Source organism: Bacteroidota bacterium (assembly GCA_039821555.1).
In the GTDB taxonomy this organism is placed as follows: domain Bacteria; phylum Bacteroidota; class Rhodothermia; order Rhodothermales; family Rubricoccaceae; genus JBCBEX01.
On the sequence record JBCBNX010000002.1, the window covers coordinates 206,458 to 424,863 of the forward strand.

171 protein-coding genes, 3 tRNA genes and 1 other RNA gene are annotated in these 218,406 nt (G+C 67.7%); 95 read left to right on the plus strand and 80 right to left on the minus strand.

Translation table 11 applies throughout. The annotated features are described in order from the left end of the window. Nucleotides 1-276 precede the first annotated feature (276 nt). A complete protein-coding gene (locus AAFU51_03545) occupies nucleotides 277-1,587 on the plus strand; it encodes a bifunctional 3,4-dihydroxy-2-butanone-4-phosphate synthase/GTP cyclohydrolase II (GenBank protein MEO1570321.1) in 1,311 nt (436 codons plus the stop codon). Between the two features lie 3 nt (nucleotides 1,588-1,590). Here AAFU51_03545 and AAFU51_03550 read toward each other — a convergent pair whose 3' ends face one another. Then, nucleotides 1,591-2,967 (minus strand): Fic family protein, encoded by a 1,377-nt coding sequence (locus AAFU51_03550; protein MEO1570322.1) that lies wholly within the window; start codon nucleotides 2,965-2,967, stop codon nucleotides 1,591-1,593. 67 nt (nucleotides 2,968-3,034) lie between these two features. Further along, nucleotides 3,035-4,114, minus strand: coding sequence for an ATP-dependent 6-phosphofructokinase (locus AAFU51_03555; protein MEO1570323.1), 1,080 nt, complete (start codon nucleotides 4,112-4,114; stop codon nucleotides 3,035-3,037). A gap of 124 nt (nucleotides 4,115-4,238) precedes the next feature. Here AAFU51_03555 and AAFU51_03560 point away from each other — a divergent pair, with 124 nt between their 5' ends. Beyond that, complete coding sequence (locus AAFU51_03560) at nucleotides 4,239-5,069, plus strand: hypothetical protein (GenBank protein ID MEO1570324.1); 831 nt, start codon at nucleotides 4,239-4,241, stop codon at nucleotides 5,067-5,069. Between the two features lie 3 nt (nucleotides 5,070-5,072). On the opposite strand, the gene AAFU51_03565 is transcribed toward AAFU51_03560, so the two are convergent. Continuing rightward, on the minus strand, nucleotides 5,073-5,741 hold the full coding sequence (locus tag AAFU51_03565; GenBank protein MEO1570325.1) for an exonuclease domain-containing protein: 669 nt from the start codon (nucleotides 5,739-5,741) through the stop codon (nucleotides 5,073-5,075). A 135-nt stretch (nucleotides 5,742-5,876) separates the two neighbouring features. Further along, nucleotides 5,877-6,719 (minus strand): LCCL domain-containing protein, encoded by an 843-nt coding sequence (locus AAFU51_03570; GenBank protein MEO1570326.1) that lies wholly within the window; start codon nucleotides 6,717-6,719, stop codon nucleotides 5,877-5,879. 352 nt (nucleotides 6,720-7,071) lie between these two features. Here AAFU51_03570 and AAFU51_03575 point away from each other — a divergent pair, with 352 nt between their 5' ends. From AAFU51_03575 to pth, 3 genes are all read left to right on the plus strand, one after another. Next, nucleotides 7,072-7,926 (plus strand): uracil-DNA glycosylase, encoded by an 855-nt coding sequence (locus AAFU51_03575; protein ID MEO1570327.1) that lies wholly within the window; start codon nucleotides 7,072-7,074, stop codon nucleotides 7,924-7,926. Between the two features lie 89 nt (nucleotides 7,927-8,015). Then, nucleotides 8,016-9,677 (plus strand): replicative DNA helicase, encoded by a 1,662-nt coding sequence (gene dnaB, locus AAFU51_03580; GenBank protein ID MEO1570328.1) that lies wholly within the window; start codon nucleotides 8,016-8,018, stop codon nucleotides 9,675-9,677. A gap of 21 nt (nucleotides 9,678-9,698) precedes the next feature. Beyond that, nucleotides 9,699-10,322, plus strand: a complete 624-nt coding sequence (gene pth / locus AAFU51_03585) for an aminoacyl-tRNA hydrolase (protein MEO1570329.1) — start codon at nucleotides 9,699-9,701, stop codon at nucleotides 10,320-10,322. Between the two features lie 113 nt (nucleotides 10,323-10,435). Here pth and AAFU51_03590 read toward each other — a convergent pair whose 3' ends face one another. The 3 genes from AAFU51_03590 to AAFU51_03600 form a co-directional block, all read right to left on the minus strand. Next, entirely contained in the window at nucleotides 10,436-11,068 is a 633-nt protein-coding gene (locus tag AAFU51_03590) for a 50S ribosomal protein L25 (GenBank protein MEO1570330.1), read from the minus strand. Between the two features lie 42 nt (nucleotides 11,069-11,110). Further along, nucleotides 11,111-12,055, minus strand: a complete 945-nt coding sequence (locus AAFU51_03595) for a ribose-phosphate pyrophosphokinase (GenBank protein MEO1570331.1) — start codon at nucleotides 12,053-12,055, stop codon at nucleotides 11,111-11,113. A 110-nt stretch (nucleotides 12,056-12,165) separates the two neighbouring features. Continuing rightward, a tRNA-Gln gene (locus AAFU51_03600) sits at nucleotides 12,166-12,238 on the minus strand. A 179-nt stretch (nucleotides 12,239-12,417) separates the two neighbouring features. On the opposite strand from AAFU51_03600, the gene AAFU51_03605 reads away from it, so the two are divergent. The 4 genes from AAFU51_03605 to AAFU51_03620 all read left to right on the plus strand — a co-directional run bounded on the left by AAFU51_03605 (nucleotide 12,418) and on the right by AAFU51_03620 (nucleotide 17,942). After that, nucleotides 12,418-13,269, plus strand: a complete 852-nt coding sequence (locus AAFU51_03605) for an amino acid racemase (protein ID MEO1570332.1) — start codon at nucleotides 12,418-12,420, stop codon at nucleotides 13,267-13,269. 255 nt (nucleotides 13,270-13,524) lie between these two features. Continuing rightward, nucleotides 13,525-15,021 carry an undecaprenyl-phosphate glucose phosphotransferase gene (locus AAFU51_03610; protein MEO1570333.1) on the plus strand — a complete coding sequence of 499 codons (1,497 nt, stop codon included), beginning with the start codon at nucleotides 13,525-13,527 and terminating at the stop codon, nucleotides 15,019-15,021. Nucleotides 15,022-15,241: 220 nt separating this feature from the next. Beyond that, nucleotides 15,242-17,338, plus strand: a complete 2,097-nt coding sequence (locus AAFU51_03615) for an ABC-F family ATP-binding cassette domain-containing protein (protein ID MEO1570334.1) — start codon at nucleotides 15,242-15,244, stop codon at nucleotides 17,336-17,338. Between the two features lie 79 nt (nucleotides 17,339-17,417). Next, nucleotides 17,418-17,942, plus strand: coding sequence for a hypothetical protein (locus AAFU51_03620; GenBank protein ID MEO1570335.1), 525 nt, complete (start codon nucleotides 17,418-17,420; stop codon nucleotides 17,940-17,942). 12 nt (nucleotides 17,943-17,954) lie between these two features. Here the strand turns inward: AAFU51_03620 and AAFU51_03625 are convergent, their stop codons facing one another. Together AAFU51_03625 and AAFU51_03630 are read right to left on the minus strand one after the other, a co-directional pair. Next, on the minus strand, nucleotides 17,955-19,193 hold the full coding sequence (locus AAFU51_03625) for a GAF domain-containing SpoIIE family protein phosphatase (protein MEO1570336.1): 1,239 nt from the start codon (nucleotides 19,191-19,193) through the stop codon (nucleotides 17,955-17,957). 193 nt (nucleotides 19,194-19,386) lie between these two features. Further along, complete coding sequence (locus AAFU51_03630; GenBank protein MEO1570337.1) at nucleotides 19,387-20,532, minus strand: DVUA0089 family protein; 1,146 nt, start codon at nucleotides 20,530-20,532, stop codon at nucleotides 19,387-19,389. A 522-nt stretch (nucleotides 20,533-21,054) separates the two neighbouring features. Here AAFU51_03630 and priA point away from each other — a divergent pair. Further along, entirely contained in the window at nucleotides 21,055-23,607 is a 2,553-nt protein-coding gene (gene priA / locus AAFU51_03635; GenBank protein MEO1570338.1) for a primosomal protein N', read from the plus strand. A gap of 13 nt (nucleotides 23,608-23,620) precedes the next feature. Here the strand turns inward: priA and AAFU51_03640 are convergent, their stop codons facing one another. Further along, a complete protein-coding gene (locus AAFU51_03640) occupies nucleotides 23,621-25,285 on the minus strand; it encodes a hypothetical protein (protein ID MEO1570339.1) in 1,665 nt (554 codons plus the stop codon). Between the two features lie 102 nt (nucleotides 25,286-25,387). On the opposite strand from AAFU51_03640, the gene ffs reads away from it, so the two are divergent. From ffs to AAFU51_03680, 8 genes are all read left to right on the plus strand, one after another. Next, an RNA gene (gene ffs, locus AAFU51_03645) (signal recognition particle sRNA small type) lies at nucleotides 25,388-25,487 on the plus strand. 102 nt (nucleotides 25,488-25,589) lie between these two features. After that, nucleotides 25,590-26,141 (plus strand): dihydrofolate reductase, encoded by a 552-nt coding sequence (locus tag AAFU51_03650; GenBank protein ID MEO1570340.1) that lies wholly within the window; start codon nucleotides 25,590-25,592, stop codon nucleotides 26,139-26,141. A 188-nt stretch (nucleotides 26,142-26,329) separates the two neighbouring features. After that, nucleotides 26,330-27,979, plus strand: coding sequence for an ATP-binding protein (locus AAFU51_03655; GenBank protein MEO1570341.1), 1,650 nt, complete (start codon nucleotides 26,330-26,332; stop codon nucleotides 27,977-27,979). Nucleotides 27,980-28,102: 123 nt separating this feature from the next. Further along, on the plus strand, nucleotides 28,103-30,568 hold the full coding sequence (dnaX, locus tag AAFU51_03660) for a DNA polymerase III subunit gamma/tau (GenBank protein MEO1570342.1): 2,466 nt from the start codon (nucleotides 28,103-28,105) through the stop codon (nucleotides 30,566-30,568). Nucleotides 30,569-30,672: 104 nt separating this feature from the next. Continuing rightward, nucleotides 30,673-30,993 (plus strand): YbaB/EbfC family nucleoid-associated protein, encoded by a 321-nt coding sequence (locus AAFU51_03665; GenBank protein MEO1570343.1) that lies wholly within the window; start codon nucleotides 30,673-30,675, stop codon nucleotides 30,991-30,993. Nucleotides 30,994-31,134: 141 nt separating this feature from the next. After that, nucleotides 31,135-31,818: a recombination mediator RecR gene (locus tag AAFU51_03670; protein ID MEO1570344.1), complete on the plus strand. Its 684-nt coding sequence runs from the start codon at nucleotides 31,135-31,137 to the stop codon at nucleotides 31,816-31,818. 263 nt (nucleotides 31,819-32,081) lie between these two features. Next, the gene (locus AAFU51_03675) at nucleotides 32,082-33,515 is read left to right on the plus strand and encodes an LptF/LptG family permease (GenBank protein MEO1570345.1); all 1,434 of its coding nucleotides are present in this window, start codon (nucleotides 32,082-32,084) and stop codon (nucleotides 33,513-33,515) included. 93 nt (nucleotides 33,516-33,608) lie between these two features. Further along, nucleotides 33,609-34,085: a hypothetical protein gene (locus tag AAFU51_03680; GenBank protein MEO1570346.1), complete on the plus strand. Its 477-nt coding sequence runs from the start codon at nucleotides 33,609-33,611 to the stop codon at nucleotides 34,083-34,085. Here AAFU51_03680 and AAFU51_03685 read toward each other — a convergent pair. Further along, nucleotides 34,029-35,222, minus strand: a complete 1,194-nt coding sequence (locus tag AAFU51_03685) for a hypothetical protein (GenBank protein MEO1570347.1) — start codon at nucleotides 35,220-35,222, stop codon at nucleotides 34,029-34,031. The genes AAFU51_03680 and AAFU51_03685 overlap by 57 nt on opposite strands. 143 nt (nucleotides 35,223-35,365) lie before the next feature. Here AAFU51_03685 and AAFU51_03690 point away from each other — a divergent pair, with 143 nt between their 5' ends. From AAFU51_03690 to AAFU51_03710, 5 genes are all read left to right on the plus strand, one after another. Then, entirely contained in the window at nucleotides 35,366-35,902 is a 537-nt protein-coding gene (locus AAFU51_03690) for a hypothetical protein (protein MEO1570348.1), read from the plus strand. A 191-nt stretch (nucleotides 35,903-36,093) separates the two neighbouring features. Next, a complete protein-coding gene (gyrB, locus tag AAFU51_03695; GenBank protein ID MEO1570349.1) occupies nucleotides 36,094-38,106 on the plus strand; it encodes a DNA topoisomerase (ATP-hydrolyzing) subunit B in 2,013 nt (670 codons plus the stop codon). A 34-nt stretch (nucleotides 38,107-38,140) separates the two neighbouring features. Beyond that, the gene (locus AAFU51_03700; protein MEO1570350.1) at nucleotides 38,141-38,671 is read left to right on the plus strand and encodes a Uma2 family endonuclease; all 531 of its coding nucleotides are present in this window, start codon (nucleotides 38,141-38,143) and stop codon (nucleotides 38,669-38,671) included. Nucleotides 38,672-38,731: 60 nt separating this feature from the next. Continuing rightward, nucleotides 38,732-39,271 carry a hypothetical protein gene (locus AAFU51_03705; protein ID MEO1570351.1) on the plus strand — a complete coding sequence of 180 codons (540 nt, stop codon included), beginning with the start codon at nucleotides 38,732-38,734 and terminating at the stop codon, nucleotides 39,269-39,271. Between the two features lie 81 nt (nucleotides 39,272-39,352). After that, nucleotides 39,353-39,766: a MaoC family dehydratase gene (locus AAFU51_03710; protein ID MEO1570352.1), complete on the plus strand. Its 414-nt coding sequence runs from the start codon at nucleotides 39,353-39,355 to the stop codon at nucleotides 39,764-39,766. Nucleotide 39,767: 1 nt separating this feature from the next. Here the strand turns inward: AAFU51_03710 and AAFU51_03715 are convergent, their stop codons facing one another. Further along, complete coding sequence (locus AAFU51_03715) at nucleotides 39,768-40,421, minus strand: ABC transporter ATP-binding protein (protein ID MEO1570353.1); 654 nt, start codon at nucleotides 40,419-40,421, stop codon at nucleotides 39,768-39,770. A gap of 342 nt (nucleotides 40,422-40,763) precedes the next feature. Here AAFU51_03715 and AAFU51_03720 point away from each other — a divergent pair, with 342 nt between their 5' ends. Next, nucleotides 40,764-41,360 carry a response regulator transcription factor gene (locus AAFU51_03720; protein ID MEO1570354.1) on the plus strand — a complete coding sequence of 199 codons (597 nt, stop codon included), beginning with the start codon at nucleotides 40,764-40,766 and terminating at the stop codon, nucleotides 41,358-41,360. A 132-nt stretch (nucleotides 41,361-41,492) separates the two neighbouring features. Here the strand turns inward: AAFU51_03720 and AAFU51_03725 are convergent, their stop codons facing one another. Beyond that, on the minus strand, nucleotides 41,493-44,750 hold the full coding sequence (locus AAFU51_03725) for a LamG-like jellyroll fold domain-containing protein (protein ID MEO1570355.1): 3,258 nt from the start codon (nucleotides 44,748-44,750) through the stop codon (nucleotides 41,493-41,495). A gap of 125 nt (nucleotides 44,751-44,875) precedes the next feature. Here AAFU51_03725 and AAFU51_03730 point away from each other — a divergent pair, with 125 nt between their 5' ends. Beyond that, a complete protein-coding gene (locus AAFU51_03730) occupies nucleotides 44,876-45,025 on the plus strand; it encodes a hypothetical protein (GenBank protein MEO1570356.1) in 150 nt (49 codons plus the stop codon). A gap of 105 nt (nucleotides 45,026-45,130) precedes the next feature. Here the strand turns inward: AAFU51_03730 and AAFU51_03735 are convergent, their stop codons facing one another. From AAFU51_03735 to AAFU51_03765, 7 genes are all read right to left on the minus strand, one after another. Next, nucleotides 45,131-46,048, minus strand: coding sequence for an abortive infection family protein (locus tag AAFU51_03735; GenBank protein ID MEO1570357.1), 918 nt, complete (start codon nucleotides 46,046-46,048; stop codon nucleotides 45,131-45,133). A 45-nt stretch (nucleotides 46,049-46,093) separates the two neighbouring features. Beyond that, nucleotides 46,094-47,116: a thiamine-phosphate kinase gene (thiL, locus tag AAFU51_03740; GenBank protein MEO1570358.1), complete on the minus strand. Its 1,023-nt coding sequence runs from the start codon at nucleotides 47,114-47,116 to the stop codon at nucleotides 46,094-46,096. A gap of 282 nt (nucleotides 47,117-47,398) precedes the next feature. Further along, on the minus strand, nucleotides 47,399-48,604 hold the full coding sequence (locus AAFU51_03745; GenBank protein ID MEO1570359.1) for an anhydro-N-acetylmuramic acid kinase: 1,206 nt from the start codon (nucleotides 48,602-48,604) through the stop codon (nucleotides 47,399-47,401). A gap of 28 nt (nucleotides 48,605-48,632) precedes the next feature. Beyond that, nucleotides 48,633-49,430 carry a tetratricopeptide repeat protein gene (locus AAFU51_03750; GenBank protein ID MEO1570360.1) on the minus strand — a complete coding sequence of 266 codons (798 nt, stop codon included), beginning with the start codon at nucleotides 49,428-49,430 and terminating at the stop codon, nucleotides 48,633-48,635. Nucleotides 49,431-49,554: 124 nt separating this feature from the next. After that, on the minus strand, nucleotides 49,555-51,126 hold the full coding sequence (locus AAFU51_03755) for a glycosyltransferase (protein MEO1570361.1): 1,572 nt from the start codon (nucleotides 51,124-51,126) through the stop codon (nucleotides 49,555-49,557). Nucleotides 51,127-51,276: 150 nt separating this feature from the next. Further along, nucleotides 51,277-51,678: an LPS assembly lipoprotein LptE gene (lptE, locus tag AAFU51_03760; GenBank protein ID MEO1570362.1), complete on the minus strand. Its 402-nt coding sequence runs from the start codon at nucleotides 51,676-51,678 to the stop codon at nucleotides 51,277-51,279. Between the two features lie 154 nt (nucleotides 51,679-51,832). Further along, nucleotides 51,833-53,218, minus strand: coding sequence for a sigma 54-interacting transcriptional regulator (locus tag AAFU51_03765; protein MEO1570363.1), 1,386 nt, complete (start codon nucleotides 53,216-53,218; stop codon nucleotides 51,833-51,835). A 158-nt stretch (nucleotides 53,219-53,376) separates the two neighbouring features. Between AAFU51_03765 and AAFU51_03770 the strand changes: the two genes are divergently transcribed. After that, the gene (locus AAFU51_03770; protein MEO1570364.1) at nucleotides 53,377-53,961 is read left to right on the plus strand and encodes a Uma2 family endonuclease; all 585 of its coding nucleotides are present in this window, start codon (nucleotides 53,377-53,379) and stop codon (nucleotides 53,959-53,961) included. A gap of 413 nt (nucleotides 53,962-54,374) precedes the next feature. On the opposite strand, the gene miaB is transcribed toward AAFU51_03770, so the two are convergent. Further along, nucleotides 54,375-55,853 carry a tRNA (N6-isopentenyl adenosine(37)-C2)-methylthiotransferase MiaB gene (gene miaB / locus AAFU51_03775; GenBank protein MEO1570365.1) on the minus strand — a complete coding sequence of 493 codons (1,479 nt, stop codon included), beginning with the start codon at nucleotides 55,851-55,853 and terminating at the stop codon, nucleotides 54,375-54,377. A gap of 334 nt (nucleotides 55,854-56,187) precedes the next feature. Here miaB and AAFU51_03780 point away from each other — a divergent pair, with 334 nt between their 5' ends. Beyond that, nucleotides 56,188-56,445, plus strand: coding sequence for a type II toxin-antitoxin system Phd/YefM family antitoxin (locus AAFU51_03780; GenBank protein MEO1570366.1), 258 nt, complete (start codon nucleotides 56,188-56,190; stop codon nucleotides 56,443-56,445). A gap of 9 nt (nucleotides 56,446-56,454) precedes the next feature. Continuing rightward, nucleotides 56,455-56,772: a type II toxin-antitoxin system RelE/ParE family toxin gene (locus AAFU51_03785; GenBank protein MEO1570367.1), complete on the plus strand. Its 318-nt coding sequence runs from the start codon at nucleotides 56,455-56,457 to the stop codon at nucleotides 56,770-56,772. Nucleotides 56,773-56,797: 25 nt separating this feature from the next. Here the strand turns inward: AAFU51_03785 and AAFU51_03790 are convergent, their stop codons facing one another. Both AAFU51_03790 and AAFU51_03795 read right to left on the minus strand, forming a co-directional pair. Further along, complete coding sequence (locus AAFU51_03790; protein MEO1570368.1) at nucleotides 56,798-58,549, minus strand: CTP synthase; 1,752 nt, start codon at nucleotides 58,547-58,549, stop codon at nucleotides 56,798-56,800. A 329-nt stretch (nucleotides 58,550-58,878) separates the two neighbouring features. Then, the gene (locus AAFU51_03795; GenBank protein MEO1570369.1) at nucleotides 58,879-61,098 is read right to left on the minus strand and encodes a winged helix-turn-helix domain-containing protein; all 2,220 of its coding nucleotides are present in this window, start codon (nucleotides 61,096-61,098) and stop codon (nucleotides 58,879-58,881) included. A 213-nt stretch (nucleotides 61,099-61,311) separates the two neighbouring features. On the opposite strand from AAFU51_03795, the gene AAFU51_03800 reads away from it, so the two are divergent. Both AAFU51_03800 and AAFU51_03805 read left to right on the plus strand, forming a co-directional pair. Beyond that, on the plus strand, nucleotides 61,312-63,168 hold the full coding sequence (locus AAFU51_03800; protein ID MEO1570370.1) for an FG-GAP-like repeat-containing protein: 1,857 nt from the start codon (nucleotides 61,312-61,314) through the stop codon (nucleotides 63,166-63,168). Between the two features lie 134 nt (nucleotides 63,169-63,302). Further along, nucleotides 63,303-63,827 (plus strand): DUF1579 family protein, encoded by a 525-nt coding sequence (locus AAFU51_03805; GenBank protein MEO1570371.1) that lies wholly within the window; start codon nucleotides 63,303-63,305, stop codon nucleotides 63,825-63,827. Nucleotides 63,828-63,830: 3 nt separating this feature from the next. Here AAFU51_03805 and AAFU51_03810 read toward each other — a convergent pair whose 3' ends face one another. Next, entirely contained in the window at nucleotides 63,831-64,655 is an 825-nt protein-coding gene (locus tag AAFU51_03810) for a class I SAM-dependent methyltransferase (GenBank protein MEO1570372.1), read from the minus strand. 200 nt (nucleotides 64,656-64,855) lie between these two features. On the opposite strand from AAFU51_03810, the gene AAFU51_03815 reads away from it, so the two are divergent. The 7 genes from AAFU51_03815 to AAFU51_03845 all read left to right on the plus strand — a co-directional run bounded on the left by AAFU51_03815 (nucleotide 64,856) and on the right by AAFU51_03845 (nucleotide 74,805). Then, nucleotides 64,856-66,547, plus strand: coding sequence for a T9SS type A sorting domain-containing protein (locus AAFU51_03815; GenBank protein ID MEO1570373.1), 1,692 nt, complete (start codon nucleotides 64,856-64,858; stop codon nucleotides 66,545-66,547). 109 nt (nucleotides 66,548-66,656) lie between these two features. Continuing rightward, nucleotides 66,657-68,774 carry a BatA domain-containing protein gene (locus tag AAFU51_03820; GenBank protein ID MEO1570374.1) on the plus strand — a complete coding sequence of 706 codons (2,118 nt, stop codon included), beginning with the start codon at nucleotides 66,657-66,659 and terminating at the stop codon, nucleotides 68,772-68,774. 414 nt (nucleotides 68,775-69,188) lie between these two features. After that, a complete protein-coding gene (locus tag AAFU51_03825; GenBank protein MEO1570375.1) occupies nucleotides 69,189-69,314 on the plus strand; it encodes a hypothetical protein in 126 nt (41 codons plus the stop codon). 157 nt (nucleotides 69,315-69,471) lie between these two features. Beyond that, nucleotides 69,472-70,881, plus strand: coding sequence for a GTPase HflX (hflX, locus tag AAFU51_03830; protein ID MEO1570376.1), 1,410 nt, complete (start codon nucleotides 69,472-69,474; stop codon nucleotides 70,879-70,881). A gap of 195 nt (nucleotides 70,882-71,076) precedes the next feature. Beyond that, a complete protein-coding gene (locus AAFU51_03835; GenBank protein MEO1570377.1) occupies nucleotides 71,077-71,736 on the plus strand; it encodes a CBS domain-containing protein in 660 nt (219 codons plus the stop codon). A gap of 423 nt (nucleotides 71,737-72,159) precedes the next feature. After that, nucleotides 72,160-74,142, plus strand: a complete 1,983-nt coding sequence (gene mnmG / locus AAFU51_03840; GenBank protein ID MEO1570378.1) for a tRNA uridine-5-carboxymethylaminomethyl(34) synthesis enzyme MnmG — start codon at nucleotides 72,160-72,162, stop codon at nucleotides 74,140-74,142. A gap of 6 nt (nucleotides 74,143-74,148) precedes the next feature. Next, the gene (locus tag AAFU51_03845) at nucleotides 74,149-74,805 is read left to right on the plus strand and encodes a 16S rRNA (guanine(527)-N(7))-methyltransferase RsmG (GenBank protein MEO1570379.1); all 657 of its coding nucleotides are present in this window, start codon (nucleotides 74,149-74,151) and stop codon (nucleotides 74,803-74,805) included. Between the two features lie 4 nt (nucleotides 74,806-74,809). On the opposite strand, the gene AAFU51_03850 is transcribed toward AAFU51_03845, so the two are convergent. Continuing rightward, a complete protein-coding gene (locus tag AAFU51_03850) occupies nucleotides 74,810-75,466 on the minus strand; it encodes an outer membrane beta-barrel protein (protein ID MEO1570380.1) in 657 nt (218 codons plus the stop codon). Nucleotides 75,467-75,616: 150 nt separating this feature from the next. Between AAFU51_03850 and AAFU51_03855 the strand changes: the two genes are divergently transcribed. Continuing rightward, on the plus strand, nucleotides 75,617-76,597 hold the full coding sequence (locus AAFU51_03855; protein MEO1570381.1) for a YafY family protein: 981 nt from the start codon (nucleotides 75,617-75,619) through the stop codon (nucleotides 76,595-76,597). An 82-nt stretch (nucleotides 76,598-76,679) separates the two neighbouring features. Here the strand turns inward: AAFU51_03855 and AAFU51_03860 are convergent, their stop codons facing one another. From AAFU51_03860 to AAFU51_03875, 4 genes are all read right to left on the minus strand, one after another. Next, nucleotides 76,680-77,897, minus strand: coding sequence for a DUF2807 domain-containing protein (locus AAFU51_03860; protein MEO1570382.1), 1,218 nt, complete (start codon nucleotides 77,895-77,897; stop codon nucleotides 76,680-76,682). Between the two features lie 121 nt (nucleotides 77,898-78,018). Next, nucleotides 78,019-81,408: a transcription-repair coupling factor gene (gene mfd / locus AAFU51_03865; protein MEO1570383.1), complete on the minus strand. Its 3,390-nt coding sequence runs from the start codon at nucleotides 81,406-81,408 to the stop codon at nucleotides 78,019-78,021. Nucleotides 81,409-81,521: 113 nt separating this feature from the next. Beyond that, nucleotides 81,522-82,760, minus strand: a complete 1,239-nt coding sequence (locus AAFU51_03870) for a putative sugar nucleotidyl transferase (protein MEO1570384.1) — start codon at nucleotides 82,758-82,760, stop codon at nucleotides 81,522-81,524. Between the two features lie 58 nt (nucleotides 82,761-82,818). Then, nucleotides 82,819-83,667, minus strand: a complete 849-nt coding sequence (locus AAFU51_03875; GenBank protein MEO1570385.1) for a PhzF family phenazine biosynthesis protein — start codon at nucleotides 83,665-83,667, stop codon at nucleotides 82,819-82,821. 124 nt (nucleotides 83,668-83,791) lie between these two features. Here AAFU51_03875 and AAFU51_03880 point away from each other — a divergent pair, with 124 nt between their 5' ends. Continuing rightward, on the plus strand, nucleotides 83,792-85,105 hold the full coding sequence (locus AAFU51_03880; protein MEO1570386.1) for an amidohydrolase family protein: 1,314 nt from the start codon (nucleotides 83,792-83,794) through the stop codon (nucleotides 85,103-85,105). On the opposite strand, the gene AAFU51_03885 is transcribed toward AAFU51_03880, so the two are convergent. After that, the gene (locus AAFU51_03885) at nucleotides 85,102-85,749 is read right to left on the minus strand and encodes an FMN-binding negative transcriptional regulator (protein MEO1570387.1); all 648 of its coding nucleotides are present in this window, start codon (nucleotides 85,747-85,749) and stop codon (nucleotides 85,102-85,104) included. The two genes, AAFU51_03880 and AAFU51_03885, sit on opposite strands and share 4 nt — an antisense overlap. 350 nt (nucleotides 85,750-86,099) lie before the next feature. Between AAFU51_03885 and AAFU51_03890 the strand changes: the two genes are divergently transcribed. Both AAFU51_03890 and AAFU51_03895 read left to right on the plus strand, forming a co-directional pair. Then, nucleotides 86,100-87,065 carry an ROK family protein gene (locus AAFU51_03890; protein MEO1570388.1) on the plus strand — a complete coding sequence of 322 codons (966 nt, stop codon included), beginning with the start codon at nucleotides 86,100-86,102 and terminating at the stop codon, nucleotides 87,063-87,065. Nucleotides 87,066-87,155: 90 nt separating this feature from the next. Further along, nucleotides 87,156-88,190: a LacI family DNA-binding transcriptional regulator gene (locus tag AAFU51_03895; GenBank protein ID MEO1570389.1), complete on the plus strand. Its 1,035-nt coding sequence runs from the start codon at nucleotides 87,156-87,158 to the stop codon at nucleotides 88,188-88,190. Here AAFU51_03895 and AAFU51_03900 read toward each other — a convergent pair. Both AAFU51_03900 and AAFU51_03905 read right to left on the minus strand, forming a co-directional pair. Next, a complete protein-coding gene (locus AAFU51_03900) occupies nucleotides 88,180-89,661 on the minus strand; it encodes a M48 family metalloprotease (GenBank protein MEO1570390.1) in 1,482 nt (493 codons plus the stop codon). The two genes, AAFU51_03895 and AAFU51_03900, sit on opposite strands and share 11 nt — an antisense overlap. Before the next feature lie 39 nt (nucleotides 89,662-89,700). Further along, nucleotides 89,701-90,936 (minus strand): DNA replication/repair protein RecF, encoded by a 1,236-nt coding sequence (locus AAFU51_03905; protein MEO1570391.1) that lies wholly within the window; start codon nucleotides 90,934-90,936, stop codon nucleotides 89,701-89,703. Between the two features lie 275 nt (nucleotides 90,937-91,211). On the opposite strand from AAFU51_03905, the gene AAFU51_03910 reads away from it, so the two are divergent. Together AAFU51_03910 and murQ are read left to right on the plus strand one after the other, a co-directional pair. Continuing rightward, nucleotides 91,212-93,920: a CHAT domain-containing protein gene (locus AAFU51_03910; GenBank protein MEO1570392.1), complete on the plus strand. Its 2,709-nt coding sequence runs from the start codon at nucleotides 91,212-91,214 to the stop codon at nucleotides 93,918-93,920. A 13-nt stretch (nucleotides 93,921-93,933) separates the two neighbouring features. Continuing rightward, nucleotides 93,934-94,860, plus strand: coding sequence for an N-acetylmuramic acid 6-phosphate etherase (murQ, locus tag AAFU51_03915; GenBank protein ID MEO1570393.1), 927 nt, complete (start codon nucleotides 93,934-93,936; stop codon nucleotides 94,858-94,860). A gap of 23 nt (nucleotides 94,861-94,883) precedes the next feature. Here murQ and AAFU51_03920 read toward each other — a convergent pair whose 3' ends face one another. Together AAFU51_03920 and nusB are read right to left on the minus strand one after the other, a co-directional pair. Continuing rightward, nucleotides 94,884-95,537, minus strand: a complete 654-nt coding sequence (locus tag AAFU51_03920; protein ID MEO1570394.1) for a metallophosphoesterase family protein — start codon at nucleotides 95,535-95,537, stop codon at nucleotides 94,884-94,886. A gap of 135 nt (nucleotides 95,538-95,672) precedes the next feature. Next, the gene (gene nusB, locus AAFU51_03925; GenBank protein ID MEO1570395.1) at nucleotides 95,673-96,137 is read right to left on the minus strand and encodes a transcription antitermination factor NusB; all 465 of its coding nucleotides are present in this window, start codon (nucleotides 96,135-96,137) and stop codon (nucleotides 95,673-95,675) included. A gap of 232 nt (nucleotides 96,138-96,369) precedes the next feature. On the opposite strand from nusB, the gene AAFU51_03930 reads away from it, so the two are divergent. After that, a complete protein-coding gene (locus tag AAFU51_03930; protein ID MEO1570396.1) occupies nucleotides 96,370-98,847 on the plus strand; it encodes a DNA internalization-related competence protein ComEC/Rec2 in 2,478 nt (825 codons plus the stop codon). A gap of 65 nt (nucleotides 98,848-98,912) precedes the next feature. On the opposite strand, the gene AAFU51_03935 is transcribed toward AAFU51_03930, so the two are convergent. The 3 genes from AAFU51_03935 to chrA all read right to left on the minus strand — a co-directional run bounded on the left by AAFU51_03935 (nucleotide 98,913) and on the right by chrA (nucleotide 102,021). Further along, nucleotides 98,913-99,770 carry a universal stress protein gene (locus tag AAFU51_03935; protein MEO1570397.1) on the minus strand — a complete coding sequence of 286 codons (858 nt, stop codon included), beginning with the start codon at nucleotides 99,768-99,770 and terminating at the stop codon, nucleotides 98,913-98,915. Nucleotides 99,771-100,302: 532 nt separating this feature from the next. Continuing rightward, the gene (locus AAFU51_03940) at nucleotides 100,303-100,752 is read right to left on the minus strand and encodes a DinB family protein (protein MEO1570398.1); all 450 of its coding nucleotides are present in this window, start codon (nucleotides 100,750-100,752) and stop codon (nucleotides 100,303-100,305) included. A 24-nt stretch (nucleotides 100,753-100,776) separates the two neighbouring features. Then, nucleotides 100,777-102,021, minus strand: a complete 1,245-nt coding sequence (gene chrA, locus AAFU51_03945; protein ID MEO1570399.1) for a chromate efflux transporter — start codon at nucleotides 102,019-102,021, stop codon at nucleotides 100,777-100,779. Between the two features lie 110 nt (nucleotides 102,022-102,131). On the opposite strand from chrA, the gene AAFU51_03950 reads away from it, so the two are divergent. The 4 genes from AAFU51_03950 to AAFU51_03965 all read left to right on the plus strand — a co-directional run bounded on the left by AAFU51_03950 (nucleotide 102,132) and on the right by AAFU51_03965 (nucleotide 105,377). Further along, nucleotides 102,132-102,623, plus strand: a complete 492-nt coding sequence (locus AAFU51_03950; GenBank protein ID MEO1570400.1) for a thiol-disulfide oxidoreductase DCC family protein — start codon at nucleotides 102,132-102,134, stop codon at nucleotides 102,621-102,623. 27 nt (nucleotides 102,624-102,650) lie between these two features. Then, nucleotides 102,651-103,280, plus strand: a complete 630-nt coding sequence (locus tag AAFU51_03955; GenBank protein MEO1570401.1) for a Crp/Fnr family transcriptional regulator — start codon at nucleotides 102,651-102,653, stop codon at nucleotides 103,278-103,280. A 77-nt stretch (nucleotides 103,281-103,357) separates the two neighbouring features. Beyond that, nucleotides 103,358-104,248, plus strand: coding sequence for an NAD(P)-dependent oxidoreductase (locus AAFU51_03960; protein MEO1570402.1), 891 nt, complete (start codon nucleotides 103,358-103,360; stop codon nucleotides 104,246-104,248). 139 nt (nucleotides 104,249-104,387) lie between these two features. After that, complete coding sequence (locus tag AAFU51_03965; GenBank protein ID MEO1570403.1) at nucleotides 104,388-105,377, plus strand: glycosyltransferase family 2 protein; 990 nt, start codon at nucleotides 104,388-104,390, stop codon at nucleotides 105,375-105,377. On the opposite strand, the gene AAFU51_03970 is transcribed toward AAFU51_03965, so the two are convergent. Together AAFU51_03970 and AAFU51_03975 are read right to left on the minus strand one after the other, a co-directional pair. Beyond that, on the minus strand, nucleotides 105,374-106,066 hold the full coding sequence (locus AAFU51_03970; protein MEO1570404.1) for a hypothetical protein: 693 nt from the start codon (nucleotides 106,064-106,066) through the stop codon (nucleotides 105,374-105,376). The genes AAFU51_03965 and AAFU51_03970 overlap by 4 nt on opposite strands. A 690-nt stretch (nucleotides 106,067-106,756) precedes the next feature. Further along, on the minus strand, nucleotides 106,757-107,968 hold the full coding sequence (locus tag AAFU51_03975; protein MEO1570405.1) for a hypothetical protein: 1,212 nt from the start codon (nucleotides 107,966-107,968) through the stop codon (nucleotides 106,757-106,759). A gap of 125 nt (nucleotides 107,969-108,093) precedes the next feature. On the opposite strand from AAFU51_03975, the gene AAFU51_03980 reads away from it, so the two are divergent. Then, the gene (locus AAFU51_03980; protein MEO1570406.1) at nucleotides 108,094-109,242 is read left to right on the plus strand and encodes a glycosyltransferase; all 1,149 of its coding nucleotides are present in this window, start codon (nucleotides 108,094-108,096) and stop codon (nucleotides 109,240-109,242) included. 156 nt (nucleotides 109,243-109,398) lie between these two features. Beyond that, entirely contained in the window at nucleotides 109,399-110,982 is a 1,584-nt protein-coding gene (gene lysS, locus AAFU51_03985; GenBank protein MEO1570407.1) for a lysine--tRNA ligase, read from the plus strand. Between the two features lie 20 nt (nucleotides 110,983-111,002). On the opposite strand, the gene AAFU51_03990 is transcribed toward lysS, so the two are convergent. Beyond that, nucleotides 111,003-111,665 (minus strand): hypothetical protein, encoded by a 663-nt coding sequence (locus AAFU51_03990; protein ID MEO1570408.1) that lies wholly within the window; start codon nucleotides 111,663-111,665, stop codon nucleotides 111,003-111,005. 244 nt (nucleotides 111,666-111,909) lie between these two features. Beyond that, a complete protein-coding gene (locus tag AAFU51_03995) occupies nucleotides 111,910-114,006 on the minus strand; it encodes a T9SS type A sorting domain-containing protein (protein MEO1570409.1) in 2,097 nt (698 codons plus the stop codon). A 196-nt stretch (nucleotides 114,007-114,202) separates the two neighbouring features. On the opposite strand from AAFU51_03995, the gene AAFU51_04000 reads away from it, so the two are divergent. Both AAFU51_04000 and AAFU51_04005 read left to right on the plus strand, forming a co-directional pair. Beyond that, nucleotides 114,203-114,829, plus strand: a complete 627-nt coding sequence (locus AAFU51_04000) for an ECF-type sigma factor (protein ID MEO1570410.1) — start codon at nucleotides 114,203-114,205, stop codon at nucleotides 114,827-114,829. Nucleotides 114,830-114,862: 33 nt separating this feature from the next. Then, nucleotides 114,863-117,337 (plus strand): serine/threonine-protein kinase, encoded by a 2,475-nt coding sequence (locus tag AAFU51_04005; protein ID MEO1570411.1) that lies wholly within the window; start codon nucleotides 114,863-114,865, stop codon nucleotides 117,335-117,337. A gap of 145 nt (nucleotides 117,338-117,482) precedes the next feature. Here the strand turns inward: AAFU51_04005 and AAFU51_04010 are convergent, their stop codons facing one another. After that, a complete protein-coding gene (locus AAFU51_04010; GenBank protein ID MEO1570412.1) occupies nucleotides 117,483-117,869 on the minus strand; it encodes a hypothetical protein in 387 nt (128 codons plus the stop codon). On the opposite strand from AAFU51_04010, the gene AAFU51_04015 reads away from it, so the two are divergent. Continuing rightward, nucleotides 117,853-119,253 (plus strand): HAMP domain-containing sensor histidine kinase, encoded by a 1,401-nt coding sequence (locus AAFU51_04015; protein ID MEO1570413.1) that lies wholly within the window; start codon nucleotides 117,853-117,855, stop codon nucleotides 119,251-119,253. The genes AAFU51_04010 and AAFU51_04015 overlap by 17 nt on opposite strands. On the opposite strand, the gene AAFU51_04020 is transcribed toward AAFU51_04015, so the two are convergent. After that, nucleotides 119,250-122,117, minus strand: coding sequence for a T9SS type A sorting domain-containing protein (locus tag AAFU51_04020; protein ID MEO1570414.1), 2,868 nt, complete (start codon nucleotides 122,115-122,117; stop codon nucleotides 119,250-119,252). The two genes, AAFU51_04015 and AAFU51_04020, sit on opposite strands and share 4 nt — an antisense overlap. Before the next feature lie 275 nt (nucleotides 122,118-122,392). On the opposite strand from AAFU51_04020, the gene uvrA reads away from it, so the two are divergent. From uvrA to AAFU51_04045, 5 genes are all read left to right on the plus strand, one after another. Beyond that, complete coding sequence (gene uvrA, locus AAFU51_04025; GenBank protein MEO1570415.1) at nucleotides 122,393-125,371, plus strand: excinuclease ABC subunit UvrA; 2,979 nt, start codon at nucleotides 122,393-122,395, stop codon at nucleotides 125,369-125,371. 86 nt (nucleotides 125,372-125,457) lie between these two features. Next, nucleotides 125,458-126,396: a class I SAM-dependent methyltransferase gene (locus AAFU51_04030; protein MEO1570416.1), complete on the plus strand. Its 939-nt coding sequence runs from the start codon at nucleotides 125,458-125,460 to the stop codon at nucleotides 126,394-126,396. Nucleotides 126,397-126,644: 248 nt separating this feature from the next. Further along, complete coding sequence (locus AAFU51_04035) at nucleotides 126,645-127,931, plus strand: glycosyltransferase family 1 protein (GenBank protein ID MEO1570417.1); 1,287 nt, start codon at nucleotides 126,645-126,647, stop codon at nucleotides 127,929-127,931. An 11-nt stretch (nucleotides 127,932-127,942) separates the two neighbouring features. After that, the gene (locus tag AAFU51_04040; protein MEO1570418.1) at nucleotides 127,943-129,154 is read left to right on the plus strand and encodes a glycosyltransferase family 4 protein; all 1,212 of its coding nucleotides are present in this window, start codon (nucleotides 127,943-127,945) and stop codon (nucleotides 129,152-129,154) included. A gap of 3 nt (nucleotides 129,155-129,157) precedes the next feature. Continuing rightward, on the plus strand, nucleotides 129,158-130,177 hold the full coding sequence (locus tag AAFU51_04045) for a glycosyltransferase (protein MEO1570419.1): 1,020 nt from the start codon (nucleotides 129,158-129,160) through the stop codon (nucleotides 130,175-130,177). Between the two features lie 160 nt (nucleotides 130,178-130,337). Here the strand turns inward: AAFU51_04045 and AAFU51_04050 are convergent, their stop codons facing one another. From AAFU51_04050 to AAFU51_04065, 4 genes are all read right to left on the minus strand, one after another. After that, complete coding sequence (locus AAFU51_04050; protein ID MEO1570420.1) at nucleotides 130,338-131,354, minus strand: hypothetical protein; 1,017 nt, start codon at nucleotides 131,352-131,354, stop codon at nucleotides 130,338-130,340. A 78-nt stretch (nucleotides 131,355-131,432) separates the two neighbouring features. Further along, nucleotides 131,433-132,608, minus strand: coding sequence for a glycosyltransferase family 4 protein (locus tag AAFU51_04055; protein ID MEO1570421.1), 1,176 nt, complete (start codon nucleotides 132,606-132,608; stop codon nucleotides 131,433-131,435). Nucleotides 132,609-132,825: 217 nt separating this feature from the next. Further along, complete coding sequence (locus AAFU51_04060) at nucleotides 132,826-133,878, minus strand: hypothetical protein (protein MEO1570422.1); 1,053 nt, start codon at nucleotides 133,876-133,878, stop codon at nucleotides 132,826-132,828. A gap of 68 nt (nucleotides 133,879-133,946) precedes the next feature. Beyond that, complete coding sequence (locus AAFU51_04065) at nucleotides 133,947-136,511, minus strand: MMPL family transporter (GenBank protein ID MEO1570423.1); 2,565 nt, start codon at nucleotides 136,509-136,511, stop codon at nucleotides 133,947-133,949. Between the two features lie 293 nt (nucleotides 136,512-136,804). Here AAFU51_04065 and AAFU51_04070 point away from each other — a divergent pair, with 293 nt between their 5' ends. From AAFU51_04070 to AAFU51_04090, 5 genes are all read left to right on the plus strand, one after another. Then, nucleotides 136,805-136,933: a hypothetical protein gene (locus tag AAFU51_04070; protein MEO1570424.1), complete on the plus strand. Its 129-nt coding sequence runs from the start codon at nucleotides 136,805-136,807 to the stop codon at nucleotides 136,931-136,933. 95 nt (nucleotides 136,934-137,028) lie between these two features. After that, a complete protein-coding gene (locus AAFU51_04075; GenBank protein ID MEO1570425.1) occupies nucleotides 137,029-139,893 on the plus strand; it encodes a hypothetical protein in 2,865 nt (954 codons plus the stop codon). Between the two features lie 120 nt (nucleotides 139,894-140,013). Further along, nucleotides 140,014-140,760, plus strand: a complete 747-nt coding sequence (locus AAFU51_04080; protein MEO1570426.1) for a response regulator transcription factor — start codon at nucleotides 140,014-140,016, stop codon at nucleotides 140,758-140,760. 112 nt (nucleotides 140,761-140,872) lie between these two features. Further along, complete coding sequence (locus tag AAFU51_04085) at nucleotides 140,873-142,384, plus strand: HAMP domain-containing sensor histidine kinase (GenBank protein MEO1570427.1); 1,512 nt, start codon at nucleotides 140,873-140,875, stop codon at nucleotides 142,382-142,384. A gap of 328 nt (nucleotides 142,385-142,712) precedes the next feature. Next, nucleotides 142,713-143,615 (plus strand): hypothetical protein, encoded by a 903-nt coding sequence (locus AAFU51_04090; protein MEO1570428.1) that lies wholly within the window; start codon nucleotides 142,713-142,715, stop codon nucleotides 143,613-143,615. Between the two features lie 76 nt (nucleotides 143,616-143,691). Here the strand turns inward: AAFU51_04090 and AAFU51_04095 are convergent, their stop codons facing one another. Next, nucleotides 143,692-144,816, minus strand: coding sequence for a DUF1080 domain-containing protein (locus tag AAFU51_04095; GenBank protein MEO1570429.1), 1,125 nt, complete (start codon nucleotides 144,814-144,816; stop codon nucleotides 143,692-143,694). A gap of 121 nt (nucleotides 144,817-144,937) precedes the next feature. Here AAFU51_04095 and AAFU51_04100 point away from each other — a divergent pair, with 121 nt between their 5' ends. Continuing rightward, nucleotides 144,938-145,810, plus strand: coding sequence for a GIY-YIG nuclease family protein (locus AAFU51_04100; GenBank protein MEO1570430.1), 873 nt, complete (start codon nucleotides 144,938-144,940; stop codon nucleotides 145,808-145,810). Nucleotides 145,811-145,871: 61 nt separating this feature from the next. On the opposite strand, the gene AAFU51_04105 is transcribed toward AAFU51_04100, so the two are convergent. From AAFU51_04105 to AAFU51_04135, 7 genes are read right to left on the minus strand one after another with little or no spacing between them, the layout of a single operon-like run. Continuing rightward, nucleotides 145,872-146,714, minus strand: a complete 843-nt coding sequence (locus tag AAFU51_04105) for a hypothetical protein (GenBank protein MEO1570431.1) — start codon at nucleotides 146,712-146,714, stop codon at nucleotides 145,872-145,874. Nucleotides 146,715-146,756: 42 nt separating this feature from the next. Next, nucleotides 146,757-147,413: a hypothetical protein gene (locus AAFU51_04110; protein MEO1570432.1), complete on the minus strand. Its 657-nt coding sequence runs from the start codon at nucleotides 147,411-147,413 to the stop codon at nucleotides 146,757-146,759. Nucleotides 147,414-147,449: 36 nt separating this feature from the next. Continuing rightward, the gene (locus tag AAFU51_04115) at nucleotides 147,450-148,049 is read right to left on the minus strand and encodes a hypothetical protein (GenBank protein MEO1570433.1); all 600 of its coding nucleotides are present in this window, start codon (nucleotides 148,047-148,049) and stop codon (nucleotides 147,450-147,452) included. Further along, on the minus strand, nucleotides 148,049-151,189 hold the full coding sequence (locus AAFU51_04120) for an efflux RND transporter permease subunit (GenBank protein MEO1570434.1): 3,141 nt from the start codon (nucleotides 151,187-151,189) through the stop codon (nucleotides 148,049-148,051). Before AAFU51_04120 ends, AAFU51_04115 begins: the two co-directional genes overlap by 1 nt. Nucleotides 151,190-151,240: 51 nt before the next feature. After that, a complete protein-coding gene (locus AAFU51_04125; protein MEO1570435.1) occupies nucleotides 151,241-152,395 on the minus strand; it encodes an efflux RND transporter periplasmic adaptor subunit in 1,155 nt (384 codons plus the stop codon). Between the two features lie 40 nt (nucleotides 152,396-152,435). Then, on the minus strand, nucleotides 152,436-154,841 hold the full coding sequence (locus AAFU51_04130) for a TolC family protein (GenBank protein MEO1570436.1): 2,406 nt from the start codon (nucleotides 154,839-154,841) through the stop codon (nucleotides 152,436-152,438). After that, nucleotides 154,842-155,297, minus strand: a complete 456-nt coding sequence (locus tag AAFU51_04135) for a hypothetical protein (protein ID MEO1570437.1) — start codon at nucleotides 155,295-155,297, stop codon at nucleotides 154,842-154,844. 175 nt (nucleotides 155,298-155,472) lie between these two features. On the opposite strand from AAFU51_04135, the gene AAFU51_04140 reads away from it, so the two are divergent. From AAFU51_04140 to AAFU51_04155, 4 genes are all read left to right on the plus strand, one after another. Continuing rightward, entirely contained in the window at nucleotides 155,473-156,126 is a 654-nt protein-coding gene (locus tag AAFU51_04140) for a response regulator transcription factor (protein MEO1570438.1), read from the plus strand. Further along, entirely contained in the window at nucleotides 156,126-157,532 is a 1,407-nt protein-coding gene (locus AAFU51_04145; protein ID MEO1570439.1) for a sensor histidine kinase, read from the plus strand. The genes AAFU51_04140 and AAFU51_04145 overlap by 1 nt, the downstream gene beginning before the upstream one ends. A gap of 305 nt (nucleotides 157,533-157,837) precedes the next feature. After that, nucleotides 157,838-159,232 carry a T9SS type A sorting domain-containing protein gene (locus AAFU51_04150; GenBank protein MEO1570440.1) on the plus strand — a complete coding sequence of 465 codons (1,395 nt, stop codon included), beginning with the start codon at nucleotides 157,838-157,840 and terminating at the stop codon, nucleotides 159,230-159,232. Nucleotides 159,233-159,334: 102 nt separating this feature from the next. After that, the gene (locus AAFU51_04155; protein MEO1570441.1) at nucleotides 159,335-159,484 is read left to right on the plus strand and encodes a hypothetical protein; all 150 of its coding nucleotides are present in this window, start codon (nucleotides 159,335-159,337) and stop codon (nucleotides 159,482-159,484) included. A 3-nt stretch (nucleotides 159,485-159,487) separates the two neighbouring features. Here the strand turns inward: AAFU51_04155 and AAFU51_04160 are convergent, their stop codons facing one another. Next, a complete protein-coding gene (locus tag AAFU51_04160; protein ID MEO1570442.1) occupies nucleotides 159,488-163,864 on the minus strand; it encodes a two-component regulator propeller domain-containing protein in 4,377 nt (1,458 codons plus the stop codon). A 432-nt stretch (nucleotides 163,865-164,296) separates the two neighbouring features. Here AAFU51_04160 and AAFU51_04165 point away from each other — a divergent pair, with 432 nt between their 5' ends. After that, nucleotides 164,297-165,730 carry a tetratricopeptide repeat protein gene (locus tag AAFU51_04165; GenBank protein MEO1570443.1) on the plus strand — a complete coding sequence of 478 codons (1,434 nt, stop codon included), beginning with the start codon at nucleotides 164,297-164,299 and terminating at the stop codon, nucleotides 165,728-165,730. A 63-nt stretch (nucleotides 165,731-165,793) separates the two neighbouring features. On the opposite strand, the gene AAFU51_04170 is transcribed toward AAFU51_04165, so the two are convergent. The 3 genes from AAFU51_04170 to AAFU51_04180 form a co-directional block, all read right to left on the minus strand. Next, the gene (locus AAFU51_04170) at nucleotides 165,794-166,867 is read right to left on the minus strand and encodes an N-acetylornithine carbamoyltransferase (protein MEO1570444.1); all 1,074 of its coding nucleotides are present in this window, start codon (nucleotides 166,865-166,867) and stop codon (nucleotides 165,794-165,796) included. 211 nt (nucleotides 166,868-167,078) lie between these two features. Beyond that, entirely contained in the window at nucleotides 167,079-167,627 is a 549-nt protein-coding gene (locus AAFU51_04175) for an ECF-type sigma factor (GenBank protein ID MEO1570445.1), read from the minus strand. Nucleotides 167,628-167,729: 102 nt separating this feature from the next. Beyond that, on the minus strand, nucleotides 167,730-170,195 hold the full coding sequence (locus AAFU51_04180) for a serine/threonine-protein kinase (GenBank protein ID MEO1570446.1): 2,466 nt from the start codon (nucleotides 170,193-170,195) through the stop codon (nucleotides 167,730-167,732). A 239-nt stretch (nucleotides 170,196-170,434) separates the two neighbouring features. Here AAFU51_04180 and AAFU51_04185 point away from each other — a divergent pair, with 239 nt between their 5' ends. The 6 genes from AAFU51_04185 (at nucleotide 170,435) to AAFU51_04210 (ending at nucleotide 175,619) form a co-directional block, all read left to right on the plus strand. After that, complete coding sequence (locus AAFU51_04185; GenBank protein ID MEO1570447.1) at nucleotides 170,435-173,194, plus strand: fibronectin type III domain-containing protein; 2,760 nt, start codon at nucleotides 170,435-170,437, stop codon at nucleotides 173,192-173,194. A 55-nt stretch (nucleotides 173,195-173,249) separates the two neighbouring features. After that, a complete protein-coding gene (locus AAFU51_04190; GenBank protein ID MEO1570448.1) occupies nucleotides 173,250-173,753 on the plus strand; it encodes a hypothetical protein in 504 nt (167 codons plus the stop codon). Between the two features lie 40 nt (nucleotides 173,754-173,793). After that, complete coding sequence (locus AAFU51_04195; GenBank protein ID MEO1570449.1) at nucleotides 173,794-173,940, plus strand: hypothetical protein; 147 nt, start codon at nucleotides 173,794-173,796, stop codon at nucleotides 173,938-173,940. A gap of 38 nt (nucleotides 173,941-173,978) precedes the next feature. After that, the gene (locus tag AAFU51_04200; protein ID MEO1570450.1) at nucleotides 173,979-174,218 is read left to right on the plus strand and encodes a hypothetical protein; all 240 of its coding nucleotides are present in this window, start codon (nucleotides 173,979-173,981) and stop codon (nucleotides 174,216-174,218) included. Between the two features lie 43 nt (nucleotides 174,219-174,261). Next, complete coding sequence (locus AAFU51_04205) at nucleotides 174,262-174,948, plus strand: hypothetical protein (protein MEO1570451.1); 687 nt, start codon at nucleotides 174,262-174,264, stop codon at nucleotides 174,946-174,948. Nucleotides 174,949-175,151: 203 nt separating this feature from the next. Further along, nucleotides 175,152-175,619 carry a hypothetical protein gene (locus tag AAFU51_04210; protein MEO1570452.1) on the plus strand — a complete coding sequence of 156 codons (468 nt, stop codon included), beginning with the start codon at nucleotides 175,152-175,154 and terminating at the stop codon, nucleotides 175,617-175,619. 168 nt (nucleotides 175,620-175,787) lie between these two features. Here AAFU51_04210 and AAFU51_04215 read toward each other — a convergent pair. Continuing rightward, nucleotides 175,788-175,861: transfer RNA gene (locus AAFU51_04215), tRNA-Val, on the minus strand. Nucleotides 175,862-175,952: 91 nt separating this feature from the next. Next, a tRNA-Gly gene (locus AAFU51_04220) sits at nucleotides 175,953-176,025 on the minus strand. Nucleotides 176,026-176,218: 193 nt separating this feature from the next. Here AAFU51_04220 and rpmH point away from each other — a divergent pair. From rpmH to AAFU51_04255, 7 genes are all read left to right on the plus strand, one after another. Further along, nucleotides 176,219-176,374: a 50S ribosomal protein L34 gene (rpmH, locus tag AAFU51_04225; GenBank protein MEO1570453.1), complete on the plus strand. Its 156-nt coding sequence runs from the start codon at nucleotides 176,219-176,221 to the stop codon at nucleotides 176,372-176,374. A 16-nt stretch (nucleotides 176,375-176,390) separates the two neighbouring features. Further along, nucleotides 176,391-176,888, plus strand: coding sequence for a ribonuclease P protein component (locus AAFU51_04230; protein ID MEO1570454.1), 498 nt, complete (start codon nucleotides 176,391-176,393; stop codon nucleotides 176,886-176,888). Nucleotides 176,889-176,983: 95 nt separating this feature from the next. Then, nucleotides 176,984-178,900 (plus strand): membrane protein insertase YidC, encoded by a 1,917-nt coding sequence (gene yidC, locus AAFU51_04235; GenBank protein MEO1570455.1) that lies wholly within the window; start codon nucleotides 176,984-176,986, stop codon nucleotides 178,898-178,900. 168 nt (nucleotides 178,901-179,068) lie between these two features. Next, nucleotides 179,069-180,553 carry a tRNA uridine-5-carboxymethylaminomethyl(34) synthesis GTPase MnmE gene (gene mnmE, locus AAFU51_04240; protein MEO1570456.1) on the plus strand — a complete coding sequence of 495 codons (1,485 nt, stop codon included), beginning with the start codon at nucleotides 179,069-179,071 and terminating at the stop codon, nucleotides 180,551-180,553. Between the two features lie 208 nt (nucleotides 180,554-180,761). After that, nucleotides 180,762-181,382 (plus strand): ECF-type sigma factor, encoded by a 621-nt coding sequence (locus tag AAFU51_04245; GenBank protein ID MEO1570457.1) that lies wholly within the window; start codon nucleotides 180,762-180,764, stop codon nucleotides 181,380-181,382. A gap of 54 nt (nucleotides 181,383-181,436) precedes the next feature. Continuing rightward, nucleotides 181,437-184,202, plus strand: coding sequence for a serine/threonine-protein kinase (locus AAFU51_04250; protein MEO1570458.1), 2,766 nt, complete (start codon nucleotides 181,437-181,439; stop codon nucleotides 184,200-184,202). Nucleotides 184,203-184,509: 307 nt separating this feature from the next. Next, nucleotides 184,510-187,671 (plus strand): binary toxin-like calcium binding domain-containing protein, encoded by a 3,162-nt coding sequence (locus AAFU51_04255; GenBank protein MEO1570459.1) that lies wholly within the window; start codon nucleotides 184,510-184,512, stop codon nucleotides 187,669-187,671. 174 nt (nucleotides 187,672-187,845) lie between these two features. On the opposite strand, the gene AAFU51_04260 is transcribed toward AAFU51_04255, so the two are convergent. The 5 genes from AAFU51_04260 to deoC all read right to left on the minus strand — a co-directional run bounded on the left by AAFU51_04260 (nucleotide 187,846) and on the right by deoC (nucleotide 193,458). Further along, complete coding sequence (locus AAFU51_04260) at nucleotides 187,846-188,271, minus strand: arsenate reductase ArsC (GenBank protein MEO1570460.1); 426 nt, start codon at nucleotides 188,269-188,271, stop codon at nucleotides 187,846-187,848. Nucleotides 188,272-188,449: 178 nt separating this feature from the next. Next, nucleotides 188,450-188,743 carry a hypothetical protein gene (locus tag AAFU51_04265; GenBank protein MEO1570461.1) on the minus strand — a complete coding sequence of 98 codons (294 nt, stop codon included), beginning with the start codon at nucleotides 188,741-188,743 and terminating at the stop codon, nucleotides 188,450-188,452. A gap of 623 nt (nucleotides 188,744-189,366) precedes the next feature. Next, nucleotides 189,367-191,829 carry an aldehyde dehydrogenase family protein gene (locus AAFU51_04270; GenBank protein ID MEO1570462.1) on the minus strand — a complete coding sequence of 821 codons (2,463 nt, stop codon included), beginning with the start codon at nucleotides 191,827-191,829 and terminating at the stop codon, nucleotides 189,367-189,369. Nucleotides 191,830-192,015: 186 nt separating this feature from the next. Then, nucleotides 192,016-192,417 (minus strand): SMI1/KNR4 family protein, encoded by a 402-nt coding sequence (locus tag AAFU51_04275; GenBank protein ID MEO1570463.1) that lies wholly within the window; start codon nucleotides 192,415-192,417, stop codon nucleotides 192,016-192,018. A gap of 39 nt (nucleotides 192,418-192,456) precedes the next feature. Continuing rightward, nucleotides 192,457-193,458 carry a deoxyribose-phosphate aldolase gene (gene deoC / locus AAFU51_04280; GenBank protein MEO1570464.1) on the minus strand — a complete coding sequence of 334 codons (1,002 nt, stop codon included), beginning with the start codon at nucleotides 193,456-193,458 and terminating at the stop codon, nucleotides 192,457-192,459. Between the two features lie 183 nt (nucleotides 193,459-193,641). Here deoC and AAFU51_04285 point away from each other — a divergent pair, with 183 nt between their 5' ends. Beyond that, nucleotides 193,642-194,259: a riboflavin synthase gene (locus AAFU51_04285; GenBank protein MEO1570465.1), complete on the plus strand. Its 618-nt coding sequence runs from the start codon at nucleotides 193,642-193,644 to the stop codon at nucleotides 194,257-194,259. Here the strand turns inward: AAFU51_04285 and AAFU51_04290 are convergent. The 3 genes from AAFU51_04290 to AAFU51_04300 all read right to left on the minus strand — a co-directional run bounded on the left by AAFU51_04290 (nucleotide 194,256) and on the right by AAFU51_04300 (nucleotide 197,141). Further along, nucleotides 194,256-194,981: a DUF6503 family protein gene (locus AAFU51_04290; GenBank protein ID MEO1570466.1), complete on the minus strand. Its 726-nt coding sequence runs from the start codon at nucleotides 194,979-194,981 to the stop codon at nucleotides 194,256-194,258. The genes AAFU51_04285 and AAFU51_04290 overlap by 4 nt on opposite strands. A gap of 308 nt (nucleotides 194,982-195,289) precedes the next feature. Beyond that, complete coding sequence (locus AAFU51_04295; protein MEO1570467.1) at nucleotides 195,290-196,522, minus strand: acetate kinase; 1,233 nt, start codon at nucleotides 196,520-196,522, stop codon at nucleotides 195,290-195,292. A 148-nt stretch (nucleotides 196,523-196,670) separates the two neighbouring features. Beyond that, nucleotides 196,671-197,141 (minus strand): NUDIX pyrophosphatase, encoded by a 471-nt coding sequence (locus AAFU51_04300; GenBank protein ID MEO1570468.1) that lies wholly within the window; start codon nucleotides 197,139-197,141, stop codon nucleotides 196,671-196,673. A gap of 76 nt (nucleotides 197,142-197,217) precedes the next feature. Between AAFU51_04300 and AAFU51_04305 the strand changes: the two genes are divergently transcribed. Further along, entirely contained in the window at nucleotides 197,218-197,478 is a 261-nt protein-coding gene (locus AAFU51_04305; protein MEO1570469.1) for a hypothetical protein, read from the plus strand. Nucleotides 197,479-197,488: 10 nt separating this feature from the next. Here AAFU51_04305 and AAFU51_04310 read toward each other — a convergent pair whose 3' ends face one another. Then, a complete protein-coding gene (locus tag AAFU51_04310) occupies nucleotides 197,489-198,232 on the minus strand; it encodes a helix-hairpin-helix domain-containing protein (GenBank protein ID MEO1570470.1) in 744 nt (247 codons plus the stop codon). A gap of 174 nt (nucleotides 198,233-198,406) precedes the next feature. Here AAFU51_04310 and recO point away from each other — a divergent pair, with 174 nt between their 5' ends. The 3 genes from recO (at nucleotide 198,407) to AAFU51_04325 (ending at nucleotide 200,925) form a co-directional block, all read left to right on the plus strand. Then, entirely contained in the window at nucleotides 198,407-199,150 is a 744-nt protein-coding gene (recO, locus tag AAFU51_04315; protein MEO1570471.1) for a DNA repair protein RecO, read from the plus strand. 138 nt (nucleotides 199,151-199,288) lie between these two features. Continuing rightward, nucleotides 199,289-199,963 (plus strand): YceI family protein, encoded by a 675-nt coding sequence (locus tag AAFU51_04320; protein ID MEO1570472.1) that lies wholly within the window; start codon nucleotides 199,289-199,291, stop codon nucleotides 199,961-199,963. Nucleotides 199,964-200,253: 290 nt separating this feature from the next. Beyond that, nucleotides 200,254-200,925, plus strand: coding sequence for a repressor LexA (locus tag AAFU51_04325; GenBank protein ID MEO1570473.1), 672 nt, complete (start codon nucleotides 200,254-200,256; stop codon nucleotides 200,923-200,925). Nucleotides 200,926-200,961: 36 nt separating this feature from the next. Here the strand turns inward: AAFU51_04325 and AAFU51_04330 are convergent, their stop codons facing one another. Then, a complete protein-coding gene (locus tag AAFU51_04330) occupies nucleotides 200,962-202,425 on the minus strand; it encodes a DASH family cryptochrome (GenBank protein ID MEO1570474.1) in 1,464 nt (487 codons plus the stop codon). 86 nt (nucleotides 202,426-202,511) lie between these two features. Next, on the minus strand, nucleotides 202,512-202,613 hold the full coding sequence (locus tag AAFU51_04335) for a hypothetical protein (GenBank protein MEO1570475.1): 102 nt from the start codon (nucleotides 202,611-202,613) through the stop codon (nucleotides 202,512-202,514). A gap of 191 nt (nucleotides 202,614-202,804) precedes the next feature. Between AAFU51_04335 and AAFU51_04340 the strand changes: the two genes are divergently transcribed. The 5 genes from AAFU51_04340 to AAFU51_04360 all read left to right on the plus strand — a co-directional run bounded on the left by AAFU51_04340 (nucleotide 202,805) and on the right by AAFU51_04360 (nucleotide 206,594). Continuing rightward, complete coding sequence (locus AAFU51_04340) at nucleotides 202,805-203,548, plus strand: phospholipase (GenBank protein MEO1570476.1); 744 nt, start codon at nucleotides 202,805-202,807, stop codon at nucleotides 203,546-203,548. 165 nt (nucleotides 203,549-203,713) lie between these two features. Then, the gene (gene pyrR / locus AAFU51_04345) at nucleotides 203,714-204,229 is read left to right on the plus strand and encodes a bifunctional pyr operon transcriptional regulator/uracil phosphoribosyltransferase PyrR (protein MEO1570477.1); all 516 of its coding nucleotides are present in this window, start codon (nucleotides 203,714-203,716) and stop codon (nucleotides 204,227-204,229) included. Between the two features lie 187 nt (nucleotides 204,230-204,416). Beyond that, nucleotides 204,417-205,781 (plus strand): acyclic terpene utilization AtuA family protein, encoded by a 1,365-nt coding sequence (locus AAFU51_04350; GenBank protein ID MEO1570478.1) that lies wholly within the window; start codon nucleotides 204,417-204,419, stop codon nucleotides 205,779-205,781. Nucleotides 205,782-205,870: 89 nt separating this feature from the next. Next, complete coding sequence (gene trxA / locus AAFU51_04355; protein ID MEO1570479.1) at nucleotides 205,871-206,179, plus strand: thioredoxin; 309 nt, start codon at nucleotides 205,871-205,873, stop codon at nucleotides 206,177-206,179. Nucleotides 206,180-206,243: 64 nt separating this feature from the next. Next, on the plus strand, nucleotides 206,244-206,594 hold the full coding sequence (locus AAFU51_04360) for a rhodanese-like domain-containing protein (protein MEO1570480.1): 351 nt from the start codon (nucleotides 206,244-206,246) through the stop codon (nucleotides 206,592-206,594). On the opposite strand, the gene AAFU51_04365 is transcribed toward AAFU51_04360, so the two are convergent. The 6 genes from AAFU51_04365 to dnaA all read right to left on the minus strand — a co-directional run bounded on the left by AAFU51_04365 (nucleotide 206,591) and on the right by dnaA (nucleotide 214,184). Beyond that, nucleotides 206,591-208,225 carry a PA domain-containing protein gene (locus AAFU51_04365; protein MEO1570481.1) on the minus strand — a complete coding sequence of 545 codons (1,635 nt, stop codon included), beginning with the start codon at nucleotides 208,223-208,225 and terminating at the stop codon, nucleotides 206,591-206,593. The two genes, AAFU51_04360 and AAFU51_04365, sit on opposite strands and share 4 nt — an antisense overlap. A 21-nt stretch (nucleotides 208,226-208,246) precedes the next feature. Continuing rightward, complete coding sequence (locus AAFU51_04370; GenBank protein ID MEO1570482.1) at nucleotides 208,247-209,884, minus strand: PA domain-containing protein; 1,638 nt, start codon at nucleotides 209,882-209,884, stop codon at nucleotides 208,247-208,249. Between the two features lie 128 nt (nucleotides 209,885-210,012). Further along, a complete protein-coding gene (locus AAFU51_04375; protein MEO1570483.1) occupies nucleotides 210,013-210,834 on the minus strand; it encodes a ZIP family metal transporter in 822 nt (273 codons plus the stop codon). 140 nt (nucleotides 210,835-210,974) lie between these two features. Beyond that, entirely contained in the window at nucleotides 210,975-211,172 is a 198-nt protein-coding gene (locus AAFU51_04380) for a hypothetical protein (GenBank protein MEO1570484.1), read from the minus strand. Between the two features lie 144 nt (nucleotides 211,173-211,316). Further along, nucleotides 211,317-212,447, minus strand: coding sequence for a DNA polymerase III subunit beta (gene dnaN, locus AAFU51_04385; protein MEO1570485.1), 1,131 nt, complete (start codon nucleotides 212,445-212,447; stop codon nucleotides 211,317-211,319). 189 nt (nucleotides 212,448-212,636) lie between these two features. Continuing rightward, entirely contained in the window at nucleotides 212,637-214,184 is a 1,548-nt protein-coding gene (gene dnaA, locus AAFU51_04390) for a chromosomal replication initiator protein DnaA (protein ID MEO1570486.1), read from the minus strand. Nucleotides 214,185-214,785: 601 nt separating this feature from the next. On the opposite strand from dnaA, the gene AAFU51_04395 reads away from it, so the two are divergent. The 3 genes from AAFU51_04395 to plsX all read left to right on the plus strand — a co-directional run bounded on the left by AAFU51_04395 (nucleotide 214,786) and on the right by plsX (nucleotide 216,748). Next, nucleotides 214,786-215,316 (plus strand): DUF177 domain-containing protein, encoded by a 531-nt coding sequence (locus AAFU51_04395; GenBank protein MEO1570487.1) that lies wholly within the window; start codon nucleotides 214,786-214,788, stop codon nucleotides 215,314-215,316. Between the two features lie 41 nt (nucleotides 215,317-215,357). Then, nucleotides 215,358-215,552: a 50S ribosomal protein L32 gene (rpmF, locus tag AAFU51_04400; protein ID MEO1570488.1), complete on the plus strand. Its 195-nt coding sequence runs from the start codon at nucleotides 215,358-215,360 to the stop codon at nucleotides 215,550-215,552. A 197-nt stretch (nucleotides 215,553-215,749) separates the two neighbouring features. Further along, complete coding sequence (gene plsX / locus AAFU51_04405) at nucleotides 215,750-216,748, plus strand: phosphate acyltransferase PlsX (protein MEO1570489.1); 999 nt, start codon at nucleotides 215,750-215,752, stop codon at nucleotides 216,746-216,748. Nucleotides 216,749-216,786: 38 nt separating this feature from the next. Here plsX and AAFU51_04410 read toward each other — a convergent pair whose 3' ends face one another. Together AAFU51_04410 and AAFU51_04415 are read right to left on the minus strand one after the other, a co-directional pair. Then, nucleotides 216,787-217,533 carry a response regulator transcription factor gene (locus AAFU51_04410; protein ID MEO1570490.1) on the minus strand — a complete coding sequence of 249 codons (747 nt, stop codon included), beginning with the start codon at nucleotides 217,531-217,533 and terminating at the stop codon, nucleotides 216,787-216,789. Nucleotides 217,534-217,641: 108 nt separating this feature from the next. Continuing rightward, nucleotides 217,642-218,328 (minus strand): trimeric intracellular cation channel family protein, encoded by a 687-nt coding sequence (locus AAFU51_04415; GenBank protein ID MEO1570491.1) that lies wholly within the window; start codon nucleotides 218,326-218,328, stop codon nucleotides 217,642-217,644. Between the last annotated feature and the right edge of the window lie 78 nt (nucleotides 218,329-218,406).

The window sequence follows — 218,406 nt, forward strand, 5'->3', positions numbered from 1 at the left end:
GGTTCGGTCGCTTTGCCCGCCTGTGCGACACTCACGGCGTTCACTGTCGCTTGTGGTGGGTTGCATGAGATGTTCTGCACAACCCGGCCGTCCCAATAGTCATCCCCGCGCATGCGGGGACCCACCAGTCTGATTCGATGAGGTATTGATCTCAATGAATCGCAGCCGCACGACGCCAGCCTCTCCCGCACCCCGAACCTCCATCCGGCTGACGGGTTGGCACTGCCTGCCCACCGGGCCTCTCTGCTCTACCCCCAGACTCCTGACCGGCATCCCATGGCCGACACCCGTTTCGATCCCATCGAAGACGCCATCGAGGCGATCCAGAACGGCCGCCTCATCGTGGTCGTGGACGACGAGGACCGCGAGAACGAAGGCGACTTCATCGGGGCGGCCGAACTCGTCACGCCGGACCTCGCCAACTTTATGGCGCGCGAGGGGCGCGGGCTGATGTGCGTCGCGATCACCCGCGAGCGGGCTGCCGCGCTCGACCTCCCGATGATGGAGCAGAGCAATACCTCGCTCCACGACACGCCGTTCACCGTCTCCGTCGACTACAACCTCGGCACCTCGACCGGCATCTCCGCCGCCGACCGCGCCAAGACGATCCGCGCGCTCGCCGACCCCGCCTCGAAGCCGACCGATTTCGCGCGGCCCGGTCACATCTTCCCGCTCCGCGCCCAGACGGGCGGCGTGCTGCGGCGGGCGGGCCACACCGAGGCCGCCGTCGACCTCGCTCGCATGGCAGGGCTACACCCAGCGGGCGTCCTCATCGAGATCATGAACGAGGACGGCACCATGGCGCGCGTGCCCGACCTCCGGAAGATCGCCGACCAGCACGGGATGCCGCTCGTCACGATCAAGGACCTCATCGCCTACCGGATGCGCCACGAGAAGCTCGTACAGCGCGTCATCGCGGTCGACATGCCGACGCGCTTCGGCGACTTCACGCTCGTGGCCTACGAGGAGGTGCTCACCGGCGACAACCACCTCGCGCTCGTGAAGCACCCCGAGGGCAGCGCCGCGCTCGCGCCCCCAAGTGAAGGCGGGGGCCGCGTCCCGTTCCGCGAGGACGACCCCGTGCTCGTACGCGTCCACAGCCAGTGCGTCACCGGCGACATCTTCGGCTCGGAGCGCTGCGACTGCGGCGACCAGCTCGCCCGCGCGCTCAGCCAGGTCGAGCGCGTCGGGCAGGGCGTCGTGCTCTACATGAAGCAGGAGGGCCGCGGCATCGGCCTCATCAACAAGCTCAAGGCCTACAAGCTGCAGGAGCAGGGCATGGACACCGTCGAGGCCAACCTCGCGCTCGGCTTCAAGATGGACCACCGCGACTACGGCATCGGCTGCCAGATCCTCCGTGACCTGGGTATTCGCCAGATCCGGCTGATGACCAACAACCCGAAGAAGCGCATCGGCCTCTCGGGCTATGGCCTGGAGATCACCGAGCGCGTCGCCATCGAGATCGAGCCGAACGAGAACAACGCGCGCTACCTGGAGACGAAGCGCGACCGCATGGGCCACATGATCCTGCAGGGCACGGACGCCCACACGCAGGCCGCCCTCGGCGGCGTGCTGGGGACAGACTGAGAGTCATTCCTCAAGTTTTTGGTCAGCTCTGGCTTGGAGCGTATCAAGCCACGTTAGGACGTCTTGTTCGAATTCGCTCGCGAATCGCGTGACCTCCGTCAAGGATGGAGTACCAGGGTATTTCCACGAGTAGACACCTGGACGCACGAACAGCGATATCCCTGGGGCCAGAGTCGCAAAACGGTCTTCCATGCGCACCGAAAATCCTACCGGAACAGCTTGCTCTAGGCCTCCAGCAAGGTAACCCTTGCAAAACCAGAGAATCCGCATCTGCCTCCACGAACCATTGGACGCCTCACTTAGAGCATCTTCAGCAGTCGTTTCGTCGAAGTGCCTACCAAATTCCGACTCATCCGAGTAGATCGATATACTGACCTTCGTCTCCTCGAACAGTCTGGCTACTTGCCTCATCCTTGGCTGAGTCGCCTTCCATAAAGGAACAACAACGCATTCGTGAGCCTCCCTCGAACGGTTCACACTCCACACAGAAGCTTCAGCGGTTCGCCGCATGCCTTTCGCTTCCTGTTCCAACAACGCAATGCGACGGTCGAACTCGTCGGGGTCAGGTTCGCCGCGAAGGGCCCGGAGGAAGAGCGTCATCGTCGCGGCGAGTTCGTCGGCGACGAAAGCGGTGAACGGCTCTAGCTCGCCGCCGTCGGCCTGCGCGAGGACGCCGTAGTAGGCGTCGCGCGCTTCCTGGCGGACGACGGCCGGGACGTAGCCCGCGCGCATCAGCACGAGGTTCATCAGCAGCCGCGCCATGCGGCCGTTGCCGTCGGGGAACGGGTGGATCGCCACAAAGCGGTGGTGGAACGCAGCGGCATACACGACCGGATGCAGCGTGCCGTCCTCCACATGCGCTTGCTCGTCCCGCAGCCAGTCGATGAGGTCCGTCATCCGCGCGGGCGTCTCCTCCGGCGTGGCGTAGTAGTGGATCTCGCCCGTCGCCGTGCGCACGTTGTTGGGGTGGTCCTTGAACGCGCCGCCGTCCTTCGTCCGCTTCGACCGCCGCCCGTCGGGCTCTTCGACCTCGATCTCGTACGTGTCGCCGAGGAGTAGCCGGTGCAGTTCGCGGACGTTCGTGAGCGCGAGTGGCTCTTTGCTCTGCACGAAGCGTTCGAGATAGTCGAGCGCCTCGCGGTGGCCCTTGATGTCGAGGTGGTCCTTGAGCGGCTTGCCCTGCGCGGTGACGCCGTGGAGCAGCAGCGCCCGCGTCTCGCCGTAGGTCAGTTGGTTGCCCTCGATGGCGTTCGAGTGATAGGTCCACTCCAGCCGCAGCCGCTGCATCGCGCGCCCGAGTTGGTCGGCAGGCAGCGGACGCAGCGCATCGATCTCAGCGCGCTGGGCGTCGATGCGGGCGAGGATCGGGGCGAGGTCCATGGACGGCAGCTACAAAGCGACAGGCTTTGCAAGCTACCCACACCCGCGAGGTTTGCTCCGGGCCAGCCTACAGCCGCAGGCTCGCCACGCCGAACGAGGTCCCGACCGACAGCGCCGCGTCGACGACGGGGTTGCCGGGCTCGACGTTCTTCACCTTGTTGGCGACCTCGTTGAGCCCGATGCTCGACATCGCGCCGCCGTCGAGCGTGGCCATGCGGCCGAACTGCCCGGCGATGGCGAGGCGCGCGGCGTGCTCGCCGAAGCGGGTCGCGAGCACGCGGTCGAACGGCGTGGGCGTGCCGCCGCGCTGGACGTGGCCGAGGATCGTTGTGCGGATCTCGCTCTCGATGTGGTGCTCCAGCACCTGCGCGAGCGCTCGGCACGCGCCGCCGAGCCGGATCGGGTCGGGCGAGTCCTCGACGATGTCGGAGACGGTATAGCTGCCGCCCTTCGGCTTCGCGCCCTCGGCCATGCAGATGATGGTGAAACGCTGCCCGCCGCGCTCGCGCTCGCGGCACACCCGCGCGACCTCGGCGATGTCGTACTCGAACTCGGGGATCAGAATGACGTCGGCGCCGGCCGCGACACCCGCATGGAGCGCGATCCAGCCTGCGTAGCGCCCCATCGTCTCCAGAATCATCACCCGGTGGTGGCTCTGCGCGGTCGTGTGGAGCCGGTCCATCGCCTCCGTAGCGATCATCACGGCCGTGTCAAAGCCAAACGTCTGGTCCGTGCCGACGAGGTCGTTATCGATCGTCTTCGGCACGCCAACAATGGGGAGACCCTTCTCGTGAAGGCGGTGGCAGATCGACATCGTGCCGTCCCCGCCGATCGCGACGAGGCCGTCGAGCTTGAGGTCACGGGCGTAGGCGACGACCTCGTCGGACACGTCGCGGTCGTCCTCTTTGTAAAAACGGAAGGGGTTGGCCTTGTTGGATGTCCCGAGTACCGTACCGCCGAGGGTGAGGATGCCGCTCGCATCGCGGTACTGGAGCGGGCGGGCGCGCTGCTCGATGAGGCCGAGGAAGCCGTCCTCGAAGCCGATCACGGTCGCGTCGGCGCGGAACAGGAGGGTCTTCGTGACGGCGCGGATGACGGCGTTGAGGCCGGGGCAGTCGCCGCCGCCGGTGAGGAGGCCAAGGCGCATGGGGTGCGGTGGACGTGGACGAGGAGAAACGTGCGAATGTCGAAAACTACGCGCCCCGATGCCGGACCGTCGCGCTGCAGGCGAGTAGCTTCTGGCTTCTCCTTCACGGCTTTCTCTGGCTCTCATGCGCGCGCTTCGCTTCCTCGTCGTCCTCGCTCTGGCCCTCGGGCTCAGCGGCTGCTTCCAGTTTCACACCGTGCTGCGGGTCTTCCCCGACGGCAGCGCGCGGCTCCTCTCGTCCATCACGATGAGCACGGAGGCCTACGAGCGCATGCAGGCCCTCGCCGAACTGGACCCGGATCAGAAGGGCGCGTTTTCGCTCATCGACGAGGAGGCGTTGCGCTCAGCGGCGAAGGGCTACGGCCCCGGCGTCACGTTCGAGGGCGTGAAGTCGATCGACGGGGACGGCGAGCAAGGCTACGTGGCCACGTACCGTGTGGAAGATGTGACGACCCTCGCCCTGCCGCTGGCCCCCGAACCGCCCTCGTCGCTCGGCGCGACCGGCCCCGACTCGTCGCCGTCGGACATCGTCACGTTCGACTTCCAGCCAGCCACGGGAGACGCTCCGGCCCAGCTCGCTATTCAGATGCCCAACCTGCTGGGCGACGACGGGGCGATGAGCACGGGCCTTGGTGGCCTCGGCACGCCGGGCACCACCAAGGACGAGAGCGGCATCGAGATGCTACGGGCTATGCTCCAGGGGATGCAGGCGACGCTGCGCGTTGAGCCGCAGGGCACCGTGACGGCGACCGACGCCACGTTCGAGGATGCAGGCGCGATCACGCTGATGCGCTTCGACTTCGACGAGTTGCTGGCCGACCCGGACGCCTTCAACCGCCTCGACGCGCAAGGGCCGCCCACCTCGACCGACGAGTTGGCCGACCGGGTCGCCGCGACGCCCGGCATCGACATGGAGGCACAGACGACCGTGACGGTGTCGTTCCGCGGCGAGTGACGCTTAGAGCACGTCCTTGAGCCGCAGCGTGGCATCCTCGGCGATCATGGCGAGGAACAGCTCCGCCGTGGCGAGCGCGTCCGAGAGCGCGTTGTGCGCGTGGTAGGCGGGGAGGCCGTGCGCCTCGCGAAGCGTGGCGAGGCGAAACGCGTCGGGCGCGGCCGTGCCGTGGTGCTGGTGGGCACGGGCGTGATGCCTGCGCCGGGCGATCGCAAGCGTATCGACGGTCGGTACGAGGAGCGGGACGCCGTAGACGACGCGGCAGGCATGGTCGAGGCAGCCGTGGTCGAAGACGGCGTGGTGCGCAAGAAGAACGCGGCCAGCCAATCGCTCCAGCACATGCGCGAGGGCGTCTTCGAGCGAGATACCCTCCTCCACGTCGCAGTCGAGCAGGCCGTGCACGGTCGCGCTCTGCGCCACGGAGCGGTCGGCCCGCACGAGCACGTGCGCGCTCTGCCCGACCTTCACGGCACCACCCACGACGGGCACGCTGCCCACGCTCAGGATCGCATCGCGCTTCGGGTCGAGGCCCGTCGTTTCCAAGTCGAGCGACAGCAGCTCCACCTCGCCGAGGGGCGTACGCGGGTCTGGCGGCGGGGCGTCGAGGAACGCCCGCATCGGACCGCCGGAGACGCGGCGGCGGTAGCGCTGGCGTTGGAAGGCGTCGAACATAGCCGGACAGCGAAGGACGATTCGGAACCGCTTCCGAAGAAGGTACGCTCCTGCCCCCTGCCGTCCCATCACACCGCGAGGCCTAGGTCATGCCCGACCCCGGCCTCGCGCTACATCGCCGGAGATGCTGTCCGATCAATCGACGATCACGAAGCTGTTGCCCCAGGATCCCCAGTTGCTCGTGGTCACGCCGTTGCGCTCCGAACCGGTGTAGCCATCTGCCCCCGGCCGCAGTTCGATCACGACGCTACCGCCCGTGGCTTGCGTGATCGCGCCAGCGTGGACCGCAGCCGTGCAGATCGAGGAGTCGTCGGTGTAGAGGTCCGTCCCCCAGACCGTGCGCAGGCTGCCGCCCGCCGCGCAGTCGAAGCGGAGGCGAGCACCGACGCCGCGGTCCCGGTACGGCACGGCATTCTGGAGCCACTCGATCTCGCCTTCCTCCGTAGCGGGCCCGCCGCTGCTGGGTGGATCGGTGGTGCCGCCGCTCGCGTCGGTAGCGTCCGGGTCGACGCTGATCGTAGTCGTGATGGGTTGGCTTACGAGGCCGTTGCCGGTGTAGACGCAGTAGACGACCGTGAACGTCCCGGCAGCGAGGTTGTCCGGGAGGTCGAGCTGAAGCGCTCCGTCGGCACCTGGGATCTGGAAGTACCCACTCGCGCCCTGCACGAGGAAGTAGACGCCTGCGAAGTCGCCGACGGCGCCGAAACGGAGCGTGACGGCCCCGCCTGGCCCGGCTGTGACCGCGTCGGCACCGTTGCCGACCACGGGCGTCTCGGCATCGGTCGTCGGGCTCGGTGCGGCCCCGTCGAGGCGCGTGGCACCGGCGATCTGAAGCGCCTGGCTCAGCGCGTCCGCGTTGCCCGGCGCAATGGGCTGAGACCCCGGATCGGGCGTGTCGGTGTCCGGGCCGTTGCTGTCGCACCCGACGGCGAGGACGAGGAGCGAGGCAGAGAGGAGGAGATAGCGAAGCGTGTGCATCAAACTGAGGAGGGTCGTGGAGGGAAGACCCAGGCGACCTAGGGCAGACCGGGTGAGCCGACAGGTTCGGGGTTTGCGTCGGCGGCTTCAATCCCCGGAGCCGGGGGTTTAGCTCCAGCGCGCTTCTGCCGAGCCCGCCCTGTGGTGTGTCGGTCCTGTGGTGTGTCGGTCCTGTGGTGTGTCGGTCCTGTGGTGTGTCGGTCCTGTGGATAGCCGCGTGGATAGTTGGTGGGCCGATTCCACCGAGCCTCCCTGGTCCTTCCCCCCTCCATCGCGTAACATGAAGGCCACACTGCGCGCTGCCGTCGCCTCGGATGGCGGCGCGTCATGCTGCAGACACCCCGCTCCCCCCGTGGCCACCGTCCTCGACCTCGTCCGCGACGCCCGCGCCGCGCTCGGCCTCCAGCGCGACCTCGCTGGGCCGTTGCTCTTCGCCCTCCCGGACGCCCCGAACCTCGGCCCGACGCCGTCGGACACCGCGCCCGTACCGTCTGCCGCCTCCCGCACCGACCTCGCTGACGACGCCACCGCTGACGACGCCATGCCCGACCTCTTCGGCGCACTTCCCGACCCGAGCCAGGACGAGACGCTCTCGCCCTACGAGCGCATCGCCGCGCTCATCCCTGAGGACTCGCCGCTGCGCGACATGACCTCGCTCGCGGAAGTCAACACCTACCTCGCCAACACCGTCCTCGTCCCCATCGACGAGAGCCGCATCAACCCGGTCCTCGGCACCGGCGACCCTGACGCCGACCTGATGATCGTCGGCGAGGCGCCGGGCGCAAACGAGGACAAGGAGGGCGAGCCGTTCGTGGGCCGCGCCGGGCAGCTCCTCAACAAGATCCTGGAGGCCATCAACTTCCAGCGCGAGGAGGTCTACATCACCAACATCCTCAAGAGCCGTCCGCCCAACAACCGCGACCCGCTGCCCGCCGAGGTCGAAGCGCACATCCCGATCCTCTACAAGCAGATCGAACTCGTGCGCCCGAAGCTCATTCTGGCCGTTGGCAAGAGCGCGGGCAACGGACTCCTCGGCCGCACGTCGAGCCTGGCCTCGCTGCGGGGCAAGTTCCAGGACTACTACGGGCTGCAGCTGCTCGTGACGTACCATCCAGCCGCGCTCCTGCGCAACCCACAGTGGAAGCGCCCGACGTGGGAGGACGTGAAGCTCCTCCGCACGCGCTACGACCAACTCGTCGGCGCGTGAGTTGCGCCGCCTGACCTCCATGACCTCCACGGCCTGCTTTCCGCCGCCAGCACGCCCTACCCGCGCCGCTCCCTCCTCAACGCCTTCCAATGGCTGACCAGCCGCTCTCCGACGACGCCCAGCGTCCCCTCTACATCGACGAGGGGGCCGCGCCCTCCTATCCGCTCGAGAAGCTCACGAGCAGCCGTCGGCACAGCCGTCCCACCAACGTGGTCGCGCTGCACGAGCAGGCGGGCCGCGTCCCACCGCAGGCGACCGACGTCGAGCAGTCGGTGCTCGGGGCCATGCTCATCGAGCGCGAGGCGATCCCGAAGGCCATCGAGATCCTCGCGCCGGACGCGTTCTACGACCAGCGCCACCGCCGCATCTACGAGGCCGTGCTCGCCCTCTTCGAACGCGGCAACCCCGTCGACCTCATCACGCTCACCGAAGAGCTGAAGCGCGCCGGCCAGTTCGAGGGCATCGGCGGCTACTACCTCTCGGAGCTGACCACGAAGGTCGCGAGCGCGGCCAACGTGGAGTACCACGCGCGCATCATCGCGGAGAAGGCGCTGCTCCGCAAGATGATCGAGACGATGACCGGCGTTGTCGGGCAGGCCTACGACCCCGGCACCGACGCCTTCGACCTCCTCGACCGCGCCGAGCGCGACATCTTCCAGATCTCGGAGAGTCAGCTCCGCAAGGGCGCCGCCTCGCTCTCGAACGTGATCAAGGGCACGCTCGAACACCTCCAGGCCATCCACGGCCGCGAGGGCGGCATCACGGGCGTCCCCTCGGGCTTCCAAAAGCTCGACGACATGACGGGCGGCTGGCAGCCCTCCGACCTCGTAATTATTGCAGCTAGGCCCTCCATGGGCAAGACCGCGTTGACCTTGGCGATGGCCCGGAACGCGGCGCTGCACCCGGAGCACCCGGCGGGCGTGGCCATCTTCTCGCTGGAGATGAGCGCGGGGCAGCTCGCGCAGCGCCTCCTCACCTCCGAGGCCCGCATCGACGCGCAGGCGGCGCGCACGGGTCGCCTCTCCGACGACGACTGGCCGCGCCTCGCCCGCGCCGCCGGGGTTCTCGCCAACGCGCCCATCTTCATCGACGACACGCCCGGGCTCGGCATCCTCGAACTGCGCGCCAAGTGCCGACGCCTCAAGGCCGAGCACGACATCGGCATGGTGGTGGTCGACTACCTCCAGCTGATGCACGGCAGCGCGCAGGGGCGCGGAGGCAGCCGCGAGCAGGAGATCGCGCAGATCAGCCGCTCGCTTAAGGCCCTCGCCAAGGAGATCGACGTGCCGGTGATCGCGCTCTCGCAGCTCTCGCGCGCCGTCGAGACGCGCGGGGGCGACAAGCGGCCCATCGTCTCGGACCTCCGCGAGTCGGGCTCCATCGAGCAGGACGCCGACGTAGTCGGCTTCATCTACCGCGCCGAGCGCTACGGCATCACGACCGACGAGCACGGCAACTCGACGGAAGGCCTCGCCGAGATCATCCTCGGCAAGCAGCGCAACGGCCCGATCGGCACGGTGAAGGTGGCGTTCGTGAACCGCTACGCCCGCTTCGAGAACCTGCAGTACGCCCAGCCGAGCCCCTACGGTGGCGGCACCGACTACGCCGCGTTCGACAGCGGCGGCGGCTACGGGGACGCGGGCAGCTTCGGCGGCGACGCCGACTCTGGCTATGGGGGCGGCTTCGACCAGGGCGGCGGCTTCGCGGGCAGCCCGCCCCCGCTGCCTTCGGGCGGCGACGCGCCGTTTTAGTCACGCAGCCCTGCCCTTCTGATGGCCCGCAAACGCCTCATCGTCGGCCTCGGCAACCCCGGTCCCGAGTACGAAGCAACGCGCCACAACGTCGGCTTCATGGTAGTGGACCACCTCGCCGAGACGGTGGGTGTGGCCCCGCTGCGGCGCAACCTGGCCGCGTCGCTGGCGGACGAGGCGAGCCACCGAGGCCGCGCGCTCGTGGTGGCGAAGCCGCAGACGTACATGAACCGCTCCGGCGAGGCCGTCCGCGCGCTCACCCGCCGCTACGGCCTCACGCCCGACGACCTGGTGGTGGTGTATGACGACCTCGCCCTGCCCCTCGGCGCCGTCCGGCTGCGGGCCAAGGGCGGCGCAGGCGGCCACAACGGCATCCAGGACATCATCGACACGCTGGGGACGAGCGCCTTCCCGCGCATCCGCGTCGGGATCGGGAGCAACTTCGGGCGAGGCCAGCAGGTCCGCTACGTCCTCGCGCCGTTCGACGACGACGAAGCGGAAGCCCGCGACGAAGCCGTGAACTTCGCTGCCAAAGCGGCCCTCTCGTTCGTCCGCGACGGCCTGATGACGGCCATGAACCGCTATAACCGCAAAGAGCCCCCGGGCGCGACCAAGGAAAAGCCTGCGAGCACCGCCTCAGAGTAGGGCTCCGCTGGCGAGCAGCTAGTCGCTCAACATCACGGCGGAGCGCAAAGAAAACGATGCGAGTCGACGTGACCGCCCACTCGCATCGCAGTATAGCATAAGCGGCTGAGGACTTACTCCTCGCTGCCTTCGGCGTCGGCGTCGGCTGCTTCGTCGCCCTCCGTTGCTTCGCCGTCCTCGTCGTCTAGGAGGCCGCCACGCTTCGGCGCGGCCACCGTCGCGATCGTCCGGCGCGGGTCCGTGAGGATCTCGGCATCCGGCACGCTCAGCAGGTCGACGTGGACCGTGTCGCCGATCTTGAGCTCGGAGACATCGACCTCGACAACCGATGGGATGTTCTTCGGCAGGCAGGCGATCTCCAGGAAGTTGAGAGCCTGCACGAGACGACCACCCGCCTTCACGCCTGGTGCAGAGCCGGCACCGGTGAGGCGAACCGGGATGCGCAGTGCGACCGACTCACCCGCGTCGAGCGCGAGGAAGTCGGCGTGCAGCGGGTCGTCCGAGACGGGGTGGTAGTCCACCTTCTTGAGGATGCACTCGTAGGTCTGACCGCCGAGGTCGACCTCGACGCGGTGCATCGCGGCGGTGAAGATGAGCGGGCGCAGCGCGAGCTTGGGCACGCGGAAGTGCACGGGCTCCTGGTGGGGGCCGTAGAGCACGCAGGGGACCTCGCCGTCGCGGCGGACGGCCTTGGTGGCGCTCTTGCCGAGGTCGCGCGCCTGCGCGTCGAGCTTGATGACGTCCATGGGGATTTAGGCTATCAGCTACGGGCGCGCCCGCAGCGTGGGTTATTCAACAAAAAGGGTAGAGATCGACTCGTCGGCGTAGATGCGGTGGATCGCATCGGCGAAGAGCGGGGCCACGGAGATGACCTTGATCTTGTCGCTCGTGCGGGTAAGCGGGATCGTGTCGGTGACGACGAGGCGCTTGATGGCCGACGCTTCGAGGCGGTCGTAGGCCGGGCCGGAGAGGAGCGCGTGCGTGGCGAAGGCCTCGACGGAGAGCGCACCCTCGTTCATGAGCGCGTCGGCCGCGTTGCAGAGCGTGCCCGCCGTGTCCACGAGGTCGTCGATCATCAGCACGTGCCGGTCCTCGACCTCGCCGATGATGCTCATCACCTCGGCGACGTTCGAGCGCGGGCGGCGCTTGTCGATGATCGCGAAGTCGGCGCCGAGGCGGCTGGCGTAGGAGCGTGCGACCTTGACCGAGCCAAGGTCGGGCGCGACGACGACGAGGTTATCGGGCAGCGAGTCGCGGACCTGCTCGAAGTAGACCGCCGAGCCGTAGAGGTGGTCGACGGGGATGTCCACGAAGCCCTGGATCTGGGCCGCGTGGAGGTCCATCGTGAGGATGCGGTCCACGCCGACCGTCTCCAGCATGTTGCAGCACACCTTTGCGCCGATGGAGACGCGGGGCTGGTCCTTGCGGTCCTGGCGGGCGTAGCCGAAGTACGGGATGACCGCCGTGATGCGGCTCGCCGAGGCCCGCCGCGCGGCGTCGATCATGAAGAGCAGCTCCATCCAGTGGTCGCCAGGTGCGGGGGTGCACTGGATGATGAAGAGGTCCGTGCCGCGGATGGACTCCTCGTAGCGGACGTAGATCTCGCCGTCGGAGAAGTTGCGGAGGCTCACGTGGCCTAGGTCGCGCCCATAGTCTTGGGCGATAGCGCGCGCCAACGCAGGGTTGGAGCGGCCGGCAAAGAGCGAGACGGGCGGGACGGCGTGGGGGAGCATTGCTCGGTGGGAGGTGTGCACGTATGGGTGTGTGAGCGTGGCGACGTGTTGACCGGGAGACAGTCTCACCTTCACACGTTCGGACGTTCTCACTTCCATACTCAACGAGGTTGCCCGACCAGGACTCGAACCTGGAACCCCCACATCCAAAGTGTGGTGCTCTGCCAATTGAGCTATCGGGCAGGCGACGCACGCTCCGGAAACGCCCGTGCCGAGCGCGCATGGATGTAGTGCGTACAGAGTCTCAAAGATAGAACGGGCTCGGCGGCGCGTCAACGCGGGCGCGGGCTCCGGGCCCCCCAAGCAGGTGTCTTGCCCGGCTTTTCACCCACAGGAGACCGTTCGGCTCGGCTCGGCGTAGCTTGACGGTCGGTTTCCCCCGCCTTCCTGCGCTCTTCGTGCTCGCCCCGCTCCTGTCCCAAGCTCCTTACCTCGACCCCGACGAGCAGCACGCCATCGGGGTGCTCGGTGGGCTTGGACCCTACGCGGGCCTCGACCTCGTGCGGACGCTCTTCGACGAAACCGAAGCGCACCGCGATCAGGAGCATCTGCCGGTGACGCTGATCTCCTATCCGGGGCGCATCCCAGACCGCGCGACGTGGATCGCGGACCAGGACGCCCCGAGCCCGGTCCCAGCAATGGTGGAGATCTTACGCCGCCTCGACAACGCGGGCTGCGCCGTGGCAGGCATCCCCTGCAACACTGCCCATGCGCCGGTCCTGTTCGACCATCTCACCGACGCGCTCAGCATCGAGGGACGCAGCCTGAAGCTGCTCCACATCATCGACGCCATCGTGGCGCACGTGACGGAAATAGCCCCGGAGGCCCAGCGGATCGGCGTACTCGCCACCTCGTCGTCGATCCAGAATCGCCTGCACGAGGTCGGCCTCAAAGCTGCAGGCCTCGAAGCCGTCCGACCCGCCCCCACCGTGCAAGAGACGCTCGTCCAGCCGACGATCTACGACGACACGTGGGGGCTGAAGGCGCAGAGCCAGCCGACGGCGCGGGCGCGGCAGAACTTGCTCGACGCCATCGACCACCTGAAGGCCGAGGGCGCCGAGGCAGTCATTCTGGGCTGCACGGAGCTCCCGCTCGCCATTCCCGAGCCTGAGGTGGCAGGCCTGCCGATGGTCAACTCGACGCGGGCGCTGGCGCGGGCGCTCATCCGCGCGACGCACCCCGCGGAGCTACGGCCCGTGAGGGTGGCAGTCTGAAGAGCCGACCGAAGGCGATGACGATCGGACTTGACACCTTGCCCCAGTCGCCGCACCTTCTCGACCCTCGACCCTCGACCCTCGACCCTCGACCCTCGACCCTCGACCCCCGACCCTCGGGCCCGCCGCTGGCATTTTCGCCGCGGCTTCGTACATTCCCCGCGCGTCCTCATCATCCGCCCCTGCGCTGCCTTTGGATCTTCGATACTGACCGCCATTCCGTTCGGCCCTGGGTTTCCACCCCTCTTTGCGCCCATGCTCAAGGAACAGAGTCAGTTTCTCCAACGCAGCCTCTTCGTCGCGGACCTCGCGCTGATCGCCCTCGGGTGGGTGATCGCCTACGCGCTCCGCTTCGGCCTCCTGCATCCGGCCTCGCCCTACGCGCTCGACGGGCTCATCGCGGCGCTGCCTCTTGCCAACGCCGAGGAGATCCCAGGCCTCGCTCTCTACCTCGGCTACCTCCCGGGCGTGCTGGTGATCTGGGGGCTGATGTTCCTCCTCTCCGGGCTCTACCGGACGCGCCGGGCGACGCGCCTTCCGCTGGTCGTCTACGGCGTCGCGCGCGCTGTCGCCCTCGGCATCGTGGCGTCGATCGCGGCGCTGTTCTTCTACCGGGAGTTCTCGTTTTCGCGCATCCACATGGTGCTCTTCGGCGTGACGACGGCGAGCCTGCTCGTCGGGTTGCGGCTGACGATCTACACGGTGCTACGGCGGGCGCGGCAGCAGGGCAAGAACCTCCGCCGCGTGCTCATCGTCGGCGCGGGCAAGGCCGGGCAGCGCCTCGCGCGCGCGTTCCGGCAGTATCCGTGGATGGGCTTCGAGGTGCTCGGCTTCGTGGACGACCGCGCCGAAGTCTTTGAAGAGCCGATGCCGGGCCGCCTGATCCACGACCACACGCCCCAGCGCATCGACATGCTCGGGCGCGTGGACGACCTCGCCGACGTGATGGACCGGCTCAACGCCGACGGCAGGCACGTGGACCTCGTCTATGTAGCGCTGCCGCTGCGCGCGACGCACAAGATCGAGCCTATCGCCGCGGCCTGTTCGAAGCGGACGGCGCACATGTGCCTCGTGCCGGACCTCTTTCACCTCGGGCTGCTCGTCAACAGCCGCGTCTCGGACGTGGACGGCCTACCGGTGATCCACCTGATGGACGAGGCTCCGTTCGACGGCCGGCAGCTTGTCAAGCGCTCGCTCGACATCGCGTTCTCGGCGGCAGTGCTGCTACTGCTCGCGCCGCTGTTCTTGCTGCTCGCGCTCGGCGTGAAGCTCTCGTCGCCCGGCCCGGTGTTCTACCGCCAGACGCGCATGGGGCTCAACGGCCAGACGTTCGAGATGCTCAAATTCCGCTCGATGCCTACGAACGCGGAGTCGAAGTCGGGCGCGGTGTGGGCGACGGCAGGGGAGAACCGCGCGACGCCCTTCGGCAGCTTCCTCCGCAAGACGAGCCTGGACGAACTGCCGCAGTTCCTCAACGTGCTCCGCGGCAACATGTCGGTCGTCGGCCCGCGCCCGGAGCGCCCGGTGTTCATCGACGAGTTCAAGGAGCACGTCCCGGGCTACATGCTGCGCCACAAGATGAAAGCCGGCATCACGGGCTGGGCGCAGGTCAACGGCTGGCGCGGCAACACGTCCATCGAGAAGCGCATCGAGTTCGACTTGTACTACATCCAGCACTGGTCGCTCCGCTTCGACCTCCGCATCATGTGGCTCACCGTCTTCAAGGGCTTCGTGAACGAAAACGCGTATTGAGGCGGGAGGTGGGAAGTACGAAGTTTGACGTGGGTGCCAGGTGGGACCTCTGAGCCATAGGGTGTCTGAGAGATAGCTCGCTGAAAAGAGTCGGCGAAGCGGGATCGCCCAGGCCGCTCGCCCTTTGGAGCACTCAGGTTGTCCGCATCACCGTGTGTAGGCGAAGGTCCGAAGCCAGAGCGCACTACCTACTTCAAACTTCTCACCTCCTACTTCGAACTTGATTTACCTCCAGCATCTCGATCTCGCGTTTGGCGGGCAGCCGATCTTCACCGGGCTGACGTGGACGATCCGCCCCGGCGAGCGCGTGGGCCTGATCGGGCCCAACGGCGCGGGCAAGTCGACGCTGCTGCGCGTGATCGCGGGCGAGCAGGCCATCGACGGCGGGCAGGTCGGCTTCGACGGCGGCGCGACCGTGGGCTACCTCCGACAGGACGTGCAGGAGATGGACCTCGACCGCTCCGTGCTGGAGGAAGCGCTGACCGCGTTCCAGCACGTCCTCGACCTCGAAACGGACGAGCGGGACCTCGCGGCGCAGATGACGCAGGCGCTCGCGGACGGCATGGCGGCCGACGCGCCGGAGTACACGCGGCTCGTGGAGCGGCACGCGCGCGTCCACGCCGAACTGGCCGCCGCCGAGCACCATCTCATCAAGCCCAAGACCGAGGCCATCCTCGCAGGGCTCGGCTTCTCCGAGGACGAGATGCTACGCCCGCTGCACACGTTCTCCGGCGGCTGGCGGATGCGCGTCGCGCTGGCGCAACTGCTCCTCCAACAGCCCTCGGCCCTGCTGCTCGACGAGCCGACGAACCACCTCGACATCGAGTCGATTGGGTGGCTGGAAGAGTACCTGCGCAGCTACCCCGGCGCGGTCGTCGTGGTAAGCCACGACCGCTACTTCCTCGACCGGATGGTGACGCAGATCGCCGAGCTGCGCGACAGCCGCATCGACGAGTACGCGGGCACCTACAGCTTTTACCTGGAGGAGCGCGAGGAACGCATCGCGCTGCAGGCGGCGGCCTACGAGAACCAGCAGCGCATGATCGCCGAGACGGAGCGCTTCATCGAGCGCTTCCGCTACAAGGCGACCAAGGCCAAGCAGGTGCAGAGCCGCGTCAAGGCGCTCGACAAGCTAGAGCGCATCCCGCCGCCGCCGTCGGACGACGCCGCGATCCGCTTCCGCTTCCCCGAGCCCGAGGCCTCAGGCCGCGCGGTGCTCGAACTCTCGCCCTTCTCGAAGGCCTACCCGACGCACGAGGGCACGGCGAATGTTGTGTTCGAGGACGCCGGACCGCTGCGCATCGAGCGGGGGCAGAAGCTCGCGCTTATCGGCAAGAACGGCGCGGGCAAGTCGACGCTCGCGCGCATCCTCATCGACACGGAAGACTTCGAGGGCACCCGTGACGAGGGCTACCGCGTGACGACGGGCTACTTTGCCCAGCACCAGGCCGACGACCTCGACCCGAGCCAGAACATCCTCGACGCGCTCCGCGATAAGGCGCGCGGGCACTCCGACACCGAGCTGCGGGCGCTTGCGGGCGCTTTTCTCTTCCACGGCGAGGACGTCTTCAAGCCCGTCGCGGTGCTCTCCGGCGGCGAGCGCAGCCGCGTCGCCCTCGCCCGGACGCTCCTCTCGCCCGTCAACTTCCTCGTTCTCGACGAGCCGACGAACCACCTCGACATCGCCTCGAAGAACGTGCTCGCCGAGGCGCTGCGGCAGTACGGCGGCACGTTCGTGCTCATCAGCCACGACCGCGCCTTCCTCGACGAGGTCGTCAACGCCGTCTGGTACGTCGAGCACGGCGACGTGCGGACCTATGAGGGTACCTACACCGAGGTCCAGTGGCAGCGCACGCACGGCACCGCCGCTCAAGTCCAGCAGGCGAATGGCGCGTCGAAGAAGTCGGGGACGAACGGGGCCGCTGCGGCATCGAATGGCAAGGCCGCGTCTTCAGGCGCGACGAGTTCGTCCTCGTCCGGCTCATCGAGCGGCAAGAAGTCGAAGGAGGAAAAGCGGCGGGAGGCCGAGCTGCGCAACCAGCTCTACCGCGCGCTCCAGAAAGGCGAGACGCTCGACGCCGCCACGCTGCCCAATGAGCTGCTGCGCCCTGCCATCGAGCGCGTTGAGAACACCATCGCCAAGAGAGAGGAGGTGAAGGACGACCTGGAAGTCAAGATGGCCGACCCGGACCTCTACAATCGCCCCGACGAGTTCTCAGCCACCATGGACGCCTTCGCCGAGGCCGAGCAGGAGTTGAAGCGCCTCTACGAGCAGTGGGAGAGCCTCGCCGCCCGCGCGGAGGAGGTCGGGGCCTGACGGCTCATTCGACGCGGCGTGTGACGGCGGGAGGCGTGGCGGCGGCTGTGCGGGACCCCGCGACCAGCTACCCCGTCCGATGCGCCTCCTCGTCGCCCTGCTTCTCGTCATTCCCGCGCAGGCTGCGCTCGGCCAAGATGGGCGTTCCGACCTCGCCGTCCATACGGTCTACGTCGAGGTGCTCGGCAACGCCATGCCCGGCACGCTCAACATCGATGTGCTGGTGGCGGATCGCTTCGCGCTACGCTTCGGCGGGATCCTGCTGCCGCTGGTAGACGAAGAAGGCGACCTGATCGGCGACGAGCACTACACGCCTCAGGACCTCTCCTTCGCGGCAGGCACCGTCATGGTGTCGCGGCTCTTCGGGCAGGGGGCGGTGCGCCTGGAGGTGGGCGCGGGTGTGATGGGGCGGGCGAACACCCGTTCGCGAGCGCCGGGTGACACCGACCTCTTTGATTCGACCGTAGGACTTACGGGCGTCCTCGGCTTCCGCGTTCAGCCCGAGCCCGGCGGATTCGGCATCCGCCTCGGCTTCACGCCCCTCATGGACCTACGAGGCCTGCACCCGTCTGCTGGGTTGAGTGTCGTCTACGGCCTGGAGTAAGAGCGCTCAGCCTCAATCCACGCGGCGGATCACGACGGCGGTGAGGTCGTCGCCCTGCCGCCCGCCGAAGTCGGCGAGCGCCGCGTCGAGGCGGGCGAGGAGGGGGGAGGCACCTTCGGCGTGATGCACGCGAAGGAGGTCCACGAGCCGGTCGATGCCGAACGGCTGCTCGTCGGCGTCCTCCCACTCGTGGTAGCCGTCGGTGACAAGCAGCACCGTGTCGCCGGGCATGAGCGCGAGCGCGGCGTCGTTCTGGGGCGGCAACTCGTGGAGAATGCCGAGCGGCGGCCCGGTCGCGGGCAGCACCTCGACGGTGTCGGTGTGGGCACGGTAGACAAGGATCGGCGCATGCCCGCCGCTGCGGTAGGCAAGCCGGTGCGCCTCCACGTCGAGCACGCCGACGAAGGCCGTCACGAAGCGCTCAAGCTTGAAATCCTGGTAGAGCGTCCGGTTCGTGAGGTCCATCACCGTGGCCAGCGAGTCGACGGCTTGGGTGAGCACGCGGACCATAGCGCGAGCCGCGGCGGCCATGAGGGCTGGGCCGACGCCGTGGCCGCTCGCATCGGCGAGGAGGACGGCGGTACGACCGCTTGGCAGCGAGATGAAGTCGTAGGCGTCACCGCCGGTCTCGTTAGCGGGGCGGCTGCGCCCAGCGAGGTCGTAGCACGGTACGACGGGGACCGTCTCCGGCAGAAACGACTTTTGGATCGTGCGGGCGAGCGCGAGGTCGCGTTCGAGGCGGCGCTTCTGGCGCTGCTCGCGCATCAGGAGCTGCCGTTGGAGTGCCACGCCCGTCAGCCCGGCCAGGGCCAAGGCCACTTCTTCGTCCACGTCGGTGAAGAGGCCGTCGTGCTTGTTGACGAACTGGAGCACGCCGACGTTCGTCCCCCGGATGCCCTTCATCGGGAGCGCCATCAGCGAGCGCGTCCGAAGGCCAAGGCGCTGGTCGAATGTCGGCAGGAAGCGCGGGTCGGCGTAGGCGTCCTCGACGCGGATGACGCGGTCGTCCCGCAGCGCGGCCCCGGCGATGCCCTCCGCGACGGGAAAGCGAATCGGCTTCGTGTCGGTGGCGAGGCGGGCGAAGAGGTCGCCGCGCTTGGCATCATAGACGAAGATGCGCACGCGCTCGCAGCCGAGGATGCGCCGGCCCGCCTGCTCGATGTGAGCGAGAAGCGGTTCGAGTTGGACGGTCGCGTCGAGTTCACGGGCAACCTCCAGCAGGGTCGAGACGTGCGCGTCAGAAAGCGACACGGAGGTGCAGGGTGAGGTGCGGGGCGGGAGGTGCAGGGTGAGAAACCGGAGCGCACGTCAACGCCCAGCGGCCCGGGCGGGTTCGTCGGCTCACCTCCCCGCGCCAAAACACCGCAGGCGGCCTCCTCGAAGAAGACCGCCTGCGGCGCACCAACCACACGCCGGGCACCACCCCAGCGGTGTACCACAAACCTTACTTAAGCAGCGTCACTTTCTGCGTGTGCGCGAAGTCGCGGCCCGTGACGCGGACGATGTAGAGGCCCGTCGGGAGATCGCCGCCGTCGATGCGAAGCGTCTGCGGGGTGCCCGCAGCAGGCGTGCCAGCGTAGAGCGTGCGGATCCGGCGGCCGGTCACGTCGAAGAGCTCCGCCTGGACCGGCGCGGCCTCGCGGACGGTGAAGCGCACCGCCGTCTCGGCGTTGAAGGGGTTTGGGTAGGCCGCGTCGATCTGGAACGTCTCGGCGAGCGCGACCGCGACCTCGACCTCTGGGCTGTAGGCGACCGTGCCGTCGAAGTCGGTCTGGCGGAGGCGGAACGCGTGGGCGCCCGGCGTGAGCATGTCGAAGCGGAAGGCATAGGCCTGCGCCTCGGTAGTCGTGCCCTGCCCGACGACGAAGTCCATCTCGGCGAAATCGGCGGCGGCGGGCATACGGTGCTCCACAGCAAAGCCCGCGTTGTTCGTCTCTGAGGCTGTCGTCCAGCGGAGCAGCGCCGCCTCGCCATCCAGCGTGGCGTCGAAGGCCGTCAGCTCGACCGGGACGACGGCTCCGGCCAGTTCGATCTGGTAGGTACCGATAGCGCTGCCGCCGCGGTGCAGCCAGCCCACGACCGGGTCTGTCACGGTCGAGGTGAAGACGCCGTTGAAGCTGTAGGTATAGCTACGCGGGTCCTGGAAGATGGCTTCGGAGGTCGCCACCAGGGGGACGGTCTCGAAGCCTGAGATCGCGATGTAGTAGACGCCGGGCTGCGTCGGCATGAACGGGTGCCCCGCCGGGAGGGTCGAGCGGAGGGAGCCGGTGCCGCCGGGCGTGTCGTCGTTGAAGGCCACGCCGCGGCCGTTTTCGTCAAAGAGGAAGAGGCGCGTGTCCGCGAGCGTTCCGATGCCTGCGGGCTCGGTGGTCACCGAAAAGCCTGCCGGGTCTGTGATGAACACGCGATACATGTCCACGTCGTCCGGCTGGCCGATGGTGCCCGTGATGGCGGTGTAGGGCGTGGCCGTAGCGTCGAGGGCCTGGGCCGTGGCCGGGAGCGAGCCCGCGTCGGTGCCCTCGTTCCAGACATGCTGGGCGAAGGTCGGCGCGGCAAGGAGAGCCAGGAAAAGGAGCGTAGCGAGGCGCATGGGTGGAGGGATCAGCGGGGGTAGAGAGCGAGATCCTGACGAGAGAGGAGAGAGCGCAGCGGGGGCGTGGCGAGAGAAAGAGACGCGTAGCGAGGGCTGCATCGGTCGGTGCCGAGAGCGGGCGGTGACCGGACGATCCGATGCCGGGGAGAGCGGTCCCGGTCGCGGATCTGCCTGCTTTCCATGAGAACCCCGTTCCCACCCCGTGCCAACCCGCCCACACGGCGACGATGGAATCTTCGTGTGACGCGAGTCCCCGCTGAAGCTGCGCCGTCGCAACGCGTCACGGACGCCAGGCATGCCCTGTCACGCTGGCGTTCCGATGGGTGCCGGTGTACCACGACCGCTGCCGGGAGAGGCCTGCAGTGTGCAACTCGTTCGCCGCGCCACCTCGCGTGAGACCCGCCTTCGGCTCGCTGTAGTCCGTCGGACCACGCCGCCCGCAGATACACGGTCCCCGAACCCACCCTCCACGGACACACCTCCGTACCTTCCTCGCCCCGCCAGCCAGACCGCTCCCTCGTGCCCCTCTCGACCACGGGCGCGCACGCGCTCGTCGTGCCGCTCTCGCCCGTCCCGCAGCCCTATACCTATGCCGTCCCGGACGCGCTCGACGCGCTCGCCGTGCCGGGCGCGCGGGTGCTGGTGCCGTTCGGGCGACGCACGCTCACGGGCGTCGTCGTGGGCCGCACGGATGAGGTGGCCGAGGGCGTCGCGCTCAAACCTATCGCCGACGTGCTGGACACCGAGGCCCCGGCCCTGCCGACGGCGCTGTTGCGGCTCACGGAGTGGATGGCGAACTACTATGCCTGCTCGTGGGGCGAGGTGCTGCGCGCGGCGCTGCCAGCAGGCACCGACGTGGAGGGCGTGCGCGTGCTCTACCGCACCGACACTCCGGCGGCCTGGCGCGGCAACCCGCTCGGGCGCGACCTGCTCGTGCTGCTCGGCCAACACACCGGCAACGGGCGCAACGGCCATGGCCTGCCGCTGAAAGAGGCCGAGGAAGAACTGGGCACGAAGCTCCCCGCCGCGCTCCTCGCCGACCTCCGCACAGCCGGGCTGCTCCGCATCGCCGAGGAGACGACGGACCCACGCGTGCGCGCGAAGACGGCCCGCTGGCTGCGCATCCGCACGGGCATCGACCCGAGCGCGGCCCCGGACGAGCTGCGTGGGCTTCGGCAGCAGATGCTCGTCGCCACGCTCGCCGCGTCGACGGACCGGTCGCTCAGCCAGGCCGATGCGCTGGCCGCGTCGGGGGCGTCGAGTCAGACGGTGCAGCGGCTCGTTGAGTTGGGCTGGGTCGAGGCCTACGACGTGGAGGTCGAGCGCCGCCCCGAGGCCTTCGACGCCGCGGCGCCAACGCCGCAGCGGATCGCACTGCACCCCGCCCAACGGGCCGCGCTTGACCAGGTCAACGCCGCACTCGTCGCCCAACACAACGGCACGAAGAAGACCGAGACGTTTCTGCTCCACGGCGTCACGGGCAGCGGCAAGACCGAGGTCTACCTCCGCGCGCTCAAGGCCACGCTCGACGCGGGGCGCACGGGCATCGTGCTCGTCCCTGAGATCGCGCTCACGCCGCAGACCGTCCGCCGCTTCCGCGCCCACTTCGGCGACGACGTGGCGGTCCTCCACTCGCGCATGAGCCCCGGCGAGCGCTACGACGCCTGGCGCCACCTGCGCGCCGGGCGCTACCGCGTCGCCATCGGCCCGCGCTCGGCCGTCCTCGCGCCACTCGAAAACGTCGGGCTGATCGTCGTCGACGAGGAGCACGAGGCGAGCTACAAGCAGTTCGACCCGGCTCCGCGCTACCACGCCCGCGACGTGGCCGTGATGCGCGCGCACCTCGCCGGAGCGGTGTGTGTTCTCGGAAGCGCCACGCCGAGCGCGGAGAGCTTCGTCAACGCCAAGCGCGGGAAGTACACGCTCCTCCCGATGCCCGAGCGCGTGCCCGTGTCCGGTCGCACGGCCGCGCGGCTGCCCGAGGTGAAGGTCGTCGACCTCGCGCGCGAGCAGGAGGTGCGCCGCTTGCGCGGCGCGCTCTCGGTGCAACTCCAGGAGGCCATCCAGGCACGCCTCGACCGCAAGGAGCAGACGATCCTGCTGCAAAACCGCCGCGGCTACGCGCCGATCCTGACGTGCAACGCGTGCGGCCACACGCCCGAGTGCCCGTCGTGCGCGGTCACGCTCACGCTGCACCGCCCACCCGGCCTGCGCCCGCAGCTGCGCTGCCACTACTGCGGCTTCACCCGCGCCGCGCCGTCCGCCTGCGACAACTGCGGCCAGCACGACCTCGCCGACCTCGGCGCAGGCACGCAGCGCGTCGAGGAAGAACTCGCGGCCACGTTCCCCGAAGCGCGCGTCTTGCGCATGGACCTCGACACGACCTCGAAGAAGGACGCACACCGCAAGCTGCTCACGGCGTTCGGGCGCGGCGAGGCCGACATCCTCCTCGGCACGCAGATGGTGGCGAAGGGCCTCGACTTCCCGCGCGTGACGCTCGTGGGCGTCGTCAATGCCGACACGGGCATGTTGCTGCCCGACTTCCGCGCCGCCGAGCGGACATTCCAACTCCTCGCACAGGTCGGCGGCCGGGCGGGCCGCGCCGAGCGCCCCGGCGAGGTGTTCCTCCAGACGCGCAATCCCGACCACCCCGCGATCCGCTTTGCACTCGCGCACGACTACGACGGCTTCATCCGCGCCGACCTCCCCGATCGGCGCTTCCTCGGCTACCCCCCTTTCGGACGCCTCGTCGGTATCGAGTTCAAGGGACCGAACGAGGCAACCGTCGAGAAGCTCGCCGCACGCTGGACGACGCAGCTCACGAAGCGGCTTCCGCGCTTGCTCAAGGGCCTCTCCGAGCACGACGCGCAGCACCTCCAGGTGCTCGGGCCGACGGCCGCATTCATCGGGCGCGTCAAAAAACAGTACCGCTTCCACACCATCCTGAAGGCGCCGCTCGCCGTCTCGCCCTACGCACTCACGACAGCCGTCGCGGAGGCCGACGCTGCCGCTGGGTCGCCGCCCAAAGGCTGCCGCGTGAACATCGACGTGGACCCAGTCGGGCTGTATTGAGGATCGCGGGCGACTAGCGCGGTACCGCAGCGAGTGGGTCTGGATCGACCGGAGCGGTGCATGCCTCGCCGTGTGCCAGGACGGGCACCATGCGACTCGTATGCCCCCGGGCTTCCTGCTCCATCAAGGGCTGCGTGTCCTCGACCTCGACGTCAAGCTCCACGTAGTAGGGCGTTCCCGACGGCCGCGGTAGCTGATAGCGAAAGCCGACCGCGTCGGTGCGATGCCAGCGTGAGGGCGCGCGATCGCGGTAGTGATAGCGGCTGCGCCAGCGCACCTCGTACGTCGTCGCGCGCAGCGGCGGGCGGACGATCCACGTCGCCCCCTCTCGGAGGCAGCCCGTGGAGAGCGTAGGCGGCGCGTAGAGGCGCAGGTCGAACTCTGGCTTGGGCGACGCGATGCGCGGCCAAGGGCACGTCTTCCAGTCGGGCCAGGGCTGACGCGTGTCACAGGCGACGTACGGGAAGGCCGCCGGCCGGCCCAGCGTGTTCAGCCGGGCGACTTCGGCACCTCGAATCGTAGCGATGTGGTCGGTCACGGTATCCAGATCCACGATGTCTTCGGCATAGAAGAACCAATCCACGTCCATCGCCTGCGGCGTGTCGAGGTCAAACACCGGGGCTTCCTCGTGGTCTTTGAGGTACATGCTGAACATCGCCATCATCGGCTGACTGGGCACGGTCTCGGTGAATCGCTCCGACACCATCTCGATGCGCCCGTCTTCGCGACGCCCGTCTTCGCGACGCCCGTCTTCGCGACGCCCGTCTTCGCGACGCCCGTCTTCGCGACGCCCGTCTTCGAGGCGTTCGCCTCCGGTATGGTCGCTGCTGATGTCGAGCCGGAGGGCGAAGCGGACGCCGGACCCGTCGTGCTGGATCAGCAGTGTCACGAACGGAGCAGGCCGATCGCCGTTGGGGAGCAAGGCGGTAGCGCAGGCGGTCGGGCGTAGGCGCTCGGTCTGCGCCCCACGGGTCCAGGCGCACGTGTAGGCATCCCCGCCCACGCCCTTCATGCCGAACGGGTAGGCCGTCCCGTTCTCCAGAAAGCCGGTGTCGACGTAGAGCCGCGTCCCGGGCTCGGTGCGACGGGCGCGTCCGAACCAGTTGTTGAACTCGTGGTCCATCTCCGACCACGCCCAGCCGTCGCCCTTGCGCACGCGATATGGAGAGAGCGTCCAGAACGACTGCATGATGTCGACCTCGGGCCACCCCTGGTGGCGTCCGGTCGTGTAGAACGGCACGGCACCGAGGTCGGAGAAACGGACGTGGGCGGCCCACGTCCCCGTCACCGCGGTGAACCCGGAGGCCACCTGCGGATGCCGCTGCGCCGCCGCGTAGGTCCCGGCGCGCGCCTCGACGCGCAGCCGACCGTCGGCGACCTCGACGGCCGTGGAGTCGTAGAAGTCGTTCATCTCCCTCCAGTAGGCGCGGTACCACGCGCGCTCGACGACAGTGTCGGAGGGCGCGAGCCCGACGCGCCAGGCGTTGGGGCCGTAGAGCGACCCGGGTTCCTGCTTGCGCGCATCCAGGCTCCAAGCGGTGCTCACGTACGTGAAGTCGTCGAAGAGGACGCCGTCTGGGAGCGGCTGGGCGCCGAGGGACGACGTGACGGCAGCGATGAGGGTGACGGCAACGATGAGGGCCAACGCGCCTACGGGACGAAAAAGAGAGGTGGGCATGCGGGGAGTTGAATTTGCAACGGAGAGCCGAACCGCGCGGGCGGTGCCGTATATTAGGGGTCCTTTGCCGGACGCCCACTGCGGGCCTTCCGGCTCAAAGAAGGGCTAGTCCCGTACGGCCAGCTCCCCTTGAACTCCGTCAGGGCCGGAAGGCAGCAGCGGTAGAGGGTCGTAGCGGCGCGATGCGGATCGCTAGCCCTTCTTTTTTGGTTTCTGGCGATCTTGGTTCGCCCACCTCTCCAAGGGCCTTCCTTTCGGCACATCCCACTGGTTCTCGCTCTTCCCGTTTCGCTTTCCCATCTCTATGCCTGCTCCTGAAATCGTCCTCATCGCAGCGCTCGCCGAGCGCGACCGGCTCATCGGCGACGGCCTCGACCTCCCGTGGCACATTCCGGCTGACCTCAAGCGGTTCAAGCGGCTCACCGTGGGGCACCCGCTCGTGATGGGACGGCGCACGTTCGAGTCACTCGTGCACCAGTTTGGTGGACCGCTGCCGAAGCGCGCCAACGTGGTGCTCACCCGCGACGCGGCCAAGGCGGAGGCGCTGCAGGCCGCCCACCCCGAGATCGTGGTCTTCGATAGCCTCGACGCGGCGCTCGCGCACTTTGCAGATGCCGAGCAGGTGTTCATCGGCGGCGGGGCGGCGGTCTACGCAGCGGCGCTCCCCATCGCCGACCGACTCGAACTGACGCTCGTTGAGGGCACCTACACCGGCGACACCTTCTTTCCGCCGTATGCCCACCTGATCGGATCAGTCTTTGCAGCGGCAGCGACCGACCACCACGACGGGTTTCGATTCGTAACGTATCTGCGCCGACCAACCGAGCCTCATGGGGGTGAAATCCTAGAGGTTTGACGCAGTACGGGACGGCGAAGCCTTGCCTGTCTCCGATTGCTTCGCGTTACGATTCCCTTCCTCTGGCTACGGTTCGCCCCTATAGCGCCCCCCAGGTCTTGCCTCAGCGGCACACGTCGCTGAGCAAGCGCCAGCGCTGGAAAATTTTGCTGCACGCGTTCCGGATGCTGTGCGGCCTAGGCGCGTTGATGGTACCGGCTTATCTCTTCCTGGCCACGGGTCTCGGGCTGGAGCACAACGACTCCATGGCGGTCCGCCTCGGCATTTCGTGTGTGCTCCTCGTGTGCCTAGGCCTCTCCTTTGTGCCACGGCTCTCCGTGCATCTCTTGACCGGCCTCATGCTCGGGGTCGTCTACCTCCTTGTCACGTGGATCGCAGGGGTCGTCTTTGCCAACCCAGGCGACACCGCGCTGCTGGTGGGCTTCTTCTACGTGTACGTCATCACGTCCAGCGTCCTCCAGATCTCCGGACTGCGCGCGCCGGCCTCCATAGCGTTTCATGCTTATTCCTTTGCGGCTGCGGCGATCGCCGTGATGCATCCTGAGGCCGATCACGCCGCCTCGGTGTATTTCCTGACGTGCCTGCTAGGAACCGGCTCCATCGCCATGCTGACGTGGCACACGGTCATCCGCATCCGCCGCGGTTTTGTCTCCCGCGAGAAAGAACTCGAGCGCGCCCAGCGCCTCGCTCATCTCGGCAGTTGGTCCTACGAGCCTGGTTCGCAACGCCTCCACTTCTCGACCGGCCTCTACGCCCTCCTTGGCCTTAATGCCGGCATCACGCCGCGGCCCGAGCTCGCGGCGACCCTGGTCCATCCCGACGATCTGGAGGCATGCCTGTCGTACGCGGCGCATCTCACCCGCGGCCAGGCCCCGGACGATCTCACGCTGCGGGTACGCACACCGCTAGGCGAGCGCTGGCTACGCATGCACAGTCATGCCGAAGCACGTGCGCACGCACGCACGCCCCACCTGAGCGGCATCGTGATGGACGTGACCGCGCAGCATGAGCGCGAGCAGGCGTTGGTGCAGGCCCACCAACAGGCCGAGTCCGGACGGGTGCGCGCCGAGGAGGCAAGTCGCCTCAAGAGCACCATCCTCACCAACGTCACCCACGAGATCCGGACGCCGCTCAACGCGATCCTAGGCTTCGCGGAGGTGCTTGCCGAGGAGGTCCCGGCCGACCTCAAACCCTTCGTGCATCCCGTGCGGGACAACGGCCATCGGCTCCTCGACACGCTCAACGCGCTCCTCGACCTCGCCCGGCTGCGCGCCGGGGAGGTGGCGCTGCGCAAGGAGACGTTCGACCTCGCTGCAAGCGTCCGGGCGGCCCTCTATCCACTCCAGAAACGGCATGCGTCGGAGGCGGTCACGCTCACGTTCGAAGCCGACCCCTCCGTCCTGGTCGGCGAGTCGGACCGCAGGGCCCTTGTGACGATCGTGAGCCATCTCGTCCGGAATGCGTTGGCCTTCACAGAGAAGGGCGCCGTCCAGGTTCGGCTGACGCAAGAAGGCGCGAGCGCCGTGCTCACGGTGACGGACACCGGGCAGGGCATCAGCGAGGCCTTCCTCCCGCACCTGTTCGAGGCGTTCCGGCAGGAGGACGACGGGCTCGCGCGCAGCCACGAAGGCAGCGGCCTCGGCCTCGCCGTCACCAAGCACTACGTCGACCTTCTCAGCGGCACCATCCAGGTCCACAGCAAAGTCGGCGTCGGGACGGCGGTCGAGACCCGGCTACCGCTCTTGCTCCCCACGCGCAGCGACGGCACGGCACGCCTCGCCCTGGCGCCGGACCTGGCAGCGGTCCGACTCCGCGTCGGTGAAGAATCCCAAGCCTAACGCTACCATGGCGTCCATCTTGGTTGTCCAGCGGGGGCCCGGCGAGTAAGTTGCACGACGCGCTCGGTCCGCACATTCGGGACCCGCGCGCCCGCGCTCCCGCACCTCCCGACCGTCCTGGACATGGCCGACGCACCGGCTGGCCGCTACCTCGTCACGGCCCGCAAGTACCGCCCGCAGACCTTCGCCGACCTCGTCGCGCAGGAGCACGTCGCGCAGACGCTCCAGAACGCGATCCTGCACGACCGCCTCGCACAAGCCTACCTCTTCAGCGGCCCCCGCGGCGTGGGCAAGACCACCGCCGCGCGCCTCGTGGCGAAGGCCATCAACTGCACCACGCCGCTGAGTGAGCGCACGGGCGCCGAGCCGTGCCGGGCGTGCGACTCGTGCCGGGCATTCGAGGAGGGCCGCTCGCTCAACATCATCGAGGTGGACGCGGCGTCGAACAACCGCGTGGACGACATCCGTGACCTCCGGGAGAAGGTCCGCATCCCCCCGCAGGGCGCGCGCAAGAAGATCTACATCCTCGACGAGGTGCACATGCTCTCGCAGGGCGCGTTCAACGCGCTCCTGAAGACGCTCGAAGAGCCGCCGCCGCACGTCCTGTTCATCTTCGCCACGACGGAGCCGCACAAGGTCCTCCCGACGATCCTGAGCCGCACGCAGCGCTTCGACTTCCGGCGCATCGCCGTGCCGGAGATCGTGAGCCGACTGCAGCACATTGCGCACGAGGAAGGCATCACGGCCGACGCCGAGGCGCTGATGCTGCTCGCGCGCAAGGGCGACGGGGCCCTCCGCGACGCGCTCTCGATCTTCGACCAGGCCGTCTCGCTCTGCGGCACCGACCTCCGCTACGATGCCCTCGCCGATGCCCTCGGCGTGGTCGACACCGACCTCTTCTTCGAGACGACCGCGCTCGCACTCGCACACGACCGCGCCGGGATGCTCCGTCTCGTGGACCGGCTGATGGCGCGCGGCTACGACCTCACGGAGTACCTCGCCGGGCTCGCCGAGCACCTCCGCGACCTCCTCGCCGTGAAGACGACCGGCGACGGCACGCTCATCGAGGCGACCGATGCTGTGCAGGCGCGCTATGTCCAGGCCGCTGGGCCGTTCGCCGAGGCCGACCTGCTGCGGATGCTGATGATCGCTGACGAGACTGAGCAGGCGCTCAAGATGGCGCCGCAGCCCCGCCTCAAGCTCGAGCTAGCGCTCCTCAAGCTAGCCTCGCTGGCGAAGGCGACGGATCTCACGGCGGTGCTGGCGAAGCTCGAACGCCTCGAAGCCGCCCTCGCAAGCGGCACGCTCGACGGCGGCGCAGTGATCGTGCCGGGCGGTTCGGTAGCCGTGCCGGACGATTCGATAGCCACACCGTCTGGTGCGGCGGGAAACGCGCCGGGGGACGGTAGCGCGTCCCCTGCTCCAACGGTTGCTCCGGCCCCGGCGGCACCTACGTCGACGCACGTCGCCGACTCCGCACCCGACAGCACACCTTCGCAGCCGGACACCCCGTTGCGTCCTGAGCCTGTGCTACCACCAGAGCTTGCTGCCCCCGCCTCTGGGCCATCGGCCGTTCGCGAGCCTGCGACTGCGCCAGCAGCAGCACTGACGCCAGCGACCCCTTCGCTTCTGGTCGAGAAGCCGGTCGTTGACGCGCCGCCCGCCAGCAGGGAGGAGATGGCACCGCAACCGACACCGAGCAACGTGGCCTCTCTCGCTCCAGAGGTTGCGACTCCAACCCCAGCACCGGAAGCGACACCGGCAACCTCCGTGTCCGCTGCAACAGAGCCCGTAGCTGAAGTACCTGAGCAGGCTGAGTCGCCCGCACCGCCCCCGTTCGACGACGGCCGTGGCGACCTGCCCCCCATCGACGCGTACGACGACTTCGGCACGGACGAGGACGGCTACAGTGCTTCGGAGCTTCCTACGCCGCTGCCCGCCGTCGCGCCCTCGCCTCCAGCACCGCCGTCGTCTCCAGTACCGTCGTCGTCTCCGGTGACACCTGCCCCCGCCGCGAGCGATGAGGCTGACGAGCCTCACCGCCCGCCGGTTGGCGGCGACGCCACTCCGCTCTTCCCCGGCCTCTTCGATCCGCCCGCGCTGAATCGGCCGCCGTCGAGCCTCGGCGGCGACGGGTCGAGGGCGATGGGCGATGGTGCCGACGTTGCCATCGCCGTGCCTGCTGACCTGCCAGGCGCCGACGACTTTGGCGTCTCGCTGGGCCGCGTCCAGTCGGCGTGGGGCGGGCTGCATGCGCGCGTCAAGGCCGACCGGGTCCACATCGCGGCGCTGCTGTCCAACGCACAGCCGCAGCGCGTGCACCGTGGCGCAGTCGAGGTCGTCGTCGCGGACGACTTCACACGCACCCTGCTCACGAGCGAGACCGACCGCCTCGCCGTGCACCTCGCCGCCGAACTCGGCACCGACGCCGACGGCACGCCTGCGCTTCGGTTCGTGGTCGCCGCGCCCGAGGCGCTGCCCGAAACCGCCGCCGCCGCCGACCCGTTCGAGGCGTTCAAGCGCCTGCGCCAGTCGCACCCCGTCGTGCGCCTCCTCTTCGAGCGCTTCGGGGCCGAAATCGTGTACTGATATGTGGCAGGTGACAAGTGGGCAAGTACCATGTCCCGCTTACAGAATCCTTGCTACTTGAACCTTGCCACTTGACACTTAGACCAATGAACGGCAACCTCAACATGGCCGACCTGTTCGGCAAGATGCAGGAGATGCAGCAGAAGATGGCCGACAGCCAGGCGGCCCTTAAGGAGAAGACCGTCACCGCGGAAGCGGGCGGCGGCATGGTCACCGTGACCGCCGACGGTACCGGGGCCATCCGCGCCATCAAGCTCGAACCGGCCGTCATCAACCCCGGCGACGCCGAACTGCTCGAAGACCTCCTCATCGCTGGAGTCAACAAGGCCCTCGACGAGTCCGCGGCGCTGCGCGAGCGCGAGATGCGCGGCGCGGCGGGCGCGTTCCTCCCGCCCGGCATGGGCCTCGACCAGATGGGGTTTTAGCCCCTCGTCCTTTGTCCTTGGTCACTGGTAGGTGTCCAATGCAGCATCTCGTCGGTGCGTGCCACTGACGCACGTTTGTCAGCGCGCGGTGTGATTTTCCGCCTCCCACGAAGGACCAAGGACTAAGGACAAAAACCCACCATGCACCTCACCTCCGAGTCGGTCGAAGCGCTCGTGGAGCAGTTCGCCAAGCTGCCCACCGTTGGGCGCAAGACGGCGCAGCGGCTCGCGGCCTACGTGCTCAAGATGCCGCGCGAGGACGTGGTCGAACTGGCTAAGGCACTCGTGGCGGTGAAGGACCGCGTCAAGACGTGCGGCATCTGCTGCAACATCACCGACGTGGACCCGTGCCCCATCTGCGCCTCGCCGAAGCGCGACCGAAGCGTGGTCTGCGTCGTGGAGGAGCCGAACGACGTGCTCGCGCTCGAACGCACGGGTGAGTTTCGCGGCCTCTACCACGTGCTCGGCGGCGTGATCTCACCGCTCGAAGGCATCGGTCCGGACGAGTTGAAGGTGCGCGAACTCATCGCGCGCGTGGGCCGCAGCCGGACGCCCGAGGGCATGCCGCCAAGCCTCCCTGCCGACATCGCCGAGCCCGTCGCGAACTACATGAACGAGCACGCGACCGTGCCTGTACAGGAGGTCATCCTCGCCATGAACCCGAACGTCGAGGGCGACGCAACGGCGATCTACCTCTCGGGCCTCATCCAGCCGCTCGGACCCCGCGTGACGCGCATCGCCCGCGGCCTCCCCATCGGCGGCGACCTGGAATATGCTGATGAGGCGACGCTCAGCCGCGCGCTCGAAGGCCGCGCGAGTGTGTAATACCACGCTTGGCATCAGCGTTGTTGTTGCGTCCTCCGACGCTTGACTCGAAGCCGAGGTCAGGCGAAGCCCATCTCTGACGAGGGCGGTGCTTTGGAGCATCGCTGAGATGCTGAACCGCGTTCGGCATGACAAGAGCGCTAGCAACTCGCCAGGTCTCCAACAAGGCCGACGTTCATATCCCAGCGGTCTTGTTCTGCGTTCACACCGCCCCTGTCGGATCTTCTGCGCGCCCGTTTCCCACGCACCCGCCGCCTCGCCGCGTGCTCCGCACCCTCCACTGGACGCTGCTCCGTAGCCTGCCGATCCCCCTCGTCGGCAGCTTCGCGACGCTGATGTTTCTGCTGCTGATGCAGTTTCTGATCCGGCACCTGCCGGACCTGGTAGGGCGCGGCCTGCCGCTGGGGGTGCTCGTCGAACTGGTCGCGTACAGCCTCGCCTACATGGTCACGCTCGCCGTGCCGATGTCGGTGCTCATCGCCACGCTGGCGGCGTTCGGGAAGCTCGCCGAGTCGCGCGCCTACCTCGTCGTCAAAAGCTCGGGCATCTCGCTGCTGCAGGTGGCGTGGCCGGTGCTCATCTTTGGCTTCGTGATGGCGACGGGGATGGCCTACTTCAACAACGTGATGCTGCCCGAGGCCAACTTCCGCATGGGCGGCCTCTGGCGCGACATTCGCGACAAGAAGCCGGGCTTCCAACTCGAAGCGGGGACCTTCTTCACTGAGCTGAAGGGCTACAGCATCTTCGTCGAGGACGCCCCCGCCGACTCGAACGAACTGCTCGGCGTGCGGGTGTTCGACCACAGCGGCGGCTCGACGGAGCGCCGCACCATCGCGGCCGCCTCGGCGACGCTCGCCAGCCTCGGCGACCGCCTAGAACTGACGCTCTTCGACGGCGAGATCCACCAGATGCGGACCCAGCGCGAAGCCGCCGGACGCGGGCTCGCGCAGACCATCGAGCGCTACGAGCGCCTCCAGTTCGACCGCCACCGCATGACGCTCGACCTGACGGACCTCTCCTTCGAGCGCCGCGACCGCTCCGACTCGGACCGCTCCGACCGCACGATGCAGACCACACAGATGATCGCCGTGGTGGACTCACTCGACCGCGGGGTCGCACAGCGGCTTCGCGACCTGCGCACGCGCGTCGCCGCCGACCTCAGCGAGGTGGATGCCTCGTCGTCCGCCCGGCCGGACACGACGGCCGCAGACTCGCTGACGGTCGCCCACCCGGTCCTCGCTGGCCTCGGCACCGGCGATGCGACCCGCGTCTACGACACGGCCATGCAGCGCGTCCGGGTGCTGCGCTCGGAGTCGGACCAGACCATGAACGCCGTCTCGTGGGAGTCGCAGCGCGCCGACCGCTACCGGGTGGAGATCTACAAGAAGTTTTCCATCGCGATGGCGTGCGTGGTGTTCGTGCTCGTCGGCATCCCGCTCGGGCTCGCAATCCCGCGCGTGGGCATCGGCGTGGTGGGCGCGCTCGCGGTGTTCTTGTTTCTGTTTTACTGGGTGACGCTCAACCAGGGCGAGAAGCTCGCCGACCGCGGCCTGCTGGAGCCGTGGCTCGGCATGTGGATCGCCAACGCGCTCGGCGGCGTGGGCGGGCTGGCGTTGTTTTGGCGCGAGACGCGCGACCCGGCCCACCGCAACCCGATCCAGGCCATCGCAAGCCTCATCCCACAGCGAAAGAAGTAGGGGGAGAGGCCGTCGGCTGTTGCGGTCCGGCAACCCACACGACGTCTTCGGCGTCGCACCTCACCTTCGTCACAAGCCGACCGTGCCACGCCCATGCTCCTCGCCGTCGACCTCGGCCTTCGCACCGGCTTTGCGTGCTACGACCGCGCGGGGCGGTTGGCGTGGTACCGCTCGCGCAACTACGGCAGCCGCGCCCGGCTCAAGCGCGCGGCGTTCACGATGCTTCGTGAGGAGAAGCAACTCACGCATCTCGTGGTAGAGGGCGGGGGTGTCCTCGCCGATCTCTGGGAACGCGAGGCCGAGCGCCGGGACCTCGACTTCAAACGCATCCATGCGGGCGTGTGGCGACGGCTACTGCTGCACCCCCGCGAGCAGCGGACCGGCAAAGGCGCGAAGGAGCAAGCCGACACGCTCGCGCGGGCCGTCATCGACTGGTCAGGGGCGAACCGGCCGACCTCGCTGCGCCACGACGCCGCTGAGGCCATACTCGTTGGTCTCTGGGGCGTCGTCGAGTCAGGCTGGCTTGCCCTCGATGCCTTGCCCAGCACCGTCCGGCGCGTCGGCGTGTGAGACGCTGCTCCGTGGGACCGGAGGCGCGGTGAACCGGAGCACGAGCGCGATGAGCGTAGCCAGCCCGACGGCTGTGAGCGTCAGCACGATGGTCCAGCCCCGGCTCGGCAGCGGGAAGCGCGCCGCGAGGTGGCTCGGCACGTTGAGCACCATCGTACAGGCGAGGGCGAGCGCCCACGGCCACGCCCGGCGCGACCGGAGCGCGTGCTGGACCAGCGCCCCCAGCAGCGGGGCTACGAACACAAAAGCAGGCGCAAAGAGCCGTTCCTGGTCATAGCCCACGAACACACTCGCGAGCACGAGCAGCGCGAACACCGCGCGGTGCGGATGGGCGCGCACGAAGGCCCTCGTTTGCTTCGGAAACACGAGCGGCCACAGGCTCAGCGGGGCCCACGCGATCACGAGAAGTCGCACCCACGTGTCGGGCCGCGCCACTTTCGGCCCCTCCTCCAGCAGCGACGCGACGATGCTCAGCCCGCCCGGCCCCGGCTCGGCAAGCCAGCGATAGCCAAACGCCACCACGAGCGCGGGCACCACGGCCAGCGCCAGCCTTCGCCCATCCGCGCGGAGGCGGTTCTGCTCCCAGAGATGGACGAACGCCGCCGGGATCAGCAGCAGGCATACCTCGCGGGTGAGCGCACCGAGCGCAAGCACGAGGGCCAGGCCGAGCCAGCGGCGGCGGTAGAGCAACAGCAGACCCGCCACGATCCACACGAAGGCAAGGAGATCGGCGAGGTGAAAGTAGTTGTAGACCAGCACACCGAACACGTAGGGGCTCGCGAAGAAGCCGAAGCCCGCAAGTAGCGCAAAGCCGGGCCGGATCCCATCGCCGCGTAGCAGCGCGTAGAGCAGCACCGCGAGCGCGAGCGCGGTGAGGACCGTGCCCACATAAAAGCCCGCCGGATCAGGGCCGGGCCAGAGGCCCGCCATCCAAGGCCCGAGCGGGCGATAGACGAACGGCGTCCGCATCGTGAGGTCCAGCCCCGGCGCGGCCTGCGCCATCGGGCGGTACCACTGCAGGTCGGTGCCGCTTTCGTTGGCGTAGTCGATGGCGCCGTAGAGCCAGACGAGCACGCCCACGAGGCCGAGGAGAGCGGCCACGGCGAGGCGTTCGAGAGAGCGAGGATCGGGGCGCATCGAGAGCAGGGCAGGACGAAAGCGCGGAAGCTACGGGCCCCCAGCGACTCCGCCTGTGTCTGCATGGAGGCGCCGGGCGGAATCGCTGCGAAGCCTGGGCGTGGCCGGAACGTGCCTGGGCTGCCACGGGTGCGAGGCGCGCTATGTCCGATGCCCTCAACCCGATCTCAGACGACGCGCCCGAACCCTTTCTCGGCGGCGCGCTCCGCGCGATGGCGCTCATCGCCTCGCTGCGCACAGCGGCCGTGGTGCGCGAGGCCATCGCCGATCGCCTCGCCGGGCGCGACCCGTCGGAGCAGGAAGCGGAACGCACGGCCCGCGCCGACCTGGCTGCGCTCGCCCGCGACCTCGCCGACGACGTGAAGCGGCTGCGCGTCCGCCTCGCCACGCTCGCGGCTGACGACGATCTCGACGACCGCGCGGCGCTCGTGCAGGCGTTCGAGGACCGGCTGATGATGAACCGGCTCGGGCGCGAGTTGCACGTCGTCCACCAGAAGCTGCTGAGCCTCTATCCCAGCGTGCCCGAGGCGACGGTCGAGCTAGCCCGTCAGGTGCAGGCCGATGCCGCACGGCTCGCCAGCGACGACGCAACCACGTTCGCCCGTGACCTCGGCCCCTTCACGGCGGCGCTCGCGGACCTGCTCGACGGCCTCGCCGACGCGCTCGCACTGGTTGGGTAACGCGCCACGCGGTGGAGCCACCGGACGGGCGAAAATCGAACCCGAAGGCGGTTTCCGCGTACGATTTCACGGTCATTGACAGCGGCGCGTCACCCCTTCGCGGCGTTGCTGTTGGTACCTTTCCCGATGGGTCGTACGACACGCTGCGCGGCCCCACACCACCGCCGACTCCCACGCTCACACGCTTCAGCATGGCGCAGAACACGCCCGACCTCCAGACGCCGTCCACGGCCGCCCCCGAAAACGGTGGCGCAAACGGCGCGGCACCGGCCTCCAACGGCAACTACGGCGCGGACAACATCCAGATTCTCGAAGGGCTCGAAGCCGTCCGCAAGCGCCCAGCGATGTACATCGGCGACGTGGGCACGCGCGGCCTGCACCACCTCGTCTACGAGGTCGTCGACAACTCCATCGACGAGGCGCTCGCGGGCTACTGCGACCATATTGACGTCGTGATCCACGCGGACAACTCGATCTCGGTCACGGACAACGGGCGTGGCATCCCGGTGGGCATCCACCCGAAGATGGGGCTGCCCGCCGTCGAGGTCGTGATGACCGTGCTCCACGCGGGCGGCAAGTTCGACAAGGACACCTACAAGGTCTCGGGCGGCCTCCACGGCGTCGGCGTGAGCTGCGTGAACGCGCTCTCCGACCTGCTCACCGTTGAGGTGGCGCGCGAGGGCTTCGTATGGACGCAGTCGTACCAGGCCGGCATCCCGACCGGGCCGCTGGAGAAGATGCGCCCGATGAAGGACGGCGAAGGGACGGGCACGAAGGTGCACTTCCACCCGGACTCCAGCATCTTCCAGACAACGGAGTACCGCTTCGACACGCTCGCCGACCGCATGCGCGAGCTGTCGTTCCTGAACAAGGGCCTCACCATCGTCATCACCGACGAGCGCGAGGAGGACCCTGAGCTCGCGAGCGAGACCTACCACTCCGAGGGCGGCCTCCGCGAGTTCGTCACCTACCTCGACGAGACGCGCACGCCGATCCAGGAAACCATCATCGAGATCGACGGCGAGTCGGGCGACGTGCCCGTGGAGGTGGCAATGCGCTACAACGCGAGCTACACCGAGAACGTCCTCTCGTTCGTCAACAACATCAACACGCACGAGGGCGGGACGCACATCTCGGGCTTCCGCCGCGCCCTCACGCGCACGCTCAAGGGCTACGCGGACAAGCAGAACCTCCTCAAGAACCAGAAGGTGGAGCTCTCCGGCGACGACTTCCGCGAGGGCATCACGGCCGTGATCTCTGTCAAGGTCGCCGAGCCCCAGTTCGAGGGCCAGACCAAGACCAAGCTCGGCAACTCGGAGGTGCAGGGCGCCGTCGAGAGCCTCGTGGGGCAGAAGCTCCAGGAGTGGCTCGACGACCACCCGAAGGAGGCGAAGACGATCATCCAGAAGGTGGCGCTCTCCGCCCAGGCCCGCATCGCCGCGCGGCGGGCGCGCGAGCTCGTCCAGCGCAAGAGCGCCTTCTCGGGCGGCGGCCTCCCCGGCAAGCTCGCCGACTGCGCCTCGAAGGACGCCTCGATTTCGGAGCTCTACCTCGTGGAGGGCGACTCCGCCGGTGGCTCCGCCAAGCAGGCCCGCGACCGCCACTTCCAGGCCATCCTCCCGCTGCGCGGCAAGATCCTCAACGTCGAAAAAGCCCGCATCGACAAGATCCTCGACAACGAGGAAATCAAAAACATGGTCACCGCCCTCGGCACGGGCCTCGCGACCGGCGTGGATGGCCAGGAGTTCGACCTGGAGAAGCTCCGCTACCACAAGGTCATCGTGATGACGGACGCCGACGTGGACGGCGCGCACATCCGCACGCTGCTGCTGACGTTCCTCTACCGCTACCTCCGCCCGCTCGTGGAGGCTGGCTACGTCTACATCGCGCTGCCGCCGCTCTACCGCGCCAAGAAGGGCAAGGAGGAGAAGTACTGCTGGACCGACGACCAACTCCGCACCGCCATCGAGGAGCTCGGCGGGACGCGCGGCGTCTCGGTGCAGCGCTACAAGGGCCTCGGCGAGATGAACCCCGACCAGCTCTGGAATACGACCATGGACCCGGAATTCCGGATGCTCCAGCGCGTCGCCATCGAGGACGCGGCCACCGCCGACCGCACGTTCTCGACGCTGATGGGCGACGCCGTCGAGCCCCGCCGCAAGTTCATCGAGCGCAACGCGAAGTACGCGACGATCGATACCTAGCGGTATCGGTGTGTACGTGTGAGGGTATGGAGGTATGGACGATGTGACGACCAAAGCACCGCCGAGGCCGCTGCCGACCTACGACGCCCCGATGACGTGGGCGGACGTACTCACGCACCCGGCGCTTCAGGACCTCCCGTTCAAGATCGAGCTCAACGAGCGCGGCCAGATCCTCATGAGTCCCGCATCTAACTGGCACGGCGCCCTTCAAATCGAGATTGCGGCAACGCTCAGAGCAATGCTCGGCAACCGCGTCCTGGGCGAGTGCTCCATCGACACCACCGAGGGGGTGCGTGTAGCCGATGTGGCCTGGGCCTCGCCGGAATTTATCGCCGAGCACGGGTACGCTACCCCGTACACGACCGCGCCTGAACTCTGCGTTGAAGTCAAGTCTCCGTCGAACACTGAGGCAGAGATGCAAGAGAAGGTGGCGCTCTACCTCGCTAAGGGCGCACAGGAGGTGTGGCTCTGCGACCTCAACGGCCGCGTCCGCTTCTTCGGACCTAAAGGCCAACGCGAGCGCTCGGAGATCGCACCGGACTTTCCTTCGCAGTTGGAGAGCTGAGCAACGTCGCTAGCGCGATGGAGTCTGGGAGCCATCTGCTCACCAGTCACGTGGTTCGCGATGCGCCTGCTCGGCCTCTGTCTCTTTCTCTACGTCTGCGCGCTCCCGACGATGAGGAACGTCGCGTTCTATGTGCTCTATGTCAGGGGACAGGACGGGCTGACGAAGGTAGTCGGCGACCCGGACACGCTCGTAGGGGTGTGGGAAGGCCGAGACTACCAGATTCCGTGTGGCCAGTTCTCCCGCGCCGACTATCGCTACGTCTTCGACACCGACTCAACGGGCATTCTCGAAGTGCGATGGAGCGACCAGTATCGCATTGCATGGTCGCTCCCGGACGTTTGGTCCGTGCTCCTCCCCTTCAAGACATCCAGCGCCACGCTTCAGCTCGCAGAGGTCCGCGTAGAAAACGGCTACTTGGTGGCGACGGATCGGCATGAAGAGAGGCACTATGCCTACCAGGTCTGGGGCGACCGGCTGCGCGTGGGCTACGTCTCCGAACCCGGTGACGCACCAAGTGACTGGATCGGCGAGCCGTCATCGCTCTTCGACATGCAGCTTCGGGACCTCCCTGATTTCTGGGGCCGTCACGACTGGTAACAGGTCGCTTCTCCAGTAGCGAGCGGAAGGCGTAGGTTTGGTGGACAGGTCACGCCTTCAACCACCCCGCTTCACCTCCCCATGGCTCACACCTACGACTCCCTCAACGTCGGCGACACCTTCGAGACGGTCATGAACGTCTCCGCCGCCGACGTGCGCGCCTACGCCGACCTCACGGGCGACGACAACCCCATCCACGTTGACGCCGAGTACGCCGCCACGACCGACTTCGGGCAGCCCATCGCCCACGGCGCACTGCTGCTCGGCTACATCTCGAAGGTGCTCGGGCGCGACTACCCCGGCCACGGCTCCGTCGCCGTCTCGCTCTCCGCCAAGTTCCTACGTCCCGTGCCCGTCGACTCCGAGGTGACCATCGAAGTCAAGATCGCCGAGAAGATCGAGCGCTTCGGGCACGTCAAGGCGAAGGTCTACGTCTACCGCGGCGGCAAGATGGCCTGCGGCGGCGAGGCCGTCGTGATCCCGCCGAAGGAGTAAGTCAGTCCACCACTTCCACGACGCGTCCGAGCGTGACTGTCTCGTCGGCGAGCACGTCGAGGAGGTCGGCGCGGTGGCTGGAGAGCACGGCGAGGCCGCCCGCGGCGATGTGCGCCCGCACGAGGTCGAGCGCGGCAGCCGTGGCGGCGGTGTCGAGGCCGCGGAACGGCTCGTCCATGAGCAACACCGACGGCTTCGCCACGAGCGCGGCGGCGAGCTGCGTCTTGCGGAGCATCCCGCTCGAATACGTCCCGATGACCTGCGTGCGCCGCTCGTCGAGCAGCACCGTGTCGAGCAGCGCCTCCACGCGAGCCGCGGCCCCGTCGTCCCACTGACCGCGCTGGCGGAGGACCCATTCGAGCAACTCGACCGCCGTGAGGTGCTGCGGCAGGCGCGGCGCGTCGTGGACGATGCCGACGTGCCGGAGGTAGCGGTACGGGCTACGGTGCACGTCTAGCTCGCCGTAGCGGATGGTGCCCGCCGTGGGGAAGGCGAGCGCCATCAGCAGCCGCAGCAGCGTCGACTTGCCGGAGCCGTTCGGCCCGACGAGCGCTGTCGTGGTGCCGGGCGCAAAGGTGTGCGCGAAGCCGTCGAGCACGGCCGGACCCTGGCCATAGCGTTTGGTCACACGGTCGAGGACGAGGGCAGCAGACATCGGACAGAAACGGGTGAGAGACGATGCTTCCAGACCCTTGTCATTCTGAGCGAGCGTCAGCGAGTCAAAGCGAAGCTTCACGTAGTAAAGGATCTGCGGGCCAGCTTTCGGGTCCCGACGAAACAGAATAGTGCGACCCAGATCCCTCGACCTCATCCGCCTCGCGCATTCCGCTCAGGATGACAAGAATGAAGTGTAGCGTGCTTCTGGCCGACAAGATGCAGGAACGCATGCAAAACCCGACGCCCAACCGCGCAGGGCTGCGTCAGGATCCCCGCGCCGCCTCCCGCGTGCATCGTTTTGCCGACCACTTCTGCTACCTGCCTCTTTTCCCAAGACGTAATGCCGCTGACGCTGACCGCCCTGTTCGCCCTCGACGTACCTGATGTCGGACGCCTCTGCGTGCGCGTGGATGCGGGCGACGCCGAGCGGTGGGCCGAGCGGCTGCGGACCGCGCCGGGCTATCGGACTGTCCCCGTCCGGCATGGCGCCGCCGACGTGGTGCTCTGGGACACCGACTCCGCCGGGACGCCTGACACCGAAGCGCCGCTCGTCGCCATCGTGGACGACGACGCGGCGGCGCGGTGGGCGTGGCAGGTCGGCGCGCGCACGCTGCTCCCGGCGACGGTTGCGCCCGATGCGTTGGCCGCGGCGCTCGTAGCGGCCTACCGCGGCCTCGTGGTCGTCGCCCCGCGCTTCGCCGATGTCGTGCAGCGCGACGCTACGCCGGAGGATGTCGGCCCGGCGCTCACACCGCGTGAGCAGGAGGTGCTGGCGCTCGTGGCCGAGGGCCTGCCCAACAAGCTCATCGCCGACCGCCTCGGCGTCTCGGACAACACGGCGAAGTTCCACGTGGCGTCGCTGCTGCGGAAGCTCGGCGCGCACTCGCGCACGGAGGCCGTCATCAAGGCCGCCCGTCTGGGCAAGCTCTCGATCTGAGGGCGTGATGGTGCTGCCGAGCGGTCGCTCAGCAGCTGGAACCAGGAGGGAGCGAGAGTGCTGACGCTTGGGGTTGGTCGCTGACCGTCGCCCGCACGAGTGAGCTACGGGCGACCAGGAAGACTATGCCTGTCAGGATGGCGAACGGGAGGCGTCCTCAGACTCAAGCTGGCTGTTGCGACCGGGCTTCTGAGAGATATCCCAGATCAGGGTTCCCACGGCGATCCCGACGTTGGCAATCCGCCAGCCGATCGACTGTGGCTGGACAATGAGGGCCAACGCCGACAGGATCAGACTTCCCAGGCAGAAGAACAGCGTCCACCAGCTGTAGGAAATGACGTTCCACAGGATGGACACCAGGAGGCCGACGTTGTTGAGCGCATTGACGATGTTCGCCACGACCAGCAGCGCCCCGCTTGTCGTTGCCTGTGCGCTCTGCGACACCTGGAAACAACGGGCAAGGACTCGACCGATGATTCTGCCCCGGGTGGCCCGTCGGATCGTGGTCGGCGTGATCGATACGCCCGCAAAGGCGAAGATCATAAACAGCACGTCGAGGACGATGGTGATCGTCCAGACCTCGTCCGCCGTCAGCGGGAGGTTAGACCGGTAGACCTCCAGCGGGCCATTCAACGTGTGGTAGTAAAAGCGGGTCGTGTCGCCTCCGTGCCGAACCTCCAGGCTGCCCTCTCGGACACCGCGGGCACGCATCTCGTACCCCAGCTGCAGGTCTCTTCGGAAGCCTTCGTACAGATCGCCGCGAACGGAATCCGGCACCGTGGGAAAGGCTTGCTCCACGCCGAACAACTCCATGAACTCGTCCATCTCCAACTGGACTGCACTCTTGTCCAGCTCGGACGTGATGCCGAGCCGGTCGGCAAGCGCCCAGTACTCGCCGTGCTGCAACAGCGTCGGCTCGCCGGGCGCCGCGCCGCGGGATTGCACCTCGCGCCGGGAGATCGGCTTGTGGGCGGACTCGGACGTCTTCGCCTCCTCCTCTTCGTTGGCAAGCCCTCCGTTCGTTGCTTGCAGGAGCGTTCCCGACACCATGTCGCGCAGATCGACGAAGAACGGGAATAGCGCCTGCAGCCCTTGCACCTGGGAGTCCATCAGGTCCATCTGGCCGACCATTTCGTCGGTAGCGATCTGGCGGTTCCAGATAGAAAGCCCCTGCAGCGATCCGGCCCAGGTGGTGGCGCCGTCGGTCCCCGCCACGGCGATGCGCTGGTTCGTGAAACCCGCGCCGAAGGTGACCCGGTCCGATATGGCAATCCTCTCCCCGTTGCGGTACAGCCTGAGTACGCTGGTGTCGTAGCCCACCGCAATGTTGGTCCAGTCGGTGACGGAGCACGGTTGGGATATCAGCACGTTCGTGCCCGATCCCGAGTCGGCGGCGACCACTTCGAGCGTTTGCTGCGCGCCCGAGCCGATCTGGATGGTCAGAGTCGCACCTGGAGAATCTGGCGAGTTAGTGTCCGGCTGCGTCGCCTGGTAGATCACAAACGGACCCGCCGAGGCTGGCAGCTCCGGCACCTTCACCCAGGTCATCAGGCTCCATCGCCCCGGGCCGCCGATCGCGTAGGCCCCCGGCGTCGCCAGCGCCGCTGACCCACCTCCGTTCATGGCCAGGCACGCCCGAACCACCTTATGCTCCGGGACCGTGACGCTAATCCCTGGATTGGTCGAGGTGACCTGCTCATGGGTGAAATCAAGAACCACCACCAACCCATCGGTCTCGGGATCCCCGGGGAGAGGGGTACCCCAAGTTGGGAACGCGAGGATGTCAGCCGCCAACGCCGTGCTCCAGATTTCCCAGGAGGCGAACTCGACGGAGGTCGGCTGCCCCTCGATGCCCAGGGTGCAGTCGCCCTCGAGCGCGCCAGCGCCGGTGGAGACAGTGCCGTGTTTCGGGGCTCCGTCGAGGAAGACGGACAGCGCTCCCGTCCCGTCCTGAGCAGATCCGCCCGCGAAGGCCACGGCGATGTAGTGCCACTTGCCATACTCGATCTGGAAGTCGCTCGTGACCGAGTTGCCCTCCGGCGCCGCGAGGAATTCGGCGGTCACGAACCGGTCGGCCGTAACGGCGATCTGGAACTGGCCCGGTGCATCAAACAACACCTGCGGCGTCCCCTCGACGGTCAGGCGGACCCACCCTCCCAACGTGAACGCCGAGGGGACGCCGTTCACCGGGTTGCCCGAGAAGTTGACGTTCCCGACGGAAGGCAGAACAACGACGCTCGCATTCGGCTGCGCTGTGGCGACATAGTACTCGTCGGGCTGCAGCACCCCGGACTCGGCCGCCAGCCCCATGTCGAGCACGATGCAGGAGGTGTGGTCGACGACGTCGCCAGGCGTGAGGAGCGCGTAGCCATGCATCTCGCTGACCACCCGGTCGTCGCGGTTCAAGACGAGGCAGTGCGTACCATCGATGACCGAGCCGACGCTGCAGGTCGTGTAGCCGGTGTCCCAACTGGCCACCCGCTGACCCGCCTCCAAGACGAGGCAGTGCGTGTGGTCGATGTAGCTGTTGGGCTTGCACGTCTTGTAGCCATCGTCCCAGCTCACCACCCGTTGCCCTTCGCTCAGCACGATGCAGTGCACGCCGTCCGGCTTGTCGCCGACCTTGCAGGTCTGAAAGCCGTCCTCCCAGCTCGCGACGTGCTGCCCTTCGTCGAGGATCAAGCAGTTCACGCCATCGACCCGGGACCCAATCTTACAGGTCAGATAGCCATCGTTCCAGCTCACGACTCGCTGGAATTCGCCCAGGATCACGCAGTTGCTCCCGTCTACGACGGAGCCAGGCGCTAGGGTCGTGAACCCCTCCTGCCAGCTGACGACGCGGTCACCCTCATTCAGGACAACGCAGTGCGTCCCGTCCACGACGGACCCGGGGGCGAGGGACTGATAGCCGTCCTCGTAGCTGACGACACGCTGGCCCGGACCGAGAATGATGACGTGCGATCCGTCGATGATGGAGCCGGGAGCCAGGGACTGGTAACCGCTCTCGTAGCTGACGACGCGCTCCCCGGGCTGGAGCAGCACACAGTGCGTTCCGTCGGGGCGATTCCCAACCTTACACGTCTGGTAGCCGTCCTCGTAGCTGACGATGCGCGCATCCAGGTCGAGGACCAGGCAGTTGCTCCCATCCACGTGCGAACCGGGGGCGCAGCTCAGATAGCCGTCGTTCCAACTCACCACCTGCTGGCCTGGATCGAGCACGACGCAGGTGGTGCCATCGATGACTGACCCGACCTGCAGACTCTGAAACCCGTCCTGGTTGCTGACGACGCGCTGGTTCTCCTCAAGGATGACGCAGTGGGATCCGTCCACGACGGACCCCGGAGCCAGGAATTGGTAGCCGCTCTCGTAGCTGACGACGCGCTGTGCCATGGTGCCCTCGTGCCTGGGTGGGGTCGCTACCCCGATGGGGAGTGGAGTCGGTGGGACAACCCCACCGTCACGGACAGCTAGAAGTATATAGTTAAGGGAGATAAACCAGCAATACCCTTGTGATAATGCGGCTCACGCGGGAGAGCCGACTCGTATCCGAGCGAGGCGTACCGGCGATGGACGGTAGCCAGCCCTCGCTGCTGCGGAAGCTCGGCGCGCACTCGCGCACGGAGGCTGTCATCAAGGTCGCCCGCCTCGACAGGCTGTCGACCTAAAGGAGAATGCAGCGATGCGCAAGAACCGGAGGCCAGGCTGTTACTACGCAGAGTCGGTGCAGGAGAATGCTGCTGATTCACAACTGGGAATACGTAGCTTCCGAATCATGGCGTCTTGCTACCGGACTTGTGCTGATGAGTCTCAATTAGGAACACCGCCAGAGTAGACGCCGCACCTACGGCAAGCTTCGCGTGGCGAGGGCTGAGCCCCTTCGTCCCAGCTCCCTTGCCGTGACCGGTCCCGTAGTGATTCCGAAGTTCAGCTACTCCCTGGGTGATTGTAGCGAGGTTGCTTAGGAGCCGTTTGATGGTTTCGGCAGCCTTTGCCTTGTCAGGAATGTCGTCTGGTGTCAGGGCAAGCTGTTTGACGGCAAGCTTCGTGAGCTTTGGGAGATTAGCCTTGTTCGGGATATCTACTGAACATTGGGCTAGAATCGTCTTGCAGCAAGACTCAACTAGCTCCTTTGCCGTCCCGATAGCTAAGTCCGGATCGTTGTTCACGGCTGCTTCCATCCGGGTAATCTGTTGAGCCACATAGCCTGGGTCGGTAGCAGCAAGCACCGCCTGTGCTGCAGCTACCCCTGGAGTCTGTACGATGCCGACGAAGCGACCGACATACACGGATCGACCTGATATCCGAGTCTTCTCGACGAGTCGGTACCCATCGCTGATAAGGAAGCTGTTGTAGAGCTGGAGCAGCTTCTCTGTAGCCACCGAATCCGATCTAACCACCGGATGAATGGTCTCACAAAGGAAACGGAGAAAAAGATCATCATCGCCGTTTAGGAGATTGAATCGATCGTCGTAAAAAACCCAATCATCCTCCCAATCATTGTTGGCAATTCGGTGCTTCCATACATCACCTGCCGCATTCTCATACCGCCGGTCATTTGAGGGCATAGTGTTCAGATCAAACAGCCGATTTAGGAAATCTGGTTCCTCCAGGCGCCCACTCCAGTCGACTTTCTCCGCAACGACAGCATCGGCAATGTCTCGTCGCGTAACCTGAGTAATATTTTGCATATGTGAATCAGTGCCTGAGTATCATATGTACAGACGTAGGGTCTTCTAAAAGTGCCGAAACCCCGAAGCTTGCAGCGGCATCGTGCCGCCGTCAGGGAGTTGGACGACAATGCCGTCTTCGGGCGCGGTCACGCGGCCCAGGACGGCGAACGTGGTCGCGTCGAGCTTGGCGGCTTTGGCTTCGGGTAGCGTGAAGAGGAGTTCGTAGTCCTCGCCGCCGTAGAGCGCGCAGGCGTCCGGGGCCTCGTCGAAGCGTTCGGCGACGCGCACCGTCTGCGCGTGCATGGGAAGCAGGCCAACCTCTACGGCCATCCCCACGCCGGACGCCTTGGCGAGGTGGTGCACCTCCGAGGCCAGCCCGTCCGAGAGGTCGATGAGTGCCGTCGGGCGCACGCCTGCGTCGGCCCAGGCGCGTACAGCATCGAGGCGGGCTTGCGGGTAAAGCTGCCGCTGCACGACGTAGTCATACTCGCTCAGGTCAGGCTGCGGGCCGTCGAGGTCCACGAACGCGCCCTTCTCGTCCAGCAACACCTTCAGGCCCGCGTAGGCACTGCCGAGGTCGCCCGTGACGCAGAGGAGATCGCCCGGCTGCGCGCCGCTGCGGTAGACGACGGCGTCCTCGTCGGCCTCGCCGATCACCGTGATGCCGAGCGTGAGCGCCTGCGACGCCGTGATGTCGCCGCCGATGATGGCGAGGCCGTAGCGGCCCGCGGCGTCGCGGAGGCCGAGGTAGAGCGCCTCGATCTGCTCGACGGAGACGTTGTTGGGCGCGCCGAGCGCGACGGTGGCGTAGCGCGGCTGCGCGTTCATCGCGGCGATGTCGGAGACGTTGACCGCGAGCGCCTTGAAGCCGAGGTAGCGCATCGGCATGAACGTGCGGTCGAAGTGCACGCCCTCGATCAGCGCGTCCGTCGTGACGACGTGCACCTGGCCGTTGCCGACGCGGTAGACCGCCGCGTCGTCGCCGATACCGCGTACGAGCGCGGGCGCCTCGGGCGTGCCGAGCGTGTCGGCGAGGCGGTCGATGAGGCCAAACTCGCCGACCTCGGCGATAGGGGTGAAGTCCATAGCGGCGTGTGAACGTGTTCGGGCGTGAAGGTGTGGACGTATAAAGCCCCCGCACGCTCAGGCGTTCGTCCTTCCCCGCATCCTCACGCCCGTCAAGCCGGGTTGCCTTATGCGCGGCTCCCCCCGCTTGACACACCTGAACGGTGGTCAAGCTGTCCCCCTCACGAGTGAGGGGGACAGTTCGAAGAACGACCGCAGGGAGACGATGAGAACGGGGGGAGCGGTCCTGCCAACATGCCCGACTCGACAGCATCAGACTGTATCACAGCCGCTGCACAACTCTCACGTCAGCGCCAGCGACCCCAGCAGCGCGGGGCGATCCGCGCCGGTCACGCGGGGGAGACTCGTCGGGGTGCCGTTGACGTACTCGTGCGCGAGGACGGCGAAGCAGAGCGCCTCCTTCAGGTCCGGCTCCACACCGCAGTCGGCCGTCGTGTGGATCGGGATCGGGGCGAAGGCGTCGCGGAGTTGCTGCATCAGCGTCGGGTTGCGAACGCCGCCGCCTGCCGCGATCACCACATCGACAGGCTGCTCCGGGGCAACAAACCGCGCGTACGCCTCGTGGACCGTCCGCGCCGTGAGGGTGGTCGCCGTGGCGAGGAGGTCGTCGGGGCGGAGCGCCGTGCTGAGGAAGTGCCAGTCGAGGAAGGCAGCGCCGAAGTGCTCGCGGCCCGTCGACTTGGGCGGGGGCTGCGCGAAATAGGCGTCGCCGAGGAGGCGGTCGAGGAGCGCGCCGTTGACGATCCCGGCGGCGGCATGCTGACCGTCGAAGTCGCAGGGCGTGTCGTAGAAGCGCTGCGCGAGCGCGTCGATGAGGATGTTCGCGGGGCCGGAGTCGAAGGCGGCGAGCGTGTCGGCGGTCGCGCCGGGCGGGAGCACCGTCATGTTGGCGATGCCGCCGAGGTTGAGCAGCAGCCGCGCCTCGGCGGGGTGCGCGAAGCGGACGAGGTCGAGGTAGGGCACGAGCGGTGCACCTTCGCCGCCGAGAGCGAGGTCGGCGGCGCGGAAGTCGTGGACGACGGGCACGCCGAGGAGCGTCGCGAGCGTCGGGCCGCTGCCGATCTGGAGCGTCGCGCGGACGCCGTCCTGCCCGGCGATGTGTTCGGCCTGCGGGACGTGCTGTACCGTCTGCCCGTGGACGCCGACGAGATCGAGATTCGCAACCGGCACCGCTGCCGCTTCGCACGCATCGGCGATCACATCGGCGTAGCAGTGGGCGAGGACCACCCCGAGCTGCGCCAGCGCCTTCGCCGACGAGGTCGTGTCCTCCACGTTCGCCCGGAGCAGCGCGAGCAGGTCGCTGTCGAAGCCACGGTGCGCCGCGCCGAGCACCTCGATGGTCATGCCGGGACCGCTGCCCGCGAGCCGCGCCACGACGGCGTCGATGCCGTCGAGCGACGTGCCGCTCATCACGCCTGCGACGAGGCGCTCGCGGGTGTCGAGGAGCCGCCGCAGCGGGTGCGTGGTCATCGTGCGAGCAGCCGTCATGCGAGTCGAGGAGAGGCGGGCACGCGCGTCAGGCGTCGTCCGCGGGGCGGTTGTAGCGCTGGCGCAGCGTCTCGGCCTCGGTGAGCCAGGCGCTCCGGCGTTCCGGCTCGCGCTCGGCAAGCGTCTCGTAGACCTCGATGGCCTCATCGATGCGGTCCTGCGCCACGAAGATGCGCGCGAGCGTCTCCGAGACCATGTCGTCGGCGATGGCGTCGTCGGCGGCGGGTGGCGCGCCCTGCACCTCGAAGTCCGGGTCGGGCACGATGCGCGGGGCCTGCTCCAGCTGCTCGATGAGCGCGTCGAGGTTGTCGAAGTCGAGCGACGGCACCGGCTCGTCGCGGGCGACGGGCACGGCCGGCGTCGGCGCGCGCTCCTCGGAAGCTCCCCCCTCGACTTCAGGCAGCGTGGGATCAGGGAGCACGGTCTCGGGCAGCACGTCGACCTGGTCGAAGTCGAATAGCGGGTCGTCCGTCTCGACGGGCGGAAGCGGGAGGTCGCGCCGAGGGACGGGCGGGACGAGCGGCTGCGGGAGCGTGCTCGGTTGCCCGGAGACGCGGGCGGCGAGGGCCATGCTGAGCCGCTGTCGCTCGCGCTGCACGACGGGGCTCGTCGGGACGAGGAAGTGCGCCTGGTGCCACGCTGCGAGGGCTGCCTGGAGGTCGCCCGTGGCCTCGCACGCCTTCGCGAGGAGCATCTGCGCCGTCGCGTGGAGCGGGGCCTCGGCGAGGAGGTCCACCAGCAGCGCCCGCGCTGCCTCGGGGCGCTCCTGCGCGAGCAGGTCGGCGCTGCGCTGGAGCGCATCGGCAGTGGCGAAGGGCGAGGACATACGTGGGAGGCGGAGGCAGCGGGAGTGCGGTCGGCACGTCCTGGAAAGATAGGCTCCCGGACGGGCGCCGTGAACCGGGGCCCCGCGTGAATCTACCCGCGGCCCTGCCGCTGAGCGAGGACCGCTATGCGAGCGCCTCGGTGCGAGACGACGGCGTCCAGACTACGGTCGGTACGTCGACCTCAACCGTACGCTCCGTGCGCTCGCCGAAGGCCGCCATCGCGAAGCCGAGCGCGAAGAGCACCTGGAACGGTAACGCCGCGTAGACGCCCGTGGCGAGGATCGCCATCAGGCCGAGGCTGCTGTAGACGGCCAGCGTCGCCTCGATCCAGCGGACGCGCACCCGCTTCGAGGACCGCACCGGTGCTGGAGCCGCCGCGCTGTCGCCACCCACCTCATCGCCGAGGGCTGCGCCGGCTAGCACCGCAGCAGGCACGCTATCGCCCTGCTTCGGGGTGCGTACAAAGGCCGACGTTCGCCCGATGAGTGCTTCGAGGACGCCGCGCGTGTTGCTCACGGCCAGCCCGAGCGTGGACGCGAGGAAGAGCGGGAAGGCCAGCATCCGCCGGAGGGCGTCGGGGTAGAGCGTGTGCTGCGCGAGGAGGTGCGCGGCGGCCACCCCCGCCAGCCCGAGCACGCCGGGGGCCATCAGCGCGAGTACGGCGTCGCTGACGCCTTGGCCGAGTGCGTGCGCCACGAGCACCAAGGGGTGCGTGAGCGCGGCGAGCAGGATCGCGGGGTAGACGACGCCGCTCGTCAGGTGCAACAGCGCCTCCGTCTTGGCGGCCCGGGAGAGCGGCGCGCGCCACACGGGTCCCGTGAGCAGCTTCGCGGTTTCGGCTGTGCCCTTCGTCCAGCGGAACTGCTGCTGCCGCCACGCTGCGAACGTCTCCGGCAGCTCGGCTGCAACCTCGATCGTGCCAACGTATCTGAGCCGCCAGCCGGCCAATTGCGCGCGGATCGAGAGGTCGAGGTCCTCGGTGAGCGTCGCGGCCCGCCAGCCCCCCGCCTCGTCGATGCAGGCGCGGCGCCACAGCCCGGCGGTCCCATTAAAGTTGAGGAGCCACCCCGCTGCGCTGCGCACGCCCTGCTCGATGACGAAGTGCGCGTCGAGCAGGAGCGCCTGCGCCCGCGTCAGCCACGACGCCTCCGCGTTGAGGTGCCCCCAGCGCGCCTGCACGAGCCCGATCTGCGGATCGTCCTTGCCATCACGCTGGAAGCCATCGAGCAGCCGCGTGAGGACGTCGGGCGGCGGCACGAAGTCGGCGTCGAAGATGGCGACGTATTCGCCGCGCGCCGTCTTGAGGCCCTCGGCCAGAGCACCCGCCTTGAAGCCGCTCCGGTCGGTGCGGTGGAGGTGCTGGATGTCGACGCCGCGATCCTGCCAGTAGGCCACGCGCCGAGCCACGAGGGCACGCGTCTCGTCCGCCGAGTCGTCGAGCACCTGGATGTCGAGGCGGTCGGCGGGGTAGTCGAACTGCGCGCAGGCATCGATGAGGCGCTCGGCGACGGCGCGCTCGTTGTAGAGCGGGAGCTGCACCGTGATCGTCGGCCAAGCCGTGCGTGGCGAGCGTATGGGCTGTGCGGAGCGCTGTCCCTCCTCACGGGCAAAGCGCCACGCCAGGGCGAGGTGGTTCAGCCCGTAGACGAGCAGCACCCCAAGGGCGAGCGCGTAAAGAACGGCAACGACGAGCACAGACGGACGGTGGTGGACGAGACAACGCTAGGATCGCACTTCGCGCGCGGAATCCCAACGGCTCCCGCGAAAACCCACGAAGCCTTCGACGCGCCCACACGGCGAGAGCTTACCTCGGTCGCCTGCCCAGAGGAGACAATGTGCGCGCCCCTACCAGTCCGACGCGGACGCGATAAAGATCTCCTCGGCGATCTGTTCGAGCACGGCGCGCGCCGCCTCCGTCTCCCCGTCGAGTCCCTCGGCCGGATCATATTCGACCGTGAACGAGAAGCTGCGGGCCAACTGCTCCACGTCTTCGACGCGGTCCGTGTAGACGGCCCGGACGCTGATCGAGACGCTGTTGAGCGCGGCGACTTCGTTGCCGGTGACGGCGGTGGGGCGATTGCTGTAGCGCTCGATCGTGGTGAGGAGCACCGCGTCAGCGCTGGCCTCGTCCTCCACGAAGTCGAGGCGGGTCTGCTGGACGAAGCGGTCGAAGAGGAAGTCGGTCAGTTCCTGGTCCATCGTCGCCGGGCCGCCGGACGACTGGTCGGCCGCAAGCGGGATGGCCACCGTGTCGATGTAGTCAGGAATCGACGCGCCCGAGAAGCTGTAGATGCCGCACGCGAAGTGCGAAGTGAGAAGGAGGAAGGAGGAAGTGAGAGCAAGGATGAAGTGCCGAACTCGTCTCCGAAGACTTCTTACTTCTAACTTTCTACTTCCCACTTCAAACCTCCTCGATCTCTTTGATTTTGCGGTAGAGCGTGCGCTCCGAGATGCCGAGCGCCTCGGCGGTACGGCGGCGGTTGCCCTCGAAGCGGCGCAGCGCCTCGGCAATCAGCGCGTGCTCGACGGCCTCCATGGTGGGCAAGTCGGAGTCGGGGTCGAGGACCAGTCCAGGAGCGAGCGCGTCGTCCGCGCCGTTCACCTCAGCATCAGCCTCGTCGACCTCCTCGAAGCGGGCGTAGGTGCTGTCCGTGTCCGTGAAGGCCGCCACATCGATCTCGGTGGCAAAGCGGCCTGGGGTCTCAGCCGTGGAAGGTAGCTCCGTCGGTGCCTCGTCGAAGTCGGCGTCGGCAATGGTGGGCGCGGGCGGCAGGGCGGGGGGCGCGTAGGCGGGCGGATAGGCAGCCGCCGGGAAGTCGCCGCCAAACCCTTCGGTGGGGAAGCCGCCGGGGAAGTCGCCTGCGCCACGCACAAAGCGCTGAAACATGGCGCGCAGTTCGCGCACTTCGAGGCGCAGGTCGAGGAGCGCACGGTAGAGGAGGCCCCGCTCATAGGCCTCGGACTCGCTCTCCGGCGCGCGGTGCGGCGTCAGGCTGCGCTCGGCCGTCACACCGCGCAGCAGCGGCCGCAGCGTGTCGGCATCGACGCGGGTGCCGGGCACGAGCACGACGGCCTGCTCGGCGACGTTGCGGAGTTCGCGCACGTTGCCGGGCCAGTTGTAGCGCACGAGCAGTTCGCGGGCCTCATCGGAAAGACGGCGCGTCTGGGCGTTGTACTGCTGTGTGAACCGGTGCAGGAAGTGGTCGAAGAGCGGCAGGATGTCCTCGCGGCGTTCCCGCAACGAAGGAATCTGGATGACGACCGTCGAGAGGCGGTAGTAGAGGTCCTCGCGGAAGTCGCCGCGCCGGACCGACTCTGCCAGGTTCTTGTTGGTCGCCGCCACCACGCGGGCGTTGGTCGTCTGCACCTGGCTCGACCCGACGCGGCTGAACTGTCCCGTCTCCAGCACGCGCAGTAGCCGCACCTGCGCCTGCGTCGGCATCTCGCCGATTTCATCGAGGAAGATGGTGCCCCCGTTCGCCTCCTCGAAGAAGCCCGTCCGCTGGCTCGTCGCGCCCGTGTACGCGCCCTTCTCCGCGCCAAACAGTTCGCTCTCGATCAGCCCCTCGGGAATCGCCCCGCAGTTGACGACCACGAGCGACTTGTGCCGCCGACTCGACAGCGCGTGTACGGCCTGCGCGAGGAGTTCTTTGCCGACGCCGCTCTCGCCTTCGAGGAGCACCGTGATCTCGGTGCGCGCGACCTGCCGGATGCGGTCCACGACTCGGCGCATGCCGTCGGAGTCGCCGAGGATACCGAAGCGTTCGCGAAAGGCTTCGCGGTCCATGCTGGGGGAGGAGGAAGAGACTGACGAAGTGGCAGGTGCGGTCTACGGAGCCGTCGCCGGGTTGATCCCCGTGCTTACTGTATGTCAAAGCCGCAGTGAACCGGCTGCATGCCTTCGGGTACACTGGTCGTAGTGCTTCACGTCCACCCGTTCGACCTATGCCCGTCGCGCCTGCCGTCACGCTCCGCATGACACCGGAGGAGTACTTCGCCTGGGAAGAGACGCAGGTGGAGAAACACGAATACGTCCACGGCGAAGTCTTTCCCATGTCTGGAGATACCCGCAACCACGCGCTCATCCCTGCCAACTTTATCGCGGCACTCGTTCCGCTGCTACGAGGCACCGGCTGCCGAGTGTTTAGCAGCGACCTTCGTATTCAGATTCACGACGACCGCTACACCTACCCGGACCTCTCGGTCGTCTGCGGCCCCGAGCAATACCGCACGGGTCGACAGACTACGCTTCTCAACCCGACGCTGATCGTGGAGGTCCTTTCCGACTCTACGGCCGAGTACGACCGCGGCGAGAAGTTCGAAGCCTACCGACAGGTCGCATCGCTGCGTGAATACGTGCTTGTTGCACAAGACCGCCGCCACGTCGAACTCTTCCGCAAGGAACCCGCAGGCGGCGACGGCGCGGACCGCTGGGTGCTCTACGAGTTCGCCGGTGACGATACGCTCACGCTTGCCTCGGTCAGTGCCGAAGTATCGATGGCGGCGCTGTACGAGGGCGTCGAGGTGTAGACATGGAGGAAGCGCCAAACTTCGATCTCGATGGATGGCGAAACGCCCTGCTCATAGAGGCGAGCGATGCCAACGAGTGCTTCTCGCACGCAGTCAATTACCTTCGCCACGATGACCCGACCATAGGAATCGACGAGTTGTACCGCCGCGTGCGTGTACTTATGCGGAGCCTTACAGTAGATGGGCTTCTCGGTGTCGTTGAGGTTCAGTGTCGCGACACCGACAGCGTAGGCTACCGCGAGCTAGTGAGTGAGGATGTTCTTCCCCTAGAAGCTGCGCTCAAGATGATCGATCGCCCGGAGGTCTACCACCGCGATCACACGGCAACCCACCGATTCTACGAGTTGGCCACGACCTTGCGAGGCGAGCGCTATCTGGACCAATTGCACTGGTCCTCGTAAACACGACCGCACTTACACCACAACCACGGGAACGCCCTCCGCGAGCGTAGTCGCGCCGAGGTAGTCGCCGAAGAGCGTGGCGGAGGTGCAGCCAGTGATCTCGACGGCCACGTAGTCACCCTTCTGGATGCCAGCGGGGCGGTCGAAGACGACCATGTGATTCGAGTCGGTGCGCCCGCGCAGCTGGTCGTCCGAGCGACGCGAGGTGCCTTCGACGAGGATGACCTCGCGGCGGCCGACGCGGAGCTCGTTGAGCGCGCGGCTGTGCTCGTTCTGGAGCGCGATGATCTCGCTCAGGCGCGCCTTCTTGACGGCCTCGGGCACGTTGTCCTCGTATTTCCGCGCGGCGTACGTGTCGGGCCGCTCGGAGTAGGCGAACATGAACGCGTGGTCGTAGCGCACGGCCTCCATGAGCGAGAGCGTGTCGGCGTGCTCGGCGTCGGTCTCGTCGCAGAAGCCCGCGATGATGTCGGTGGAGAAGGCGATGTCGGGGACGATGGCGCGGGCGCGCTCGATGAGACTGAGGTACTGCTCGCGCGTGTAGGTCCGCCGCATCCGCCGGAGCACGTCGGTGTTGCCGTGCTGGACCGGGAGGTGGATGAAGTCGCAGACCGTCGGGCGCTCGCGGTGGACGTGCAGCAGGTCGTCCGAGCAGTCCTTCGGGTGGCTGGTGGAATAGCGAATCCGAAGCTCGGGGCTGAGCAGGCTGATGCGGTAGAGCAGCTCGGCAAAGTCGACCGCCGCGCCGTCGTGCTCGACGCGGTACGAGTTCACGTTCTGGCCGAGGACCGTCACCTCCTTGTAGCCCGCGTCGACGAGTTGGCCGACCTCGGAGAGGATGCTCGTGACGGGGCGGCTGCGCTCGCGCCCGCGCGTGAACGGCACGACGCAGAACGCGCACATGTTGTCGCACCCGCGCATGATCGAGACGAACGCCGAGACGCCGTTGGTGTCATAGCGGACGGGCGCGAGGTCGGCGTAGGTCTCCTCGCGGGAAAGCTGCACGTTCACGCCCGCCTGCCCGGTCTCGTCGGCCTGCCGGACGAGGCGCGGGAGGTCGCGGTAGGCGTCCGGCCCCACGACCACGTCGACGAGCTTCTCCTGTTCGAGGAGCTTCTTGCGCAGCCGCTCGGCCATGCACCCAAGCACGCCGATGGTGAGGTCGGGCCGCTCCTTGACCTTTTTCGCGCGGAACTTGGCGAGGCGGCCCCGGACGCGGTCCTCCGCCTTCTCGCGAATCGCGCACGTGTTGATGAGGACGACGTCGGCCTCGTCCTCGCGGTCCGTCAGCCCGAAGCCGTCCTGCAACAGTAGCGACGCCACGACCTCGGAGTCGGCCACGTTCATCTGGCAGCCGTACGTCTCGATGTAGACGCGCCGCCCGTTAGCGCCGTCCTGCGACGCCACCGTTTTAGGCGCATCGATGTTTGCATTCGCGTCGGGCGCGGACGAGACGGGTTGAAGGACGTCGAGGTCGGAGATCGGCTGCATGGCAATCGGAGTTGCAGGACGAGAAGCGCCGCAGAGGCTCGGGGCAATTCCTCAATCCGAGCACCTACGTTCCTATGTGTCATGCTGAACTTGATTCAGCATCTCAGCAGTGCCCCGTGCACGCTCAATCGTCAGAGATCCTGAACCAAGTTCAGGATGACAAATCTGGAGGGATCTGAGCATTTGGGCCAAGAAGTGCAAAGTACGGCGCTTTCGGGCGCAGGCTCCGCAAGAAATGTGTGGAGCAGACTTGACGCTCAAATATCTCAAATGTACATTTGAGCTTACTCACGATTACCCTGCTTCTAGCGATCCTGCACAACCGACTCTGTTCGTGTCTACCATCACCACTGTAGACGCGCGCAACCAGTTCTCCGACATCCTGAACCGCGCCGCCTACGGGCGCGAGCACGTGGTCCTCACCCGCCGAGGTAAGGAGATCGCTGCGTTGATTCCGATGGAGCACCTCCAGATTCTGGAGCAGGTCCTGGCGAAGCTGGAAGACGATCTCGACCTCGCGGAAGCGCTCCGCGTGCTCGACGACGAGGGCGATGAGGTTTTGGAGTGGGAGGAGGTCGCGCGCGATCTCTAACACCGCCCCATGTCTGACTACTCCGTCTCCGTCAAGCGGAGTGCGGCCAAGACGCTCAAGAAGCTGCCGATGCCCTATCGGAAGCGTCTCAAGGCTGCCATCGACGCGCTCGCCGAGGAGCCGCGTCCCCACGGTCACAAGGTTCTCGACACCGGTAAACAGACCTACCGCATTCGCATCGGCCCGTATCGCCTGGTCTACCAGATCCAGGACGCGCGGCTCACGATCCTCGTCGTGAAAATCGCGGACCGAAAGGAGGTCTACCAGCGCCTCAACGAGCTACTGCGCCGCATCGACCCGCCGAGCGAGCCGGACGCGTCTCCGTAATCCGAGCTATTAACGTCGCCTACGATTACACCTCGCCCTCGACGGGGAGGCGGGCGGAGGCGCGGCGGACGGGGCGGGTGCGGCTCGGCGCGCGCGGGGCGGCGAGTTCGCCCTCGGCCTCGGCGTGGCGGATGGCGGCAGCGAGGAACGCCACGAAGAGCGGGTGCGGCGTCTCGACGGTCGTCTTGTACTCGGGGTGAAACTGCACGCCGACGAACCACGGGTGCTGCTCGGGGGGCAGCTCGATGATCTCGACGAGGTCGCGCTTCGGGTTGACGCCGGCGAAGCGCATGCCGTGCTCGCGCAGCTTGTAGCGCAGGGCGTTGTTGACCTCAAAGCGGTGGCGGTGGCGCTCCTGGATCGTCTCCTCGTTGTAGATCGTCCGGACGCGCGCGCCCTCGTCGAGGTAGCAGGAGTAGTTGCCGAGGCGCATCGTGCCGCCCTTCGCGGTGATGCCCTTCTGCTCGGCCATGAGGCCGATGACGGGGTAGGGGCTCTCGGGGTCGAATTCGGTGGAGTTGGCGCTGTCCCAGCCGCAGACGTGCCGCGCGAACTCGACGACGGCCATCTGCATTCCGAGGCAGATGCCGAAGAACGGCACGCCCTGCTCGCGGGCGTAGCGCACAGCCTCGATCTTGCCCTCGATGCCGCGGTCGCCGAAGCCGGGCGCCACGAGGATGCCCGCCACGTCGCCGAGCAACTCGCCGACGTTCTCGGCGCTGACCTTCTCGGAGTGGACGAGCTTGACCTCGACCTGCATCTGGTGCGCGGCTCCAGCGAGGATGAAGCTCTCCGAGATCGACTTGTAGGCGTCCTGGTGCTCGACGTACTTCCCGACAAGCGCCACGCGGACCTTGCTCTCCGGGTTCTTGAGCCGCCGCAGGAAGTCGACCCAGCCGTCGAGGTTGGGCTCGGCGAGGACGCGGTCGTTGGCCTCGGCGTACTCGGTCAGGCCGAGGCGCTCGATCACCACGTCGTCGAAGTTCTGCTCGCGCAGGAGCAGCGGCACCTCGTAGATCGACTCGGCGTCGAGCGACTGGATGACCGCACGCGGCTCGACGTTGCAGAAGAGCGCGATTTTGCGACGGATGCTGTCGTCGAGCGGGTGCTCGGTACGGCAGACGAGGAAGTCGGGCTGGAGGCCGTAACCCTGGAGTTGCTTGACGGAGTGCTGCGTCGGCTTCGTCTTGAGTTCGCCTGCGGCGGCGAGGTAGGGGATCAGCGTCAGGTGGACGAGCGACGCGTTGTGGCGACCCACTTCGAGCGCAAACTGCCGGATCGCTTCGAGGTAGGGCAGGCTCTCGATGTCGCCCGCGGTGCCACCGATCTCCGTGATGACGACGTCGTAGTTGCCGGTGTCGCCGAGGGCGCGCATCCACGCCTTGATCTCGTCGATGACGTGCGGGACCACCTGAACGGTCTTACCGAGGTACTCGCCTGCGCGCTCCTTCTGGATCACGCCCGAGTAGACACGGCCCGTCGTGACGTTGTTGGCCTGCGTGGTCTCGCGGCCGAGGAAGCGCTCGTAGTGCCCGAGGTCGAGGTCCGTCTCCGCGCCGTCCTTGGTGACGTAGACCTCGCCGTGCTCGTAGGGGTTCATCGTCCCCGCGTCCACGTTGATGTACGGGTCGAACTTCTGGACCGTGACGCGCAGGCCGCGCGCTTCGAGCAGGCGTCCCAGCGACGCTGAGATGATGCCCTTGCCGAGCGACGACGTGACGCCGCCGGTGACGAAGAGGTACTTCGTGTGGGGGGGGGCGCCCTCAGGCGAGGGCACACGGCCGGGGGCGGTAGCGGTCGGGAGCGTAGGCACGGCGGGGTACGGCTGGCAGCGGTCAGGGACGGGCAGGCGACCCGCGCCGGGTGCGGGTCCACGCAATCTAACCTGCTCCCTTCGGCCCGCCAACCGCCCGTGCTCGAAATGCTCGTCCACCCGAGGCGAAGTGTCCGCGAAGGGGGTACACGGTGACGATACCGCTCTCAATCCGGGGGAGATCGCGACTTTATCTAGCCCAGCGTCAGTGCTTCGGTGATTCCGTACCTCCGTGCTTCAGAGGCCGCTCGCCTCCTACGTCCACACCTTCATACCTGCACACGTCCACCCTTCTACTTGAAGCCGTCCACGCGCACGAGGTCGCTCTCGACGTGATCGACCTGGGCGAACACGACGACGGTACCGTCCGCAGAGGCCGTGAGCACGGGCGTGCCAGGCAGCTGCTGCACCGAGGGGAGCACGCGTTCGGTGCGCTGCCCCGAGCCCGGCTCCCAGCGAACGAGCGCCTGCGCCGAGTCGCTCTGGGCGAGGTAGACCAAGGCATCGTCCGCGACGGTCCACGCGAGCGGATCGGCGAGGTCGGCCAGCAACGGAGTCGCCTCCCTGCTGTCCGGGTTGTTATCACTGTCCGGGTCGATGCGCCATAGGCCGGGTTCGCCGTAGCGCGCGACGAGGAGCGCCCCGTCGGGTCCCTCAGCGCCGACGATGGCGCCGGCCGTGCCCGGGATGCGCTCCGGCGTTCCGCCCTCAATTGCAACACGCCACAACTGCCACGTGCCCCCGCGATTCGAAGCGAAGAGCACGGACGTACCGTCCTGCGACCAGCGCGGGTGGCGGGCATCGGCATCAAGCGTGGTGAGTGGCTGCGGCGGTCCGCCCTCGGCGTCGAGCAGCATCAGCACCGCGCGCTCGTCCTGGCGTGTCTGCACGACGAGCCGCCGCCCGTCGGGATGCCACCGGGGCGACTCCACGGCAGGGCCGTCGAACTGCGTGCGGCGCTGCGCTCGACTGCCGTCGGCGTCGGCGAGCCACAGTTCAGGCGGGCCGCTGCGGTTAGAAACGAACGCGAGGCGACCGGCCTGGCCCTGGCCACCTTTGCTATAGTGCGGGTGCATGTCCCACGCGGACGAGGCCACGAGCCGCTCGGGCTCCGCTTCGAGATCGGCAAGATCGTAGCGCCAGAGGTTGATCTCGAACAGCCATTCCTCGAAGATGAGCGCCTCGCCGGCTAGCGCCGGGCCACCAGGGTCGCGCGCGGGCACGCTCGACACGGGTGTGAGCGTGTGGCGGCGGGGATCGAGCCGCCAGAGCGCGTAGACGCCGGTGCGGTTGGACGACAGGAGCAGCGCACGACCGTCGGGCGTCCACGTGACACCCGCGAGGTCGGCGTCGTCACGGGTCAAGCGCTCAGGGGGTGCGTCTAGGTCAGCGAGGTCGAGCCGATAGAGGTCTTGCCCGCCCGCTACCGTGCGCCGCCCGAACGCGAGCCAGCGACCGTCGGGCGAGGGCGTCGGCATCCAGTCGCCGCGTGCGGTGGCAGGCGGAGCCGTGAGCGGCGTGACGGCACCCGTGCTGAGGTCGAGGCGAGCGAGAGGCGCCGGTTCCCCCTCGGCAGGGCGGGGGGCGACCACCAGCGATCCGTCGCTCAGCCAGGCGATCCCGGATGGGCTCACGAGCACCTCGGCGAGGCGGCGAGGCGTACCGCCGAGCGCGGGCACAGCATAGGGGCGGCACCCCGCGTCGGCGCAGCGGACGAACGCGATCTCGATACCGTCGGGCGACCACGCGGGGGCAGCGACGTAGGCCGTGCCGTCGTCCAGGCGCAGCGGCGGCGTGTCGGCGGAGGTGCGGACGAGCAGCGCGGCCGTCGGGCGCCCTCCGTCGTCCGAGCGGCGGACATAGGCCACGCGGCTCCCGTCGGGCGACCATGCCGCGCTCGACGCGACACCCGGTTCGAGGTCGAACGGCGTGACGGTCAGCGGTTCTAACGTGGTGCCGCCCCAACGACCGCTGAGCGCGAGTGCCGCGAGTGTGAGCACAACCATGCCGACCAGCACCACGCCGAGCCGTCCAGCGCGGCTCTTCCCCGGAACGGCTGACATCGGCTGGGACGCAGGCAAGGCGGGCGGCGCGATGTCCAGCGTGACGACGCCCTCGAACTCGCCGTCGAACGCCGTGGCAAGGCCGTCGCCCGCCGTGAGCGGCGTCACGGGCGCGATGAGCCGATAGCCCGATCGCGGGATCGTCTCGATCACGCGGGGCGCCTGTGGGTCGTCACCGAAGACCTTGCGGAGCTGCGAGACGCAGCGGCTGAGCGTGCTCTCGGAGACGAAGACCTCCGGCCACACAGCGTCGAGGAGTTCGTCGCGCGTGACCGTGTGCCCGGCGCGCGCTGCGAGGCAGACGAGAACCTCCATCGGCTTCGGCTCGACGCGGACGACCTCAGTGCCGCGCACCAACTCGTGGGCACGCGGCCGGATGGTCCAGCCATCGAGGCGAAAGCCGTCGCCAAGAACGGCTGCCGAGCGAGAAGCAGAAGCGTGATCGGGCATGGGAGAACAAGCGCCGCCGAGTGTGATGCTGGAGCGTACGGCGCGGCGCTCCGAGGTTGCGCGGATCGTGGCGCGAGCGGTCGGTAGCCGAGCCCCAACGGCCGTGCACGGGCCGCCTCAGCCGATCCTCACAGCTCCCTCACAGCTTCCGAAGGCCTCCCGCAAGGCATCGGGGCGAGGCTTGGACCGACCCGTTCACCAACCCGTCTTCCCATGCCTCGCCTCTGCTACGCTGCCGCGCTGGCGCTCCTCCTCGCGCCCGTCCTCGCGGCCCAGCCGTTCACCCTCATCCAGGACACACCCATCGCCACCAACAGCCCGTTCTCCTACGGCGCCTCGTGGGTCGACATCGACGGCGACCTCGATCTTGACCTCTACGTCGGCAACCCCAGCGTCTCGTTCCCCGGGGCCTACTTCCGCAACGACGGCGACGGCACGTTCACCGACCTTGCCGGGACCGTCGACGCGGGCGACCTCCTCGACATCTGGCCGTCGAGCCACGGGCAGTCGTGGGCCGACTATGACAACGATGGCGACCTCGACGCCTGCATCGCGGGCGCACCGGTGTCTAGCATCTACCGAAACGACGGCGGGCGCCTCATCCGCGTCAGCGGCGCCACCCAGACGTCGGGCGGCCTCGGCGCCGACCCCAACTCGCGCGGCTGGACCTGCTCCTGGGGCGACTACAACAACGACGGCCTCGTCGACCTCTTCATCGCCAACCCCGCTGGGTTCATCCCGCCGGTCGACCAGCCTCTCAGCAATACGCTCTACCGCAACGCGGGCAACGGCGGCTTCGTGCGCGTAGACGACACGCCCGTCACCGAGGGCCTCGCGCCGTACACCGTCGGGCGCTGGATGGACTACGACGCCGACGGCGACCAGGACCTCTTCATCGGCAGTGGCCCGGCCAACGGCACCATCGACCGCGACTACCTCTACCGCAACCTCCTCACCGAGACGGGCAGCGCCTCGTTCGAGCGCATCGAGGGCGGGCCGCTCGACCAAGCACGCGACGGCCAGACGTGGAACGTCATCGACTACGACAACGACGGCGACCTCGACGCCTACGTGACCAACTACGGCAACGTCGCCAACGAACTCTTCCGCAACGACGACGGCACCTTTGTCCCGATCGCGCGCAGCGTGCTCGTGAACGACAGCGACGCCTCGCTCGCCAACGTGTGGGGCGACTACGACAACGACGGCGACCTCGATGTCTTCGTCGTCAACGAGCAAGGGCAACCCGCTCGGTTCTACGAGAACGGGGGGCCGCCCAGCTACACGTTCAGCGCCAACGCCCGGCTCTTCAGCGATCTGACGATGGGCATCTACGGCGCGTCCGCGGGAGACTACGACAACGACGGCGACCTCGACCTCGTGGCGGTGCCCGTCTTCCCACGCTCGTTCGGGGCCATCTATGCGACGAAACTCTACCGTAACGACGCGAGCGAGGGCAGCGCGCCCGGTGGCTGGCTCAAACTCAAGCTCGAAGGCACCGCCTCGAACCGCGCGGGTCTCGGAACCATCCTCCGCGCCGAGACGACCATCGGCGGCGTGGCGCAGACGCTCACCCGCGAGGTGTCGGCGCAGAACACGTTCAACGGGCACAGCAGCCTCTACGTCCACTTCGGCCTCGGCGATGCCGCGCAGATCGACCGGCTCACCATCGCGTGGCCCTCGGGCATGGAGGACGTGTTCGAGAACGTGGAGGTAAACCGCTTCGTGATCGCGGAGGAGGGCGGCAGCCTTACGCCCGTCACGAGCGAACCAGTCACGCCGGTCACGCCGAATCGCTTGGCTCTCGACGCCGCCTACCCGAACCCGTCGGCGGATGCCCTCTCGATCCGCTACGTCCTCCCCGAGGCCGACGCGGTGACGCTGGTAGTCTACGACCTCCTCGGCCGCCGCGTGGCGAAGCTCGTGGAAGCCCCACAGGTCGCCGGAGAGCACACCGTCGAGTGGGACGCCACGGACGCTACCGGGCAGCGCCTCGGCGCGGGCGTCTACCTCTACCGCCTCGAAACCGGCAGCGGCACGACCACCAAGCGCCTCACGCTGGTCCGCTAGTGGCACCCCCTGGTCTCGCTTCGCTCGACCTGTCCCCCTTGACGCCGAGGGAGACAGCTTCTCGACCCTTCATGGGGAGAGAAGCAGGGGGTGGTTTCTTTGCTCGACACCTGATCGCCTACCTTCCGCTCGTGATGCGCTACGTCCTTCAACTCCTCGCCCTCTTGCTGCTCGTCCCTGTGGCCTCGTCGCAGCAGCCCACGCCCTGCACTCAGCCCGAGGTCGCCGCGCTCGACTTCTGGCTCGGCACCTGGGACCTCACCTGGACCAACGCCGACGGATCGGACGGGAAGGGAACCAACACCATCGCTAAGACGCTCGGCGGGTGGGTCGTCCTCGAGGACTTCCAGGACACCACGCCCGGCGGCACGGGCTTCGCGGGGCAGAGCGTCTCCGTCTTCGACGCACGTTCCGGACTGTGGAAGCAGACGTGGGTGGACAACGCGGGCGGCTACCTGCTCTTCACCGGCACCCCCGACGCCGAGCCGATGGAAGTGCGCACCGCGCCGTTCCAGAACCCCCAAGGCCAGACGCAGATCAACCGCATGACCTGGACCGACGTAACCGACGACGCGCTCACCTGGCGCTGGCAGCGCTCGACCGACGACGGCGCGACGTGGACGGACATGTGGGTGGTCGCGTACACGCGAGCCGAGTGACGCTCACGCGGGCTTCTGCGCAACGACGAGCAGGCCCGTGCCTTCCTCGTTCGGCGTCTGGAGGTCGGCGCGGTTGAGCGCGAGGCCAGCGGGGAGCGCCCCGAGGTAATAGGTCCCCACCAGCGGCGCGGTCAGCCACGAGGCGTTGAGCGCCTGGATCGGCCACTTCACGAGCAGCCGCCACGCCACCGAGCCGTAGCGCCCATACGTGTACTCGTGCAGCACCGGCGTCAAGCCCGCTGTGTCGAGCTTCCCGTAGAGCTCGCCGACGTTGTAGCCGTCGCGGACGTGCTCGCCGATGAAGCTATCCTGGCCCTCCTCGGTGATGCCCGACCCGCCAAGGTCGCTCGGCGTGTTGACGAGGACGTAGCCGCCCGGTCGTAGCATCTGACGGAAATTGCGGAAGACGCCGCGGTCGTCCTCGATGTGCTCCATCACGTCCACGGAGAGGATGAGGTCGTAGGCGTCCGTCTCCGGCTGCGGCGCGGTGAGATCGCGCCATCCAAAGCTCACGCGGTCGGCGTAGGGCGTCTGTTTGAAAAACCGCTCGGCGCGGTCGAGGTAGTCGTCCTTGATGTCCACGGCGTGGACGCGGACGTTGGGAAACTCGCGGAGGAGGAAGTAGGCGTACTGCCCAAAGCCGGTCCCTGCGTCGAGCACGTCGACGGGACGGTCTTGCGGGAGCCGGGCGATGAGCGCGCGGAGGCGGCGGTGGACGTACCACGCCCGCAGGAAGACGAGATCGAGCGTACGGTAGAAGCCCTTCGTGAGCACGGGGCTCTTCTCGGCGAGGTCGCCGAGGCGGTCTTTGACGGGATCGTAGTCCAAAGCGGGTGCAGCCGTGTTGCGGTGAGGCGGTGTTGCCGTGAGTAAGGTGCCGGATGAGAGCGGGTGAGTCAAGGTGCGGCCCTCGTTCTCCCAGATTCTCCGTTTCGCGGGGTGGTCTTGTGGGACGGCGTGGTCCGTTTTGTCTGAGTCTGCTGCTTGACAGGGTAGACCGATCTCTCGCACCGTTGCACGCCCTTGCCATGTTTGTTCGTGTTGCTCTCGCGCTCCTCCTCGTGCTCACGCCCGCCAGTGTGGCGGTTGCGCAGCAGCCCTCCGCGTTACCGTCGTCCACCACGCCGTCAGATGCGATGGCCCTCGCCCAGCGTCTCGCAGCGTCCTCGTCGCGCACGTCGCTGGCGGTGGGCCGCCCGCAGGTCGCGGTCGCTCCGGACGGTTCCTACGCCATCGCCTACGAGGCCTTTGTCCAGGCGCAACCGCTCGACGAGTGGCGCGTCCGTGTGCAGCGCTTCGCGGCTGACGGCCGCTCGCTCGGTGCCCCCATCACGTTCGAGCCAGAGGACGTGTGCCTCGGCACCGACATCTGGAATAGCGACTACCTCGCCCAGGTCGAGCTGGAATATGGGCCCGATGGCACGCTCTACGTAGCGATGCTGCACGGCGGCCTTCGTGACCTCTTCAACGGCTTCCAGCAAGGCTCCGAGACAGTGCTCGGCGTCATCGCGCCCGACGGCCGCGTCGTGGACCTCAACCCGGGCACCGACCGCTGCGTGCAGTACAAGCCGACGTTCGACGGCCTCTCGGAGGAAGCCAACCCGCGCATCGCCCTCACGGAGCGCGATATCCTCCTCGTGCAAGACGGGCGGTTCAGCCTCGGCGGCGGGGGCGACCCGGAGGTCGACAACAGCGTGATGCACGTGGTCGTAGGCGGCGTGGTCGCACCGTTCTCGCAGCAGAGTATTACCACGGTGCCCGAGGTGATGATGCATCCGGGCGACCCATTCTCGCAGCAGGAGATTCATACCTCCCCAGACGTTGCGGCGGCCGGGCGCAACGTGCAGCTGGTCTGGCAGCGGTGCCCCTACCAGTTCGTGGTGCAGAGCCAGCAGGTGATCGCGCAACTGCAGTCGTGCCGCGTTGCCGGGCGCCGTGCCACGGTGGCGAATGGCACGGCCTCGCTGGCTGGCAGCGAGGTCATCCTCAGCGATGCGCCCACGGGTACGTTCAGCCTCGCGCCCTCCGTGTCGGGCAACGGGTCGGGACAGCGCGTCGCCGTGTGGGCCGACACGCGGACGGGGACGCAGGGCGACATCTTCGCGCAGCGCCTCGACGCGAGCGGGCAACCCGTCGGTGGAAACGTGCAGGTGAGCAACGGGAGCGGGCAGATTTACGCCCGCCCCGAAGTCGCCGTGCGTCCGAACGGGGCGTTTGCCGTCGCGTGGACCGACACCGCCTCGACGGGCCTCCGGGCCTTCGTGCGACGCTATGACCAGACGGGCCAGCCGCTCGGCCCGGCTGAGCAACTCGGCTCTGCCGAGACCGGACTCCCAGCTATTGCAGCCTGGCGCGACGACTACCTCGTCGCCTGGCTCAACCGCGCGAGCAACGGCACCGTCACGCTCTTCTCCACCATCGATGGCCAGCCCGTCGACGCCGAATCAGACGAGGGCGTGCCCGCACCGCTCGAACTGGCTGCCTACCCCAACCCAACCCCAGGACGCGCGACGCTCACGTTCGGCCTCGCAGAAGCCGCGCCAGTACGCTTGGCGGTCTACGACCTTCTCGGACGTACTGTCCGTCGCCTCGATAGCCCGCGCGCTGCCGGGACGCACGCGATCAGCCTCGACCTCAGCAGGCTCCCGGCGGGGGTCTATGTCGTGCGCCTGGAAACGGCTGGCCGGATCGAAACGCGGCGGCTCACGGTGACGCGCTGAGGGTGAGAGGAACGGGGCGGACGGCGTCGCTGTTGGGGGTCGATCTTCGGACCGAGCTTGCCCTCAACACCGCGCTCACGAATCCCTAGCGCCGCGCCGTTCCTGCTGCATGACCTTTCTCAACCCCCTTGTCCTGCTCGGCCTCGCGGCGGCGGCGATCCCGCTGCTGATCCACCTCTTCAACTTCCGCAAGCCGCGGCAGGTGGACTTCTCGACGCTCGCGTTCCTCAAGGAACTCCAGCGCTCGACGATGCGGCGCGTGCGCGTCAAGCAGTGGCTGCTCCTCGCGCTACGAACGCTCGCGATCCTCTGCCTCGTGCTGGCGTTCGCGCGGCCCGCCGTCGAGGGTGCCTGGGCGGGGCTGTTTGGGGGACGCGTGCCGACCTCGATGGCCGTCGTGATCGACAACTCCCTCTCGATGACGCAGCGCGACGCGCAGGGGGACTACCTCGGGCAGGCCCGCGACCTCGCCGCCGCACTCGCCGAGAGCCTGGAGCCGGGCGACGAACTCGTCCTCGTCCCGACCGCGCCCACGGAGAACGTGCAGCCCGCCTCGTTCTCGACGGCCGAGCCCGCGCTCGACGCCATTGAGCAGTTGGAGGCAGCCCCGGGCGCGCGAACCCTGACCAATGCCATCGCGCAGGCGGCAAGTCTGCTGGAGGACGCGGCCAACCTCAACCGCGAGATCGTAGTCGTGACCGACGCGCAGCAAGCAACGCTCGTCGACTCCACCGGCATCGGCATCCCCGATGACCTCGCGCTGACGCTGCTACCAGTCGGCGCGGGGCGCTCGGCGAACGTGGCCGTGACCGATGCGCGCGTCGAGAGCCGCATCGTCGAAGCCGGACAGCCGGTACGGCTTTCGGCGACGCTGGTGAACTACTCTGACGCGCCGCTTGACGACGTGGCCGTACGCGTCCTCCTGGACGGGCAGGCCGTGGCGGAGACGGCGGCGAGCCTCGCACCGGGCGTCCCGACGACCGTCCCGTTGACCGCGACGCCCCCGACGCGCGGCTGGCTCGCAGGCACCGTCAAGATCGAGGCCGATGCCTTCGAGGCGGACGACGTGCGTCACTTCGCGCTCCATGTCCCTGCGACGCGCCGCCTACTCGTGGTCCAGGGCGACGGCCAGCGCGCCGACCTCGTGGCGCTTGCTCTCACGGTCGCGGATGACCGCACCGCGTTCGATGTGACTACGATCCCCGAGGCGTCGCTTCCCGCCGCCAGCCTCGACGCCTACGACGGCGTGGTGCTCGTCGGCCCGGCAACGCTCTCCTCAGGCGAGACCGCGGCGCTCGCGCGCTATGCCGAGGCAGGCGGCGGCCTGCTGGTCTTCCCCGGCGACAACACCGGCGACCTCTCGACGCTGCTCGGCGCACTCGGCGGCGGGCGCTTCGCGGGCACGGTGGGACAGGAGGGCGGCCCGCCCATCGGCTCGTTCGACCGCGTGGACACCGAGCACCCGCTCTTCGACGGCATCTTTAGCGCAGACGACACCCAGCGCCGTCTCGAACAGCCCGATGTGTTCTTCGCCGCGACCTACGCGCCTGGCGGCGGTACCGAGCAAACGCTGATCGCGCTACCCGGCGGGCGACCGTTCCTGCAGGAGGTGCGCCATGGCCAGGGCACCGCACTTGTCTACGCCGTCGCGCCCGACCCAGCGTGGAGCGACTTTTCGGTGCGCGGGCTGTTCGTGCCGCTACTCTACCGCTCGGCGTTCTACCTTGCGCAGAACGAGGACGACGAGGCTACCCGGTTCACGGTCGGCGAGCTCGCCACGCTTCGCCTCGGCGGCGTCCGCGAGGGCACGCCGGTCCGGCTCGTTGCACCGGAGGACGTGGGTTCGGAGACGGTACCGGAGCAGCGTGCGTTGCCGGGCGCGCTGCTCGTCGACGTGCCGCCCGAGGCCATACCTGCGCCCGGCGTCTACGACGTGCGGCAGGGCAACACCCTGCTCCGCCGCATCGCCGCGAACCTCGACGCCCGCGAGTCGAACCTGACGCGCCTCGATGCCACCGATGCTCGCGACGCGCTTGCCGAAGCCACAGGCCGACCTGTTCGCCTCCTGGATGCAGCCGGAGGTGCGGGCCTACGTGCCGCCGAGCAGTTGCAGACCGAGCGTGCGGGCATCGAACTCTGGAAGACGTTCCTGTGGGTCGCGCTCGCGTTCCTCGTCGCCGAGATGCTCGTGGCGATGCGGTGGCGGTCGGAGAGTGTGCAGGTGTGAGTGTTTGAGGGCGGGAGAGAATGGGTTTCGAACGGGTGCGCTCGGTCAATACCCTCTCTCATGCATCGTTCGTTTTCCCTCTTGTGCGCGCTGATTGCGCTCCCCGCGTCCTCCCAGACGCCCTGCGCTCTTCCCTCAGATTTTCCTGACACGTTTGGGCTTACTGCAAGTCGAACTGGTCGCGACCACTCGCAGCTTTTCCATCTGGATCAGATGTGGATGACTCTCACCATGAACACGTCCCCAACCTCGGGTTCCAGTCAACCGGAGGTGCGATCCATAAGCCCTTTGTTGGTAGAGCCAGACTCTGTTGCTGCGATCGTTCGTCCTCTTTACCGCTTTGCCTACGAGACAATCTGCGGCATCCGCTTCCCATCCGAGGGCGATCCTATCACACTGACCTATGATGCTCCTGTGGCCGAGATTTGGATCGAGATCGGCGATGCATCGCTTGGGACGCGGCTCAACGCCGCTGCGCTACCTGACGCTGCCGTGGCGTTGTTTGGGGAGTTGGAGCGGTTGGTGGCCGAGAACGAGTGAGCAACCAAGCTCACCGCTCGCGCAAAGATCGTGTGGCGTCGCAGCCAAACCGCAACCCAAGGCGCCACAGAAAGTTGAAGGGGCACGCTTTCCAGAGCGCGGCTTTTGTGCAACGTTCTCGGAAACGCCCTCCGTTCATCCACCGACCCGCTTTCGTTTGCAGCCGAAGACCACCCGCGAATCCGCGATCCTCGTAGGCGTCCAGACGCCCGAAACGACCCGCTATCATCTCGACGAGAGCCTCGATGAACTCGAACTCCTAGCCGACACGGCCGGGGCGGACGTGACCGACCGCCTCACGCAGAACATGACCACGCCCGCCGTCGCGACGTACATCGGCAAGGGCAAGGTGCAGGAGCTGAGGCAGCTCGTCGAGAAGCGCAAGGCGGACCTCGTCATTTTCGACGACGACCTTTCGCCGGTACAGGCGCGCAACCTGGAGCGCGAGCTCGAATGCAAGCTCGTAGATCGCTCGGGGCTGATCCTGGACATCTTCGCCGGACGCGCGAAGACGGCGACGGCCAAGACACAGGTGGAACTCGCGCAGCTCGACTACCTCGTGACGCGCCTCACGCGCCAGTGGACGCACCTCTCCCGCCAGAAGGGCGGCATCGGGATGCGCGGGCCGGGCGAGACGCAGATCGAGACGGACCGCCGCCTCATCGGCCGCCGTATCGCCGTCCTGAAGGACAAGCTCGACCGCATCGACCGGCAGCGGACGACCCAGCGCAAGGGCCGCGCCGACCAGACGCGCGTCGCGCTCGTGGGCTATACCAACGCGGGCAAGTCGACGCTGATGAACGCGCTCGCCGAGGACGCCAAGGTGCACGCCGAGGACCGCCTCTTCGCCACGCTCGACGCGACGACGCGCAAGGCCTTCCTCGCGCCCAACAAGCCGGTGCTGCTCTCGGACACGGTCGGCTTCATCCGCAAGCTCCCGCACAAGCTCATCGAGAGCTTCAAGAGCACGCTCGACGAGACGCGCGAGGCCGATGTGCTCCTGCACGTCGTGGACGCGAGCCACCCGTATTTCGAAGACCACATCCGCGTCGTCAACCAGACGCTGAAGGACCTGGGCGCACTCGACAAGCCGACGCTGATGGTCTTCAACAAGCTCGACGTTTTGGAGGAGCGCGGCCTGCTGGCGAGCCTCCGGGCGTCGTACGAGAACGCGGCATTCGTCTCCGCGCTGCGCGGCATCGGGCTGGATCGGCTGCGCGAGCAACTGCTCGACGTGATCGAGGCCGACTACCGCGAGCACGCCGTCGTGCTGCCCGTCCGCGCGGGCAAGGAGCGCTCGTATCTCCACAAGGTTGCCGAGGTGCACACGGAAGTGCCTGTGACGGCGATCCTGGAGGGCGCGGCTGATGACTCGACCGCGATCCCCGCGCTCGTGATCCGCTACCGGGTCGCGCCGAAGAACGCCGACGACCTCGACCGCATGCTCACCCGCTTCGCCGACCTCCGCGTCGTCTCGACGCTCGGTCCCGATGCCCTCCTGAGCGGCGACGGCCAGGCAACGGCGATTCCCGACGCGCTCGTGAGCGACACCGTGCGCTCAGCGTAGATGATGTCCAGCGCTGGGCCGTTTCGGCTAGGATCGGCCAGCGAAAGACCTTGCAGCTTCGCCGCGTCCGGTCGTAGTTCTTACCCGTACCACCATCACCACTCGCGCCTGGCGCATCGCTGATCGCTTGGCATGAGTATTGACCCGCTCTCGGGGGTATCGAAACACGTGCCTCCGTGTGCCGTCTGAGCCACCATGACTGTCCAAGACCTTCTCGACCTGACGCTCGAACCGCTTCGCGCGGACGACGCCGTCTTTGACGCCCTCACCGAAGCGGTGGAGGCCGAGGTCGAGCAGTTCCCCGTCGTGGACGCCGAGGGCCGGCTGGTCGCGCTTGTTTCCGAGACGCAGCTCATGGAACACGCCGGTGCTAGGACGCCCATCGGCAAACTTCCTGCTGGCAAGCCCGTCCGGGTTCGCAGGGACACGCACAGCTTCGAGGCTGCGCTCCAGATGATGCGCCACCACCTCGACGTGCTCCCCGTGGTAGACGAGGACGAGGTGCTGCTCGGCGTGGTGCGCCGGACGACGCTCTTCGACACGCTCTCGCGCATGCTTTCCGTCGGCGACGCGGGCAGCATCGTCGTGCTGGAGATGCCCGAACGCGACTACGCGCTCGGACAGATGATCTACGTCGTCGAGCAGAACGGCGCGAAGGTGCTCAGTGTCGCAAGCGAGCATGAGCCGAGTGGGATCGTCCGCGTGACGCTCAAGCTCAATGTGTCAGACAGCAGCCGCATCCGCGCTGTGCTTGAGCAACGCGGCTACCGTGTGGCCGCCACCTTCGGCGAGGAAGAGCGCGACGAGGAGCTGCAGTACCGCGTCGAGCAGTTCATGCGCTACCTGGATCTGTAGGACCGCCTGCGACCTTTGGTCACTGGTTCGGTCGCCTACGGCCCCCTCGTGGGACGCTCGCGTCGTCCGCTATCGTCACTGGTTTGAGGTTCGCTGAGCGGCGTGACCTGGTCCCTTCATCGGGTCGTCCCCGCGTACGCGGGGACCCACGAGGTTGTCATGTAGCTCGGCCAACTACACCGCCACGAATCAGCACGATTCCACATCTCACCGGCTCTCCGCTTTCTCGTCCCATCGTCTCGCTCCGCCCGGTGAAATGCCCCCGGATCGAAGCTATGAGCCCCCGCACAGGGATCTGAAGTGCGCTGCCTTCGTGGAAGAGCCTCGCTGAACCGACGATTCCAACCCAAACGAGCGTGGTTTTAGCTTATAACGTACACGTTTCACGGTGAAACATCTTGTCTTTTAGCTTGATCGTTAGCTATGCCTCACATTGACTCGGCGCATTCGTTCGACGTGATCGTGGTAGGCGCAGGCCATGCAGGCTCCGAGGCTGCGCATGCTGCCGCACGGATGGGTGCGCGCACGCTGCTCGTCACGATGAGCCTCGAAGCCATCGGGCGGATGTCGTGCAACCCGGCCATCGGCGGGATCGGGAAGGGGCAGATCGTCCGCGAGATCGACGCGCTTGGCGGACTCATGGGTCGGGTCACCGACCGGACAGGCGTGCAGTTTCGGATGCTCAACCGTAGCAAGGGGCCAGCCGTATGGAGCCCTCGCGCGCAGAGCGACCGCGCGGCCTACGCTGCCACCGTCCGCGAAGAACTCGAAGCGATCCCGACGCTTTTCTTCCGGCAGGACATGGCCGTAGAGGTAGTCGTGGAAGAGCGGGGGGGACGCAAGCACGCCATCGGCATCCGCACCCAGACGGCGCAGGAGTTCTACGCCCCGTGCGTCATCCTCACGAGTGGAACGTTCCTCAACGGCACGATCCACATCGGCGAGCGGCAGTTCGGCGGAGGCCGCAGCGGCGAGCGCGCGGCAGTCGGCCTGAGCGCGTGCCTCGAACAGCACGGCTTCGAACTCGGCCGCCTCAAGACCGGCACGCCACCGCGCATCGACGGGCGTACCATCGACTACAGCGTCTGCGAGGAGCAGCCGGGCGATACCGAGCCGTCGCCGTTCTCCTTCATGAGCGACGCGCTCCCCGACGGGCAACTCTCGTGCTGGCTCACCTACACCAGCACGGACGTCCACGACACGCTCCGCACCGGCTTCGAGCGCAGCCCAATGTTCGCAGGCCGCATCCAGGGACGCGGCCCTCGCTACTGCCCGTCGATCGAGGACAAGATCGACCGCTTCGCTGACAAGCAGCAGCATCAGCTCTTCCTCGAACCCGAGGGGCGCGGCACCTACGAGGTTTACGTCAACGGCTTCTCGACGAGCCTGCCCGAAGCAGTGCAGGTGGCGGCGCTGCGACAGATCCCCGGGCTGGAGCAGGCACACATGCTGCGGCCAGGGTACGCGATCGAGTATGACTACGTCCCACCGTACCAACTTCGCTACTCGCTGGAGACGAAGGCCATCGACGGACTCTTCTTCGCCGGGCAGATCAACGGGACGACAGGCTACGAGGAGGCCGCAGCGCAGGGCCTCATCGCAGGCATCAACGCCGTTCAGCGGCTTCGTGACGAGACTCCGCTTGTGCTCACCCGTGACCAGGCCTACATCGCCGTGCTGATCGACGACCTCGTGGCGAAGGGGACGGACGAGCCCTACCGCATGTTCACGAGCCGTGCGGAGTACCGCCTGCTGCTGCGTCAGGACAACGCCGACCTTCGGCTCACGAAGCTTGGGCATAACCTCGGGCTCGCCACGCAGGAGCGCCTCGCGCGGATGCGTGCGAAGGAAGCGGCACTGGCGCAAACCATCACGGCCGTCGAGGGCGCGTCCGTCAGGCCCGAGGAGGTGAACGGCTACCTCGAATCGATCGGCTCGACGCCGGTGGGGCAGGGGCTGAAGCTCGGCAAGCTCGCGCTGCGCCCCGAGGTCAACCTCGCCGCACTTCTCGACGCGACTGAACGGCAGCACCTCGTGACCAAAGGCCCCGGCCTGGAGTCGACGCTGGAGCAGGCTGCGACGGCACTCCGGTACGCGGGTTACCTCGAACGCGAGCAGGCACAGGTCGAGAAGATGCAGCAACTTGAACGCTACCGTGTGCCGGCGGGCTTCGACTTCGACGCGGTCGGCGCAATCACGATGGAGGCGCGGGAGAAGCTCGCTAGGATCCGACCGGAGACGCTCGGCCAAGCTAGCCGGATCAGCGGCGTCAGCCCGGCTGACATCTCAGCGCTGATGGTGCTCTTCAAGCGGAGGGGAGCGACGCCTTCTGGCGATGGCGCCGATGCTCCTGCCGATGTTTCACGTGAAACATCGCACCGTGAAACAGCTCGAAATGAGGCGTAGACGCACATGAGCTCTTGGAATCCGCTCGACGCCTGCACGACTGAGCAGCGAGACCAACTTGCTGAATACGAGCGCCTACTCCTCGACTGGAACGCGCGGGTCAACCTGATCTCGCGAACCACAGACTCGGCGGTCGTCTTTGAGCGGCATATCCTGCACAGCCTCGCGCTCGCCGAGCATAGCTTTCCCGACGACTGCGCCGTTGCCGACTTCGGGACAGGAGGGGGGCTGCCAGGCGTGCCTCTCGCCATTCGCTTTCCGGCCGTGACGTTTCACCTCGTGGACAGTACGCTCAAGAAGCTCCGCGCCATCGAGGACATGGCAAGCCAACTCCGGCTCACGAACGTGCACGTCCACCACACCCGCGCAGAGAAATGGCGCTGGCGTGCACACTATGCCGTCTCACGCGCCACCGCACCCCTCGACGCGCTCTGGCGGTGGTACGAGCGAAGCCGCATCGTACTCGACGTGCCATTCGGCGAGAACGACTGGATGCCAGGCTTGCTCTGCCTCAAAGGCGGCGATCTCCGTGACGAGATTGCCGTTCTGGCGAAGCGACGCCCGATGCTTTGCATCGAAGAGACGCCGCTGAAGCCGCTGCTGGGCCCGGCTTACTTCGACGAAAAAGTCCGTCTGCATGTGACGGACCCTGCGTGGACGTGAGGCCTCAGAGTCGATAGCTGAGCGAGACGATTACGCCGCTATGCCGAAGGTCGGTAAACACAGCGTCTGCATCGTCGCTCGTGACGTCGCTCAAGCTGCGGTGGTAGCGGACGGAAACCTCGTAGCGCTCAATGCCGAGGGCCGCGCCGATCTGGCCTGCGATTGAGGTCCCGTTGAAATTGTCTGTGGTGATGATGCCCGTTCGGCGATCGCCGTCCGCGATGACCTCAATGCCTTCGTCCAGCAAAAACTCGAAGGCCAGCCCGCCGAGAAATCCCACTGTCACACCCGGCCTCAACTTGACGTCGGCACGCGCCAGGATCGGTACGTCTAGGTAGGCAAGCCTGAGCTCGGTCACAGCATCCACGAGCGGGCCCCCGTCGATGCTGATTTGCCCCTCTGACGTGGCACCCTTCCCCATGTAGAAGAGCCCGACCTCGACAGCAACCTGCCTTGCCACGGGCAGGCGGCGCTGTAGCACCAGCCCTGCTGTCGGAAACACAAACGAGGAACGGTCCCCCGGCGACTCGCCTCCGACGACGGTGAATCCGCTTACACCGAGGTGCCCGCGCAACGCGGTTTGAGCGTGGGCGAGGGAGCCTAAAGACGCGAGCAGCAAGACCAGCGCAATGCTTCGTAGAACGGGCAAAATGGGGAGCATCGGAGTAGCGGAGGCGTAGGAGCGAACGCCTCCAAGGTACCAGGACCTACTGGGGTTTCGGGTCCCATTCGGGATCGCCCCCGCGCCTGTGGTCCGCCACGTTTTCGCGTCGGCGCGTAGCTTTCGGTCTCCGCTGTCCACCCCACCGCCATGTCCAAGTCCGATCGCTCCCTCAACAAGACTGAGCGCCTGTTTGCGTTGGTGCTGCTGCTGCAGAACCGGCCCAACATGACCAGCCGCGATCTCGCGGAGCACTTTGGCGTGAGCCGTCGGACGATTTTCCGCGACCTCCGTACGCTGGGCGAGTCGGGGGTCCCGCTCACCTATGCTGAGGGCGGCGGCTACGAGATCCTGGAAGGCTATCAGCTCCCTCCGCTGATGTTCTCCGCACGCGAGGCCGCCACGCTGCTGGTGGGCTTGGAGTTCGCCAAGCTGCAACCGGACGCCTCGCTCAAGTCGGACTCCGATGCCGTGGCGCTCAAGATCCGCTCGGTACTGCCCGAACAGGTACGCTCCTACATCGATCGGTTGCAGGAAAGCACCGTCTTGACGCCGTACCTGCAGGACATGAATCCGACCGGTGCCAATGACGAAGAGGAGGGCAAATGGTACGCGCTCTCGGAAGCCGTCGCCCGACAGCGCGTCGTCAAGATGGACTACTACGTCTTGAGCCGTGACGAGGTGACTGAGCGCAACGTCAACCCACTCGGGCTGGTCTACTACGCCGACCATTGGAATCTCATCGCCTACGACCAACTGCGCGACGACATCCGCAACTTCCGCCTCGACCGCATCCGGGCGATGAAGGTGCGGATGCGCACATTCGAGCGGCCGCGCAGCTTCGACCTGATGGACCACCTCCGCGAGCGGGGGACGAGCCCGAACAACCTCCGCATGCGCGTCTGGTTTGCTGAGCGTGCCTACCGCTGGGCCCGGCGCGGCGTGCCCGCCGACATCGAGGAGGAGGTCCAGCGCGACGGGGGCACGGAGGTGACGTTCTACTTCGAGAACCCCGACTACGTAGCCCGCTGGCTCCTCCGGTGGGGCGCCGACGCTGACGTGCTCGAACCTCAGGTGCTCAAGGACCGGGTCCGCGAGAAGGCGCTTTCGCTGGCGAAGCAGTACGCCTGAACCCCTCAAAACGAGGCTCCAGCGCCGATCTTCGGTGCCGATGTTTCACGTGAAACATCGCGAGGTCTGTGGTTCGGGGACATCAGTCGCAGCGCCGAAGCTTAGCGTAGTCGCCCCCAGGCCCCGACTTCCGGACGGCGCTTGGGTTGCCCGTGTAGCACACGTCGGTGTTGAAATACAGCCGTGCACGAACTGATTCCGACGGCGAGACGGCCGCCTTGATCTGGCTCTGTCCGTCGATCACGACGGATTCGGCCAGGAGGTCACGCGCCTCCAACTGTGCGTCGATGTCGAGATCAGCGTCGAGGCGCGTGGCAGTGCCGTCCAGCGTCACGATGGCTCGCGGCCCTTCGCGGAGGACGAACGTGCCGGCGGCAATGTCGGTCACGGCAACCTGGGCGTCCGGGCCTGTTTCGAGGCGCGTGAGTGACGGCACCGTGATCGTCGCGCTGAGGCCCGATCTCGTTCGCAGCGGCTCGCGGGCAAAGACATAGAGGCGTCCATCTCGTACCTGGGTTTCCACGTACTCCACGAGGTTGTCATCGGCCATGACTGACACGCTGCGCTGAGGCCCGACCACGATGGTGGCCGACAGACGCTCGCCGATGAATACCTCGTCGAACGCCTCCACGGTCCGCCTCTGCATCGCCGCTTCGCCGCTGCCGACCGTGCGAATCGTCCGCTCGCGAGCGATGTAAGGATCAGGCAACTCCACGTCATTCGCGGCAGTCGTGTAGACGCGCGTGTCACCTGAGGAGGCGTCGGGCTGGAAGTAGAGCGAACTCGGGAGCCGGATGCGCCCGCCACCCGCCGCGTTGAGGCGCACCTCGCTTGCCATCAGCGCCTCGGCATCGATACGCGCTCCGCCCCCAGCCTCAACCGTCAGTTCGTTAAGCGACCCCGAAGCCGTGATGACGGCGCCGCCACCGAGGTCGAGTGCCAGCGGTTCTGTTTGATCAAAGTGCGCGGTCACCCGAGCACCGCCGCCACCGTCGATCCGCGACCACATAGGTGCCGTCACTCGGACCACGACCCCGCCCGGGGAATTGCGCCAATCCAACGGACGCACGACAAGCACAGAGCCCTCCACAACCGCCTCGATGAGGTCGAAGTCGGATGTTCTCGCCTCGACCGATACGCGCTGGGTACTCCCAGGCTCAAGCTCGAAGGTGACGCCATGTCCGACCGAAAGCGCGTTGAAGGCGGGGAGATCGAAGGTGCGGGCGATGCGGGCATCTTGCGCCGAGCAGACGCTAGCGAGCACGAACGCGAGCGCAGCCACGGTAAGAAGACGGGACATGAGACAGAGAGATGAGCGCGAAGAAACGAGTTGCACTGGGCCAGACGAGGCGGCACCCCGGAAGGATACAGGTTACCCTGTCAACGAATGTCTCGACGTCAGAACGGCGGCCGCTAACGACCTACGCAGCCTCGGCTATCTCCTTGACCGGCAGCAACTGCAGCAACAAGCGCTCGGCCGTCGCCACGTCCTTCACGTCCTGGATGATCGCGCGGAGGCGACCCTTCTTAGTGTCACGTAACACATACCGCCGCTTCTGCGCCGCGAGCCGTTCGAGGAAGGGGTTGAAGACGACCTCGTAGAAGTAGAGGTCTTCCTCCTGCGTGGGCATGTCAAGCCACAGCCGGTTGTTCTTGAGCTGCACGCGCAGGAGCCGGAGCGGCGTGACTATCAGGCCGAGCTTGGTCGACGCGAGCAGGTGCGTCACCTCCTTCGGGACCGAACCGAAGCGGTCTCTCAACTCTCGGGCAAGGTCGTCCACCTGCACTGGCTCCGACGCTTCGCTGAGTCGACGATAGAGGTTGAGCCGCTCGAAATGGTTCGAGACGAACGCCTCCGGAATGAACGCGTCCTCGCCGATGTCGACGCTGGGCTCACGGACGAGCGGCGGCGGCGCAGCCTCCTCGTCGAACACCTGGCGGAACTCGTCGCGGCGCAATTCCTGCACGGCCTCGTCGAGAATCTGGTGGTACGTCTCATAGCCGACGTCCTCGATGAAGCCGCTCTGCTCGGCTCCGAGGAGCGCACCCGCCCCGCGAATGTCGAGGTCGCGCATGGCAATGTTGAAGCCACTCCCGAGGTCGGAGAACTCCTCGACAGCGCGCAGCCGCTGCCGGGCCTCGCGCGTGAGCGTGTGCACGCTCGGGACGAGGAGGTAGCAGAACGCTTTCTCGCCACGACGCCCGACGCGCCCACGCAACTGGTGGAGGTCCGACAGCCCAAAGCGCTCGGCGTGGTTGATGATGATCGTGTTCGCGTTCGACACGTCGAGCCCGCTCTCCACGATGTTGGTGCAGACGAGCACGTCGAACTTGCGGTCCATGAAGTCATGCATGACGCCTTCGAGGACGGTCGGCTTCATCTGACCATGGGCGACCTGAATACGAATGTTCGGGACGAGCGCCCGGATCGTCCCCGCGACCTCCTCGATGTTCTTCACGCGGTTGTGGACGAAGAACACCTGGCCGCCGCGGTTGACCTCGTAAAGGATCGCGTCGCGGACGAGGTCTTGATCGTAGGCGTGGATCTCCGTGACGATGGGCTGGCGGTTGGGCGGCGGCGTCGAGATGATCGAGAGGTCGCGCGCACCCATGAGCGAGAACTGGAGCGTTCGCGGAATAGGTGTGGCTGTTAGCGTTAGGGTGTCAACATCAGGCCGAAGTTTTCGGAGCTTCTCCTTAGCCGATACCCCAAACTTTTGCTCCTCGTCGACGACTAAGAGACCCAGGTCTCTGAATTGTATGTCTTTAGATAAAAGTCGTACCGTGCCAATAACGATGTCGATCTCACCCGCTTTTAGGAGCGAGGCAACCTCTTTCTGCTCAGCGGCGGAGACAAACCGAGAAAGCTGAGCGAGCTGCACGGGGAAGCGCTTCATTCGCTCGGCGAACGTCTCGACGTGCTGCGCGGCGAGAATCGTGGTCGGGACGATGACCGCGACCTGCTTGCCGTCTTGCACCGCCTTGAACGCGGCGCGCACCGCGATCTCAGTTTTGCCGAAGCCGACGTCGCCACAAACGAGGCGGTCCATTGGGATTGGCAGCTCCATGTCGTCCTTGACGGCCTGCGCCGAGGCGGCCTGGTCCGGGGTGTCCTCGTAGGGGAACGATGCCTCCAACTCCTGCTGCCAGATTGTATCGGCCTGGAAACCGAAGCCCGTCGACTGCTTGCGCTTGGCGTAGAGCTGGATGAGGTCACGCGCGATGTCCTTGACGCGCTTCTTGGTGCGCGCCTTAAGTCGCTCCCACGCGCCCGTGCCGAGCTTCGTCAGGCGCGGTTGATGACCCTCTTTTCCGCTGTATTTGTGTAGCTTATGCAAGGCACTCACGTTGACGAACAGCGCGTCCCCATCGCGGAAGGTGAGCTTGACCGCTTCCTGCTGCTTCTCGCGGACTTTGATTTTGTGAAGCCCCGCGAACTGCCCGATGCCGTAGTCGACGTGCACGACGAAGTCGCCGGGCGTAAGCGTCTTGAGTTCACGCAGGCTCAGGCCGCCGGTCGACTTCGCGCGCCGCCGCGCCGTTGGGCGGTGGTAGCGATTGAAGAGCTGGTGGTCGGTGTAGACAGCAAGCCCCGCCGCTGAGACCTCGAAGCCTTCGTGGATCGACTCGACAACGAGCGTGGCGTCGGGCGGGCGGTCGTCGTCGGTGAGCAGTTCCGTCAGCCGACCTCGCTGGGAGGCGCTGTCGCAAAGGATGACCGTGTCGAGATCGCGCCGTCGGTTGTCGGCGAGTGCCCGCCGCAGCCGACTCATGTCGCTGTTGAACGCGGGCTGCGGCGCGGCGGTGAGGTCGAGCGCGGTCGGCGCGTCGTCGGAGAATGTGCCGAAGAGGAGGCGACCGTGCTGGCTGAGGACCCCCGTCAGGGCATCGCCGGTGAGGTAGCGCGCCTCGGGCGGGGCGAGCTTCGCGGCGGCGGCCACCTCGGCGTCCGTGTTTGCATCACGGAGACGTTCCTCGTAGGCCTCCTCCGCCTCGGCATAGCGGCTCTGCGCGTGCTCGGCAAGGCGCTGGCTGTCGAAGAGCGCGAGGAGTGTGTCGTCAGGAAGGTGCGTAAAGAGCGGCGTGAACGAGCCGGTCGTGGCAGCGTCGAGGTTGGGGACAAGGCGCGCGACGGGGAGCGTGGCGAGGGAGCGCTGCGTCGCCGGGTCGAACTCGCGCAGCCCGTCGATCTCATCGCCGAAGAACTCGATGCGGACGGGGTAGTCGCCTGCGAACGGAAACACATCGAGGATGCCGCCGCGGATCGCGACCTCGCCCTGGGTGCCGACGAACTCGACGGCCTCGAAGCCCTGCTCGACAAGCCGCGCCATCAGGTCTTGCGGGTCGATCTCGTCGCCGGGCCGGATCGTTAGTGTCTCGTCGGCGACCGTGTCCGGCGGCGGTACGAGATCGCTCAGCGCGTCGACGCTCGTGACAAGGATGCCCGCGAAGCCCTCGCGGAGTTGCTGGAGCACGTCGGCCCGCTGCGCGATGGGCGTCGGGTCCGCGACCTGCCCGGCATCGTACGGATGCTGCCCGGTGGGAGGGAGGTAGAGCAGGTCGGCAGAATCTGCGACGAGTTGTTCGAGGTCGCTGCGGAGGTAGCTCGCCGCCTCACGCTCAGCGAGAATCGCCACGACGAGGCGTTCGGTGTGCGCGGCGAGGTCTGCAAGGACGAACGCGGGGAGCGAGCCGACTGTCCCGCGCAGCCGTAGTGCGCTGTCGGTGAGCGTGACGGCGCGGGCGCGGACCTCTGCGAAGAAGTCGGTGTTGGCGAGGCGGGCCTGGACGGTGACGAGCGTCGAGGGCATGAGACGGCAGGGTGTGCGGGATCAACAGCCGTCGTTTAACCGAGGAGCGGAGGGCGGGTTCGTGGCGGGTCGGTTCTCCACAATCCGACCCTGCCACCTCCAGACGGCCGTCCCTAGGCTTCGGCGATCGCCGTGAGCAGGGCACGGTCGGCGTCCGTGAGCGGGACACTGCGGCGCTGCATCACCGCTTCGGCCACCCGGAGCGCCTTATCAAGGCGATAGCGGGCCAGCCCGCCGTCTTGCCAGCCTCCCCACGAGAAACTTGGAATGCGGCGCGGCGCGAAGCCACCGCCGTAGAGATTGCACGACACGCCGACGACGGTACCCGTGTTGAACATCGTGTTGATGCCTGCCTTCGAGTGGTCGCCCATGACGAGGCCGAGAAACTGCGTCCCGCTCGGCAGAAACGTGTCGGCGACCGCGTCGAAGAGCGTCACCTCGCCGTAGTCGTTGCGGAGGTTGCTCGTGTTGGTGTCCGCGCCGAGGTTGCACCAGCGCCCGATATAGGCATTGCCGAGGTAGCCGTCGTGCCCCTTGTTGGTGTACGAGTGGACCACGCTCGCGCTGACCTCGCCGCCGACCTTAGACCACGGCCCGACAGCGCTGCCGCTGATCCGACTAAGCATCTTCAGCTGCGCCTGCTCGCCGAAAAAGACCGGCCCTTTGGCGACCGCGCCCTCGAAAATCGTGGCTCCTGCGTCGATGTAGACGGGCCCGTGTTCCGCCGTGACGATGGCACCGGGCTTGACCGTCGCGCCGGGGGCGAGGTAGATCTGCTCCGGGTTGACGAGCAGCGCGCCGTCGTGGATCGTCGCGCCGTCGTGGCCGCGGTGGCCAAGCGCTTCAACGTCGGCAGCAATACGACCGCCAACGTCGTCGAGCAGGTCCCAGAGGTGGGTAATCATCGAGGCGTCCGAGACGTCTTCCGTAGGGATGCCCTCGACCGCGGCCAAGCCGATAGCGTCGGTGTCGAGCAGCGTAGCATCCGGGTAGGGCAGCCATGCCGCGACGAGCGTATCGCCCTGCACGAAGGCGCGTGCCGTCTCGCGGGGCTGCGCCGCTGCCTTCAGCCGGTCGAGCAGCGCGCCGGGCTCGGGCCGGTAGCGTGCATTGACGAGCAGCATGCCAGCATGATCGTCGGGCAGTGCGTTGACCGTGGCCTCGGGATGCTCCTGGGCCGTGACATCCGCGATGAGGCGACGGGTGTGCAGGACGAGGCCATCGTGCGGGAAGGCTGCCCGTTGCGCCTCGAAGAGCGTACGAACGCCGAGGCGGAGGTCGCCCGCGGCACGCGTAAGGACGAGCGGTTCGAGGTGGCGGACAGCCTCGTCTTCAAACAGGCAGAGGTGCACGGCGAGAGGTGTGGATGTGCGGACGTGTGAACGTAGACAAGATCGCACGACCCGCGAGCTAAGACCTGCGAGCTACGACTGGGATCTGTAGCGTTCCCTCCAGCATGGTCACAGCGCGCCCGCCCAGCAGCACGCGGTCGCCGCTCTGCGCATTGGGACGGTGCTCGACGGTCACGGTACCACCGCGTTCGGACGCTTGATAACCGACGAGCGCGGCGCGTCCAAGCCGCCCAGCCCAGTACGGTGCGAGGGTGCAATGGGCCGAGCCGGTCACGGGATCCTCCGCAACACGCACGGCCGGGGCAAAGAAGCGCGAGATGAAGTCATAGGGCTCGTCCGGGTCAGCTTCTGCCGTGACCATCACGCCACGCTCGATGTTAGGGACGGTGGCAAGGCCTTGGAAGTCGGGATCGAGGCCGCGCACGGTGTCCGCGTCGGCGACCTCCACGAGCACATCGTAGGCGTTGCGTCCGACGAAGCGCACGGCGTCCGGGGCGAGGCCAAGGCGACCGAGGAGCCCGGCGGGCATTGAGGCGGGCGTAGCCGTGGTGGCGGGGAAGTCCATCGCGTAGCCGCCATCGTCCGTGCACGTCACGGCGAGACCTCCGCTGCGCGTCACGAAGCGCACCGTGTCAGCGACGCGGCCTGTCTCGAACAGGATGTGCGCCGTTGCGAGCGTAGCATGCCCGCAGAGGTCGACTTCGGCGGCCGGCGTGAACCAGCGCAGCCGCCGCACGCCGGGCTCGGCCTCGACGCCCTCGGGCAGCACGAACGCGGTCTCCGAGAGGTTCATCTCCATCGCCACCCGCTGCATCCACTCGGTTTCAACGGGCGCGTCAAGGAGGCACACGGCCGCGGGGTTGCCGCCGAAGGGCGCATCGGTGAAGGCATCGACGATGAAGAGCATAGGGTAGCCACGGCGAGGGAAGGAGCGCAGAACGACTCCGAAACCCGCGTCCAGCGCTTCGGTGCCGCTTTGCGGGTGCTACGCGTAGCTTCGTGCAACCATTTCCAAGCGGTCCCTTGCTCTCATGCGCTTCACCCTGTTCTCTACCGTCCTCGTTGCTCTGCTCGCCGTGCCCGCCCAGGCGCAACGCACGCTCCTCCACTGCGGCACCGTCCTCGACCCCGCGACCTCGATGGAGGCGCTCGGGCCGCACACGCTCACCATCGAGGGCAACCGCATCGCAGCCGTGACCAGAGGCTTCGTGGAGGAGGGCGAGGGCGATACCGTGGTCGACCTGCGCGGTGCGTTTTGCATGCCGGGGCTGATGGACATGCACACGCACCTCGGCGGCGAGAGCCGGAAGAACGGCTACATCGACCGCTACACCGTGCCACCGGCGGAGCAAGCCCTCCGGGCAACCGAGTACGCGCGGACGACGCTACTCTCGGGCTTCACGACGGTCCGCAACGTCGGCGGGCGCGAGGGCGTCACGATCGCGCTACGCAACACGATCAACCGAGGCGTGGTCGTAGGGCCACGCATGTTCGTCGCGGGGCAGTCGCTCGCCATCATGGGCGGGCACGCCGACCCAACCAACGGCGGACGCGAAGACCTCCTCGGCATCCCGGACGAGTCGCAGGGCATCGTGGGCGGCGTCGACAGTGCGATCCAGGCGACGCGGCTCGCCATCAAGCGCGGGGCCGACCTCATCAAGATCACGGCCACCGGCGGGGTGCTCTCGCTCGCCCGCGACGGCTCCGGCCCGCAGTTCCGCACCGAGGAGATCGAGGCCATCGTTGAGACCGCGCGCGATGCCGGGATCAAGGTCACCGCTCATGCGCACGGCGACGAGGGCATGCGCCGCGCCGTCGAGGCGGGCGTCGGCTCCATCGAGCACGGGACGATGATGAGCACCGCCACGATGGACCTGATGATCGAGCGCGGCACCTACTACGTCCCGACGATCACCGCCGGACGCAGCGTCGCCGACTCGGCGAGCATCGCGGGCTACTACGTCCCGATGGTCGCCGAGAAGGCGCAGCGCATCGGTCCGATGATCCAATCGACGTTCGCCAATGCCTACGAGCGGGGTGTGCCCATCGCCTTCGGCACCGACGCCGGCGTCTTCCGCCACGGCCGCAACGCACGCGAGTTCGCCTACATGGTCGAGGCCGGCATGCCGCCGATGGAAGCGATCCGCAGCGCCACCGTCGCCGCGGCCGACCTGCTCGACCAGGAAGCCAACCTCGGTGCGCTCCAGCCCGGCTTCTTCGCCGACGTCGTGGCCGTCCCGCGCGACCCGCTCGCCGACATCACCGTGCTCGAAACCCGCATGGACTTCGTGATGAAAGGCGGCGTGGTGTACAAGCACGACGGGCAGCCAACGGTCCGGCTCTAGCCGCCCAGGCCACTGCGGCGAAGGAGGTGGGCACGGGCAGCGAGGTCGCCGCCCTCAGCGCGCTCGGCGAGGTGCGCCGCGACGCGTTCCTGCACGGCGCGCGTCCGGTTGCCACCCACCTTGATCTTGACACGCACGTCGTCCACGGTGAGCCGCACGGCGCGGATGCCTTTGAGCATCTTCCCGAACGGGTTCGAGCCGGGCTCGACAGCGTGGTGGCCGCCCTCAGGCTGGAGCCGCACGAACTGCCGGTTGAGCACGGCGGCTTTTCCCGGCTCATCGTCGATGACGGTGGCGCGGCCGAGGGCCTGCACGGCGGCGAAGTAGCTCGTCGGGGCCGACCAAGCCGGGTCCGCGCCCTCGTCGCGGTTCCAGTCGGTCGGGATGTAGGCGTCGGCGGCGAGGACGGCGAACGCGGCGCGGTCGTCCTGCGCGAGCGCCTCGAAGACCGGGTTGCCTCGATGGAGGTGAAACTCGACGACGCCGAGCGAGCCCTCTAGGCGCCCGGGGTCGTAGACGTAGTGCGTGGGCACGACGAAGGGGAAGGCGTCGGTGCTGACCACGAGCTGCCCGAAGGATTCCCCGGCCAGGAACGCCTTCCACTCGGCGTTGGAATGGGCCGCATCGAAGCGATTTTCAAGCATGGTAGAGCCTACAAGTGAGAAGTGCGTCGGTCCAAGCTCCAAGTGGAAGACAGGAACAGATTAGGCCGCCGCTGAACCGTGCGAAAGGTAGCGCTGGGTGCGCGTCTCGTCCGAGAGCGTTCGTCTATCTGGGACAAGCGCGAGGGTGGACAACCACGCTGGCGAAACCCTGCTCGCAGGCGACGCGGCGGCCATAGAGTTTGGAACCGATTCCAACCGCCGCGTGGTATTTTCGAGTGCGTGACGCGCTTCGGTGTGCGGTACGTTTGTGTTAGGACGCTCCCTTGTGCAAGGCGTCTCCCGTTTGTCGTCGATCGCCCCGGCCCCTCGTCTCCGTGTGCCCGGCCTCTATGTCTCGAACTCCCGCTAGTACGTCATCGGTTGGGGAGCGGACGTTCTTCGTGGTTGTGGACATCGGCGGCACGAACCTGCGCTGCGCGCTCGTCCCCACGGATGCCCCGACGACCCTGCTTGCCCGCTCGGAAGCCCAGACACCCGCGACCAGTGGGGCCGTGGTCGATCTGATCGCCCACATGGCAGAGGATGGGGCCCAACAACTCGGCGTGCCGACGCACAGCCTGGTCGGCCTAGGCTGCGTGAGCCCCGGCATCCTCGACCCGGCCTCGGGCGTGGTATCGACCGCCGTCAACCTAGGCTGGACCGACGTACCTCTGCGCGCGATGCTTGCCGAACGCACAGGCCTTCCCGTAGCCATTGAGAACGACGTCAACGCCGGGGCCATCGCCGAGTACCACTTCAGCGAGCTCCAGCGTGTGCACTCGCTCGTCTACCTCACCGTGAGCACCGGGCTTGCGTGCGGGATTGTCCTGGACGGCCGCGTGTACCATGGGGCCAGCAACGCCGCAGGAGAACTCGGCTTTTTAGCCACAGACCTTCACGCGCTCGACGATCCGAATCGGTCGTTGGAGCACGTGGCCAGCGGAGCAGGCGTGGCGCGAGCCTGGGCGCACCAGGGCGAATCCCACCTGAATGGCAACGCTCAGGCGATCACGGCGGCCGAGGTGTTCGACGCCGCCCGCGACGGCAACGCAGGGGCGAGGCACCTCGTGCATGAGGCGGCGGCCGGCGTCGCCCTCGCCGCGGCGGCGATCTGCTGCGTGCTCAATCCCGAGGTCCTCGTACTCGGAGGCAGCATCGCAGAGCACGAGCCCGCGGTGGTCGACCGCGTCCAAACGCACCTGCAGGCGATGCTCCCGTTCCCCCCGCGCATCGAGCAGGCACGGCTCGGCAAGGATGCGCCGCTCCTCGGCGCCGTGGCCGTGGCCGAACGCCTCGCGCTCGCTGCGGCGGCCTAAGGATTCTTCGGCCTCGCCGTTGGACCTCGCTGGGCCTGGCCAGCGCGTTTACTTTGCCCTCCCGCCACCATCGTCCTTCTACTTCCCCCGATGAAACGCCTGACGATCAACGATGTCGCCCGGCTCGCGTTCGTGTCGCGCTCGGTCGTGTCGCGTGTGCTCAACAACAAGCCCAACGTGAGCAAGGAGGCGCGCGAGCGCGTGCTGGAGGTCATCGAGAAGTACAACTACCGCCCCAACTCGGCCGCCCGGAGCCTGGTCACGGACCGCCGCCTGGAGATCTGTGTGCTCGTCCCTCGGCAAGCGGACGACATCCTCGCCACGGGCTTCTGGCCCCTGGTCCTGCTCGGGGTCTCGGAGGCCGCCTCCGAACTGGGATACAGCATCACACTGGCCACCGTCAGTCTCACCTCACGCGACGAGGTCGTGGAGCGCACGGTCGAGTCTAACCGCTTCGACGCGTTTGTCATGATCACCCGCGACGTGGCCGATCTGATGGTCGAGTCCATCAACGCCTCGGGCAAGCCGTGCGTGATGATCGGCCACGACCCGGCGTATGACGGCATCCACAGCGTGGACGTGGACAACGAGGCCGGAGCCTATCTCGGCGTGAAGCACCTTGTGGACCTCGGCCACCAGACGGTCGGCATCGTCCACGGCCCCGCCGACCTCCAGGAGACGGATCGCCGCCGGAAGGGGTACGAGCGCGCACTCAGTGAGGGGGGGCTCACCCCACCCAAGGCGTTCACCGCCGAACAGCCCTACACGCAGGAGGGGGGCTATCGAGCCATCCTGGAGTGGCACGTCGCCGGCGGACTGCCCAACGCGGTCTTCTGCGCGAGCGACGCCCACGCCACAGGCGCGCTGCTCGCCCTCTATGAACTCGGCGTCCGGGTACCCGATGACATCGCCGTCGTCGGATTCGATGGCCTGCCCAGCTCACGGTATGCGGTGCCACCGCTCACGACGGTCGAGCAGCCGATCTACGACAAAGGCCGCCGGGCGGCCGCGATGGTGGTCGAGTTGCTCGGGTCGCCGCAGACCGAAGTGGTGCACGAACTGATGCCCGCGACCCTCTGCGTTCGCGCCTCGACCGTAGGCCGGGACGCGGCGGCTAGCGCGTGAGCTTGATCGGCGTGCCAGCCTGGATCGTCTCGTTGACATTCACCTGGTTGATGATCGCCAGGCTGAGCATGTTCATTCCGCCGGGCAGGTTCGCTCGGGAGGCGAGTGTGGAGAAGGGCGCCGTGCGGCCTGCGTTCGTGATCGTCAGGCGAATTGGGTCGCGGTTGAGGTAGCGGCTGTCGGTCAGGCGCGCAAAACTGCGAAGGGCGCCATCCATCGCCGAGGAGTAGGTGCTGAAGGTGTTGGAATTAGCGAGTCCGTAGAAGTGGTAGACGTTGCCGTCATAGTCGATGTGGTAGCTCACCACACCGAGGTTGCCGCCCTCGACGGCGGCGGTGCCGGTGACGCGGTAGGCCGTGAGCCCGTTGAGGCGCACGGCGCTCTGGTCGCTCGCGGTGAAGCCCTGCTGCCCGGCGAACGCGCGGCCAGCCTCCTGCGCGGAGCTGCCCTCGGCAAAGGTGAAGATCATGGCCGCGTTGCCGTTCGGCTCGCCGATCTGCACGGCGGCGGCACTGTTGGCCACCTGCCAGCCCGCTGGATAGGCAAACTGGAAGCGCAGCTGTGGATGGTAGAAGCTGCCACCCTCGGTGTAGCCTTGGCGCGGGTCCTCGCCCACGACGATCCCGTCGATCATGCGGAAGAACTCGGCCTGGCCGATCTCCGTGCCGGTCGGGTACTGCGCGGCGAGCTGCCGGATCGTCACCTCACGCTCCCCCGGGTCGGGGTGCGTCGATAGGAAGTTGGGGATCGAGGCACCGGCCTGCTCCTGGAGGCGCTTGAGCGAGGTGAAGAAGTAGGCTCCTTCGGCCGCGTCCCAGCCCGCGCGCTCGGCGTAGGCAACGCCCGCCTGGTCCGACTCGCGCTCGTCGTCGCGCCCGTAGCTCAGTTGGAGCAGTTGCACGCCCGTGCCGCCGACGTCGAGCACCTGGGCGCCTCGGCCCAGAAACACCTCGGCGGCGGCGGCAGCTCCGATCAGCCCAATGACGTTGCGCTGCTGGACGGCCGCACGCTTCGATGCGTGCCGCCCGGCGACGTGCCCGACCTCGTGGCCGAGCACCATCGCCAATTGCGCCTCGTTGTCGAGGTGGGCAAGCAAGCCACGCGTCACATAGACGAACCCGCCGGGCAGCGCGAAGGCGTTCACAACGGGGCTGTCGAGGACGCGGAAGGTGAACGGCGTGTTCTGGACCTCGGGCGGCGCGGGAGCCTGCCGGAGCGCACTCTGCCGCAGCACCTCCTCGCCGATGCGCGTCACGTAGGCGCTCAGTTCGGGATTGTCGTAGACCCCATACTGCGCGATGATCGAGGCGTCGGCCTCCCGGCCTATCTGGACCTCCTCGGCCCAGGAGTAGGCGGCGGGCTGGCTCTCGCCCGTGATGAAGTTGGTCGAGGTCGCGCAGCCGAGCAGGACGATCGGCAGTAGGAGCACGAACGCCGCTCGGCGGAGCAGTAGAGCAGACAGGGCAGACATGGCGGGAGAGGTAGACGAGAACAGTCGCAGGGTTGAATATCAGGACGAAGCCGGGGTCGGTTCCACGGAACCGTCTGGCAACGGGGCCTCCGTGGACCGGACCGGCGAAGGCGCCGCGTTGTCCACGCCGAGCGTGAGCACGCGACCCGCCTCCACGCGCAGGTGCCGGTGCGTGGCACCGTCGAAGTCGATGAGGTCGGTGAAGGCGTCGGCGCGGGCAGCGGTGAGCAGGCTCTGGCCGACAGCCTCGGAGCGCAGCAGGGCCAGCACCACGCGCGCCCGCTTCACGTCGAGCGTGCCAAAGACATCGTCGAGGAGGAGCAGCGGCGTCTCGTCGAGGCGGTCCTTGAGGTAGAAGAACTTGGCGAGCTTGAGCGCGAGGCCGAACGTGCGATGCTGGCCCTGCGAGGCGTACGGGCGCACCTCGAAGCCGTTGAGCTTGAACACGATCTCGTCACGGTGGGGGCCGAGGAGCGTGCGGCCGCGCTCGCGCTCCTGGCGGGCACGCCGGCCGAGGTGACGGCGAAACAGGTCGGCGACGGCCTCCATGTCGAGGTCATCGGCAGGCGCGTCGGGGAGCGGCGCGAACGTCTGGTAGTCGAACGTCGGCTCCTCGCCCACCTCTCCAAGCTGCTCGTAGGCCTCGGCGAGGAACCCGGCGAACCGGTCGAGGAAGTGGGCCCGCCGCACCACGATCCGCGCGCCCAGCGTGACGAGCTCTTCGGTCCAGGCGTCGAGCCCAGCGTCGCTGGCGCCTCGGTTGCGCTTGAGGTGGAGCAGGAGCGCGTTGCGCTGCTTGAGCGCACGGCGGTACTTCAGCAGGTCATCCAGGTAGACCGGCTTCGACTGGCTGAGCGTGTTGTCGAGGAAGCGGCGGCGCTCCTCGGGACCGCCCGCCGTGAGGTCGTAGTCGTCCGGCGCGATCACCACCACCGGCAGTTGCCCGACGATGTCGGAGAGGCGATCCAGCGGCGCGCGGTTGACGAAGAGCTTCTTGCCTTCGTCGGGGACATAGACGAGCCGCACCTGCAGCGAAGGCCGTCGCTCGCTCTCAAAGTCGCCCTCAGCCTCGAAGAAGGGACGGTCGCGCTGGAGCACGTAGGCATCGCTGCTTGTGAGGAAGCTCTTGGAGAGGCACAGGTAGTGGACGGCCTCCAGCACGTTGGTCTTGCCCGCGCCGTTGGGACCCGTGAGCAGGTTCACCTTCGGCGCAAACGCGAGCGTGCTCTCCGCGTGGGCACGGAACGAGACGAGGCGGAGACGACGGAGGTGCATGGGCAAACGTAGATCAAACGGAAACGAGCCGAAGGTCGCTCTTCGACCTTCGGCTCGCCCACAGCAACGACCTTACAGTGCGTCGTTCTCTAGTCGACATCTTCAGGCTGGGGATTGTCTTTTCCGAGGAGGAGTTCGATGAGCCAACCGATGATATCCATGGTGCGAGGAGGTTGAGGTGATTAAGTTGGCCTGACAGGCAGCGCCCGCTCGAAGCTAACGGTAAGTGCACACCCTCATAAACTGTCTGAACCCTTTCTCCTAGGTACGTCCTCATGTCGTACTCAATCGGCACGCCCCCCGTCAGGTTCTCGTATCTCGTCCTTTTCTGGACGCTCGGCGCGCCGACGGCTTGGTCCATGGGCGCCCATCAGTCAGCCGTGGAGCCTGCTGAGGACACGTGCACTACCGAGGTGCAGGAGGTCAGGGATGCCTACCGTCGCAGTTCGAGCTCTGGTCAGGGTTTCGAACAGGTCCTGCCCGCAGCTCACTCTGCCTACGAGTGTCTGGGCGAGAGGCCCACTGAGCAGCATGCGCGGGTCAGCGAGTACGAGGCCGCGGCTCTGGCCGTGCTCGAACAGTACAGCTCGTTAATCCAGGTCCTGGAATACTACTTTGAGCACTTGGCGGACCTGTCCACTCCACAGCGACACGCAAATCAACTCGTCCGCTATGCCTACGCTCTGAGCGAGTTGAACGCGTATGCTGAAGCGCTCGTTGCCTATACAGAGGCCGCGAGCCTCGCCGACGAGCTCCCGCCGCGCTTTGCTGTCTGGCAGCTTGCCGAAACGGCAGAGTGGTTCGGGTCTCTCAACCGACTGTCCGAGGCTGAGGCCTACCTCGACGCTGCAGACTCCGTCGCGACGGCGCTCGATGCGTCCCATGCGTCTCTCCGTGCCGTCCTACACTTTCGGAGGGGCCAGCTCTACGTGAGGCAAGCTACCCTGCTATCGCCGCAGCGCACCGACCTACTGCGCGCTGCACTCGAACTGCTTAAGGACGCCGTATCCGTATTCGAAGCTGACGCTGGAGCCCGTCAGCAGATCTTAGCGGCTCTCACAGAACTGAGTACCGTGTATCGTCACCTAGACCTACCAGAGGTGGCTGAGCGGTACCTGGATCGGATCGACGCGTTGGATATTCCACTGGACGACTATCCTGTGTACTCGATTTTCTACCACAAGGAGCGTAGTCTGACACGATCAGGTCAGGGCGATCACGCCGGAGCCCGTACTGCGGCGGAGCGGGCACGCGTCGCCGCCGAGGCGTCGGGCGACTTGCGTGACCTGGAGACCGCTCACTTCACGCTTGGGACGGTGGCGGAGGCAGAAGCTAACACGCTTTCTGGCCCCCTGGCTTCAGAGCGGTACGCCGACGCAGAGGCGTACTACCAACGTGCCATGCAGTACGCACTCGACGGGCGGGCGCGCTACGGGCTCATGGACGTCGCACCAGCGGCCTGGGTGGGAGGGCAGCGCCCCTTCCGTGCCCTGGTTCGTTTCTACCTTCGGCAAGGTCGCTATGCCGAGGCCTTCGCCACCCTAGACGATAGCCGCGCCCGCTACTTCCGCGACCTCCGCGACGCAGCCCAGCGACGTGCTGTGCTGACCCCACGCCGTCGTGCCACGCTCGACAGCCTTGTCACGGTCCAAGAAGAGGCGAGACGTGCTCTTGACCACGCCGACCTCAGCGTAGCCGGGCGGAGCGGACTCACTTTAGACGTTCAGCGCGCGCAGCTTGCCATCGATTCCGTGTCGGCGTTGGTATCAGCCTCAGCAGAGCCACCGGTAGCGCGTCGCTCAGTCGAAGCGATGCAGACGATGCTACGGCCGCAGCGACGCGCGCTCGTCACGTTTTTCCTTGATGAGGAAGAAGGCGCCGTTTTCGTCTTGACCGCTGACACGCTGGCTGTCTCGCCTCTTTCATCCCCTACGGTCTCGAACCTTGCCGCTGCAGCGTACGTGGCGCCGGGGGCCTACGACCCCGCGCCGTTTCACGAACTCTACCGCGCACTGCTTGGTCCGTTTGAATCGGTGCTGGATGATACCGACGCACTCGTGGTCATTCCCGAGGGTGTTCTCGCCGGTTTTCCCTTCGCCCTCCTAACAACGGCAGCGGCTTCTCCCGGCATCCCGCCGCCCTATCTCGTCCGCCGCCATGCTCTTGCCACGGCGCTCTCGGCGTCGTCTTTCTTCGCGGCGGACTACCGGGAGATAGACCCGAACCTAGATCTGCTCGCACTGGGAAGAACCACCTTCGACTATCCGTCAGAATCGCGCTCGTTGGCCTTACGCTCGGGAGGCGACCCATCTGCTTCATTTGTCTCGCTGCCGCTGGTGGAGTCTGAGCTGCGAACGGCGCATCGGCACCTAGGCGGCCTGCTTCTTCTCGACCGTGCTGCCACCAAGAGCGCGTTCTTCAAAGATGCGACCCGAGCGCGTGTGCTGCACCTCGCCTCCCATGCCCTGGTCGACTCCGACGCCCCGATGAGCAGCTACGTCGTCCTAGCGTCCGACGAGGCTGAGCCTGGGCCCTCAAGCCGCCTCTACCTCTCCGAGATCCAGCAGGCGTCTCTGGCCGCCGACCTAGTGCTGCTGAGCGCATGCAGCACCGCCGAGGGCAAGGCGCACCTCAGCGAGGGCGTGATCGGCTTGCAATATGCCTTCCAGGCCGCTGGGGCGCGCAGCGTGCTTGCGACCGCGTGGCCCGTCAACGACGCCGCCATGGCCGAACTCGTGGCGGCGTTCTACGGCTACCTCGCCGACGGGCTCTCGAAAGACCGTGCGCTGCAGCGTGCCCAACTCGACTACCTCGACCGGTACGACGGGGCTCTTGCCCATCCCGCCTACTGGGGAGGCCTGACGATCCAGGGCGACGTCACCCCACTCGACATACCTCCGCGCTTCCCCTGGGTGTGGCTGCTCTTTGGCGCTACGCTCCTTGCAGGCACTCTGCACTATGCGCGCCGCTACGCGGTTCTCTGACGACTTCTCCGCCATGTCTACTATCCCCAACGATCTCTTCGAGCAGCTCCAGCGCCTGGCCACCGAGCAGCGTAATCCTCGCACGATGCACATCGACGAGGCCTCCACGCTCGACGCCGTGCGGATGCTGCACAACGAGGACCGCATCGCCGTGGCCGCGGTGAAGCCTGAACTCCCCTACATCGCCGAGGCGGTCGACCGTATCGTAGCCGCGTTCAAGAAGGGAGGACGACTTCTCTACGTCGGCGCTGGGACAAGCGGGCGCCTCGGCATCCTCGACGCCTCGGAGTGCCCGCCGACCTACGGTACCCCGCCGGAGATGGTGCAAGGCCTCATCGCTGGGGGCACGCCCGCCGTCTTCCGCTCGCAGGAAGGCGCAGAAGATCACGAGGAGGACGGAGCCACCGCCATCGACGAGGCCAACGTGACGGCCGACGATGTCGTGTGCGGCATCGCGGCGAGCCGCCGCACGCCGTTCGTGGTCGGGGCGGTACGGCGCGCGCACGAGATCGGCGCGACGACGCTCTTTGTGACGTGCAACCCGCGCGAGCGCTTCGACCTGCACGACATCACCGACGTGGCGATCTGCCCGGCCGTCGGCCCCGAACCCATCATGGGCTCGACGCGGATGAAGAGCGGAACGGCCACCAAGCTCGTCCTCAACGCGCTCACCACCATCTCGATGGTGAAGCTAGGCAAGGTTTACGAAAACATGATGGTAGACCTTCAGATGTCGAACCTCAAGCTTGTCGAGCGCTCGAAGCGAATCGTGATGCTCGCCACGGGCGCGGACTACGACACCGCGAAGGCGACGCTCGACGCTGCAGGCGGCCACGTGAAGACGGCGCTCGTCATGCTCCTCGCCGAGGTCGAGGTGGACGAGGCACGCCGCCGTCTCACCGACGCGGACGGCTTCGTGCGCGGCGCAATCACCGGGTGACATTGGATCGAAAAGCTCGGTCGCTATTCCTGAAAAGGCACCTGCACAAACACCCGCTCCGGTAGTTGTACGGCCGTCAGGATGCCGTAGCCAGGGCGATGGTGGTAGACACAGCCCGTGTCGATGTCGATGAGCTTGGGCTGATTGATTGGCGTCGACACCGGTGTGTGACCGCAGACGACGGTCTTGTTCCAGCCGCTCAGGTCGGCGTTGAGGTGACTGCGCTCCCAGAGGAACGTCTCCGCCGTGCCAAAGCGGAGGTTGTCGGCAATGCTCAGGTCGGGGCGAAGGCCCGCGTGGACAAAGACGAAGGCGTTGGTCTCGTGGTAGAGCGCCGTTCGCTGCATAAAGTCGACGTGCGCGTCGGGGATGCGAAGGCGGTCGCGCTCCATGTAGTTGGCGAGCGTCGAGAGGCCGCCGTTGATGCGCCACAGTTCGAGGTCGGCGTCGGCCACGAAGTCCAGCATCATCTGGTCGTGGTTGCCGCGCAGGAAGACGCAGGGGTGCTCCTGTTCGAGGCGCAGCAGCCGATCGATCACGCCCCGCGAGTTCGGGCCTCGGTCGATGTAGTCGCCGACGAACACGAGCGGCACGTCCGACGGCGGCGCGAGCCGGTCGAGAAGCGCGTCGAGGGTACGCAGGCACCCATGCACATCGCCGATGGCGAGGTGGGTCATCGTTGGGGAAGGGACGTGGTGGGAATGGGCAGGCCGTAGGGTCGACCTAGCACGCAGAGGTAGGGCTCGCCTCCTTGTAGCGCGGTCCGCCCGCGAAACAGATCACGCCGCATCGTCAAAAAATCCAAGAGCCTGCTAGGACGACGTGAACGTGGGCATACCGACGAGGCCGCGCCCAGACTTCTTGAGACGATTCGTCTCAACGAGTTCTTTGAGGACCGCATCGAGGACGCCGTTGAGGAAGTGCGCGCTGCGCGGCGTGCTGTAGCGCTTGGCGATGTCGAGCGCCTCGTTGATCGACACCTTGGGCGGGATGTCCGGGAAGCCCAGGAACTCACCGATGGCGAGCCGGAGGAGCAGCCGGTCCACCAAGGCAAGGCGCTCGACCTCCCAGTTCTCGACGTAGCGATCGATGAGTTGCTCAGCGGCCTCGGCGTGGTCGAGCGTGCGGAGGAACAGCTTCTCGGCGAAACGCTGTGCCTTCTCGTCAAGGTGCGGCTCCACGACCGTGCGGAGGACATGCTCCGGGGCGTCGTCGCTGAGTTCGCGCGCGTAGAGGGCTTGCAGCGTACGCTCGCGGGCTTCGCGGCGGGTGCTCATAGGTCGGGGCTGAGAGCGGAGAGAGGCGTGATGCCAACGAAGTCGGCGCGGGATGGTACGGCGTCTGGGGTAGAGGGTCCCAGCGACGTTCGCGCTTCACGCAAGATACGCGGGCGCCCCGCGAGGCCGTGCGTTGAGGGGTGGAGTCGCGAAAGAGAACGCAGGTTATGAAAACGCCGAGCGCGGTGTCTTGGACGATGCTGCTAATGCGGTTTGTTCTCTCGCTCGCCCGATGCCTTCGTCGCTCCCCCCTCCATCGTTTTGCTGGACCGCTCGTCCGATGCTGACGGCGGCGTTGCTCTTCGGCAGCGGCATCGGCGTGGGCGCCTTATCCAACACGACGCCAGACGGATGGCTCACCCTTGCTGTGCTGCTGTGGGCTACCGCGATGGGGCTTGTCCTCGTTCCGCGCCGACGGCTCGTGACGCTGCGACCCCTCGCGCTTACTGGGCTAACATTGGGCCTCATCCTCACCGCGGGAGCAGCACGGCACGCTGCGTGGGATCAGCTTCCCAGCCACGACGTCACGCACGTCGCCGCCTGGAGCGACTCGTCGCGCGCGGCCGTCACGCTGTGGGGCAGCGTTGCCGAGGCACCAGTCGAGGCGCGCTCCGGCACACGGCTATGGCTCGACATCGACTCAGCCGCGACGGAGGGCTCAGGCACGTTCGTCACAGGGCAGGTGCAGGTATTGCTCCGCCAACCGCGCTACGGGGGCGGGCCCGTTGTCTACCCCACGCTCACCTCCGGCGACTACCTCGAAGTCACGAGCCAGCTTCGCTCGCTCCCCACGAAGCGCAACCCCGCTGACTTCGACTACGGCGCCTACCTCCGTCGCCAAGGCGTCCACGCGACGCTGGCGCTCTACGATGCCCAGGCGCTCGCCGTCCTGAGGAGCGAGGCGAGTGTGCTCCAGAGCGTCACGGCCTTGGCTCAGCACCGCGTCCGAGCGTTCATCGCCGCGCACGTGCACACACCCGACGCGCAGGCGCTGCTCTACGCGCTCCTCCTCGCCGACCGTAGCGCGCTCGACCCGGAGACGCAGGACGCGTTTCGGCAGACGGGTCTGATGCACCTCCTTGCCGTGTCGGGCCTGCACGTGCTGCTCGTCGGGCTGGCGCTGTTTCACCTCCTCAAGCCGCTACTGCTGCGCGTCGGACTGCAGTGGCGGACGATGGAGTGCGCCCGCGCGCTCGTCACACTTATCGTGCTGGGCGGCTACGTCCTCTTGACCGGCGCGCCCACGTCGGTTGTTCGTGCGTTCGTGATGGCAACGCTCTTCATCGCGGGTGGGGTGCTCCAGCGGCAGACAGACGCGCTCAACACGCTCGGGCTCGCTGCCGTCGTACTGCTCGTCGTGCGTCCAGCCGCGCTGTTCGACGTAGGCTTCCAGCTCTCGTTCTCAGCGGTGGCGGGCCTCGTGTTGCTCACGCCGCTGGCTGAGCGCTGGACGCCAGCACGGTGGTGGCAGCCGTCGCGGTGGCGATGGATACTCCAGAGCACCAACGCGACCATCGCCGCCACGCTAGCTACAGCTCCGGTGTTGGCCTACCACTTCGGCGCCGTGCCGCTTGCGGGGCTCGTGCTCAACCTCGTAGCCATCCACCTGACGGCGGCGGTCCTGCTTGCTGGGTTGCTCACGGTGGCCACGGCGGGGTGGGCAGGCGCACTCGCGACTGCATATGGCGGGGCCGCGGAGGTGGGTACGGCGCTGCTGCTCGGCACAGCCGAGGCAGGCAACGACTGGCTCGGTGGCTGGACGTTCACAGGCTTTGTGCGCGACCCTTGGCTGGTCTCAGCAGGCACCGTGGCACTTCTTGCTCTTGCTGCCTGGCCGCGTCCCCGGTGGCGCTGGCGGGCCGCTGTACTCAGCATGATGCTGGTTACCGTCGCGCTGGGCCGGCCCGTGTTCACCGACACCCATCCACGCATGGACGTGGTGTTCTTCGATGTGGGGCAGGGCGATGCAACGCTTGTGGTGACGCCGCGCGGCCACACGGTGCTGATCGACGCTGGCGTGCGGGACGACTTCGCCGACCAGGGCACCTGGACGATCCTTCCCCACCTCCAACGCTACGGGATCGACCGCCTCGACGCGCTCGTCATCACCCACGCGCATGCCGACCACTACGGCGGGGCTCAGGCGCTCCTCGACGCGCTGCCCGTAGGCACCATCTACACGAATGGCCTCGACAGCGACGCTGACCTCTGGCACGACCTGCTCGCCGCAGCTCAAACGCACGGTGTGCCCGTCCGTACGCCCGCCGGCGGCACGACGCTCGACCTCGACCCGGGCGTGCGGATGCAGTGGCTTCATGCATCCGCGGAGTCCTTCTCTGATGCCAACGAGGCGTCGCTCGCGCTACGCGTTGTCCACGGCGAGACCTCGTGGCTCTTCACCGGTGATGGTGAGGCGGAGGCCGAAGCCTACCTCGTCGCGCGCTACGGGTCGTTCTTGGCGAGCGATGTCGTGCAAGTAGGCCATCACGGTTCGCGGACGAGCTCGACTCGCGCGTTTGTCGAGCACGCGGTGACAGAACGCACCCGCGCCGTCGTGAGCGTGGGGCAACGCAATCGCTACCGGCTTCCGCACGCCGAGGTCATCGAGCGGTGGGAGCACGCTGGAGCCACCGTCGCTCAGACGGCCGACCTCGGCGCCGTGTGGCTGCGCTCCGACGGCATGACCATTGACGAGGTCGCGTGGCGGTGACAGGGGACTGCGAGCGAGTGCAATCGCGGGACGGCAGCCCAGTCACCGTCGTCCTTGTGGCTCGCTCAGTGGTACATGAACAGCGGCACGTCGCTCTGTTCGATCAACCCTTGAGCCGTCGACCCAAAGAAGAGGCGGCCGATGCCCGACCGGGAGTATGCCCCAGCCACGATGAGGTCGGCGCCCGACTCGGTGGCGTATTTGAGCAGAACCTTCTGCACGTTGCCTCCCAGCTTCAGCGTTACCACTACATCGCCAAATCCGTAGGTGTCGAGGTAGGCCGCGGCGCGTTCGAGGTCGTAGCGGGCCGCCAACCTGACATCGTCAGCGTCGTCGCCGAGGACGTGCACGAGTTCGACGGTCACCCCGGTGCCAAAGGGGGCGAGTTGGGCAAACTTCTGGAGCGTCCGTGCCGCCGTGTTCTCACCATCGAAGGCCACGATGACGCGCTCGGTGGGACGGTGGTCCTTCTCCACGATCAGCACGGCACCGGCACCTCGCTCGGCGATCTTCGCCAGTGCGTGCGTGCGCTTCTCGGGATCGGCATAGTAGAAGTGCGACTCGTCGCCTGCCACGAGGAGGTCGTGGTACTTGAGGTGCTCCGTGATCTGCTCATGAGGCACCCCGACAGCCACGTGTGCCTTCTCGAACCGGACTCCATCCTGCTGGCAGGTAGCTCCGAACTCGTTCAGCAGTTCCTCGGCGTGTTTGAGCGTCTGTGCGGAGAGTTCGTCCCGGCGCTTCTGCGCGTAGTACATCGAGCCAATACCGCTGCCAACAGTCGCGCCGGCAATGGCGTCCTTCGCCACGAGTGCGAGGCCGGTCACGATGCCGTCACACGGCCGCACGATGTCAGCGGCGTACCGGATGGCAACAGGCGTGTCGTTGTCAGGATCGAGGGCGACGAGGACGCGGCGAACCATGGTGAGCGGGGGGTCGGTGGATGGCTTCGCTCACAGAATACGGATGCCACACCGTTCCGACTGATATAGGCTGGTACATTCGACCTCGGTCGGACTTTCCCACGCCCCTAAATAAATAAACCTGAATAGAAAAGAATAGAAGGTGTAGTAGAGCCGTGGATACGTGGATAACAGAAGGCACGTCCGACAGCGTGGAAAGGTAAGCGCTCATCCACAGCGTTGTCCCCGACTCGTCCACAAGTGAGAGGAGGCAGAGCGGTCGCCATATCATAGTATTTCGAGAGATCGGGGTATGCTGTCCACGTATCCACACGTGTCCACATACGTCGGGCGGTGGGCAGGCTAGTTCCTATGCACAGTGCACAGGTGTGAACGGCATCGGGATAGTCCGTGGGTGCTTTAGGCTTGACATCCACCCCCGGGTTTACTTCTCCGCATCGTGGAAAAGTTGGGCACGCCGTGCCCCCTGTTCTCCACACCCGTGTCCACAGTGTGGAGAAGAATCCTGGTTGGGGACGGTAGTTGTTTGTTCCTAAAACCCTTGCCGGACGAACGTGATGAAGTCCGTATTGGGTGCATCGAGTTCAGCCTCGCGGAGCGCACGGGCGAGTTGGCCGCGGTGGTAGCTGCTGTGGAGCAGCAGGTGTGTCAGGATGTCGCGGCGCGACGTTTCGAAGCGTTGCCCTCGGCTGTTGTGGTAGACCACAAAGCCATCGAAGTCTTCGCTGAACTCGCTGAAGTAGACAGCGAAGGCTGCTCGGTTGGCCGTGATGAGAGCGGCGCAGGCATCCCAGTCGAGGTCCGGCCAGATGGGGCCGGTCCAGGGCGTCGCGTTCAGACGCGCGTGCCAGACCTGCTTCGCCGTGACGAGGTGCGCAAAGACGAGGCGCGGTGCGTCACCGACCTCGGCCTCGCGGAGCGCATCGAGGAGACGTTGGTTGGCGTCGGAATCGTAGGTGAAGAGCCGGGCGAGGTCCGTCATGGGTCGGAGGTCGGGTGGTCGGGCTCACAGGCCCAGCGTCGCGCCGAGCCACCCGGCGAGGGCGCCGCCCAGGACGAGCCATGCCGCGTTGACCTTGTAGCGCAGCGCCAGCACGGCGGCCCCGGCGAAAATGGCAACGGGCACCCAGCCCGTGAGCACGTCGAGACCGAGCTGCACGGTAACGACCGCCATAAGCGCCACCGCCGCCGCGTTGATCGCGTCGAGGAAGGCGGCCGTCCACGGCGATGTACGCAGCTTCGGGACAACGGGATGGAGGAGCCCGGCGAAGACGAACGCGGGGAGGAAGATGCCAACCGTCGCCACGACCGCGCCCGGCACGCCGCCGAGGACGTAGCCGATGAAGGTGGCCGTCGTGAGCACCGGGCCGGGCGTGAACTGCCCGATGGCGACGGCGTCGAGGAGTTGCTGCTGCGTGAGCCAGCCGTAGTCGTTCACGAGGTCGCCTTCGAGGAACGCGATCAGGACGTAGCCGCTGCCATAGAGCACCGCGCCGACCTTCAGGAAGAAGAGCCCGAGCTTCCAAAGCGGGACCGCCCCGGCCGCCGCCGCGGTCGCTTGCACCAGGCCTGCCGGGATTGGCAGCAGCGCAAGCCATCCACGCTTGATGGAAGCTTTCGCCTTGTCGGAGTCATCGGGGTCGTTGTCTTTAGGTGGGTCCCCGGTCGTCGAACGCCGACGGAGAGCGACGAGGCCGAGCATCCCGGCCACGCCGCCAAGGACGAGGGCCGCGATCTCGGACAGCCCGGCCACGAGCAACACCGATACGAGGGCCGCGAGGACGGCGAGCATCCAACCCTTAACTGCCTTCTTGCCGAGCCGCCACAGCGCACCGAGGATCACCGCGAGCACGGCAGGCTTGATGCCCACGAGAAATGGCTCCACCGCGGGCAGGGTGCCGTACTTCACGTACGCCCACGCGAGCAGCCCTGTCGAAAGCGCCGCCGGGACGATGAACGAGGTGCCTGCCACGGCGAGGCCGACCCAGCCCGCCCGCGCATAGCCGACGTGCATCGTCATCTCGGTCGAGTTGGGGCCGGGGATGAGGTTGGTCGCGCCGATGAGGTCGAGGAAGTGCTGGCGTGAGAGCCACCGCCGCCGCTCGACGACCTCGTCTTCCATCATGGCGATGTGTGCCGCCGGGCCGCCGAAGCCGATCACGCCGAGCTTGAAGAACACCCGCGCCAGTTCGCCCAGCCGGGCACCGAGCGGGGCGTCAGGAGGTGCAGAGGTCGGGGGCGGCGTAGACATGGCGAGACGTGCAGCGAGAGCAAAGGCGAACGGAGACGGGCGCGAAGCCTTTCGAGAGGTGGTGCGTACAGCACGTCCCTACCCCCGGCCTCCACCGAAAGTCCCCGCCGATGTCCACTCGCAACGATCTCGTCACACACGACGCGGGAGCCGTGCTCGACCCCGCGACGCTCGCCGAACACCCCGTCATCCTCTTCGACGGTGTCTGCAACCTGTGCAACGCATCGGTCAACTTCGTGATGGACCGCGACCGTGCCCGTGTCTTTCGCATGGCGGCGCTGCAGTCGGACGTGGGGCAAGCGCTGTTGGCACGGCACGGCTACACCGGCGCGACGCCCGCGACCACCGCGCCGGACAGCATCGCGCTCGTCGAGAACGGCCAGCTCTATTTCCGCTCCGCGGCGGCGCTCCGTATCGCCGCACGCCTCGGTGGGGGATGGCCGCTCCTGCAGGGGTTTCTTGCCGTGCCGGCGCCGCTGCGCGACCTCGTCTATGACTGGATCGCGCGCAACCGCTACCGTTGGTTTGGCAAGCAGGACACGTGCCGCCTCCCCACGCCCGACGAGCGCGCCCGTTTCCTCGACTACCAGGTGGCAGGCTGACGTGTCGCCGAGCTTCCAACACGAACCATGACCACGGCTACGGAGGGCATCGCCCTCGAACGGATGCGCGCGGCCCTCGCCGATTGGGTGGCACTGTCGGAGGCGCAGTTCGCCACGCTCGCTTCGATTTTCGAGGAGCGACAGGCGGCGAAGGGTGACCGGCTGCTCCAGCCTGGCGATAGGCGTCACGAGATTCTGTTCGTCGTGGACGGGCTGCTGCGCTTCTACTATGGCGGCGAGGACGGGGCCGAGTCGAACAAGGCGTTCGTCGCCGAGGACACGTTTGCGGGCGCGCTCGCCTCGGCCCGGCTCGACCTGCCGGTGCTCTACGGCATCGAGGCGCTGGAACCGACGAGCTACCTCGCGGCCGACTGCGCGGCGTTCACGGCGCTCTACGAAGCCGATCCCGTGTTCGACCGGCTGGGGCGATGCTTCGCCGAGTTGCTGCTCGTCCGCAAGGAGCGCCGGACGCGGAGCTTCCTCCAGCACGATGCACGGGCGCGCTACGACGCCTTCCGCGCGGCGCATCCGGACCTGGTCCAGCGCGTGCCGCAGTACCACATCGCGTCGTACCTCGGCGTCTCCGAGGTGCACCTCTCGCGGCTACGCCGAGGTGCTGGTAGAACAGAAGGCGCAGGCAACGGAGAGCGTTCTTAGCAAAGGTTAAGGCCGCGGCCGTGCGGGATCGGCTAGGTTGAGCGCGTTCGATCTCGTTCAGCCAGCCCGATTCTCCGATGACTACGCCCCTCACTCCCGACACTGCTCGCATCGCCGTCCTCGGCCTCGGCGCGATGGGCAGCCGCATGGCCGTCCGTCTCCTCTCTCACTCAGAAGAGAACGCCGGGTGGCACGTCACCGTCTGGAACCGTAGCGCCGAGCGCGCGGCTCCGCTCGAAGCGCTGGGCGCGACCGCCGCCGCGACGCCTCGTGAAGCGGCGGCGTCCGCCGATCTTGTCATCGGCATGGTTTCAGACGATGTCGCCTCGCGCGTGCTTTGGCTCGCCGACGACACGGGTGCGGTGCACGGGCTGCGCGCCGGCGCAGTCGCGATCACGTCGAGCACGCTCACGCCTGCGTGGACGCGCGAACTGGGCGCGGCCGTCGCCGCGAGGGGCGCTCACTTCCTCGACGCTCCCGTTGTGGGTACGCGCCCGCATGCGGAGAACGGTATGCTGACGTTCCTCGTTGGCGGCGAGGCGGCGGCACTCGATGGGGTCCGTCCCGTCCTCGACGTGCTCGGTGGCGGCGTGCACCACATCGGGCCGATCGGTGCAGGTATGACGATGAAGCTTGCCGTCAACATGCTCTTTGCGGCGCAGGTGGCCACGCTCGCCGACACCGTGCGGCTCTTCCAGACGAGCGACCTCGCCGTGGATGCCGCGCTCGACACGCTCGGTGCGCTGCCGGTCATGAGCCCCATCATGGAGTTGATGCGCCCGCTGATGCTGCGCGATGCCTTCCCGCCCAACTTCCCGGTCGCGCTCGTCGAGAAGGACCTGCGCTACTTCGCTGAGGCTGCCGGTGGCGAAGTGCCGACAACCGAGGCGATCCGCGCGGTCTACGCCGCGGCCATCGCCCAAGGTTTTGGCGAGGACGACATCTCCGGCATCGGACAAGCGCGCTAGACGGCGGACAAACGGGGTGCGGGAAACGAGGAGGGGAGGCGTTGGTGAAAGAAGAGCCCGGGGAAACGATAGGGCGGTCCACAGCTTTAAGGGCGGCTGCGTTTCCTCGCAGTCGTGCCCATGTCCTCTCCCTTCAGCGATGCAGCCTGACGTCTCCGTCGTCGTCCCGGTCTACAACGAGGCCGAGAGCCTGCCCGAACTCGCCACGCAGATCCGCGCGGCGCTCGACGGGGCGGGCTACAGCTTCGAGGTCTGGCTCATCGACGATGGCTCCACGGACGGCTCATGGGAAGAGATCGAGGCGCTCCACGAAGTCGATGCGCGGTTCGCGGGGGTGCGCTTCCGCAAGAACAACGGCAAGAGCGCAGCGCTGGCGGTCGGCTTCGAGCGGGCCGCCGGGCGCTACGTCTGCACGCTTGACGCCGACCTTCAGGACAACCCCGCCGAGCTGCCCACGATGCTGAAGCGCCTGGAGGGCGGGGCCGACCTCGTCTCGGGCTGGAAGCAGAAGCGCCACGACCCGATCACGAAAACGATCCCAAGCCGCTTCTTCAACGGCGTCACCCGCCTCGTAAGCGGGATCAAGCTGCACGATTTCAACTGCGGGCTGAAAGCCTACCGCGCCGAGGTCGTGAAGGCGGTCCGCGTCTACGGCGAGCTCCATCGCTACATCCCGCTCCTGGCGAAGTGGGAAGGTTACACCCGCATCGAGGAACAGGTGGTGGCGCACCGCAAGCGGAAGTACGGCCGCACCAAGTTTGGCCTGGAGCGCTTTGTGCGCGGCTTCCTCGACCTGATGACGGTCGCCTTCCTGACGCGCTTCATGCGCCGCCCGATGCACTTCTTCGGCGGCCTCGGCACGCTCGCCTTCGTTGGAGGCTTTCTTATTAGCCTCTACCTCACCCTCCAAAAGCTCCAAGGCGAAGCCCTCACCGGGCGTCCGCTGCTTCTGCTCGGCGTGATGCTGATCCTGCTCGGGTCGCAGCTCTTCCTGGCGGGCCTGCTCGGCGAGATGATGATCCGCCCTCGCATGGAGCGCACCGACAGCTACGACGTGCGCACGGCGCTGGAACCGACGGTGCTGCTGTCGCCACCTCGCCGGACTGCAGAGGCTGTCGAGGCAGGTTAAGGAGTCGCTGCGAACGGCGCGATGCGGAGCGTGAGCACGTGGAAAGCGTCTGCGATAGGATGGGAGGCGTAGGTGTAGCGTAGGTCGAACCGTCCACCGAGCGCGTGCCAACGTGGCTGGTCCAGGATGCTCCCGAGCGCACGCAGGACGCCGCCCGTGGAGAGTTCGATCCCGGACGTCTCGCAGGCTCCCGCCTGATCGCCGTCGCACTGGAATTCCATCTCGCCCTGGTGTCGCCCGAGGCGCAGCGTCAATGTCTCCAGCATGGTGAACTCGACGCCACGACGGCCGGTGTGACCAAACTCAATGACACCGGGTCCACTCCCTGGCTCGGGTTGGTCGAACTCGTTTGCTTTCCCGCTTCCCGTGAGCGCGGCGAGCGGGTCCACAAACGGCGCGGCGTAGTTCCCGTTGATCTGACGCCGAAGGAGACCGCGATCCGCCTGAGCCACGCCCGTGAGTTCGACGATCCGAAGGGGGCCGCCGCCGAAGTTAAGGTCGTAGCCAACCTGGACCGACCAGCCAAGGCGCACGCGGCGGCTCAGGGGACCTTCAATCGAGAGCCCGGCGTCGGTCGTATTGCGTCCGCCGAGGCCTGAGAGCGCGTAACCGAGAGCGATATCAAGTGCCAGGCCGGCTTCGGCGTCGTGCGTGCGCAACCCGGCAAGCTGAGCGATAGGAGCGCGCACCAGGATACCTAGATCAAAGGCCGTCGCTGCAGCGGTAGCATTTCGGAACTCCTCTAGGCCATCGCTCTCGGTACTACCGCCCTCGACATCAACCCCTGCGCCCAGGCGCCGGAGCGTGATGCCCAGATGCGTCTCCACTGGTCCTGCATAGCCAACACCTACGCCAACAGACCACGCTCGCTGACCGGCGGTCATAGAGCCGATGAGTTCGTTTGTCTCCGAACGAATCTCTCGAGGCATTGCATCGGCTTGCCGTGTGTAGGATACGCCGGCCCCTAGATAGACGGGCCACCCTGTCTGCGCCGGGGCAAGGCCGCCGCTCAGCGCTATGGTCTGGAGATTAAGCGCAAACCACCTGGTAGGTTGGTAGCCGCTCAGGGTGAGATGGGACGTCCCAGCAGCAGCAGAAAGGTGTGCTGGGTTGTACAGAAACGCTTGTGGCTCGCTGGTGGGTACGGCAACACCCGCCTCGCCGAGAGCCAGCGTCCCTGGAGCCGCTCCCAGTTCCAGCAGATTGAACGCGCCCTGAGCCGTGGCTGGAAGCGCGCAGAGCAGTGCGCCGAAGAGAGTCGCTAGGCGAAGCATCGGGAGCGAGTAGGCGTGAAAGGCAAAAGTTAGGCGAGCGCCGAACATAACGCCTGCGTCACGTGGCGCAAGCCCCAATACACGTCTCTACACACCAGGGGTGTTCTATGGCAGCCGCGCGTGCAGCGTGAAGCCCGCGAACTGGCTCTCCGAACGGGTGCCTGCGAAGTAGGTCGCCGTCGAGAAGCGCACGTCGAAGCGCTCGGCGAGAGCAGCGAGGCGCTCGTGGTCCGTGGAGAGCGCATAGACGCGGAGGGCGCCAGCGAGGCGCACCTCGAAGCCGCTCGTGCGGCGGGCATCGTAGCCGAAGCCGTCAAAGAAGCCATAGTGCAGGCCGAACGTCTCGAAGAAGGCCAGCCGCAGCCCGCGCCGGGCGGTAGTGATGGCGCTACCCTGGCTGAGCAGGACGTTCTCCAGCACGTTGAGGTCGCCGAGGACGAGTTCGTACGAGACGGCGCCGTCAGCCCCGATGCGCGTGAGCTGGTGCTCGGCCTGGATGGACACGGTGGCGTCGAGGAAGCGGAGGTAGGCATCGTCGCGCACCCGGTGGTCGAGGGCGAACGTGGCGGCATAGCCGAGGCGTGCCATCCGGGGCAGCGGCAGCCCACCGGCCTCCGTGCTGATGTGTGCCTGCGTGTAGCCGAGCGCGAGGTCGAAGCTCGGGCGGAAGTCGGCCTGTTGCGCCACGCCGAGCAGCGCCAGCACCGGCGCTTCGAGCCGCGCGCCCACGTCGAGCGTGGTGCCGCGAACCTCGCGGACGAGGACGTTGCCGTCGGCGTCCGCCCCTACCGCCTCCTCGGACGAGACGAAGCGCACGGTGGTGCCCAACTGCACGCGCACGGGCAGATCAAGGCCGAGGCCGAGGCCCAGCGCGGTATAGCCGTCCCGCGGTGCAAACGTGAGCGTCTCAGTCACTGGCAGCGGGCCAAAGTCGAGCGACGTGTGGGCGACGCCGACGCCAAGGGTCGCAGGCAGGCCGAGTCTTCGCAGGCTGAGGCCGCCAGCCGCGGCGTGGCTGACCGCGTCTAGCCCGAGCCCGAGCCAGTCCACAGCGCTGGGGTAGAGCGCCAGCGCGACCTCGTCGTCGAAGCTGCCGAGGTGAGCTGGGTTGTAGAGGAACCCGTGCGGGTCGCCGAACGCCTCCGCCACGCCCGTGCCGCCGAGCGCGTTGAGCGCGGGCGCCGTCGGGAGTTCGAGGAACGTCAGCGTGACGGGATCCAGGACCGACTGCGCCGCCGCACTGCCGCTCACGGACAGCGTAGAAGCGGCGAGCAACGCCGCTGCCACGAGGGCACGCGCAGAGGGTGTGCGGATCATTTGGGAGAGCGGCAACGATACGAGAGCGTTCCAACCTATGTGACAGAACGGTGCCCAGTGTGTAGCTCCCATGACACCCAGCGCGTTCGTCACCACAATGTACCCGTTGGCCCAAATAAATCCAGGTGCCTGATCGTCCGCTTCACGTAGCCCTCGTCGGTCCAGCCCCGCCGTATCGCGGTGGGATCGCACATTTCCTCGAATCGACGGCGCGACGGCTGCGCGCGCGCGGCCACATCGTCGAGGTCGTCACGTTCACGCGGCAGTACCCGGAACTGCTCTTTCCCGGCAAAACACAGTATGCCGAAGATGGGGGCGTGAGCGACGAGCCGGGCGCGGTGCAGGTGCTCGATAGCATCGGGCCGGTGTCGTGGTGGCGAACAGCGCGGCATCTGCGTTCGTGGCAGCCGGACGTGGTCGTGTTCATGCAGTGGATGCCGTTCTTTGCGCCCGCATTCGGGACGGTCGCGCGGCAGGTGCGCAAGGATGACGCACGGGTGCTGGCGGTCGTCCACAACGCGCTGCCGCACGAGCCGCGCCCCGGCGACCATGCGCTGATGCGCTATTTCCTGAAGGCCACCGACGGCCTCGTCGTGCTCTCCGACAGCGTCCGCGCCGACCTCGCGCGCCTGGGCGTCGACGAGGCGCAGACACCCGTACGGCAGGTCCGGCACCCCGTCTACGACCACTTCGGCGACCCGCTACCCAAGACCGAGGCACGCCAGCGCCTCAGCCTGCCCGCCGCCGCGCCGGTGCTGCTCTTCTTCGGCTTCGTGCGTGCCTACAAAGGTCTCGACGTGCTGCTCGACGCGATGCCTACCGTGCTGGAGCGTGTGCCCGAAGCGCGGCTCGTCGTCGCGGGCGAGTTCTACGAGGACGAGGCCGTCTACCGCGAGCGCGCAGCCCCGTTGGGAGACGCCGTGCGCTTTGATGCGGACTACATCCCCGACGCGGACGTGGCGACGTATTTCTCCGCCGCCGACGTGGTTGTGCAGCCCTACCGCTCGGCCACGCAGAGCGGCGTCGCGCAGATCGCGTTTCACTTTGCGCGGCCCGTCGTCACGACCGATGTGGGTGGCCTTGCCGAGACAGTCCCCGACGGCGAAGCGGGGCTCGTCGTGCCGCCCGAAGACCCCGCTGCGCTGGCCGCGGCCCTCGTGCGTTTCTTCGACGACGGCCTCGCCGAGCCCCTAGCCGAGGGCGTCCGTCGTGAGCGCGCACGCTATTCGTGGGACCACCTCCTCGACGCGCTCGAAGACCTGGCCGGACCGTGAGCACGAACCGCTTCGTTCGTGGAAGGGTGTTCGTCCTTCGACACGTATCGACAGTCCCCAGCGCTGTCGGCCAGTAGTTTTAGAGTACCCTGCTACTCCTGCACCTCCCCAGAGCGCCTGCGCGCGTCCCTCTCTGCTCCACTCGCCTCTCCCGCCATGCCTCGCGAACGCACCGAACAAGAACAGCTCCGCCTGGAGCACCTGGAGGCCCTCCAGCAGGCAGAAGTCGCCCCGTATCCGTCGGAGGGGTGGCCCGTCACGCACCGCGCCGCCGAGATCCTCGACACGTACGACGACGTCACGCACGATCCCGAAGCTGACGGCACGGCGCCGATCCGCGTGCGCATCGCCGGGCGCATGATGACGAAGCGGGTCATGGGCAAGGCCGCGTTCTTCCACCTCGCCGACGAGTCCGGCCGCATCCAGATCTACGTCCGCCGCGACGACCTGCCCGAGGGCTTCTACAACACCGTCTTCAAGCGCCTCCTCGACCCCGGCGACTTCGTCGGCATCGAGGGCGAGGTGTTCCGGACGCGCATGGGCGAGGTGAGCGTCCGCGCGGAGAGCTTCACGCTGCTTGCCAAGAGCCTCCGGCCGCTGCCCGTCGAGAAAGAGCTCGTGGACGAGGCGACCGGCGAGACGCGCACCTTCAACGAGGTCACGGACCCCGAATTCCGCTACCGCCAGCGCTACGCCGACCTCGCGCTCCACCCGGAGGTCCGCGCCGTGTTCAAGCAGCGCGCGCGCATTGTCACGGCCATCCGGCGCTTCCTCGACGAGCGCGGCTACCTGGAGGTCGAGACGCCCGTGCTTCAGCCGATCTATGGCGGGGCCGCCGCGCGCCCGTTCACGACGCACCACAACGCGCTCGACATGCGGCTCTTCCTCCGCATCGCCGACGAGCTCTACCTCAAGCGCCTCATCGTTGGCGGCTTCGACGGGGTCTACGAGATCGCCAAGGACTTCCGCAATGAAGGGCTCTCGCGGTTCCACAACCCGGAGTTCACGATGCTGGAGGTCTACGTGGCCTACCAGGACTACGACTGGATGATGGGCCTCGTGGAAGACCTGCTGGAGACCGTCGCAGTCGCCGTCCACGGGACGACCGAGGTGACCATCGGCGAGCACGCGATCTCGTTCGCGAAGCCCTACCCGCGCCTACCGCTCCTCGACGCCATCGCGCAGCACACGGGCCACGACCTCTACCAGAAGTCGCGCGACGACGTCGCCGCCGCCGCGAAAGCGCTCGGCCTGGAGGTCGAGGCGTCGATGGGCACGGGCAAGCTCATCGACGAGATCTTTGGCGAGTTCGTGGAGCCGAAGCTGATCCAGCCAACCTTCATCACGGACTACCCCGTCGAGCTCTCGCCGCTCGCCAAGCGCCACCGCATGAAGCCTGGCCTGACCGAGCGCTTTGAGTTGATCTGCAACGGCAAGGAGCTCTGCAACGCCTTCTCCGAGCTCAACGACCCGCTCGACCAGCGCGCCCGCTTCGAGGACCAGGTGCGCCTCGCTGGCGAGGGCGACGACGAGGCCGTTAACACCATCGACGACGACTACTTGCGCGCGTTGGAATACGGCATGCCGCCCACCGCAGGCATGGGCATGGGCATCGACCGGCTCGTCATGCTGATGACCGACCAGGCGTCCATCCGCGACGTGATTCTCTTCCCGCTGCTCCGTCCCGAAGAGGGCGACGGTGAACAGGGCGGCGAAGGGGACACGAGCGCGGAGTCGTAGCGGCGTCTTCTCACCCGCCCTCACTCGCACGTGCCGTTGGTGCGGAGCACGCGCTCGCCGTCGAGGAAGGTCTTGCCATCCTCGGTCGAGAGCACGTACGACGCCTCGGCCCCATCGCCGTAGACGAGGTCGAGCATGGGCGTCCCGGCGGCATCGGCCGACACCGACCAGGTCCCACCGTCGGAGCGGCTGCCGGCGCCGCTGACCCCGCTTCCGTCGAAGTTGACGGCCGAGGCGGAGTACGACGAGCCGTAGTAGAAGTAGTCCGCGCACAGCGTGAGCGTCTGGCGGAACGACGAGCCGCCGTCGTAGCTGGAGCGCGTGTCGAAGCGGTCGAGCTGCACACCCATCAGGGCCGCGCGCCACTCGTCTACGACCGGCGGCGTCTCCGGCGCGTCAAAGACCACGCTGCGGGCGACGGCCTCGGCATAGCCACGGTAGGCGTCCGAGAACTGGCCGTGGGGCGCGACAGCCACAACCACCACGCCTCCGCCGTGCGGCGAGAGCAACGCCAGCGCATGCGCCTCCGCCGCGTTCCACTCCACCATGCCCGCGAGGTCGACGCGCACGCCTGAGCTGCCGAGCGCGCCAGGCCCGAACGGCTCAACCGTTCCGTTCGGCTGCAAGGCGGTCCCATCGCCGAGGGCGAGGCCCTCGCGGGCGCCGGCCTCCAACGCGCCCATCGTTGCGGCCTCGTGGGGCAGGAGAGCGACGAGGCCCTGGACCTGTGCGCTCTGGAGCAGGTAGATCCCATCGCCCTCCTAGCCCTGCCAGCCAGTGGGTATGTCGAATTGCAGACCGAGCGCCGGGTAGTCGACGGTGCGCTACGCGTGGGTTGGAGCGGCAGCGAGAAGGCTAAGCGTGAGAAGAATGAGGAAGCCACGCATACGCAGTCGGGTGTCGGTAGGGGAGGCGGAGATGGCTAGGCTAGCGCACGCGCGCAAGGCGATGGGTCTGCTGGAAGCCTTCGGCCTCCATGCGCACCACATAGACTCCGCTGGGCAGGCGGGCGGCGTCCAGCGCGGCGTCGTAGCGCCCAGCGGCGTGCGTGCCGTCGGCCAGCACGGCGACCTGGCGACCGAGCAGGTCATAGAGCACCACGCGCACGGCGGTGGCCTCGGGCACGGCGTAGGCGAGCGTCGCGGTCGTGGCGACGGGGTTGGGGTAGGGCGCGTCCAGCGCGAACGCCGTCGGTAGCGCCTCTGCAGCGCCGTCCTCGTTCGCCACGACCTGCCCGACTACGAGCACCGCCGTGGTGTCGGTCTTCTCCACGAAGGCCCCGACGCCGGCGGGCAGGTCGAGTGCGTCGTAGGTGCCTGTCACAGAGGCTGCCGTCAGGATGGTGAAGCGGTCGCCCTCGGTGAGCGCGAAGCCCTCGGTCAAGACCACGCGCAACGTGCCGCCGAGCGTGGCCGCGCCCGCCACGGCGAGGAGGTCGTGCTCGGTGCCGGGCGTGAAGCCTGCAATCTCCATCTCGAAGACGCCGTCAGGCTCGAAGGCGGGCCAGTCGCTGTCCACCGCCATGACGCCGACGCCATCGCCCGGCCGGAACGTCCCGCTGAAGGCGTAGCCGTCGTTCCCCGCCGTGAGCCGAAGCGTGCCCGCCCCCGTGATCGAAGCGTCTGGTGTGAACGTGCGCTCCGCCCCGTCGAGCCGCAGGGTGGCCCCGTCCTCAACGACGTAGGCACCGGCGTCCGTGCTGCGGTTTGCGATGTTCAGGAACAGCGTTCCTGTCTCCACACGGACTTCGCCGTCGTTGTTGAACGGCGCGAACGGAAGGGTGATCGACGTCTGCCCCGGCGATCCGCGCTTGACGATCAGTCCTTCGTTGACGACGGTGATGAATCCGTTGACACGCGTCCAGGTTGTGTCGCTCTCGATGGCGAACGTCGCCCCGGCGAGGTTGGTGAGCGCGGCACTGCTAGCCACCTCCAGCGGCCCCTCGGCCCAGCGGAAGAGGCTCGCGTTGGTGAATGTCCCACCGCGAAACTGCTTGGCGTCTGGGCCCGTCGCCGCCGCGCCGCCGAGGAGGTGGAGCACGCCGCTCCCGCCCGTCCGCGTCCCGAGCACGCCGCCCGTCCACGCGAGCGGCCCGTTGACGTTGGTCTCGGCGAGCCCGCCCAATTCGCCGCCCGAGAGCTCGACCGCGGCCAAGTCGGAGGGCATAGCGGTGTCGACGAGTCGAAAGGTACCGCCTGCGACCTGGGTGAGTCCCGTGAAGGCCGCGCGGCCCAAGTCTAGCTCACCGCTCTCCACGCGCAGCGTGCCCGCACCCGCTAAAGACGAGCCTTCTCCGAAGCGGTAGCGTGCCTGCCGCACGGTGAGGCGCGCACCGGACGCGATCTCGAACACGCCGTCGCCCCGCGCCGTGAACGAGGTACCGTTGGCGAGCAGCAGCGTGCCCGTCTCCACGCGGACCGTCCCCTCGTTCTCGAAGACGCCGAAGGGGTAGGAGAGCGCCGTCGTCCCGGTCCCGCGCGACTTCACGAGGAGGCCGCGGTTGAGGAGGTCCAACGTGCCGTTGGTGCGCGTGATCGCGTCATCGCCGCGGAGGTCGAACGTCGCGCCGGGACGGTTGTCCAGCGTCGTCGTAAACTGCACCACGAGGCCGCCCTCCTCCCAGCGGATGGTGCCTTCGTTGAGGATATCCCGGCTGCGGAGGCCCTTCTCGTCGGGGCCCGTGATGAGCATCAGGGCACCTGGCGCAATCGTCACGGCGGCGGTCTCGGCAAAGTTGCGGCCGTTCATCTCACCCGAGCGCCACACGAGCGAGTCGGTCACCGTGAGGTTACCGTCGCCGTCGAGCGCGTCGGCATCGAGGACGAGGCGCGCGACGGTCGTGTCGCGGACGAGGTCGGGCCGCCCGCTCTCGACGTAGGCGGTGTCGACCACACCGGGGATGCCCGACGGCGACCAGTTGACGTCCGAGAACCAGGAGCCGTCGCCGCCGCGCCAGGTGTAGCCCGTCTGGGCGAAGGCGGGGGCTGCCACGAGCAGGAGGAGGAGAAGGGAGCAGAGGCGCATGAGTCCAAGGGGTCGAAGGAGGAAGCCGGTTGTGCGTGCTCCATCGCGGAAGCGGGGTGGGGCGTATCACAGCACGCTCACTTTTTCAGGTGGGCGCCGACTGCGGAGCGTGCTCATTCGCTCACCCTGCCCGATTGTCACGGCATCGAATTCGTGGAGGGAGCGCGTACTTTCGCCGTGCCAGCCTTCCACGACCATGCGGGCCGAACCAACTACCACTCAACTCCTCCACGACGCGCGCGCCGGAGACGACGACGCGCTGGATCGGCTCTTCCCGCGTCTCTACGACGAGCTGCGGCAGCTCGCCCACGCCCGGCTACGCCGCCATCGCCAGAGCGACACGCTCAGCACCACGGCGCTCGTCCACGAGGCGTATTTGAAGCTCACCGCTGGCCAGGCGCCCACCGTCGCTGACCGGACGCACTTCTTCGCGCTCGCGGCGCGGGCGATGCGGTTCGTGCTCGTGAGCTACGCCCGCGACCGCACCGCGCAGAAGCGGGGCGGCGGCGAGGCCGCGCTCGCCTTCGACGAGGCGCTGGGCGACGGCCTCGTGCGTGCCGACGCCGAGGCGGCCGACCTCCTCACGCTCGACCACGCCCTCGAACGGCTCGCGACCTACAGCGCGCGCCTCGCCGAGGTGGTCGAACTGCGGTTCTTCGGCGGGCTGCAGCATGAGGAGATCGCCGCGCACACGGGGCGCTCGGTGGCGACGGTGAAGCGCGACTGGCGCCGCGCCCGCGCCTGGCTCTACCACGCCATGTCCGACGCGGGCGAGCAGGACTCCGCGGCGCTGCCCGAGCAGGATGATCCGCGCGCCGCGTAAACAGCGATAGACCGGGAAACAACCGCGCCGCTCATGGACTCGCTGGACCACCTCACCGCTGCCCGCTGGGCCGAGATCGACGACCTCTTCGCCCAGGCCCTCGACCGCCCCGCCGACGAGCGCACCGTCTATCTCCGCGCCACCTGCGGCGACGACCCCGCGCTCTACCACGCCGTCGCGACGCTCCTCGACGCCGACGCCCGCGCCGAGGCTGCACTGGGCGAGAGCGCCACCGACTTCGCCGGACATCTCCTGCATGAAGCCGCCACGGCTGCCGAGACTGCGGAGCACTTGACCGAGGGCACTCGCGTCGGCCCCTACCGGATCGAGGGGGTGCTCGGACGGGGCGGCATGGGCACGGTCTACCGCGCCGCGCGCGCCGACGGCACCTTCGAGAAGGCCGTCGCGCTCAAGCTCGTCAAGCGCGGCATGGACACCGACGAGGTGCTGCGCCGCTTCCGCCACGAGCGGCAGATTCTCGCGGGGCTCGACCACCCGCACATCGCCCGGCTCCTGGACGCGGGCGCGGCCGACGATGGGCGTCCTTACCTCGTGATGGAGGTGGTGGACGGCCTCCGCATCACGGACTACGCGGACCGCCGCGGGCTCGACCTGGGCGCGCGCCTTGCGCTCTTCGAGCAGGTGTGCGGAGCGGTCGCGTATGCCCACCGGCACCTCGTCGTCCACCGCGACCTCAAGCCGAGCAACATCCTCGTCTCGGAGAGCGAGGATGCTGGGCCGCCGCAGGTGAAGCTGCTCGATTTCGGCATCGCCCGGTTGCTGGACAGCGCGCCCCGTGTTACGCTCACGCAGGCAGGGCAGCGCGTGCTCACGCCCGAGTACGCCGCCCCCGAGCAACGCGACGGCGGCGCGGTGACGACGGCGACGGACGTGTACGCGCTCGGCGTGGTGCTCTTCGAGTTGCTTGTAGGCCGTCGTTCGGACGGTGCCGAGCGGTTGAGCGACGCCGCGCCCGCTGACCAACGCCGCGCGCTCCGTGGCGACCTCGACGTGCTCGTGGCGACGGCGATGCACCCCGACCCGACCCGCCGCTACGCCTCCGCCGAGGCGCTGCGCGACGACCTCGTGCGGCGGCGGACCGGCCTGCCGCTGAGGGCGCAGCCCGACTCCCGTGCCTACCGGCTGCGCAAGTTCGTCGAGCGGCATCGGGTGGGCGTGGCGACGACTGCGCTGGTAGTGGTGCTGACGCTGGCCGCCGTGGCTGCCCTCACGCTCCAGCAGCGGCAGACGGCGCGCGCGCTCGCCGAGTCCGAGGCCACCGTCGCCTTCCTCGAAGAGGTGTTCACGGCCGTCGATCCGTACGACCCCGTTCGCCTCGACACGCTCCGCGCGCGCGACCTCCTGCTCCGTGGCGGTGCGCGCGTGCAGGCGACCCTCGCCGACCAGCCCGCGCTCCAAGCGAGCCTCCTCAAGACCATCGGCGGCGCCTTCGTGCAGATGGGGCTCTACAGCGATGCCCAGCCGTTGCTCGACGACGCGCTACGCCTCCACCGCGAACACACCGGCGCATCGAACACAGGGATCGCCGAGACGCAGCAGGCCCTGGGCCGCGTCGCGCGCTACGAAGGCACGTTTGACATAGCCGAGCAGCACTATCAGGCCGCGCTCGCAACGTTTCAACGCGTCCACGGCCCTGGGCATCCGCACACCATCCAGACGGAGCGCGACCTCGCCGAGCTCTATGAGGAGACGAGCCGCCCCGCTGAGGCCGAAGCCATCTTGCGCGACCTCGCGGCCCGCGAACGCAACCAGCCCGTTCCTGACACGCTCGACCTGGCGCTGACGCTGAACAACCTCGCCATCGTGCTGCGTGCCCACGAGCGCTACGACGAGGCCGAGGCTCCCGCCGAGGAAGCCTACACGCTCCGCCGTGTTGTCCTCGGCGATGGGCACCCCGCCGTCGCCGCGTCGCTGGGCGTGCTCGGCAGCATCTACCGCAACCAGGACCGCCTCGACGAGGCCGAGACCGCCTACCGCGAGTCGCTCCGCGTCATCCGCGCCGCCCTGGGCGACGAGCACCGCGACACGCAGGTCCGCGAGACGCACCTCGCCGAACTGCTCCGCAACCAGGGCAAGTACGACGAATCCATCACGCTCTACCGCGACGTGCTCGAACGCACCCGCACTACCCGCGGCGACGACTTCTTCGGCGTAGCGGTCATCACGAGCCTCCTCGCCAACGTGCTCCTCGACGCGGGGCGGCTGGCCGAAGCCGAAGCGGGCTTCCGGGACGCACTGGACCGGATGAGCCGCGCGCTGCCGCCCGGCCACATCCGCATCGCCCGCACGACGGAGAACCTCGCGCTGTGCCTCCAGGCGCAGGAGCGCTACGCCGAAGCCGAGCCGCTCCTCCTCGACGCCCACGCGATGTACGAGGCTGCTGGCTACGACGCGACCCGCCTGATCGAGCGGCTGGGTACGTTCTACGAGGCGTGGGGCCGCCCGAGCGAGGCCGCGCGTTGGCGGGCGCGCACTACGGAGGTGTGAGGAAGCGCCCCTCAGGCATCTGCCGCGCGTCGTTGCTCGTCCGTTGGCGCCGTAAGCGAACGTGCCCGAGGCGACGACCTACCGCCTTGCTCGTCCGAGTGGACACGTATTTGCAACCTGATCGCGTGCGTGCCGTCGGGCGAGATCATCGCACGAGGGTCAGCCGCCGTGTGAGCGCGCCACGCTCCGTTTCGAGCCGTGCCACGTACACCCCGCTCGGCAGACCGGCGGCGTCGAACAGCACCTCGTGCGTGCCTGCCGCCTGCGGGCCCACTGCCAGCACGGCCACCGCACGGCCGAGCACGCCGTGGAGCGCGAGGTGTACCGGCCCTGCCTCCGGCACGTCGTAGGCCAGCGTCGTCGGGGCGCCCTCGTTCGCCGAGGAGCGTGCCGCCTCGGGGACTGTCGATCGGGCGGTTAACCCGGGCCGCGACCGGCCGACACTAAAGAGGACGAGCGTTCCCTCTATGCCGCCCCCTGCCCTTCCCATGCCGCCTCCTGCCCCATCCTCCGGGGTGACCTTTCGTGCCATAGGGTGGTTTCTGCCCGAGGCAGAGCGCGACCACGTGGACCTCCTCCGGGAGCGCCTGTTCGTGGTGCTGGGATTCATGGTGACGGCCAACATGGCGCTGTTCGCCGTGCTCCACACGCTCCACCACGTCCCCGGGGCCGATGGCACCAACATCGTGGTGATGCTGGGGATCGCGGCCGTCAACGTGGTTTTGCCGTTCGCCCTGCGCGTGGGCGTCTCGCTTCGGGTGCTCGCGCCGGTGTTCAGCGTGGTCCTCCAGGTGGGAGTGTCGCTGCTGGCGACCTACGACAGCGGCATGCTCTCCGGCGCGGCATTCTGGCTGGTGGTGACGCCGCTTGCGGCCGCCGTCCTCGGCGGGGCGCGGCTGGGCTGGGTCGCAGCTGGGATCTCGATGGTCGCTGGCAGCCTCATGTTCGGCCACGTCGCTTCGGGGGGCGCGTTCCCGACATCGCTCCGCCCCGAGGTGGTCCCGCTCCACCACTTCATCAGCTTCCTGAGCTGCACCGTGAGCGTGGCCGCGCTGGCGGCGCTCTACGAGGGGCCGATGGTCCGCAACCTTCGGCACCTGGCCGGCCGCCTCGGGGCGGCGAACGCCCGGCTCGAGCGCGAGCTGGACGAGCGCCGCCGGGCGCAGGCCCGTGCCGAGGCCGCCAGCCGAGCCAAGGACGTGCTGCTCGACAACCTGAGCCACGAGTTCCGCACGCCGCTCACAGCCATCCTCAGCACCACGAACCTGCTGGCCTCCGATAGCAACGAGCTCGACCGCCAGTTTCTCCAGCTGATCGACAGCGGTGCCCGGCGGCTCCACCGAACGCTCGACGCCGTGATCGACCTCGCGTGGATCGAAAGCGCCGAGGCGGCCCTGCCGAGCGCCCCCGTCGAGGTGTACGCGCTCGCCGAGGCGGTCGTCGCCGAGGCCCGCGCGGCCGCCGACGCGAAGGGGCTGTCGATCGCGGTCGCCGGCTCGCCGGCCACGGCGAGCGCCAACGCGGGTGCGCTCCGGCGCGCCCTCGCCGCCGTCGTCGACAACGCGGTCCGCTTTACCGAGGTGGGCTGGGTAACGGTGACAGTTCGACCCGACGGGCCGCAGGCGGTCGTGGAGGTGACCGACACCGGCATCGGCATGGGGCGCGACTTCTTGCCCCACGCCGCCGAGCCGTTCCGGCAGGGCTCCGAGGGCGACGCCCGGACGCACGAGGGCCTGGGCCTCGGCCTAACGTTGGCCCACCGCCTCCTGGCGCTCATGGGCGGCACGCTGGCGGTCGAGAGCGCAGAGGGCCGGGGGACGACCGTCCGCATGCAGTGTACCGCGGCCGTGCCCCGAGCGGAGGCCGCCGCCGAGCCCTCCCTGCGAGAGGTAGTCGTTCTCGACCGCGCGGTCTAGCGCACGACGGTGAGCCGCCGCGTCAGCGCGACGCCGCCCGCCTCCAGCCGCGCCACATACGCTCCGCTCGGCAGGCTCGCCGCGTCGAGCCGCGCCTCGTGACGCCCCGCCGCGTGCACGCCCTCGGCCACCGTCGCCACTGCGCGACCGAGCACGTCGTAGAGCACGAGGTGCACCGGCCCCGCCTCCGGTACGTCGTAGGCCAGCGTCGCCCGCGTCGCGAGGGGGTTGGGGTAGGCCCGCAGCGCGAGCGCCGTCGGGAGCGCCTCGTCCTCGTTCGCCGCTTCTTCATTGGAGACAACGCCCACGACCGACACCGTCACCGCCGCCGCCCCCACCGAGACACTCAAGCCCTCCGGAGTCTCGATGCGCTCGAACGTCCCGCTGAGCGACGACGCCGTGAGCACGTCGTAGCTCGCCCCGACCATCGGCGTGGACCCCGGCAAGGCCGCCACCCGCAGTGTACCGCCAAGCGTGACCGCGCTATCCACGGTGAGCGCGTCCGCCCCGTCCGTGCCGACCTTGAGGGCGAGCACAGCGCCCGCCGTCTGCGTGAGGTCTGCGGTCAGCGCGAGCGTGCCGAGTGCGTCCGGGCCGCCCGGCGCGAGCGTGCCGCCGTTGGTGACCGGCACCGCGAGTGCCCCCGCCCCGTCGAGCACGCCGCCCGGCCCGACCTCGATGGCAGGCGCGACGACCTCGCCGCCCGCGGCCACCGTTAGCCCAGCGAGCGCGATGCCGCCGTTTGCGCCTCGCCGCTCCGCGCTGTGGCCGTCCTGTACGTTGCTGGCGCAGTCGGCAAAGCCGAGCACGATGGTGTCGTCGGAGACGAAGCGCCCCTGCGCTCCTGTGAGTGCGAGCCCGCTCACGCAGAGGCTCGCGCCTTCCACGACCTCCAGCACGGCGGCGCCGTCGAGCCCGTTGAGCAGGTCGCCCGCGATGTCCCACTCGCTGCCCGCGCCCGCGAGGCGCACCGAGGCCACGCTGCCCTCGCGGCTGCCGAGCACGGCGGGACCGGTGGACAGCCCCGAGCCGCCCACGATCTCCAGTTCGCCGATGCCCGCGAGGCCAACGACGAGGGAGTCGGTCGTGAGCGCCGTGGCGCCGCTGCGCAGGTTGAGGGTGCCCTGTCCTGTCGCGAGCCGTCCGAGCGTGAGTGGGCCGGTGTGCGAGAGGAAGCCCTCGGTGACGATCACCTGCCCGGTGCCCGCGAAGCCGATGGTACTGGGCGCGTCGGCGGGCACCTGCAACGTCGCGCCGGACTCGACAGCGATGAAGCCGTTGGTCCCAGCCTGGAGACCGACGTCGAAGCCGAGTGCGGCCGTGGTGGTGCCGTCGATGATGCCCAGCGTAGACGCCGTCTCGTCGGTGCCTGCCGCGCCGTCGCCGACGACGAGGGGGCCGTCGATCTGGAACGTCACATCGGAGAAGAGGCGACCTTGGGCGGAGCCTGCGCGCCCGAGGGTGACGCCCCCGTTGGCGTCCACGACGCCGTCGAGGAGAAAGAGGGTGCCGTCGCCCTGGTCGCCAACGACGAGGGCATCGAGGGCGTCGCTCTGGGGAGCAAGCGTGAGGGTGCGTCCGTCGAGGTCGAGAGTGACGGTAGGGGCGGTGTTCTCGGGCGTGACGGCGACGGTGAGGCTGGGGAGGGTCTGGTCGTCGCGGAGGGTGACGGTGTAGTCTCCGCCGGTGGCCGCGAGGCGGGTGAGGGTGGTGGCGTCGGGTACGCGGGCGGGGGCCCAGCGGTCGGGGTCGTCGAAGAAGCCGCTGGCGGCCTCCGCCCAGGACGCGGACTGGGCGAGCGTGGCGCGCCAGGTTGTGCCGGAACTTGTACCAATCAAGACGCGCCCGTCGTCGGAGATAAACCGTGGAGTAAGTCTCGCGTCTGGAAACGTGCTGGGGTCCACGCCCTGCTCGGTGAGGAGATCGACCACGCGGCGTGGAACGAGGTTGTCCCAGAGGATGGGCTCAACGGTGACCGGGACGGAACGCCAGGACGCATAGCCCAGAATCCGCGATCCATCTGCAGAAAGTGCCACAGCATTGATGAGCGCATCCGCCGGAACGTCGGGTGGGGCTGGAATCAGCGTCGCCCGTCCACCTTGCAGGGTGTAGGGCGTATAGCGTAAGTCTTCTGTCGCTGTGCCGGTTTGCTCCCTGACGAGGGCGATGGAGCCGTCCGGCGACAGGTCTTCGAAAACCACGAAGTCGTCGTTCGGAGTCGAGAACCGGTGCGGCACTGCCGTTCGGGTCCCGTTTCGCTGAAGGAAATACGTGGTGGTTGTGGTCTGCTGCGGTTCAAAGACGGTGACGCTCTCGCTGCCTGCGACGGTGCTACCGTCGTCGGAGAGGCGGCTCACCACGAGCTCTCCCCTCCCGCCCTCTGCTGGAGTCGGTAAGAGCGTAACCGCTCCTTCGTTCCAGATGTATTGCCCGGTCGTCGGTCCCTGCGTTGGATCTGGAGGAGGGATCCGGTATGCGCCCACGGCCGAGCGGCCATCCGGGCTGATACGCGTGATAAACGTGCTTTCGGGAATGAGGTCGCTCATGGTGTAGCAGGTGGAGCCGTCCCATAGGAAGTAATCGGCGCCATCCCGTTCAGCCCAGGATGCGACCCCCTCGTTAGAAACGGCAAACGCGAGGACCGTTGGGAAACTCGACGTTGGCGTACATCGGGGCTCGATGATCGACGTCACCTCGCCGTCCTGCCACACACCGTAGCGGAACGTCCCGTCCACCAGTCTCACGATGAGGGCGGAGCCGTCCGGGGACGCACTGATGTAGCCCTCGGGAAGGATCTCAAACGACGCGGTCTGCGCGACGCTGGCAAGGGGGACGAGGAGGAGGCCGAAGAGCAGGGCGCGCATGGGGGCGAGGGCTGGTGTGAAGCAACGTCACTGTGCCCCATCGCAAACCGGCGCGGGCGCGTATCACGCCATCGCACGATTTCTCGTCGAGTCCCGCCGTGCTCCCAAACCATGGTCGATGTGAGTCCCCGGATCGGGTGTCCCGACACGCGGTGCCGCCCTCTCCGGCTCACCGATTCCTCGTCGCCCCGTCTCGCAAAACGCGGCACCTTTTGCGGGCGGCGGCGTTGGTCACAGTCTCCGCCATCCCCTCGCTTTCGCGACCCCGCTGCTCGATGCCCGCGCGTACGAAATCGGCCTCCGCACCCTCGTCCTCCCTGACGAACTCGTCGTCCTCGAAGAAAACGAAGTCGAAGAAAACGAACGGCCAGCCGCTGCCGCCCAGCGGCGCACGCGGAGGCTCCGCGGGGCAGGCGCTCGTCATCAAGGGCGCGCGGCAGCACAACCTCAAAGACCTCGATATCACGATCCCGAAGAAGCAGCTCGTCGTCGTGACGGGGCCGTCTGGCAGCGGAAAGTCGTCGCTCGTCTTCGACACGATCTACGCCGAGGGGCAGCGGCGCTACGTCGAGAGCCTGAGCGCCTACGCGCGGCAGTTCCTCGAACGGATGGACAAGCCCGATGTGGACGCGATCACGGGCCTCGCGCCGGCCATCGCCATCGAGCAGCACACGGCGACCAAGAACCCGCGCTCGACCGTCGCCACGCAGACCGAGGTCTACGACTACCTCCGCCTCCTCTTCGCACGCATCGGGACGACCTACTCGCCCGTCTCCGGCGAGCCGGTCACGAAGGACAGCCCGCGTTCCGTCGCCGAGGCGCTGCAAGGCAACCGGCCTGCCAAGACGCGGTTCTACCTCTGCTTCCCGTTCCCGAGCCACAAGGGCCGCAAGAAGGCCGACGAGCTCGAAGCGCTCAAGGCGAACGGCTTCTACCGCCTCGTGGTGCTGCCGACCGAGAAGCAGGCCGCCAAGGGCGAGGCGCCGTCGATCCTCGACCTCAACGAGACAGAGCCTGCGAAGGTGCGCACGCCGGTCAAGCGGCTCCTCGTGCTCGTGGATCGCCTGGCGACCAAGCCGAAGGACGACGCGACCACGCAGCGCATCGCGGACTCCGTGGAGCAGGCCTTCCGCGAGGGCCACGACCGCTGTGTCGCGGTGACGGTGCCCAAAGAAGACGCAGGCGAGCTGCTGCATTTCTCGGCGCACTTCGAGCGCGATGGGCGCGTGTTCGACGAGCCGACGCCGCAGTTCTTCAGCTTCAACAGCCCCCTCGGCGCGTGCAAGGTGTGCCAGGGCTTCGGGCGCGTGCCGGGCCTCGACGAGGACCTCATCATCCCGAACCCGCACCTCTCGCTCAAGCAGGGGGCCGTCGCGCCGTTCCGCACCGACAAGTGGAGCAAGCACCAGCGCGACCTCCTCCGCATGGCAGCCCACCAGTCGATCCCGGTCACAATTCCCTACAAGGACCTCCCCGACCGGCACAAGAAGGCCGTGTGGGACGGCTTCGGCGACTACATCGGCATCCGCGGCTTCTTCCGCTTCCTGCAGCAGCGGTCGTACAAGATGCACTACCGCATCTTCGCCGCGCGCTTCCGAGGCTACACGCGCTGCCCGGAGTGCAACGGCTACCGCCTCCGCCCCGAGGCCCTCTACGTCAAGATCGGCGACGACCCGGCGGCCAACCCCGACACGCTCGCGCCGCGCTACCACATCGGCGAGATCAGTGAGCTCACGACCGCCGATGCGCTCGCGTATTTCGACGCGCTGGACCTGACCGACTTCGAGCAACAGGTCGCCGGGCGGGTCCTGGAGGAGATCCGCAAGCGGCTCACGTATCTGGTGCAGGTCGGGCTGGACTACCTCACGCTCGACCGCCTCGCCTCGACGCTCTCGGGTGGCGAGAGCCAGCGCATCAACCTCGCCACGTCGCTCGGGTCGAGCCTCGTCGGCAGCCTCTACGTGCTCGACGAGCCCACCATCGGCCTGCACCCGCGCGACAACGACCGCCTCATCGCCATCCTCGAAGGCCTGCGCGATCTCGGCAACACGGTCCTCGTGGTGGAGCACGACGAGCAGATGATGCGCCGCGCCGACCAACTCCTCGACATCGGCCCCGGCTCGGGGCGGCTCGGCGGCGACCTCGTCTTTCAGGGGACGTTTGAGGAAGCGCTGAAGGACGAGGCCTCGCTCACCGGCGCGTATCTCTCCGGCCGCAAGACAATTCCGGTGCCTGACGAGCGCCGACCGGTCAACCCCGAGCGCGTGATCGAGGTCAAGGGCGCGCGGCAGAACAACCTCAAGCGCCTCGACGTGACGATCCCGCTCGACGTGATCACCTGCGTGACGGGCGTATCTGGCAGCGGCAAGAGCACGCTCGTCAACGCGACGCTCGCGCGGGCGCTCCAGCGGCTCAAGGGCGGCGAGCCCGCGGAGAAGATCGGCGCGCACGACGAGGTGCGCGGCTACGGCCTCATCGACAAGATCGAGCTGATCGACCAGACGCCCATCGGGCGCACGCCGCGCTCGAACCCGGTGACCTACATCGGCGCGTTCGACGGCATCCGCGACCTGCTCGCGGGCACGCACCAGGCGCAGATCCGCGGCTACCGCGCAGGCACGTTCTCGTTCAACGTACCGGGCGGGCGCTGCGAGGTGTGCGAGGGCGAGGGCGTCGTGCAGATCGAGATGCAGTTCCTCGCCGATCTCTACCTCCCCTGCGAGGCGTGCGGTGGCAAGCGCTACAAGAAGGAGACGCTCGAAGTGCGCTGGCAGGGCAAGAATATCGACGGCATCCTCAGCCTCACGATGGACGATGCGGTCTCGTTCTTCGCCGACCAGAAGACGGTCTACCGCAAGCTGAAGGTGCTCCAGGACGTCGGTCTCGGATACCTCACGCTCGGGCAGCCTTCGAACACGCTCTCTGGCGGCGAGGCGCAGCGCGTCAAGCTGGCCTCGCACCTCGGCAAGCGCAACACCGGCCACACGCTCTACCTCTTCGACGAGCCGACGACGGGCCTGCACTTCGACGACATCCGCAAGCTCCTCGATGCCTTCAACGCGCTCATCGCCGACGGCCACACGGTGGTGCTGATCGAGCACAACCTCGACGTGATCAAGGCCTGCGACTACTTGATTGACCTCGGCCCTGAGGGCGGGCGGCACGGCGGCTTCATCGTCGCCGAGGGCACGCCGGAGGCGGTGGCGCAGGTCGAGGAGAGTCACACGGGGCGGTTTCTGCGGGACCTGCTGTAGCGACGGGTCGCCGCGCTAAAATGCTGCCGCGAACGAGCGGGCGTTCGTAGTGTAGGGCGGTTGTCCTCCTCACCCCCTGCTCTGCGATGGCTTCCTGGGTCTTCAAAGCCGTGCTTCAGAAAGCCATCGGGCTGACGCCGATGCGTGCGCGCATCAACGAGGTCTTCCAGACCTACGTGACCAGGTCGCTGGAGCTTGGACCAGAGACCTTCGAGGATAAGCTCGCGCTCGCCGTGCGCCACCTCGACTATTACCGCGCGCGCAGCGCCGTCGCGTCCACCGAGCCAAGCCCGGCGCCGCGGGTGCTCGTAGACATCGGCACGGGGTGGTATCCCGACCTTCCGCTCTCGGCGTTCGTGTGCGGGACGCAGGCGGTCCACACCTACGACATCGAGCGGCACGTGAAGCCCGCGCGGCTGCGGCGGCTGATGGCCTACTACCTCGACTACGCGGACCGCGGCGTGCTCACGCAGCACCTCCCCGGCGCGCAGCCGGAACGCATCGAGCAGCTGCGCGCGCTCCACGACTCCCGTGCCGATACCGCAGAGGCACTGCTCGAACCGCTCGGCATCCACTACCACGTCCACGGGGCCGAGACGTCTGGCTTGCCCGACGCCTGCGTCGATCTGGTAGCATCAACGGTGGTACTAGAGTACCTCCCGTGGGATCTGCTGTTGGCAGTGCTGCGCGAGAACCGGCGCACGTTGGTGCCGGGCGGCGTGATGAGCCACGAGATCGACCTCGCCGACCAGTTCCACTACCGCGACGACTCCATCACGCCGCTCCACTTCTACCGCTTCTCCGACCGCGCGTGGCAGCTCATCAACAACCGAATTATTCCGATGACGCGGCTGCGCGTGAACGATTTCCGCCGCGCGTTCGCCGAGGCCGGGTTCGAGATCGTCGAGGAGCAGTCGGACCGGGAGCCGGCCTCAGTGCTGGACGAGGTGCCGCTCGCAGCCCCCTTTCTCGGCTACGAGACCGACGACCTGCTCGTGACGCGGACCTGGCTCGTGGCCCGCTGAGTCCGCCGCGTAGAGTGGTTGAGGGACCTGGAAGCACCCTGGAAGGGCTTTTGGGGAGGAAACGTCAGGAAATCCCCCATCTCTCTTGGGTTCAAGGGTTTGTGCGTATCGCTTGTGCGTTGTGTCAGTAATCGGTTAATCGAGAACATCGATTTGGTGGAGTGGTAGACCGGCTCGCACTTTCGGAAGAATTCCCCGGCTTCCAGTACCGCCCGCGAACCCCACCGCCACACCTGAGGCGCTCGCTCATGCAGCCTAGCCCCCTGGCCTCTGCGCCTCTGTATGCCCACGAGGGCGCTCCCAGAGGCGATGCAGATGCCCCGCCCCCCCGCCGCATTGCGCTGTTCACGGGCAACTACAACCACATCCCGGACGGCGTCTCGCTGACGCTCAACCGGCTCGTTGCCCATCTCGAAGCGCAGGGCGACGAAGTCCTGGTCTTCGGCCCCACCGTGGACGAGCCGCCGATGGCGCACCATGGCACGTTCGTGCCCATCCCCTCCATCCCGGCACCTGGGCGCGATGAATACCGCGTGTCGCTCTGGTTTCAGAAGGAAGCCAAGCGCCGCCTGGAGGCGTTTCGCCCGCACCTCGTCCACATCGCCACGCCGGACCTGCTCGGCTGGCAGGCGCTCCGCTGGGCCGAGAAGAATCAGGTCCCGGTCGTCGGGTCCTACCACACGCACTTCACGTCGTACCTGAAGTACTACAAGCTCCAGATGCTGGAGTCGGTGGTGTGGTCGTACATCCGCCGCTTCTACGGCCGGTGCGAGCACGTCTACGCGCCGTCGCCGTCGGTGATGGACGCGCTCAAGGCGCACGGCATCACGCGCGGCGTCCGTCTCTGGGCGCGCGGCGTGGACATGGACCGCTTCGGACCGCACCGGCGCTCGGCCGCGTGGCGTGCCGCGCAGGGCTTCGCGCCGGAGGAGGTCGTCGTGGCCTTCGTGGGACGCCTCGTGTGGGAGAAGGGCCTCGATGTGTTCGCCGATGTGGTTCAGAACCTGGAGCGCCTCGGTGTGCCGCACCGCAGCCTCGTCGTGGGCGATGGTCCCGCGCAGGACGCGCTGGAGCGCCGCTTGCCGAACACGGTCTTCACGGGCTATCTCAGCGGCACCGACCTCGCTACGGCCTATGCCTCGGCCGACGTGTTCCTTTTCCCGAGCGACACCGAGACGTTCGGCAACGTGACCCTGGAGGCGATGGCCTCGGGCCTGCCGACCATCTGCGCCGACGCGACTGGCAGCCGTGGCCTCGTGGACCACGGCACCTCAGGCTTCCTCGTCCCTGCCGGCGACACGACGGCCTTCACGACGCGCACGAAGCAACTCGTCGAGGACGCGGCGCTGCGCGAACGGTTTGGCCAGGGCGCGCTGGCCCGGGCACAGACCTACAGCTGGTCGGCGATCATGAACCGCCTCGTCCGGCACTACGATCAGGTGCTCGACCTCGAGCCCGTGCTTGCCGGGGACGGTGCCGGCGACGGTCTGAACGTGCCCGTTCCCACGCTCGCGCGGCGCTCACGTCTGGCATAGCCTGTCCGGCCATGCTCGCCTCCCCTCGCTCCTTCGCCGATCCGACGCGGTCCCCCGCTTCCTCTGGTCAGCTACGTCCTGCCGTGCGGCTTCTCTTCGTCACGCACTCGTTTCCTCCGCGTGACCGCCCGCTCTCCAACGTGGGTGGCATGCAGCGCGTGGCGGTGGACCTCCACCGTGCGATGAGCGAGCACCCACGCGTGATCCTCGCCACTGAGGCGATCTACACGTCGTGGACCTGGACGGCGGCCCGGACGACGCTTTTCCTGCCGAAGCTGCTCGCCTCGCTCCCGCGCCGCATCCGCCGCGAGCAGATCGACGTGGTTGTCTTCTCATCGATGGTGACGGCGTCGCTGGCCCCGCTGCTCTGCCGCACGACGGCCGGCCGCCGGGCGAAGTACGTCGCCATCGCCCACGGGCACGATGTCACGATGGCATTCCCGCCCTACCAGCGCTGGCTGCGCCGCGTCTTCGGTGCGCTCGACGCCGTGCTGCCTGTCAGCCAGGCGACGGCCGAGGCGTGTGAAGAGCGCGGTGCCGATGCGGGCCAGATCGAAGTATGCCCGAACGGCATCCGCCTCGACCGGTTCGGCAGCCTGCCCGCCCGCGCGGCCGCCCGCCAGCAACTCCTCGACGCTCACGGTCTCCCCGACGACGCCTTTCTGCTCGCAAGCGTCGGTCGTCAGGTCAAGCGCAAGGGCACCGCGTGGTTCGTAGAGCATGTCCTCCCGCGCCTCTCCACCGACACCCCGACCTACTTCCTCGTGGCTGGGAGCGGTCCCGAAGAGGAAACCATCCGTGAGGCGGCGTCGCAGGCGGGCGTGACCGACCGACTCCGGCTGCTCGGCCGCGTGCCAGAAGCGGACCTCGCCACGCTCCTGCGTGGCTCCGACGTGTTCGTGATGCCGAACGTGCAGGTCGAGGGTGACATGGAAGGCTTCGGCGTGGTGATGCTCGAAGCGGGCCTCTGCGAGCTGCCCGTGGTAGCCGCCGCGCTCGAAGGCATCCAAGATGTTGTCACCGACGGCGCGAACGGCTTCCTCGTCCCGCCGGAAGACCCGACGGCCTTCGCCGAGCAGATCCGCGTGCTGATCCGCGACCGAGAACTCCGTGACCTCCTCGGCGAGCGCTCGCGCGAATACGTCATGGGTGCGTTCAGTTGGCCCGCGGTCGCGCGTCGCACGGTGCGGCACCTGCAGGACCTCGTCCTGAACGGACGCTAGGCCATGGCGGCGGCTGGCACTCCGATCCCGGCGCTCGGGCACTTCGTCTGGCTCGGCCCGCGCCTCTCCGTGCTGGGCTACCTCTCGGTCCGCTCCGCGCTTGACCGCGGCGGCTTCGAGGCGATCCGCCTCCACCACGACGTGCCCGCGCTGGCCGATGACCCGCTCGTGCAGGACCTCCAGCGCCACCCTACGTTCGAACTGCTCCCCATTGCGCCGGAGGACTTCCTCAAAGGTGAGGGCCTGGAGGGCGAGGACGACGCGCTGACGATCGCCCACCGCCAGGAAGTGGCGCGGCGCTACCACCTGCTCGGCCCGATGACGAGCCGCGCCAACGTGCTGCGGCTGCTCGTGCTCTGGCGCGACGGCGGCGTCTACCTCGACACGGACGCGATCACGCTGCGCGACCTCGCGCCCGTGCGTCAAGGCTTTCAGGGCTTCGCTGGCCTGGAGCGCGTCGCCATGACGACGGCGGTCGTCAATGGCTACAACCCGTTCCAGTGGGCGAAGGCAGGCTGGCTCAACCTCGTCCGCGAGGGCATCCGGCGCTTTTCGGGCAACGCGGGCGCGGCGTTTCGGCGCATCGAGCACTGGTTCACGCTCGCGCCCAACAACGCCATCCTCGGCGCGACGCCCGGCAACGCGACCGTCGCCCGCTTCCTCCGCGAGGCCGCGACGATGCCCGAGGCGCAGGCCCTCACGCGCAAGCAGATCGGCCCGCGGCTCCTGGAGCGGCTCCTCGGCACCGACGGCGTGCCCGACTTCCGCATGCTGCCGCCAGACGCGTTCTACCCGCTCCCGCCCGAGGTGTGCTGGGACTACGTCCGCGACGATCCGCAGCACCGCCTGGGCGACCGCCCCACGCCGACGGCCTACGTGGCGCACCTCTACGACTCGGTGCTGAGCCGCTGGCTGCGCGGCCCGCTCGACGTCGCCCACTTCGAGGCGACGCGCGGGCGCACGATGCTCGCCCGGATGGTCGAGCCCTACCTCGACGACCTCATCGCCGCGACCAAGCGCTAGGTGGGAAGGCAGAAGTTCGATGGCAGAAGTTCGATGGCAGAAGGATGAAGGGTAGTAGGAGGAGGTGTAGCGAGTTGCACCGTGCGTTTCTGCCTCGATCCAATACGCAACACGCACTACGCAACACAGGGGCGTGCAGACGTCGTGGTGCCGATCCTGATCAGCTAGCGGCTGGCTCCTCGGCAGCGACTTCCTTCGGGCCAAGGCCGTCGCGGTCCACGTCGATCACGCCTGCGTCGGTCTTGTAGCGGCGCTCCATCAGCGTGGCGAGGCCGTAGACGAGCAGGTTGAGCACCTTGCCCGCCACGCCCGCCACGAGCAGCATGCTCGCGATGCCCGCCGTCGCCGTGTCGAGCGCCTGCGCGAACTCGACACCCGCGCCGACGAAGAAGAGGTCCTTGTTCGGCAAGAGCGGCAGCCGGTCGACCACCACCGAGGCGCAGAGCAGCGGAAACCACACGCCCCACGTCACCGCGGGCACGCCAACCACCCACTGCCACAGCCGAACCGTGTAGAGCAGGATCCGCTGTGTCGTGTGGATGCCAAACACCTGCCACGCCAGCCCGGCCCGCATGCTGAAGAGGAACTGCCGGAATGCGATGACGAGCGCCACGACGAGCACCACGACGAGGCCGACGCCGATCCACGTCTGTGCCTGCGCCGTTCCGACGAGGGCTTCGAGGTCGACCAGCCCGCCGAGCACCATCCCACCTAACAGCACCAGCGCTACGAGCAGCGACGACACGTTCGAGAGGATGTTGACGTCGCGGACGTCCTGAAACAGCAGTTTGTCCTCCCGGTCTGTTGCGGTCCGCGCCCAGGCGTAGAGGAACGCCTCGCCGGAGTAGTCAACGAGGTGCTGGTTGTAGACGCGCTTCTTGAGCATAAGCCAGACGCCGCGCGTGGCAGGCACGCCCCAGAGCACGCGGTAGATCAGCGCCTCCGACGCGGGCAGTAGCAGGTAGCCCATCACGATGAGCACGTAGAAGAGCGGGCTCGTCGGGAGCGCGCGCAGCACCTCGCCTACGCCGACCTGCAGGAGCTGGTAGACGAGCAGCCCGATGACCAGCGCCGAGAGGATACGCTGGCCCCACGTTATCAGTGGCTTCCGGTGCCGCTTCGCCCACGCGAGCACGCGCCGCCAGCCGGTCGGAACAGGGGAGTCGGAGTCGGGCACGAGCGCGGGGGAGGACGAGTAGGGCGCGCAGGTCGTGGCGTCCGCGCAGCAGCGCAAGATCCGACAATCCAGCGGCCCTTATGCCGAGGCGTTGTAGGAAGCGGTGCCGCTCACGAGATCTTCCAGTGTCCGATAGACGCGCGACGCGACGCGGTCCCACGTGTAGGCCTGCACGACGCGCGCCCGTCCGCGTTGGCCGTAGCGCGTGCGCAGCGCCGCATCGTCCAGCAGCTGGCGCAGGGCGACAGCGAGCGCCGAGGCATCACTGGGAGGGACGAGCAGCCCCGTCTCGCCGTCCACGATGGCGTCGGGGATGCCACCCGCCGTGGAGCCGATCACGGGCGTCTCGCAGGCGTTTGCTTCCAGGAACACGATCCCAAAGCCCTCCACGTCGGGTCCCTCGGCGCGGGACGGCATCACGAACACGTCGGCGAGGTTGAAGTAGGCACGCAGCGGGCCGTCGACGCGGCCGAGGAACCGCACGGCGTCCGCCACGCCGAGGTCGCCGACAAGCTCCGTCAGGCGGGTGCGGTCGGGGCCGTCGCCCACGACGAGATAGGTCACGTCGGCGTAGGCATCGTCTTGCCGAAGCTGGGCGAGCGCGTGCAGTGTCGTGTCGAGGCCCTTGCGCGGGACGAGGCGACCCACGGTCAGAAGCACCCGTCGTCCGGTGAGGCCGAGCTCGTCGCGGAGCGCCGTCGCGTCCTCTGGGAAGAACTGCGTGGGGTCGGTGCCGTTGGTCACGATCCGCAGCTTCTCGTCCGGCACGCCGAGGTCACAGGCGAGGCCCGCCGTGTAGCGGCTCACGGGCAGCAGCGCGTCGATGTTGGCCAGCGTGCGCCGTCGGAATGCCGAGAAGGCCCGGCCCAGCGGAGAGGTCCCGCCCGGCGTCAAGAGCAGCTCCCGTCCGTGCGCCGCCGTCACGATCCGGCGCGGGTGGCCCGTGCGTCGCCGCGCCCACTGCGACGCGGGGAGCGTCTGCCACTGCGCGTGGAAGGCCACATCGAAACGCCCGTCCCGAGCAAGACGAGGTAGCATCGGCAGCGCGCGCAGCACGAGCAAGTCCGAACGGATCGCCAGCCGATGCACGGAAAACGGCAGCGCCGCGTCGAAAGCCGCATCGCCGTCCTGCGCCGGAGCGACGACCTCCAGCGCCGCCGCTTTCTCAGCGAGCCGCGTGGCTAGCTCGTAGGCATACGTCTGAATGCCGCCGTGGCTCGGTGGGAAGTCGCGCGTGACGAGGAGAACGCGCATCGGGCGCGGAGACGGAGCGGGGAAGAGGACAACGCCTCAAGCTACGCGCGGTCTCAACTCCGAAAGCGGAGTTGGGGTATGAAGGTGTGCACGTATGCACGTGTGAAGGTGTCAGCCCTGGACCACGCTACCACTCGTTCACGCTGAAGCCGGCTCGGTTTCAGCGGCAACCCCACTTCCTGCGTCCGCCTTCGAACTTCTCCCTTCCCGAGTGTCGCTACTTCAGGCCGACGAGTTCGTAGTAGGCGCGCGCGCCGCTACCGAGCGAGCCTGCGCCGCGCGCCACGACGGCCTCGCCGCCGAGGAACTGCCGGGCCATCGTCCGCGCTAGTCCGCCGAGCTCTTCGAGCGTGGCAAACTGCTGGCGGTCCTGCGAGCGGCTGAAGATCGTCTCCTCGCCGCCCTCATACGCGATCACGGCTTGGCGCGGGAGGTCCGCCCCGAGTGCCGCACGCGTCGAGACGATGCGGAGGCCGGTCGGCTTGAGGAGGCGCGTCTGGCCGCCCTCGCGACGGAGGCCGTAGCCGACCACCTGGCCGCCACCTGCCGGCAGCGCAAGGTAGGCCGCCTCGATGGTGTTGCCGTTGTACGACGTATAGCGCACGGCCGTACGCAGCACGTCTGTCGGCGAGCCGGTCTGGTACGTGTGGTCCATGTAAGCGACGCCGCTCACCTCCGTGGCGCGCCCGTCGATGGCGATGGTCCCGGAGACGCGGGCGAAGGGCATGTGGATGAACAGCCCGAAGCGCTCGTCGCCCACCTGGAACTCGCCGTCGCCCCAGGTTAGCCCGCGCGCCATGTTCGAAAAGTTCAGTTCGACCTCGTAGAGGCGGTCGTTCTTGCCCGCGCGGAAGTTGACGCGGTGCGCCTGCGGCGGACGTCCCTCGAAGTAGATGTTGGGGTTGATGTTGAGCCGGTGCGCGCTGGCGTCGTACTGGAACTCGTCGATGTCGTACTGCTTCGCCACGCGCACGGTCTGCCCGGCCACGCCCACGAGCGACAGTTCGGCCCCACTCACCGAGCCGAGCACGCCGCCGAGGCGCGCGCGTCGAAGGCTCAGGTAGGCCTGGGTGCCGTCGTCGAAGAAAAAGCTGTAGGCCCAGATCTCGCTGCTCGTGCCCCGCAGGCTGTGCGGTGCGAGGTCGCGCGCGTTGGACGCGCGCGCTTCGCCTGAGGGCAGCGTGACCGTCTCATCTGCAGACGACATCGGCATACCCGACAGCGGGAGCGTGCCGACGAGGAGCATCGCTGCTAAGAGGAGAACACGCATAGAGTCGGGGGAAGATGGGGAGCGGTATCCGGGCAGCAAGCCGCTACCGAACGCCGCGATGTCACGCCTCAGGACGCAGTTCCTCCAACTTCCACATCCTCAACACGATCCGCACCCCGGTTTTCTCTCCACTGCAGGAGCGCCGGGAGGAAGAACAGCGCCGCCGCGAGCGTTGCTAGAATGCCGATCACGGCCAGCACGCCGATCGAGCGGAGGCCCGGGTGGAACGAGAGTAGCAGCCCCGCAAAGCCGATCATCGTCGTGATCGCGCCCATCGCCACGTGCTCGCCCGTGGAGCGGAGGACGCGGCGGATCGAGCCGGGGCCTTCCTCTCTGTAGCGGTGGACGAGGTGCACGCCCGCGTCGTTGCCGATGCCGAGGATGGCGGGGAGGACGACGAGGTTGTAGAACGTCAGCTTCACGCCTGTCAACTCCATCACGCCGAGCATCCACAGCACGCCGACCACGAGCGGTAGCAGCGCGAGCGCCGTCCACACCGGCGACCGGAACACCGCAAACATGAGCAGGGCGATCAGTAGGAACGTCAGCCCGACCATCAGCGGACTCTCGGCGAGCATCGTGCGCAGCATCTCCGCCGCCACGAGCGACGTCGAGGCGGCCTGATAGGTGGTTCCATCTTCGGTCTCGATCTCGCCAATCGCGTCGCCGAAGGCCATCGAGTTGCGAGCGTCGGAAAGACCCACAGCCGGGTAGATGAGCACGAACGTGCCGAGTTCGCCCTGCTTCGTGGTGAACTGCGCGCGGAGGTCGGCGGGCACGGCGTCGAGCGGGATGGCCTCGGTGGTGCTCGCCGCCTGCCGGATGCGGGCGACGTTGCCCGTCGTGTCCTGGCGCAGGAACGGGTCGTTCGTGAGCGCGCGGATCTCGTCGAGGCGCGCGAGGCGGTCGGCGGCGGCTTCGTCGGTGGACGGGTAGCGCTCCTGCAGGCTCTCCACGTCGAGCACGAGCGAGTCGGCCCCGGCCACGCTGTCCGCGACGAGCGCCTCGACGGCGGCGGCGACCTGCGGCACGGCGTCGGCGTCGCCCGTGAGCACGTAGGCGGGGTTGCGCCGCCCATCGCCGCCCGCGCTGATCTCGCGGAGGAGCGACGCGCGTTCTTCGTAGGCCTCGTACGTCGGCTCTAGCGCGCCGAAGTCGTACTCAAACGCGACGCGCGGCAGCGCCACCAGCGCCAAGAACACCGCCACGAAGCTCGCAATCACGAGGGCCTTCGCGGCGGGGAATGGCTTCCCAGACGAGACGACCTCCGGAGCGATGGTCGTTTCCCGAGCCTCCAGCTTGAGCGCCCCGAGCTTCTCCAGGAGCGCCAGCATCGCGGGCAGCATCGTGAGCATCGTCACGAGCGCGAGCAGGATGCCCGTCCCGCCGATAAAGCCAAACTCGCTGAAGCCCCGGAAGTCGGCGATGGTGAGCACGTAGAGCGCCGCCGCCGTGGTGAACGCTGAGACGGCGATGGCCTGGCCGGTGCTCACGAACGTCTCCTCGGCGGCGTCCTCGACCGAGCGTCCCGCGCCGCGCTCTTCGGTGTAGCGCGCGAAGAAGTGGATGCCGTAGTCGATGCCCAATCCGAAGAGGACGAGCCCGAGCGTCGAGGTCATCAGGTTGAGCGTCCCGAACACGACGGATGCGATGCCAAACGTCCAAGCGAGGCTCATCAGGAGCGGCACCGCGATCACGAGCGCCGTCGCCGGGAGCCGCGCGAGCTCGGAGAGGAAGACGCGCCAATGAGTCGACAGCGCAAACCGTCCGCCCGTGCGCGCCTGCACGCCCTTGTAGAGGAAGTAGAGCAGCACCGCGATCAGCACCGCCGAGACGCCTGCGCCGAACGAGGCCGCCACGTCGTCGGTGATCGCGCGGATCTCGACCTGCTGCCGGAGCACGCGCCCCGCCGCCGCCATCGTCATCTCGGGGTGGAAGGTGGGTCCCAGGGCGGCGCCGAGCGAGTCGAGCTTGGCGTAGAGGCCGGAGACGTACGCGCCGTCGGTCTGCGAGCCGCCGGGGTAGAGCGAGAACGCCAGCACCGTCGAGTCGGGTGAGGTGCGATACTCCGTCACTCGCAGCTGTTCGAGCGACGCTGCGCGCTCGTCCTCGGCGTCCTCGTCTTCCGCCGCAAGGTCGTCGAACTCGTCGTCGGCGAGCGGGTCGAAGAAGAACGGGTTCGCGTCGAGCCGCGCCTGCTCGATCTCGTCTTCGAGGAAGAACGTGAGGTCGTCGAGTTCGTCCTCGGTCGCGAAGTAGAGGCCGTTGTTGTCGAGGAACTCGGTGTCGGTGCGCAGCTCGGCGCGCGTGAGGTAGGGCTCGCCCGACGGCTGCCGGAGCGCGAGCGCACGCTCGATGAACGCCTCGGCGAAGGTGACGTTGGCGTCGAACGACGGGCTCTGGACGGCCACCTCGACCGTCGACTCGCCGCCGAGTGTGTCGCGGAGCCGTTCGAGTGCCTGCACGGTCGGGTTGTCGTCCGGCAGCAGGTTGGCGAAGTCGGTGTCGATCTTGAGCGTGCGCGCGCCGAGGACGCCCGCGACGGCGAGGGCCAACCCGGCAAGCAGCACGAGGGCGGGGTGGCGGACGAGCCAGCGAAAGGCCGGGCGCAGGGCGGCGAAGAGTCGGTCCACGGACGAGGAGGCTAGGTGAGGGGACGCCGCTCACGTCGACGGCGTGCGGGGTACGCCGCGCCGAGGGGCGTGATTCGTAACGCGAGGCGAGAGGTGGGGCGTATGTGGGTGTGAGAGTACGGGAGCGCGACAACATGCGGCATTCCAAGCCCGGCCCGTAGCACCGAGGTGGACGGAGGTTCCGCAGCTCCGGGCGGCACGCCCCGCCTACGACCTGCTTCACTACCGCTGGCACCCCGAACGTCCTCAGTGAGCACCTCCTCACCCTCCAGGGCGATGGCGATTACGAGGGCATGGTCCGCTTCGTGGAGCAGTACGGCCAGGCCGACGATCAACTCCAGACCGACCTCGGCCGGCTCTCCGCCGCTGGCATCCCCGTGGACGTGGCGTTCGAGCAGGGCCCAAGTGTGCTGGAACTGTAGCGTCCGGGTTTCATTCAGAGCCGATGTGGGGGGTCATCTGCGGATGGCCCCTCCTTTTTCTTCTCAGCGTTTGTTTTTCATTAGCACGGCCCTCCATGCTTGCCCGCTTTCTCTGCTGCTGTGCACTTTGGTTGCTTGCGACTTCGTCTGCGCGTGCGCAACCTGCAACCGACTCCGACGACCAACCCGTCTACGGCACACCGGTCGCCCCGTCTGTCCAGCCAGTCGCGCTGTCGGGGACGCTGGCACGGCAAGGTGACCTGGCCTGGACGCTTGTGCTGGACGAGGCCAACACGGATGGAGACGCCTTTGTAGGTGCAGCAGCGCCGGCCCCTGGCGGCGAGGTGTGCGCGCTCTCCAACGAGACCCTGAGCGCCGCCTCGAGCGGACCGGTCCTGACACGCGTGGGTGCAGACGGGACGGTTCTCTGGACGCACCCGCTCGTTGAAGCGACCCCAGCGACATCGCTGCTCTTCGATGTGGCAGCGTCTGGATCAGGGTGCGTAGGCGTCGTTCGTCCCACGTCGCTCCCGCCCTCCAGCGTGTCTGTCATCAAGGCGGACAACGACGGCGTCGCCTGGTCCCGTGAGGTAACCGTAGCCGATGCCGAACGCCTCTCGAGTGTCGCGTTTGCCGGAGCAGACCCCATGGGCAACGTGTGGGTGGCGGTGCAGTCGCAGCCGCCGTCCCAAACGGCCGCAGTGACGCTGCTAAGCCGTTTCGATCAGGAAGGTATGGTCCTGTCCACCGCCTCCTACGAAGCGGAGTCTACCACTGCCTCCTCTCAGCTCTCTGGGTTCGCTGCACTCCCTGACGGACGGGTGGTCGTTTCCTCAACGGGGGCCTATCAGCTGCTGATCGCCGATCCGAGCGGCGCGACGACCGTGGTGGAGACCGACGCCGGATTCACCCCATTTGCCCTGGGTGCCGACAACGACGGTGTGGTCCTGGCGGGGCTAAGCATAGGACCGGGCGGCAGTCAGATAGCGGTTCGCCGCTTCGCCCTCGACGGTGCCGTGGGATGGACCACGACGCTCGCGGCCGTTGCAGCCTTCAGCTTCCCGCAGTCGAACGTAGCCATCCGAGACGGTTCAGCGTACGTGGCCTGGGGCACTGTTCTAGGGCCGTCGTCTGGGCTGCGCGTGGCGCGGCTGAACGTGAGCGACGGTCAGGAGCAGTGGCAACAAGCCCTCCCCGACGACGGCGTGCGCAACGTCGAAGGGGTGCGCGCTGACGCTGAGGGCGTAGTGGTGTGGGCAGGTACCCAATCCGCGTCAGGCACGAGTCTGCTCGTGGCCTACAACGCCAGCGGGGCCCTCCGCTGGGAGCAGCGCTCCACCAACCGAAGCGGCTTCCGCCAGCGTACTCTCGTTCCCTGCGCGGGTGCGGCGACTTGCCTGGTCACAACTACAGCCACCGGAGCCTGGGCGGTCGAAGCCTACGAGGCGAGCGGTGACCAGGCGTGGGCGCAGGTGCGAGCGGGCGTGCCTAGCGCTGTGTACGAACTCCACAGCACGACGTTGGCACCGGGGGGAGGTGTGTACCTCTTTGGAACAACGCGCACCGAGGAGGGGGGGCGTGACCTGCTTGTAGCCCGCGTAGCCCCAGACGGAACGCTGCAATGGGCCTCCGCGGTGGACGGGGGCGGCACCGACGATGCTCCGCAGCGCGCTCGCTTCAGGCCAGCAGGATCGATCACCGTGGCAGTCGATGGAGACGTTCTCGTGTCGGGCACCTCCGTGTCAGACCAGGAGCAGGAGCGTGCGCTCGTGGCCCGCCTCGCACCGAACGGGACCGCGCGATGGGTCAGCCGCCTCGACCGCGAACCGGCCGTCTCCGGCCAGTTTGCAGGCAGCGTGGTGGACGATGGAGCGGGCGGAGCCGCTGTGCCGGTTCTGATCGACGACTTCGTGGCGTTAGCCGTGGAGGTCGTCCGCCTCAACGCCGACGGTGGCATCGACGGGACCACGCGGATTACCGACGCCGAACCGTACCCGCTCGGCTTTCATCGAACGTCAACCGGCTATGCACTGGTCAGCCCGACGTCGCCTGAGTCCACTATCCGCGTCTACCGCTTCGCTGAGAACGGAGACCTCACGAGCACCAGGGCAACCGGCGACCTAGCCGGATGCGATATCGTGTGGGCAAACTTTGACGTACCGACAGGTATCGACTACGCTGAAACGGTTCATGTGATCGGACAGGCGTTTGGCGGCAGCGCGTGCGACGGTCTCAACGTGTTCCAGTTCACCGCCGAGGGAGCCGTGAGCCGCACCTCCATTAGCACCCTTCAGCTTGAACCCTCAGCGTTCGCGGTCCGGGCAGACGGTGCCGCAGTAGTCGGATACATGAACCCTGACGGCGACAGGATCCTTCGCATTGCGCCCGACCGCACCATCGAGTGGAACACGCCGCTCGATATCGTCATCGAGGACGTGGCGCTTGGACCAGGCGTCGGTGCGCTCGCCGTGGGGCCGACGCGTGACGACGCGGCACCGGTGGCAACCGCGTATGTGCCGGGCGTCGGCACCGCTACCGTGCCTCTGAACGACTTGGGAGGCCTCGTCACGACACCGCGCACCGCGCTCGTCGCGGACGACGGGACGGGCTACGTCGGCCTGGACGCGGAAGCTTTCGGCATCGGGCTCGTCGGGCTCGCCCGCATCGACGACGCGCTCCCGGTGACGGCCTCGCAGGACGAGCCCCAGCCCGCAATTCCGCTCCTCGCCCGGGTGGGTCCGAACCCGCTCCGCGCCGGTGCTCCGCTCCGCCTCACGCTCGGCGACCCCGCCGACCTCGCGCTCTACGACCTCCTCGGACGCCGCGTGGCCGCCTGGGACGCCGTCCCGCCGGGCGATTTCGAGGCCGCGCTGACCACACGGCTGGCCGCCGGGCTCTACGTGCTCCGCGCCGAGGGCGAGGACGCCGCCGCGACGCTGCGCGTGACGATCCTGCGGTGACGGCGCTGCGGGGACGAGGTAGGCTACGAATACACAGGACATGTCGATGTGAGCTTGGCGTGAGGCGCGGCGCGGTGGTAGGCTGTACCCTTACCGTGTCCTTCTGTGTCTGTCTCCACTATGTCCACGCCCGCTTCCATCCGCCCGGCCTCCATCCTCATCGTTGAAGACGACCCCGACATCGCTGAGCTGCTGAAAATCCACCTCGGCGACCTCGGCTACGCCGTCACGCACCGCGCCGATGGCAACGCCGGGCTGGCGGCCGCACGTACCGGTCGCCACGCCCTCGTACTGCTCGACCTCATGCTGCCCGGCCTCGACGGCATGGAGGTCTGCAAGCGCATCCGGCAGACCGACCCGCACCTGCCGATCCTCATGCTCACGGCCAAGTCCGAGGAGCTCGACAAGGTGCTCGGCCTCGAGCTCGGCGCCGACGACTACCTCACGAAGCCGTTCAGCGTCCGCGAACTGCTCGCCCGCGTCAAGGCGCTCTTCCGCCGCATCGACGTCGACCAGCGCGCCGCTGAAGCCGAGGAAGCCACCCCGACGCGGCTGCGATACGGCGCGCTCGCCATCGACCCGGTGAAGCGCCGCGCCACGCTCGACGAGGAGCCGCTCGACCTCACGGCGAAGGAGTGGGAACTGCTGCTGCTCTTCGGGCAAAACCCCGGCCGCGTCTATAGCCGCCAGGAGTTGCTCGACCTCGTGTGGGGCTACCAGTACGACGGCTATAGCCACACGGTCAACTCGCACATCAATCGCCTGCGTGGCAAGATCGAGGCGGACCCCTCGAACCCCCAGTTCATCCGCACCCTGCGCGGGCTCGGGTATCGGTTCGCTGATGCCGCAGAGGTGACTAGCGAATAACCAATCATGTCATCCTGAACTCGTTTCAGGATCTCTGACGAGCGCCGCGTTTCGTTGCATCGCTGAGATGATGAACCAAGTCCAGCATGAAACACAGGTGACATCCAGACCCATGCGCTCCTTCAACACCCGCCTCTCGCTCCTCTTCCTCGCGCTCGTGCTCGTGCTCACGGCGGCACTCGGCGTGGTCGGGCTGCGCACCGCCGTCGCGGTCACCGAGGAGACCGAGCAGCGCCTCAACCGCACGCTCGCGTCTGACCTCGCGGTGCAGTTCCAGCCCTACCTCCACGACGCCATCGACCACGACGCCATCGAGGAGAAAATCACTTACCTCGTGGGCATCAACCCGCGCATCGACCTCTACCTGCTCGGCGGCGACGGGATGATCAAGGCGGGCTACGTCCATACCGAGGCCGACGCGGCACCCACGATGCAGTTCGTGGACACGGCGCCCCTCGATGCGTTCATGGCGGGGGCTTCGGCGCCGATCCGCAATGCCGATCCGCTCGACCCCGACCGCCGGGTGCCGTTCTCCGTTGCGCCGGTGGCTATCATGGGCGAGCAGGGGTGCTACCTCTACGTCGTGCTCGGTGGGCAGCGCTACGAGTCGGTTGCCGGGCTGGTCGCCGAGAGCGGCATCGCGCGAGCGGCGGTGGGTGGCATCGGGCTGGTGCTGCTTGCGACGCTGCTCGTAGGCCTACTCGCGTTCGCGTTCCTGACGCGCCCGCTCCGGCGGATGGAGGACAGCGTCGCGGCCTTCGCGGGCGGTCACCTCGACCGGCGCCTCCGTACGGATGCGCCCCGCCTCACGCAGCGTACGGACGAACTTGGCGCGCTCGCCCGCGCGTTTGACGGGCAGGCCGATACGCTCGTCGCCAACCTCGACGAACTCAGCCGCACCGATCAGCTCCGCCGTGACCTCGTGGCGAACATCTCGCACGACCTACGCAGCCCGCTTGCCTCGGTGCAGGGCTACCTGGAGACGATCCGCCTCAAGCTCGGTACGGCCGACGAGGCGACGCTGTCGCGCTACCTCGACACGGCGCTGCGCAACACGGCGCGCCTGAACCGCCTCGTGGCACAGCTCTTTGAGCTCTCGAAGCTTGACGCGCACCAGGTGCAGCCGCGCCCTGAGCCGTTCGCGATGACCGACCTCGTGCAGGACGTGGCGATGCAGATCGCGCCCCGCGCCGAGGCGGCTGGGATCACGCTCGAAACCGACCTCCCCGACGCCGCGCCGATGACGCACGCCGACATCGGGCTCGTCGAGCGCGCGCTCGTGAACCTCCTCGACAATGCGCTCCAGCACACGCCCACGGGCGGCACGGTGCGGCTCGTCGCCAAGACGGAGGCCGACGGCGTGCGCGTGCGCGTGTCGGACACCGGCGCTGGCATCCCTGCCGCCGACCTGCCGCACATCTTCGAGCGCTTCTACCGCGCCGAGAAGGCCCGCACTACCGGCGGCGACCTCTCGAAGACGGGTGCAGGCCTCGGCCTCGCGATCACAAAGAAGCTCGTGGAACTCCACGGCGGCACGCTGTCCGTCCAGAGCGCCGTCAACCGCGGGACGACGTTCAGCTTCCTGCTCCCCGCCTGGCGCACGGAGCGGCTCGCGGTGGGATAACCCGTTAGCTCGCCATGCTCCCCCGCTTGACACGCCTGAACGGCGGTCAAGCTGTCCCCCTCAACTTGAGGGGGACAGTCCGAGGAGTGAAGCGAGCTGGGCGAGCGGAGACGACGCAGGACGGGGGGAGACGACGCAGGACGGGGGGAGCCAAACGAAGCTGGAAGCGAGTCGCAGCTTGGTGCCTACGACCCGACACCTGCTGACAACGCATGACCGACAGCCACGAGCCGTACGTCACAAACCACCTTCCCGTGACGTGGGTGTGAGATTCAGGGGCTAGCCTGGGAGCGTTCCAATCACGCTCAACCAGCAACCCCACACTCCCATGTCTCGCACCCTCTTGCGCCTCGCCCTCGTGGCCGTCATCGCCGTCGGCCTCGCCGCCTGCGACTCCACCGATAGCGACGGCCCTGGCACGACGGCTGGCACCCTCAACCTCGCCTTCTCGGGCCTCGATCCGCTCGCCAACGGCTTCCACTACGAAGGCTGGGTCATGATCGACGGCGCGCCGGTCACGACGGGCAAGTTCAACGTGTCCGACAGCGGCGGCCTCGTCACGCTCCAGGGCGCAGCGATCGCCAACGGCGCGTTCGAAGTGGACCGCCTCGACGACGCGGCCGCCTTCGTGCTCACCATCGAGCCGGCGGGCGACACCGACGCCGTGCCCGCCGCGACCAAGCTGATCGGCGGCGACTTCGGCGGCGCCTCCGCGGCGCTCTCGACCGCGCACCCCGCCACCCTCGGCTCCGATTTCGCAAGCGTGGCCGGGCAGTACATCATCGCTACGCCGACGAGTGCTGCGATGGACGATGAGGCTAGCGGCATCTGGTTCCTGGACGTCGCCTCGGGCGGCCCCGTGGCGGGCCTCGACCTCCCGACGCTCCCTGAGGGCTGGGCGTACGAAGGCTGGGTGGTCCTCAACGGCAGTCCCCTCTCGACCGGCACCTTCCTCGACGCTGCGATGGCCGACGTTGCCGCTCCGTTCAGCGGCGCGCAGCCCGGCCCGCCGTTCCCTGGCGAGGACTTCCTCGTAAACGCCCCCGCGGGGCAGGCCTTCCCGACCGACCTCGCTGGCGCGACCGTCGTGATCTCGGTGGAGCCGAGCCCCGACGACAGCCCAGCACCGTTCGCCGCGAAGCCGCTCCTCGGCACCGTGTCGACCCCGGCCGCCGCGGGTGCCCTCGGGCAGAACCTCGGCAGCCTGCCGACAGGCACGGCACGCCGCTAGCACCCCCTGGTCTCGCTCCACTCGACCTGTCCCCCTCGTCCGCGAGGGGGACAGTTCTTTTTGTGCTCGTACGGAGCTACTCCACGACACGCGTCGCCGGGTAGGTGCCGCCGCCCATCTCCACCACGAGGCCGGTGGGCTGGCTGTCGGCGTCGAGGCCGAAGGTGAGCACGGCTGCGGTGTGTTGGAGTTGGAAGCGCGTCGGCGAGAGCGGGACCATCGGGAGCAGGCCCGAGCGCCACGGCATCGAGAGGGCGAGGCCGTCCGGGGTGTCCTCGATCACGAAGAGGTCGCCGGGGCCGCGTTCGTAGCGGCCGACGAGGCGCGCGAGGTCAGCATCGGAAACGTCCACCGCAGCGATATCGGTGTAGCCTGCTGGGGGGGCGGGGCGCGCGGGCGTCTCGCGGACCCACAGGTTGCGGAAGCGAACGGGGCTGCCGTGGTCCTGCAACTGGATCGCGCCCCTGCTCGGGTGCGGCTCGTACGGGAGCGACTGCATCCAGATCGTCATGCCGGGCAGCAGTTCGTTGTTCTGCACGAGGACGCCGTTGATGAGCACCGTCAGCCGCGCCGATTCGAGCACGGTCCCGTCGTCGCTGAAGCGCGGGCCGCGGAAGAAGAGGTCGTAGCTCTGCCATTCGTCCGAGGGCCGCAGCGCGTTGGCGAGGGGCGGGTACTGCCCGTAGATCGCGCCCGCCATGCCGTCGGGATAGGTCGCGTTGTCGTACGTGTCGAGGATCTGCACCTCGTAGCGCCCGTCGAGGAGGAAGACGCCGCTGTTGCTGCGGTCCTGGCTCGTCTTCTCCGGCTCGTCCGCCGCCTGCCACTCGATGTGCAGCTGGAGGTCGCCGAACGACCGCCGCGTCTGGATCGGCCCGCTGCTGGGCACCACCACGACGGCCCCGTCCTCCACGACCCACGGCGGGACGTTGCCGCCCGGAGACTCCCACGTCGCTCGGAACGCCTCCGTGGAGCCGCCATCGGCGGGGATGAGGACGGTCGCGTCGGCGGGCGCGGGCGTTGGCAGGCGTGAGGGGGCTGGTGCGACGCGGTCAGGCGCGGGGCGCGTGGTGTCGTGCTGCCGCCAGTCGGAGGCGCGGGGGATAGCGTCGGACATCGGCACGAGGGACTCCGTGGACGAGACGGGCGGGAGGCAGGCCGCCGCGACGAGGGCGAGCAGCAGGGCAAGCGAAGAGCGCATGACGGGAGCGTTCGAGAGGGAAAGCGAGTCCCGCAAGCTACGCGGCGGCACCGGGTACATACGCGGTACATCGGGGAGCTTGTGTGCTATCCTATGCTCCTTGCCGCTTAGTTGTACACCGATGAAGGACCGCCCTCGCACCATTCAGATCTTTCTGCCAGACGGTAATCCTCGTAGCGTCCGAATCGCCGAGATCACGAGTCGCACGGTTCATGCCGTTGAGGTTCCTCGCGGCAGCTTCGAGGTCGCCAAGGGGAGAGACGAGTTGCGCCAAGTGGGCCTCTACTTCCTGTTTGGGGAGGACGAGAGTCGCGCAAAGCCTCTCGTCTATATCGGCGAAAGTGAGGACTGTTACACCCGTCTTCTCCAACACCACCAGGGAAAAGACTTCTGGTCGCGAGCCGTTGCGGTCACCAGCAAAACGTTGCGCTTCGACAAGGCGCAGGTGCGTTGGCTGGAGTGGCACGCGATCCGGGAGGCAACCCGCATAGGACGGTTCACGACGAAGAATGCTACGGCTCCATCGGAGCCGTACATCACCGAGCCCGTCCAGGCCGACCTGCTCGACAGCTTCGATACGATCCGCGTCCTCTTAGGCACTCTTGGGTTTCCACTATTCGAGGAGGTCGTTCAGCCCAAGCGCGAGAGGGAGGTATTTTTCTGCCGAGGTCGAGGGGTTGAGGGAAAGGGGCTATACACGGAGGACGGGTTGCTGGTGCTGGCTGGTTCTCAGGCTGCCAAGACGGTCACGCCTTCCTCGCAGGGGAAGTATCCCGAGCGAATCCGGATGCGGCTCCTCGCAAGCGGCGTGCTCTCCGATGAGGACGAGGCCTTCGTGTTCCAAGAGGACCACACGTTCGATACTCCCAGCGGTGCCTCAGACGCCATTCTGGGCCGGGGTTCGAACGGGTGGACATCGTGGAAAGACGAGCAGGGCCGTACGCTGGACGAGGTAAAGCGGCGGCCACTCACGGCTGACAGCCTGGCTGAATAGCCACTGCACCCGAGGACTGATTTCTCTCACACCTTTCAGGACACGGCGTCTGCAGAGCCACCTAGCGCTTCACCTCCACCGCCGTCGCTGGATTGAGGTCGCCACGTGGATCGACGAGCACGCCCGCCTGCGCGCTGACCTCGCGCACGCCCGCTACGGTGTCGAGACATAGGTGCTCGTAGTTGTCGTTGTCGTCCAGGTCGCCGAGGGCGGCGGGCGTGACCTCCCCGTCGGCGGTCCGGACGCGGTACATCGTACGGTGGGCGTCTTCCTCGGCCTCGTCGCTCCGTTCGACGCCGCCTGCCCAGGTCACCTGGACGATCTGTTGCGTTGAGGCCGGGCAGTCGCTCGCGATGGTGCCTGCGGCGTAAGCAATCGCGAGTACGAGCGTAGGGCCCGCCTCCAGCGGGGTAACCTCGACTGTGAGGCCGCGTCCCTGCCCGCCGGCCTCCAACGGAAGGTCGCCCACCACCTCGACACGGACGGGCGGATCCTCCACCGTGCCGAGGTCGCCGATGAGCAGCACCGTATGGCTCTCCGAGGCGGCGTCGGCCGGGCGCACCGTAGCACATCCCGGTGTCTTGCGGGCACCCGACTCGGTGACCACCGCGAAGTCGTCGGCGTCCACGGACAGCACCCGGCGCGAGAAGGTGACGGGCATGCCGTCGCTGCCGGGGGCGGCCCGGCAGAGGATTCGGGTGCCGCGTGGCAAGGCATCGTCGAGGCCAAAGAAGGCATTGAGGAGCCGGGGCGGCTCTTGGTCGAGCGCGGTGGCCGGAGGGATGATCGGCGCGGACGCTCCGCAGCCGCTCAGCAGCCCCCATGCGATAAGCAGGCAGGCGAGGGCGATTCCCGCTCGTGAGGGGTAGACATCGGGGCGGGGAGGCGATGGAGCGTGGAGCATGAGACCGTAGCCGGAAGGCGACAGGGACGGGGCTGCCGCATGTTAGCGGCGCTGGTAGGTGTTCCGCAGGTCGTCCACGACGACGACCGCTTCCCCGTCCGCCACCAGGTCGAGGTCCTCGTCGAGCACGCGCGCCGAGAACTGCCACCCCGACGGCAGGTCGAGCCGCGCTGCCAGCGCTGCGAGTTCGTCCTCCTGAAGCGTCGGGTCGATGATCTGCGAGAAGGACTGCATCACGTAGACGCGCCCGTCGGGGTCGGTCAGCTCGTAGATCTCGTTCCCGCTCTTGAACTCCCAGACGTTCGTGCGCAGCACCGTCGACGGGGCGTAGGGATCGGGCTCCTCCGCGCTGAGGGTGGCCAGCTTCCGCATCTCGATGGTGCCGAATATCCGGGTGTCGCCCTCGGGCATCGCGACGCCGCTCGCGCCGTTGATGACGAAGTAGCGCGGGCCGTTCATGATGATTCCGTCCGCGTCGTGCGCCGTGCGGAGGGCCTCGGGGTCGAGCGCCGCCCAGGCTTCGTCGGGGCAGCGGTTGAGGCCCTGCGTCCCCCACACCTCCGAGGTACCGTCGTAGACCAGCAAGATCTCGCAGTAGCGGTAGCCGCGGGCATCGCGCAGCGCAGCGCAGCCCGACGATGCCAGGAGCAGGACGATGGGGGCGAGGAGCGCGACCGGGCGCGTGTAGCTGAGCGACATGTGAGGAAAGGGATCAGGGACGTAGGAAACGAGAGGCTAACGGAACTCCAGCACGAGGTTGCCCACGGTCTCGACGAGCAGCGCGGCGACCAGAACCCGTGCGAACCCGCCCACCTCGACCGAGCCCGTCTCCCAGTACGACTGCGCGACCGCCGACACTACGGCGCCGCCCGCGAGAGGGAGGGTGGGCATCCAGCCGTCGTCGGTGCGGACGGTCACGCTGCCCAGGAAGGCATGGCCGAGGCGGGTTCCGAAGCGGCCCTCGCCCTGGGGCCTGTAGCGGAGATCGACGCCGAGGAGCGCAGCCAGGCCGTGCTCGGTGCCGGTATAGACGAGCGCCCCGCCTCCGTTGGACGCGAGGCGCGCCGCGAAGCCTGCCGCGTTCTGGTCCCACGAGTCGGGCTCTTCGCTGAGGTGCGCCACGGTGCTGGTGACGAGGGCGCGTACGAAGAACCTCGGCGAGACGAGGTCGCCCCCGGGGTCCCGCCAGCGCTCGGCGCCGCTCGGCATCGGTGTAGACCGGACCGTCTGGGTGCTGTCTGAAGAGACGGCCTCGACGGGCTGCGCACGCACGGCACCGACGGCGAGCAGCAGGCATCCAACGAGACAGAGGGATCGGCGAGGGGAGGCGATCATCACGGGGCTGGGGAAAGCGTGGTGTCGGTGGTGTCGGCGACCTTCACCCGGAAGAGCAGCGCGTAGAGCGCGGGCACCACGCCGAGCGTGAGCACCGTCGCGAAGAGCAGCCCGAACAGGATGGCGACGGCCATCGACTCGAAGAGCGGCCCGCCGCCGAGCCACAGCGGGAGCAGGCCCCCCGCCGTCGTCGCCGTGGTGAGGAGTATGGGGCGAAGCCGCCGCTGCGCCGACTCCACGATGGCGCGAGCCGGGGGGTGGCCGTGCTCGTCGATCTCGATCTGGATGCGGTCGAGGAGCACGATGGCGTTGTTGATCACGATGCCCGCCAGCGCGATCACCCCGAGGAGCGCCATGAAGCCGAACGACTTGCCCGTCACGAGCAGCCCGAAGACGACGCCCACCATCGACAGCGGGATCGTGAGCAGGATGATGGCCGGCTTGCGGACCGAGTTGAACTGCCAGACCAGCAGCAGCACGATGACGAGAGCGGCGATGGGCAGCTTCTCCTGGATCGAGGCGTTCGCGTCCGATGACCCCTCGATGTCGCCGCCGAGTTCGTAGCTGTAGCCGAGTGGCCAGGTGCCCTGCTGCGCGTCGAGCCACGGGACCAGCTCGTCGGCCACGTCGAACGCCGTCACGCCAGCCGCGTCGTCGAGCCCGGAGCGGACGGTCACGGCGAGCAGGCGGTCCCGGCGGAGCACCTGCGACGGCTCGAAGGTGAGCTCGATGTTGGCGACCTGTCCGAGCGGGACATTGCGGCCCGTGGCCTGGGCATAGACGTTGACCGCGTCGAGGCTGCCGATGCCGTCGCGGTCCGACGGGGCCGAGCGCAGCGTGACCGGCAGGATCGCGTCGCCTTCGCGGAACTGGGTCGCCTCGATGCCCGAGAGCGCCGTCTGGAGCGAGACGGCGATGTCCTGGTTCGAGACGCCCGCGCGCCGCGCCCGGGGCTCGTCGATCTCGACGCGGAGCTTCTTCGTGAACGCGCCCCAGTCGTCGCTGATGCCCGCAGTGCCGTCGATGGCGGCAAGGCGCGCCTTGACCTGATCCACGATGCCGAAGAGTGCGTCCGCGTCGTCGCCGTAGAGGCGCACCTCGACGGGGTTGGCCGTGGCCGGGCCCGACGAGAGCCTCCGGATGGTCGCGTCCACGGAGGGGTAGGTCGCCTCAATGTGCGAGCGCAGCCGCTCGATAACGCTCGCCTGGACCTCGTAGCTCGTCGTGTTGGCGATGAGCGCCGCGTAGTTGGTGCGTCCCTGCTCGGGCTTGTAGCCGAGGTTGAACCGGGGGGCGCCCGTCCCGACGAAGAAGGCCCAGTTGGCAAGCCCCTCCGCGTCGCCCTCAGCCCCCAGCTCGGCGTCCATGAACGCTTCGAGGTCCATCACGATGGCCTCCGTCCGCTCGAACGACGTGCCGTAGGGGAGGTTGAGTTCGCCGGTGAAGAGGACCTCGCGCTTCTCGGGGAAGAACGACTGGTCCACGAAGCCAAGGCCCCAAAGCGCGAGCACCAGTAGCCCGTAGGCGCCCACCACCGTCCAGAAGGGACGCCTCAGCAGCCGGGCCAGCACGCCTCGGTAGCGGCGGTAGAACGGCGAATCGAACTCAGGCTCCCCAGTGCGGGTGTCTTCGCTGCCGGCATGTTCGAGGGCCGGGCCGGGGCGCCGCTTCGCGCGCAGAAACAGCAGGCACAGCAGCGGGATCATCGTGATGGCCAGCAGCCAGGACGCCAGGAGCGTGATCGTGATGACCTCGGCGAGGGGCGCGGTGTACTCCCCCACGTTCGACTCCGCGAGGTAGATCGGCAGGAAGGCCGCGGCCGTCGTGAGCGAGGACACCAGGAGCGGGACGCGCAGCTCCTGCGCGGCGCTGAGCGCGGCGTCGCGCGACGTCTTGCCCTGCTCCATGCCCACGAGCGTCGCCTCGCTCATCACGATCGCGTTGTCCACCAGCAGCCCCAGGGCGATGATGAGCGCCGCGAGCGAGATCTGGTCGATCCCGATCTCGAAGACGCCCATCATCATCGTCGTCGCCACCATCGCCATGGGGATCAGCGAGGCGACGACGAGCCCGGTGCGCAGCCCCAGAAACAGCAGCATCGCCAGCATGACGATGACCACCGCCTGCACCACCGACGATGTGAAGTCGCCCACCGCGCGCTCGACGACCTCCGGCTGGAAGCTGAGCAGCCCGAACGCGACGCCGATGGGAAAGCGCGACTCCAAGCGGCGGACGGTTGCCAGCACCTCGTCGCCCAGCCCTATGATGTCGCCGCCCTGCCGCATGGAGATGGCTAGCACGAGGCCCTCCTCGCCGGTCGCCCGAATGGCCTCGGTGCGCGGGTTGGCATAGCCGCGCTCGACCTCGGCGAGGTCCCCCAGGAAGACGACCTGGCCGGTCCCGGGCAGCGTCACGACCGTGCGCCGGATCGCCTCGACGGTCTCGTAGGCCCCCGACGGCTCCAGCGCGATCCGCTCCACGCCGGTCTCGACGGCGCCGCCCGGGATGACGATGTTGCTCGTCTGGAGGATGCTCTGCAGCTGGCTCGTGGAGAGGCCTACTTCGGCGAGGCGCGCGTTGTCGTACTCCACGAAGACGTGCTCGGGCTGCGCGCCGAGGATCTCGACCTTCGCCACGTCCTCGATGCGCAGCAGCTCGCGGCGGGCCTGGTCGGCCATGTCCTCCAACTCGCGGTAGGAGAACCCCTCCGCCGTGAGCGTGAGGAGCGTCCCGAACACGTCGCCGAACTCGTCGTCCACCTCGGGCACGACGCCGTCGGGGAGGTCTGGCTGCGCGCTCTCGACCTTGCGGCGGAGCCGGTCGAAAAGCGGCTGTAGTTCGCGGACGTCGTCTTTGAAGGCGACCTGGATGATGGAGACGTTGGTGCGCGACTGGCTCGTGATGTTGTCGACTTCGGGGATCTCCTGGATGCGCGCCTCCAGCTTGTCCGTCACGAGGGCTTCGACCCGCGCGGGGCTGGCCCCCGGGAACGTCGTGATGACCGTCGCCACCCGGATGGTGAAGCCGGGGTCTTCGGCCCGCGGGAGCGCGAGGTAGGCCTGATAGCCAGAGACGAATAGGAGGACGAGTGCCACGACCGTGACGACTCGGTTCTCGATGGCGTAGCGTGTGATGTCCATGACGGCGTGCAGCGGGCGGTTCGCCCCGGGGAGTTGGGTCGGGTGGTAGGCTCAGTCCGTGCGAGAGGGGGGCGACGCGGGTGCGTCGAGGAGCGCCACGCGTTGGCTGTCCGCGAGCGCGCTGAGGCCCGCCGTCACCACCCGGTCGCCATCCCCGACACCGGAGGTGATCGTGATGCCGTCGTCGGTCAGGCCGCCGAGGTCGACCTGCCTGCGCAGCGCGAGCGCCTCGCCGTCGCCCTGCGGTGCCAGCACGAAGACGTAGCGCCCCGCGCGGTCCTCGCCGACGGCCTCCGCGGGCACGACCACGCCTCCAGAGGAGGTCGTGCCGCCGACGAGGCGCAGGGTGACGTCGGCAGCCATGCCGGGGCGGACCTCGTCGGCGTCGCTCGCGAGGCGCACCGTCACGGGAAACGTCGTTGTGCTGGCCGTGGACGCGATGCCGACCTCGGCGACGGTCGCCGCGTAGATCTGCCCGCCGAGCGACCCGAACCGCACCCTGGCAGGCGTGCCGGCACGGATCCGACCGATCAGCCCCTCGGGCACGGCCACCTCCACGTCGAGCGGCCCGCCGCCGCTCACGACGAACGCGGGCCGCCCTGGTCCGACCTGCTCGCCCACCGCCACCAACACGTCGGCGACGGCGCCGGTGAGCGGAGCGGTCAGGCGGGTGTAGCCCACCTGGCGGGCGGCGACCTGCTGCTGCGCGTCGGCGGAGCGGACGTGCGCCTGCGCGGACTCGTACTGCGCCCGTGCCGCGTCGAGGTCGCTCTGCGAGGCACCCTGGTCGGCGTAGAGTTGCAGCGTGCGCTCGTAGGTCGCCTCGGCGTTGCGGAGTTGGGCGGTCGCCTGCGCCTGCGCCGCCTCGGCCTGCCGCTGCTGGATCACGTAGTCGCTCGCGTCGACGCGGGCCAGCACGGTGCCCCGCGCGACGCGCTCGCCGACTCGGGTGTTGACGGCCTCTACGACGCCACCCACCCGGAAGCTCACCTGCGCCTCGGAGCTTGCCTGCGCCACGCCTGCGAACGTCCGCGTCTGCGCGTCGCCGGACGCGCGAGCGAACTCGTAGCGCACGGGGCGGAGCGGCTCCGGCGGCGGGGCCTCGTCGGCACCGCACCCGGAGAGCCCGGCGAGGCCTGTCGTGCAGGCGACCAGGAGCCACACACGGAGGCGGAGCCAGCGACGGAATGGGGATACGTCCATCATGGGTGGGGAGCGTCGGGTGGGGAGCGTCGGGTGGGGACAGTCAGGGCGTGGAAGACGTGGATTGCAGGGCGGCGTCGAGGCGACGGCGGAAGGCCTCCTGCTCCTCTGCCGGGGCGAGCGCCTCGAAGCGCCCGATGGCGCGCTCGACGCGCTTGACGTTGACGAGGAAGTCGTAGACCGCATTCGTCACGCTGGCCTCGGCTCGCTGCGCCGCCGCCTGCGATTCGAGGAGCGCCGTCACGTCGAGGGCCCCCGCCGCGTACGACCGCGTCACGATGTCGAGCGACTGCCGCGCTGCGTCGGCTGCGCGCCGCGCTTCCTGGATGGCGGCGTACGAGGCCGCCGTCACGTGCAGCTGCGTCCGCACGTTCTGTTCGATGCGCTGCGCGATCAGGTCCCGCTCCAGCTGCAGCCGGTGCACCTCGGCGGTGGCGCGGGCGAGGCGCGCCGTCCGTCCGCCGCCCTCAAACAGCGGCAGGGTGACGTTCAAGCCGAGTGTCCAGAAGGTCCCCGGCGCCTCGGGAAACGACGCCGCCATGGGTTGCATGGGATCGGTCGGAAAGGCCAGCCCCTCCGTGCCGGCCCCGCCCTCGTAGAGCGACGTGCTGGCTTGGCCGACGAGCGCCACGGTGGGGAGGTAGAAGGCTCGACGCGCGGCCCGGCCTGCCCGGTCCTGCGCGCGGATGCCCGCCTCCAGCGCCTGAATGCCTGGCTCGGCGCGAATCGCCTCGGCGCTGAGCACGTCCCGCAGCCGGGTGAACGCCTCCGCGTCGACGATGTAGGCGGCCAGCAGGTCCGTGTCGGCGAGCCGGTCTTCGGACACCGTCGTCGCGACTGCCACGGGTGTTTCGAGGGGCCGGTTGAGCACTTGATTGAGCGCGATCTCGGCGGCCTGCACCTGCACGAACGCGTCGATCAGATCGGTGCGGCGCGTCGCCAGCTCGGCGCGCAGGCGGAGTGCTTCGGCAGGGCCTGCGGCCCCGATGGCCTCGCGCCGGTCGGCCAGTTCGAGACTCGCGCGCGTCAGCGCGAGGTTGGCCTGCTGCACCTCCACGAGAGCCAGCGCCCGCAGCACGCCGAGGTAGGCCTCAGCGGCGTCGAGCGCGATGTCGAGTTCGAGCGCCGCGAACTCGTGCGTGCGAGCCTCCTGCGACGCCCGCTGGATGCCTACGTTCGCCCGCGCGTCCTCCGAGAAGAGGACCTGCGTGAGGGTGAGTTGCCCCTGCGCCGACCACTCGGGCTGCTGCCCGAGCGATGCCTCCGCGAGGTCGGCGTCGACCAGGCTCCCGGTCGCTCCGGCTTCGAGCTGGGGGAGGAGCGTCGCGCGCGCCTCGCGCACCTGGGCGGCCCCTGCTTCCACGGCACGCTGCTGGGCTGCCAGCGCCAGGTTGCCCTCGACGGCCCCGCGCATCGCCTCGTCGAGCGAGAGCGGTACACCGGGGTCCCGCATCGGTGCGCCGACCAGCGTGGCCTCCAGTACGAGACCGAGCGGTGGGGTGACGCCGATCTGGCGGGCGGTAGCGAGGTTGAGGACCAGCCGCTCGCTGGCGGTCATGTGGACGGAAAAGGCCCCCGGCTCGTCGCCGAGCAGCACGCGCTCCGCATCGACGGCCACGCGCCGCGCCAGCCGCGCAGCCCGGTCGGCGCTCAGCGACGCCAGCAGGCCGCGCTCCACGCCGCCGCGACCGCCGAACGAGAACGAGGGCAGCCCGCGCTCGATCAGGGCCGCCGCCAGCAGCCCTATGCTCTGCGGCGACGCCGTGCTGAGCGGCCCGACGTACACCCCGTCCACGCTCGCGGGCACGCTGTCGAGTGCGTCCTCCGGCGAGGCCCCCAGGCCGACCGGCACGAGCGTCAGCCCGACCTCCGCTTCGAGCGCGGCCAGCCGCTGCTCGATGCCTGGCAGCGCCTGCAGAAGGCCTGCGCCGACGAGCACCGCTACGGTGTCTACGGCCGCGATCTCGCGAAACACGACGAGTTCACGAGCGAGCAGGTCCGGAGCCACCAGGTACGAGACGCCCGAAGTCCCGCTCGTGCCGCCGGTAAGCGGCAGCCCCTGGAGACGCGGGTCGAACACGGCCGCGGCGATGACGGGATGCGGCGGCTCCCGCCGTTGCGCCGCTACCTGCGACGTCAGCACGCCCAGCGTGATCACGAGGTCGGTCGCCGGGTCGGCCATGGCCCGGTCAACGAGTTGGGCCGCGCCCGGCAGGGTGTGGTCCGCTGCTGCCGTCTGAAAGCGGAGGTCGAACTCGCGCGCCGCCAGCACGCGGAGCTCCTCGGCAACCAGGCTGGAGAGGGAGTCGCCCTGCACGCCGGGCCCGTCGCTGAGGAGCGCGACGCGGGCGATGGGCCGCAGGGTGTCCTGCGCCTGAGCTGGCGCGCCTAGCAGGAGCCCGACCGCGCCGACCGAGAGCGCGAGAAGGATCCGAACAATGCTGAGCATTCAGTCGCCTCCGAACCGGGCTTGGAGCCGCTCGCGGTTCTCGTCCTGCATGGCGCGCCACGTGTCCATCTGCGCCTCCGTCAGCACGTCCTCTAGCTGTGCCTCGGTGGTCTCGTTCAGGTTGCTCAACTCGCCACGCAGGCGGCGCCCCTCACGTCGGCTGGGGCGCTCGATGGGTGCCTCGCCGCTCAGGTCGATTCCATACCCGGCGAGGATGTCCAGTCGCGTCTGCATGCTGGCCATGAGGATAGGCTGGGCGGCTTCCTGCTGCTCCGGCGTGAGTTGCAAGCGTTCCACTGCCTCCTCGACGCGTTCTCGAACGAACGTGGTACCGTCTGAGGCGGCGTTCGGGTTGGCGTCCGGTTTGGCGTCCGAGGACTGGCCGGAGGCGGGGAGGGTCAGCAGCGCCAGCAGGAGGACAGCGCCGCAGCGTTGGATCGAGGGTGGGGGTTTCATATGCTTCCAAGGGGGTGGGCAAGAGCCGAGGCTCGACGTGCCCTCAGGGTATCCGCCGCCGTCCCTTTGCCTCTAGTCCAGACTCCACCGTCGCGCTGTAGCGACCGGCACCATTCCCGTGTGGTGGGGTCCACCGCACCGCCCTCTCCACACATCGCCGCCTGCTGTTCTCCGCATGCCTCACCGCATCTTCGTCGTCGACGATCACGCGATCACGCGCAAAGGCTACGTCTTCCTGCTGGGCGAGGAAGACGACCTCACGGTGTGCGGCGAGGCGGCCTCGGCACGCGACGCGCTGGACCAGATCGACGCCGTGCAGCCGGACTTGCTCATCGTCGACGTCATGATGGACGGGATGAGCGGCCTCAACCTCGTCAAGCACCTCCAGCAGACGCGTCCCGGCCTCCCGATCCTGGTCGTCTCGATGCATGAGGAAGCGCTCTACGCCGAGCGGGCGCTGCGGGCGGGCGCACGCGGCTACCTGATGAAGACCGAAGCCAGCCGGGCCGTCGTCGATGCCGCACGGCGCGTGCTGCGCGGCGGCCTCTACGTCAGCGAGTCGATGAACGACCACATGCTGCGACAGTACACGAGCCCGGAGGGCCAGGACGCCACGTCGCCGCTGGCGCGCCTCAGCGACCGCGAGTTGGAGGCGTTCGAGCACCTGGGCCGGGGACTGAAGACCAGCGCCATCGCCGAGGTCATGCACGTCAGCCCGAACACGGTCGAGTCGTACCGGGCCCGGATCAAGGAGAAGCTCGGGCTCAGCGACGGCGCGGCGTTGGTGCTCTACGCCGTGCGCCACGTCGAGCAGCGCAGCCTTCCCTGATGCCCAAGTTCGCCCCGTCGTCGCCGAGTCATGACCTCGCAGGCATGCAGGGGCGCACCGTCGTGACCACGCCGCGCGCCGACAGCGTTGCGTCCATCGAGGAGGCGTTGAGCACCGAGTTTGCGCTTACGCTGCTGCGCGTGGAGCGGATGCGGGCCACGCTGGTGGCAGGCTTCTTCGCCGCCGTGGCCGCGGCGCTGGCCCTGCGCCTCGCGCTGGCGACGGGCACCGATCCTGCATGGAACTGGGTCGAACCCACATTTGGCGTGCGGCTCGTGGTTACGCTCGCACTCCTCGCCGCGCAGGTGTTCGTCCGACACCTGCTGGTGCGCCGCATCAAGGCGCGGGCCCCGCTGTCCGAGGCGGCATGGTACGTCATGGCGACCGCGGAGATCTTCGCGCTTGCCGCGGTGGCGTACTTCATCCAGAGCGTTTCGCCCATTCCAGAGGACTTTGGGTACGAGGTGCGGGTCGTGGTGCTGCTGTTGTTCGTGAGCCTCTCCGTGCTGAGGCTGCGTGCGGGGCTCTCCGTGCTGACCGGGCTGCTGGCGGGAGGAGCCTACCTTGTGATTGCGAGCACATTTGGCCCCGATGCGGGTTCCGTGCTCTTCGGCGGGATCCCGGAGGGCTACTTCTGGGGAGCCGGCATGATCGTAGGGAGCGGTGGGGTCGCCGGAGCCCTCGCGTGGCAGCTGCGTCACCAGGTCCTGCGCCTCATCCGCACCCTTGCCGAGCGCCACCTGCTCGAACGCGAGGCCGCGCAGGCCGCCGACGCCGAACGCCACCGGATCGGACGGGACCTGCACGACGACCTCGGTGCCCGCCTGACTGGCATCGCGATGCTATGCCGAAGCCTCGTGCACCGTGCCCAAAAAGGACGCCCCGTCGAGGCGAGTAGGCTGGAGGACGTGGCCCTGGAAGCCGAGGCGAGCGTGGAGGAGGCCCGTCGGCTCGCCCAAGGACTCAGCCCGCTCGACCTGGTGGACGGCCACCTCGCCCACGCGCTCCGGTCGCTAGCGAAGCGCACCGAGGATGCCACAGCCATCGCCGTCACGCTCCACACGACGGGTCCGCTGGACGATGCGCTCGACGTGCTGCGCCCGGACCAACGCGAGCACCTCTACCGCATCGCTCAGGAAGCGGTCGCGAACGCGGCCAAGCACGCGCAGCCAACCGAGATCGCCCTCACGCTCGCGGCAACGGACGAGGGACTCCAACTCAGCGTCCGCGACAACGGGGGCGGATTCGCGGACGCATCTGAAGAAGAAGGTGAGCGACTAGGCCTGCGCACCATGCGGCAGCGCGCGCGCTTGATCGGCGCCACGCTTCGCATTCAAGCGGGCCCGAACCACGGCACACGCGTCGCATGTGTCGTGCCGAGGGACACGCGCCCGGCTGGCTCGTGACCGACGTGGGTACTGGCGAGCGGTAGGCGCGGCCACCCGTCTGGGTAGAGGCTGACCGCCCGCAAAGACGGCGTTCTGCCGCGTGCAGCGGGACCATGCACGCTCGGCGCATCAGAATGCAACGAGGATGCAACGCCTCGGAGGGCCCGACCGGCCATCTTGCTTGCACCATCGTGCACGCTAAGCGTCGGGACTGTGCGGTCGCAGGCGTTTCCACGTGCCACCCCCATTCGCTCATCCACCCGACCCTCGGTGCTATGAATGTCTCGATACCGTGCGCTGGCCGGAGCCTGTCCTTCAGGAGCTTGCTCCCGAGCCTCGTACTCAGCCTCCTCGGCGCCCTACTCTCGCTGCCCCCGGCCCAGGCCCAGCCTTCGTCGCCATGGACTGAGCTGTGCGCGCAGCGCCTCGCGCCCGATAGCGCATCGCCGACCTACCCGTCGCGGTCTCACCTGCGCAAGGCCACACCAGGGCCGTCGGCTGCCCGGCTGGGGTGTGCGGACATGGGGCGCGCCTCGGATGCCCGCCATCGCACACACAGGCGGGTGGTGCACGCGGAGGGCACCATGATGCTGCTGGAGGAACTCGTCGAGGAGTGGACCGGCTCGGCGTGGGCGATTGTTTTCCGCACCCTCCGCACCTACGAGGACGGCCTCCAGACAGAGCTTCTGGAGCAGCTATGGACTGGCGCGGCGTGGGCCAACAACTTCCGCAGCCTCGACACCTACGAAGACAGGCTCCTGACGGAAAGCGTGGGCCAGTTTTGGGACGACACGGCATGGGCGAACAGCTCCCGTGACCTCTTCGCCTACGAGGATGGTTTCCAGACGGAGAACGTGTTCCAGTCTTGGGACGGCTCGGCGTGGGTGAATAACGTCCGCCTCTTCGATACCTACGAGGAGGGCCTCTTGGGAGAAGGGCTCGTCCAGGTGTGGACCGGCACGGCGTGGGAGAACAACACCCGCAGCCTCTTCACCTACGAGGACGGCACGCTGCTACTGCTGGAGGAACTCGGTGAGGCGTGGACCGGCTCGGCCTGGGAGAATGGCATCCGCAGCCTCTTTACCTACGAAGACGGCCTCCTCGGAGAGGGGGTCGCCCAGGTGTGGACCGGCACGGCGTGGGAGAACAGCACCCGCGCCTTTCGCACCTATGAGGACGGCTTCGCCACGGAGATCACCCTCCAGATTTGGGACGACTCGGCGTGGGCCAACAACGTCCGCATCCTCGACACCTACGAGGGCGGTCTCCTGACGGAGACCGTGAGCCAGGTTTGGGACGACTCGGCGTGGGCCAACAGCGCCCGCAACCTCATCGCCTATGAGGATGGCCTCGAGACCGAGCGTGTGATTCAGGATTGGGACGGCTCGGCGTGGGTGAACAACATCCGCGTCCGCTCTACCTACGGGAACTCCACGGCCGCGGAGGACGGACCCACAACTCCACGCGCCCGCCTCGCAGCCTACCCCAACCCGACGCGCGGCGCGCTCACCGTCGCCCTTGAGATGCCCATGGCCGGGGCGCTCCGCCTCGCCGTCTACGACCTCCTCGGGCGGCGCGTGGCTGAGCAGCCCGAGCGCACACTCCCAGCCGGGGCGCACGAGCTGCCGCTAGACCTGAGCGCGCTGCCGACCGGGGTCTACGTGGTGCGCGCCTCGGGGGCTGTGGAGGCGACCCAGCGGACGACGGTCACGCGATAGACTACGCCGCAGCGTTTCCGTGGACGGGCTGGGTGCTCCTCTCAGCTTCCGCTCCAGAGCGGCGGTGCCTCCAAGGTGCCGTCGCTCTTTCCGTGATCGGCCGTGAAGTCGCTCGCCTCGTGGACCAGACCTTGGCGCCGGGGGACCTACGAGGTCGCGTTTGATGGAAGCAGCCTGGCCAGCGGCACGTACGTCTTCCGGCTCGTGTCGGGCACCACCAACGCCCACCGGACCATGGCCCTGCTCGAATAGCGTCTACGAAACTGTGTCATCGAGCGGGGGAGCAGACCGTGGTGGTTGTGCTCTCCCGCTCGGGGTAGGTAGGCTCATGGCGTGTGGGTAGGCTGAGGGGCGGCAGCCGTGGTGTGCCGTGAACGCGTTGGAGAAGTGCGAGACGGTCTTGAAGCCAACAGCGTAGGCGATCTCGCTGACCGTCCCGACGCCCGCTGCGAGTAGCTGCGCGCCCCGTTCCAGTCGGATGCTGCGGATCACGTCGGAGGTGGAGTGTCCCGTGAGGGCGTGCATCCGCCGGTAGAGCTGACTGCGGCTCAGACCGACGGCCTCAGCCAAGTCGCTCACACCGAAGTCCTCGTCGGCGAGGCGCGCCTCGACCGTCTGCCGCACGGCATCCAGCAACGCCTCGTCGGCAGAGGTCACCTCCGGGGTGCTGGGCTGCAGCGCCGGGGGCAACGGGGGAGACAGCGTGGCCGCGTCGAAGGCCGCGTCGCTCTGCTCGCCGAGCACGCGGGCCATGCCTTCCTGGAGGAATCGCTCGCGGAGCCGCTGCCGCCCCGCGATGAGGTTGGCGATGCGTGCCCGAAGTTCGGCTGGGTCAAACGGCTTGGTGAGGTAGTCGTCGGCCTGCTCCTCCAGGCCGCCGATGCGGTCTTCGGGAGTGGCTCGGGCGGTAAGCAGCACCACCGGCAGGAAGTCGGTCTCGGGGTCGGCCTTGAGCGCCCGGCACAGCGCCACGCCGTCGAGTGCCCCCGGCATCATGACGTCGCTCAGCACGAGGTCGGGCAGCAGACGGCGGGCCTTGTCGAGCCCAGCATCGCCGGTGGCGGCTTCCAGGACGCGGTAGGAGGGCGTGCCCCGTTCGAGGTGCCGCCGGATGAACGCGCGCACTTCGGGATGGTCCTCCACGACGAGGACCGTCTTGCGCCCGTCGGCCCCATCGCCGCTAATCTCGTCCACGGTGGCAAGTGTGTTGGTTCCCCCAGTGCTGGTTCCATCGCCCATGGACACGACCGGGGTCTCGGCGGGGGTCTCGGCGTCCCAGCCGACGAGCGGCGCATCGAGATCGACCGACCCCTCGGGCAGGTGAGCGTGGCCGAGGCGGAGCGTGAGCGTGAACGTGCTGCCTTGCCCCACGGTGCTCTCGGCGGTGAGCGTGCCACGGTGGAGGTTCGCCAGTTCCTTCGCTAGCGCCAGCCCGATTCCGGTGCCGAGGCCGGTCCCGACGGCCGGCTCGGCCTCGGATGCGCGGTAGAACCGATCGAAGACGCGGGCCAAGGCTTCCGGCGCGATGCCAAGACCGTCGTCACGCACGGCGACCGCAGCAGCGGTGTCGTCCGCCGTGACCTCGACCCAGACGTGCCCCTCTTCGGGCGTGAACTTGAGCGCGTTCGAGAGGAGGTTCATCGCCACCTTTTCGAGGAGCGCCGGGTCGGCATAGACGACGAGCGGCTCGGCCGGGACCTCCACAGCTAGGGTTAGGCGGCGGCGCTCGGCCAGCGGCGCGATCATGGCGGCCAGCCCGCTCACGAACGCACCGAGGTTGACGGCCTGCGCGTGGAGTGGCACCTGCCCGGCTTCGAGCCGCGACACATCGAGGATCTCGTTGATGAGCGTGAGCACGCGCCCGGCGTTCGTCCGCGCGAGGCTGAGTTGCGTGTCCATTGCGTCCGGTACGGTGCCGTAGTGCCCCGCGCGCACGTCGTCGAGCGGGCCGAGCGTCAGCGTGAGCGGCGTCCGAAACTCGTGGCTCACGTTGGCAAAGAAGCGGCTGCGCGCCCGGTCCAACTCCCGGAGTTGCTCGGCTTCGAGGCGCTCCATCTCCGAGCGGTGGCGCAGCTCGATGCGCTCACGGCGGTATAGCAGGACCATCGCCACCGTCCCGGCAACGGCTAAACCATAGAGGAAATACGCCCACCACGTTCGCCACCACGGCGGCACGACGACTACGCCGAGCGCGGTCCCGGCCTCGTTCCAGACGCCGTCGTTGTTGGTCCCTCGCACCCGGAACGTGTAGCGCCCCGGCGGCACGTTCGTGTACGTCGCCGTGCGCGCAGTCCCGGCTTGCACCCAGCCGTCGTCGAAGCCGTCGAGGCGGTAGGCGTAGCGGTTCTTCTCCGGCGCGGAGTAGTCGAGGGCGGCGAAGGTGAACGCGAAGGCGTTCTGGCGATGGCTCAGCCGGAGTTCGTCCGTGGCCAAGAGCGCACGCCGGAGCACGCCCGTGCTGTCTCCGAGGGCAATGGGCTGGCCGCCCACCCGGAGTTCGGTGAGCACGACCGGCGGCACATGCGGGTTGTCCGTGACCTGCTCGGGGTCGAACGCGTTGATGCCGTGGATGCCGCCGAAGAAGAGTTGCCCGTCGTCGGCGCGGAAGGCGGCCCCGGCGTTGAACTCATTGCTCTGCAATCCGTCGTGCACGTCGAACGTGCGCACGCTCCCCGCCTCGGGGTCGTAGCGCGCGAGGCCCCGGTTGGTGCTCAGCCAGAGGCGGCCTGCCTCGTCCGGCAGCACGGCATAGACGACGTTGTTGGGCAGCCCGTCCCGCGTGGTGATGTGGGCGAACGTCTCCGTTGCGAGGTCCAAGCGGTTGAGGCCGCCGCCGTCCGTGCCGATCCATAGCACCTGCTCGGGCGTGCGGGGATCAGGCGTGATCCAGCGGATGCGCTCGCTGCTCAGGCTCGTGGGATCGCTGGGCACGGTGCGATAGCGGCGCAGCGCCCCCGTGGAGGGGTCGAGGCGGACCAGCCCGGTCTCTGTCCCGAGCCAGAAGCGCCCCTGAACGTCTTCATGAAGCGAGGGGAAGAGCGGATTGACGCTGAAGTCGCGCTGCGGAGTGTGGACGTAGGTCGTGAAGCGGCCTGCCTCCTCACGGTCCCCGTCCTCATCGTCGAGGCGTGCGAGGTAGCGAGCGGTCACGATCCAGAGGTGGCCCGAGCGGCTCCTATGCACGTCGAAGACCCGGTTGCCTTCGATCCCGGCCAGGTCTGCCGACGCCTCAGGTCGCCAGGAGTGGCGCCCGTTGGCGTCGACGTAGTGTCGGAAGCGCCCGGTCGTGGGGTCCAGCCTCACCAGGCCTTCCTCCGTCCCCAGCCACAGCGCGCCGGCAGGGTCTCCTGTGAGCGCCCACACCTGGCCGTAGCCCACGACCTCGCGCACCTGGGCCGAGGCGTCGGACCACACCACGATACGCGGTGCGGCGGGATCGCTCAGGTTGTTCGTGCCGATCCAGACGGTACCGTTCTGGTCTTCGAAGACCGACCGGATGCTTTGGTCGAGGGCGCGGACCGTTCCCTCGCGCTGCTCTGCGATCCGGGAGAACCGCGCTCGGCGGGCGTCGAATCGGCTCAGCCCGTAGCCGCTCGACCCTACCCACAACACGCCGGTTCGGTCCCACAGGAGCTTGGTGAGGCTCCCCGCGCTCACGCTCGTCGCATCGGTGGGGTCGGCGTGGTAGAACGTAAATGACCCGGTCTCGGGATCGAAGCGCCCCAGGCCCACGGGCGTTGCGAGCCACAGGTGCCCGGCAGGCCCTTCGGCGATGTCGTCGATCTGCTCCCAGCCCGGATTCATAGGGAGATCGGGATAGTCGAAGGCGGTGACGCGTAGCCGTCCGGTCGCGGGATCCACGCCGCCATCGACCCGCACCAGTTGGGCGCGAAGACCGACACGCTGGCCCACCCACACGGTGCCGTCTCGCGCCTGAGCCAGGGCGCTGACAGGCAGCTCGGTCAGCAGGTCGAAGCGCTCCGTGGCGGCGTCGTAGCGGTGTAGGCCCGCCGACGATCCCGCCCACATCGTCCCGCGGTCGTCGCGGAGGAGCGCCTTCACGAAGTTGATACGGAGGCTGTCCACGCCAGCCTGTTCGTTGACGACGCGCTCGAAGACCGCGTCCGGGTCGTGGCCATCCTCCTGGCGTAGGTGGAAGAGACCGCCGCCGAGCGTCGCCCCCCAGAGGCGCCCGTTGCCGTCGTCCACGAGCGCGGCGATGGGACCAGCGGGGCTATGGGTGTACCGGACCATTTCGCCAGTGATCTGGCTCAGCCGGTTGAGGCCGCCATCGCGTGTCCCGACCCAGAGATGCCCATCATCACCTTCGAGCAGGGCGGTGACGTGGCTGCTGGAGAGCGTGGCGGGATCGAACGGATCGTGCCGGTGGACGACCAGCGCATGGCCATCGAAGCGGTTGAGGCCATCCTTCGTCCCCACCCACACGAAGCCATGCCGGTCCTGCAGGAGGGCGGCCACGACGTTTTGCGACAGCCCATCGTCGATGGTGAGGTGCCTGAAAACGGGCGTCGAGCCCGGCGACTGCGCAATCGCCTCCACTGCGGCCAGCCACACGACCAGCCCCATCCAGCCTAGTAGCAGCCTTCGTCCTCGGTAGCGCAGCGATCTCACCCGGGCTATCCACGTCAACGTGGGTCGGCTAAGTATAGACACACCCCGCCTTGAGCGATACGGGATCCTGCCTCAGAACCTGGGACGGTGCAACGAGCGAGCAGCGGTCATCACCGTACAAGGCATCCGTCTACGGCGTAGGGTGTTGCCCCACACCGATTATTCCCCGCACCGATTACTCATGGAAACAATCTGGCGAGGTAGGGTATGACGCGCTCATCGCACAGACTGGGCGCGCAGGCCGTATCAAGCGAGAGCGAGGCTTGGCATCGCTTTTGTACCCGCGCTTCACGCGCGCAACCCTGCTGGCATCCAGACGTGCATCGTGGTTGAATCCACCGCGTCCGTCGTTGTATTCTCTGCCAGCTTGCGCGGTCACCCGTCCCCCCGCGGGATCGTTCTTCCCACCAGCCCCATCTGGTTCGCCCGACTATGTTCGACTTCGAGTTTGGTGACTACGACGATCCCACCAGCGGCGACGCGCTGCGCCAGCTCATCGACGCCTATGAGGAGGGCCGCCGCACCGGGAGCGTCGGCTTCTACGACTCGGAGACGCTGGAGGACATCGCCACCTTCTACTTCGAGGAGGGCCGTCTGGAAGACGCCCTGGAGGTGATCGACCGCCTGCTCGACGCCCAGCCCTACTCGTCCGACGCGTGGCTGCGCCGCGGCGTGCTGCTCAACCATCTCGAACGGCACACGGAGGCGCTCGACGCCTACGACCGCGCCCTCGCGCTCAACCCCGCCGACGCGGAGACGCTCATCAACCGCGGCATCACGCTCGACACGCTCGACCGCCTCGACGAGGCGCTCGGCGCCTACTACGCCGTCCTCGACCTCGACCCGCTCAACGAGGACGCGCTCTTCAACCTCGGCATCGCTCTCGAAAAGAAGGGCGACTATGCGCAGGCCATCGGCGTCCTCGGCGAGTGCGCTGACCTTGCGCCGGATCACCCCGAGGTGTGGTACGAACTCGGCTACTGCTACGACCAACTCGGCCGCTTCGACGATGCCATCGCGGCCTACGACAAGCAGATCGACCTGGAGCCCTACTCCGAGAACGCCTGGTACAACCGCGGCATCGTCCTCAACCAGCTTGGCCGCTACGCCGACGCCGTCGAGTCCTACGAGTTCGCCCTCGCCATCCGCGACGAGTTCGCGAGCGCGTGGTACAACAAGGGCAACGCGCTGGCCAACCTCAGCCGCCCCAGCGAGGCCATCGAAGCCTACTTGAAGGTGCTTGCCTACGAGGACGGCGACGCGGCGACGTTCTACAACCTCGGCCTCGCCTACGAAGACCTCGGCGAACTCCCGACGGCCATCGACTACCTTCGCCGCTCGGTGCAGGTCGACCCGCTCTACGCTGACGCCTGGTACGGCCTCGGCTGCTGCCTCGACGCGGAGAACGCCCACGACGAGGCGCTGCTCTGCTTCGCGAAGGCGCTCGAACTGCGCCCCGAGGCGGGCGAGTTCTGGCAGGCCCGCGCCGACACGGAGTACAACGCCGGACGCCTCACCGACTCGCTCCGCTCCTATGCTCGCGTGGTGCAGCTTGAACCGCACAACGCCGACGCCTGGCTCGACCTCGCCGACACGCAGTACGACGCCGGAGCCTACGCCGAGGCGCTCGCCTCCTACGACCGCGCGCTCACGCTCGACGCCCGTTCGGTGGATGCCCTGCTGCGCCGCGCCCACCTGCTCTTCACGCTCGACCGCCGCGCCGAGGCCATCGACTCGCTGCGCCGCGCCTTCGAACTCGACCCTGCCAAGCGCGAAGAGGTGCGCCGCGCCTACCCGGAGCTGGCGTCGGACAGCCAGAGCCGTCACCTGTTCGGTCCGCTGGAAGGCGGAAAGCCTCGCAGCTAGACCGGCCAGCCGCCGACCCACTTCCAAGCCGCCTGGCACTGCGCCGGGTGGCTCTTTTGTGGGCTAGGCGACTTGATCGGGCTCGTTCAGCCCCCAGATCCATTCCAGGATGGCCTTCTGGGCGTGCAGGCGGAACTCGGCTTGCAGCAGGTGCCGCGCCTGCGGGCCGTCGAGTACCGCGCCGTCCACCACTACGCCGCGCCGGACGGGCAGGCAGTGCATGAAGATGCCGTCGTCGGTGCGCTGCATGCGGTCGGTCGTGAGCATCCAGTCGGCATGCTGGGCGCGGAGAGCGGCCTCGTCGTCCGGGGCCTCGTAGACCGCGTCGCCGTGCCACGCTTTGGCGTAGACGACGTGCGCGCCGCCCTCGGCTGCGAGCGCCGCGTCGAGGTCGTCCGTCTCGGCGATGGAGCCGCCAGTCGTCTCCGCGGTCGAACGAGCCGCGTCGAGGATGTCCGCGTCGAGGCCGAAGCCGTCGGGGCGAGCGACGGTGACGTGCATTCCAAGGCGCGCGGCCATGAGCAGCGCCGAGTTCGGGACGGCGCGCGGGAGCGGCTTCGGGTGCGGCGCCCACGCGAGCACGAAGCGATGGCCCTGTGGCAACGTCCCGCGCTCCGCGCCGTGTCTAGCGAAATGCGTGCGGATGGTCGCCGCGTCGCCGAGTTCCTGACACGGGTGCCAGCGCGCCGACTCCAGGTTCACGACGGGCACCGTCGCGACTTCGGCGATGCGGTGAAAGAGCGTGTCGGCGTGGTCGGCGTCGTGGTCCGAGAGCGTGGCGAAGACCCGCACGCCGAGCGCGTCCACGTAGCGGCTGAGCACGCCGACGGCCTCGCGGATGTGTTCGGCGGCGTCGCGGTCCATCGTGATGGGCTGGCCGTCGGGGCCGTGGTCCCGCCACTCAAAGCCCCAGACGCCCTGGCCGGGGTTGAGCGTGACCGCGTGCGCCCCCAGGTGCGCCGCGGCGAGGTCCATCGAGGTGCGCGTGCGCAGCGACGACGCGAAGAACAGCAGCCCGAGCGCCTTGCCCTGCGCGGTCTGCGACCAGCGGCGTTGCTCATGATGGACGAGTGCGCGGTCGAGGCAACGCGTCCAGGCATCCGGCGGGGCGTCGAGCCAGGAAGTGAGCGAGGGCATGGGACAGACGGGTGCGTGGCAAAGCCGGAAGGTAGCAAGCCGTCCCTGCTTTCGTGGCTTGGTGTCCTCGGTTGTCTACGGGCGTGGGTGGGTACCTAGGTCGAGACGCGCCAGAGCCCTAGGTGCGCCCGCAGTGCACGCCGAGGTAAGCTGCACGCCAGGGCAAACCAGGCTGTCCCGGAAGAAGAGCCGCGAAGTCGGCGCGTGCGCGCTAGAGATCGTCAGGCAGCCCAGCGCTGTCGAGCTCGGCCTGGAGGTGCCGCTTGGCATACTCCCAGAGGCCACGAACGCGGTGAAAGGTGCAGCCTTTCATGTCGGCGATCTCCTCAAACGTGTGCCCGACGAAATACTTCAGCTGTACCACCTCGACGGCCTCGTGGGTGCGCGTGTCGCCGTTGCGCTCCATACGTGCTAGGGCTTCGTCAAGGGCGAGGAAGCGCTCCGGGCGCATCGCAGCAGGCATGGTGCCCCCTGTCAGGAGGCGGAGCGGTCGCTGCCCACCGCCGCGCTTGTCAGCCTGCCGCCGCCGCAGTTCGTCCACGATGAAGGTCCGCATGACGCGGGCGCACAGGGCGCGCCGTGAGTATTCAGAGTAGTCTTCCAGGTCGTAGTCGGCAAGGCGCAAGTAGGCTTCGTGGACGAGAGCCGTGGTGTTGTAGGTGTCGAAGTCGCGGACGCGCCGGCGCTGCCGGTGTGCGACCTGACGGATCGCTTCGTAGGCGGCTGCGAAGGGGTCTAATTTCAGTACGGTGTCGCTCATATCTCTGTCCATAAGTGGTACTCAATTAGGGCAATGGTGCTGCGTAGTCAGATGTGGGGCCCCGGTGTAAGCTCTCCGAGACTCGCATCCCCGTCGTGTTTGTCATATTGCGGTCTCAGCGCCACCTTCCAGTGCCTCAAGTTCTCTGCGTGCCCGCTCTACCCATGGAGAATCTGGTGCAACTCCGTTCGTCTCCAGCATACGAAGACCTTCAGCGAGGTGGCGTTTTCCTTCCTGGCCCCTACCTGCTTTGACGAGCACGCTTCCAAGTCGGATATGTGCTCTAGCCGTGTTATCGTGCCCCTCTGGTAAAACTCGTTCGAGAACACCGAGCACAGATCGCAGCGTTGTTTCAGCTTCACCAAGCTCCCCAGTTGAGGATAAAGCCCCGCCTAGGTTTGCTTGTGCGATCAAGTAGTTTTTGCTTTCCTCTCCAGTAGTCGCTAGATAGAGATCTGCTGCTTCCGAGAAAAATTGGACCGCCCGGGCATGGTCTTCTCTCGCCCGTGCAACGTGCGCCATTTCGCTTACAGTCAGGGCTACGTCCGTGTGAGGCTGGGGATACCTCGCACGCTGGAGTACGAGTACCTCATTGAGGATCGATTCAGCCTCAGAAAGCTTCCCTGTCAAAACGAGGGCTTTTACTAGAATTGTTTTGTTTAGCAGGATTGCCGGATGATCCTCTTCGTAGTGAGTCAAACGTATTGCTAAAGCTTTCCTGTAATAGTCCTCGGCCGCATCTCCGTCTTCCATCTGGTATCGAATGTTTCCCAGATTGACGTAGTCAGCCGCGACGTACGGGTGGTAGTCCCCTAGTTCTCTTTGATCGATAGACAAAACGATATGAGCTAGCGAATCCGCCCGTTCGTACGCCCCAAGAATCGTGTAAGCCTTTACGGCCCGGTCTAGCGCGAGTCCTCGTTCAATTTCATTTCCTGCTTGCTCCCATAACGCTGCAGCACTTTCGGATTGCTCGATGGCTTCATCAAATCGTTCGAGGCGATGAAGCGCAAAGCCTAGGATGGCTCTCGCTTTTGCCACCGTCGTGTCTTCGCGTCCAGCCTCCGCCAGCATGATCGCTAGGCCTTCCTGTGCTAGCCGCTCAGCATCCGCCCAGCGCTGCTGATCAATGCGTAGACGACTTTGACGCATTAGTAAGTCTCCGCGATCTCGTTCGTCAGCGTCGGGCATAGTCTCCCAGGCACTTAGCGCCCTTGAGAGCAACGAATCAGCGCGTTCATAGTCGCCTCTGTGTGCTAGGAGAGCACTGAGCGTTTCGAGCAATTCAATCTGGATATCAGGTTGATCGGCGAGTTCTACTGCTCGTGTTGTGCCATACTCAATCACTGTGCTCAGTCTGAGGGTGTCTGATGGCTGAGCCGTTGGTTCTCCGCCCTCTAGGAGCATGAGCATAAAGTCTTGTACTTGCTGCGTGCGCTGTGCCTCAGCAGTAGCGTTGTCGCGCTCCTGCTGCAGTTGCCACGTGTACACGCCCACGACTGCGATGAGGACCAGGGTCGCCAGCACGGCGGCGCTGACGGCGGGGCGATGCCGCGCGACGAAGCGGCCGACTCGGTAGCCTGCCTTAGCGGGCCTCGCCTGGACAGGGAGGCGACCGAGGAAGCGCTGGAGGTCGTCGGCAAGGGCCTGCGCAGAGGGGTAGCGGTGTGCAGGCTCGTCCTGAAGAGCGCGCGTCACGATGGCGCCTAGGTCCCCGTCTAGCCTTTCTGTAGCCACCTCGGGACGATGGCCCGTCAGCAACTCGTGGAGGACGACGCCGAGCGCGTACACGTCGGTGGCCGTCGTGATGCCCTCGCCACGCGCTTGCTCAGGAGCGGCGTAGGCCGGTGTCATCGCGCCTAGCTCTGCCGTCGTGCTCTCTTCCGGGTCGGCGAGAACGGCTGCGATCCCGAAGTCGAGCAGCTTCACGATGGGCCGTCCCGCACCGTCTTCGCGGACGAGGATGTTGGACGGCTTGAGGTCACGGTGGACGACGAGGCGCTGGTGAGCGAAGGCAACGGCCTCGCAGACCTGGCAGAAGAGGGCAACCCGATCGCGTTCGGCGAGGCGCCGAGCCGCACACCAGTCGGTGATGGGCTGCCCCTCCACCAGTTCCATGGCGAAGTAGGGCACGCCGTCTGGTGTCTCGCCCCCGCCATAGACGTGGGCGATGTGGGGGTGGTCGAAGCTACCGACGAGGTCGCGCTCGGCACGGAAGCGCTGGAGTTGGGCAGGGGTGGCGTAGGTGCCAAGCGCGACGACCTTCAGCGCTACGTCTCGTCCGAGCGGCTCCTGGACGGCGCGGTAGACCTGTCCCATACCACCTTCGCCGATTTGCTCCGCGACAACGAAGCTCCCGAGCTGTGTGCCTGGCTCAATCGGGTCGAGGTGCAGCGCGGGCATGGGCGGAAGGACGTCGCCGGTGGGCACCGGGGCATCGAAGAGCACGCGCAGTGACGCTGTGAGGTCTGGACGATGCTCGGCAAGATGACGTATGAACGCCTCCCGGGCCTCGGGGTCGAGAGACGCCGCGGCCTCATAGAGATCGACGAGGGTGAGGTCGTGCATGGAAAAAAGTTGAGTCGCGGGCCGCAGCTATCGCCAAGAAATCCGTCTTGACTTGTGAGGCCCCGGTGATTGCAGATCTGCGAGGCGCCTGTGCCTCGCGCTCTCGTGTCCCGCTTGCGGCCAAAACATAGGACCTCACCCTACTCATTTCCTATATGTATAACTATACATTTTCACCCGCCAAAAAACCGTATGGAAATAGGCTCTGGTTGTTGCTCCTTGGCAGTGTCCTGACAACGGTGGGTGCCGCTGCGCAGTCGCTCGACCTCGCATACACCGTGTCGCAGGACCGTCTTGCGCCGGGCGACCGGGTCTACTACACCCTCGCTGTCGGTAACAGCGGCGCAGGTCCCATCAGCGACCTCGTCGTGCGCGTGCTGCTCCCGGCCGGTATCTTCGACTTCGAGGAGCAAACCGATGAGGGGTTCGACTGCCCCTTCTCGGACTGCGACCCCAACGAACTCGCCCTGTGGACGATCGGGACGCTGGCGCCGGGCCAGACGCGGACCCTCGTGTTCACGACGCGCTTCTCCACGTCGGCGGACGCTCAGAGCTACGCCTCGACAGCGACGGCGACGGCTCCGGGGCTCTCCGACCTCGTGACGAGCGCAACGGTTGCGGTGGCGGCAGAGCCGGTCGTGCGTCTCGCCTTGGCGTCGGAGCGAGCCCCGCTTTCGCCCACGGCCGAGACGACCTACATGCTCACCTACGGCAATCTGAGCGGACGCACGCTCACCGAGGCGACCCTCTCCTTGCCGGTGCCCGAAGGGCTGCGTTTCGTCTCGGCGACGGGGGGAGGGACCGAGTCTGGAGGCATCGTCCGGTGGAACGTGGCGCCGCTCGGCGTGAACGGCGGCGGTCAAGTACGCGCCACCTTCGAGCCAGCCAGCATGCTCACGGCCGGTACGCTCGTGCGCGCCGAGGCGACACTCGGCCCTGCTCCGTCGGTCGCAGCGGCGACGGTCGCGCCAGTCGAGCAGCCTGGGCTGCTCCGGCTCAGCTACACCACGAGCCAGTCGAGCTTCGGCGAGGGCCAGCGTGTGCTCTACCGCCTCCTCCTCACCAACACGGGCACCACGACGCTCCTCGACCCATCCGTCCGGCTCCGGCTCTCCAACTTCATCGAGGACTTCGAGGAGCAGACCGACATCGGCTTCGACTGCCCGTTTTCCGATTGCGACCCCAACGAGCTCGCCGTTTGGTCGGTGGGGCCGCTCGCGCCAGGAGCTAGCCGCACGCTGGTCTTCACCACGCGTGTGAGCACGAGCGCGCCGTCGGGCGAGGTGCTTCGGTCCTGGGCTACGGCTGAGGCCACGGGTACGAGCCAGGTGGTGGCGCAGGCCGATCTCCACGTCGAGCCTGCGCCGCTGCTCCGGTTGAGCGTGGCTCCGCAGCAGGAGCCGGCACAGCCAGGTGAGCCGTTCACCTACGTGATCACGTTCGCGAACCTCGGCCCAGCCAGCCCGAACGACCTCGTTCTTCAGGTCCGCATCCCGGACGAGAGCGGCCTGATCTCGACGACGGGGCCGCGTGCTGGGATCAGCCAGGGCGTGGTGACATGGGGAGTAGGCGCGCTGGAGCCGGGCGAGGGGGGGCGCGTCGAGGTGAAGGTGCGCGTCGACCAGGACGCGCCAGCCGGGACCTCGCTCGACCTGATCGCATGGCTCGCGCCGAATATTCCAGGGGCCACCACGCTTACCGCCCGCTCGGCGGTCGCCGTGGCCCCACCGTCGGACCTTGCCGTGTCCTACAGGCTGGACCGGCAGGCCGCCCTGCCCGGTGACCTCGTCGTCTTCCAAGTGCGCGCTGAGAACACGGGCGCGACCAGCCTCGCGGGCGTCCAGGCCCGGCTACGGCTGCCTGCCTTCATCAGTGACTTTGTGGAGCAGACCGACGTCGGCTTCGACTGCCCGTTTTCGGACTGCGACCCCAACGAACTCGCTGTGTGGACCGTCGGCACGCTCGCCCCGGGCCAGAGCCGCACGCTCACGTTCTCGACGACCGTCTCTGGCTCTGCACCAGACGGCGAGGTCCTCCGCAGCCCGCTCGTGGCACGCGCCACGGGGCTGAGCGATGCCCTCACCCAAGCTGACCTCGTCGTCGGTCGCGCGCTCGACCTACAGCCGCCTGCGCCCCCGACCGACCTGGTCGCCACGCCCGGCGACCAACAGGTTGCTCTCTCCTGGACCGCCAGCCCCGACGCTGACGACCTCGCCGGGTATCTCCTCCAGCAGGGCATCGAACGAAACGGCTCGCTGGTCTATGATTTCCTGGCGATCGTCGACCCGCCCGCGACAAGCTTTGTCAGCACAGGCTTGGAAAACGGCACGACGTACTTCTACGTAGTCACGGCGTTCGATGCGGCAGGCAATGAGAACGACTTCCTGGAGAGCGCCCGTGCCGAGGCGACCCCGCAGGACGGCGTGGCCCCTGCGCCCCCCACCGGTCTCGCAGCGGGACTCGACGCTGGGACCGTCGCCCTCACGTGGACGGCCAATGCCGACGCCGACCTCGACGGCTACCGGCTCTACCGCGACCTCGCGAGCGCGCCGACCTCGCTCCTCACGGCCCTTCCCGCCGCCGCCACGGCCTTCACCGACGCGGACGTCGAAGACGGGACGACCTACTTCTACCGCCTCACCGCCGTAGACGACGACGGCAACGAGAGTCCCTTCTCGAACGAGGTCGAGATCCTCGTCACGTCCGTGTCGGCAGAGGACGGTCCTGCCCTGCCCACAGCCTTCGCGCTCGACGCGGTCTACCCCAACCCTGTAGCAGGCGCGGCGACTGTGGCCTACGCGCTCCCAGAGGCCGCATCCGTCACCGTCGAGGTGTTCGACCTGCTCGGAGCCCGCGTGGCCGTCCTCGCCGATGTCGAGCAGCCCGCCGGATACCACGGGGTCGGATGGACGCCGTATGGCCTCGCGGCAGGGACCTACCTCGTCCGCCTCCGCGCGGGTGACTTCGCAGCTACCCGGCGGCTCGTTGTCTTCCGCTGATTCGACGGCAGCGTGCGGCTGCCAAGCCCCCACTCCGCTCCAACCCCATATGACCATGCGATACATCCTCCTTCTCGCACTCCTCGTTCCTTTTGTCGGCTGCGACTCTGACAGCGAAGCAGATACCCTCGGTACCTTCACAGTCTCGCTCTCGGGCGAACTTTCTGGGTCGTATGACGGTCGTGCGTCGTTCACGCTCTGTCAGGGCAGCGACTGTGGTGGATCTGATGTAGACATCAGGCTAAGCAACGACGGGCTGGTTTTCGGATTCGAGATCAGTCGCACCTTCGGCCGCGGGATCTATGAGTTTCGCGATTTCGATTTCGACTCCTCTCGACTTGTCGGCTTCCTTGAGGTTGAGGGGTGCACGTTCGACACACAGGGTGGGACCATAACACTCACAGAGGTCAGCGAGGACCGAATCGCCGGGAGCCTGGACGCGACTCTGCAGGTGCTGACACTCTTCGGTAGCCCTTCGTGCGAGGAGGGGGCACAGCCTCCTACGCTGGAGCCTTTCGCGCTACGCGGCTCCTTTGATGCCGAGCGAGCAGGGTTCTGATAGTCTGGCCTCCGAGTTCCCACTCCAACCTCGTGTGACCATGCGCTACCTCCTCCTTCTTGCACTCCTCGTTCCCTTCGTCGGCTGCGACTCCTCCGACGACACCCGCCTCTGCAGCGAACTGTCATCGGCTGAGCTCGCACGCTGCCTGGAAGCGGGCGACTGCGATTGCGAAGGCGACTTCTAGGCACCTCGTCTCTCACTCATCCTTTGCCAGGTCGTGCCATGCGGTTCAGCTTCTTCCTCATTAGCCTCGCCTCGGTCTTGCTCGTCGGCTGCACGCCCTCACCCGAAGACGCCGCCGATGAGGTATGCGCGGCCATGCAGAGCGGCGACCAAGCGCTCGGCCAGCGCCTCATCGCCCGCTATGCCGAGAAGTACGACGCCGAAGACAAGGTCGTCTTCATGCAAGCCACGGTTCGCTGCACGGTCGGCGGCGCGCTCGACACGATGCTCGGCCAGTGAGCGCCGACTGACACCCACCCTACGCCCCTCGCCTGCTCTAGCCATGCGCTTACGTATCCCCCTTGCCCTCCTTTCCATGGTCGCCCTGCTGCTCTCGGGCTGTGGCGACCCGCGCGAGCCGTCCAAGGCCAACTTCAAGAACGCGCTCGAAGCGTCGTGGTCCGAAGGCATCTTCGACCTCGACCTCGACTGCCACGGCGAGACGTGGACGGCAGCGAAGCAGACGGACTCTCACTACGGTAGGTCCTTCCGTTTCTGTGAGGCGCTCACCCGGGAGGGCTATTACGCTCGGCGTGACACCATGGTAGACGATCCTGGCACGGGCCGCTACGAGGACCGAAACTGGGTCTACGATCAGGTCGCGGCTGCCTACTACGTGCGCACGGACAAGACGGGCCAGAGTTGGCGTGAGGGCCGCAAACTCATCGTCGGAACGCCCGCGATCGTTGAGGTTGTCAACTACTCAGAACCGCAGAACGTCTTCGGCTACACCGTCGCGGAAGTCACCTACACCTACCGGGTAGACGACGTCCCACGTTGGGTCACGTCCGAGGTGCTAGCCGGGACGACGGCCTGCGTGCGCGATGTGCCCAACCGCCCCAACGACTATGACTGCGGCGAGGACTTTCTCAACGCGCGCAAGAACCCAATCCAGCGCACCGTCAACATGGTGCTTACAGGCGAGGGGTGGATGACAGAGCAGGCCTACGAGCGGCTGACTGATGCCTAGGCTCGCGTTCCCGAGAGCTCCGCTGGTGAGCGGAGGCGGAGGCATGGGGCTGCACCTACGTCTAATGCGGCGGACTCACCGAGTTGGTTTCCCGCGCTGCACTCCACGAAGTCGGCAAGGTCTTGAGGTAGCTCTCCGTGTCCCGCCTTTGGGCCGTCGCGGCCTTCTTCATGCGCCCTCGCTCACTGTTTGTCCACGAAGTCATGCGTTTGTCCCCGCTTCTCATCGCTGTTGCCGCTCTCGCGTTCTGGGCGGGCTGTGACCTCCTCCGCAACGACGTCACCTGCGCCGATATCTGCGGACGGGTCTATGACTACAGGCCTTGCGAAGGAGCGGGTGCTGTCCTTCGGCAATGCCCCCTTGCGTTTGAGATCACGTCCGAGGCTGTGCGCTGCAACGGCGGTACGGTGTCGTGTATCCGCTTTCGCTTCACCACCGGCGAAGCGATTCTGCTCGACCGCGTGGTTGTTCGCACGCCCGGCGGCGGCAGCGCGACGTTGTCTACCGGAGGCACGCGCTATGACCCCGGCGAAGACTATCCGCTCCAGGCCGATGGCACGGCGTACCCGTTTGAGGAAGGCCGCTGGTTCTTCACGTTCCTAGGCGAGCCAGTCCCCGAATACGTCGAGCCGCGCTTCGAGATCGAGGCGAGTGTATTCGTGAGGAACTAGCCGGCCTAGGCTCGGTGGCAGACGGCTGCGCTGCTCCTGGCGAGGCTAGCCTGCACCCGTACGACCGTCCATCTGAAAGAAAGTGACCGGTCACTCTCCTGTAGCGTATTCAGACAAGGGAGGTGATGCACCTACCAAAAAGCCTCGGTACGGCGAGGCGCGTCCATGTGGGCAGTGAGGGATTCGAACCCCCGACCCCCTCGGTGTAAACGAGGTGCTCTAACCAGCTGAGCTAACCGCCCTGGACGATTTGCGATTTTAGATGGATGATTTCCGATTGGTCGGCACGGCCTCCAAATCAAAAACCGAACATCCACAACCGCAAATCCGATGAGCGGGAAACGGGACTCGAACCCGCGACCCTCAGCTTGGGAAGCTGATGCTCTACCAACTGAGCTATTCCCGCGTGTATCCGCTTTCGACGCGCTGCATGGCGCAACGCGGACGCTTATACTACGATGCTTCACAACCCCTGTCAAGGACGCTGGTAGCACGCGGCGTATCTTCATAGGCTCCGCAAAGCGCACCGGCAGCCCTCTTTGGCCCCTCGACGCTTCGGACCTGAACCTCGCCTTTCTGGCCCCCAGACCTCGACTGTCATGAAACGTACCTATCAGCCTAGCCGCCGCAAGCGCGCCAACAAGCATGGCTTCCGCAAGCGCATGGCTTCCAAGAACGGCCGCAAGGTGCTCGCTGCCCGCCGCAAGAAGGGCCGCAAGAACCTCACGGTGAGCGACACCCGCTCGACCAAGTAGCGCATCTGATCCGATCGTGTCCGACTCAGTCGGGATGGCGCAGGCCACGATGGCGGACAACGCTACAGACCGAGCACACCCGCGCCACCGGTGGCCGCGTGCCTTCCGGCTGAAGCGCCGCCGCCTCATCCGCCCGCTCTTCGACCGCAGCCGCACCGACGTGCGCCGCGTCACAGCGGGTTCCATCGCGGTGCTCTACCGCCTGTCCACGGAGCACGAAGTCGGCCGCCGCGTGCCCATCCAAGTCGGCTTCGCGCCAGGGCGCCGGGCGCGCACCAACGCGGGACGCACCCGCCTCCGCCGCCTCCTACGCGAGACGTTTCGGGTCCACCAGCATCCGTTGGTGGACCTTTTTTCCGGCCGCCCCGAGACGTTCACCGCCATGGTGCTCTTTCGCGGCCAGGAAGCCACCGCCTCGCAGCAGATCCAGCGCGATCTGCCTCGCGCCCTCAACCGTGTCGTGAGCGCACTTCGCTCGGAGGAACCCCCGCCCCCACCCGAGGCGGCTGAATAATTCACGGCACGCAATTCACGTCCGGGGCGAAACTGCCGCCCCACGCTCCCGTTGCCCGCCCGGCGCTCTCCCCACCCGCTCGTACCCCTTTCCTCGTGGACCAGCAGCAGCAGCAAGGCCTCGACCGCAACACCCTCGTCGGGATCGTCTTGATCTCCGTCATCATGGGGGTGTGGATGATCTTCTTCGCCCCCCAGCCTCCGACCCCGGAGCAGCGGCAGGCCATCGCCGACTCGCTCGCGGCACTCCAGCCCGACTCCCTCGACGACGCGCAGCCGGTCTTCGTCGACCCGGCGATCGAAGGGGCGCTCGCAGCCCCGACCGACTCCGCCTTTGCGGCGGCCACCCAGGGCACCGCCGAGACGGTCGTCGTCGAAACCGAGACCTACATCGCTACGATCTCGACGAAGGGCGGGACGCTCATCGGGTTCGAGCTCAAGGAGTACGACAAGGCCGGAGCTGAGGGTATCCCGGTCGACCTCGTCTCGAACACGGACGACGGGGCCCTCGGGGTCGTATTTGCGCCGCCCTCAGGGCGCATCGTGGACTCGCGCTCGCTCTTCTTCCAGACGACGGCCTACACGCAGGACACGATCCGCGTCACCGATGGCGCGCAGCAGATCGCTTTCGACGCGCCCATCGGCGACGGGGCGCTGCGGCTGGCCTACACCTTCGAGCCGGAGGGCCACGGCGTCGGCTTCAGCGTGGAGGAGGTGAACACCAACCTGCTCACGCGCGCAGGCGGCTACGAACTCGTGTGGGACGGCGGCCTCCCCTTCGACGAACTCGACGCCAACGACGAGTCCATCAACGCCGGGGCCTACGTCCGCGCAGGCGGCGAGGTCGAGCAGATCAAGCTCTCGAAGGAGCCCGAGCTCAACGAACTCATCACGGGCACCATCGAGTGGACGGCGGTCAAGAACAAGTACTTCGTCGCGGCCATCCTCCCCGGCGACGGGCTCGCCACGGAGGGGGCGGAGCTCGACGGCCAGCGCGTCGGTGAGCCGGGCGATGTGGCGTTCGAGGACTACTACGCAACGCGCCTCCTCATCCCGCGCGCGGCCACGGGCACGCCGAACCCGTACACGCTCTACCTCGGGCCGGTCGACCTGAGCATGCTCAACGACTACGACGCGAGCCTCTACGAGGTCGTCGACTACGGATTCGGCGCGTTCATGACGCGGCCGCTCGCGAAGTACGTCGTCGCGCCGGTCTTCCGCCTCTTCGGGACGTTCATCCCGAACTATGGCATCGTCATCATCCTCTTCGCCATCCTGGTCAAGATCCTGCTCTACCCGCTGACCAAGTCGGCTTACCGGAGCACGGCGAAGATGCGCGACCTCCAGCCGGAAATGACGGCGCTCAAGGAGAAGTACCCGGACGATCCGCAGAAGCAGCAGGAGCAGATGATGCGGCTCTACCGGGACCGGGGCGTGAACCCGCTCGGTGGCTGTCTGCCGCTGCTCTTGCAGTACCCGATCATCATTGCGCTGTGGCGCTTCTTCCAGAACTCGATCCTGATCCGCCAGGAGTCGTTCCTCTGGGCCAACGACCTCTCCGCGCCGGACCCGGTGCTGCGCTTGCCCTTCGAGATCCCGTTCTACGGCGACTTCGTGGCGGGCTTCTGCGCCATCATGGGCGTGGCGATGGTGATCCAGATGCGCATCGCCGCCCCGCCGACCACGAGCGGCGCGCAGGCGAAGATCTTCCAGATCGTCGTGCCGCTGATGATCTTCGTGTTCTTCAACCGCTTCGCATCGGGCCTGAGCCTGTACTACCTGATGTATAACGTCCTCACGGCGGCACAGCAGAAGTGGATCAACCACCAGATCGAACTCGAGAAGACCGACCCGAAACGCATCGCGGCGGCGCAGGCCAAGGCGCAGGCGAAGAAGAAGAACGCCAAGCCGGGCTTCTTCGCCCGCCTGCAGCAGCGCGCCGAGGCCAACATGAAGGAAGCCCAGAAGCAGCAGCGCGGCAACGCCAAGCGACGCCCGGCAAAGCGGCGGTAGAGCACGATCTCCCAGCTTGTCATCCTGAGTGCAGCCTGCAGGACGGAGTCGAAGAGCCCGCCCTCGCGAATGCGGGAGATCTGCGGGCCAGCGTTCAAGCTCCAAACGAAGCGTCGAGACAAACAGAGATCCTTCGACTCGCTATCGCTCGCTCAGGATGACAGATTGATGCAGGCTGTTCGCACCGACACCATCGCAGCGATCGCCACGGCGCGCGGGCAGGCGGCGCTCGCCATCGTGCGCATGTCAGGGCCGGAAGCCGTGCGAATCGTAGACGCGCGGTTCTCGAAGCGGCTCGGCAACGCCGACAGCCACACGGTGCACGTCGGCTACATCCTCGACGCCGAGGGCGCTGACAACGAGGCCCGGCGGCTCGACCAGGTCGTGGTGACGCTCTTCCGCGCGCCGCGCTCCGCTACGGGCGAGGATGTGGTCGAGGTGACGTGCCACGGGGGTGACGTGGCCCCGGCGCTCGTGCTGCGCAGCCTCCTCGACGCGGGCGCGCGGCTGGCCGAGCCCGGCGAGTTCACCCAGCGCGCCTTCCTCAACGGCAAGCTCGACCTCGCGCAGGCTGAGGCGGTCGCGGACCTCATCCATGCGCAGTCGCACCTGGCGCACCGCGTTTCGCTGCACCAACTCCAGGGCCGCACGTCGGTCGCGCTGCAGCAGATCCGGCAGGAGCTGATCCAGACCAAAGCGCTGATCGAGTTAGAGCTCGACTTCGTGGAGGAGGATGTCGAGTTCGCCGACCGGGACGAACTTCGGCGGCTGCTCAGCGAGGCGGCCCGGCTGCTCAGCGACCTCCTCGACACGGCGCGGCTCGGCGCCTATGTCCGCGACGGCGTGCGCGTGGTGATCGGCGGTCGCCCGAACGCCGGGAAGTCGACGCTGCTCAACGCGCTCGTCGAGCGCGACCGCGCCATCGTGAGTCCGGTCGCGGGGACGACGCGCGACGAGATCGAGGCCGAGCGCGAGATCGGCGGGCTGCGCTTCCGCTTCGTGGACACGGCCGGCCTCCGCGAGACGGCCGACCTCATCGAGGCCGAGGGCGTCCGCCGCACCCACCGCAGCATCGACGCCGCCGACGTGCTCGTCTACGTCTACGACGCGACGACGGGGCTGGACGACGAGGAGATGGCGTTTCTCGACACGCTGGCTGCTGAGCGCCCCCGCCTCCCCGTGCTGCGCGTAGCGAACAAGGCGGACCTGCTCGCACCCCCTGTTTCCGGCGACAGTCGCTCCGCTCCTGCGTCACCGGAAACTGTCCCCCTCGAAACCGAGGGGGACAAATTGAGCGAAGCGAGATCAGGGGGTGAAAGCGGGGCCGCCCCGCTCCTCCTCTCGGCCGAGCACGCGACCGCAGACCCGTCCCGTCTCGGCTCCCTGCGCGCCGCGCTCCTCGCCGCGGTCGCCGACGATCTCAGCGAGGCCGATAGCTCGCCCGTCGTCGTGAACGAGCGGCACCGGCAGCACCTCGCGGCGGCGCTCCAGGCCGTGCAGGCGGCGCAGCGCGCGCTCGACCTCGGCATCTCCGGCGACACGCTCTCGCTCGACCTCCGCGAGGCCCTCCACGAACTCGGCGCCATCACCGGCGAAATCACGAGCGACGACGTGCTCGGGGCGATCTTCTCGCAGTTCTGCATCGGGAAGTAGTAAACAGGGGGAAGTAGTACGCCGTGCCGAAGAGCGCGGCGGTGCTCCAGGGCCGTAGGCAGATTGTGTCGCTCCCGCTTCTCAGTCTGGCGTGGCCTCGACGGCCCGAGACGGTCGCCTCGCACGGCTCCCTTTCGGCTTGTCACACTGCCGCGCAGGTCCGCGTACCTTCGGCTCCGTGCGTGCGCTTTCGCTGAGCCTGCCTGCCATGTCCTCTGACGACCTCACCGCGCTGCTGGCCGACTTCCGAGCGGGCGACCGATCCGCCGTGGACGCTGTGCTACCCCTCGTCTACAATGAACTGGAGACGATGGCCCGGCAGCGCCTCCGGCGCGAGCGCGACGGTCATACACTCGACACGGCCGCCCTCGTCCACGAGGCCTACCTCAAACTCGTCGACCAGACGCGGGCCGACTGGCAGAGCCGCTCGCACTTCCTCGGCGTCGCCTCCGTCGCGATGCGGCGGATCCTCGTCAACTACGCCCGCGACCGCCGGGCTGCCAAGCGTGGCGGCGACGAGGTGGCCGGAACGCTGCACGATGACGCGGTCGGACGGGTCGCCCGCTCGGAGGACCTGCTGGCGCTCGACGAAGCCCTCGACCGGCTCGCGGCGCTGGACGAGCGCTCGGCGCGGGTCGTCGAGATGTGGTTCTTTGGCGGACTAGAGCAGCGCGAGATCGCGGGCGTGCTCGGCGTCTCCGAGAAGACGGTCCGCCGCGACTGGCAGGCTGCGAAAGCCTGGCTCAGTCACGCCCTCCGCGCCGATGCGTCGAACGATGCCAATACTTCAAGCGATACCAATGCGTCGAACGATTCGGGGGGCGGGTGACCGCTCGCGTCCCAAGATGGTGCGTTCTGGTTAGACTCCACACCTTGCTTTCCCATGGCCGATGCTACGGCGCGCTGGACGCGCATCCAGACTCTTTTCGAGCAGGCCCGGGCGCGCCCGTCGGACGAGCGGACGGCGTGGCTGCGGGCCGCCTGCGGCAACGAGCCTGAGGTGTACGACCACGTCGCCGCTATGCTCGACGGGGCCGAGCACGAGCACGATCTGTTCAGTGGTCAGGCGCTCGACCTGCTCCCGGCCGATCTCCTCCCATCGGAGGTGCTGAGCGTCAGCGGAATCGGATCGCGCGAGGGCGAGCGCGTCGGTCCCTGGGTGCTCGGCGCACGCCTTGGAAGCGGTGGGATGGGTGATGTCTACCGCGCCGTGCGTGCGGACGGGTTCGATCAGCAGGCCGCGCTCAAGCTCGTCAAGCCCGGTATGGACTCGCGGGCTGTGCTAGCCCGGTTCGAGGCCGAGCGGCAGATCCTGGCCCGGCTCCAGCACCCCGGCATCGCGCGCTTCCTCGACGGCGGCCTCACGGAGGGCAGGCGGCCCTACTTCGCGATGGAGTACGTCGAGGGCGAGCCGATCACGGACTACTGCGACCGTCGCCGTCTCGGCGTTGATGCGCGGCTCCAGCTCTTCGCAGACGTCTGCGAGGCGGTCCGCTACGCCCACCGGTCGCTGGTCGTCCACCGCGACCTCAAGCCGTCCAACATCCTCGCCGTTGAGCATGAGGAGGACGAGGCGCCCCGGCCGGTTCTGCTCGACTTCGGCATCGCCCGTGTGCTCGACGATGATCCCGACGACGATCACGGCGGCGGCCTCACGCGGACCGGCCAGCGCGTGCTCACGCCCTCCTACGCAGCCCCGGAGCAGATCCGAGGCGAGCCACCGACGACGGCCACCGACGTGTTCGCCTTGGGAAGTCTGCTCTATCGCCTCCTCTCCGGCGCGCGGCCTATCGAGACGGAGGGCCGGACGCCCGTGCAGGTGGAACAGGCCGTTCTGGAAGACGAGCCTATCGCGCCGAGCACAGCCGTGACGGCGGCGGCGGCGCAGCAACGCGGCACGACAGCGGACGCCCTTGCCAAGCAACTCCGCGGCGACCTCGACGTGATCTGCCGGACGGCGCTTCGCAAGGAGCCCGAGCGCCGCTACGGCTCCGCCGCCGAACTGCTGGCCGATGTGCAGCGGCACCTTGAGGGCTTGCCCATCGAGGCCCGCCCGGCGACGCGCACGTATCGCCTCCGCAAGTTCGTGGGGCGGCATCGGGGAGCGGTGGTCGTGACCGCTGCTGCGCTCGTCGCGCTGGTTGCGCTGACCGGGGTCTACACGGCTCGCCTGGCGGCCGAGCGCGACCGCGCAGAAGCCGAGGCGGCCACGTCGGCTCAGACCGTCGCGTTCTTGCGCGGGCTTTTCGAGGGGGCCAACCCCGACGCTAGACAGGGGCTCGACCTCACTGCGGCCGACCTGCTGGCTGCTGGCGCAAGGCGGATCGAGACGGACCTGGACGGCCAGCCCGACGTGCAGGCGGCCATGCACCGTACCATCGGCGCGGTCTACCAGGACCTCGGCGCGTACGACTCGGCGCAGGTCCACCTCGAACGCGCGCTCACCCTCCACGAAGCACTCGGCGACCCGGTCGAGATCGCGACGGCTCAGACCACGCTCGGGGCCCTCCTCCGGCGAACGAGCGACTTGAAGCGCAGCATCGCCCTCCACCGCGCCGCCCTCGAAGCCCTCCAGACGCCTCGTAATCCCAGTGTAGAGGACATCGGTGCGGTCTACGTGTCACTCGGGGCGGCGCTTCACGACCGCGGTGACCTCGACGAGGCTGAGGAGGCCTACCGCGCCGCCCTTCGCCACCTCGAACAGGCCGACGCTCCGCAGAAACGAGACAACGCGCTCAACAATCTCTCGGGGCTCCTCCACGACCGAGGGCACATCGAAGCCGCTGTCGGGATCGGCGAGCAACTCGTGGCGGCGCGCGAAGCGTTGCACGGGCCCATGCACACGTCCATCGCCCTCGCGCTGACGGGCCTGGGGGTCGCGTATCACGACCTGGGCCGCTACGACGAAGCCGAAGCGGCCTACCGGCGGGCCGTCGAGATCGACCGTGCCCTCCTCGGCGACGCGCACCCAGACCTCGCCGCCGACCTCAACAACCTCGGCATTTTCCTCGACGAGCGAGGAGAGCATGAGGAGGCGGAGGCCGTCTTCGAAGAGGCCCTGGCGATCAAGCGTGCTGTCTACGACGCCGACCATCCGCAGATCGCGACGACGCTGAAGAGCCTCGGCTTTCTCTACACCTCCACCGAGCAGCCCGAGGAAGCCGAGCGTCACTTTCAAGAGGCGCTCGCCATCCGACGGGTGGCCTATGGGGACGGCCATCCTGCCATTGCAGAGGTGCTGGGCGGGCTTGGGCGGCTCTACGGCAGCCAGAGCGACTACGACCGCGCCGCCCCGGCCTACGAGGAGGTGGCGGCCACCTTGAGCGAGGTCTTCGGGGCCGACCATCCCCACACGGTCTACTACCAGATGCTCTACGCCGATGCGCTCCATCGCACCGGACGCGTTCGGGAGGCGGGGGTACAGTTCGAGGCGACCGTCCCCGTCGCACGCGAGGCGCTCCGCACCGACGCAGCGCGCGCGGCTCAGGTCGAGTTGTTCTACGGCCACCACCTCGCCGCGCAAGGACGCTGCGCGGAGGCGGCGACGGCGCTTCGCGAGGCAGAAGCGGTATACCAGCAGCTTGACGATCTGGAAGCCACGGCCCAGGTCGCAGCAGCTCTCGGCGACTGCGAGCAGGGTGCGCTCTGAGAAGCACCTGGCTAATGGTTGCCGGGGGTTCACTGCTCGGCTCGGCTCCCCCTATCCGGCGTCGCCTCCGCTCGAACGGCTCGCTCTGCTCCTCGGACCGTCCCCCTCAAGTTTGAGGGGGACAGCTTGTGCGCCGTTACAGGCGTGCAAGCGGGGGGAGCCGCTCAGGCAACGTGGTCGGCAAGCTTCGCGGCAGGAAAATCAGAAGCCGGGTGTCCGGTGGGAAGCCGGAAGCGTGCGTGTAGGGACGAGGGCGACTCCGACGGGGACGCCCGGCTTCCGACCCACGCATCTTCTCATCAGTCCCATGCCCCGCTTTCTACCTGGCCGCCTCCTACCTGGCCTTCTGGCCCTTCCACTCCTGGCCCTGCTTCTCGTGCTCGTCGGTGCTCCTCCGGCGGCGGCGCAGTCGTCGTGTCCGACCGGCTTCGAGATCCCCATCGGCCTGGCCGACGGCGACGGCGACTGTGTCCCCGACCTTATCGAGGTCACGGGCTACACCTACGATGCCAGCGGCGGCGGTGCGCTCACGCCCTGCACGCCCGGCCCGGCCGACTGCTACGTCACCGACCCGACGACGTGGTCGAGCGACGGCGACCCCTACAGCGACTTCCAGGAGGCGACGGGCATCAACCTCCCCACGATCCGCGCGCCCTACGGGCACCCGCTCGTCGCGGCGTCGCCCCAGATCAGCGTCGTCCTCGTCAACTATGTCTACACGCCGACCTCGACCATCCAGGACTCGCGTGGCGGGAGCCTCACGCAAGGCTCCTCGGTCACCGTCGGCACGTCGTTCACTGAGACGCTGTCGGCAACCATCGGCAGTGAGGTCAGCCTCGTCGATCCGAAGGTCACGTCGGAGATCACCGCCTCGGAGTCGCGGACGACAAGCCAGGAGTCGACACAGTCCACGGACGTCGAGATCAACTGGGAGACCGCCACGTCGGACACGTTCAACGAGGCTGCCACGCTCGCGCTCGACATCCGCGTGCGGAACACGGGGAGCGCCACGGCTCTCAGGATCGCGCCGCGCTTCAACGTCTACATCGGCGGCGAGCTGATCGCGACGATCCAGACGCCCGAGGCGTTTCAGACGACGCTCGGTCCGGGCGAGACCTCGACGGACGTGATCCGCGTCGACAAGCGCGACACGGGCGGCGTCACGCCGGAGGACATCGTGCTCTCGATTCCGCAACTCCGTAAGCTGCGGCGCGGTGCGCCCGTCGAACTGCGGATGGTGAGCCTCGAAGCCGAGGTGCTGCGCTGGAGCCAAGGCACCAACAACTGGTCATGCGGGTCGGATTCGAGCCCGTGCCTGTGGAGCAACTTCCAGCGCGAGATCGAGGCGCGCACGCTCCGCCTCAACGTTGACTTCGGCTACTCGGGCGATCCGGACGCCACCATCCCGACGCGCTACCGCGACAACCCCTACCAGTTCGACGTCTTCACCGGCTCCCCGCGCGTCAACCCGCAGTTCACGCTGGCCGAGGTGCTGGGCTTCGTCGGGTTCGCGGAAGGCTCGGGCCCCTCATTCGCCATTGAGGGCCGTCCCTTCCCGGGCAGCGGTGGACGCGCATGGGTGGCGCTGAGTGGCCCCGAGCCCGGCCTCGACGGGCTGCGGTTCATCGACCACTGGGCCGCGTACGCCCTCAGCCAGGGCGGGGCCTCATGGCCGGGCGACCTGCTCGCGATGCCGATGCCGCGCGAGGCGAACCTGATCCTACTCAACGCTGCGCCGGGGCCGGGCGAGGCCGGGCCGGTCGTCACGGGCCGTCGTTTCAGTGCGGATCAGCGCTCGCTGAGCGTCTCCGCCGGGCCGAAGGGCGGGTTCCGACCCACATCAGCCACGGCCCACTTGTTCATCCAGGGCGAGGAAACCATCGTGGAGATGGTGCCCGCCAGCACCTCGCCGGATGGGGCGAGCGTGACGTTCGCGCTTCCCACATCGACGTTCTTGCCGATCTCGGCGGAAGGCTCCTTCGTCGTCGTGCGGGACGGACTGGGCAACGAGCGGGCTACGTCTCTGGTGACGCCGTTCGGCACCCCCGCCACGTGCGACGAGGTACCCCGGCGCGTCTACACGAGCGGCAACGACCTCCCCAACTTCAGCGGCGGCAACGTGACCACGGTGTTCGTCGACGGCGACCCCGACCTCCCGGCGAGCGTGTTCTGCGATGCGAGAGAGGGGACCGCAGACATGTATTTCTGGGCGCCGCAGGACCACCGGCTCGGGGCCGACGTGCGGCTCCGCGAAATCGCCATACTCGACGTGGCGCACCGCGTGGTCGTCGGCGAGGGTGTTGTCATTCGGAGCGAGGACGGCGGGGCGTCGTGGGTCCGCGTGGGCACGGCGGAGGGCGTCCCGAGCGGCAGGTTCTGGCTCGGCCTCGGCTTCCGCGAGAGCGGCACGCCAGGCAACGAGGCAGGCATCGCCGTGGCGCAGGACGGGACGATCATCTGGACCGAGAACGGCGGGCGGACCTGGGCTACGGCCTCCGTCGCGGGCACGCCGCAGCCGTTCGAGGCCGTCGACTATGCGGGCGGCGACACGTGGTACGCCGTCGGCGGCGACCGCGTCATCCGCTCGACTGACAACGGGCGCACGTGGTCGTCTGTCCCAATCCCGCTCCCGAGCGGCCGTCGCTTCGCGCGCCTCGCCGCGGTCGAGTTCATCTCCGAGACCGAGGGCGTCGTCGGGGACGCCGGGATGAACGACGGGACCGGGCGCATCTATGCGACGCGCGACGGCCAGACCTGGACCGAGACGGCCGCCTACACCGACCACCGCGACATCGCCTACAACGGGCGCGACCTGTGGACCATCGTCGGCGACCAGGGCATCTGGGTGCAGGACGATCTCCTCGTGCCCGGGCCCAAGCGCCGCGTGCTCCCCGCGAACGGCGCGCGCTTCTGGAACGTCGATTTCGGCTCGCCCAACGTGGGCGTCGCGGTCGACTTGAATGAGAGCCGCAACGTCTTCCGCACCGAAGACGGCGGCGAGACGTGGCAGACGACGGGCGGCTACCCCGGCCCCGTGCAGACGGGACGGCAGCAGCTCATCGGCGTCGACATGCTCGACGAGAACGTCGGCGCGGTGGCGGGCTACGGCGGTACGCTCGGCGCGACCGACTCCGGCGGCGGGGTCCCGACTTACGACACGCCCGTGAACACCTCCGACGAGGACGACACCGCGACGGCGCTCCCTGGACGAGTGGAGCTCTCGACGCCCGCCCCGAACCCGGTTCACCAGTCGGCCCGCGTGCGTTACGTGCTGCCCGAAGCAAGCAACGTCCGCGTGTCCGTCTACGACGTGCTCGGACGCGAGGTCGCCGTGCTCGCCGAGGGCGCGCGGCCCGCAGGCGAGGGCACGGTGCGCTTCGACGCAAGCCGGCTAGCCTCGGGCTTCTACGTGCTCCGCCTCCTCACCGAGCAGGGGGCCGCGACCCGCCGCGTGACCGTCGTGCGGTAGACGGGAGTCGAATCGCGGCGCTAGCTCCCCCCGCCCTGCGTTGCCTGCGCTCCTCGGGCTGTCCCCCTCACGCGTGAGGGGGACAGTTTTGCGACCCTTTTTGGGGAGCGAAACGGGGGGAGCGGAGCCAGGCACTCTGCTCCGTCATTTCCTGGAATCGGGGAGACCCTCGACCTACGACTCGCCCCCGAACGTCTCGTCCATCCACACGGCGATCTGGTCGCGGACGGTGCGGAAGGCGGCCAGCTTGTCCGCGTCCGAGCCTGTCGCAGCGGAAGGGTCGGGGAAGCTGTGGTGCAGGTTCTCGACCGTCGCCGGGATGTAGGGGCACGCCTCCCGCGCGTTGTCGCACACCGTGACGACGTACTCGAAGTCCTGCCCGTCGAACGCATCGACGTGGTCCGAGGTGTGCCCGCTGAGGTCGATGCCGAGGTCGGCCATCGCCTGCACCGCAAACGGGTTGACGCCGCCCGGTGCCGTCCCCGCCGACGCGGCGTCGAAGCGGTCGCCGTAGCGCGCCCGCAGCAGCCCCTCGGCCATCTGCGACCGCGCCGAGTTGTGGGTGCAGACGAAGAGGACGGTGGGGTTGTCCTGGGTCATCGGTCCTGTGTCCTTGGTGGGAGGGTATGGCCGCCAAGCTAGGACCGGACTGTTAGAGCAATGTGACCAAACGCGCGTGTCTCCGCTCTCCACTCGGTCTTCTACCGCCCCGATGGCAGCGAGAGAGTCGTCACCTCTACGTTTGATTGCGGAACGCCCGACTCAGTCAAGCGCGCGGTCAGTTGCCCTCTGACGGCTGCGATGCACGCCAGGCATACACCTCCTTAGCAAAGAACCCGAGGATCACCGCCGGAATCGCATACTGAATGGCCGTCCGGATCAGCAGTTGAACCCACGCACGGATGCCCCCGCGGATCTCGGCCTGCGTCATCAAGAGCTCCGACTCTCCCCAGCCGAGCCAGAGGGACACGACGAGCGCGACAGCCAAGGCCGCGTACACGCCCCACCGCGTCTTCGAGTGGGTCGTTGACGGAGTCATCCGGTCCGGTGTAGTCGAGGACACCTTGGCCATGGTCTGTGGCACGCAGCGTTAAAGCGAGACAGCGTAGGAGGGCACGGTGGGACGAGGCGAACGTGCGGGATGTTACGCGGGCCTGCGTTGTAAGGGATGATGTCCAACACGCTCGTCAAAGCTCCGCGCCGGGAGACGCTCGTCACTTGTCGGCAGAATGCCGACGAAGACCGCCCCCTGTATCGGCTTCGTCGGCAAAGGCTTGGTGCTACACCTTCGCAAAGCGTTCGTGGACGGCAATGCACAAGCCCATGAAAAGTATCACCAGAACGGGGAGGCCTACGAAGAACCAGAAGAAAGGGTCGTGAGCAGGTGTTGTCAGCATCAGCACGAGGCAACTCATTGATAGGATGATCGCCCATAGCGCTAAGACAACCAGCCGTGCTTGGGTCCGATGGCTATGCTCTGTCTTGAACACTTGGGGGAGTGTCTTCGCGAACGAGTAGGCTGAAAACCAAGAGACAATGGGAAGAGAGTAGAAGACTGCTTCAGCGAACGAACCTTCCAGCAAGCCGACCACAACACTACCCGATAACCAGGAGACGAGGGCGTGTCCTAGTGGGGTTAATTCTTGCTTCAGCACCGCCCACCAACTTCCTACGTCGAACTTCTCACTTCTCACTTCACAAGCCGGTCGGGAGCCAGATGTTCTTCACCTGCACGCTCTGGCGGAGGAACGCGTGGCCTTCGCCCTGCTTCGGGTCGAGCCAGTCGCGGGGCTGGCCGTAGCTCACCCAGGTCCGCTTCATGTTGGACGCCGAGAGGTGCTCCACGGCGCGACTGCCGAGCGCGCCTGCCTCGCCCGAGGCGAGGTACCACAGCGCGTCCACGTCCTCGTGCGCGGCGAGCGTCTTAGTGAGGTGGTCGCGGTTCCCGGTGACGATGTTGACCACACCGCCCGGGAGGTCGCTCGTGTCGAGGACCTGGTAGAGGTCGGTCGCGGCGAGCGGGTGGGTCTCGGACGGGATCGCCACGACGCAGTTGCCGCGGCAGATCGCAGGCGCGACGAGCGAGACGAAGCCGAGCAGCGGCGCCTCGTCGGGGCACGCGATGCCGATCACGCCGAGGTAGTCGTGGTGGGCGGCGACGAAGCCCTGGAAGTTGGCCTCCTGCAGGTGCCCGCCGAATTTGTCGGCGTAGGCCGCGTACGTGAACAGCCGCTGCACGCTGGCCTCGACTTCGCGGGTCGCCGCTTTTTTACTGAGGCCTGCCATCGACTGGAGCCGCGTGACGAACTCCTCGCTTCGGGCCGCTAAGTTCTCGGCGATGTAGTAGAGGATTTGCGCGCGGTTGTGCGGGGAGCGGTCGGCCCAGCCGCGTGCGGCGTGCGCGGCCTCGACGGCGTCGCGGATGTCCTTGCGGTTGCCGTCGCCCGCCAGCCCGACCACGCGGCCTTTCGGGTCGAGAATAGGATAGCTGTAGTTGCTGTCGGGCCGCTTCTGCTTGCCGCCGACGTAGAGCTTTGCCGTCCGGTCGATGCCCTGATGTCCAGAGTGCGCCGAGGCCTTGCCTGGCTTCTCCGGGAGCGGAGCGGGCGCGGTTGGCGTGTGGCTCCCCCAGGTGGCAAGCGGGTCGGCGCCGTCGCCCGTCGGCTCGGGCGCAGGCGTCGGACGCGACTGCCAGGCGGGGCGGACGTACTCGTAGAGCCCCTCTTTGCCGCCCTCGCGGCCATAGCCACTCTCGCGGACCCCGCCGAAGCCGCTCGCCGCGTCGAAGAAGTTGGTGCCGTTGACCCACACCGAGCCCGCCTTGATGCGGTGCGCCACTTCGAGGGCCTGCGTGAGGTTCTCGCTCCAGACGGTTGCCGCGAGGCCGAAGCGGGTGTTGTTCGCGAGCGCGACGGCCTCGTGCGGCGTGCGGAATGTCATCGCGACGAGCACCGGTCCGAAGATCTCCTCCTGCACCACCTGCGAGGCCGGGGCGACGTTGGTGATGAGCGTCGGCGGGACGTAGCAGCCCTGGTCGGGCATGGGGGCGTCTGGCTGGAAGATCGCGGCGCCCTCGTCGCGGGCGACCTGGATCCAGCGCTCGATGGTCTGCTGCTGCTCCTCGCTCACGACCGTCCCGAGGTCGACGGCCTTGTCGAGCGGGTTGCCCATGCGCAACTGGCCCATGCGTCGACGCACGCGCGCCAGGAAGTCCTCGGCGACGCTCTCCTGCACGAGCAGGCGGCTCCCGGCGCAGCAGACCTGGCCGCCGTTGAACCAGATCGCATCGACCAGGCCTTCCACAGCCCCGTCGAGGTCCGCGTCGTCAAAGACCACGTAGGGCGACTTGCCGCCGAGTTCGAGCGACAGCTTCTTGCCGGAGCCCGCTGTTGCCTGGCGAATCGCGCGGCCGACGGGCGTGGAGCCCGTGAACGCAATCTTGTCGAGGCCCGGGTGGGCGACGACCGCGCGGCCCGCCTCGTCGTCACCGGGGAGGAGGTTGACGACGCCCGCGGGTAGGCCTGCCTCGTGGCAGACCTCGGCGAAGAGGAGTGCCGTGAGCGGCGTCTGGGGTGCGGGCTTGAGCACGACCGTGTTGCCCATCGCGAGGGCCGGCGCCGCCTTCCAGGCGAGCATCAAGAGCGGGAAGTTCCAGGGAATCACCTGCCCCACGACGCCGACGGGCGCGTAGCCGGTCAGTTCGTCGGCCATGACCTGCGCCCACCCGGCGTGGTGGTAGAAGTGCCGCGCCACGAGCGGGATGTCGAGGTCGCGGCTCTCGCGGATCGGCTTGCCGTTGTCGAGCGACTCCAGGACCGCGAAAAGGCGTGCGTGCTTCTGGATGGCCCGCGCGAGTGCGTAGAGGTGCCGTGCCCGCGTGTGCCCATTGGTCTGGCTCCACGACTTGAACGCCTTCCGCGCTGCCTCTACGGCCGCGTCTACGTCGGCACGCCCGGCCTCGGCCACGTCCGCGATGTGTGCGCCCGTCGCCGGGTTCGTCACGGCGAACGTCGCGCCGGACTGCGCGGCTTGCCAGCGACCGCCGATAAACAGGTCGAAGCGGCGGTCGTGGGCGTCCAGCCACGCCTCGGCAGCGGCGGGCGACTCAGGCGCGGGGCCGTAGGGCATCGTGGCGGTGAGGTCGGCGATGGAGGGCATGGCGGTGCAGGAGAAGGGGAGGAGGGAGTTGGGTGTGGGGAGATGCGGCGCTCTGCCCTTGTCATCCTGAGTGGAGCAGCCATAGGCTACGGAATTGAAGGATTTGAGTCGCAGCGTGGCGCTCCGAACGTGACCTGGAAGCTGGAGCGGAGATCCTTCGGCTACGCTCGCAGTCGCTCGCTCCGCTCAGGATGACATCCATTGTTCGAGACAGGTCATGAAGGAGTCAGCATAGTCCGATGTCGTTTCCGTCTCGTGGTCCCACCAGACTACAGGAGCGTTCGGGAGGTCGTCGACGAGCCAGCAGTACCAGTCTCCGCAGCTGTTCTCCGCAAAGGGAAGCAGGTGGTCGCCAAGGCGCGCTTGCTCAGCGAGAGCCTGGCTGGGAGCGAGGATATCCATACCAAACTCGCCGTAGTTGTGACCATCGCTGAGGACGAACGCACGATAGTCTGGAGGAAACGAGAGGCCGTGTCGTTGCTCCAGATTGGCAAGCTCTGCCTCGGTAGGTGTTGGCTTGTCGAAGATGCGAAACCTAAGGTCGGTCTGCTCTAGGAGACGACGGGTATACTGCTCTGTATTGCTCATCGCTGCCCTCATTCACTCTTCCTTTCGTCCGCTCCTTTCCTACCCCATCGGCTGATGGTGGCGGGCGGCGTAGCGGCCGGTGACGTGGTGGGAGAGTTGGCGCTCGACGTCGGCGAGGAGGCTGGAGGCGCCGAAGCGGAAGTAGCCGGGCGTGAGCCAGAGGTCGCCGAGTTCTTCCTTCATCAGGCTCAGCCAGACGAGCGACTCCTTCGCCTTGCGGATGCCGCCCGCGGGCTTGTAGCCGGCGCGGTGGCCCGAGAGCGCCTCGTACTCGCGGATCATGCGCGTCATCACGAGGCCAACGGGTAGCGTGGCATTGACCTTCTCCTTGCCGGTGGACGTCTTGATGAAGTCGCTCCCGGCCATGAGCGCGACCTTGCTGGCGCGCGCGACGTTCCAGAGCGGCCCGAGGTCGCCCGTGCCGAGGATGGTCTTGAGCGAGGCATCGCCGCAGGCGTCTTTCATGGCGGCGATTTCGTCGTAGAGCCGTGCCCAGTCGGCGGTGTGGACGAGGCCGCGCGTGATCACCACGTCGATCTCGTCGGCGCCCGCCTCGACGGACGCTTTGATCTCGGCGAGGCGCAGCGCGAGCGGACTCTGGCCGTGCGGGAACGCCGTCGAAACGGCCGCCACAGGGATCCCCGAGCCTTCAAGTGCGCGCTTGGCAGTCGCGACGTGTGCGTGGTAGACGCACACGGCTCCCGTCGTGAGGCCGAGGTCAGCAACGCCAAGGGCGTCCAGGATATCGGGGCGGACGGGCTGGCGGGCCTTCGCGCAGAGGCGGCGGACCCGCGCGGGCGAGTCGTCGCCTTCGAGCGTGGTAAGGTCCATGCACGCGATGGCGCGCAGGAGCCACGCGGCCTGCCACTCCTTCTTGACGCTGCGGCGCGTACCGAGCGTGGCGGCCCGGCGTCGCGTCGCGGGCGGGTTCACGCGCGTCTCCTCGACCCACCCGAGGTCGAGCGGGATGCCCGGATTCCGAGCGTGGTCGTCAGCGTGGGCGAGGGCCTCGTCGGCGTGCCCGTTGGTCAGCGTCTCCATCGGAGAGAGGGGATATGGGGGAAGGGGGGCGGCGTCTCACCCTCGAAGCGTGGAGGTCATACGCGCCGGGTCGCGCGATGTTGAAAACTACGGCGCGTCGCGCCCCACCCTCACGACTGAACCCTGTTCGCCCTGTCTGGTACTTCCTCTCTCCCGACACCCCCCTTCAACTCCCCATCCCCGATGTTCACTGGCATCATCGAAGCCGTCGGCCGCGTGGCCCGCGTTCAGCCGCTCGAAGGTGGGCGGCGGTTCACCTTCGAGGCGCCCTTCGCCTCCGAACTCAAGATCGACCAGAGCATCGCGGTCAACGGCGCGTGCCTCACCGCGGTGGCGGTCACCGATGCGACGTTCGAAGTCGTCGCGGTGGAGGAGACGCTCGCGAAGACGAGCTTGGGCAACCTAGCAGAGGGCGACCCGGTCAACCTCGAACGCGCGATGCGCGCGGACGCCCGCCTCGACGGCCACTTCGTGCTCGGCCACGTCGATGCCACGGGCACGGTCCGGTCCATCGAGACGCTCGCAGACTCGTGGATGGTAACGATCGAGTTCGATACGCAATTTGCGCCCTACCTCATCCCCGTCGGCTCGGTCGCGCTCGACGGCATCTCGCTGACGGTCGCGCGCCTAGCCGATGATCACCTCACGGTCGCCATCATCCCCTACACGTGGGAGCACACGACGATGCACGCCTGGCAGCCCGGCCGCCGGATCAACCTGGAGTTCGACGTGCTCGGGAAGTACGTCGTCCGCGCGCTCGAAACGGGCCTGATCGACACGCTGCCGACGCTGGCTCGCTAGTCGAGCGGGACCACCGTCACGCTGTCGAGGATGACCTCGGAGACCAGTCGGAGGCCATCCGCGCCCACGAGCACGGCGTAGTCCTCTAGGGCTTCGATGCCATCGGCGGTGAAGTTGCGGTAGTCCTGCACGCGCACGCCGCCGATGGTGCGCGCACTGAATGCCTCGCGGAAACGGTGGCCGGTGTCGTTGGGGCCGTCTGCGTCGGGTGATAGCTCGTAGGTGTAGGCGAGGTAATCCATCGTCCGCGTTTCGGCGTGAAGCCAGTAGACATAGCGGTCCTGCCAGTCGCGCCCGCCGCCGTCCTGCGCGAACGCTACCTCGACGCGCTCGTATGTCTCGCCCGCGATCACGCCTTGGCCGAGGTAGCGCGGTGTCACGGCGGGGGCGTTGAGGGGAGCGGGGAGCAGCGCGAAGTACGCGACGGAGTTCACGGCGGTCGCGGCACGCCGGGCCTCACGGTCGTCCATCGAGACCGTGATACCGCCAACCTCACGGCGAAGCCCGTCGTTGTCGAGCACGTCGCGGACGGACCGTCCTGCCTCGTCGGTACGGGTGCGTTCGTACACGAAGCGTCCGCCGTCGCGGGTAAGCGTGAAAGGGGTGCCGCGAAAGACGAAGCGCATTCGCGCTCGGTCAAGTACGTCGCCGCCGTGCACCGCGATGGTGGTGTCGAGCAGCGCCCGCGCGAACGCGTCGCCCACCGGGGCTTCCTCGGCCATCAGCGCGAGGTCGTCCTGCGGGGAGACGATGGGCGCCTCGTCCGGTGTGGCGCATCCGGCGGGAAGCAGCGCGACGAAAACAACGACGGCGTACCAGCGTCGCCCACTAGTAAGGTCAGGTACTGCAATGCTAGAGCCTGAAGTATGCTTTCGGCATGGTCCGGCTCCCCCCGTTCTCGTTCCGCTCGAACTGTCCCCCTCACCCGTGAGGGGGACAGCTTGACCACCGTTCAGGTGCGTCAAGCGGGGGGAGCGCCGGGTCACGCTAGCTGCCAGTCGGTCTCGAAATCTGTGGAGCATCAGGCGGCCTACACGAACGGCGTCTGTTTCAGCGTCTCCGCGATCTTGCGCGCGTCGGTCGCGATCACGAACTCCTCGTCGGTAGGGATGACCCAGACTTGCACGGCGCTGTCGTCGGTCGAGATGCGGCGCTCCTCGCCGCGGAGGCCGTCGTTGCGCGAGGCGTCGATGCAGACGCCGAGGTGGTCGAGGTTCTTACAGATCTGCGCGCGGATCGAGGGGGCGTTCTCGCCGATGCCCGCCGTGAAGACGACCGCGTCCGCGCCGTTAAGGACGGCCATGTACATCCCGATGTAGCCCTTCACGCGCTGGCAGAACACGTTGATAGCCTGCTGGCAGCGCACGTCGCCGTCGGCGGCCTCGCGGATGAGGTCACGCATGTCGGCGGCGTAGCCGGAGAGCCCGAGCAGGCCGCTGTACTTGTTGAGCATCGTGTGGACCTCGGCGAGCGTCTTGTCCTCCTTCGCCACGAGGTCGAAGATAATCGACGGGTCGATGGTGCCGGAGCGCGTACCCATCACGAGCCCCGCGAGCGGCGTCATGCCCATCGACGTGTCGACGCTCTTGCCGTTGCGGATCGCGCAGAGCGACGCGCCGTTGCCGAGGTGGCAGGTGATGACGCGACTCTTCTGCTTGTCGAGGCCTGCGACTTTGTAGAGGCGGCGGCTGACGTAGTAGTGGCTCGTCCCGTGGAAGCCGTAGCGGCGGATCTTGTGGCGGCGGTAGAGCCGGTTCGGGATCGCGTAGAGGTAGGCCTCAGGCGGGAGCGTCTGGTGGAACGCCGTGTCGAAGACGGCCACGTGTGGCACGTCGGGGAAAGCGGCTTGCGCGGCACGGATGCCCTTGAGGTTGGCCGGGTTGTGCAGCGGCGCGAGGTCGAAGGCGTCCCGGATGGCCTCGATGACCTCGTCGTCGATGAGCACGGAGTCGGCGAAGTCCTCGCCGCCGTGGACGACGCGGTGGCCGACCGCTTCGATTGCCCCGGTCGCCTGCGCTTCGGGGAGCGTCAGCACCTCGCCGAGCACGAACTGAATCGCCGTGGTGTGGTCCGGCGCGTCGAGGCTCTTACGCTGCTTCCGGACACCGCCCGGCGCCGCGTCGTCGTCGAGTGCCCACGAGGCAATCGAGCTCACGGCCCCGATCCGCTCCACCACGCCGCCCACGATGGTCTGCCGCTCCGCGACGTTGACGAGGTCGAACTTGAGCGACGACGAGCCGCAGTTGAGGACGAGGACGAGCATCGGACGGAGTTGGAAGTGCGAAGGGGGAAGTGGGAGCGACACGGCTCATAGCTCTGTGCCTCGATCTCTCAATTCTGTCATCCCGGACTTGATCCGGGATCCCTACAATGCAGCAGCCGGGCACCGCGCCGGGTGCAGACCTGAACGGTCACGCCGGGACGTTCCAGTCGTCCAGCACCGCACCACGCCGCAACAGGTTGGCGCTCAGCAGGAGAAGGCGCTGCTGCTCGGGCCAGACGAGGCGCGCGGCGGCGTCTTCGGGAGCGAGCCAGGCGAAGGCATCGTGCTCCGTCCCGCTCGGATCGTTATCGAGAACCGGAGCGCGGTCTACCTCCGCCGCGAAGGCAGGGGCGATGGTGACGCGGTCGGCGTGCGCCTCGTAGAACGTGCTCACCGACGGCACCGTCCAGAGGCGACGCGGCACGAGGGCGGTCTCCTCGCGCAGCTCGCGGCGGGCCGTTGCGTGCGCGGCCTCGCCCGCCTCGATCTTGCCGCCGATCATGCGCCACTGTCCGGCATAGCGCGTGCCTGGAGCGCGGCGCAGCAGCAGAAACGCGGGACCGTCGCTCGTGAGGCGATAGGGGTAGACGTCCACGACACGGACGGCGAGGGTGGGCACAGGCAGCAGCGAAGAACCTCGGGAGTGGTCAGGCGTCTCTAGCGACGCATTTCTCCCAAACGCCGCCCGCCCGCTCATGGATTCGATCTATGTCATCATGCTGGTGACGCTCGTGGGCTTCTTCCTGCTGGCGTACATCCTGCTCTACCCGTTCTACAAGCTCATCAAGAACGAGCAGCGCCGCGAGGCCGACTGGACCGTCGACGCCATCGCCCGCCGTACCCGCCAGAGCCGCGCCGGGGGCGACGGGGCCGGAGGGACCGCCCCGTCGCCGGGCGCGCCGGATACGACCGCGCCGTATCCAGAGGAACCCCCCGTACCGCGTTCGCCTCGCTAGTCGTGCGGCGCTAGGTGCCGTCCGCGTTCGCTGCAATCGGGTCCTCGTCCTGCGCTTCGGCCTCTACCGTTCCGGCCTCTGCCGTATCGGCTTCGACGAACACGTAGGCTGCTAGCCGCTCGAACGTCTTCGGGCCGATGCCGCGCACGTGCACGAGGTCCTCGGTGCGCTGGAAGTCGCCGTGCTCGACGCGGTAGGTGATGATGCGCTCGGCCAGCGCCGGGCCGATGCCAGGGAGCCGGTCCAGGAGGCGCACGCTCGCGGTGTTGACGTTCATCCGCACCGGACCGGCGGCAGCGCGGGTACTCCGGGAACGAGGCGACGCAGCCTCAGCAACCGGCTCAGCAACCGGCGTTTCGCCAGCGTCGCGCACCGTGTCGGCGGACGCTCGGAGCCTTGCCACGATGGAGGCGGCGCTCGGCGGGGCTGCGACCGGCGCATGCCCTGCGGCACTCGAGAGAGCCGCGAAGGTCGCGTCGGTCTCGGCGTAGAAGGCGTCGTCGAAAGGGATTTGCTGAGCCTGCCATGCACGGACGCCAAGGCCGAGCACGAGCAGCCCGGCGAGCGTGAGGAGCGCCGTCGCCTCGGTGGTTGTGATCGCGAGGCGCTGCTGGAGGTCGTAGAGGCGGGTCGTCCAGACACCCCGGTCCGTCCAGGCGCTGTTGGCCCCGGTCTTGTTCGTCGAGGCTGTGTTCGCCCAAAAGCGGCGGGTGGTCCAGGCGGGACGCGAAAAGTGGGGCAGGAGTCGAGGCATCGGAGTACGGATCTGGTGAATCGGGCAACGACACGCTCCTAGACAGCGGGTTTTCCAGAGGCATAACCTTGCGTCTGTATTTCTGCACCCTAGCGCCCCATTGGGGGTCTTTTCGACGGGGCGAGCGTTGCAGAGCACTACGTTATTCTCCTCGCTCACCCATCGCCCTGCCTCGTGATCGTCCGCACCGACGCCGTTGTCCTCCGCACTCTCGACTATGGGGAGACGAGCCAGATCGTGGCGCTCTTCACGCGCGAACACGGCCTGCTGAGCGTGATCGCCAAAGGGTCGCGGCGGCCCAAGAGCCGCTTTGGCTCGACGCTGCAGCCGCTGGCCTATGTGCAGGCGGTCTACTACTTCCGCGAGGGGCGCGGCCTCCAGACGCTCAAGGAAACCGCCCACGTGCAGCGCTTCTCCACGCTGCCGCTCGACCTCGACCGGCTCACGCGCGGGATGCGGATGCTCGAACTCGTCCGCGCGCTCTTCGAGGAGGGCGAGCCCAACCCGGCGGTGTTCAACCTGCTCCTGCGCGGACTGCACTGGCTCGACACGGAGCCGCCGCGTCCGGCCAACGGCCTGTGCCACGTCCAGCTTCGCCTCGCAACCTTGCTTGGCTTCGCGCCCGACGTGCGCCGCGAGGATTTGGAGGCGCTGCCCGAGCACGGCGGTGTGCTCCGCCTCGACGACGGGAGCATCGCGCCGCCCGAGGCGGCGTCCAAGGCAGGCCTCCGGGCCAGCCGCGCCGCGCTGCGTGCCTTCGCCATCTTCGCCCGCACCGACCTCGGCACCTCGGCTCGGCTCGCCCTAGACGACGCCACGCGGGACGAGACGGAGCGGCTCGTGGACGCCTACCTCCGCACCCACGTCGGCGATGGCTACCCGACGCGCGTGCCCAAGGTGGCGCGACAGCTTTCGTAGTGCGCGTGCATGAAGAATGGCCAGCCAGCCCAATCGCAGGAACTTGCCTGTTGCAACGACTGGTAGGACAGGCTACTCACCGATGCGTTGGCCCAACGGCGACCCCGGTGTCCCATCCGGACCATTAGCTACAGACCCATGACCTTTCTGATTCGTCCCCTCTTCGCGGCGGCCCTTGTCCTGCTGATCAGCGCGTGCGGCAACGTCGGCGATGCCCCCGAAGCTGAAACCACCGCCGTCCCGGACTCCGACGCCACCGAGGCCTCCGCCTTCGTCGGCGACGCCTGGGCGCTCGATCTCGAAGCGACCACCGTCGCCTGGCGCGGCGCCAAGGTCACCGGCAGCCACGACGGCGGCTTCAACGAGGTCACCGGCAACCTCTACGTGGCCGACGGCACGCTCTCCGGCGTCGAGGTGAACATCGACACCCGCTCGATCTTCAGCGACAACGAGGACCTCACCGAGCACCTCAGCAGCGAGGACTTCTTCGCGGTCGAGGCTTACCCGGAGGCCGCGTTCATGGCTACGACCTTCACCGCGCTCGCCGAGGCGCCGGAGGACGCGCCCGAGGCAACCCACACGATCACCGGCACGCTCACCATGCGCGGCCAGACCAACGAGATCACCTTCCCCGCAACGGTGACCGTCTCCGACGAGCGCATCGTGGCCGACGCGGACTTCATCATCGACCGCACGCGCTGGGGCATCATCTACGAGGGGCGTCCCGACGACCTCATCCGCGACGAAGTGCGCCTGATGCTGCACGCCGAAGCAGCCAACCCATCGGCCTCCATGACGGCCTCGGCGGAATAAGCCAACAGAGCCAGCGTTGCACCGCGCTCGCCACGAATGCGCGTGCCCCGAGCGCTCTCGACCTCAGCGGCGCCACGCTTCCACCCGGAGGCGCGGCGCCGCGGCCTATGGGAGCCGGGTCCGCCTAAATCGTTCAAGTCGCTCGTCGGGGTTGACTTTGGCAACGGAGACTGGTTAATTCTTGGGTCCCTAGAGCATTATATCTCGGGGGTGTTAGGGAAAACCCCTAGTCTTTGTTCGATCAGATAGCGGCGAGGGAATCCGGGTACAGCGCGATGAGCAGGCGGCAGTTGACGCAGAAGCAGCATGCCTTCTTGGAGTACCTCGTGGACCATGTCGGCGTGCACCGGGTGTGGCCGACCTACCGCGAAATCGTAGGACATTTTGGTTACCGCTCGCCGAACTCGGTGACGCAAAACCTGCAGGCGCTCGCCAAGAAAGGGTTCCTGCGCCGCGACGACGCGGGCTACCAGCTCGCCGATCACCTCAAGGAAGGGCGTGGCATTCCGCTCGAAGGCCACATCGAAGAAGGAGAGATAGTCGCGACCGCCAAGGCGAAGCGGCTCGCTCTCGCGGATCTTGTGCCGGGTCTCGACGCGGCGCGCGCCTACGAAATTGGCGAGCAGCCCGTGGAGACCGAGACGCTCAGCGGAAGCACCCACGTGCTCCTCGGCGAGGGCGACGTCGAGCGTGGCGGGGTCGGTGTTGTGTTGCTCGACGGACGACTCGTCCTCCGGCGCGTCTATCCCTACCGGGAGGGGTGGCGTCTCGAAGCACTCAATGGCAAGGAGGTGACCAATCACGCCACACCCGAGGACGGCCCCGTTCGCGTACTCGGGCCTTATGCCGGTCATGCGGGCCCGTTCGGCCTCGTCTGTGCCCCCCTGGCGTTCATGCACCCGGAGGACGTGGTGACGAACTACGACGCGCAGCGGGACGGCGAGACCTGGTCGAGCACCTGAGCTGAAGGCGAGCCGAGACCGAGGGTGCTGTGCGCTTCAGCGTGTCTTCGCGCCATTTTTGCGTTGGTCCTGGCGGATCTGGTCGTAGGACGCCTCCAGGTCGATCATCGGCGCGGGGTAGTTGTCGTCGAGCTCGATGCCCGCCTTACGGAGAATGCCCTTCGGGAGGGTCCACGGCTTGTGCGCGTCGAAACCGCGGAGGTTGGCGAGTTCGGGGAGCCAGTGACGCACGTAGTCGCCGCGGCCATCGTAGCGGTCGCCTTGGCTGAGGATGTTGAAGTAGCGGTCGCGCGGGTCGGCTCCGACGCCGGCGTTGTAGGCCCAGTTGCCCCAGTTGCTCGTGACGTCGTAGTCGACGAGGCGGCTCTCGAAGTAGGAGGCGCCCCAGCGCCAGTCGAGGTTGAGGTTCTTCGTGAGGAAGCTCGCCACGTTCTGCCGGCCGCGGTTCGACATGAAGCCGGTGAGGTTGAGCTCGCGCATGTTGGCGTCGATGAACGGGAAGCCCGTCTCACCGTCGGCCCAGCGGTCGAAGGCATCGCGGTCGCGCTCCCAGTCGATGGCGGCACCGTCTGGGCCGCTGGCATGGAAGAGCGCGTCGCCGTGGAAGAAGCCGTAGAACCGGAAGTAGTCCCGCCAAATGAGTTCGAAGATGAGCCAGTAGGTGCTCTTGTTCGAGACCCGCTTCGCCTCGTAGGCGCCGACCTCGGCGTGGATGCGGCGCGGCGAGAGGCAGCCGTGCGCGAGCCAGGGCGAGAACTTCGACGAGTAGTCCGCGCCGAGCAGTCCGTTGCGCGTCTCCTTGTAGACCTTGAGGAGGTCCTGCTTCCAGAAATACTGGTCGAGGCGCGCGAGTCCCTCGGTTTCGCCGCCGCGCATCAGGATGGCGGTGCGCTCGTCTTGCTCGTAGGGCGTCAGGCCGAGGTCCGCCACCGAGGGGAAGGTCCCCGCATCGAGGCCTTCTGGTGGCGGCGGGAGCGTGTCGGGGGCGTCGTACGGAGCGCGGACGCTCGACCGCTTCTCGACCTTGCGGCGAAACGCGCTGAAGACCTGCGGGAGGTCCGTCGCCGCGTCCATCGGGAGGTCGTCGAGGTGGTAGAGCGTATGGCCCCAGAAGTAGGTCATGGGGATGCGCTCGGGCACGGCGCGGTCCACGGCGTTGGAGACGGCCATCTCCTCCGACATCGGCTCGTCGTGCGCGAAGACCGCCGAGACGTCGTGCTCGGCGACGAGCGTAGGGAGCACGTCCTCGGGCTTGCCGTGCCGGACGATCAACTCGCCGCCGCGGCTCCGCATCGAGGCGCGGAGGTCCGCGAGGCTCTCCAGTAGAAACCGCGCCCGCAGCGCGCCGGTCTTAGCAAAGCCCCAGCGCGTCTCGCCGAAGTGGCGCGGGTCGAAGCAGTAGACGGCGAGCAGCCGGTCAGCGCCCTCCAATGCAGCGACGAGCGCTTCGTGGTCGTGGAGGCGGAGGTCGTTGCGGAGCCAGATGAGGTGGGTCGTCACAGCGTGTTGGGGGCGGGATAGGCAGAAGTGGAAGGGCGTGGGGAAGCGGCGCGCGGCGTCACCGGGTCGCGTCGGGCCACGTGCCCTTATTCCGGTTGCGGCGGCAGCGCTCGGAGCAGTACTTCACCTCGTCCCACACGTCCGCCCACTTCTTGCGCCAGTCGAACGGGCGGCCGCAGACGGCGCACGTCTTCGAGGGGAGCGTGGACTTGGTGTAGCGAGGGGAGCCGGAGCGCTTCTTCGCCATCGGACGAAGCGGAGGGGGTGAGAACAGAAGGGCGAGATGGCTGCGAAAGAGGGAGCCATCTGAAGAGGTGCGCGTCTCCTACGTTCAGCCCCGGCGCGATGTTCGGACCTCCAGACCTGCGACCTTAGACCTGTGACGAAGCACACGCTCACCATTCCCCGCACAGCCCGCTACTACACGCTGCCGCCACCCGACGAGGGACCGGTCCGCGAGGTTTGGGTCGTCTGCCACGGCTATGGCCAGCTCGCGTCGCACTTCCTCCGCCACTTCCAGGCCATCGTTGCGCCGGGGCGCCTCATCGTTGCGCCGGGGCGCCTCATCGTTGCGCCGGAGGGGCTGTCGCGGTTCTACCTCGACGGTGCCGACGGGCAGGGCAACCACGGCACCTACCAGCGCATTGCGGCCTCGTGGATGACGCGCGACGACCGCGACGCCGAGATCGCCGACCAGGTGGCCTACCTCGACGCGGTCTTCGCCGAGGTCTGCGCGCGTCACGACGTTGATCCCAAAGCGGCGCGGCTCGTCGGCTTTGGCTTCTCGCAAGGTGCGGCGACCATCGGCCGCTGGCTCGACCGCAGCCCGCTCCTGGCCGAGCGCTCCCATCGTGCGCAGCGCTTCATTACCTGGGGCAACGTCCCGCCGCACGACCTCGATTGGCCCGAAGCGCGCGCCACCTGGCTCGACGCGGCAGACGTGCAGATCGTCGTCGGGGCCGAGGACCCGTTTCTGACGCCGGAGCACCTCGCCCAGGCGCAGGTCGTGCTCGACGGCATCGGAGTAGCCTACGAGGTCGTCTGCTTCGACGGCGGCCACCGTCTCCACGCGGAGACGCTGCGCGAGGTAGCGGGCGCCGTGGCGGATGGGGTGCGATCTTGACGTCGTCTCGCCTCCCCCCGTTTTAGGCGACAGTCGCTACGCTCCTGCGTCACCTAAAGCTGTCCCCCTCAGGCATGAGGGGGGCAGCTTGACCACCGCCCTGATGTCTTGTCAGGGGGCGCGTCAAGCGGGGGGAGCCAACCCAGCTTGATGCTTCCTCTCGCCATGACTGCCTCCGCTCGCACCGTCCTGCTCTCGTCGTCGCGCGTCCGCCGCACGCTCACGCGCCTCGCCTACGAGGTCATCGAGCGCAACCGCGGTGGCGATGTGCTCGTGTTCGGCATCCGAACGCGTGGGACGGCGCTCGCCCGTCGGCTCGGTGCCATCGTCGGTGAGGAGACAGGCACGGCCCCGCCCGTGTCGCACCTCGACGTGCAGGCGTTCCGCGACGACCACACCGGCGACGCCCCCACCGAGCTAGGCGGGCCGGACGTGACCGACTGCGACGTGGTGCTCGTGGACGACGTGCTCTTCACCGGCCGTACCGCCCGCGCGGCCATCGAGGCGGTCCTCGCACACGGGCGCCCGCGCTCGATCCAACTCGTCGTGCTCGTGGACCGTGGCCACCGGGAGTACCCGATCCAGCCCGACTTCGTAGGCGCGGTCATCCCGACCAAGCACACCGAGCGCGTGGTCGTGGAGGTCGAGGGCGACGAGGCACGCGTGTTCTTGGACGATTGACGCGTCCGGACGGCGAGCGACGCGGCGGACGGCGTAGCTTCGGAAGCCCTTCCGGTCATCGGCTTTTTGCGCAGCAGGCAGCATCAAGACCGATCCCCGTCACGTGGCGTGTGCGTGGTCGTGTTCCAACGCGCAATACGCAAACACCTCCTTTGCTTCTGAACCCCGCACAGGCACACCCTCTCCTATGTCCGACTCCGCTCCCCTCCGCATCGCTTCCGGGCAGGGCTTCTGGGGCGACCTCCAGCGTGCCCCCATCGACCAGGCGCGGCGCGGGCCGATCGACGTGCTCGTGATGGACTACCTCGCCGAGGTCACCATGTCCATCATGCAGAAGCAGAAGCTGCGCCGCCCCGAGATGGGCTACGCGCGCGATTTCGTGGAGGTCGTCACCGAACTACTGCCCGATATCCAGGCGAAGGGCTTCAAGATCATCTCCAACGCGGGCGGCGTGAACCCGACGGCCTGCCGCGACGCCATCGTGGCGGCGGCGCGCGAGCGGGGTCATACCGGACTCAAGGTGGCCGTCGTCATGGGCGATGACCTCATCGACCGGCTCGACGGCCTCCTTGCCGAGGGCATCGAACTCAAGCACATGGAAACGGGCCAGCCGCTCGCCGACGTGCGCGGTGCCGTCGTGAGCGCGAACGCCTACCTCGGGGCCGCGCCCATCGTGGAGGCGCTGCGCCAGGGCGCCGACGTGGTGGTGACGGGGCGAACGACCGACACCGGCCTCACGCTCGCACCGATGATCGACCGCTTCGGCTGGGCGATGGACGACTGGGACAAGATGGCGGCAGGCACCGTCGCCGGGCACATCCTCGAGTGCGGCGCACAGGCGTCGGGCGGCAACTTCACCGACTGGCAGACGGTCCCCAATCTGTACGACGTGGGCTTCCCTATCGTGGAGGCCGCGCCGGACGGGACGTTTGTGGTGACGAAGCACGAGAACACGGGTGGGCTCGTCTCGCGGCAGACGGTCGCGGAGCAGTTGCTCTACGAGATCGGCGACCCGACCGACTACATCACCCCCGACTGCGTCGCCGACTTTACCTCGATCCACCTCGATGACATCGGCCCGAACCGGGTGCGCGTCCACGGCATCCGCGGCACCGAGAACACGGCGTTCTACAAGGTCAGCGCCGCCTACGCCGATGGCTGGAAGGCGACGTCGACGCTCGTCTACTCCTGGCCCGACCCTGCCGCGAAGGCGCGCCACGCGGCCCACATCCTGAAAAAGCGCCTCGACGCCCTCGGGTTGCACTTCGACGAGGTGCGCGCTGAACTCATCGGTGCGCACGCCCTCACGGAAACGTCCGACGCCGCGCCCGTCGACTTGGACGAGGTAATGCTGCGCGTATCCGTCCGCAGCCCCGACCGCGAGGCTGTGGCGCAGTTTGGCCGCGAGATCGCCCCGCTCATCCTCACCGGCCCGAGCGGCGTGACGGGCTTCGCCGGAGGCCGTCCCAAGCCGAGCGAGGTGATCGCCTACTGGCCTGCGCTCATCCCGAAGACGGCCGTGACGCCCCAGGTCGAGGTGGTGATGGTGTAATGGCGAGTGCGGCGGTGATGCCATCGGGCGGTGGATCAGTGGGTGCGCTCGTGTCGTTTCGTGAGCCCACGGATCAATCGCTTGCTGCCATGGCCGACTTCCAGACTGCAGTCCTCGCCAAGAGCTACGAGAAGCCCGTCGTGGTCGATTTCTGGGCCCCGTGGTGCGGGCCGTGCCGTGTGCTCGGGCCGACTATTGAGCGGCTCGCCCGCGAGAGCGACGGCGCGTGGCGGCTCGTCAAGATCAACGTGGACGCGCACCCGGCGCTCGCCCGGCAGTACGAGGTACGCGGCATCCCCGCCGTGAAGCTCTTTCGCCACGGCACTGTCGCGGCCGAGTTCACCGGCGCGCTGCCCGAGCCGGGGCTTCGCCGCTGGCTCGACGAGCACCTTGCGTAGGGTGAAACCAGCAAACGCTGGCACCTTCACGCGTCGAACCCCTCCCCACCTGCATACCCCAGAAATGGGTCTCTTCGATCTCTTCAAGCGCGGCCCCGTGCTGCCGTCGCTCTCCGCCGCCGACTTCCTTGCGCAGCGTGCCCCCGAGGCGCCCGTGCTCGACGTGCGAACGTCCGCCGAGTTTGCCCAGGGTCACCTGGAAGAGGCGCGCAACGTCAACGTGCTCGCGGGCGACTTCGACGCGCAGGTGGAGGCGCTCGGGTTGGACCGGGACACGCCGGTCTATCTCTACTGCCGCTCGGGGCACCGCAGCAGCAAGGCGCAGCGCCGCCTCGCCAAGCTAGGGTTCGCGCAGCCGGTGAACGTGGGCAGCCTCGGCGCACTCAAGCAGGCCGGGGCGAAGACTGTTCGTTAGCGCACGACGGTGACGCGCTCGGTGAGCGTGGCGCTCGGCGTGGCGAGGCGCACCACGTAGACGCCACTCGGCAGACCCGCCGCGTCCAGCGTGACGCGGTGCTCGCCTACCACACGGAAGCCGTCGGCGAGCGTCGCCACGCGCCGCCCAAGCAGGTCGAACACCTCCACGCGAACCTGCTCAGCGGTGGGCAGCGTGAAGCCGACCGTCGCGGTCGTCGACACAGGATTGGGGTAGACCGACGCCAGCGCGTACGTGCCCGCCTGCGTCTCGTCTTCGGCAGCCACGGCGAAGAGCGCCCGCGCGGCCTCGGCATTGGCGAACAACTCCGCCTCGGTCAGCCCCGGCACGAGCGCGAAGGCCTGCACCACCGGCGTGCCGTCGGCGGACAGCGTGTACGGCCCCTGCCCCAGCACTACCGCGCGCTCGCCCTCGTCCTCGGCAGGCGGCACGAAGCCGGTCAGCGCGGCGAACATGTCCGCGTCGGTGCCGCCGGAGTCGGTGGTGTAGCCGGAGAGCTGGGCGCCGGGGTAGGCAGGCGTGAGGATGGGCATGACACCGTAGAACTGGGCGCGTTCGTCGTCGAAGACGTAGGCGAGGCCGAGGCCGAGGTCGGGGTCGAAGGCGGCGAAGTCGTTGGTCGAGGTGTCGTCGTTGTCGTCCACGATGTCCCAGTCGGCGAAGAGGCCGAGGTAGACATCGGTGAGGTCGGCGGCGGTCTCGTTGGCGGCGGCGAGTTGGAGGAAGATGAAGGGATCGCCGGTGCGGGCGCGGGCAGTGAGGGTGACGAGGACGCCGAGGTCGGGGGAGCGGAAGACTGCCTGGAAGGCTTGGTCGAACGCGTCGTCGTCAATGGTGATAACGGTGTCATCCCGCACGTACTCAGACGTGAAGTCGTAGGGACTGCCAGCTACGTCGCCGTTTATGCCGACGAGCGCCATGCTGGTAAATAGCGGAGCAAAGCCGCTGTAGAAGAATGGGGCGCCTGTGCCTTCAGGGATATTTGAACTTTCATTCCCAATCCTGCCATCGTCGTGGATGCCAAGCTGGACTACACCGGTGTCGATTTCGCCATAGCTCTGCTCATCGGGAAAGTCTGCCGTGATCGTGGCGGTCTCACCGAATTCAGGCCCGGGGATAATCGACTTGTAGTCGCGGCGGCTGAGGAACACGCCCGGGACCGAGCACACATCGGGCTCGCAGTCGCCGCCCATGTTCACGAGGGTCTCGTCCTCCTGCCCGTCGCGCGTGTCCTGGTAGACGATGTAGGCGACAGCCCCCGCATTGGCCGCGTTCTCGGCTTTCGTCACAAAGGCGCAGGTGCCGCGACTAATGAGCGCGATGTTGCCCGCGACGTCGTCTGGGTTGAGGAAGGGCGAGCAGCCGTCGATCGCGGTTCCGTCTCCATCGGGACCATCTCCTTCGGCGTCGATGGCCTGAATAAGCTCGTAGGGGCCGAAGGGCACCTCGTCTTCGAACTGCACGCCGTAGTTCTGCGTGGCGAACACGGCGTACTCGCTGCTAGCATACTCCAGAATGGCATTGGTCTCGCCCACGACTTGCGCGAAGGTGGTACTCGGCCAGAGCGCCGCAACAAGTAGGAAGAGGCTGAGGCGTGGCAAAGGTCTCATAGCGAAACGGTGAGGTTGTCGTTAGTGCAAAACGGTGACGCGCTCGGTGAGCGTGGCGCTCGGCGTGCTGAGTCGTACTACGTAGACGCCGCTCGGCAGCCCTGCCGCGTCCAGCGTGACGCGGTGCTCGCCTACCGCACGGAAGCCGTCCGCGAGCGTCGCCACGCGCCGCCCGAGCAGGTCGAACACCTCCACGCGAGCCTGCTCAGCGGTGGGCAGCGTGAAGCCGACCGTCGCCGTTGTCGACACAGGGTTGGGGTAGACCGACGCGAGCGCGTACGTGCCGGCCTGCGTGTCCTCCTCGGCCGCCACGGCGAAGAGCGCCCGCGCGGCCTCGGCATTGGCGAACAGCTCCGCCTCGTTCAGCCCCGGCACGAGCGCGAAGGCCTGCACCACCGGCGTGCCGTCGGCGAGCAGCGTGTACGGCCCCTGCCCCACGACCACGGCACGCTCGCCCTCGTCTTCGGCAGGCGGCACGAAGCCGGTCAGTGCGGCGAACATGTCCTCGTCGGTGCCGCCGGAGTCGGTGGTGTAGCCGGAGAGCTGGGCGCTGGGGTAGGCAGGCGTGAGGATGGGCATGACGCCGTAGAACTGGGCGCGGGTGGCGTCGAAGACGTAGGCGAGGCCGAGGTCGGGGGCGAAGGCGGCGAAGTCGTTGGTGGAGGTGTCGTCGGGGTCTAGGTCTCGATCAAGAATGTCCCAGTCGGCGAAGAGGCCGAGGTAGACATCGGTGAGGTCGGCGGCGGTCTCGTTGGCGGCGGCGAGTTGGAGGAAGATGAAGGGGTCGCCGGTGCGGGCGCGGGCGGTGAGGGTGACGAGGACGCCGAGGTCGGGGGAGCGGAAGGCGGTCTGGAGCGCCTCGTCGAAGGTGTCGTCTGCGATGGGAGTGACGGAGCCAGCACGACTAGCACGCACGTATTCGGATTTGCCTCTGTAGGGACTCCCGACGACGTTGCCTTCGAGGCCAACGAGCGTGGTGGCTACGAAAAGCGGGGAGAATCCGCCGTAGACGAAGCCATACGACGAGAACTCACCACCAACAAATCTGGCCGCACCTCCGATAAAGCCGTCATCGTAGATCCCGAGTTGTACCACCTCGGTGTCGATGAAGCCAAACGATGGCTCGTCGGGAAAGTCAACCGTAATTGTGGCGATTTCAGCGAGGCCAGGTTCTGAGACGACTGCCTTGTAGTCGCGGCGGCTCAGGAACACGCCCGGCACTGAGCACACGTCGGGCTCGCAATCGCCGCCCATGTTCACCAGCGTCTCGCCCTCCTGGCCTTCGCGCTCGTCCATGTAGACGATGTAGGCGACGGCGCCTGCGTTGGCGGCGTTCTCGGCCTTCTCGACGAAGGGGCAACTGCCCCGGCTGATGAGCACGATCTTGCCCGCGACGTCGTCCGGGTTGAGGAAGGGCGAGCAGCCGTCGATCGCTGTTCCGTCTCCATCGGGACCATCTCCTTCGGCGTCGATGGCCTGGATCACGGAGTAGGGGCCAAAAGGAATCTCATCTTCGAACTGCGCGCCGTAGTTCGGCGTGGCGAACACGGCGTACTGGACGCCAGCATACTCAAGAATGGCATTGGTCTCGCCCACGACCTGCGCGAGCACGGGGCCCGGCAGCAGCAGAAACGCGAGCGGGACGAGGCGGCGCAGCATGGCTCAACAGGGCTGGAGGGACGACAGCAACACCTACAGGATAGTCGCCAAGCCGAGTCTGATCCAAACGCCCCCGTTCCAGTCGCCCGGTCGCACGGCTCGCAACCCAGCGCGAAGACCTAGCTCACTCAGTGCGCGTGGCTCAGGCCGAGCGCCTCCTCGGCGAGCAGCGGCAGCACCATCAGTGCGATGCCGAGCAGGATCATCGCGAACTGCCACACCGACTTGATCGCGGGGTGGCTGTGGTGGTGCAACTCCGGGATGAGGTCGCTCCCGGCGATGTAGAGGAACGACCCCGCCGTGATGGGCAGCAGGTAGGCCCCGAACGCCTCCACGCGCGCGCCGATCACGAGCGCGATCACGGCCCCGATCACGCCGATGAGCCCCGAGGCAAAGTTGAGCGCCAGCGCCCGCCGCCGCGACATGCCGCCGTAGACCAGCACCCCGAAGTCGCCGATCTCCTGCGGCAGCTCATGCAGCAGCACGGCAATGGTCGTGACGATCCCGGCGGGGATCGAGACGAGGTAGGCCGCCGCGATCACCATCCCGTCGATGAGGTTGTGCGCGGCGTCGCCGACGAGGTTCATCAGCGCGAAGGGCTTCACGGGTGCGGGCACTTCGTGGGCGTGGTCCTCGTCGGCGACGCAGGCGGCGGCGTGGCTCGTCATGCCGTGGTCGTGCTGCCAGTGGAGAAACTTCTCCAGCACAAAGAAGGCCATCATGCCTGCAAGCACGAGACCGCCGACGAGCCGCCCGTCGCCGAGTTGGTGGTAGGCCTCGGGGATGAGGTGCAGGACGGCGCTGCCGAGCATCGCGCCGACGGCCAGCGCGACGAGCAGAAACACCATGCGCTCCAGCCGCACCGCACGCCACGACAGCGTCACCAGCCCCACGAGCGACACGAGGCTGACCAGCAGCACGCTGCCGACCGCAGCGATCCAGGGCGACATGAGACGAGGGACTTCGGCGAAGAGGACGAGCCAGTCAAGCTACGCGCAGGCGAGCGGGCGCCTGCGTGAACATCGGGCGCGATGCGGGCCGCTCGCCCTCAGGAACGCACTGCGATCGCAGGGCCTGCGGTCGCAGGGCCTCAGGTCTCGTCCGTCGATGAGCGGTAGCCTTTGCCTTCGGCCTCGGCCTGCTTCACCTGCTCCTCGTCGAGGTGGACCACCGGCTTCTCGACGCCGAGCGAGCCCGTGTCGTGGACGACGTTGAGGGCGGGCTGGGTCGGATCGACGGGGATCGGAGTAGCGGCGGACGGGGGGACGGACGGGCGTTCCTTCGACATGTCAGTGCAGACGTGCTAGTGAGACAGGACAGTTCCTACGCCGTCAGCGGTGTGGCGTTCGTCGCTGCGGCGAAACCAGCATGCACGAAGGGCCGCCTACCCTGCGGTAGACGGCCCTGTACGTCGAGAGAGAGGCGCGGGCGCTCAGGCGTAGGTGTTGAGCATCACCGGCATGATGAGCATCAGCATGTCCTCGCCCTCGCCCTGGTCCACGGGCATGACCACGCCCGCGCGGTTGGGCGACGAGAAGGCGAACTGCACGTCCTCGCCGTCGAGGTTGGACAGCACCTCGCCGAGGTAGAGCGAGTTGAAGCCGATCTCCATCGGGTCGCTGTCGTACTCGCAGAGCACGCGCTCCTTCGCCTCGGAGGCGCGCTCGATGTCCTCGGCCGAGATGGTCATCTCGTTGGCCTTGAGCGAGAGCCGGATCTGGTGCGTCATCGACGACGAGTAGAGCGCGACGCGCTTGACGGCCTGCAGCATCGCCTCGCGGCTGACCGTGAGCATGCGGTCGTTGTCCATCGGGATGACAGCCTCGTAGTTGGGGTACGCCTCGTCGATCATGCGGCCGATGACCTTAGTCTGGCCGAAGTCGAAGCTGACGAAGCCGCCGCCTGCGCGGATGGTGCAGGCCCCGTCGCCCGCCGCCTTGCCCGCGAGGCTGAGGGCCTTCTCCGGGACGACGAAGTCGGCGGCGCTGTCGCTCGTGAGCGTACTCAGCGTGAGGCGCACGAGCCGGTGCCCATCGGTGGCGACCACGCGTGTATTCTCGGGGTGCACCTGGAAGTAGACCCCCATCATCGCCGGGCGGAGCGCGTCCTTGCTCACCGCGAAGCCCGTCTTGTCGATGGCGCGCTTGACGAGGGCCGCGTTGGCTTCGATGGCTTGCTCGGCGTCAAGCTGCGGCAGTGCGGGGTAGTCGGCCCCGTCGTAGCCTACCATCTTGTAGCGGCCTTGGTCGGTCGTGAGTTCGACGTTGAACTCGCCGTCCGCGTGGAACGTGACGGGGAGGTCGGGGAGCGCGCGGAGCGTGTCGAGGAGCCGCTTCGCCGGGACTGCGATGCGCCCGCCGCCGTCGGTGCCGTTCGACTCGAAGGCCACCGAGAGGCGTTGCACGATCGAGATCTCGAGGTCGGTGGCGCTCAACACGAGGTGGTCGCCGTCGCGTTCGAAGAGCGCGCACTCGAGGATGGGCAGGGTGCTCTTGGTCGGGACGGCCCCGTTGACGCTCGTGAGCGCCTGCTGGAGGTCCCGGCTGGAAACCGAGAATTTCATGGCGGTTGGGGGCAGAAAGCGGCTGAGTGTAAAGTCGGACCCGAAGTATACGGCGCAGCCCGCAGAAGTTGCCAGAGTATAGGTTGCAGCGCGGCGGTTCTGCGGTGAGTAACGCCTAGGACGTTTGGGCGAGGATCAGTGCAGCGGACAGGGTCACCGCACACCGCAACACGGCGTCACCGGCCTACGCTAGCGCGTGTGCAGTTCCAGCTTGCCGCGCAGGTCGGAGATCATCTCGCGGAAGCGCGGGTCGGTCTCGATCTGGTCCTCGACGCTGTTGATCGCGTGGATTACGGTCGAGTGGTCGCGGCCGCCGAACTGCAGGCCGATCGACTTGAGCGACTGCTCGGTGAACTGCTTGGCGAAGTACATCGCCACCTGGCGTGCGCGGACGACCTCGCGCTTGCGGGTGCGGGCGCGGACGAGGTCCTCGGGGATCTCGAAGAACTCGCAGGTGATCCGCTGGATCTCCTCGACGTTGAGCGTGATCCGAATGTCCTTGATGAGGTCCTTCAGGACTTCGCGGGCGAGCGGGAGGTCGATCTCGCGGTCGTGCAGCGCGGCGTGGGCGAGGAGCCGGATCAGCGAGCCTTCGAGCTCACGGATGTTGCTCTTCACGTTCGTCGCGATGTAGTCGATCACCTCGGGCGCGACGCGGATGCCGTCGTCTTCGGCCTTGCGGCGGAGGATCGCGGTGCGCGTCTCTAGTTCGGGCAGCTGCACGTCGGCGGCGAGGCCCCACGAGAAGCGCGAGAGCAGCCGCTCCTCGATGCCCACGATGTCCTTCGGCGCACGGTCCGACGAGAGCACGATCTGCTTGCCCGCCTGGTGCAGCGCGTTGAAGATGTGGAAGAATTCCTCCTGCGTCTTCTCCTTGCCGCTGAAGAACTGCACGTCGTCCACGATCAGGACGTCGATTTGGCGGTAGAAATTCGAGAAGTCGCTCGCGTTGTTGTCCTTGATCGCCTGGACGAACTGGTTGGTGAACTGCTCGCTGGAGACGTAGAGCACCGTGTCGGCGTGGCCGTGCAGCTTGGCGTGGTTGCCGATGGCCTGGATGAGGTGCGTCTTGCCGAGGCCAACGCCACCGTAGATGAGGAACGGGTTGAACGACGTCGCGCCCGGCTGCTGGGCGATGGCCCACGCGGCACTGCGCGCGAGGCGGTTGCAGTCGCCCTCGATGAAGCGCTCGAAGGTGTAGCCGGGGTTCAGATTGGGGTCGACCTGCGGCTTGCGGATGCCGGGGATGACGAACGGGTTCGTCGGAGAGGCAGGCTGGTGGTAGGGCGGCACCGGCTCGCGCGGCGGGGTGCCTGGGTACCCGGGCCTGCTCGGCGGAGCGACGCCCGGCACGCCTGCGTTTGGCGGGGGCGCCGGGGCACCACCTGGCCGCGCCGGGAGCTGCACCGTCGTGCCAGCGCTGTCGCCGCCTCGTTCGCGCGGGGTCGCGGTACCCGGCGCTTGCGGCGACTCGATGAGGATATCGTAGTAGAGTCGTCCGTTAGGTCCGAGGACCTTCGTAACGGTCTTACGAAGCAGCGCGAAGTAGTGCTCCTCGATCCACTCGTAGTAGAACCGACTCGGCAGCTGGACGGTCAGCTTGCGGAGGCCTTCCTCTTCAGTGAGACTCACCGCTTTGAGCGGCGCAAACCAGGTCCGGAAGCTCTGTCGGCTGATGTTGTCCCGGATGATTTCCAGGCAGCGGCTCCAGGCGTCGTGCGGCGAGTCAGGGTGCATTGATGAAGTGGCGGTACTCGGCGTGCGGGGCGGCTTCCCGCGAGGCGCCGCGCAGGGGCGCCGAGACGAAGAGGTGGGTTTGGTGGTAGTCGTAGAAGTTATCAGCCCCGCCCAATACTCGCAACCGGCTGGAGACGAGATGGCAGGGTTATCCACGACGAAGCTGACTGTTGGCGCGTGCTGGACCGGCAAATTCCGCTACGGGGGACGCGTTTTCCACATTTTATCCACGAAAATATACGATTATTCAAGCATATATAGATTAACACTTTGGGCCATTAAGTGAAGATTCTTTTGAGCACGCGCTTCGATGGGCTGTGGAGGCGCACGGGAATTCATTCCCAGGCGCTCGTGCTATCCACACCTTGTGCACACATGCGGGGCAACATCAGCGAGGACCTGGAAGTAGGTAGCCGGGTACCTCCCTGCCTCCAGCGCGGCCCCCTCGTGCGGAGAATTGAAGGAGAGGTTGGTCCCTTTCGCTAGCTTCTTTATTTTTCCCTTCTGTCCCTCTGGCACACTCCCGTGCTGCAAGCACCCAACGTGCCGCATCACGGGGCACGAAGCCTCCTGGGGACTCCTGTACTTTCTCGACTGTCCCATGCTCTTGATCGACACGGCCGCGCTCCAGCCTGGTACGCACACGATCGACCTGCACCCGGTCCCCGCCGACCTCGACCTAGACGCGCAGGCGTTCAGCGACATCGCTGTTCGCGCGCAGCTTGACTACCACGACCTCGACCCGCGGAGTCGGCGGCTGTACTTGCGCTACACGGTCGACGCTGTAGCCCATCTGGTCTGCGACCGTACCCTGGTCCCGTTCGACGAGCCGGTCAGCGGCGAGCACACGCTCCTGTTCGTCCCACCCGGGTCGCCTCTCATGGCCGACGACGAGGACGTACGCGAACTGCCGGACGACCGGGCTCCCGTAGACATCGCCGATGCCGTCGGCGAGACGCTGACGCTGGCGCTCCCGATGCGCCGTGTCGCGCCCGAAGCCCGCGATCAGGAGATCACGACCACGTTCGGAGCGCTCACCACACCCGAAGGCGCTCCCATCGATGCGCGGTGGGAGGCTCTCCTCGGTCTCGCCGATGCTAGCAGCACCCAGGACGAACCAGTCCGCGACTGAGCGCCTCCCCCGACTTTACATCCAGCCCAGCCCCCAGACCCATGGCCAACCCGAAGCGCCGCCACTCGAAGGCCCGCACCCGCACCCGCCGCGCCCAGTACAAGGTTCGCTCGCTGCCTGTCGTGCAGGAGTGCCCCAGCTGCGGCAGCCCGCACAAGCGCCACCGCGCCTGCCCGTCCTGCGGCTACTACCGCGGCCGCCAGGTCGTCGCGGTGAAAGAGGACGTCAACTACTAGACCTCTAGCCGGGTCTCCTCCCGCTTTTCCGCGCCGCTCGGCCACGTGCCGGGCGGCGCGTTGCTGTGCGGCCGGGATCTGGACGCCGGTCACGCAGTCCCCTCAGCGGAGGTCGTGTGCGCCTGGGATCGTATGCGGAGCCCTCCCCGTATATTTTTGTCCCGTCTCCCATTCCTTTCTCCCAGCCGTTGCCTCTCATGCCGATCACTGTTGCCGTCGATGCTGTGGGGGGCGATCACGCCCCGAAGGTGGTGGTCGAAGGAGCCGTGGAGGCCACGCGCTCGGGCGACATTGCCGTGGCGCTCGTCGGGCCCGAGCCGGTCGTCCGCGCCCACCTCGGCGAGATTGACCACGAGGGCCTGCCGATCCAGGTCGTCCATGCGCCCGAGGTGATCGGCATGGACGAGTCGCCCACGACGGCGATCAAGACCAAGCGGCAGTCGTCCATCCACATCGGGCTCGGGATGCACAAGCAGGGGCACGCCGACGCCTTCATCTCGGCGGGCAACACCGGCGCGGTGATGGCCGGCGCGCTGTTCATCGTTGGCCGCTTGCCTGGTGTGAGCCGAGCGCCGCTGCCGGGCTACTTCCCGACCGTCACCGGCGTCACGCTCGTTCTCGACGTGGGCGCCAACGTGGACTGCCGCCCTGAGCACCTCGTCCAGTTCGCTCACATGGGCCGCGTCTTCGTCGAAAAGGTGATGGGCAAGGACGACCCCAGCGTCGGGCTCGTGAACGTCGGCGAAGAGCCGGGCAAGGGCAACGACCTCGCCAAGGCGACGTATCCGCTCCTGCAAGACGCCGCGCTCAACTTCATCGGCAACATCGAGGGACGCGACGTGCTCGCCCACGGCGCCGACGTAGTCGTATGCGACGGCTTCCTCGGCAACGTGATGCTGAAGCTCGGCGAGAGCTTCTCGACCGTGCTTCCGCAGATGGTCAAGCGCGAGATCGGCAAGCAGCAACTCGGAACCGAGGACCAGATCACGATCGCCAAGGTGCTGCGCGGGGTCACGGAGCCGTTCAACTACGAAAACTTCGGCGGCGCGCCGCTCCTCGGCACCGACGGGACGGTGATGATCGGGCACGGCAGCTCGTCGGCCCGCGCGATCACGCAGCTTATCCGGCAGGCCGCGAAGATGGTGCGCACCGGCGTCCGCGAGGCCATCGCCGAGACATTCGCTGAGGCCAGCTAGCAGGCGGCGTACCTCAGGCGGCATCGCCTCCGTCCTCGCTACATCTCCTCGCGGAGCTTGTAGCCGACGCCCTTGACCGTCTCGATGTAGTCGCTGCCGATCTTCTCGCGCACCTTGCGGACGTGCACGTCCACGGTGCGGTCCACCACGTAGACATTCGGCCCCCAGACACCGTCGAGAAGCTCTTCGCGCGAGAACACGCGGCCGGGGTGCGCAGCGAGGAAGTAGAGCAACTCGAACTCCTTGCGCGGCATCCGAAACGTCTCCTCGCCGTCGAGGCCTTCGTGGCGCGTGACCACGTAGCGGCTCCGGTCGATGTGGAGGTCGTGCACGCGGAGCTGTGTCGTGGAGGCCGTCTCTTCGCGCTCGCCGCGGCGCAGGAGCGCGCGGATGCGGCTGAGGAGCAGGCGCGGGGAGATCGGCTTGGCGAGGTAGTCGTCGGCCCCGGCTTCGAGGCCCTTGATCTCGTCCGATTCCTCGCCGCGCGCGGTCAGCATCAGAATCGGTGTGAGGCGCAGCTTGGCGTTCTCGCGTAGCCGTCGGCAGACCTCGATGCCGGTCATGTTGGGCATCATGACATCGAGCACGACCAGGTCAGGATCATGGGTCTCGGCGTGCTCCAGCGCCGTCTCGCCGTCGCGAGCGGTGACGACCTCGTAGCCCTCCTTTTCGAGGTTGTAGCTGACGAGGTCCAGGAGGTCCTGCTCGTCGTCGACGAGGAGGATGGTTTGCGGCGGCGTGGGGGTAGACGCGGCAGCGCTCATGGTCGGGTCGGAGGACGACATGGGGCAATCCAGAAAAGCTAGGCCGTACAGGGAGGGCGAAGATTACGCCCGTGTTAACGCGTTGTCCGGGATCGCACGAATGGGCGGGCGCGCGAAGGCGTCAGCGCCTCAAGCGTCGTGCTCAGACAATGGTTGCTCAGACAATGGTTGCTCGGGCGAGGGCGCGTTCCCCGGATCGCTACGTCGCGGGCCGATGTGGAGGCGCGGCAGCTGGAGGTCGAGCGTCATCGCCAGGATGCGGAGGCCCGAGGTCACGACAGCCGCTGCGGCAAGCGCCGCGTTGGGCGAGAGCCCTGCGGCCAGCGCGAGTGCGTAGACAGCCCCGCCGAGGAGCGCCGCCGTCGCATAGAAGTCGTTGCGCACGACCGCGGGCACCTCGCGGACGAGCACGTCGCGGATCACGCCGCCGCCCGTCGCGGTGAGCGCCGCCATCATCATCACGCCGAAGGGACCCAGCCCAAAGAGCGTCGCCTTGGCCGCGCCCATCGCGGCAAACACGCCCAGCCCGATCGCATCGGCATAGCGCACCAGGTCCCACTGCGCCTGCACGCGTGAGGCGGCCAGCATCACGAGCATGGCTCCGGCGATGCAGACGAGGAGGTAGGCCTCGTCTTGCAGCGCAGCGGCGGGCGTGGCGCCGAGCAGCGCGTCGCGGATAAGCCCGCCGCCGATGCCCGTTGCGGTGGCGAGGACCAGCACGCCGAGAAGGTCGAGGCGATGCCGCGCCGCCCGGAGTGCGCCGGACATCGCGAACACGAGCGTCCCGGCGAGGTCGAGCGCGAAGAGCACCGTCATGCGAAGAGCACCGTCATGCGAAGAGCACCGTCATGCGAAGAGCACCGTCATGCGAAGAGCACCGTCATGCGAAGAGCA

Coding starts and splice junctions, on each gene's coding strand:
- AAFU51_03545 (MEO1570321.1), top strand. CDS start 277: ATGGCCGACACCCGTTTCGATCCCATCGAAGACGCCATCGAGGCGATC.
- AAFU51_03550 (MEO1570322.1), bottom strand. CDS start 2,967: ATGGACCTCGCCCCGATCCTCGCCCGCATCGACGCCCAGCGCGCTGAG.
- AAFU51_03555 (MEO1570323.1), bottom strand. CDS start 4,114: ATGCGCCTTGGCCTCCTCACCGGCGGCGGCGACTGCCCCGGCCTCAAC.
- AAFU51_03560 (MEO1570324.1), top strand. CDS start 4,239: ATGCGCGCGCTTCGCTTCCTCGTCGTCCTCGCTCTGGCCCTCGGGCTC.
- AAFU51_03565 (MEO1570325.1), bottom strand. CDS start 5,741: ATGTTCGACGCCTTCCAACGCCAGCGCTACCGCCGCCGCGTCTCCGGC.
- AAFU51_03570 (MEO1570326.1), bottom strand. CDS start 6,719: ATGCACACGCTTCGCTATCTCCTCCTCTCTGCCTCGCTCCTCGTCCTC.
- dnaB (MEO1570328.1), top strand. CDS start 8,016: ATGGCTGACCAGCCGCTCTCCGACGACGCCCAGCGTCCCCTCTACATC.
- pth (MEO1570329.1), top strand. CDS start 9,699: ATGGCCCGCAAACGCCTCATCGTCGGCCTCGGCAACCCCGGTCCCGAG.
- AAFU51_03590 (MEO1570330.1), bottom strand. CDS start 11,068: ATGGACGTCATCAAGCTCGACGCGCAGGCGCGCGACCTCGGCAAGAGC.
- AAFU51_03595 (MEO1570331.1), bottom strand. CDS start 12,055: ATGCTCCCCCACGCCGTCCCGCCCGTCTCGCTCTTTGCCGGCCGCTCC.
- AAFU51_03610 (MEO1570333.1), top strand. CDS start 13,525: ATGCTCAAGGAACAGAGTCAGTTTCTCCAACGCAGCCTCTTCGTCGCG.
- AAFU51_03620 (MEO1570335.1), top strand. CDS start 17,418: ATGCGCCTCCTCGTCGCCCTGCTTCTCGTCATTCCCGCGCAGGCTGCG.
- AAFU51_03630 (MEO1570337.1), bottom strand. CDS start 20,532: ATGCGCCTCGCTACGCTCCTTTTCCTGGCTCTCCTTGCCGCGCCGACC.
- AAFU51_03640 (MEO1570339.1), bottom strand. CDS start 25,285: ATGCCCACCTCTCTTTTTCGTCCCGTAGGCGCGTTGGCCCTCATCGTT.
- AAFU51_03650 (MEO1570340.1), top strand. CDS start 25,590: ATGCCTGCTCCTGAAATCGTCCTCATCGCAGCGCTCGCCGAGCGCGAC.
- AAFU51_03655 (MEO1570341.1), top strand. CDS start 26,330: ATGGTACCGGCTTATCTCTTCCTGGCCACGGGTCTCGGGCTGGAGCAC.
- dnaX (MEO1570342.1), top strand. CDS start 28,103: ATGGCCGACGCACCGGCTGGCCGCTACCTCGTCACGGCCCGCAAGTAC.
- AAFU51_03665 (MEO1570343.1), top strand. CDS start 30,673: ATGGCCGACCTGTTCGGCAAGATGCAGGAGATGCAGCAGAAGATGGCC.
- AAFU51_03670 (MEO1570344.1), top strand. CDS start 31,135: ATGCACCTCACCTCCGAGTCGGTCGAAGCGCTCGTGGAGCAGTTCGCC.
- AAFU51_03680 (MEO1570346.1), top strand. CDS start 33,609: ATGCTCCTCGCCGTCGACCTCGGCCTTCGCACCGGCTTTGCGTGCTAC.
- AAFU51_03685 (MEO1570347.1), bottom strand. CDS start 35,222: ATGCGCCCCGATCCTCGCTCTCTCGAACGCCTCGCCGTGGCCGCTCTC.
- AAFU51_03690 (MEO1570348.1), top strand. CDS start 35,366: ATGTCCGATGCCCTCAACCCGATCTCAGACGACGCGCCCGAACCCTTT.
- gyrB (MEO1570349.1), top strand. CDS start 36,094: ATGGCGCAGAACACGCCCGACCTCCAGACGCCGTCCACGGCCGCCCCC.
- AAFU51_03700 (MEO1570350.1), top strand. CDS start 38,141: ATGGACGATGTGACGACCAAAGCACCGCCGAGGCCGCTGCCGACCTAC.
- AAFU51_03705 (MEO1570351.1), top strand. CDS start 38,732: ATGCGCCTGCTCGGCCTCTGTCTCTTTCTCTACGTCTGCGCGCTCCCG.
- AAFU51_03710 (MEO1570352.1), top strand. CDS start 39,353: ATGGCTCACACCTACGACTCCCTCAACGTCGGCGACACCTTCGAGACG.
- AAFU51_03715 (MEO1570353.1), bottom strand. CDS start 40,421: ATGTCTGCTGCCCTCGTCCTCGACCGTGTGACCAAACGCTATGGCCAG.
- AAFU51_03720 (MEO1570354.1), top strand. CDS start 40,764: ATGCCGCTGACGCTGACCGCCCTGTTCGCCCTCGACGTACCTGATGTC.
- AAFU51_03725 (MEO1570355.1), bottom strand. CDS start 44,750: ATGGCACAGCGCGTCGTCAGCTACGAGAGCGGCTACCAATTCCTGGCT.
- AAFU51_03730 (MEO1570356.1), top strand. CDS start 44,876: ATGCGGCTCACGCGGGAGAGCCGACTCGTATCCGAGCGAGGCGTACCG.
- AAFU51_03735 (MEO1570357.1), bottom strand. CDS start 46,048: ATGCAAAATATTACTCAGGTTACGCGACGAGACATTGCCGATGCTGTC.
- thiL (MEO1570358.1), bottom strand. CDS start 47,116: ATGGACTTCACCCCTATCGCCGAGGTCGGCGAGTTTGGCCTCATCGAC.
- AAFU51_03745 (MEO1570359.1), bottom strand. CDS start 48,604: ATGACGGCTGCTCGCACGATGACCACGCACCCGCTGCGGCGGCTCCTC.
- AAFU51_03750 (MEO1570360.1), bottom strand. CDS start 49,430: ATGTCCTCGCCCTTCGCCACTGCCGATGCGCTCCAGCGCAGCGCCGAC.
- AAFU51_03765 (MEO1570363.1), bottom strand. CDS start 53,218: ATGGACCGCGAAGCCTTTCGCGAACGCTTCGGTATCCTCGGCGACTCC.
- AAFU51_03770 (MEO1570364.1), top strand. CDS start 53,377: ATGCCCGTCGCGCCTGCCGTCACGCTCCGCATGACACCGGAGGAGTAC.
- miaB (MEO1570365.1), bottom strand. CDS start 55,853: ATGCAGCCGATCTCCGACCTCGACGTCCTTCAACCCGTCTCGTCCGCG.
- AAFU51_03785 (MEO1570367.1), top strand. CDS start 56,455: ATGTCTGACTACTCCGTCTCCGTCAAGCGGAGTGCGGCCAAGACGCTC.
- AAFU51_03795 (MEO1570369.1), bottom strand. CDS start 61,098: ATGCCCGATCACGCTTCTGCTTCTCGCTCGGCAGCCGTTCTTGGCGAC.
- AAFU51_03800 (MEO1570370.1), top strand. CDS start 61,312: ATGCCTCGCCTCTGCTACGCTGCCGCGCTGGCGCTCCTCCTCGCGCCC.
- AAFU51_03805 (MEO1570371.1), top strand. CDS start 63,303: ATGCGCTACGTCCTTCAACTCCTCGCCCTCTTGCTGCTCGTCCCTGTG.
- AAFU51_03815 (MEO1570373.1), top strand. CDS start 64,856: ATGTTTGTTCGTGTTGCTCTCGCGCTCCTCCTCGTGCTCACGCCCGCC.
- AAFU51_03820 (MEO1570374.1), top strand. CDS start 66,657: ATGACCTTTCTCAACCCCCTTGTCCTGCTCGGCCTCGCGGCGGCGGCG.
- AAFU51_03835 (MEO1570377.1), top strand. CDS start 71,077: ATGACTGTCCAAGACCTTCTCGACCTGACGCTCGAACCGCTTCGCGCG.
- mnmG (MEO1570378.1), top strand. CDS start 72,160: ATGCCTCACATTGACTCGGCGCATTCGTTCGACGTGATCGTGGTAGGC.
- AAFU51_03845 (MEO1570379.1), top strand. CDS start 74,149: ATGAGCTCTTGGAATCCGCTCGACGCCTGCACGACTGAGCAGCGAGAC.
- AAFU51_03850 (MEO1570380.1), bottom strand. CDS start 75,466: ATGCTCCCCATTTTGCCCGTTCTACGAAGCATTGCGCTGGTCTTGCTG.
- AAFU51_03855 (MEO1570381.1), top strand. CDS start 75,617: ATGTCCAAGTCCGATCGCTCCCTCAACAAGACTGAGCGCCTGTTTGCG.
- AAFU51_03860 (MEO1570382.1), bottom strand. CDS start 77,897: ATGTCCCGTCTTCTTACCGTGGCTGCGCTCGCGTTCGTGCTCGCTAGC.
- mfd (MEO1570383.1), bottom strand. CDS start 81,408: ATGCCCTCGACGCTCGTCACCGTCCAGGCCCGCCTCGCCAACACCGAC.
- AAFU51_03875 (MEO1570385.1), bottom strand. CDS start 83,667: ATGCTCTTCATCGTCGATGCCTTCACCGATGCGCCCTTCGGCGGCAAC.
- AAFU51_03880 (MEO1570386.1), top strand. CDS start 83,792: ATGCGCTTCACCCTGTTCTCTACCGTCCTCGTTGCTCTGCTCGCCGTG.
- AAFU51_03885 (MEO1570387.1), bottom strand. CDS start 85,749: ATGCTTGAAAATCGCTTCGATGCGGCCCATTCCAACGCCGAGTGGAAG.
- AAFU51_03890 (MEO1570388.1), top strand. CDS start 86,100: ATGTCTCGAACTCCCGCTAGTACGTCATCGGTTGGGGAGCGGACGTTC.
- AAFU51_03895 (MEO1570389.1), top strand. CDS start 87,156: ATGAAACGCCTGACGATCAACGATGTCGCCCGGCTCGCGTTCGTGTCG.
- AAFU51_03900 (MEO1570390.1), bottom strand. CDS start 89,661: ATGTCTGCCCTGTCTGCTCTACTGCTCCGCCGAGCGGCGTTCGTGCTC.
- AAFU51_03905 (MEO1570391.1), bottom strand. CDS start 90,936: ATGCACCTCCGTCGTCTCCGCCTCGTCTCGTTCCGTGCCCACGCGGAG.
- AAFU51_03910 (MEO1570392.1), top strand. CDS start 91,212: ATGTCGTACTCAATCGGCACGCCCCCCGTCAGGTTCTCGTATCTCGTC.
- murQ (MEO1570393.1), top strand. CDS start 93,934: ATGTCTACTATCCCCAACGATCTCTTCGAGCAGCTCCAGCGCCTGGCC.
- AAFU51_03920 (MEO1570394.1), bottom strand. CDS start 95,537: ATGACCCACCTCGCCATCGGCGATGTGCATGGGTGCCTGCGTACCCTC.
- nusB (MEO1570395.1), bottom strand. CDS start 96,137: ATGAGCACCCGCCGCGAAGCCCGCGAGCGTACGCTGCAAGCCCTCTAC.
- AAFU51_03930 (MEO1570396.1), top strand. CDS start 96,370: ATGCCTTCGTCGCTCCCCCCTCCATCGTTTTGCTGGACCGCTCGTCCG.
- AAFU51_03935 (MEO1570397.1), bottom strand. CDS start 99,770: ATGGTTCGCCGCGTCCTCGTCGCCCTCGATCCTGACAACGACACGCCT.
- AAFU51_03940 (MEO1570398.1), bottom strand. CDS start 100,752: ATGACGGACCTCGCCCGGCTCTTCACCTACGATTCCGACGCCAACCAA.
- chrA (MEO1570399.1), bottom strand. CDS start 102,021: ATGTCTACGCCGCCCCCGACCTCTGCACCTCCTGACGCCCCGCTCGGT.
- AAFU51_03950 (MEO1570400.1), top strand. CDS start 102,132: ATGTCCACTCGCAACGATCTCGTCACACACGACGCGGGAGCCGTGCTC.
- AAFU51_03955 (MEO1570401.1), top strand. CDS start 102,651: ATGACCACGGCTACGGAGGGCATCGCCCTCGAACGGATGCGCGCGGCC.
- AAFU51_03960 (MEO1570402.1), top strand. CDS start 103,358: ATGACTACGCCCCTCACTCCCGACACTGCTCGCATCGCCGTCCTCGGC.
- AAFU51_03965 (MEO1570403.1), top strand. CDS start 104,388: ATGCAGCCTGACGTCTCCGTCGTCGTCCCGGTCTACAACGAGGCCGAG.
- AAFU51_03975 (MEO1570405.1), bottom strand. CDS start 107,968: ATGATCCGCACACCCTCTGCGCGTGCCCTCGTGGCAGCGGCGTTGCTC.
- lysS (MEO1570407.1), top strand. CDS start 109,399: ATGCCTCGCGAACGCACCGAACAAGAACAGCTCCGCCTGGAGCACCTG.
- AAFU51_03990 (MEO1570408.1), bottom strand. CDS start 111,665: ATGGGCGCGTTGGAGGCCGGCGCCCGCGAGGGCCTCGCCCTCGGCGAT.
- AAFU51_03995 (MEO1570409.1), bottom strand. CDS start 114,006: ATGCGCCTCTGCTCCCTTCTCCTCCTCCTGCTCGTGGCAGCCCCCGCC.
- AAFU51_04000 (MEO1570410.1), top strand. CDS start 114,203: ATGCGGGCCGAACCAACTACCACTCAACTCCTCCACGACGCGCGCGCC.
- AAFU51_04005 (MEO1570411.1), top strand. CDS start 114,863: ATGGACTCGCTGGACCACCTCACCGCTGCCCGCTGGGCCGAGATCGAC.
- AAFU51_04010 (MEO1570412.1), bottom strand. CDS start 117,869: ATGGCACGAAAGGTCACCCCGGAGGATGGGGCAGGAGGCGGCATGGGA.
- AAFU51_04020 (MEO1570414.1), bottom strand. CDS start 122,117: ATGCGCGCCCTGCTCTTCGGCCTCCTCCTCGTCCCCCTTGCCAGCGTC.
- uvrA (MEO1570415.1), top strand. CDS start 122,393: ATGCCCGCGCGTACGAAATCGGCCTCCGCACCCTCGTCCTCCCTGACG.
- AAFU51_04030 (MEO1570416.1), top strand. CDS start 125,458: ATGGCTTCCTGGGTCTTCAAAGCCGTGCTTCAGAAAGCCATCGGGCTG.
- AAFU51_04035 (MEO1570417.1), top strand. CDS start 126,645: ATGCAGCCTAGCCCCCTGGCCTCTGCGCCTCTGTATGCCCACGAGGGC.
- AAFU51_04040 (MEO1570418.1), top strand. CDS start 127,943: ATGCTCGCCTCCCCTCGCTCCTTCGCCGATCCGACGCGGTCCCCCGCT.
- AAFU51_04045 (MEO1570419.1), top strand. CDS start 129,158: ATGGCGGCGGCTGGCACTCCGATCCCGGCGCTCGGGCACTTCGTCTGG.
- AAFU51_04055 (MEO1570421.1), bottom strand. CDS start 132,608: ATGCGCGTTCTCCTCGTCACGCGCGACTTCCCACCGAGCCACGGCGGC.
- AAFU51_04060 (MEO1570422.1), bottom strand. CDS start 133,878: ATGCGTGTTCTCCTCTTAGCAGCGATGCTCCTCGTCGGCACGCTCCCG.
- AAFU51_04070 (MEO1570424.1), top strand. CDS start 136,805: ATGGTCCGCTTCGTGGAGCAGTACGGCCAGGCCGACGATCAACTCCAG.
- AAFU51_04075 (MEO1570425.1), top strand. CDS start 137,029: ATGCTTGCCCGCTTTCTCTGCTGCTGTGCACTTTGGTTGCTTGCGACT.
- AAFU51_04080 (MEO1570426.1), top strand. CDS start 140,014: ATGTCCACGCCCGCTTCCATCCGCCCGGCCTCCATCCTCATCGTTGAA.
- AAFU51_04085 (MEO1570427.1), top strand. CDS start 140,873: ATGCGCTCCTTCAACACCCGCCTCTCGCTCCTCTTCCTCGCGCTCGTG.
- AAFU51_04090 (MEO1570428.1), top strand. CDS start 142,713: ATGTCTCGCACCCTCTTGCGCCTCGCCCTCGTGGCCGTCATCGCCGTC.
- AAFU51_04095 (MEO1570429.1), bottom strand. CDS start 144,816: ATGCGCTCTTCGCTTGCCCTGCTGCTCGCCCTCGTCGCGGCGGCCTGC.
- AAFU51_04100 (MEO1570430.1), top strand. CDS start 144,938: ATGAAGGACCGCCCTCGCACCATTCAGATCTTTCTGCCAGACGGTAAT.
- AAFU51_04105 (MEO1570431.1), bottom strand. CDS start 146,714: ATGCTCCACGCTCCATCGCCTCCCCGCCCCGATGTCTACCCCTCACGA.
- AAFU51_04110 (MEO1570432.1), bottom strand. CDS start 147,413: ATGTCGCTCAGCTACACGCGCCCGGTCGCGCTCCTCGCCCCCATCGTC.
- AAFU51_04115 (MEO1570433.1), bottom strand. CDS start 148,049: ATGATCGCCTCCCCTCGCCGATCCCTCTGTCTCGTTGGATGCCTGCTG.
- AAFU51_04120 (MEO1570434.1), bottom strand. CDS start 151,189: ATGGACATCACACGCTACGCCATCGAGAACCGAGTCGTCACGGTCGTG.
- AAFU51_04125 (MEO1570435.1), bottom strand. CDS start 152,395: ATGATGGACGTATCCCCATTCCGTCGCTGGCTCCGCCTCCGTGTGTGG.
- AAFU51_04130 (MEO1570436.1), bottom strand. CDS start 154,841: ATGCTCAGCATTGTTCGGATCCTTCTCGCGCTCTCGGTCGGCGCGGTC.
- AAFU51_04135 (MEO1570437.1), bottom strand. CDS start 155,297: ATGAAACCCCCACCCTCGATCCAACGCTGCGGCGCTGTCCTCCTGCTG.
- AAFU51_04140 (MEO1570438.1), top strand. CDS start 155,473: ATGCCTCACCGCATCTTCGTCGTCGACGATCACGCGATCACGCGCAAA.
- AAFU51_04145 (MEO1570439.1), top strand. CDS start 156,126: ATGCCCAAGTTCGCCCCGTCGTCGCCGAGTCATGACCTCGCAGGCATG.
- AAFU51_04165 (MEO1570443.1), top strand. CDS start 164,297: ATGTTCGACTTCGAGTTTGGTGACTACGACGATCCCACCAGCGGCGAC.
- AAFU51_04170 (MEO1570444.1), bottom strand. CDS start 166,867: ATGCCCTCGCTCACTTCCTGGCTCGACGCCCCGCCGGATGCCTGGACG.
- AAFU51_04175 (MEO1570445.1), bottom strand. CDS start 167,627: ATGAGCGACACCGTACTGAAATTAGACCCCTTCGCAGCCGCCTACGAA.
- AAFU51_04180 (MEO1570446.1), bottom strand. CDS start 170,195: ATGCACGACCTCACCCTCGTCGATCTCTATGAGGCCGCGGCGTCTCTC.
- AAFU51_04190 (MEO1570448.1), top strand. CDS start 173,250: ATGCGATACATCCTCCTTCTCGCACTCCTCGTTCCTTTTGTCGGCTGC.
- AAFU51_04195 (MEO1570449.1), top strand. CDS start 173,794: ATGCGCTACCTCCTCCTTCTTGCACTCCTCGTTCCCTTCGTCGGCTGC.
- AAFU51_04200 (MEO1570450.1), top strand. CDS start 173,979: ATGCGGTTCAGCTTCTTCCTCATTAGCCTCGCCTCGGTCTTGCTCGTC.
- AAFU51_04205 (MEO1570451.1), top strand. CDS start 174,262: ATGCGCTTACGTATCCCCCTTGCCCTCCTTTCCATGGTCGCCCTGCTG.
- AAFU51_04210 (MEO1570452.1), top strand. CDS start 175,152: ATGCGTTTGTCCCCGCTTCTCATCGCTGTTGCCGCTCTCGCGTTCTGG.
- rpmH (MEO1570453.1), top strand. CDS start 176,219: ATGAAACGTACCTATCAGCCTAGCCGCCGCAAGCGCGCCAACAAGCAT.
- mnmE (MEO1570456.1), top strand. CDS start 179,069: ATGCAGGCTGTTCGCACCGACACCATCGCAGCGATCGCCACGGCGCGC.
- AAFU51_04245 (MEO1570457.1), top strand. CDS start 180,762: ATGTCCTCTGACGACCTCACCGCGCTGCTGGCCGACTTCCGAGCGGGC.
- AAFU51_04250 (MEO1570458.1), top strand. CDS start 181,437: ATGGCCGATGCTACGGCGCGCTGGACGCGCATCCAGACTCTTTTCGAG.
- AAFU51_04255 (MEO1570459.1), top strand. CDS start 184,510: ATGCCCCGCTTTCTACCTGGCCGCCTCCTACCTGGCCTTCTGGCCCTT.
- AAFU51_04260 (MEO1570460.1), bottom strand. CDS start 188,271: ATGACCCAGGACAACCCCACCGTCCTCTTCGTCTGCACCCACAACTCG.
- AAFU51_04265 (MEO1570461.1), bottom strand. CDS start 188,743: ATGGCCAAGGTGTCCTCGACTACACCGGACCGGATGACTCCGTCAACG.
- AAFU51_04270 (MEO1570462.1), bottom strand. CDS start 191,829: ATGCCCTCCATCGCCGACCTCACCGCCACGATGCCCTACGGCCCCGCG.
- AAFU51_04275 (MEO1570463.1), bottom strand. CDS start 192,417: ATGAGCAATACAGAGCAGTATACCCGTCGTCTCCTAGAGCAGACCGAC.
- deoC (MEO1570464.1), bottom strand. CDS start 193,458: ATGGAGACGCTGACCAACGGGCACGCCGACGAGGCCCTCGCCCACGCT.
- AAFU51_04285 (MEO1570465.1), top strand. CDS start 193,642: ATGTTCACTGGCATCATCGAAGCCGTCGGCCGCGTGGCCCGCGTTCAG.
- AAFU51_04290 (MEO1570466.1), bottom strand. CDS start 194,981: ATGGCCGAGGAAGCCCCGGTGGGCGACGCGTTCGCGCGGGCGCTGCTC.
- AAFU51_04295 (MEO1570467.1), bottom strand. CDS start 196,522: ATGCTCGTCCTCGTCCTCAACTGCGGCTCGTCGTCGCTCAAGTTCGAC.
- AAFU51_04305 (MEO1570469.1), top strand. CDS start 197,218: ATGGATTCGATCTATGTCATCATGCTGGTGACGCTCGTGGGCTTCTTC.
- AAFU51_04310 (MEO1570470.1), bottom strand. CDS start 198,232: ATGCCTCGACTCCTGCCCCACTTTTCGCGTCCCGCCTGGACCACCCGC.
- AAFU51_04320 (MEO1570472.1), top strand. CDS start 199,289: ATGACCTTTCTGATTCGTCCCCTCTTCGCGGCGGCCCTTGTCCTGCTG.
- pyrR (MEO1570477.1), top strand. CDS start 203,714: ATGACTGCCTCCGCTCGCACCGTCCTGCTCTCGTCGTCGCGCGTCCGC.
- AAFU51_04350 (MEO1570478.1), top strand. CDS start 204,417: ATGTCCGACTCCGCTCCCCTCCGCATCGCTTCCGGGCAGGGCTTCTGG.
- trxA (MEO1570479.1), top strand. CDS start 205,871: ATGGCCGACTTCCAGACTGCAGTCCTCGCCAAGAGCTACGAGAAGCCC.
- AAFU51_04360 (MEO1570480.1), top strand. CDS start 206,244: ATGGGTCTCTTCGATCTCTTCAAGCGCGGCCCCGTGCTGCCGTCGCTC.
- AAFU51_04365 (MEO1570481.1), bottom strand. CDS start 208,225: ATGAGACCTTTGCCACGCCTCAGCCTCTTCCTACTTGTTGCGGCGCTC.
- AAFU51_04370 (MEO1570482.1), bottom strand. CDS start 209,884: ATGCTGCGCCGCCTCGTCCCGCTCGCGTTTCTGCTGCTGCCGGGCCCC.
- AAFU51_04375 (MEO1570483.1), bottom strand. CDS start 210,834: ATGTCGCCCTGGATCGCTGCGGTCGGCAGCGTGCTGCTGGTCAGCCTC.
- AAFU51_04380 (MEO1570484.1), bottom strand. CDS start 211,172: ATGTCGAAGGAACGCCCGTCCGTCCCCCCGTCCGCCGCTACTCCGATC.
- dnaN (MEO1570485.1), bottom strand. CDS start 212,447: ATGAAATTCTCGGTTTCCAGCCGGGACCTCCAGCAGGCGCTCACGAGC.
- dnaA (MEO1570486.1), bottom strand. CDS start 214,184: ATGCACCCTGACTCGCCGCACGACGCCTGGAGCCGCTGCCTGGAAATC.
- AAFU51_04395 (MEO1570487.1), top strand. CDS start 214,786: ATGCTCTTGATCGACACGGCCGCGCTCCAGCCTGGTACGCACACGATC.
- rpmF (MEO1570488.1), top strand. CDS start 215,358: ATGGCCAACCCGAAGCGCCGCCACTCGAAGGCCCGCACCCGCACCCGC.
- plsX (MEO1570489.1), top strand. CDS start 215,750: ATGCCGATCACTGTTGCCGTCGATGCTGTGGGGGGCGATCACGCCCCG.
- AAFU51_04410 (MEO1570490.1), bottom strand. CDS start 217,533: ATGTCGTCCTCCGACCCGACCATGAGCGCTGCCGCGTCTACCCCCACG.
- AAFU51_04415 (MEO1570491.1), bottom strand. CDS start 218,328: ATGACGGTGCTCTTCGCGCTCGACCTCGCCGGGACGCTCGTGTTCGCG.